This window comes from Flavobacterium sufflavum (assembly GCF_004016525.1).
Classification (GTDB): Bacteria; Bacteroidota; Bacteroidia; order Flavobacteriales; family Flavobacteriaceae; genus Flavobacterium; species Flavobacterium sufflavum.
In genome coordinates this window covers 576,714-807,399 of the sequence record NZ_SACJ01000001.1, presented here as the reverse complement: position 1 = coordinate 807,399, position 230,686 = coordinate 576,714, and the positions used below count along the sequence as shown (strand labels likewise).

At 34.2% G+C, this 230,686-nt stretch carries 189 protein-coding genes and 3 tRNA genes (2 of these 192 only partly in view); 84 read left to right on the top strand and 108 right to left on the bottom strand.

Features of this window, described 5'->3' with window-relative positions:
* Both mfd and EOD40_RS02875 read right to left on the bottom strand, forming a co-directional pair.
* Positions 1-3,103: the 5' portion of a transcription-repair coupling factor gene (mfd, locus tag EOD40_RS02880; protein ID WP_128193383.1), read on the bottom strand. Its footprint begins 272 nt before the window's first position; 3,103 of the gene's 3,375 nt are visible here — the first part of the coding sequence; it begins with the start codon at positions 3,101-3,103; the stop codon falls past the left edge of the window.
* On the bottom strand, positions 3,096-3,749 hold the full coding sequence (locus EOD40_RS02875; protein ID WP_231129567.1) for a hypothetical protein: 654 nt from the start codon (positions 3,747-3,749) through the stop codon (positions 3,096-3,098). The genes mfd and EOD40_RS02875 overlap by 8 nt, the downstream gene beginning before the upstream one ends.
* A 218-nt stretch (positions 3,750-3,967) precedes the next feature.
* Between EOD40_RS02875 and EOD40_RS02870 the strand changes: the two genes are divergently transcribed.
* Entirely contained in the window at positions 3,968-5,152 is a 1,185-nt protein-coding gene (locus EOD40_RS02870; protein WP_128193382.1) for a carboxypeptidase-like regulatory domain-containing protein, read from the top strand.
* A 248-nt stretch (positions 5,153-5,400) separates the two neighbouring features.
* On the opposite strand, the gene EOD40_RS02865 is transcribed toward EOD40_RS02870, so the two are convergent.
* Positions 5,401-7,275 (bottom strand): M1 family metallopeptidase, encoded by a 1,875-nt coding sequence (locus EOD40_RS02865; protein WP_128193381.1) that lies wholly within the window; start codon positions 7,273-7,275, stop codon positions 5,401-5,403.
* 61 nt (positions 7,276-7,336) lie between these two features.
* Positions 7,337-8,959 (bottom strand): S8 family peptidase, encoded by a 1,623-nt coding sequence (locus tag EOD40_RS02860; protein WP_128193380.1) that lies wholly within the window; start codon positions 8,957-8,959, stop codon positions 7,337-7,339.
* 260 nt (positions 8,960-9,219) lie between these two features.
* Here EOD40_RS02860 and EOD40_RS02855 point away from each other — a divergent pair, with 260 nt between their 5' ends.
* Together EOD40_RS02855 and EOD40_RS02850 are read left to right on the top strand one after the other, a co-directional pair.
* A complete protein-coding gene (locus EOD40_RS02855; RefSeq protein ID WP_164905440.1) occupies positions 9,220-13,851 on the top strand; it encodes an RCC1 domain-containing protein in 4,632 nt (1,543 codons plus the stop codon).
* A gap of 2 nt (positions 13,852-13,853) precedes the next feature.
* A complete protein-coding gene (locus EOD40_RS02850) occupies positions 13,854-14,534 on the top strand; it encodes a glycoside hydrolase family 78 protein (RefSeq protein WP_128193378.1) in 681 nt (226 codons plus the stop codon).
* A 122-nt stretch (positions 14,535-14,656) separates the two neighbouring features.
* Here the strand turns inward: EOD40_RS02850 and EOD40_RS02845 are convergent, their stop codons facing one another.
* Positions 14,657-15,514 carry an MBL fold metallo-hydrolase gene (locus EOD40_RS02845; protein ID WP_128193377.1) on the bottom strand — a complete coding sequence of 286 codons (858 nt, stop codon included), beginning with the start codon at positions 15,512-15,514 and terminating at the stop codon, positions 14,657-14,659.
* A 238-nt stretch (positions 15,515-15,752) separates the two neighbouring features.
* On the opposite strand from EOD40_RS02845, the gene EOD40_RS02840 reads away from it, so the two are divergent.
* The 10 genes from EOD40_RS02840 (at position 15,753) to EOD40_RS02795 (ending at position 24,123) form a co-directional block, all read left to right on the top strand.
* Complete coding sequence (locus tag EOD40_RS02840; RefSeq protein ID WP_128193376.1) at positions 15,753-16,082, top strand: HesB/IscA family protein; 330 nt, start codon at positions 15,753-15,755, stop codon at positions 16,080-16,082.
* Between the two features lie 175 nt (positions 16,083-16,257).
* Positions 16,258-17,706 carry a Fe-S cluster assembly protein SufB gene (gene sufB, locus EOD40_RS02835; protein ID WP_128193375.1) on the top strand — a complete coding sequence of 483 codons (1,449 nt, stop codon included), beginning with the start codon at positions 16,258-16,260 and terminating at the stop codon, positions 17,704-17,706.
* Between the two features lie 34 nt (positions 17,707-17,740).
* A complete protein-coding gene (sufC, locus tag EOD40_RS02830) occupies positions 17,741-18,487 on the top strand; it encodes a Fe-S cluster assembly ATPase SufC (RefSeq protein ID WP_128193374.1) in 747 nt (248 codons plus the stop codon).
* 77 nt (positions 18,488-18,564) lie between these two features.
* A complete protein-coding gene (gene sufD, locus EOD40_RS02825; RefSeq protein ID WP_128193373.1) occupies positions 18,565-19,881 on the top strand; it encodes a Fe-S cluster assembly protein SufD in 1,317 nt (438 codons plus the stop codon).
* 274 nt (positions 19,882-20,155) lie between these two features.
* Positions 20,156-21,370, top strand: a complete 1,215-nt coding sequence (locus EOD40_RS02820) for an aminotransferase class V-fold PLP-dependent enzyme (RefSeq protein WP_128193372.1) — start codon at positions 20,156-20,158, stop codon at positions 21,368-21,370.
* Positions 21,371-21,379: 9 nt separating this feature from the next.
* Positions 21,380-21,817, top strand: coding sequence for a hypothetical protein (locus EOD40_RS02815; protein ID WP_128193371.1), 438 nt, complete (start codon positions 21,380-21,382; stop codon positions 21,815-21,817).
* A complete protein-coding gene (locus EOD40_RS02810; protein WP_128193370.1) occupies positions 21,807-22,226 on the top strand; it encodes a SufE family protein in 420 nt (139 codons plus the stop codon). Before EOD40_RS02815 ends, EOD40_RS02810 begins: the two co-directional genes overlap by 11 nt.
* Before the next feature lie 54 nt (positions 22,227-22,280).
* Complete coding sequence (locus EOD40_RS02805) at positions 22,281-22,604, top strand: SUF system Fe-S cluster assembly protein (RefSeq protein WP_071184273.1); 324 nt, start codon at positions 22,281-22,283, stop codon at positions 22,602-22,604.
* A gap of 76 nt (positions 22,605-22,680) precedes the next feature.
* Positions 22,681-23,193 (top strand): DUF2480 family protein, encoded by a 513-nt coding sequence (locus EOD40_RS02800; protein WP_128193369.1) that lies wholly within the window; start codon positions 22,681-22,683, stop codon positions 23,191-23,193.
* A gap of 78 nt (positions 23,194-23,271) precedes the next feature.
* The gene (locus EOD40_RS02795) at positions 23,272-24,123 is read left to right on the top strand and encodes a DUF3078 domain-containing protein (RefSeq protein ID WP_128193368.1); all 852 of its coding nucleotides are present in this window, start codon (positions 23,272-23,274) and stop codon (positions 24,121-24,123) included.
* 128 nt (positions 24,124-24,251) lie between these two features.
* On the opposite strand, the gene EOD40_RS02790 is transcribed toward EOD40_RS02795, so the two are convergent.
* The 4 genes from EOD40_RS02790 to EOD40_RS02775 all read right to left on the bottom strand — a co-directional run bounded on the left by EOD40_RS02790 (position 24,252) and on the right by EOD40_RS02775 (position 27,383).
* Positions 24,252-24,641: a group I truncated hemoglobin gene (locus EOD40_RS02790; RefSeq protein WP_128193367.1), complete on the bottom strand. Its 390-nt coding sequence runs from the start codon at positions 24,639-24,641 to the stop codon at positions 24,252-24,254.
* Between the two features lie 94 nt (positions 24,642-24,735).
* Positions 24,736-25,266: a hypothetical protein gene (locus tag EOD40_RS02785; RefSeq protein WP_128193366.1), complete on the bottom strand. Its 531-nt coding sequence runs from the start codon at positions 25,264-25,266 to the stop codon at positions 24,736-24,738.
* A 306-nt stretch (positions 25,267-25,572) separates the two neighbouring features.
* Positions 25,573-26,805 (bottom strand): GTPase HflX, encoded by a 1,233-nt coding sequence (gene hflX / locus EOD40_RS02780; protein ID WP_128193365.1) that lies wholly within the window; start codon positions 26,803-26,805, stop codon positions 25,573-25,575.
* Positions 26,806-26,903: 98 nt separating this feature from the next.
* Positions 26,904-27,383, bottom strand: a complete 480-nt coding sequence (locus EOD40_RS02775; protein WP_128193364.1) for an FKBP-type peptidyl-prolyl cis-trans isomerase — start codon at positions 27,381-27,383, stop codon at positions 26,904-26,906.
* A gap of 293 nt (positions 27,384-27,676) precedes the next feature.
* Between EOD40_RS02775 and EOD40_RS02770 the strand changes: the two genes are divergently transcribed.
* On the top strand, positions 27,677-33,148 hold the full coding sequence (locus EOD40_RS02770) for a rhamnogalacturonan lyase family protein (RefSeq protein ID WP_128193363.1): 5,472 nt from the start codon (positions 27,677-27,679) through the stop codon (positions 33,146-33,148).
* 64 nt (positions 33,149-33,212) lie between these two features.
* Positions 33,213-34,331: a hypothetical protein gene (locus tag EOD40_RS02765; RefSeq protein ID WP_128193362.1), complete on the top strand. Its 1,119-nt coding sequence runs from the start codon at positions 33,213-33,215 to the stop codon at positions 34,329-34,331.
* On the opposite strand, the gene EOD40_RS02760 is transcribed toward EOD40_RS02765, so the two are convergent.
* From EOD40_RS02760 to EOD40_RS02740, 5 genes are all read right to left on the bottom strand, one after another.
* On the bottom strand, positions 34,328-35,647 hold the full coding sequence (locus EOD40_RS02760) for a DUF5689 domain-containing protein (protein ID WP_231129566.1): 1,320 nt from the start codon (positions 35,645-35,647) through the stop codon (positions 34,328-34,330). The genes EOD40_RS02765 and EOD40_RS02760 overlap by 4 nt on opposite strands.
* A 48-nt stretch (positions 35,648-35,695) precedes the next feature.
* Positions 35,696-38,533 carry a TonB-dependent receptor gene (locus EOD40_RS02755; protein ID WP_128193360.1) on the bottom strand — a complete coding sequence of 946 codons (2,838 nt, stop codon included), beginning with the start codon at positions 38,531-38,533 and terminating at the stop codon, positions 35,696-35,698.
* A gap of 391 nt (positions 38,534-38,924) precedes the next feature.
* Positions 38,925-40,139, bottom strand: a complete 1,215-nt coding sequence (locus tag EOD40_RS02750) for an MFS transporter (protein WP_128193359.1) — start codon at positions 40,137-40,139, stop codon at positions 38,925-38,927.
* A 236-nt stretch (positions 40,140-40,375) separates the two neighbouring features.
* On the bottom strand, positions 40,376-41,416 hold the full coding sequence (locus tag EOD40_RS02745; RefSeq protein WP_128193358.1) for a Gfo/Idh/MocA family protein: 1,041 nt from the start codon (positions 41,414-41,416) through the stop codon (positions 40,376-40,378).
* A 146-nt stretch (positions 41,417-41,562) separates the two neighbouring features.
* Positions 41,563-42,627 carry an NADH:flavin oxidoreductase/NADH oxidase gene (locus EOD40_RS02740; protein ID WP_128193357.1) on the bottom strand — a complete coding sequence of 355 codons (1,065 nt, stop codon included), beginning with the start codon at positions 42,625-42,627 and terminating at the stop codon, positions 41,563-41,565.
* 168 nt (positions 42,628-42,795) lie between these two features.
* Between EOD40_RS02740 and rseP the strand changes: the two genes are divergently transcribed.
* The 4 genes from rseP to EOD40_RS02720 all read left to right on the top strand — a co-directional run bounded on the left by rseP (position 42,796) and on the right by EOD40_RS02720 (position 44,967).
* On the top strand, positions 42,796-44,139 hold the full coding sequence (gene rseP / locus EOD40_RS02735) for an RIP metalloprotease RseP (protein ID WP_128193356.1): 1,344 nt from the start codon (positions 42,796-42,798) through the stop codon (positions 44,137-44,139).
* 133 nt (positions 44,140-44,272) lie between these two features.
* Positions 44,273-44,346, top strand: a tRNA-Asn gene (locus EOD40_RS02730).
* Between the two features lie 191 nt (positions 44,347-44,537).
* A tRNA-Asn gene (locus tag EOD40_RS02725) sits at positions 44,538-44,611 on the top strand.
* A gap of 71 nt (positions 44,612-44,682) precedes the next feature.
* Entirely contained in the window at positions 44,683-44,967 is a 285-nt protein-coding gene (locus EOD40_RS02720; protein ID WP_128193355.1) for a GIY-YIG nuclease family protein, read from the top strand.
* 170 nt (positions 44,968-45,137) lie between these two features.
* Here EOD40_RS02720 and EOD40_RS02715 read toward each other — a convergent pair whose 3' ends face one another.
* The 3 genes from EOD40_RS02715 to EOD40_RS02705 form a co-directional block, all read right to left on the bottom strand.
* The gene (locus tag EOD40_RS02715; RefSeq protein ID WP_128193354.1) at positions 45,138-45,965 is read right to left on the bottom strand and encodes an SMP-30/gluconolactonase/LRE family protein; all 828 of its coding nucleotides are present in this window, start codon (positions 45,963-45,965) and stop codon (positions 45,138-45,140) included.
* 182 nt (positions 45,966-46,147) lie between these two features.
* Positions 46,148-46,579: a response regulator gene (locus tag EOD40_RS02710; protein ID WP_128193353.1), complete on the bottom strand. Its 432-nt coding sequence runs from the start codon at positions 46,577-46,579 to the stop codon at positions 46,148-46,150.
* Between the two features lie 7 nt (positions 46,580-46,586).
* Positions 46,587-47,861 carry a PAS domain-containing sensor histidine kinase gene (locus tag EOD40_RS02705; protein WP_128193352.1) on the bottom strand — a complete coding sequence of 425 codons (1,275 nt, stop codon included), beginning with the start codon at positions 47,859-47,861 and terminating at the stop codon, positions 46,587-46,589.
* Between the two features lie 507 nt (positions 47,862-48,368).
* On the opposite strand from EOD40_RS02705, the gene EOD40_RS02700 reads away from it, so the two are divergent.
* The 5 genes from EOD40_RS02700 to EOD40_RS02680 all read left to right on the top strand — a co-directional run bounded on the left by EOD40_RS02700 (position 48,369) and on the right by EOD40_RS02680 (position 52,190).
* Complete coding sequence (locus tag EOD40_RS02700) at positions 48,369-49,547, top strand: PepSY-like domain-containing protein (protein ID WP_128193351.1); 1,179 nt, start codon at positions 48,369-48,371, stop codon at positions 49,545-49,547.
* A gap of 144 nt (positions 49,548-49,691) precedes the next feature.
* Complete coding sequence (locus EOD40_RS02695) at positions 49,692-50,276, top strand: RNA polymerase sigma factor (protein ID WP_128193350.1); 585 nt, start codon at positions 49,692-49,694, stop codon at positions 50,274-50,276.
* 10 nt (positions 50,277-50,286) lie between these two features.
* The gene (locus EOD40_RS02690; protein WP_128193349.1) at positions 50,287-50,742 is read left to right on the top strand and encodes a hypothetical protein; all 456 of its coding nucleotides are present in this window, start codon (positions 50,287-50,289) and stop codon (positions 50,740-50,742) included.
* Positions 50,743-50,826: 84 nt separating this feature from the next.
* A complete protein-coding gene (locus tag EOD40_RS02685; RefSeq protein ID WP_128193348.1) occupies positions 50,827-51,246 on the top strand; it encodes a hypothetical protein in 420 nt (139 codons plus the stop codon).
* A 74-nt stretch (positions 51,247-51,320) separates the two neighbouring features.
* A complete protein-coding gene (locus EOD40_RS02680) occupies positions 51,321-52,190 on the top strand; it encodes a hypothetical protein (RefSeq protein WP_128193347.1) in 870 nt (289 codons plus the stop codon).
* A 419-nt stretch (positions 52,191-52,609) separates the two neighbouring features.
* On the opposite strand, the gene EOD40_RS02675 is transcribed toward EOD40_RS02680, so the two are convergent.
* The 14 genes from EOD40_RS02675 to EOD40_RS02610 all read right to left on the bottom strand — a co-directional run bounded on the left by EOD40_RS02675 (position 52,610) and on the right by EOD40_RS02610 (position 77,711).
* On the bottom strand, positions 52,610-53,269 hold the full coding sequence (locus EOD40_RS02675; protein ID WP_128193346.1) for an HAD family hydrolase: 660 nt from the start codon (positions 53,267-53,269) through the stop codon (positions 52,610-52,612).
* A 71-nt stretch (positions 53,270-53,340) separates the two neighbouring features.
* Complete coding sequence (locus tag EOD40_RS02670) at positions 53,341-54,924, bottom strand: MFS transporter (RefSeq protein ID WP_128193345.1); 1,584 nt, start codon at positions 54,922-54,924, stop codon at positions 53,341-53,343.
* Position 54,925: 1 nt separating this feature from the next.
* A complete protein-coding gene (locus tag EOD40_RS02665; RefSeq protein ID WP_128193344.1) occupies positions 54,926-55,972 on the bottom strand; it encodes an HlyD family secretion protein in 1,047 nt (348 codons plus the stop codon).
* A gap of 20 nt (positions 55,973-55,992) precedes the next feature.
* Positions 55,993-57,303 (bottom strand): TolC family protein, encoded by a 1,311-nt coding sequence (locus EOD40_RS02660; RefSeq protein ID WP_231129565.1) that lies wholly within the window; start codon positions 57,301-57,303, stop codon positions 55,993-55,995.
* A 191-nt stretch (positions 57,304-57,494) separates the two neighbouring features.
* On the bottom strand, positions 57,495-58,316 hold the full coding sequence (locus EOD40_RS02655; RefSeq protein ID WP_128193343.1) for a helix-turn-helix domain-containing protein: 822 nt from the start codon (positions 58,314-58,316) through the stop codon (positions 57,495-57,497).
* A gap of 144 nt (positions 58,317-58,460) precedes the next feature.
* The gene (locus EOD40_RS02650; protein ID WP_128193342.1) at positions 58,461-60,440 is read right to left on the bottom strand and encodes a glycoside hydrolase family 97 protein; all 1,980 of its coding nucleotides are present in this window, start codon (positions 60,438-60,440) and stop codon (positions 58,461-58,463) included.
* A 368-nt stretch (positions 60,441-60,808) separates the two neighbouring features.
* Positions 60,809-61,996: a pectate lyase gene (gene pelA / locus EOD40_RS02645; RefSeq protein ID WP_128193341.1), complete on the bottom strand. Its 1,188-nt coding sequence runs from the start codon at positions 61,994-61,996 to the stop codon at positions 60,809-60,811.
* A gap of 123 nt (positions 61,997-62,119) precedes the next feature.
* A complete protein-coding gene (locus EOD40_RS02640; RefSeq protein WP_128193340.1) occupies positions 62,120-63,802 on the bottom strand; it encodes a glycoside hydrolase family 28 protein in 1,683 nt (560 codons plus the stop codon).
* A 255-nt stretch (positions 63,803-64,057) separates the two neighbouring features.
* Positions 64,058-66,484 carry a DUF4982 domain-containing protein gene (locus tag EOD40_RS02635; RefSeq protein WP_128193339.1) on the bottom strand — a complete coding sequence of 809 codons (2,427 nt, stop codon included), beginning with the start codon at positions 66,482-66,484 and terminating at the stop codon, positions 64,058-64,060.
* A 91-nt stretch (positions 66,485-66,575) separates the two neighbouring features.
* Complete coding sequence (locus EOD40_RS02630; RefSeq protein WP_231129564.1) at positions 66,576-67,649, bottom strand: glycoside hydrolase family 53 protein; 1,074 nt, start codon at positions 67,647-67,649, stop codon at positions 66,576-66,578.
* A 12-nt stretch (positions 67,650-67,661) separates the two neighbouring features.
* Positions 67,662-68,807, bottom strand: a complete 1,146-nt coding sequence (locus EOD40_RS02625; protein ID WP_128193338.1) for a SusE domain-containing protein — start codon at positions 68,805-68,807, stop codon at positions 67,662-67,664.
* A 31-nt stretch (positions 68,808-68,838) separates the two neighbouring features.
* Positions 68,839-70,434, bottom strand: a complete 1,596-nt coding sequence (locus tag EOD40_RS02620) for a RagB/SusD family nutrient uptake outer membrane protein (RefSeq protein ID WP_128193337.1) — start codon at positions 70,432-70,434, stop codon at positions 68,839-68,841.
* Positions 70,435-70,445: 11 nt separating this feature from the next.
* Positions 70,446-73,430 (bottom strand): SusC/RagA family TonB-linked outer membrane protein, encoded by a 2,985-nt coding sequence (locus EOD40_RS02615; RefSeq protein WP_231129563.1) that lies wholly within the window; start codon positions 73,428-73,430, stop codon positions 70,446-70,448.
* Positions 73,431-73,667: 237 nt separating this feature from the next.
* The gene (locus EOD40_RS02610) at positions 73,668-77,711 is read right to left on the bottom strand and encodes a hybrid sensor histidine kinase/response regulator transcription factor (protein ID WP_128193336.1); all 4,044 of its coding nucleotides are present in this window, start codon (positions 77,709-77,711) and stop codon (positions 73,668-73,670) included.
* A 155-nt stretch (positions 77,712-77,866) separates the two neighbouring features.
* Here EOD40_RS02610 and EOD40_RS02605 point away from each other — a divergent pair, with 155 nt between their 5' ends.
* Both EOD40_RS02605 and EOD40_RS02600 read left to right on the top strand, forming a co-directional pair.
* Positions 77,867-78,808, top strand: a complete 942-nt coding sequence (locus tag EOD40_RS02605; RefSeq protein ID WP_128193335.1) for a class I SAM-dependent methyltransferase — start codon at positions 77,867-77,869, stop codon at positions 78,806-78,808.
* 13 nt (positions 78,809-78,821) lie between these two features.
* Positions 78,822-81,338 (top strand): FAD-binding oxidoreductase, encoded by a 2,517-nt coding sequence (locus EOD40_RS02600; protein WP_196781407.1) that lies wholly within the window; start codon positions 78,822-78,824, stop codon positions 81,336-81,338.
* An 80-nt stretch (positions 81,339-81,418) separates the two neighbouring features.
* On the opposite strand, the gene fucP is transcribed toward EOD40_RS02600, so the two are convergent.
* The 8 genes from fucP to EOD40_RS02560 all read right to left on the bottom strand — a co-directional run bounded on the left by fucP (position 81,419) and on the right by EOD40_RS02560 (position 91,092).
* Positions 81,419-82,723, bottom strand: coding sequence for an L-fucose:H+ symporter permease (gene fucP, locus EOD40_RS02595; RefSeq protein WP_128193334.1), 1,305 nt, complete (start codon positions 82,721-82,723; stop codon positions 81,419-81,421).
* Between the two features lie 20 nt (positions 82,724-82,743).
* A complete protein-coding gene (locus tag EOD40_RS02590) occupies positions 82,744-83,187 on the bottom strand; it encodes a MaoC/PaaZ C-terminal domain-containing protein (RefSeq protein ID WP_035661941.1) in 444 nt (147 codons plus the stop codon).
* 228 nt (positions 83,188-83,415) lie between these two features.
* Complete coding sequence (locus EOD40_RS02585) at positions 83,416-84,483, bottom strand: Gfo/Idh/MocA family protein (protein WP_128193333.1); 1,068 nt, start codon at positions 84,481-84,483, stop codon at positions 83,416-83,418.
* Positions 84,484-84,485: 2 nt separating this feature from the next.
* Entirely contained in the window at positions 84,486-85,715 is a 1,230-nt protein-coding gene (locus EOD40_RS02580; RefSeq protein WP_128193332.1) for an ABC transporter substrate-binding protein, read from the bottom strand.
* A complete protein-coding gene (locus tag EOD40_RS02575) occupies positions 85,715-86,854 on the bottom strand; it encodes a CaiB/BaiF CoA transferase family protein (protein WP_128193331.1) in 1,140 nt (379 codons plus the stop codon). The genes EOD40_RS02580 and EOD40_RS02575 overlap by 1 nt, the downstream gene beginning before the upstream one ends.
* A 3-nt stretch (positions 86,855-86,857) precedes the next feature.
* A complete protein-coding gene (locus EOD40_RS02570) occupies positions 86,858-87,994 on the bottom strand; it encodes a CaiB/BaiF CoA transferase family protein (RefSeq protein WP_128193330.1) in 1,137 nt (378 codons plus the stop codon).
* Positions 87,991-89,139, bottom strand: a complete 1,149-nt coding sequence (locus EOD40_RS02565; protein ID WP_128193329.1) for an ABC transporter substrate-binding protein — start codon at positions 89,137-89,139, stop codon at positions 87,991-87,993. The genes EOD40_RS02570 and EOD40_RS02565 overlap by 4 nt, the downstream gene beginning before the upstream one ends.
* Before the next feature lie 354 nt (positions 89,140-89,493).
* Entirely contained in the window at positions 89,494-91,092 is a 1,599-nt protein-coding gene (locus EOD40_RS02560; RefSeq protein WP_128193328.1) for a fucose isomerase, read from the bottom strand.
* A 265-nt stretch (positions 91,093-91,357) separates the two neighbouring features.
* Here EOD40_RS02560 and EOD40_RS02555 point away from each other — a divergent pair, with 265 nt between their 5' ends.
* Positions 91,358-92,227 (top strand): AraC family transcriptional regulator, encoded by an 870-nt coding sequence (locus EOD40_RS02555; protein ID WP_128193327.1) that lies wholly within the window; start codon positions 91,358-91,360, stop codon positions 92,225-92,227.
* Between the two features lie 429 nt (positions 92,228-92,656).
* On the opposite strand, the gene EOD40_RS02550 is transcribed toward EOD40_RS02555, so the two are convergent.
* Together EOD40_RS02550 and EOD40_RS02545 are read right to left on the bottom strand one after the other, a co-directional pair.
* The gene (locus EOD40_RS02550) at positions 92,657-93,577 is read right to left on the bottom strand and encodes a dihydrodipicolinate synthase family protein (protein WP_128193326.1); all 921 of its coding nucleotides are present in this window, start codon (positions 93,575-93,577) and stop codon (positions 92,657-92,659) included.
* Between the two features lie 31 nt (positions 93,578-93,608).
* Positions 93,609-95,165 (bottom strand): sodium:solute symporter, encoded by a 1,557-nt coding sequence (locus EOD40_RS02545; RefSeq protein WP_128193325.1) that lies wholly within the window; start codon positions 95,163-95,165, stop codon positions 93,609-93,611.
* A 692-nt stretch (positions 95,166-95,857) separates the two neighbouring features.
* On the opposite strand from EOD40_RS02545, the gene EOD40_RS02540 reads away from it, so the two are divergent.
* From EOD40_RS02540 to EOD40_RS02525, 4 genes are all read left to right on the top strand, one after another.
* The gene (locus EOD40_RS02540; protein WP_128193324.1) at positions 95,858-96,256 is read left to right on the top strand and encodes a (deoxy)nucleoside triphosphate pyrophosphohydrolase; all 399 of its coding nucleotides are present in this window, start codon (positions 95,858-95,860) and stop codon (positions 96,254-96,256) included.
* On the top strand, positions 96,249-99,608 hold the full coding sequence (locus EOD40_RS02535; protein ID WP_128193323.1) for a DUF3427 domain-containing protein: 3,360 nt from the start codon (positions 96,249-96,251) through the stop codon (positions 99,606-99,608). Before EOD40_RS02540 ends, EOD40_RS02535 begins: the two co-directional genes overlap by 8 nt.
* A gap of 115 nt (positions 99,609-99,723) precedes the next feature.
* Positions 99,724-100,842 carry a PQQ-dependent sugar dehydrogenase gene (locus EOD40_RS02530; protein ID WP_128193322.1) on the top strand — a complete coding sequence of 373 codons (1,119 nt, stop codon included), beginning with the start codon at positions 99,724-99,726 and terminating at the stop codon, positions 100,840-100,842.
* Between the two features lie 2 nt (positions 100,843-100,844).
* Complete coding sequence (locus tag EOD40_RS02525; protein WP_128193321.1) at positions 100,845-101,300, top strand: c-type cytochrome; 456 nt, start codon at positions 100,845-100,847, stop codon at positions 101,298-101,300.
* A 113-nt stretch (positions 101,301-101,413) separates the two neighbouring features.
* Here EOD40_RS02525 and EOD40_RS02520 read toward each other — a convergent pair whose 3' ends face one another.
* A complete protein-coding gene (locus EOD40_RS02520) occupies positions 101,414-103,018 on the bottom strand; it encodes a L,D-transpeptidase family protein (RefSeq protein ID WP_128193320.1) in 1,605 nt (534 codons plus the stop codon).
* Positions 103,019-103,237: 219 nt separating this feature from the next.
* Between EOD40_RS02520 and EOD40_RS02515 the strand changes: the two genes are divergently transcribed.
* The 5 genes from EOD40_RS02515 (at position 103,238) to EOD40_RS02495 (ending at position 108,789) form a co-directional block, all read left to right on the top strand.
* Positions 103,238-104,266, top strand: coding sequence for a hypothetical protein (locus EOD40_RS02515; protein WP_128193319.1), 1,029 nt, complete (start codon positions 103,238-103,240; stop codon positions 104,264-104,266).
* 19 nt (positions 104,267-104,285) lie between these two features.
* On the top strand, positions 104,286-105,140 hold the full coding sequence (locus EOD40_RS02510; RefSeq protein ID WP_128193318.1) for a polysaccharide deacetylase family protein: 855 nt from the start codon (positions 104,286-104,288) through the stop codon (positions 105,138-105,140).
* Positions 105,141-105,421: 281 nt separating this feature from the next.
* The gene (locus EOD40_RS02505) at positions 105,422-106,858 is read left to right on the top strand and encodes a circularly permuted type 2 ATP-grasp protein (protein WP_128193317.1); all 1,437 of its coding nucleotides are present in this window, start codon (positions 105,422-105,424) and stop codon (positions 106,856-106,858) included.
* 40 nt (positions 106,859-106,898) lie between these two features.
* Positions 106,899-107,852 (top strand): alpha-E domain-containing protein, encoded by a 954-nt coding sequence (locus EOD40_RS02500; RefSeq protein WP_128193316.1) that lies wholly within the window; start codon positions 106,899-106,901, stop codon positions 107,850-107,852.
* Positions 107,853-107,856: 4 nt separating this feature from the next.
* Positions 107,857-108,789, top strand: a complete 933-nt coding sequence (locus tag EOD40_RS02495) for a transglutaminase family protein (RefSeq protein ID WP_128193315.1) — start codon at positions 107,857-107,859, stop codon at positions 108,787-108,789.
* Between the two features lie 89 nt (positions 108,790-108,878).
* On the opposite strand, the gene EOD40_RS02490 is transcribed toward EOD40_RS02495, so the two are convergent.
* The 18 genes from EOD40_RS02490 to EOD40_RS02400 form a co-directional block, all read right to left on the bottom strand.
* The gene (locus tag EOD40_RS02490) at positions 108,879-110,201 is read right to left on the bottom strand and encodes a murein hydrolase activator EnvC family protein (protein ID WP_164905439.1); all 1,323 of its coding nucleotides are present in this window, start codon (positions 110,199-110,201) and stop codon (positions 108,879-108,881) included.
* A gap of 24 nt (positions 110,202-110,225) precedes the next feature.
* Positions 110,226-111,002, bottom strand: a complete 777-nt coding sequence (locus tag EOD40_RS02485; protein ID WP_128193314.1) for a DUF4292 domain-containing protein — start codon at positions 111,000-111,002, stop codon at positions 110,226-110,228.
* Between the two features lies 1 nt (position 111,003).
* On the bottom strand, positions 111,004-112,353 hold the full coding sequence (locus EOD40_RS02480; protein WP_128193313.1) for a tetratricopeptide repeat protein: 1,350 nt from the start codon (positions 112,351-112,353) through the stop codon (positions 111,004-111,006).
* Positions 112,354-112,465: 112 nt separating this feature from the next.
* On the bottom strand, positions 112,466-113,476 hold the full coding sequence (locus EOD40_RS02475) for a sugar phosphate nucleotidyltransferase (RefSeq protein ID WP_128193312.1): 1,011 nt from the start codon (positions 113,474-113,476) through the stop codon (positions 112,466-112,468).
* Positions 113,477-113,643: 167 nt separating this feature from the next.
* Entirely contained in the window at positions 113,644-114,078 is a 435-nt protein-coding gene (gene dut / locus EOD40_RS02470; RefSeq protein ID WP_128193311.1) for a dUTP diphosphatase, read from the bottom strand.
* A gap of 32 nt (positions 114,079-114,110) precedes the next feature.
* Positions 114,111-115,586 carry a lipopolysaccharide biosynthesis protein gene (locus EOD40_RS02465; protein ID WP_128193310.1) on the bottom strand — a complete coding sequence of 492 codons (1,476 nt, stop codon included), beginning with the start codon at positions 115,584-115,586 and terminating at the stop codon, positions 114,111-114,113.
* A gap of 203 nt (positions 115,587-115,789) precedes the next feature.
* The gene (gene atpG / locus EOD40_RS02460; RefSeq protein WP_128193309.1) at positions 115,790-116,650 is read right to left on the bottom strand and encodes an ATP synthase F1 subunit gamma; all 861 of its coding nucleotides are present in this window, start codon (positions 116,648-116,650) and stop codon (positions 115,790-115,792) included.
* 81 nt (positions 116,651-116,731) lie between these two features.
* Positions 116,732-118,309 (bottom strand): F0F1 ATP synthase subunit alpha, encoded by a 1,578-nt coding sequence (gene atpA / locus EOD40_RS02455; RefSeq protein WP_128193308.1) that lies wholly within the window; start codon positions 118,307-118,309, stop codon positions 116,732-116,734.
* Positions 118,310-118,346: 37 nt separating this feature from the next.
* Positions 118,347-118,880 carry an ATP synthase F1 subunit delta gene (gene atpH / locus EOD40_RS02450; protein ID WP_071184332.1) on the bottom strand — a complete coding sequence of 178 codons (534 nt, stop codon included), beginning with the start codon at positions 118,878-118,880 and terminating at the stop codon, positions 118,347-118,349.
* A gap of 4 nt (positions 118,881-118,884) precedes the next feature.
* Entirely contained in the window at positions 118,885-119,385 is a 501-nt protein-coding gene (locus tag EOD40_RS02445; protein ID WP_128193307.1) for a F0F1 ATP synthase subunit B, read from the bottom strand.
* 87 nt (positions 119,386-119,472) lie between these two features.
* Positions 119,473-119,670: an ATP synthase F0 subunit C gene (gene atpE, locus EOD40_RS02440; RefSeq protein ID WP_008465835.1), complete on the bottom strand. Its 198-nt coding sequence runs from the start codon at positions 119,668-119,670 to the stop codon at positions 119,473-119,475.
* Between the two features lie 50 nt (positions 119,671-119,720).
* Complete coding sequence (gene atpB, locus EOD40_RS02435; protein ID WP_128193306.1) at positions 119,721-120,890, bottom strand: F0F1 ATP synthase subunit A; 1,170 nt, start codon at positions 120,888-120,890, stop codon at positions 119,721-119,723.
* A gap of 549 nt (positions 120,891-121,439) precedes the next feature.
* A complete protein-coding gene (locus tag EOD40_RS02425; RefSeq protein ID WP_128193304.1) occupies positions 121,440-121,670 on the bottom strand; it encodes an AtpZ/AtpI family protein in 231 nt (76 codons plus the stop codon).
* Positions 121,654-122,043: a bactofilin family protein gene (locus EOD40_RS02420; RefSeq protein WP_128193303.1), complete on the bottom strand. Its 390-nt coding sequence runs from the start codon at positions 122,041-122,043 to the stop codon at positions 121,654-121,656. The genes EOD40_RS02425 and EOD40_RS02420 overlap by 17 nt, the downstream gene beginning before the upstream one ends.
* A gap of 5 nt (positions 122,044-122,048) precedes the next feature.
* Entirely contained in the window at positions 122,049-124,679 is a 2,631-nt protein-coding gene (gene porW, locus EOD40_RS02415; protein WP_128193302.1) for a type IX secretion system periplasmic lipoprotein PorW/SprE, read from the bottom strand.
* 160 nt (positions 124,680-124,839) lie between these two features.
* The gene (locus EOD40_RS02410; RefSeq protein WP_128193301.1) at positions 124,840-125,511 is read right to left on the bottom strand and encodes a hypothetical protein; all 672 of its coding nucleotides are present in this window, start codon (positions 125,509-125,511) and stop codon (positions 124,840-124,842) included.
* 2 nt (positions 125,512-125,513) lie between these two features.
* Positions 125,514-126,188 (bottom strand): hypothetical protein, encoded by a 675-nt coding sequence (locus EOD40_RS02405; protein WP_128193300.1) that lies wholly within the window; start codon positions 126,186-126,188, stop codon positions 125,514-125,516.
* Positions 126,189-126,198: 10 nt separating this feature from the next.
* Positions 126,199-126,534, bottom strand: a complete 336-nt coding sequence (locus EOD40_RS02400) for a PadR family transcriptional regulator (RefSeq protein WP_128193299.1) — start codon at positions 126,532-126,534, stop codon at positions 126,199-126,201.
* A 127-nt stretch (positions 126,535-126,661) separates the two neighbouring features.
* Here EOD40_RS02400 and EOD40_RS02395 point away from each other — a divergent pair, with 127 nt between their 5' ends.
* From EOD40_RS02395 to EOD40_RS02380, 4 genes are all read left to right on the top strand, one after another.
* The gene (locus EOD40_RS02395) at positions 126,662-127,711 is read left to right on the top strand and encodes a ferredoxin--NADP reductase (RefSeq protein ID WP_128193298.1); all 1,050 of its coding nucleotides are present in this window, start codon (positions 126,662-126,664) and stop codon (positions 127,709-127,711) included.
* Between the two features lie 183 nt (positions 127,712-127,894).
* Positions 127,895-128,326, top strand: coding sequence for a hypothetical protein (locus EOD40_RS02390; RefSeq protein WP_128193297.1), 432 nt, complete (start codon positions 127,895-127,897; stop codon positions 128,324-128,326).
* Positions 128,327-128,486: 160 nt separating this feature from the next.
* A complete protein-coding gene (locus EOD40_RS02385) occupies positions 128,487-129,242 on the top strand; it encodes a carboxypeptidase-like regulatory domain-containing protein (protein ID WP_128193296.1) in 756 nt (251 codons plus the stop codon).
* A gap of 22 nt (positions 129,243-129,264) precedes the next feature.
* Positions 129,265-129,573, top strand: a complete 309-nt coding sequence (locus EOD40_RS02380; protein ID WP_128193295.1) for a hypothetical protein — start codon at positions 129,265-129,267, stop codon at positions 129,571-129,573.
* Between the two features lie 70 nt (positions 129,574-129,643).
* Here the strand turns inward: EOD40_RS02380 and EOD40_RS02375 are convergent, their stop codons facing one another.
* The 4 genes from EOD40_RS02375 to EOD40_RS02360 form a co-directional block, all read right to left on the bottom strand.
* Positions 129,644-130,414: a GLPGLI family protein gene (locus tag EOD40_RS02375; protein WP_128193294.1), complete on the bottom strand. Its 771-nt coding sequence runs from the start codon at positions 130,412-130,414 to the stop codon at positions 129,644-129,646.
* 56 nt (positions 130,415-130,470) lie between these two features.
* Complete coding sequence (locus tag EOD40_RS02370; protein ID WP_164905438.1) at positions 130,471-133,254, bottom strand: outer membrane beta-barrel protein; 2,784 nt, start codon at positions 133,252-133,254, stop codon at positions 130,471-130,473.
* A 238-nt stretch (positions 133,255-133,492) separates the two neighbouring features.
* On the bottom strand, positions 133,493-134,491 hold the full coding sequence (locus EOD40_RS02365; RefSeq protein ID WP_128193292.1) for a glycosyltransferase family 9 protein: 999 nt from the start codon (positions 134,489-134,491) through the stop codon (positions 133,493-133,495).
* A 42-nt stretch (positions 134,492-134,533) separates the two neighbouring features.
* Positions 134,534-135,139 carry a DUF4254 domain-containing protein gene (locus tag EOD40_RS02360; RefSeq protein WP_128193291.1) on the bottom strand — a complete coding sequence of 202 codons (606 nt, stop codon included), beginning with the start codon at positions 135,137-135,139 and terminating at the stop codon, positions 134,534-134,536.
* Positions 135,140-135,238: 99 nt separating this feature from the next.
* On the opposite strand from EOD40_RS02360, the gene upp reads away from it, so the two are divergent.
* Positions 135,239-135,892 carry a uracil phosphoribosyltransferase gene (upp, locus tag EOD40_RS02355; protein WP_128193290.1) on the top strand — a complete coding sequence of 218 codons (654 nt, stop codon included), beginning with the start codon at positions 135,239-135,241 and terminating at the stop codon, positions 135,890-135,892.
* Here the strand turns inward: upp and EOD40_RS02350 are convergent.
* On the bottom strand, positions 135,887-136,816 hold the full coding sequence (locus EOD40_RS02350) for a hypothetical protein (RefSeq protein ID WP_128193289.1): 930 nt from the start codon (positions 136,814-136,816) through the stop codon (positions 135,887-135,889). The two genes, upp and EOD40_RS02350, sit on opposite strands and share 6 nt — an antisense overlap.
* Before the next feature lie 143 nt (positions 136,817-136,959).
* Between EOD40_RS02350 and EOD40_RS02345 the strand changes: the two genes are divergently transcribed.
* Positions 136,960-137,190 (top strand): DUF6341 family protein, encoded by a 231-nt coding sequence (locus EOD40_RS02345; RefSeq protein ID WP_128193288.1) that lies wholly within the window; start codon positions 136,960-136,962, stop codon positions 137,188-137,190.
* A gap of 80 nt (positions 137,191-137,270) precedes the next feature.
* Here EOD40_RS02345 and purD read toward each other — a convergent pair whose 3' ends face one another.
* Positions 137,271-138,545, bottom strand: coding sequence for a phosphoribosylamine--glycine ligase (purD, locus tag EOD40_RS02340; protein ID WP_128193287.1), 1,275 nt, complete (start codon positions 138,543-138,545; stop codon positions 137,271-137,273).
* 151 nt (positions 138,546-138,696) lie between these two features.
* On the opposite strand from purD, the gene EOD40_RS02335 reads away from it, so the two are divergent.
* Together EOD40_RS02335 and EOD40_RS02330 are read left to right on the top strand one after the other, a co-directional pair.
* A complete protein-coding gene (locus tag EOD40_RS02335; RefSeq protein ID WP_128193286.1) occupies positions 138,697-140,007 on the top strand; it encodes a phenylacetate--CoA ligase family protein in 1,311 nt (436 codons plus the stop codon).
* A gap of 43 nt (positions 140,008-140,050) precedes the next feature.
* The gene (locus EOD40_RS02330; protein WP_128193285.1) at positions 140,051-140,581 is read left to right on the top strand and encodes an ORF6N domain-containing protein; all 531 of its coding nucleotides are present in this window, start codon (positions 140,051-140,053) and stop codon (positions 140,579-140,581) included.
* On the opposite strand, the gene EOD40_RS02325 is transcribed toward EOD40_RS02330, so the two are convergent.
* From EOD40_RS02325 to EOD40_RS02305, 5 genes are all read right to left on the bottom strand, one after another.
* Positions 140,582-141,349: a glycosyltransferase family 2 protein gene (locus EOD40_RS02325; protein WP_128193284.1), complete on the bottom strand. Its 768-nt coding sequence runs from the start codon at positions 141,347-141,349 to the stop codon at positions 140,582-140,584.
* Positions 141,350-141,351: 2 nt separating this feature from the next.
* Entirely contained in the window at positions 141,352-142,335 is a 984-nt protein-coding gene (locus EOD40_RS02320; protein WP_128193283.1) for a UDP-glucuronic acid decarboxylase family protein, read from the bottom strand.
* A gap of 24 nt (positions 142,336-142,359) precedes the next feature.
* Entirely contained in the window at positions 142,360-144,039 is a 1,680-nt protein-coding gene (locus tag EOD40_RS02315) for a DUF6909 family protein (RefSeq protein WP_128193282.1), read from the bottom strand.
* On the bottom strand, positions 144,036-145,538 hold the full coding sequence (locus EOD40_RS02310; protein WP_128193281.1) for a GH3 auxin-responsive promoter family protein: 1,503 nt from the start codon (positions 145,536-145,538) through the stop codon (positions 144,036-144,038). The genes EOD40_RS02315 and EOD40_RS02310 overlap by 4 nt, the downstream gene beginning before the upstream one ends.
* A gap of 61 nt (positions 145,539-145,599) precedes the next feature.
* Positions 145,600-146,103, bottom strand: a complete 504-nt coding sequence (locus tag EOD40_RS02305) for a peptidase (RefSeq protein ID WP_128193280.1) — start codon at positions 146,101-146,103, stop codon at positions 145,600-145,602.
* A gap of 215 nt (positions 146,104-146,318) precedes the next feature.
* Here EOD40_RS02305 and EOD40_RS02300 point away from each other — a divergent pair, with 215 nt between their 5' ends.
* A complete protein-coding gene (locus EOD40_RS02300) occupies positions 146,319-146,507 on the top strand; it encodes a Sec-independent protein translocase subunit TatA/TatB (RefSeq protein ID WP_128193279.1) in 189 nt (62 codons plus the stop codon).
* 73 nt (positions 146,508-146,580) lie between these two features.
* Here EOD40_RS02300 and EOD40_RS02295 read toward each other — a convergent pair whose 3' ends face one another.
* A complete protein-coding gene (locus EOD40_RS02295) occupies positions 146,581-148,704 on the bottom strand; it encodes a Tex family protein (protein ID WP_128193278.1) in 2,124 nt (707 codons plus the stop codon).
* Positions 148,705-148,757: 53 nt separating this feature from the next.
* On the opposite strand from EOD40_RS02295, the gene EOD40_RS02290 reads away from it, so the two are divergent.
* A complete protein-coding gene (locus tag EOD40_RS02290; protein WP_128193277.1) occupies positions 148,758-149,021 on the top strand; it encodes a DUF1294 domain-containing protein in 264 nt (87 codons plus the stop codon).
* A gap of 60 nt (positions 149,022-149,081) precedes the next feature.
* Here EOD40_RS02290 and rpiB read toward each other — a convergent pair whose 3' ends face one another.
* Together rpiB and EOD40_RS02280 are read right to left on the bottom strand one after the other, a co-directional pair.
* Complete coding sequence (gene rpiB / locus EOD40_RS02285) at positions 149,082-149,513, bottom strand: ribose 5-phosphate isomerase B (protein ID WP_128193276.1); 432 nt, start codon at positions 149,511-149,513, stop codon at positions 149,082-149,084.
* Positions 149,514-150,179: 666 nt separating this feature from the next.
* Entirely contained in the window at positions 150,180-150,419 is a 240-nt protein-coding gene (locus EOD40_RS02280) for a DUF2007 domain-containing protein (RefSeq protein ID WP_128193275.1), read from the bottom strand.
* 119 nt (positions 150,420-150,538) lie between these two features.
* Here EOD40_RS02280 and rnr point away from each other — a divergent pair, with 119 nt between their 5' ends.
* Genes rnr through EOD40_RS02265 form a run of 3 tightly spaced genes read left to right on the top strand, consistent with a single transcriptional unit; the run spans position 150,539 to position 154,133 of the window.
* Complete coding sequence (rnr, locus tag EOD40_RS02275; protein ID WP_128193274.1) at positions 150,539-152,719, top strand: ribonuclease R; 2,181 nt, start codon at positions 150,539-150,541, stop codon at positions 152,717-152,719.
* A 23-nt stretch (positions 152,720-152,742) separates the two neighbouring features.
* Positions 152,743-153,411: a head GIN domain-containing protein gene (locus tag EOD40_RS02270; RefSeq protein ID WP_128193273.1), complete on the top strand. Its 669-nt coding sequence runs from the start codon at positions 152,743-152,745 to the stop codon at positions 153,409-153,411.
* A 38-nt stretch (positions 153,412-153,449) separates the two neighbouring features.
* Positions 153,450-154,133 (top strand): LysE family translocator, encoded by a 684-nt coding sequence (locus tag EOD40_RS02265; RefSeq protein WP_128193272.1) that lies wholly within the window; start codon positions 153,450-153,452, stop codon positions 154,131-154,133.
* A 303-nt stretch (positions 154,134-154,436) separates the two neighbouring features.
* On the opposite strand, the gene EOD40_RS17920 is transcribed toward EOD40_RS02265, so the two are convergent.
* Together EOD40_RS17920 and folB are read right to left on the bottom strand one after the other, a co-directional pair.
* Positions 154,437-154,507: transfer RNA gene (locus EOD40_RS17920), tRNA-Cys, on the bottom strand.
* Between the two features lie 128 nt (positions 154,508-154,635).
* Complete coding sequence (gene folB, locus EOD40_RS02260) at positions 154,636-154,995, bottom strand: dihydroneopterin aldolase (protein WP_128193271.1); 360 nt, start codon at positions 154,993-154,995, stop codon at positions 154,636-154,638.
* A 144-nt stretch (positions 154,996-155,139) separates the two neighbouring features.
* On the opposite strand from folB, the gene EOD40_RS02255 reads away from it, so the two are divergent.
* The 5 genes from EOD40_RS02255 (at position 155,140) to EOD40_RS02235 (ending at position 159,299) form a co-directional block, all read left to right on the top strand.
* The gene (locus EOD40_RS02255) at positions 155,140-157,263 is read left to right on the top strand and encodes a glutamine--tRNA ligase/YqeY domain fusion protein (protein ID WP_128193270.1); all 2,124 of its coding nucleotides are present in this window, start codon (positions 155,140-155,142) and stop codon (positions 157,261-157,263) included.
* A gap of 484 nt (positions 157,264-157,747) precedes the next feature.
* On the top strand, positions 157,748-158,230 hold the full coding sequence (locus EOD40_RS02250) for a hypothetical protein (protein ID WP_128193269.1): 483 nt from the start codon (positions 157,748-157,750) through the stop codon (positions 158,228-158,230).
* A gap of 135 nt (positions 158,231-158,365) precedes the next feature.
* Entirely contained in the window at positions 158,366-158,662 is a 297-nt protein-coding gene (locus tag EOD40_RS02245; RefSeq protein WP_128193268.1) for a YtxH domain-containing protein, read from the top strand.
* A gap of 26 nt (positions 158,663-158,688) precedes the next feature.
* Positions 158,689-159,039, top strand: coding sequence for a competence protein (locus EOD40_RS02240; protein WP_128193267.1), 351 nt, complete (start codon positions 158,689-158,691; stop codon positions 159,037-159,039).
* A 5-nt stretch (positions 159,040-159,044) separates the two neighbouring features.
* A complete protein-coding gene (locus EOD40_RS02235; protein ID WP_128193266.1) occupies positions 159,045-159,299 on the top strand; it encodes a DUF6327 family protein in 255 nt (84 codons plus the stop codon).
* 16 nt (positions 159,300-159,315) lie between these two features.
* Here EOD40_RS02235 and EOD40_RS02230 read toward each other — a convergent pair whose 3' ends face one another.
* A complete protein-coding gene (locus tag EOD40_RS02230) occupies positions 159,316-160,293 on the bottom strand; it encodes an SPFH domain-containing protein (RefSeq protein WP_128193265.1) in 978 nt (325 codons plus the stop codon).
* A gap of 75 nt (positions 160,294-160,368) precedes the next feature.
* Between EOD40_RS02230 and EOD40_RS02225 the strand changes: the two genes are divergently transcribed.
* A complete protein-coding gene (locus EOD40_RS02225; RefSeq protein ID WP_128193264.1) occupies positions 160,369-161,010 on the top strand; it encodes a PorT family protein in 642 nt (213 codons plus the stop codon).
* A 34-nt stretch (positions 161,011-161,044) separates the two neighbouring features.
* On the opposite strand, the gene gltX is transcribed toward EOD40_RS02225, so the two are convergent.
* Complete coding sequence (gltX, locus tag EOD40_RS02220) at positions 161,045-162,550, bottom strand: glutamate--tRNA ligase (RefSeq protein ID WP_128193263.1); 1,506 nt, start codon at positions 162,548-162,550, stop codon at positions 161,045-161,047.
* Positions 162,551-162,716: 166 nt separating this feature from the next.
* Between gltX and EOD40_RS02215 the strand changes: the two genes are divergently transcribed.
* The 7 genes from EOD40_RS02215 to trhO all read left to right on the top strand — a co-directional run bounded on the left by EOD40_RS02215 (position 162,717) and on the right by trhO (position 174,200).
* On the top strand, positions 162,717-165,995 hold the full coding sequence (locus EOD40_RS02215) for a hypothetical protein (protein ID WP_128193262.1): 3,279 nt from the start codon (positions 162,717-162,719) through the stop codon (positions 165,993-165,995).
* Positions 165,992-166,411, top strand: coding sequence for an rRNA maturation RNase YbeY (gene ybeY, locus EOD40_RS02210; RefSeq protein WP_128193261.1), 420 nt, complete (start codon positions 165,992-165,994; stop codon positions 166,409-166,411). The genes EOD40_RS02215 and ybeY overlap by 4 nt, the downstream gene beginning before the upstream one ends.
* Positions 166,412-166,506: 95 nt before the next feature.
* The gene (mnmG, locus tag EOD40_RS02205; RefSeq protein ID WP_128193260.1) at positions 166,507-168,378 is read left to right on the top strand and encodes a tRNA uridine-5-carboxymethylaminomethyl(34) synthesis enzyme MnmG; all 1,872 of its coding nucleotides are present in this window, start codon (positions 166,507-166,509) and stop codon (positions 168,376-168,378) included.
* A 239-nt stretch (positions 168,379-168,617) separates the two neighbouring features.
* Positions 168,618-169,466, top strand: a complete 849-nt coding sequence (locus tag EOD40_RS02200; RefSeq protein ID WP_128193259.1) for a class I SAM-dependent methyltransferase — start codon at positions 168,618-168,620, stop codon at positions 169,464-169,466.
* Between the two features lie 252 nt (positions 169,467-169,718).
* Positions 169,719-170,339, top strand: coding sequence for an OmpH family outer membrane protein (locus EOD40_RS02195; protein ID WP_231129561.1), 621 nt, complete (start codon positions 169,719-169,721; stop codon positions 170,337-170,339).
* 146 nt (positions 170,340-170,485) lie between these two features.
* Positions 170,486-172,756, top strand: coding sequence for a helix-turn-helix domain-containing protein (locus EOD40_RS02190; protein ID WP_128193258.1), 2,271 nt, complete (start codon positions 170,486-170,488; stop codon positions 172,754-172,756).
* A gap of 85 nt (positions 172,757-172,841) precedes the next feature.
* The gene (trhO, locus tag EOD40_RS02185; protein ID WP_128193257.1) at positions 172,842-174,200 is read left to right on the top strand and encodes an oxygen-dependent tRNA uridine(34) hydroxylase TrhO; all 1,359 of its coding nucleotides are present in this window, start codon (positions 172,842-172,844) and stop codon (positions 174,198-174,200) included.
* A 245-nt stretch (positions 174,201-174,445) separates the two neighbouring features.
* Here the strand turns inward: trhO and EOD40_RS02180 are convergent, their stop codons facing one another.
* Positions 174,446-174,826: a hypothetical protein gene (locus EOD40_RS02180; protein WP_128193256.1), complete on the bottom strand. Its 381-nt coding sequence runs from the start codon at positions 174,824-174,826 to the stop codon at positions 174,446-174,448.
* 49 nt (positions 174,827-174,875) lie between these two features.
* On the opposite strand from EOD40_RS02180, the gene EOD40_RS02175 reads away from it, so the two are divergent.
* The 8 genes from EOD40_RS02175 (at position 174,876) to EOD40_RS02140 (ending at position 183,336) form a co-directional block, all read left to right on the top strand.
* Positions 174,876-176,375 carry a S41 family peptidase gene (locus EOD40_RS02175; protein WP_128193255.1) on the top strand — a complete coding sequence of 500 codons (1,500 nt, stop codon included), beginning with the start codon at positions 174,876-174,878 and terminating at the stop codon, positions 176,373-176,375.
* A gap of 336 nt (positions 176,376-176,711) precedes the next feature.
* Positions 176,712-178,004, top strand: coding sequence for a PSP1 domain-containing protein (locus tag EOD40_RS02170; RefSeq protein WP_128193254.1), 1,293 nt, complete (start codon positions 176,712-176,714; stop codon positions 178,002-178,004).
* Positions 177,988-178,467: a gliding motility lipoprotein GldH gene (locus EOD40_RS02165; RefSeq protein ID WP_128193253.1), complete on the top strand. Its 480-nt coding sequence runs from the start codon at positions 177,988-177,990 to the stop codon at positions 178,465-178,467. Before EOD40_RS02170 ends, EOD40_RS02165 begins: the two co-directional genes overlap by 17 nt.
* A 7-nt stretch (positions 178,468-178,474) precedes the next feature.
* Complete coding sequence (locus EOD40_RS02160; RefSeq protein WP_128193252.1) at positions 178,475-180,778, top strand: penicillin-binding protein 1A; 2,304 nt, start codon at positions 178,475-178,477, stop codon at positions 180,776-180,778.
* 26 nt (positions 180,779-180,804) lie between these two features.
* Positions 180,805-181,239, top strand: coding sequence for a GNAT family N-acetyltransferase (locus EOD40_RS02155; protein WP_128193251.1), 435 nt, complete (start codon positions 180,805-180,807; stop codon positions 181,237-181,239).
* 78 nt (positions 181,240-181,317) lie between these two features.
* Positions 181,318-182,019 (top strand): CoA transferase subunit A, encoded by a 702-nt coding sequence (locus EOD40_RS02150; protein ID WP_128193250.1) that lies wholly within the window; start codon positions 181,318-181,320, stop codon positions 182,017-182,019.
* Between the two features lie 50 nt (positions 182,020-182,069).
* A complete protein-coding gene (locus tag EOD40_RS02145; protein WP_128193249.1) occupies positions 182,070-182,558 on the top strand; it encodes a hypothetical protein in 489 nt (162 codons plus the stop codon).
* A gap of 118 nt (positions 182,559-182,676) precedes the next feature.
* A complete protein-coding gene (locus EOD40_RS02140; RefSeq protein ID WP_128193248.1) occupies positions 182,677-183,336 on the top strand; it encodes a CoA transferase subunit B in 660 nt (219 codons plus the stop codon).
* Between the two features lie 118 nt (positions 183,337-183,454).
* Here the strand turns inward: EOD40_RS02140 and EOD40_RS02135 are convergent, their stop codons facing one another.
* The 8 genes from EOD40_RS02135 to EOD40_RS02100 all read right to left on the bottom strand — a co-directional run bounded on the left by EOD40_RS02135 (position 183,455) and on the right by EOD40_RS02100 (position 191,324).
* Positions 183,455-185,056, bottom strand: coding sequence for a fumarate hydratase (locus EOD40_RS02135; protein ID WP_128193247.1), 1,602 nt, complete (start codon positions 185,054-185,056; stop codon positions 183,455-183,457).
* 259 nt (positions 185,057-185,315) lie between these two features.
* Positions 185,316-185,498 (bottom strand): hypothetical protein, encoded by a 183-nt coding sequence (locus tag EOD40_RS02130; protein WP_231129560.1) that lies wholly within the window; start codon positions 185,496-185,498, stop codon positions 185,316-185,318.
* A 171-nt stretch (positions 185,499-185,669) separates the two neighbouring features.
* Positions 185,670-187,109, bottom strand: a complete 1,440-nt coding sequence (locus tag EOD40_RS02125) for a nucleoside recognition domain-containing protein (RefSeq protein ID WP_128193245.1) — start codon at positions 187,107-187,109, stop codon at positions 185,670-185,672.
* A gap of 114 nt (positions 187,110-187,223) precedes the next feature.
* Positions 187,224-187,937, bottom strand: coding sequence for a 3'-5' exonuclease (locus EOD40_RS02120; RefSeq protein ID WP_128193244.1), 714 nt, complete (start codon positions 187,935-187,937; stop codon positions 187,224-187,226).
* A gap of 23 nt (positions 187,938-187,960) precedes the next feature.
* A complete protein-coding gene (locus EOD40_RS02115; RefSeq protein WP_128193243.1) occupies positions 187,961-189,115 on the bottom strand; it encodes a serine hydrolase domain-containing protein in 1,155 nt (384 codons plus the stop codon).
* Between the two features lie 60 nt (positions 189,116-189,175).
* Positions 189,176-189,649 (bottom strand): methylated-DNA--[protein]-cysteine S-methyltransferase, encoded by a 474-nt coding sequence (locus EOD40_RS02110; RefSeq protein ID WP_128193242.1) that lies wholly within the window; start codon positions 189,647-189,649, stop codon positions 189,176-189,178.
* A 60-nt stretch (positions 189,650-189,709) separates the two neighbouring features.
* On the bottom strand, positions 189,710-190,432 hold the full coding sequence (locus tag EOD40_RS02105) for a DUF4184 family protein (protein WP_128193241.1): 723 nt from the start codon (positions 190,430-190,432) through the stop codon (positions 189,710-189,712).
* Between the two features lie 4 nt (positions 190,433-190,436).
* Positions 190,437-191,324, bottom strand: coding sequence for a LysR family transcriptional regulator (locus tag EOD40_RS02100; protein WP_128193240.1), 888 nt, complete (start codon positions 191,322-191,324; stop codon positions 190,437-190,439).
* 89 nt (positions 191,325-191,413) lie between these two features.
* Here EOD40_RS02100 and EOD40_RS02095 point away from each other — a divergent pair, with 89 nt between their 5' ends.
* On the top strand, positions 191,414-192,121 hold the full coding sequence (locus tag EOD40_RS02095; RefSeq protein ID WP_128193239.1) for a class I SAM-dependent methyltransferase: 708 nt from the start codon (positions 191,414-191,416) through the stop codon (positions 192,119-192,121).
* Positions 192,122-192,210: 89 nt separating this feature from the next.
* Here EOD40_RS02095 and EOD40_RS02090 read toward each other — a convergent pair whose 3' ends face one another.
* The 13 genes from EOD40_RS02090 to EOD40_RS02030 form a co-directional block, all read right to left on the bottom strand.
* Positions 192,211-192,612: a c-type cytochrome gene (locus EOD40_RS02090; RefSeq protein ID WP_128193238.1), complete on the bottom strand. Its 402-nt coding sequence runs from the start codon at positions 192,610-192,612 to the stop codon at positions 192,211-192,213.
* A 23-nt stretch (positions 192,613-192,635) separates the two neighbouring features.
* Complete coding sequence (gene hemB, locus EOD40_RS02085) at positions 192,636-193,634, bottom strand: porphobilinogen synthase (RefSeq protein WP_128193237.1); 999 nt, start codon at positions 193,632-193,634, stop codon at positions 192,636-192,638.
* Positions 193,635-193,639: 5 nt separating this feature from the next.
* A complete protein-coding gene (locus EOD40_RS02080; protein ID WP_128193236.1) occupies positions 193,640-194,017 on the bottom strand; it encodes a protease inhibitor I42 family protein in 378 nt (125 codons plus the stop codon).
* Between the two features lie 85 nt (positions 194,018-194,102).
* Entirely contained in the window at positions 194,103-195,014 is a 912-nt protein-coding gene (gene hemF / locus EOD40_RS02075) for an oxygen-dependent coproporphyrinogen oxidase (RefSeq protein WP_128193235.1), read from the bottom strand.
* Complete coding sequence (locus EOD40_RS02070; protein WP_128193234.1) at positions 195,014-195,388, bottom strand: hypothetical protein; 375 nt, start codon at positions 195,386-195,388, stop codon at positions 195,014-195,016. Before EOD40_RS02070 ends, hemF begins: the two co-directional genes overlap by 1 nt.
* Positions 195,389-195,764: 376 nt before the next feature.
* Positions 195,765-196,790 carry a uroporphyrinogen decarboxylase gene (gene hemE / locus EOD40_RS02065; RefSeq protein WP_128193233.1) on the bottom strand — a complete coding sequence of 342 codons (1,026 nt, stop codon included), beginning with the start codon at positions 196,788-196,790 and terminating at the stop codon, positions 195,765-195,767.
* Positions 196,791-196,826: 36 nt separating this feature from the next.
* Positions 196,827-197,480: a uroporphyrinogen-III synthase gene (locus tag EOD40_RS02060; RefSeq protein ID WP_128193232.1), complete on the bottom strand. Its 654-nt coding sequence runs from the start codon at positions 197,478-197,480 to the stop codon at positions 196,827-196,829.
* 22 nt (positions 197,481-197,502) lie between these two features.
* Entirely contained in the window at positions 197,503-198,429 is a 927-nt protein-coding gene (gene hemC, locus EOD40_RS02055; RefSeq protein WP_128193231.1) for a hydroxymethylbilane synthase, read from the bottom strand.
* Positions 198,430-198,500: 71 nt separating this feature from the next.
* The gene (gene hemA / locus EOD40_RS02050) at positions 198,501-199,757 is read right to left on the bottom strand and encodes a glutamyl-tRNA reductase (protein ID WP_128193230.1); all 1,257 of its coding nucleotides are present in this window, start codon (positions 199,755-199,757) and stop codon (positions 198,501-198,503) included.
* Positions 199,758-200,140: 383 nt separating this feature from the next.
* Positions 200,141-200,728 (bottom strand): hypothetical protein, encoded by a 588-nt coding sequence (locus tag EOD40_RS02045; RefSeq protein WP_128193229.1) that lies wholly within the window; start codon positions 200,726-200,728, stop codon positions 200,141-200,143.
* A gap of 18 nt (positions 200,729-200,746) precedes the next feature.
* The gene (locus EOD40_RS02040; RefSeq protein ID WP_128193228.1) at positions 200,747-201,181 is read right to left on the bottom strand and encodes a hypothetical protein; all 435 of its coding nucleotides are present in this window, start codon (positions 201,179-201,181) and stop codon (positions 200,747-200,749) included.
* Between the two features lie 129 nt (positions 201,182-201,310).
* A complete protein-coding gene (locus EOD40_RS02035; RefSeq protein WP_128193227.1) occupies positions 201,311-202,150 on the bottom strand; it encodes a DUF5777 family beta-barrel protein in 840 nt (279 codons plus the stop codon).
* Positions 202,151-202,184: 34 nt separating this feature from the next.
* Complete coding sequence (locus EOD40_RS02030; protein ID WP_128193226.1) at positions 202,185-202,574, bottom strand: hypothetical protein; 390 nt, start codon at positions 202,572-202,574, stop codon at positions 202,185-202,187.
* 158 nt (positions 202,575-202,732) lie between these two features.
* Here EOD40_RS02030 and EOD40_RS02025 point away from each other — a divergent pair, with 158 nt between their 5' ends.
* The 9 genes from EOD40_RS02025 (at position 202,733) to EOD40_RS01985 (ending at position 209,910) form a co-directional block, all read left to right on the top strand.
* The gene (locus EOD40_RS02025) at positions 202,733-203,101 is read left to right on the top strand and encodes a hypothetical protein (protein WP_128193225.1); all 369 of its coding nucleotides are present in this window, start codon (positions 202,733-202,735) and stop codon (positions 203,099-203,101) included.
* Between the two features lie 16 nt (positions 203,102-203,117).
* Entirely contained in the window at positions 203,118-203,657 is a 540-nt protein-coding gene (locus tag EOD40_RS02020; RefSeq protein ID WP_128193224.1) for a YceI family protein, read from the top strand.
* Between the two features lie 138 nt (positions 203,658-203,795).
* The gene (locus tag EOD40_RS02015) at positions 203,796-204,662 is read left to right on the top strand and encodes an AraC family transcriptional regulator (RefSeq protein ID WP_071184419.1); all 867 of its coding nucleotides are present in this window, start codon (positions 203,796-203,798) and stop codon (positions 204,660-204,662) included.
* Between the two features lie 104 nt (positions 204,663-204,766).
* A complete protein-coding gene (hemH, locus tag EOD40_RS02010) occupies positions 204,767-205,780 on the top strand; it encodes a ferrochelatase (RefSeq protein WP_128193223.1) in 1,014 nt (337 codons plus the stop codon).
* 36 nt (positions 205,781-205,816) lie between these two features.
* Positions 205,817-206,368 carry a CopD family protein gene (locus EOD40_RS02005; RefSeq protein ID WP_128193222.1) on the top strand — a complete coding sequence of 184 codons (552 nt, stop codon included), beginning with the start codon at positions 205,817-205,819 and terminating at the stop codon, positions 206,366-206,368.
* Positions 206,369-206,488: 120 nt separating this feature from the next.
* Complete coding sequence (locus EOD40_RS02000) at positions 206,489-207,904, top strand: ATP-binding protein (RefSeq protein WP_128193408.1); 1,416 nt, start codon at positions 206,489-206,491, stop codon at positions 207,902-207,904.
* 9 nt (positions 207,905-207,913) lie between these two features.
* Positions 207,914-208,696, top strand: a complete 783-nt coding sequence (locus EOD40_RS01995; RefSeq protein ID WP_128193221.1) for an enoyl-CoA hydratase/isomerase family protein — start codon at positions 207,914-207,916, stop codon at positions 208,694-208,696.
* 87 nt (positions 208,697-208,783) lie between these two features.
* Positions 208,784-209,503 (top strand): exonuclease/endonuclease/phosphatase family protein, encoded by a 720-nt coding sequence (locus EOD40_RS01990; protein WP_128193220.1) that lies wholly within the window; start codon positions 208,784-208,786, stop codon positions 209,501-209,503.
* 8 nt (positions 209,504-209,511) lie between these two features.
* A complete protein-coding gene (locus tag EOD40_RS01985) occupies positions 209,512-209,910 on the top strand; it encodes a hypothetical protein (protein ID WP_128193219.1) in 399 nt (132 codons plus the stop codon).
* 73 nt (positions 209,911-209,983) lie between these two features.
* Here EOD40_RS01985 and EOD40_RS01980 read toward each other — a convergent pair whose 3' ends face one another.
* The 3 genes from EOD40_RS01980 to EOD40_RS01970 all read right to left on the bottom strand — a co-directional run bounded on the left by EOD40_RS01980 (position 209,984) and on the right by EOD40_RS01970 (position 212,523).
* Positions 209,984-210,637, bottom strand: a complete 654-nt coding sequence (locus tag EOD40_RS01980; protein WP_128193218.1) for an HD domain-containing protein — start codon at positions 210,635-210,637, stop codon at positions 209,984-209,986.
* Between the two features lie 154 nt (positions 210,638-210,791).
* Entirely contained in the window at positions 210,792-211,778 is a 987-nt protein-coding gene (locus tag EOD40_RS01975) for an acyl-ACP desaturase (RefSeq protein ID WP_128193217.1), read from the bottom strand.
* Positions 211,779-211,788: 10 nt separating this feature from the next.
* The gene (locus tag EOD40_RS01970) at positions 211,789-212,523 is read right to left on the bottom strand and encodes a lysophospholipid acyltransferase family protein (protein WP_128193216.1); all 735 of its coding nucleotides are present in this window, start codon (positions 212,521-212,523) and stop codon (positions 211,789-211,791) included.
* Between the two features lie 123 nt (positions 212,524-212,646).
* Between EOD40_RS01970 and rnpA the strand changes: the two genes are divergently transcribed.
* The 4 genes from rnpA to EOD40_RS18300 all read left to right on the top strand — a co-directional run bounded on the left by rnpA (position 212,647) and on the right by EOD40_RS18300 (position 215,579).
* Positions 212,647-213,057 (top strand): ribonuclease P protein component, encoded by a 411-nt coding sequence (rnpA, locus tag EOD40_RS01965; protein WP_128193215.1) that lies wholly within the window; start codon positions 212,647-212,649, stop codon positions 213,055-213,057.
* A 79-nt stretch (positions 213,058-213,136) separates the two neighbouring features.
* Positions 213,137-214,774 carry a S41 family peptidase gene (locus tag EOD40_RS01960; RefSeq protein WP_128193214.1) on the top strand — a complete coding sequence of 546 codons (1,638 nt, stop codon included), beginning with the start codon at positions 213,137-213,139 and terminating at the stop codon, positions 214,772-214,774.
* Positions 214,774-215,343, top strand: a complete 570-nt coding sequence (locus tag EOD40_RS01955; RefSeq protein WP_317127903.1) for an OmpA family protein — start codon at positions 214,774-214,776, stop codon at positions 215,341-215,343. The genes EOD40_RS01960 and EOD40_RS01955 overlap by 1 nt, the downstream gene beginning before the upstream one ends.
* Complete coding sequence (locus EOD40_RS18300) at positions 215,340-215,579, top strand: OmpA family protein (RefSeq protein WP_317127904.1); 240 nt, start codon at positions 215,340-215,342, stop codon at positions 215,577-215,579. The genes EOD40_RS01955 and EOD40_RS18300 overlap by 4 nt, the downstream gene beginning before the upstream one ends.
* A 2-nt stretch (positions 215,580-215,581) precedes the next feature.
* Here EOD40_RS18300 and EOD40_RS01950 read toward each other — a convergent pair whose 3' ends face one another.
* From EOD40_RS01950 to EOD40_RS01930, 5 genes are all read right to left on the bottom strand, one after another.
* Positions 215,582-216,601 (bottom strand): DUF4837 family protein, encoded by a 1,020-nt coding sequence (locus tag EOD40_RS01950; protein WP_128193213.1) that lies wholly within the window; start codon positions 216,599-216,601, stop codon positions 215,582-215,584.
* A 202-nt stretch (positions 216,602-216,803) separates the two neighbouring features.
* The gene (locus EOD40_RS01945; protein WP_128193212.1) at positions 216,804-218,792 is read right to left on the bottom strand and encodes a LysM peptidoglycan-binding domain-containing protein; all 1,989 of its coding nucleotides are present in this window, start codon (positions 218,790-218,792) and stop codon (positions 216,804-216,806) included.
* Between the two features lie 106 nt (positions 218,793-218,898).
* Positions 218,899-220,086, bottom strand: coding sequence for a phosphoglycerate kinase (locus EOD40_RS01940; protein ID WP_128193211.1), 1,188 nt, complete (start codon positions 220,084-220,086; stop codon positions 218,899-218,901).
* A 154-nt stretch (positions 220,087-220,240) separates the two neighbouring features.
* Positions 220,241-221,215, bottom strand: a complete 975-nt coding sequence (locus tag EOD40_RS01935) for a PorP/SprF family type IX secretion system membrane protein (RefSeq protein ID WP_128193210.1) — start codon at positions 221,213-221,215, stop codon at positions 220,241-220,243.
* 45 nt (positions 221,216-221,260) lie between these two features.
* On the bottom strand, positions 221,261-230,686 hold the 3' portion of the coding sequence (locus EOD40_RS01930; RefSeq protein ID WP_164905437.1) for a T9SS type B sorting domain-containing protein. The gene runs 6,969 nt beyond the window's last position; only the last 9,426 of its 16,395 coding nucleotides appear in the window; its start codon lies beyond the right edge, outside the window — the gene reads right to left on this strand; it ends in the stop codon at positions 221,261-221,263.

Sequence of the window (230,686 nt, the reverse complement as noted above, 5' to 3'; positions counted from 1 at the left end):
TGCGAATACTATTCATTAACGCATTGGCTCGCGGAGGCAAAGGACCAAAACGGTCAATCAATTTATTTTGAAAAACAACCAATTCTTCTTCGTTTTTAATCGCACTCAATTCGTTATACAAATTCAAACGTTCCGAAATATTATTGATGTATTCATCCGAAAACAACAGCTCAAAATCGGTATCAATTTGCAGGTCTTTCACATATTCCTTGGTCTCAATATCGTTTTCTACCGGATACAAATCTTTGAATTCGTTTTCCTTTAATTCTTCGATGGCCTCGTTCATGATTTTTTGGTAGGTATCAAAACCAATTTCGTTGATAAAACCCGATTGTTCTCCACCCAATAAATCTCCTGCACCACGAATCTCTAAATCTTTCATCGCAATGTTAAATCCGCTGCCGAGTTCACTAAATTGTTCCAAGGCCTGAATTCGCTTGCGGGCTTCTTCGGTCATTGAAGAATAAGGCGGACAAATAAAATAGCAGAATGCTTTTTTATTGCTTCGACCCACGCGACCACGCATCTGGTGTAAATCAGACAGTCCAAAATTATTGGCATTATTAATGAAAATTGTATTGGCATTTGGTACGTCCAATCCACTTTCGATAATAGTTGTAGCTACCAGAACATCAAATTCCCCGTTCATGAAAGCCAGCATCAGCTCTTCGAGTTTCTTACCGTCCATTTGTCCGTGACCGATTCCAACTTTGGCATTGGGTACCAAACGCTGAATCATTCCCGCCACTTCCTTGATATTTTCAATTCGGTTATTGATAAAATAAACCTGTCCGTTACGCTGGATTTCATACGAAATCGCATCTCGGATTACTTCTTCACTAAAACCTACCACATTCGTTTCAATAGGATATCTGTTAGGCGGAGGCGTTGTAATTACTGATAAATCTCGCGCTGCCATTAACGAAAACTGTAAGGTTCTCGGAATTGGCGTAGCCGTCAACGTTAAGGTATCCACATTGGCAGCAATGGTTTTGAGTTTGTCTTTTACGTTTACTCCAAACTTTTGTTCTTCGTCAACAATCAATAATCCCAAATCTTTAAAAACCACATTTTTGTTCACCAATTGGTGCGTTCCAATAACAATATCGAGTTGTCCTTCGGCTAATTGCTTTAAGGTTTCCGACTTTTGTTTGGCCGTTCTAAAACGGTTCAAATAACCAATGGAAACCGGCATATCTTTTAATCGTTCCGAAAAAGTTCTAAAATGTTGGTACGCCAAAATAGTTGTTGGCACCAAAATCGCTACTTGTTTGCTATTATCCACCGCTTTAAAAGCAGCACGAATAGCCACCTCGGTTTTTCCAAAACCAACGTCCCCACAAACCAAACGATCCATCGGGCGATCGCTTTCCATATCGGCTTTTACTTCCTGAGTCGATTTGGTCTGGTCTGGCGTATCTTCGTAGATAAACGAACTTTCCAATTCGTTTTGCAAATAACTGTCCGGCGCAAATTGAAAGCCTTTGTCTAATCGTCTTTTGGCATACAATTGAATCAAATTGAATGCAATATGCTTGACTCTCGCCTTGGTTTTTTGTTTTAAAACTTTCCAGGCATTCGAACCTAATTTGTATATTTTTGGAGGTGTTCCGTCTTTTCCGTTGTATTTCGAAATCTTGTGCAGCGAATGAATACTCACATACACAATGTCATTATCGGCGTAAACCAGCTTAATGGTTTCCTGGGTTTTTCCTTCGACCTGGATTTTTTGCAATCCGCCAAATTTCCCAATTCCGTGGTCAATATGCGTTACATAATCGCCCACCGAAAGTGTAGTCAATTCTTTTAGCGTGATATTTTGCTTTTTCGAATAACCATTCTTAATGCTAAATTTATGATAACGCTCAAAAATCTGATGGTCGGTGTAGCAGGAAATTTGGTTTTCTTCATCAATAAAACCCTGATACAAAGGCAAAACTATGGTATTGTATTGCTTGCGGATATTCTCCGAATTGGCTTCATCCAAAGTTTCAAAAATATCATGAAAACGCTTTGCCTGCGCTTCATTCGAACAAAACAAATAATTTTTATAACCGTTAAAATGATTCTCGCTCAAATTATTCAACAACAAATCAAACTGTTTGTTGAACGAAGGCTGCGGCTGAATGTGGAATTCAATTTTTTTAGTAGTTCTGAAAATGGCTTTTGAAGCCAATTCTACAATAGAAAAATCCAAAGCGCGTTTTATAAAAGCCTTTTGATTCAGAAATAATTGCTCCGGAGTGGCGTGTTTAATATCCTTAGACAATTTCTCGAAAGCTTCTTCGGCACGGGCAAATTGTTTGTCTAATTGCAATAATAAATCTTCGGTATCCTGAATAAAAATCACCGTTTGCTCCGAAATATAATCTAAGAAACTCTCCCGGTTTTCCTGAAAAACCTTGTTTTCAACGTTAGGAATAATGGTAATTTTCTTTTTCTGTTCAATCGACAACTGTGTAGCCACATCAAAAGTTCGAATACTTTCGACCTCATCACCAAAAAACTCAATTCGGTATGGATTGTCATTTGAAAAAGAAAACACATCGACAATTCCTCCACGAACCGAAAATTCGCCCGGTTCGGTAATAAAATCGACTCTTTTGAATTCGTATTCGAATAAAACTTCATTGATAAAATCAATCGAAATCTTATCCCCAACACTTACTTTCAAGGTGTTTTTATCCAAATCGCGACGCGTCACCACTTTTTCGAATAAAGCTTCGGGATAACTGACAATTACAGCCGGTTTTTTACGGGAATTAATACGGTTTAATACTTCGGCACGAAGCAAAACATTGGCATTATCAGTTTCTTCAACTTGATACGGACGACGAAACGAAGCCGGATAAAACAACACATCCTGCTCGCCTATCATCTGTTCCAAATCGTTCAAATAATAAGCCGCTTCTTCTTTGTTATTTAAAATCACCAGAAAAGGCAATTCGGCTTTTTTAAACGCCGAACGAATAACAAAGGAAACAGCCGAACCCAGCAAACCGTTAAGATGCAGTTTAGCCATGTTTTTTTCCTGTAAGGCTGCTGCAATTTGTAGAACTTTAGGCGAAGTTTCGTAGAGGGTATATAAGGCAGATTTACTCAACTCTTGCGTCGTTTGGGTTAATTATTGCTCTTGTACTGGCGGGAATAACCGTTTGATTTGGCATCATTCCATTATTAGGAATCGCTCTTGCTGAGTCTAACAACATTCGTCTCATTTCATCTTCGCCTTCCTCAATAGGAATCTTGCTTTTCTCGGTAAGAATATCCATTTGGCGTTGCAAAGTGGCTAATTCTTTATTGATTTCTCCCACCAATTGCGCTACTTTTTTGTCTGGAATATTATCCAAATGAATAAACATATCAAATAATCTTACCTTTGTAATCAAAACTGAAACCCTGCTTTTTATTTGAGGTTTATTGAATAGCTCCGGAATATTATTATTCAAAACCATCGCTTTTTTAGAAATTGCCGCCGCTTTTTGCTGAAAAGCACCAATTGTTTTCTTTGGCTTTTGACCTAGTTCCTGCATAAATGCACGCAAATCGCTCCAGGTTTTTATACTTTCTTCAGTAGCCTCATTAATAGGCTCGTCATAGAAATCCCAGGCTTTTTTTACGTTATTAAAAATGATTTCTTTTTTCTTGGCATCTCTTGCGTTTTCGGCAATTCTCTTTTGATTATCTTCTTTATTACAAGCAGAAAGTAAGATTACAAGACAAAGAAAGTATGATAGTTTGTATTTCATCGTTATTTTTGATTGAATCGCAAAGTTACAAAGTAAATCATATTCCTTATACTTCTTTAAGTAAAGAATAACAACAGATGTATGTAAGAACTTTTTTATTAGATTTGTTTGAAAATATATTAATGAACAATGGAATTCCGAAACTTTAGAAAGGCAATTAGATGAAAAAAAATAAAATCTCTTTATAAAGTTTACTCTGTTTTATTCATCCTAAAATTATGCTAATAAAATATTCTAAAATAGTAATAGTATTATTTATTATTAATACTGCAAAAGGACAAACTTTAAAAACAAAAAATACGATTGTTGACAGCAAAACAAAGATCCCTTTAGAATATGCCAATATCAGTAATAAAACAGACAATACAATAACAAATAAAGACGGTCAATTCATATTCTTATCAAAAGAAAAAGATATCAATATTAGTCATATTGGATATGAAACTCTCCATACAACTTTTGAAGAAATTGAAAAAAAGGATACTATTTTCATGACTGCTAATACAATTGCATTAGATGAAGTTAAGATAAATAATCCGACAACATTACTTAATGAAGTCTATAAAAATGTATGGAAAATTTATCCTTTAGAACCCTACAATGAGGATCTTTTCTTAAGATGCCTGTTAAAAAAAGAAGATAAAATTGTAAGAGTACAGGATATTTCCGGAAAAATTTGGAGAAATACTTTTTATCCAAAAAAATCAATAGATGAAATCAAATATGGATTAGAAATTCTAAATTTAAGAAAAGTAGAACTTTCTGAGAGAAAAAAAATTCCATACATTCAATTTCCAAGTTACAAAACCTTATTCTTATGGTTTTCAACTATCATCTTGAAGCCAAAAGAATATGTATTTACAGAAGTCCCGTCAAACGATTTGCAATATCGAAAAATTGAATTTGTAAAAAATGATGAGAATAAAGATTGTTTACCTGAAAAAGGTTATTATCTTATTGACAAAAATGAAAAAGCTATAAAAGAAGTAGCTTATGAAATTGTAGAATATTATAAGAATAGTCCCTATTCTCGAGGAGGTTCTTCTAAGTTGAAAACAACTGGTTTAACACTATTTATTATGTTTAATAAAGACATTAAAAAAAACAAATATTATATTGGGAATGCATATCTAAAAAACAGCTTTGAAATCGTTACGGACCAAGTAAAATCAAATTATGAAGCTACCTATGACTTGGTGACTACCAATAGTTTTACTAATAAGATTGTCAAAAAAAATTTCCCAGAAAACAAAGATTTATTCAAAGCTAATTTTTCATATTCTGAAGAATTTTGGAGTAGTCAAAATCAATTACCACTGACTAATGAGTTGAAACAGTTTTTAAAATCAGTGGTAGAGAAAAAGAATAAAACAAAAGAGTATGAAATAATAGGTAATTTTTAAGATGATGCCACGATTTAATTCTTATATTAAAAATCTACTAATTTCGGATGTTTACAAAGCTATAATTTTGGATACCAATTTCATAAATAGCAACCCTGATGGTGCAGACTTCCCATTATCGTAGACTTTTAGAACCCGACCGCTCAGATATAGACAAACTTTAGCGCAGGCATTTGCCTGTGCACACAAAAAACAAACCCGACAGCTTTCTAAAAGCTGTCGGGTTTATTTTTTATAGTTATAAAAATTTACTTCACTTCGTAAGTATTATTTTCAGCTTTTGCATCTGCCATCAAACTACTTGGGTCAATCGTAATTTTTTTGATGGTATTTTTGGCTTTTGGAATACTTAATTCATATTTCGGATTTGCCCAAGCCCAATCTCCTAAAACTGTTCTTTTAATTTTAGGATTAGGATTTTCTTTTTCAAAATACATCATTCGCAACGGAATGTAAAAACTCTCCACAGTTCCATCAACATACTCTACTTGCAAATCAATAGACATTGGCATTCTGCCAATTCGTTCCAAACTCACAATAGTATTTTCGCCATTTTCTTTAACTGCTGCAATTCCGTAATCAATGGTATTTGTGGTTTCAGTCCACTCGTTCAAATACCAGTCGAGTTCCGCTCCCGAAACCCGTTCGGCAGTTCGCTTAATATCATTTGGCGTAGGATGTTTAAATTTAAAATCCAGATAATACCTTTTAATGGTTTCAGCTACTTTATCCTGACCAATTAAATAACCCAATTGAGACAAGAAAATACTTCCCTTGAGGTAAGACGAAACACTATACGAACGGTTTTCATCGTATCGATCGCTATGCGTGGTTTGCGGTTGTTCTTTACCTGTATTTACTAAATCAACGTAGGCTGTATAATTCAGCTTAAACGGATTTTCTACTTTTTTAACCGCCATTTCATTCTTAACCAAATTCTCAACATAAGTGGTAAACCCCTCATCCATCCAAGCGTGTTTTGACTCATTGGAAGCCAAAACATGTTGAAACCAGGAATGCCCCAACTCATGTGTTGCCGTGCCGTAAATCCCTTGGAGCGTCCCGTTTCCTAAAATCAAAGTACACATGGCATACTCCATTCCGCCATCGCCACCTTGAATAAAAGAATACTGTTTGTATGGATAATTGCCAATATTTTTATTGTACAAATCCATTGCCTTAACCATTAAAGGTTGGACATTTTTCCAATTTTCAATAATTTTCGGATTGTTTTTGTATAAAAAATGCAAGTCCACATCATTAGGTCCTTTGACTACATCATGCAAATATTCTTTATCGGCTGCCCAGGTAAAATCGTGAACCATTGGCGCAACAAAATGCCAGGTTAGATTTTTAGTTTTCTTTGGATACACAATCTGAACTCCATTTTCCTGATAGCCATGACCTATTTCGTTAGGATTTTGTAAATAGCCCGTTCCGCCAAGCGTATAGTCTTTGTCAATGGTAATTTTCACATCAAAATTACCCCAAACTCCATAAAATTCTCTAGCAATATAAGGATCGGCATGCCAGCCTTCAAAATCAAATTCGGCTATTTTAGGATACCATAACGCCATCGAAAGCGCTACTCCTTCTGAATTATTTCTTCCCGAACGGCGAATTTGCACCGGAACCTGTCCGTCAAAATCTAAGGTAAAAGTGGTTTTAGAATGAGGCAGAATTGGCTTTGTCAAAACAACTTCTAAAATAGTCCCAATGGTTTTTGTTTTTGCCTCAGCACCATCCTGTTTAAAATTGCTGATATTCAAATAACCGATTTCGTTGGGTTTTAAATTCTGAATCCGGCTTTCTTTTACTTCTACGCCATCAACTTTGGTTTTTTTTACCATTCTGGCATCAGGATCTTTGATCTTTTGCGCTCTGGCATCCATCTCGCTACCCGGTTGAAAAGCATTATTATACAAATGATAATATACTTTCTTCAAAGTATCCTGAGAATTATTGGTGTAAACCAACTCCTGTGTCCCCTTGTATTGAAAATATTTAACATCCATAAATACTTCCATTTTATAATCAGCTTCTTGTTGCCAATAAGCAGCACTTTGGGCAAACAGAAAAAAAGTGTTTGATAAAATCAACGACAGTAAAAGGATTTTTCTCATTCGTTAATAATAAAAAAATGGAAGGATATTTATCCTTCCATTAGATTAATGACTTGTCAAATTATTTTTTAGCCATTTTATTGGCCATCAAAATAGCATTATAGGCGTTTACAATTTTTCCTGTTTTAGATAATTCACTAAAAGGACGCATATCTTTAGGATTTCCTCCCACAACAACATCCATATTGATTGCTACTCCCGAATCCATCAAAATGTGTTTTACCTGTGAAGCGGTTAATTTTGGATAATAAGAACGAATTAATGCTGCTACTCCGGCTACATTTGGCGCAGCCATAGAAGTTCCTTTTAAAAACTTATAAGTGTTTTCCGGAGTCGAAGCGTAGATTTTTACCCCAGGTGCAAAAACATCCACATTAATTTTCCCGATATTTGAAAAACTAGCAGCAATATTTTCTCCATACTCAAAATTCAAAGCTCCAACAGTGATTAAATTATCTGAAATCTCCGTTTTCTTATCTTCGGAATCATTTGGAAAATTATCAAAATAATCAATGTTTTTAGCATCATTTCCAGCAGCATGAACGATTAAAACATCTTTTTGGGCAGCATATTTAATAGCATCAAAAACCCAATTTTTATGCGGTGAAAACGCTTTTCCAAAACTTCCGTTAATTACTTTTGCTCCATTATCCACAGCATAACGAATAGCCAGAGCAATGTCTTTATCATACTCATCGCCATCAGGCACGGCACGCACCGTAAGTATAGCTACGTTATTGGCAATTCCGTCACCTCCAATATTGTTATTTCTTACTTGAGCTACAATTCCCGCCACGTGAGTTCCGTGAAGTGCTTCCTCCTTGTCCGGTCCTGTCACGTTATTGTTACCATAATTCGTTTTTGTAATATCATTCGGATTGTCGCCCAGCACTTTTCTATAGTCAGGTTTTAAATTCTCACCACTGATAATCAAATCATTTTTCTCAATTTCCTCCTTAAAAGTATCCTCTAATCCTTTTACGCTCATGCCATAAGCAAACATCTTTTTCATGACATTTTTGCTTTTTTGAACCAAAGCATCCTGAGAATCTATCGCATCCGATTCTTCCGCAGTATAAACAGTTTTACCCAATTGCTGTGCAATAACTTTATCTGCTTCTTGCATGGCACTTAATAAGTCTTCATAGCGTTTCTTATACAATGGCGCTTCGGCAACCACCTTAGCATTAAACTTTTTAGCTGCCTGATAAGTTGCCTCATCTGTAATACTTTTGTCTTTGACAATTCTTTCGTATTCTAAATTTTCTTTGATAATTTCCCCTAGAAAATTCCAGCCATGAATATCGTCTACATAACCGTTTTTGTCATCGTCAATTCCGTTTCCGGGAATTTCTTTGGGATTTGTCCAAATCACCGATTTCAAATCCTCATGATCAATATCTACACCTGAATCAACAATTCCAACAATGACTTTCTTACTCTTTCTGTTTTTCAACAATTCAGCATAAGCCCTGTCCACACTCATCCCCGGAACCGTATCTTTTACAATATCATAATGATTCCAATGTTTTAATTGAGTTTCAGTCAAAGCCTTATTTTTCTTTATGTTTACCGGTGCTGTTATTTCCGTCAGCGATTTATAATTAGGCAATTTTTGCGCTCCACACCCTGCTAAAACCAAAGCAGAAAAAACAGAAAGACAGATGGGTTTTATAGTATTCATGTACATTAATTATTTAGTCCATTTCAAATATAGATTAAAAATAATTTTTCTATCTGAAAAAAAACAGGATTAACACTAGATTAAGATATCCTCACAAGAAAACATTCAAATACTAGTCTATATAAAACTACTTTTTAATAAAAATACAATCAAATTAAAAAAGAATGAATTCTTACAAAAAATTCATAAGAAAAGTAATATTTATTGTAATATTGTGTAATAAAAGAATTACACAATACTTAAGTTCAAAATCTTATCATATGAGGAAAATTTTACTATCACTTTTAATTCTTCTAAACATCCAAATAAAAGCACAATGCTGGAAAACTGTAGATGTACAAGGACACCGTACTGTTGCCATAAAAAATGATGGTACTTTATGGGCTTGGGGATATAATGCTTACGGTCAATTAGGTGATGGAACCGTTTTAGACAAAAATTCACCTACAAAAATAGACACTTCTAATAATTGGAAAACAATTTCTGCCGGTACCTTTCATACTGTCGCTATAAAAACAGATGGCACTTTATGGGCTTGGGGATATAACCACATAGGACAATTAGGTGATGGAACCACAATAGACAAAAATTCACCTGTACAAATAGGCTCGGATAACAATTGGAAAATGGTATCTGCTAGCAATTCTTTTAATGTAGCTATAAAAACAGATGGCACCTTATGGGCTTGGGGAGATAATTCTTATGGTCAATTGGGTGATGGAACAACTACATTAAAAAAAACACCAATCAAAATAGGCACTGAAACTAATTGGGAAACTGCAACAACTGGAGAAGGATATTATTCTATCGCCATAAAAACTGATGGTACTTTATGGGCTTGGGGATATAATCAATATGGACAATTAGGTGATGGAACTCCAACAAAAACAAATATACCTATAAAGATAGGTACTGCCAATAATTGGAAAACAATAGCTGGAGGACGTTATTTTACAACGGCTATTCAGGCAGATGGCACTTTATGGACTTGGGGAAATAATGAACAAGGACAATTAGGTGATGGGACATTCATCAACAAAATGTCACCTGCAAAAGTTGATGCTTCAACTAACTGGAAAGCCGTATCTGCGGGATCCAATCATATTGTTGCCATAAAAACTGATGGTACATTATGGGCATGGGGAAGTAATGAACAAGGACAATTAGGCGATGGTACTATTATATACAAAAACATACCTACAAAAATAAGTACAGCTAATAATTGGCAAACAATAGCCACAGGAGGCAACAATACTATTATCATAAAAACTGATGGCTCTTTATGGGCTTGGGGAAGTAACAATAAAGGATCTGTAGGAGACGGAACTACTATAGATAAAAAATCACCTACGCTAATAAATTGTCCAGGAGCATTTACAGCAACTACAACCCAAACAAACTTAAACTGTGCCGGTGATACTAATGGATCAGCTTCTATTAGCTCTGTCACAGGAGGAACGGCTCCATATACTTATCTTTGGTCAAACGGAGCTACAACAGCTTCAATTTCAGACCTGAAAGCTGGTGATTATTCTTGTACGATTACAGATGCTACTTCGTTAACAGTCACTAAAAGCTTTACCATAACTCAGCCAACAGCTATTGCTTTTACAACAAAAAGTACAAATGCTTGTAACAACAACAAAGGAAGTTTAACTGTTACAGCAACAGGCGGAACAACCCCTTACCAATATGCTATTTCTCCTGATTTTGTTTACCAAACTTCAAATGTATTTTCAGGCTTATCAGCAGGAAATTATACACTTATAATAAAAGATGCTAACGGTTGTAGTACCCCAAACAATTCAACTAGTAGCATAACCAATACACCACCTCCAACAGCAACCGCACAGTCATTCAATACTGGCGCTACAGTTGCCAACTTGCAGGCAAGTGGACTTGATATTAAATGGTATAATACTATTACCGGAGGGACTGCTTTAGATTTATCGACTACCCTGCAAACAGGTAAATATTATGCTTCACAAACAGTTAACGGATGTGAAAGTTCAAGAACAACTGTCGATGTAACAGTTACAAATCAAATACCGACATACGTACCTACAAGTGGTCTGCTTGCGTATTATCCTTTTAATACAAATGCAAATGATGCTAGTGGAAATGGATATAATGGCGTCGCATCTGGAGCGGTTTTGACGACAGATAGGTATGGGAAAACAAACTCTGCTTATAGTTTTGATGGGATATCAAGTTATATTGATGCAACTATAGCCACCATTCCCCAAAATAATTCTCCTAGGACAATTTCGGGTTGGTTCAAAACAAATTCTTTTAATTACTCGGAAAGCAACTATAACACTATATTTAATTACGGTAATTTATCAACAACTCAAAGATTTGCACTTAGTCTTTACTCCAAAGGTTATCTTGATTTTATAAGCTCGTCTAATTTTTCTAACAATGATCTTGGAATACAAAATAATTATTTAGACAATACTTGGCATTTCATCACTATAACCTATGATGGCACAAAGGTTTCATTGTTTGTTGATGGAAATTATGTTAATGGAAAAAATATAACCTTAAACACAATTAATAAAAATTTAAGAATAGGAAAACGAATTGACGGAGACACTAATAATGAATACTTTAAAGGCTTAATAGATGACATTGGGATTTGGAATCGTGTATTAACCACAAATGAGATTACGGGTTTATATAATTCTACAAATAATCTTTATACATTAATCCCTAATATAAATTTTGAAAAAAAATTAATTGCCCTTGGAATCGATTCCGGGACAACCGATGGTAAAGTTTTAACCTCTAATATTTCCTCGTTAACTTCTTTAGATGTTTCTTCAGCATCAATTACTAATTTGACAGGAATTCAGGATTTTGTTGCTTTAACAAGTTTAAACTGCTCAAATAACCAATTAACAACTTTGGATATTTCTAAAAATGTTGCTTTATCTTCCTTGGACTGTTCTTATAATTATGGATTAATATCATTCGATCCTGCTAAAAACATTGCTTTGACTTCTTTAAAATCTAATGGTAATTCTAAATTATTAACATTTGATGTTTCTAAAAATCTAGCTTTAACTGATTTAGAATGTAATAATGTTAATTTAACTACTTTAGATGTTTCTGCAAACACATCATTATTAACATTAAGATGCTATAACAATCGGTTAATAACTCTTGATGTTACTAAAAATACCGCTTTAAAGGTTTTGAATTGCTATTCAAATCAATTGTCTGCAATAGATGTTTCTAATAATGTTGCTCTTGATACCTTAAATTGTAATTCAAACAAATTAATAACATTGGACGTTTCCAAAAATATTAATTTAAAGCGATTGAATTGTTCAAACAACAAATTAACAAGTCTCAATTTAAAAAATGGAAACAATTCAAAACTAGAAATTCCTTTTTCGGGATTCAACTACAATCCTGATTTATTTTGCATTCAAGTTGACAACAAAAACTATTCTGATGCAAACTGGTCTACGATGAAAGATGCAACAGCTAATTATTCTGATAATTGTCCACCTCAAAATATTTTAATCAGTAGTGAATTTGAAGACAAACTAATTGCTTTAGGTATTGATAAAGACGGAAAAAATGGATCCGTATTATCAGCTGAAATATTAAATGTAAAAAGTATAGATGTTTCCAATTCCGGCATTACCAATTTATCCGGTATTGAATATTTCATGAATTTAGAAAGCTTAATTTGCAAAGGAAATTTGTTATCCTCAATAGATCTTTCTAAAAACACGCTATTAAAATATTTAGATTGTTCGAATAATCCACTTACTGCTCTGGATGTTTCAAAAAACATTCTGCTTGTAGAATTGTATTGTGATGGTGGGGTTTCAATTACAAATAAAACAACAAGTGCAAAAAACACTGGCACAGGCCGATTGACAGCATTAGATCTTTCCAACAATTTATTTTTGACCAAATTGAGCTGTTCGAATAATCAAATAGTAAATTTAAATCTTTCTAAAAACACCATTTTAACAGATGTCAATTGCTCTAATAATAATTTGCAAAATTTAAATCTAAACAATAGCAACAATACTAAAATGCTAACTGTTAATTTTAAAAATAACGCTTCGTTATTCTGTATTAAAGTGGATAACACTACCTATTCAAACACAAATTGGGCTGGAGCAAAAGATACAACGACTCGATATTCTGAAGACTGTGAAGCACCTCTCACTTTAGCTTCGGATAATTTTGCTATCGAATCAAAAGGAGAAAGCTGTTTAAATCAAAACAACGGAGAAATAAACATTTCTGCCAAAGCCAGCTATAACTATGTAGCTAATATAAACGGAACGAAATATCCTTTAGTCAATAATAGTTTGAAAGTTTCCAATTTGGCACCAGCTGTCTACAGTGTGTCCATTACAATTACAGGAGAACTTTTCGAGCAAAATTTCACTGTTACAATTCCAAAAGGAGCTACTATTACAGCAAAATCAACTGTTTCTTCCCGCATGGCTTCTGTAGAAATAACAGAAGGTACAGCTCCTTATATCGTTTTTGTAAATGGGGAAGAACAATTCGAAACCGCTTCGGATACTTTTTCGGTAGGAGTTAACAAAGGAGATTTTTTAGAAGTAAAAACAGCTAAAGCCTGTGAAGGAATTTATTTAAAAGAAATTGATAGTGATGTATTGGAATCCGTTCTGGCTCATCCAAATCCAACAAATGGAAAATTTGAAATTGAAATACCAATTTCAATAAAAGAGATTGTTATCGATTTATACACCATGGATTCTAAAATTATTTCGAAAGAAACCTATACTCCTACTAACGGACGTGTTCCTCTCAATCTTGAAAATCAAGCCTCAGGGATTTATATTGCAAAAATATACCTGGCTCAACCTAAATATTTGAAAATCATAAAAAAATAAGAATGAAGAATTTTATATACTATACTCTCATTGGTTTTTTATTCGTCTCTTGCAGTAACACTGGAGATGATTCAACTGATACAGCACCGATAGCACCTAATTTAATTGCTCCTGAAAATAATATATTATGTATTGATAATTCGGTAAATTTTCAGTGGAATATCCCTGTAGCAGTAAATAACACCTCCACAAGCTATCAAATACAGATTGCAAAAGACAGCCAATTTTCTCAGATTGTAAAAAGTGCTGAAGGAACTTCTAATTCGCAAACTATCGCATTAGAAAAGAACACTGCTTACTACTGGAGAATAAAAGCAACAGACAATCAAAGTTTATTAAGCGAATATTCTACTACATTCAAATTTTACACTGCCGGCGAAGCGGTAATCAATCATTTGCCTTTTTTGCCTGAATTAGTACAACCAACTATAAATTCTGTATTCAATACAACAACTGCAAAATTAAGTTGGACTGCTGTTGATGTAGATAAAACCGATATTCTTACTTACGACGTTTACTTTGGTACAGTCAATCCTCCAACATCAAAAATAAGCGAGAACCTAGCAGTAACAACGCTTGATGTAACTTTAAATCCTTCGAAAGAATATTTTTGGAAAGTAGTAGTTAAAGACAATAAAGGAGGGGAAACGACAGGTCAAATATGGAAATTTAAAACAAATTGACACATTGTCCTTAGATAAATAAACTTGCTTTTTTATTATAAAAGTGAAACATCTAAAAAACGAAAAAACTCCATTTTAAAATTAATATAAAATGGAGTTTTTGTATTTAAAACAACCACAGTCTACAAGATATCCTTACAAGAAAAAACTTCATTCAAACGTACTCCCTTTTCGGTATGTTGTACCGTTATTATTTCATTATGCGCATCGTGTTCCATAAACAAATAGTAATTATTATCGGCGGCGGCATTCATGAATTTTGTTTTTTCATCCATTGTCAAAAGTGGTCTGGTATCGTATCCCATCACATACGGAATAGGAATATGCCCGGCTGTAGGCAATAAATCGGCACAAAAAACGATGGTTTTTCCTTTATAATGAATATGCGGAATCATCTGTTTTTCGGTATGTCCATCGACAAAGAAAATCCCAAAATCCAGTTCGGATTTTTCCAGAAAATCGCTTTCATTTCTTTTGATAAAATTCAACTGACCGCTTTCTTGCATTGGCAAAATATTCTCGGAAAGAAAAGAAGCTTTTTCACGGGAATTGGGCTTTGTAGCCCATTGCCAATGATTTTCGTTTGTCCAAAATTTGGCATTTTTAAAAGCGGGTTCGTAGCCTGTTTTATCGGCATTCCATTGAATAGAACCCCCACAATGATCAAAATGCAAATGGGTCAAAAACACATCGGTAATATCATCACGATGAAAACCATATTTAGCCAAAGAGCTGTCCATAGAATGCGTTCCCCAAAGTGAATAATACCCAAAAAACTTCTCCGATTGCTTGTTGCCCATTCCGGTATCAATCAAAATCAAACGATTACCGTCTTCGATCAATAAACAACGGGCAGCAATATCAATTAAATTATTAGCATCGGCAGGATTGGTTTTGTTCCAAATCGTTTTTGGCACAACGCCAAACATGGCTCCGCCGTCCAATTTAAAATTTCCTGTTTCTATAGGGTATAACTTCATGTTTTATATTTAAAAATTCTAAAATAATTAGCCATGGCAATTTATGTAAAATGAAAGCATTAGTAAAACAAAATAAATCATTTATTACCTAAAAAATCAAAATAAAATATATTCATTCTAAATAAGTAAGATAAATAACTATTATCTATTTGCTTATTAGTTATAAAAATGTTATCTATTGTACATTACCGTTTTTATGCCTTATCTTTGCAGTTAATTTAGACAAAATCAATACACAATGATAAAGGTTTCTGATACTGCCAAAAAGAAAATCATCGACTTGATGAGAGAAGATGGTTTTGATGCCGCCACAGATTATGTAAGAGTAGGTGTTAAAAGCGGTGGGTGCTCGGGCTTATCTTATGATTTAAAGTTCGACAAAAATAAAGGTGAAGATGATAAAATTTTCATAGACAATGACATAACTATTGCCGTTGAAAAAAAATCTTTCTTATATCTGGCTGGAACAATTTTAGAGTTCTCAGGTGGATTAAACGGAAAAGGATTTGTTTTCAACAATCCAAATGCAACTAGAACTTGTGGTTGTGGAGAGAGTTTTTCTCTTTAAATCTTTGAATAAAAAACAATCTGTTTAAGAATTTAAATCCTTACAACGGAAATAAATCTTAAAAATTAGAATTAAAAATAAATGATTAAAAAACTATTTAAAGAGCTATTACCTCTTTAAATTTTTATCCCAAGTCTTATAGACGGACGGACGAAGTAATCTTTAAATTAAAAAAATGAGCAAATACACAGAAGACGATTTAAAAATCGAACTCGAAAACAAAGAATACGAATACGGATTTTACACCGAATTAGAATCGGAGACGTTTCCTATTGGTTTAAATGAAGACATTGTTCGTGCCATCTCACAGAAAAAAGAGGAACCACAATGGATGACTGATTGGCGTATCGAATCTTTCAGAGCCTGGGAGGAAATGATTGAGCCTAAATGGGCCAATGTAAAATATGAAAAACCGGATTTTCAAGCCATTTCATACTATTCAGCTCCTAAAAAAGCCGATCCAAACAAAACACTTGACGATGTAGATCCTGAGCTTTTGGAGATGTACAAAAAGTTAGGTATCTCTATTGATGAGCAAAAAAAATTGAACAATGTAGCCATGGATATCGTAGTTGACTCCGTTTCGGTAGCTACAACATTCAAGAAAACATTAGGTGAAAAAGGAATTATCTTCATGAGTATTTCTGAAGCCATCAAAGAACATCCTGAATTAGTTCGTAAATATCTTGGTACTGTTGTTCCTCAAAGAGACAACTTTTATGCTGCCTTGAATTCAGCTGTTTTCTCAGATGGTTCTTTCTGTTATATTCCAAAAGGAGTTCGTTGTCCAATGGAACTTTCAACATATTTCCGTATCAATCAGGCAGGAACAGGACAATTCGAAAGAACACTGTTAATTGCTGATGAAGGAAGCTATGTTTCTTACTTAGAAGGATGTACAGCTCCAACCCGTGATGAGAATCAATTACACGCTGCTGTAGTTGAGCTAATCGCTTTGGATAATGCTGAAATTAAATATTCTACCGTTCAAAACTGGTATCCTGGAAACAAGGAAGGTAAAGGTGGAGTTTTCAATTTTGTGACCAAAAGAGGATTTTGCGAAACTAACGCTAAAATTTCATGGACACAGGTTGAAACAGGATCTGCGATAACCTGGAAATATCCTTCTGTTATTTTAAAAGGAGACAACTCCATAGGTGAATTCTATTCGATTGCTGTTACTAATAATTACCAACAAGCCGATACAGGAACTAAAATGATTCATTTAGGCAAAAACACTAAATCGACCATTATTTCCAAAGGTATTTCGGCTGGAAAATCGCAAAACAGTTATAGAGGATTAGTGCAAATTAGCCCAAGAGCTGATAACGCCCGTAACTTTTCTCAATGTGACTCATTGTTGATGGGTAACAATTGTGGAGCACACACTTTCCCTTATATCGAAAGTAAAAATCCATCTGCTAAAATAGAACACGAAGCAACCACTTCTAAAATTGGTGAAGACCAAGTTTTCTATTGCAACCAACGTGGAATACCAACTGAAAAAGCCATTGCCTTAATCGTAAACGGTTTCAGTAAAGACGTATTAAACAAGTTGCCGATGGAATTTGCCGTAGAAGCACAAAAATTATTAGAAATTTCATTAGAAGGATCAGTAGGATAATCTTTTTAAGACTTTATATCAAAACAAAACATTTATGTTATCAATAAAAAATCTACACGCCTCAATAGGTGATAAAGAAATTCTTAAAGGAATCGATTTAGAAGTAAAAGCAGGAGAAATCCATGCAATAATGGGACCAAATGGAGCTGGAAAAAGTACACTTTCGGCAATTATTGCAGGAAACGAAAATTATGAAGTAACTCAAGGTGAAATCCTATTAGAAAACGAAGACATTTCTGAATTAGCTCCTGAAGAAAGAGCACACAAAGGAGTGTTTCTTTCATTCCAATACCCGGTTGAAATTCCAGGTGTTTCGGTAACAAACTTCATGAAAACAGCTATCAACGAAACACGTAAAGCAAACCATCTGGAAGAAATGCCAGCGAACGAAATGTTGAAAGTAATTCGTGAAAAATCAGAATTATTAGAAATCGACCGTAAATTTTTATCTCGTTCTCTTAACGAAGGTTTCTCTGGTGGAGAGAAAAAACGTAACGAGATTTTCCAAATGGCTATGTTGGAACCTAAATTAGCTATCCTTGACGAAACCGATTCTGGATTGGATATCGATGCTTTAAGAATTGTTGCCAATGGGGTTAACAAATTGAAAAGCGATAAAAACGCTATCATCGTAATCACGCACTACCAAAGATTATTAGATTATATCATTCCTGATTTTGTTCACGTATTATACAATGGAAAAATTGTAAAATCTGGCGGAGCTGAATTAGCACATGAGCTGGAAGAAAAAGGATACGACTGGATTAAAGGAGAAAATTAAAATTTGTTTATAGTTTATAGTTTGTTGTTCCTACTTGAGCAATAAACAAAAAAACCGTAAACCATAAACATTAAAAAATGGAATTAAAAGAAAAATTATTATCGTCTTTTATGGCTTTTGAAGAGCGTGTTGATGTTCAATCACAACTTCATGATGTGAGAACTTCGGCAATAAAAAACTTTGAAAACAAAGGCTTCCCTACTAAAAAAGAGGAAGCTTGGAAATATACTTCGCTAAATGCCATTCTAAAAAATGACTTTACCGTTTTTCCTAAAAAAGATAGTGCTATAGAATTCAATCAGGTTAAAAAATACTTTCTTCACGAAATTGATACATATAAAGTTGTTTTTATTGACGGTATTTTTAGTTCACACCTATCTTCGACCACACACGATGGAATCGATGTTTGTTTAATGTCTTCGGCATTGACAAAACCAAAATACAAAATGGTTATTGATAACTATTTTAACAAAATTGCGAGCAAAGATGACAGCTTAACTTCATTAAATACGGCTTTCGCCAATGAAGGAGCTTACATCAACATCCCAAAAAGTAAGGTTGCCGACAAACCTATTGAGATTATGTATTTCTCAACAGGAAATGAATCAGCATTAATGGTTCAACCTAGAAACCTGGTTATTGTAGGTGAGAATTCTCATGTACAAATCATTGAGCGTCACCAAAGTTTAAGCGAGAATCCAGTTTTAACTAATTCGGTTACAGAGATTTTTGCTCAAAAACGTGCTATTGTGGATTATTACAAAATCCAGAATGACGGTCTCGAAGCAAATCTAATCGACAATACTTACGTTTCACAACAAAAAGAAAGTCATGTTTATGTTCATACTTTTTCTTTTGGTGGAAACCTAACAAGAAACAACTTGAATTTCTACCATTACGGTGAAAGATTGACGAGTACGTTGAACGGAATTACGATTATTGGCGAAAACCAACACGTAGATCATTACACCTTAGTAAATCATGCTCAACCAAATTGTGAGAGTTTCCAGGATTACAAAGGAATCTTCTCTGATCGTTCAACAGGGGTTTTCAACGGAAAAGTGTACGTGGAGAAAGAAGCTCAAAAAACCAATGCTTTCCAAAAAAGCAATAACATTTTATTGAGTGATAAAGCTACTATCAACGCAAAACCACAATTGGAAATTTTTGCTGATGATGTAAAATGTTCTCACGGTTGTACAGTTGGACAATTAGACGAAACCGCTTTATTCTACATGCAACAAAGAGGTATTCCTAAAAAAGAAGCCAAAGCTTTATTGATGTACGCTTTCTCTAATGCAGTAATCGAAAACATCAAAATACCTGAATTAAAACAAAGAATCACTAAAATCATCGCCATGAAATTAGGCGTGAAATTAGGATTTGACTTATAGTTTTAAACCACAAAAATCACTAAGATTTACGCAAAGGGCACTAAGTTTTTACTAAACTTTGTGCCCTTAGTGATTTTATTTTGTGTGCTTTGTGTTTAAATTTTATTATTATGTTTTTTTTAATCCGTTAAGAGAAATCTAAAAACGATAAAAAAAAATCGTTAATTTCTTTCTCATAAATTAAACTGATACTACAATCAATCAAAACAAATAATTGCAGCAAAAAACAATTTTAGTTTTAGTACTTTTGTATTAAGATTTTTTCTAAATAATTATGTTAGACATTCAAAAGATAAGAGCTGATTTTCCCATCTTACAACAAAAAGTAAACGGAAAACCATTAGTATATTTCGATAACGGAGCTACTTCGCAAAAACCTCAGGTGGTTATAGATGCCATTTCAAAATATTACCAGGAAATTAATGCCAATATTCACCGTGGTGTACATACCCTGAGTCAATTAGCAACTGATGCTTACGAGATTGCTCGTGGCAAAATTCAAAATCACATCAATGCCAAACACGCTCATGAAGTACTTTTTACTTCAGGAACTACTTTTGGAATCAATTTGGTTGCCAATGGTTTTGCTTCGATTTTAAAACCTGGTGACGAAGTGATTGTTTCGCATTTAGAGCACCATAGTAATATTGTGCCTTGGCAAATGTTATGCGAGAAAACCGGAGCTACTCTAAAAGTCATTCCGATGAATGAAAAAGGAGAATTGGTTATGGCTGAATATGATAAATTGCTTTCAGACAAAACCAAAATTGTCACCGTAAATCATATCTCAAACGCTTTGGGGACTATCAACCCAATCAAATACATGATTGATAAAGCGCACGAAGTTGGTGCTGCAATCCTGATTGACGGAGCCCAATCGGTACCGCATTTAAAACCCGATGTTCGGGCTTTGGATTGCGATTTTTATGCTTTTTCGGGACATAAAATGTGTGGACCAACAGGAACGGGAATCTTGTATGGAAAAGAAGCCTGGCTAAACAAACTACCTCCTTATCAGGGTGGTGGCGAAATGATTAAAGAAGTTAGTTTCGAAAAAACAACCTATGCCGAATTGCCTCATAAATTTGAAGCAGGAACACCACATATTGCAGGAGGAATTGTACTAGGAACAGCAATTGATTACTTGAATGAAGTAGGTTTTGAAAACATTCAACAACAAGAATTAGAATTATTAGCTTACGCGACCGAACGTTTATCAGAAATTGAAGGTTTGCGCATTTACGGTAATTCCGAAGCAAAAACTTCGGTTATTTCATTTAATATCGAAGGAATTCACCCTTATGATATTGGTAGTATTATTGATAAATTAGGAATCGCAGTACGAACAGGTCACCATTGTGCACAACCGATTATGAATTTCTTTGGAATCCCAGGAACTATAAGAGCTTCTTTCTCGTTTTACAACACCAAAGAAGAAATTGATGCCTTAGTTGATGCTGTTAAAAAAGCCCAATTAATGTTATCCTAAAACTTAAATATGAAATTACTATCGTTATTATTCCTGACCATTTTTCTAAGCAAAGGCTGTGAAGGAGATGCACAAAAAAAATTGGAAGCAGCTCAGTTAATTTACACCGCTAACTCTAGAGGATTCCATCAGGAAATAATAATCGAAAATCATATTGCAAGCATAAAAAAAGACCGAAAAGGAAAAGCTGTTCAAACAAAAATCACCAATGCTGACTGGAAAGAACTAATTGCCCTTTTTAAAGAAATAAATTTAGAAGAAATAAAAGATTTGAAATCGCCTACTGAAAAACGTTTCTATGATGGTGCGGCGATAGCCAATTTGAAAATAAATTACAAAGGAAAAAGCTATGAATCACAAAGTTTTGATCACGGTTTTCCTCCTGTTGAAATAAAAAAAATAGTGACTAAAATAAATTCATTTGCAAAACAAAACAATGAAAATTAAAGATATACAAGAAGAAATTGTTGACGAATTCTCGATGTTTGATGATTGGATGCAGCGTTATGAATACATCATAGAGTTAGGAAAAAATCTTCCGTTAATCAAAGAAGAATTCAAAGTTGATGAAAATTTAATTAAAGGTTGTCAATCAAAAGTTTGGTTACAAGGAGAACAAAACGAAGATAAAATAATCTTCACCGCCGATAGCGATGCAATATTAACCAAAGGAATAATTGCCATATTAATCCGTGTTTTTTCAAATCAAACTCCAAAAGACATCATTGATGCCGACATGGGTTTCATTGACGAAATAGGCTTAAAAGAACATTTATCGCCTACAAGAGCAAATGGTCTTGTATCAATGATAAAGAACATTAAAATGTATGCTTTGGCATTCAATACTAGAGGATAAAACAAAAACACAAATGAACTTATATGACTTATATGGTTCAAAAATAGACACAAAATGGAACAAGAAATAGACACCAACGAATTAGGAGAAGCGATTGTAAAGAAGTTAAAAACCATTTACGATCCTGAGATACCTGTAGATATTTACGAACTAGGATTGATTTATGATGTAATGGTAAATACTGATTACGAAGTAAAAATCCTTATGACACTTACTTCTCCAAACTGTCCGGTAGCCGAGAGTTTACCTAGAGAAGTAGAAGAAAAAATAAAATCGATTGAGCATGTAAAAGGTGCCGAAGTAGAAATTACTTTCGATCCGCCTTGGAGCAAAGATCTAATGAGTGAAGAAGCTAAATTAGAATTAGGAATGCTTTAATCCGTTAATTTGTTTTTGGTTTACGGTTTGTTGTTTTGAACCTCAAACTATAAACTAAAAACTATAAACTTTTAAAATGGAAGAGATAATTAACAAAGTGGCTAATAGTGCCTTGGAAGTATTCGATTTAGAAGATTACTATCCAAAGGGCATTCGTACGCAAATCGACATTTCGCAGTGGCTACTGGAAGGTTTTTTATTAAAAGAAAAAGATTTCAGAGACGATTTAAAAAATCATGATTGGTCGCAATACCAAGACCATTATGTTGCTATTCAATGCAGTACCGATGCTATAGTTCCAGCCTGGGCTTCCATCTTAGTTGCGATACAATTAGCTCCCTTTGCAAAAAAAATCATCAATGGAAACATCGAAGATTTGGATGCAGCCTTATATGAAGAATTGCTTCCCAAAATAGATTATACCGCTTACGAAAACAAATCGGTGATTATTAAAGGCTGTTCCCGAAAACCGGTACCTATGCGTGCTTATGTTTTGGCGGCACATCATTTACAACCATTTGCCAGAAGTATTATGTATGGAGAAGCCTGCTCAGCAGTTCCGCTATACAAAGCACCTAAAAAAGCTTAAATGCTATATTTATTGAATCAAATGCTACTTTACAAGTAGCATTTTTTTTATATTTACTATTCAAAAACTACTTTAAATATGAAAAATCTACTTCTAATATTCGTATTTACATTTTCTATTTTTTCGATAAAAGCCCAGGAAGCCATAAAAGACACAACAAAAGTATGGACCAAAAAAGGCAATATGTCTTTATTACTAAGTCAGTCCACTTACAACAAACAATGGCTTGGTGGCGGTACCTCAAACGTTGCCGGAAATTTTGGTTTAAACTACGACTTTAATTATAAAAAAGGAGGTGTGGTCTGGGACAACAAATTTATTCTGGCCTATGGATTAAGCAAAATTAAAGGAGCCGAAAGAACCGCTAAAACTGATGACCGTATCGAATTAAATTCGCTTTGGGGTAAAGAATCAGGGACTAAAAACTGGTACTATTCCATGTATTTTAACTTTAAATCTCAAATGGATACTGGTCTTGACAGAAACAATGTAAAAATATCCCATTTTTTCTCTCCTGCTTATTTTCAATTTGGACCTGGTTTCTTATGGAAAAAAGACAATAATTTAAGTGTCAATTTTGCTCCGGCTGCCGGAAAATTAATCCTGGTTCACAAACATTTTACCGAATTTGGTCCTTCTTTTGGAGTTTTACAAGGAGACAATAGCCGTTTTGAATTTGGAGCCAGCATTTCCGCCTATTACAAATTAGTTGCTGTTACCAATGTTAGCATCGAAAACCGATTGAATTTATATTCGAACTATTTAGAAGATCCACAAAATGTTGATATCGATTACCAAATGAATGTGGTAATGAAAATCAACAAATACCTATCGGCAAACATTGCTTTGCAAACCATTTACGATGACAACTCTATAAAAGCCGTTCAGGTAAAAGAAGTTTTTGGATTGGGTATCAACTACCTTTTCTAGTTTTAATCTAATCTCATAAAAAACTCCTTTTGAAATTTTAAAAGGATTTTTTTATGTTATTTCCTGCATCATTATTACCCAATATTTAAGAGTTTTCAAAAAGACTAATCATGCGTAAAACTATTAGATTATACATGCACCATAGATCCTTTTAGTGAATAAGCAATAAACAGTACATCTTTTTTTGTTTGCTCATCAATATTATGTTTATCCAGTGCTTTCATAATATCGTCTACTGCATTCATATATTCACCCTGACTAATGTTCATTCCTTTATGGGCAGTAGTCATATCTTTTCCGGCATACTCTTCGGGACCTCCGCTTCCAGCTGCTAAAAAATTAATCAGGTGTTGTCTGACTTCAGCGAAATGTTGAGGATCATCCTTCAAAGGTAAAAATCTGGCCTTTACAGCCGGATTAGACATATGCAGTTCTACTATATCATCTACGATGGCCTCAATACCTTTATGGCCTCCTAGTCTTTCATAAAGACTTTTCGAATTTTGATTTGCTTCCATTTTAATTTATGTTTTAGTTAAACAGTACAATTGGAAATTAAGATTTTTCTATTGTTACAATTCTTTTATAGAGACTTTATTTGATAATAGACGATTAAAATACTTTGATAATTTCGCCATCCGGACGCACTAGAAGCTTTTTAATTTCTTTATCTTTTTTAATTCTTAAACTATAGTGATTTTCAGTAATATTTCCATTTGATTGCTTATATAACAATTTATCACTTATGATTCTCCATTGAGGAAAGGCTTTATGAACAGAAAGCATCACTCTGTAAGGAGGTATTACATCTCTATAGTTCTCAACTACATGAGTTAATTTTCCTTTTTCGTTATAAGTGGCTGCTAAAGAACCTTTTTTTAATTTCATAACTAAAAGATATTCTTCAAATCCTTCGTAATCTTTCCCAACTTGATAAGCAACAAATTTTTCTTGAATTTTTCTAACACTTCCGTCAGGATTATTATCGTGAATATAAGTCGAAAAATCTTTTTCAGCCTTACTTATTACGATTTCAGGTAACTTATTTATCTCTAGATTCCCATCTTCCTTAAGGGGTTCATCCTGTGAGTAAGAAGTGTAGGCAAAACCAAAAAACAACAAAATAATAATTAGTGATTTCATGATATTCAGTTTTAAATTAATAATAAATTTCTGCAATTTTATATGTATAATATTTTATACCGATTGTAGGTTTATTATATGTTTAAAATATTTAATACCAATAATTTAACACCTTTGTTTATTGTTGATTTGAAGAAGTTACGAATGTCTTAAAACGATTAAATTTAGTTAATTTTTTCAAGCATTATAGTTAATTTTTTCAAAATAAAACAGATATACAAATACTTTTAAACGTTAAAAATGAACAATAAAAAATCCCTCCTGAAAACTCAAAAGGGATTTAGTGTACTTTATAGTTTGAAAAAACTATTCTTTTTCTTCTTTTTCAATCGCATCCTTGTAATCAGGATACAGGAATTTATTGTATGGAAAACGAGTAATATGAATTTGACGTACAGCTTCATAAACTCTTTCTCTAAATTCTTCGAAATTTTCTTTATTGGTAGCCGAAATAAACAAAGCATTTTGCTCGCCTACACGACTCATCCAGGTCGATTTCCACTCTTCAAGTGTATAATGTTTGGTGGTTTTTTCGGTCATTAAATCATCTTCGTCAATGGTCAGATGTCTGTAAGCATCAATTTTATTAAAGACCATAATTACCGGTTTATCACCCGCTTTGATGTCTAATAAAATTTGATTCACCGAAGCAATGTGATCTTCAAAATCAGGATGCGAAATATCAACCACATGTAACAACAAATCGGCTTCACGAACCTCATCAAGCGTACTTTTGAACGAATCAACCAATTGTGTTGGTAATTTTCGAATAAAACCTACAGTATCCGAAAGCAAGAACGGCAAATTCTTAATAACCACTTTTCTAACAGTAGTATCCAGCGTAGCAAAAAGTTTATTTTCGACAAAAACATCACTTTTCCCAATAGCATTCATCAAAGTTGATTTTCCAACATTGGTATAACCCACTAAAGCCACACGAACCATAGCCCCACGATTGCTTCGTTGCACGCCCATCTGTTTATCGATAGTTTTAATTTTTTCTCTCAATAACGAAATTCGGTCACGCACAATACGACGGTCGGTCTCAATCTCAGTTTCTCCGGGACCACGCATCCCGATTCCCCCTTTTTGTCGCTCAAGGTGTGTCCACAATCCTGAAAGACGGGGTAATAAATAAATACATTGCGCAAGTTCAACCTGGGTTCTTGCATAAGAAGTTTCAGCTCTTTGGGCAAAAATATCCAGGATCAAATTGGTTCTATCCAAAATTTTACAATCAATAATTTTGGAAATATTTTTTTGTTGTGAAGGCGTTAATTCGTCATCAAATATAATAGTCGAAATTCCGTTTTCTTTTACATAATGATGAATCTCGTCTATTTTCCCGGTTCCTAGAAAAGTTTTAGGATTGGGTTTATCCATTTTTTGTGAAAAACGTTTCACCACCTGGCCACCTGCCGTAAAAGTTAAAAACTCTAATTCGTCAAGATACTCCGTGAGTTTTTCTTCACTCTGACTTTGAGTAACAATACCAACGATGGCTGTTTTTTCAAAATTTATTACTTCTTTTTCTAACATATCATATAATAAGCTGCAAATTTAATGATTTGCTGAATAGAAATGTGATTTATAATACCTAAACAATCAGCTTAGACTATAAATGACAAAAGAAAATTTTAGTTTACCGAAATCAATTTCACCTCAAAAATCAGTACAGAACCACCAGGAATACTTCCATAATCATTTCCTCCATATCCTAACTTAGCAGGAATAACAAGTAAAGCACTACCACCTTCTTTTAAGTATGAAATTCCTTCTGTCCAGCCTTTAACCACTTGACTTAAACCAAAAGAAATTCCTTTTTCGTCACTTTGATCAAATACTTTTCCATCCATAAAATAACCTTTGTAAGCAACAGTTACATTAGAAGCAGGAGTGGCTTGCTTTCCCGTTCCAGGATTATTGATTACATAATATAAACCTGACTCGCTTTTAGTTCCTTTTAATCCTTTTTTAGCAACGTACTCTTCAACTTGCTTCTCATTTTTAGTAACATACGGAATCTCGCTTGGCGCTTCGCTGCTATTGATTTTATTTTCTTTTTTACAAGAAATAAAAAGAGTCATAATCAATAGTGCCGATAATAAATTTTTCATGGTAAATTATTTTTTAAAGAAGCCAAATATAGTAAAATCAAGCTTTTATTTTAAAAAATTATCTGTCCTAAGAAAAAAAAACATCATTAGCCAAATTTGCATAAAAACCAAGCCTCCCCTTAAATAACGAATCCTTAAACCCAAAATAGGCAAATTCAATACAGCTTATTTTCTTACAGCAAACACAACTGACCTGTATTAATTTCAGCACAGTACAAGATACTACAGGATACTGATTTACACTTGCCTAATTAAATTTACCCCTGACTATTAACCAATAACCAAAACCATTTATGAATAGAAAAACTACTTTTTCTTATCATCGACTGTACCTTACAATCAGCTTGTCGATGTGTTTTTTTCTGTTCAATTGTCTGTCGTCCTTTGCCCAGCAATGGACGATACTAGGCAATGAACAAGCGATCTCTTCAGTTAGTTCCTCTTACACCAGCATTGCGGTGGTAAAAATTGGTTCTAATTTTATCCCTTATGTTGCGTTTACAGAAAGTGGAGTACCAAAAGTAAAAAGACGTTTAACCGACGGAACTTGGGAGCAAGTCGGTGCAAACCTTGCTACTAGTGCTTCTTATACTAAAATTTACGCTAACTCAATTGGCGAACTGTTCGTTACTTACATCGATCTTTCGGCAGGTTCTAAATTAGCCTTAAAAAAGTATGATTATGTTACAGGAACCTGGAATGCTTTGAACGAAGACAACGCTAACCTGTATGTTTCTACAGGAAACGCTAACGGTATGAGTGTCGTAAGCCAATATAGTTCAACACAACGTTGTTCTATAGCATTTGATTCATTCAACACTCCTTACATTGCTTTTAGTGAGTCAGGGATGCTACCTTATGTTAAAAAATTCAATGGAACCTCATGGGAAACTGTTGGTTCTGGTGCCGTTCCGGGAGGATTTGGTGCATCAGTTGGCTTAGCAATTGATGCAAATGACAAACCCTGGTTAACTTACTTAAGCTTAGCTGCGGCTAACTCCACTACAGGTACAGTTGCACTTTATGGATACAATGGTACTGCCTGGACTGCAGTTACTATTCCAACGCCTATGTCAGGCCGCCATACAAACATTGCAATTAAAGATGCTAATACGCTTTGTATTGCCTATTTCAATACTGGTAATACTAATAGAGCAACCGCTATTTTATACAACAAATCAACCAATACCTGGGGAACTGCAACTACTCTTGCCAACAGAGACTCTCCTAATATTAGCTTAATCAATGATAATGCAGGCAATATATATTGTTCTTTTATTGATTATACCGCTACTACAAACGTATTTCCAACCCGAGTTCGTTTTCTCGCAGCAGGCAGCACAACATGGACTGAGTTAAAAGATCCTACTGTTCTCAGAGGTATTGACGAACCTACAGGCTGGCCTTCAATTGCCATAGGAAATGCTCCTTACCCTTATGTAGTTTATACCAAAGCAAATTCTAGTGCTGTAACGACTCCTGTCGCCAGGATGTACACTCCACCACCGCCGCCTGCTGAACTTACTACTAACAATGTAACTAATATAAGCACTACAACAGCTGTAGCCGGAGGTAATATCACTTCAGATGGAGGAGCAGCAATAACCCAAAGAGGGGTTGTTTATAATAACTCCAATTCAAGTCCTACTACCGCAGATGCCAAAGTTGTAGCTACTACTACAGGCTCGGGTTCTTTTTCTGTAACTCTTAGCGGACTTACTCCGGGAACTTTTTATTATGCTAGGGCTTATGCAATTAATAGCGCTGGTACATCTTATGGAAATACAGTAAGAATAAGTACTTTACAAGTGCCCGATGCTGTAGTTACAACTCCTAAACAGGTAGAATTCCTAACAAGAGGTCTTGTAGCCATACAAAAAACGAGTAGTTCAGTATTTCTAAGTTGGCGTTTACTGGGTAATGACCCTTCAAACATTGCATTTAACGTTTATCGCAACGGAGTAAAAGTTAATGCGTCTCCTATCACTACCTCTACTAATTACACAGATGCCACTACTACTCCAAACAATAATTATAGTATTACTACAATTATAAACGGAGTTGAAAGTGAACAAACTGCTCCAACAACAGTATGGGCTTTGAACACTTTTAATAGTGCTCGTAATAACAAATTATCTATTCCTATTCAGATGCCGGCTGGAGGTACTTTACCTGATGGACAAAGCTATACCTATACAGCTAACGATGCTTCGGTAGGTGATGTAGATGGAGATGGTACTTATGAAATTATTTTAAAATGGGATCCTACCATTGTGAATGACAATGCCGGTGGTTATAGCGGAAAACAAATTTTCGATTGCTACAGGCTGGACGGAACAAGACTTTGGCGTATTGACTTAGGAATCAACGTAAACGCCGGACCGCATTACAACCAGTTCATGGTATACGACTTTGACGGAGACGGAAAAGCCGAAATGATTTTAAAAACTGCCGACGGTACCGTTGACGGCGCAGGAACTGTAATTGGTAATGCTTCAGTTGACTATCGTAATTCTGCTGGTTGGGTACAACAAGGTCCTGAATTCCTAACGGTTTTTAACGGATTAACTGGTGCCGCTATGTCAACTATAACTTATCAACCTGCCCGCGACAACACCGCTGACTGGGGAGATACTTATGGAAACCGTCAGGATCGTTTTGTATCGGCTGTTGCCTATCTTGATGGTGCCAGACCAAGCTTAATTGTGGGTCGTGGTTATTACAATAGATTAACACGTGCAGCCTATAATTGGAGAAATGGACAGCTTACTATGCTATGGAAATTCGACAGTAAAGACCCTACTCATCCAGAATACAATTCTTATTCAGGTCAGGGTAATCATCAAATGACAATAGGTGACGTTGACGGAGATGGCAAAGACGAAATCATCAATGGTTCAAGTGCCATAAACGATGACGGAAAACCACTTTGGACTTATGGAATGGGACATGGAGATGCCTTACACATGACCGATATGGATTTAGACCGTCCTGGGCAGGAAATCTGGATTAATCTGGAATCTCCAGGTTCTTATGATGGTTTGGGTTTAAGACAGTATGATGCCAAAACCGGACAAACTAATTGGGGAATTCCAACTACTGGCGACGTAGGTCGTTCTATGGCTGCCGACATTGATCCTTATTTTAAAGGTTATGAAATGTGGGGTTCTTCAGGTGATAGTACTTATGATGTAAAAGGAAATGCTATCAGTGCCAACAAACCAACTTACAATTTTGGAATTTGGTGGGATGGCGATTTGGGTCGTGAATTATTAGATGGTAACGTCATGGACAAATGGAATCCTACCACAAAAGCACAAGGTCGTTTGTTTACTATTTATCAGGCTTATCCTGTTTCATCTAACAACAGTACCAAGAAGAATCCTTGCTTACAGGCAGATATTTTAGGTGACTGGAGAGAAGAAATAATATTCCGTAAATCAGACAATACAGAACTTGTAATTTTTACGACAGACACACCTACTACCTATCGTATCCCAACATTGATGCACGATCCACAATATCGTACAGCAGTTGCCTGGCAGAATTCAGCTTACAACCAACCTCCTAATACAAGTTATTATATTGGGTATGACATGGATGTGAACAATATCCCTACAGCAAAAATTGCAGTGGTTGACGTTGTTGCTCCAAAAGTTACAACTATCAACAGACTTACACCGGGATCTGCAAAAAACAATGCAACAACTGTTACTTATCGTGTTACTTTTTCTGAAGATGTGAGCGGAGTTGATGTTGCTGATTTTGCATTAAATACAACTGGAAACGTAGCTGGAACTATTGCATCAGTAAGTCCTGTTACTAATGCTTCATTTGATGTAACTGTAAACAACATTAGTGGCGATGGTACACTTCGCTTAGATGTAAATAACAGCGGTACCGGAATTGTTGATGGAGCAAACAATGCTTTGGCAGAAGGCTTTACAAATGGTGAAATCTATACCTTCGACCATACAAATCCAACGCTAACTATTGCAACTATTAGCTCAAACAATGCTAATCCTGTTTTTGCAAAAGAAGGAGACACAGTTACATTAAACTTTGAAGCTTCTGAAATCATAACTAATTTAGAAGCAACAATTGCAGGACATGCTGTTACAACAACTAATCTTGGAAGCAATAAATTTAGTGCTACTTACCAATTGACAAATACGGATACTGAAGGTACAATTCCGTTTGCTATCCAATTCAAAGACGAAGTAGGAAACACTGGAATCCCAGTTAGTGTTGCTACTGATGCAAAAACAATTGTATTCGACCGCACAGCACCAACATTGTCATCGGCTATATTATCGTCTAATAATAGTAATCCTGCTTACGCAAAAGAAGGAGATATTGTTACTTTGAACTTTGCCACATCAGAAGAAATTGAAACTCCAACGGTAACAATTGCCGGACATGCTGTTACAGCAACCGATCTTGGAAGTAATAAATACAGTGCAACTTACCAATTGACAAATACGGATACTGAAGGTTTAGTTGACCATACAATTAACTTTAGTGATGCTGCTGGTAACACAGGTTCTGGTGTTGCAAATACAAGCAATCGTATTACTTATGATCGTACAATTCCGGCTATCACTGCTCCGGCTGATCTTAGCATCAATGCCGATAATGGAAGTTGTCAAGCAACAAACGTGGCTTTAGGTACTGCATCAACAAGCGATACTAATACAGTTGAAACAACAAATGATGCACCTGGCATTTTCCCTATAGGAACTACAACTGTTAGCTGGACAACTAAAGATACAGCTGGTAACAGTCAAACAGCAACTCAAAAAGTAGTTGTAACAGATTCGCAGAAACCTTCAATTACTGAACCATTGTCACAATCATTCTGCTATAACGGAAGTACTTATAGCATTCCAACATTATCCGCTACGGACAATTGTGGTATTAGTTCTATTAGCTACACCATAAGCGGAGCTACTTCAAGAAACGGTAATGGCAATGATGCAAGCGGAAACTTTAATGTAGGTGTTTCTACAATTACATGGACAGTTTCGGACATTCATAACAATCAATCAACGATTAGTAACACTGTTACTGTTAACGCTCCAGTTTCTGTAACAATTAATGATGTTTATGCATTAAACCAAACTACCGATAACAAGAATACCTTATACATTGGCTACGGACCGTCGTCATTAAAACTGACAGCAAAACCTAATGGTGGTTCAGGCGCATTTGGTTTCAAATGGAACACAGGAGAAACAACATCTTCTATTAATGCAAGTACAGCAGGAACTTACAGCGTAGTTGTTACTGATGCTCAAGGTTGTACTGTAACCACTTCAACAGCTATTAACGTAATAGATGTAAGCTGTGGCAACAACAAAGATAAGGTGATGATTTGTCACAATGGAACTTCCATTTGCGTAGCTTCATCAGCTGTTCAATCACATCTGAATCATGGTGATAATATAGGGACTTGCGGAACATATAGTAAAGTAGCAAAATCGGCTATTCTTAATGAAAACAGCACAACTGAAACCGGAATGAAGGTTTATCCTAATCCTACTTCGGGCGAATTCACAATAGAGATCAACAGTTTGAAAACAGGAAAAGCGACAATAAATATTGTAACTTTAAATGGGCAAATTGTAGAACAACGTGATGTTGTATTATCAGAAGGAACCCAATCCTTTTCTTTTAATATCATCGGAAAAGCATCTGGAGTATACTTAATAAAAGTAAGCGGTATCGATGGTGTGAATACACAAAATTTGATACTTCAAAATTAATTATTAATTTAGCAATCAGGCGGCTCGTAATATAAGTTTACGAGCCGCTTTTTTAATAAAAATAATGAAAAACATATCTCCTATCTTAGTTTTTATCATCGCTTTTTTTGTGTCTTCATTCACAAAATCTGGTGAATTACTGGCTCATGTTGACAAAATGCTCTATCTAAAAGGTAAAATAGAAGATAAATCTATTATCATAAAAATTAAGTGCTACGACGAATCTACTGTTCGTTATATGAATTACTATTTTGAAGACGATAAAATAGATCACTATCTGGAGGGAAATCTTATTGGAAATGCCTGGCAATTCAATTCAATTGACAATCAAAATGCGGAAATAAATTTAGTCATCAAGGAAGATAAAAACGGGATTTGGAAAGGATTTTGGCGCGAAGGTTCCAATAAAAAAATAGATCTTATTCTCAATCCTATATTTGCTAATCCTGATTCAAAATATTATTCCTATTCCCAATCTAAAGAATTAGATCTTTATGATGCTTATAAAATTTCTATAGTAGATTTAACCAAAACAAAAACCGAGAAAGTTTCTAAAAATTTTACTCTGGACTGGTACTTAGAAAAGCAATCCGGAATTGCTTTTTTTAGATTACACAATGAAAATAAAAAAACAAGTTGTGACAGTATAAATAATGTTTTGGAGACCTTACAATTATCTCTTATTCAGGACTATTATCGTTTTAACCCAAACAGAAACGGCTTAAACATTGAATCGGAAATACTGTATCTAAACGAAAATTTAATCAGTTTCAAAATTATTTCAAATACAACTTTTAAAACACAAAATCCCGTAAAAGTACAGCAACTGCTTTGCTTAAAGCTCCAAAATGGTCAACAAATAGATTTAGAAAGCATAGTTTGGTTTGATGAAAAAAATCCCAAACCAGAAGCAAATGATGTTTCACAAACTTATGAATATCGAAAAAAAGTTTTTGCTCCTAAGGTCTTTTCGATATTAAACGAACTTTACCCACAACAAATGCAAACCAGCGATTGTAATTTAAATAAAGAAACTACCTGGGCTATTCCTAATTTTATTCTTACCGAAAAAGGGATTCAGTTTAGTTTTTCTAATTCAGCTAATTGCAGTTTAATGGACTGGGCAATCATCCCTTATGAAAAACTAGCATCTTTTCTTGAAAAAAAATACCAACTGCACTAATCCCCATAAATTTGCACATCGTCTATTTGAAAAGTACCGTCTAAAGCCAGGTCTTTTCCTGAACCGATGTATTTAAAAGCAATATTTATCTTCCCTGTATAAATTGACAAATCAATAGCTCCTGAACCTATAAACTCATTCCAGGGCGTAGCCTGAGTCGGAATCTTCGCCGAAACCCGAGTCCAGCTTGCTGTATTAATATGCAGTCCGTCAAAATTAGTGGAGATATAAACTTCGAGTGTATTTAACGGCGAATCCACATCCAGATGATCCTGGGCAGTTCTAAACGAAAGACTCTCATTAGTATGCGTATTCATATCGATTTTTGGCGAAATCAGCCATACAATATTCGACGCTACCTTAGTTCCCGTTATCGCAAATTCGGCATAACCGTTACCCGAAGAAATTCCGCCTTTCCAAACAATTGCTCCCGCTTCAATAATATTACTCCAGCCAGGCAAACTCAAATTTGTCCCATCAGAAACCGTTTGAAAATCTTCAACAAAAAAAGGAATATTTCGTTTTCCTATCATACTAACATCAGTTTCTTTTCTGGAAACCAACTGATAATCGGTGTCGTATTTAGTCAGTACTCCTCGCACTTTTCCACTTCCATTAGGCACCATACTTTTTGAAAAATCGGCAAAACTACTGGTTCTAAAAATCATCTGATTGCCGTTTTTGTCAACCAAATTCCAATTTGTCGCTCCGCCCACATCATTCGCTTCTTCATAATAATGACGTCCGATGGCTGGTTCTGTAAACTGCACATTCGACAATTCAATCAGCGTATTTAAATGACTATCGTTAATTTCGCCTAAACCAATCGACCGAACCAATTGCTCTTCTTTTACATTGGTACAGGAAGCATTCAAAACCTTTTTATAATCATTTTGCGAAAGTCGCCCTACTCCGCCCTGATTAAAAGCATTTACATACAAAGCACCAATTCGTAAACCACCATAATACAAATCGGTATACTGATTTTTCAATTTTACATAGACTTTATTCCCCACCCGATAATCAACATACAAATTTGTGGCATCTATGGGAACACTAAACCCAACCGAAGGAGTTGTAGCTGTAGCCAGGGTTTGAAACGAAATGCTTTTAAAAAAATTACCATTTTCATCACTCGAAACCACATAGGCTTCTATCACATCATCATAAGGATATTGAGCGACAATTTCGGCTGCAGTTTTCTTAATTTCAGCTACTGTTTTGTTCACCGCAATATCAGGCTGATTACAAATGAGTTTCGGAATCTCCGTTTCATTATTGGCACAAGCTCCAAAAACAACGAAGGATATTATCATTAAAAAAAATTGAAAAGTATAGTTTTTCATAACAGCTAAAATTTTAAATTAGAAACTGAAATAGAGATTCACAAAAAAAGTCCTGCCATAACCATAAAAATATTTGTTCCCAAAGGAAGGCGTTCCGCTGGAAACATCCTGATTAAGTTGCCTGAAATTAGCATTCCGGGCTTGCTCATAGCCACCTGTTTTGTATTTACAGTCAAGCAGATTATTAATGCTCGTAAAAAGTCCGAAAGTTTTGTTTTTGAATCGCCAGGATTTCCCGCCAATTAAATTGAGTAAAATCATGGGATCAAACTTTTCCTGTTTTAATAATTCGGCTGCTCTTTCTTCAGTAGCTTCCGGAAAAGGAAATCCGCTGGCAGGATTAATATAAAATCGATTGGTTCTGGAAATGGGCGAAACATCAATATAATTCTCTGCCAAATAATTGACATTCGTTCCTAGCCACCAATATTTTGGATCGCGATATTCCAAACCCAAACTATACGCCTGTTGCGGCATTCCCGCCTGTTTGTAATTTTTTAAAAGTGCGGTGCCAAAATCAAAGGACGGATTGGTATTTTCTATTGAAGCCACCGCATCATTATTGATGCTTACATTCGGATTGCTGTCAAAAGTAAATTTTCCATAAGCTGCTGAAAAACTCGTTTTGAGAGTTGGATTTATTTGGTATTCAAAACTGAATTCGGCTCCTATATTCTTCTTATCCAAATGCGTTAAAGTCTGACTCACAAAAGCATTGGTATTGGTATAACCTGCTTCATTATCAAAAATTCCTTCGGCATAAAAAAAGCTGATTTTAGTAGCATCTTTAATCTTCGAATAATAGGCTGTCAACCTTGTTTGGAGTTTTGGAGTACGAAAAACATAAGTCGCATCAAGACTGTTGAGCGTTTCACTTTGCAAACCATCAACTATGGTATTGTTCAATCGAGCATTCGAAAAACTATTTCTCAAATTAGGTGCCTTAGTCAAATGAGCTGCATTCAAATTCAAGGATTGTCTTCCCGAAATTTTAAAAATCATTCCGCCTTTGAAACCGAAATTCTCAAAGTTCAATTTTTGGCTTTTGCCAAAAGAAATCGTCGGATAAATTCCGTTTTTATACAAACCATTTCGTTGATAATTAGTTCTGGAAAAAGATTGTGCCAGATAAAAATCGATTTTATTATATGAAAATTTAAACTGGGTGAAAGCTTCTAAAACTGCTGCCGAGAGCCTGTAATTGTAACCATAAGCATCGCCCACCTTGACTTGGCGATTTGGATTGTTTAAATCGGATTGCGCCTGAGTACCACTGTAAAATCCATCAATGTCTTCAAAAAAAGCACCTCCCAATAAATCCAACAACTTTTGATAATTATGCGATTTCAAATCGCGAAAGGAAATTCCAGAATTCACAATCAAATTTTCAGAAATCTGAGAATTAAAGTTAGAATTGACACCAATTGTTTGATCATCATTCCTATCTTCATACAATACATAATGACTTTGAGCAGCTTCATAACCAATGATATTCGAATTGGCATCTACTACAGGATTCTGATTCGCCCGATACATAACTTCCCAATCGATTTGAGGATTTGCCAAAAATGCCAGTCTGTTTTTTTCAGCGTTATCATAATCAGGAGTAAATTCTCCTGAGAATTCTCCATTATCAGCAGCGTACATCGAACTGTAATAACTCGGCAATTTTCTAAAATAGGTTGGATCAGGACTATTAGCATTTTGATAATCAATAGTACTGTTTCCTATTTTCCCAAACTGATACAACACTGCCGAATTCAGATTAGTATGATCGTTTATTTTAAAATAATGATTCAGCATTAGGATAGGTTCTTCAACGGTTTTTACACGGGCATTTCTCTTTTCTCCATTTTGATAACCCCAATAAGAATTATAAATTTCACTGGTTAAATGAGTCACTTCAGTAGTATTAGGCGAATTTTTCCCGCGTTCGTTTGGTGTATAAAATCCCGTAATATTAATCGAATGCTGGTCGTTTAATTTCTTTTCGATACTTAGAAAAAGAGAATTCGCATCATAAGTAGTGCCTTCAAAATAGCCTTCCTGAGCATAGCGTTTTCCTGCCGAAATAACGTAAGCCCAACCCAAATTGCTCATTCCCGAAGCATAAGTCGCCATGATACGACCAGTATAATTAGTATTGGTTACTGAAAATGTGATTCGACTTCCTTTTCGATAAATAGAGGCTCGCGTATTAATTTCCTGAGTCCCAAGAATCCCTCCAAAAGTATAATCCGAAGGAGTGGTTCCTATGGAAAATTCCTGATTTCGTGTAGCATCATTGAGTCCGCCCCAGTTGTTCCAATTGGGTCTGCCGTCATATAATTTGTTCATGATGACGCCGTTAATCATCGTACTGGCATTTTCACTATCCAAACCACGGATTCTAAAACGGGCTTGTCCCCAATTGAAAGCGGCAGCTTGCTGAAAAGCATCTCTGGAAGATTGCAATAATCCCGAAGTATTTTCGGAACTGCTGTTGTCATCGGTTAAATCGTCTTCAAAAAGTTGGATTACGGCTGCCTGTTGGTCAGCAACCTGATCTAATTCCAGCAAAATAGTTCCTAAATCTATTACTAAAGTATTTTTCAAACTTACCGGAAACAAAGCATCTTTGTAGCCCTGACTGTGAAAAAGCACTAAATAATCAGCTGCCGGAATGGATTCAAAAACAACAATTCCATCAGAATTAGTAAGCTTCGTAAAATTGGTATTCTGAATAGAAACCACAGCAGCAACTAGTGGTTTTAGCGTTTTGGCATCTAAAACCCTGGCTGAAATTCGAGCTTGATTTTGTGCCAAGATGCAATTCATTGGCACCATACCGAAAAGTACAACAAGAAAATATTTCATAAGCCAAAAAAATTAACCGTAAATATCCTTTGTTGAAAAAAAGAACATCACGTTATCATACAACTTGAAAAATCTGATTTCTAAGCATAAAAAAACATTCCCAAAAAGGAATATTTCAATAAGTATGGATTGTTGTTTTTTGGAAACTAAGCAAAAATCGAAACCGATTCAAGCAATATCAAAAGCAGTGGTATTAAACAACTTAACAAAGTCAGCTAGCACTTTTGACTATTTAAAAATAAGAAAAAAATTATTTGCTTAGATTTTTTTGTAGATTTTTTATTGTTTTATTTCTAATCACTAGCCCCGATAGCAGCAAGTATCCTTTTATTTCGTTTTTAAAAACGAGATAAAAGATACTGCGAATAGCGGGAAATAGCTCCTAATAAAATTACTGAATCACTTTAATTCTTGGTACTAAAAAGGCAATAAGAATCCCAAATATTCCAATAAAAGCAAATGAAAATCGGAGACCAAACAATTCGGCGATGTACCCAATTACGGGCGGCCCCATTAAAAACCCAAGAAAACTCACACTGGATACAGCCGTTAGTGCTTCACCGGGAGGAATAGTTGGATGTTTTCCAGCAATGCTGTAAAGCGTAGGGACAATAGTCGAAACCCCAAGCCCTACCAACATAAAACCAAGCATTGAAGGTATCAGATAAGGAAAAAATACCGCTGTAAAAAGTCCGGTTGAAATTAAAACACCTCCTGTTTGCAGCACCATTTTTCTACCAAATTTATTAATCATGCCATCACCTAAAAAACGTCCGGTAGCCATCATAATCATAAAAGAAGTATAACCCAAAATAATAAGTGGACCCGGCGCCTGAACGATATCTTTAAAATAAAGTCCGCTCCAGTCAAACATAATTCCTTCACTGGCCATCGAACCAAAACCAATAATTCCAAGCCAAACTAAGGACATATCTGGTTTTGAAAACAGCTTTTTCTTCTCGACAATTTTTCTTTTCTCTTTGGCTTTAACCAAAAATTTATAATTGAAAGCAATAAGCAATAGTGTAATTATCCCAACAACAATAAAATGATGGTAAGGTGTTAAATTTAAAGCTAACATTCCTAATCCTACTAAAGCTCCTGTAAAACCGGCGAAACTCCACACCCCGTGAAAAGAAGCCATGATGGTTCTTTTGAAAAGTTGTTCGGTATAAACGCCTTGAGTATTTACGGCTATATTATTCATGTTTCCGAATATTCCAAAAAAGTACAATCCTAAAGCCAATTGCCAGGCATTGGTTGCCAAACCTAAATTGGTCAAACAAAAAGCATACATACTCAACGACAAAACCACTAAACGATGGCTTCCGTAACGCGTGACTAATTTTCCTGAAAATGCCATCATGGTCAATTGTCCTACCGGAAGTGCAAATAAAATAGATCCTAAATCAGCATCACTAAGATGAAGTGCTACTCTGATATCCGGAATTCTACTCGCCCAGGTAGCAAAACACAAACCCATTCCGAAATAAAAAGAAGCCACGGCAAAACGTACTCTATTCAAATAAGAAAGTTTTGCGTTTCTAAAACTCTTTTTAATCTTTCCTTGTGCTCTAAAGCTTCCTATAAAATTTAATCGTAACAAAGGCTTTGTATTTTAGGGATTGAAGATGCAAAAATACGAAAAGGAATTTTGGCACTTACTAATTTGGTTTTAATAGCCCATAATACATCGTTATCGTTTATAAGTTTATGAAATAAAGGCTTTATAATGGAACACAGATAAAACAGATTTTGACAGATTTAATAAAAAAATAACCGCAGATTCACAGATTTATTTAATCTGCGAATCTGCGGTTATTAATTGTTTTCGAATATATTTTACAAATCAATCACTCTTTTTTCCTTACTACTTTGGATTGCAGCTTCAATAATTTGCATTACTCTTGCACCATCCTGAGCTGTAACGGGTTCAACAGTATCGTTGATGATGGCATTGTAAACCCCGTCAAAAAAGTCATAATAATTCCCTTTAAGCGTTGGGATTTTGCCATGCATAATTTTGCCGTCAATTTCAGTATGCAGGAAACCTTCTTTTTCCAACGGTTCCGTTCCCCAGGAATCTAGGTTTGGTTTCTTCATTACTTTCAAGTCGTCTTCCTGCACATCGCCTCTTGGTTTTAAAAACGAACCATTTTTGCCGTGAAGCACATAAGCCGGATTTGGTTCGCGCACAAAGAAACTTGCTTTCAAACGCACTCTGAAATCAGGATAATACAATAAAATATCTACCCAATCATCCACAACCGAATTCTCACGTGTAGTTCTGATATCGGCAGAAACAGCCTTTGGAAAACCAAACAAATACAAAGCCTGATCGATTAAATGCGGTCCTAAATCTTTCAGAATTCCCGAACCTGAATTCACGGTTTCCTTATGTTGTTTTGGACTCAAAAGGGGATTGTAACGGTCAAAATGGAATTCGGCTTCCACAATTTCGCCCAAAGCACCATCTAATAAAATTTGGCGTACCGTTTTCAAATCGCTGTCCCATCTTCTGTTTTGGAAAACGGCCAACTTCAATCCTTTTTCTTTGGATAAAGCAGCTAATTCCTCGGCTTCGGCAACGGTGGTGGTAAATGCTTTTTCTACAATGGCATGTTTTCCGGCTTCCAAAACTCGTTTTGCATATTCAAAATGGGTATCAATTGGCGTATTTACTACTACCAAATCCACATCAGAAGCTAAAATTTCGTCAATAGACTCGTAACTTTTTACCTGAGGATAATCTTCCTGAATTAATTTTTTGCTTCTTTCCCAGGAACCCAATAACTCAAAACCGGGATGTAATTCTAAAAATGGTGCTTGGAATACTTTCCCTGACATCCCATAAGAAAGTAAGGCTGCTTTTATTGTTTTCATATTTTTAATTCTTTTTTGACAATTTTCTTCTTATTACAAATATAACAATTGGCACACAGATCCAACGGATTCAACAGATTAGCACAGATTTTTTATAATCCTTTGTGGTCTTTGCGAAAACCTTTGTGAGCTTTGCGGTTAAACCATTACTTTTTTGCTCTTTCGTATTGTGAAGGCCACGCTACTTCTGTTTCTAATGCTTTCGCAAAATGCAATCCTAAATTGGGGTCACGAAGTGATGCTCTGGCAAACAAAACCAAATCGGCTTTTTCGCTCGTTAGGATTTCTTCGGCATGATTGGCTTCTGTAATTAATCCAACCGCTCCCGTTAAGATTCCTGTTTCTTTTTTAATCTTTTCGGCAAAAGGAACTTGATAACCTGGTTCTAACGGAATTTTTTGGTACGAAACCAATCCGCCCGAAGAAACATCAATTAAATCAACTCCTTTTTCTTTTAAAATTTTAGAAAACTGTATAGATTCTTCAACATTCCAACCGCCTTCAGCCCAATCTGTAGCTGATATTCGAACAAACAAAGGCAAATTCGCTGGCCATTCGGTTTGTACCGCCTCGAGAACTTCTATTGTAAAACGAATTCGGTTTTCAAAACTTCCACCGTATTCATCGGTTCTGGTATTGGATAAAGGCGATAAAAATTGATGATTTAAATACCCATGAGCAGCATGAATTTCAAGAACTTCATAACCCGCCTGAACTGCTCTTTTGGTTGCTGCTTTAAAGTCGGAAATTACTTTTTGGATTCCGTTTTTATCTAAAGCTATCGATGTTTCATCGTCATGATAGCCTATTGCTGATGGTGCTAGGGTCTGCCATCCTCCTTGTGAGGCATCCAGTTTTTTATTGCCTTTCCAGGGCGAAGAAACGCTGGCTTTTCTTCCGGCATGCGCCAATTGAATTCCCGAAACTGCATTCTGACTTTTGATAAAAGCGGTAATAGCCTTCATTTTTTCGATATGCTCGTCCTTCCAAATCCCTAAATCTTCAGGCGAAATCCGACCTTCGGGAGCAACCGCAGTCGCTTCCTGAATAATCAATCCCGCGCCTCCGCTGGCACGACTGCCTAAATGTACCAAATGCCAATCGTTAGCAAAACCGTCTGTTGACGAATATTGGCACATTGGAGAAATAACAATTCGGTTTTTTAACGTAATACTTTTTATCGAAAGTGGAGAGAATAATTTTGAAGACATAATCCAATTTTTATTTGAGAAAAGTAAAGTTACAAGAGCTTACGGAATATCCGAATTGAAATTGGGATTAATTAACAAACATTTAAAACCTTATGGAATAATTATTGTAAAATAAACAAACAGAAAACCTTACTTTTGTCAATCATAATTAAGAACCAAAACTAAAAAATGGATATTGTTATCAAGCTTTCTCAATTTTTATTGAGCTTATCATTACTGATTATATTACACGAATTAGGACATTTTATTCCTGCCAAATTATTCAAAACCAGAGTCGAAAAATTCTATTTGTTTTTTGACGTCAAATATTCCCTTCTAAAAAAGAAAATTGGCGAAACTGAATACGGAATTGGGTGGCTACCGCTAGGTGGTTATGTAAAAATTTCGGGCATGATTGACGAGAGTATGGACAAGGAACAAATGGCTTTGCCTCCACAACCTTGGGAATTTCGTACTAAACCGGCCTGGCAACGTTTAATTATCATGTTAGGCGGAGTTACTGTAAATTTTATTCTGGCTTTTATTATCTATATCGGAATGGCTTTTGCCTACGGAGATACTTATATTGCTAATTCTGACATGAAAGATGGTATATGGATTGAAAATCCTGTAATGCTTAAAGCAGGATTTAAAACAGGAGACAAAATAATTTCAATCGATGGTCAAAAAATTGAAAATTTTGATAATGATATTCCAATGAATATTATCATGTCAAAAGAAATTTTGATTGAAAGAAACGGAAAACAGCTTTCTGTTAAAATCCCTACTGATGTTATTGATCAATTGTCAAAATACGAAAAAAGTGCACTTATTCTTCCCAGAGTACCTTTTGTAGTAGCAGCAATCGCAGAAGAATCTCCTAACAAGAATTTGAAAGCAAAAGATTTATTTGTTTCTATTAATGGAGAAAAAGTAAAATATTTTGATCAGGCGAGAACTATTTTAGAGAAGAATAAAAATAAAACAATCAACGTTGTTGTTTTACGCAATTTTAAAGAAACACCTATTACAGTTAAAGTTTCTGCAAAAGGAAAATTAGGTGTACAACCAGGAGATTTAGATTTAAAAACATTAGAAAAATTAGGATACTATAAAATCAGTACTAAAGAATATAGTTTTGCAGAATCTATTCCGGTTGGGCTTCAAAAAGGTAAAGACAAATTAGTAAATTACGGAAGACAATTGAAAATGATCTTTAACCCTGAAACAAAAGCCTACAAACAAGTAGGTGGTTTTGCGGCTATTTACAATATTTTCCCTCCAACATGGAGCTGGGAAACGTTCTGGTCAATCACTGCTTTATTATCAATTATGCTTGGGGTAATGAACTTATTGCCTATTCCGGCTTTAGATGGAGGTCATGTAATGTTTTTATTATACGAAATAGTTTCAGGTAAAAAACCGAGTGATAAATTCCTTGAAAATGCCCAAATGGTTGGTTTTGTATTACTTATCACACTGTTACTATTTGCCAACGGAAACGACATTTACAAGGCTGTGATTGGCAAATAAAAAATTTGAAAAAAATCTCATTTTTTGTTTGCCGAATTGAAAAAACATCTTATATTTGCATCCGCTAAGAACAAGCTCACACAGCTTAAAATAGCAAACAAAAACGTTCCTTACGCATATTAAATATACAGTTTCCTCCTTAGCTCAGTTGGTTAGAGCATCTGACTGTTAATCAGAGGGTCCTTGGTTCGAGCCCAAGAGGGGGAGCTTTTTTAGAAAAGACTATCAGCAATGATGGTCTTTTTTTTTGCTCTAAACTTTCTAAATCTATAATGAATTAACAACTCTTTTATTTGCTACATTCAAAATTCGTCTTATATTTGCATCCGCTAAGAACAAGCTCACACAGCTTAAAATAGCAAACAAAAACGTTCCTTACGCATATTAAATATACAGTTTCCTCCTTAGCTCAGTTGGTTAGAGCATCTGACTGTTAATCAGAGGGTCCTTGGTTCGAGCCCAAGAGGGGGAGCTTTTTTAGAAAAGACTATCAGCAATGATGGTCTTTTTTTTGCTCTAAACTTTCTAAATCTATTGTATCGCATGCACTTTGTTTACATCATTTACTCTTCAGATAAAGACACTTTCTATATCGGCGAAACTTCAGATATAGAACTTAGATTACAATGGCACAATTCAGGTATGTTTAAAAAGGCACATACTAAAATAGCTAATGATTGGACATTGTTTCATCTTATCGAATGTACCGATATTGTTCAAGCCAGAAAAATAGAAAAACACATTAAAGACATGAAAAGCAAAACATATCTTTTCAATCTCAAAAAACATCCTGAAATTTCCGAAAAACTACTACTTAAATATAGTTAATCAGAGGATCCTTGTTCCGATAGCTATCGGAACGAGCCCAAGAGGGGGAGCTTTTTTAGAAAGACTATCAGCAATGATGGTCTTTTTTTTGCTCTAAACTTTTATACCAAAAAGCCTTTACATTTCTGCAAAGGCCTTTCTATTTATAATTTTATTAGTTTTTTTCTTTTTTAGTTTGCCAACAATTTATATGCAATTACACTGTTATGATTAAAAGTTGGAATGTACAACACATTTTCCTTCGCATTATAACCCAAATCAGCAGTGTTCATTTTCCCTTGTACATCCTGTAATGTACTTATTTCACCATTAGCTTTAACATAATAAATTAACCCAGCCCAACAGCTAACTATAAAATCTCCGTTTTTAAGCTGCTCCACACCATCTCCCGGCTTTTCAAAACCTTTGGCCACAACAGTTCTATTTTTCTTTTCGTCTATTTTCAAGAGTTCAGTATCAGCCAACGCATACAGGTTTTTATTAATCCATTTTAAACCATTGGCATTGGTGATGTTTTCTAAATAAAGCTCACTTTTACCATTTTTCATACGATATATTTTATTTGTACGCGTATCAGATACATAAACAACTCCTTTATCATCTACCGTTACATCGTTCAGGAAAACAGCATTTTCAATTTCCAGTTTATTAATGATTCTTCCACTCGGGATATCAATACTTACCACAGCGGTTATATCTGCCACAAAAAGTGTGTTTTTATAACGTGCCAAACCTTTAGGTGCATTTAAACCTTCAACCCATTTTGCATTGTTTACAGTGCCATCAACATTAAGAATAGTAATTCCTCCCTTCCCATCTTTTACGTTGCCCGCACCATCAATCAGACTTACATATAGTTTCTTTTCAGTTGCACTATATAGCACCGATTCAGGTACTGGTAGATTTTTGCTCTCCCAGATCGGTTTTGAGAGCTGTTGAGCTTTAACTGCAAAACTTAATACTAGAAAGGCAGACAAGGTCAAAAATTTGTATTTCATAATGTTCTAAAATTATTTTATCGTATCGAATCTGGTAAAAGTGACATGATTAGGTTGATAGCTTTTTATTTTAAACAATTTGGTTCTTCATAAGAATCGAAACAAAAATAAAATTATTAACAATATGCCTTACAGACGTAGGGTCTTTCTTTTTGCTATAAATACATTAGAAGGATTAAATCCTAAAGATAATCCGAGAAATGGGTTTTCATAATATCGTCAACAATTTCCAATGACAACGGCTTACTTTTATAATCAGAAACCTCAGAAATATCATCAGCCCTGCTTTTATCATCAGGATTCAAAGAAGTGGTAAGCATAATGATAATAATCTTACCCTTTTGACGCTCTTCTAAAGCGTGATAAGCTTCTAAGAATTCCCAACCGTCCATAACCGGCATATTGATATCCAATAAAGTTAACATGGGCTGCGGAAACACATCTCCTGCTTTTTCAAATTTCCCTTTATTGGTAATAAAATCAAGTGCTTCTTTACCATTCAATACGGTTTGAACATACTCAGCAATATCCGCTTTTTTTATAATCATCTGATTGATGAAATTAGTTCCATTATCATCATCCACCAATAAGACACAATTGAGTTTCTTTTTCATAATTATCCTAAAGTTTTTGAATTGTAAATTTAAAAATACTGCCTTCCCCCAGCTTTGATTCAGCCCAGATAGAGCCTCCATGCAACTCGACTATTTTTTTACAGTGAGCCAAACCAATACCTGTTCCTTCATATTCGTCACGGTTGTTAAGCCTTTTGAAAATAACAAAAAGTTTGTGCATGTCTTTTTCATCAATACCTATAGAATTATCCTGAATAGAGAAAAGCCATTTCTTTTCTTCTTCCTGAACAGTAATTTTGATTTCAGGTATCACCCCTTTTTTTCTGAATTTTACAGCATTACTGATAAGATTCTGAAAAAGTTGCCTTAATTCGATAGTATAACCATTCAATTCAGGCAAATCATCAACGCTTATTTTAGCTTTACTTTCCTCAAGAATTATTGACATATCCGAAATCACATCCTTCACGATTTGGGCACAATCTGCCTCGCCTAATTGTTTTTCCTTGCCTATTCTGGAATAATCAAGCAATCCTTTAACCAGATCTTGCATGCGTCGGGATGATTTAGATATAAAATCAATATAAATATCACCATTACCATCTAATTTCCCTGAAAATTCCTTTTCGAAAAGTTCCGTAAAACACACCAATGAACGCAAAGGCTCCTGTAAATCATGGGAAGTGATATAGGTAAATTGCTCCAATTCCTTATTCTGTCTTTTCAGTACTTCATTCTGCTCTGCCAGGGTTTTTTCTCTTTTTAAGATAGTTTCTGTTCGTTCTTTTACCTTTTGCTCCAATTCGAAATTCAATTTCTGTATTTCCCTGGAACGCTTGATAATTTCAACTTCCATCTCATCAACTTTTTTCTGTAAGTCTACAGTAACATTTTCAGTCTTGGATTGTTTGTTCTTTAACGTTATGAATTCGGTTACGTCTTCCACCCGATGAATAATGTAATCAATTTCATTTTGGGAATTCAGTACCGGAATGTTTATCGGACACCAATAACGCTCTTCAAAAATCCCGTCAGGTCCTTGTACATCATAGCGCTGAACAGCCATAGTATGTGGCCTTTTCTCTTTTAACACCGAATGGAGCGATTTGGATAAATTAGACACGCCATCAGCATGTTTATCCTCCGGATTATCCGGAAAGACTTCGAATAAGTTGCGACCAATCATTTCTTCCCTTTTCTTCATCGCTGCCTTTTCATAGGAATCGTTCAAGTCTAAAATGGACAAGTCAGTCGATACAATCAAAAATAAGCTCGGAGCTGATAAAAATATTTTTTGGAAATCGATTCTATCATTTTTCATAGCCTATGTCATTTATGCTTTTGGACTTAAAAGTAGGTTTTGAAATAAGACCTTTAGAAACAAGTTCTTATTCCATTTTAAATTTTAAAATATAATTCCTGTCCTTTTCTTCCATATTTCAATTACTAAACATTGATATACGGAAGAAAAAACGAGATCTTCTGTCAAGTTGGGGAGCTTTAGAAGTCTTATGCTAATATAAGACTTTATTTATAAATTAAATATTAATTTTTAAAACAGCTGATTATTTAATTTAACCACTAATAAAAAAACTTCTAAAAACCCGAAAGAAACGTCTGGCTTTTTATCACTATAAACTTTTCTCCCTACCGAGATTAATTAAAGATATTGCAGTTCAATAACTTCAGGATTTTATTTTTTTACTTTTTTTTCAATCCGCTAAAACTTTTTAAAAGATCATGGGTCTAATAAGTTTTAGAAGTCATTCCTAATTAAATGCATTTATGAAATAACTCTACCTACTATTAACAATTAAATTTAGAAAAAATGAAAAAAATCTCTCTTATTGCAATCGCTCTATCATGCGCATTGTACAGTTGTTCAAATGATGGTACCGATTCTACCGATACCTCAACAACCGCATCATTAACATACGAAACCACCAGTGCAGCTACTTTGCCTACAACCATTAGCAGCTACGTGGCTAAGAACTATTCCGGGGCTACTGTTTCAGAAGTAAATTTGAATTCAGACGGTACCTACACCGTATATGTTAGCACAGGAGCGACATCTAAAAGCATCACTAATGTGAATGCTATTTTTAAATTGAATTTTACTGCCAAAGGTCTTTTGTCCAGCTCCAGCACAATTACTCCGGTAGCCATAAGTGATTTATTAACAAGTATTGTAACCTATATTAACACCAACTATGTTGACGCTACCATAACTTCGGCTCATGTAGAATCGGACGGAAGTTTTGATGTTTTAATCACAACGGCTGACAAAGTTAAAATCAAACTTAATTTCAGCAGTACAGGAGAATTTGTTTCAGCTTATGAATTGAAAGCTAATGGAAACCACAGACACCATCACTCAGACAAACACACCCGCATAGCTATTGCCGATTTAGCAAGCAGCATCACAACTTATATTAATGATAATTATGCCGGATCAAAAATTGTTACTGCTTTCTCTGAGGCCGATGGAAGTATCGACGTATTCATAGTTACTGCAGATGATGCCAAACTTAATTTAAACTTTACAGCCGATGGTACATTTGTATCGGTAAGCACTATTGATGCGTTCCATTTAAGAGAACATACTATTATAACTGCTGCTAATTTACCAGCCGAAATCACAGCTTACATCACAACAAATTATACCGGTGCAACTATAAACATTGGACATATAGAACCTGATGGAACTTATGAAGTGTATATTACCACAGCTGCTGCTGCAAAATTAAAATTAACTTTCTCTGCAACATTCGAATTTATTTCTGAACAAACTAAATCTGATTTTGGTAACCATGTCTCTATTTCTTTAACTGATTTAATTACAGCAATCACAACTTATATTAACACCAATTATCCGGATGCAGTAATCAATGGAGCTCATAAAGAAAGAGATGGCACAATTGAGGTCTATATCACAACTACTGCTGCTGCTCATTTAGAACTTGAGTTTTCGGCAACAGGAACATTCCTTAGTGTAGAAACAAGGTAATGTAATCATCAAACCCTAACCCATACAGGAAAACAAACTCTTGTATGGGTTTCAAAAAACTGAGCAGCATACAATTAAATTCTTTTGTATTAGAAATTTAAGCTTTAAATTGTAATTTTGAATTAATAATTGAATTTGTAACTATTGGCAAACGAATCCGATTTTATTGACCAGCTAATTAGCGAAACTGATAGAGACAAAGCTTTTAAAAAACTACTTGATCTTTATCAGGTTAGATTGTATTGGCATATCAGAAAATTAGTTATTACTCACGAAAATGCCGACGATGTTTTACAAAACACTTTTATCAGAGTATACAAAAGCCTGACTAATTTCTCAAGACAAAGTTCTCTTTACACCTGGATGTATAAAATTGCCTACAATGAGTCTATTCGCTTTTTGGAACAAAATAAAAACAAACATTCCATCTCAATAGAAGATGTAAACACAAAATATTTAAATAGTTTATTAGAAGATACTTTTTTTGAAGGCGATGTAATGCAATTAAAATTACAAACTGCGGTTTCTGAATTAAACTACAAACAAAGACAGGTATTTAATATGAAATATTATGACGACCTGAAATTTCGTGAAATTGCAACAATTTTAGAAATGAAAGAAGGAACAATAAAAACATTGTATTATAATGCCGTCCGGTTTATTGAAGATAATATTGAAATATTACCCATAAAAAAAGGTGAATCTTTTCAAAACACAGAAAACATTTAAGACAAACAATATGGAAACAAATTATAAAATAAATCAAATGAACGATGATGAATTAAACAAAATTCATTCGGATTCTTTAGGTCTTAATGTTCCTGAAAATTATTTTCTTGAATCTAAAAATGATATTTTAAATAAGGTATTAGCTAGAAAAGAGCCTAAAACCATTCCTTTTTACAGAAGAAAAGCAACATGGTTTGCTGCAGCTACTCTAACATTACTTTTAGGATTAGCTATTTGTAATAAATATAATAGCCAAGACCAACAAAGCATTGCTAATTCAATTACTGATAGCATTGCCCAAATTGACAATGAAAACGGGGCAACGGCTGTTCCAAAAAACAATTACAATAATCCAATACCGAATAATAGTTTAACTGCCGAAAATGATATTTTAGTTTCGTCACTATTTGTTGAGGAAAAAGAAGTCGATGAATACATTACAAACTATATTTTAGAAGACATATAAACAACCTTTTTATTAAACTTTCAATCAAATTTTGGGTCTAATAGAAAAACGCTTAACTTAGTATTACAATAAAAACTATTCCTAATGAAGTCACTAATTACAATAACAGTATTTCTCTTTTTTATGGGACTGTACTCTGGAAGGGCACAAAAGAGCACTGCGATTGATAATTTCACCACCGAACAACGAAAACTTGTTCAGGAACAACGTGAGTTAATAAAAGCGAATAGAGAAGCATTCAAAGCCTCTCTTACAGCAGAACAACTTGAAATTTTAAAGGATGCAAGCTTAAGCAGACAAGAAAAACAAGCCGCATTAATCTCAACGTTTACTGCTGCACAAAGAAATTTAATAAACGAAAACAAGGAAAATATTAAGGAATTAAAAAAAGATTTTAAAAACACCTTAACTAACGAACAACGACAACAACTCCACGAACAAATGGGCAACAGAATTCGTGAAAATATAAAAGATTCCAGATTCCGTGATGTAAAACGTAACTAAATTTTTAATATTTTTATACTATTAAAGTAAGTGACTGAAAATTTCAGTCACTTACTTTTTAATTTTATAACTAAATGAAAAAACTCTTTTTACTTGCGTTGATCCTCTTTGCCTTAAAAGCTCAGGCTCAGGAAGTAAGTCCTAAAGAACAGGAAACCGATGAAATCATTGATGACCTATTAGAAAAAAATGAAGATATTGACGCCCTAATAAAATCAATCTCTAAATTTCAATTTCTATATCTCTCGATGAATTATAACAACAAGACTTATTTTTCAGGTCGGGATATCGGTGTCAATCAATACAATTTAACCCCAAAAATCAGTTATCTTCATTCTTGCGGAATCTTCGCAAGCCTATCGGGAATTTACTATAGCTCGTTTAATCCTAAATGGGACTTAACTACTGCGACATTCGGTTTTGGTAAAAATTTTGGCAAACAAAAAACATGGAGATATAGTACTTCTTATACCAGATATTTCTACAACAACAGCCTTAATAATCCTTACAGCAACGTACTGAATGCAGCTCTGGCAATTCACAACAAAAAGAGAAACATTGGCACACAGCTTTCGGTTTCTTATCTGTTTGGAAACGAAAACGGTCTGCAGATTGCTTCCACCAATTATGCTTTACTGCACATCATTAAAACCAAAAAAACACAATTGGATCTTAAACCCCAATTGAATATTGTGGCGGGAAACCAAACGACAGAATTAGCAAGAACCTTTTTCAATAATGGATTTCCCATAACTGTTTATACCACTAATTCTACTTTTGACTTAATAAATACACAAGTAAACCTTCCCTTAGAATTAAATTATAAATCATTTGATTTTGAATTAGGCTATAATATCAATTTCCCTAATGCTTTAAAAGGAGAATCGAATTTAAAAAACACCGATTATTTTAATTTTTCAATGGCTTATTTGATTAATTTATGACAACAGAAAAAATCTTAACTAATCTTTGATGCTATTTTCCGTTAGAATTGGCTGAGCTTAAAAAAAATGCTTTTTTATAAAAAAATCTTATATTTTCATCCACTAAGAACAAGCTAACACAGCTTAAGTTTTGCCACCAGAAACGTTCCTTACGCATATTAAATATACAGTTTCCTCCTTAGCTCAGTTGCTTAGAGCATCTGACTATTAATCCGAGGATACTTGGTTCGAGTCCGCCGCGGCTGAGAAGCTTTTTTTAGAAAAGACTATTAGCAAGATGATTTTTTTTTTGTTTAAACCTAACTGACCCTATTAGAAATTCTGGCGTAACATTATTCCAAAACCAAAAATCTCTTCAAAAATAAAAAATCTCCTGCAAAAGCAGGAGGTAATCCATTAAATTAAATATTTTTAAAACCTTAGCTGTTTAACAAGCCCAAAAGCTTATCAACATTTACATCGCTATAATCATATATATAAAAATCACATGGAGGCAATTCTTCTTTAGTATGAGTACTCAAGACACCGACAACTTTCATCCCTGCATTAAGGGCAGCTGATACCCCGGAAAAAGAATCTTCAAAAACAATGCAATTAGATGGAGAAACCCCCACAAGTTTAGCCGATTTCAAATAGACTTCAGGATCAGGTTTGTGATGACTCACATCTTCGCTTGACAGCATCGAATCCATTTTGCCTTCAATTTTTAAGCTGCTTATAATCAAATCAAGATTTGCGCGTGGTGCCGAAGTAGCAACTGCAGTTTTAAAATTACGGGCTTTTAATTTTTCCAAAAACACTAAATAATACGGAATAGTCTCTACTTTGTCTTTATAAATTTCACGAAACATTGATTCTTTTTCGTCTTCCAATTTTTTTAATTCTTCTCCTTTTACGGGACGCTTAAAAAAATGGCTCATGATATAACCATTATGTTTTCCGTACATATGCTCTTCAAACTCTTGCTCAGTATAGGGAATTTGGTATTTATCAAAAAACGCTTCAAAAGCCTTTACATGATGTGGATTAGTATGACAAATCACTCCATCCATATCAAAAATAACACATTGCTGATTCATTTTATACTTTGTTTTAACGATTGCAAGATACGAGCATTATTTTTTCCTACCTCAATAAATCCTCTTGATTTCTAACTAATCCAAAGCCTGCTTTTAAACAAATTAAAACTCTGTTTTAAGTGTTGATTGAAACAGATAAAAACAATCAAAATCAGCAAACCATAACCCACAGCGGTATAAATTTCCATATTGGTCAACAAAGTTGATTGTTTAGAAATGGAACTCAAAATCTTTTTCAAAGCAAGACTATTAGCATTATCTGGTGAATAGCCCTTGGCAACAAAACCCTGAGTATATTTTGCCATAGTTTCCTGAGTTTCGGTACTGTTTGCTGTTACAAATTGACTGAATTTCAAGAAATGCTTTTTCTGTAAAAACGCCACCGCATTTTGCATCACACAAAAGCCAATGGTACTCCCCCAAAATCTTCCGGCTACACCAATAATCCCAGATGAAACGGCCATATTTACTGGAACCGATGAAGTGGTAAACAAAATCAAAGGCACAAATAAAAGCCCCACTCCTATTCCTTGTAAAACATAAGGAATCAGCAAATCGGACAGGGCAATATCAGGCACAAAAAGAAAACTAAACCAAAAATGAAAAATTGCCAAAAGCGAAAAACCCATTATAAAAATGTATTTGGTAGGCACGGATTTCATTAAAAAAAATGCTGCCAAAACCAGTCCGATCACATTTCCAAAACCATTGATATATTGTACTCCAGCAACTCGGGATGGATCCCAATTCCAAATGGAATACATAGTTCCGTGACAAAGACTCAAGGTAGCTCTGCTGATGTAGAAAAGAAAAAACAACAAAAAACCCGTACGTAAATTGGCGTAACGAAAAACCTCAAAATTAAAACTCGGTCTCTTTACCGAAAGCTCTTTAAAAACAAATAATCCGGCGGTGATTAAAGAAATAATGAGAAGCAAAACCAATTGAGAAGATTCAAACCAGTATTTTTTTTCGGCATACACAAAAAAATAAGCACCCGTTAATATGGATGTCAACACCAGAAAATAACTTATCCAATCAATTTGATACAACGGAATTTTCTTTGTGATTCGGTGTCCCCTGAAAGTAATCATGATTAAAAAAACATTCAGAATCGGCAACATTCCGGATACATACAACATGTATTTCCAGTCGTAATTATCCAAAAACCAAACGGCAATATTCATTATAAACGGCGTGGACAATAATAGCGCCCCATAATAAAATGAAAACCCAATTATAATGGCATTTTTAGAATGAAATCGTTCAATTAACAATTGTCGAATAGTAATTACAGGCAAGGCCATCAAAATTCCTTCGAGTACTCTTAAAAGAAGAAAAACAGCAAAATTGCTGATATAAGCAGAAGAAATAATACTTATCCCGATTAACGAATACACCGCCATCAAATAATTCTTTGCCGGAAAATAATTGGAGAACCTACTTTCAATCAGGATTGTGGCGAGCAATGTTCCATAAGTTACACACATGGCAAACTGCAAATCTTCGGGTTCAATATCCAGAAAACTCGCCGCATAAGTAACATTCGAAGTATAAACTCCCAATAAAATCATCGAATGCAACAGGCAAACAAATAAAATGATGATGATTGCCCAATTAGGAACCCATGATTTAAAAATACTTTGATTATTCATTTTAACTATGTTCAGCAATCACTTTTACATTCATTCCCGCTCTTAGAAAATCGGCTTTTGCATTATTTTCTTCGAGTTTGATTTTTACCGGAATTCGTTGTTCAATTTTCACGAAATTCCCCGTGGCATTGTCAGGCGGCAACAACGAAAATCGCGCACCACTGGCTGGCGAAATCGAACTAATTGTTCCCACAAAATCAATTCCTTCAACAGCATCGGCTTCAACGCTCACTGTCTGCCCCACTTTTAAATATTGCAATTGGGTTTCCTTAAAATTGGCTGTAATCCATTTTTCTTTACTAACAATCGAAACCACCGCTTGTCCTTCTTTTATCAATTGTCCGGGCTGGATTGTTTTTTTTCCAACCCATCCATCATAAGGCGCAACGATTACGGTATACGAAAAAAACAAGGCTGCATTATCCGCCAAGGCCTGCTTTGCCTCTATAACCGATTGCACCGATGGAACCGTAGCAGCAGCCTGAGAAGTACTCAAATTTGCCATTTGAATTCGGTTTTTCATTTCCTGATAATGCGCCTGGGCAGCTTCATAATCGGCATTTACTTTTTCTAATTGCTGTTCGGTTGCTGCATCTTCAGCTACCAAAGCCTTGTATCGTTGGTATTCCAATTTAGTTTTCCAAAGATTAGTTTGAGCCGCCTTTAATTGGGCTTCGCCAATAGCTGTTGTGCTTGCCATAGTAACCACATTTCTTTCGGCAACCACCGTATTTTGTTTTGCCAATGCCACATCGGCCAAAGCCGCATCCAATTTGGATTTGTATTCACGATTATCAATCAATAATAAGGTGTCGCCCTTGTGTACAAACTGGTTTTCTTCGTAACGTACTTCCTGCACATAACCTGTAATTCGGGACATAATCGGGGTTACATATTGCTCGATTTGGGCATCATTGGTTTCTTCGTTATTTGCATTAAAAACATAAAACCAAATTCCCAAAACAACTCCGCTCACAATAAGCGCTGTTGCTACTAATTTTACAAAAACATGAAAAAATTGACTTGTTTTTTTACTTTTATTTGCCATCAGTTGTATTCCTCTTTTTATTATAATTTAAATTCTTCGTTCAGTAATCCTGCCGTATGCAACAATTGGTAATGTTTCATCGCAGCATCAATTCGGGTTGCTATTTTGGTATATTTTGCCTGTAATAAAGCATTGTCGGCATCGACCATTTCGGTTATCAAGACCAATTGATTGAGATATTTTAGTTTTACAATTCGATAGTTTTCATCAGCTAATTCTAATGCTTTATCGACCACTTTAAACTTTTCGACCACTTCCTGATATTGGGTGTGATTTTTATACAACTCGTCTTTTACCTGATCTTGCACGCTTTTAGTCTGCATTTTCTGCCACTGCAATTTGGTATTTGCCATGTTTACTTTAGTCTTGTTTTTATACAATCCCGAAAGATCAAAACTCGCTTCAATCCCAACCTGACCTAGACTATACAAATACGGATCGGGTGGAAAAAACATATAATTGGGATATTTTAAAGCATAATTCCCAAAGAAATTGATTCGCGGAAAATAATTTCCTTTTACCAAATTCAATTCGGTTTTTCTGATAGCAACTTCCTGACTTGCAATTCGCATCTCTTCATTTTGCAAAGCATGATGCATGTAAAAATCATAGGGATCGATTCCGTTTTCATCAATACTCGCAGTGATATCAATGGTAATTTCCTGCTCTTCGGGTAATTGTAAAAGTGTTTTGAAATTATGAAGCGAAATCTGGATATTTTTAGCATTATTCAGCGCACTCAACTCACGGTCAGAAAGCTGCAATTCGGCACGAAGAACTTCGTTTTTAGTAACTGTTCTGTGCTTTTGCAACGATTGCACTTCCTTTAACCGATTGTGCTCTTCTTTAATATTCTCTTCAAGAATTCCCTGCAATTCCATCAACCTATAAATTTCCAGATAAGTAGCAATAACTTCCAATTGAACATCATTAGCTACTTTTTCCTTTTGTATCTGGGCCATTTTACTTTGCTGTTTGGCCATTTCAATAGCATTATTGATTTTGTTTCCAGCATAAATAGGCACTTTAAAATTGGTTTTGATGTCATAAATTTCAGGAATAGAATGCACCACTTCCCTTCCTTTTAAAAAGCCATCTTTAAACTCAGTCAAATTGGTAATTCGGGAATAAACACCGCCAATTTCCACATCAGGCAACCGAAGTTCCTTATTTTCCTTGATATTTTCTTCGGAAAGCTGAACTTCCAATTGTGATTTTAGAATACTGATGTTGTTTTCTTTGGCAATTTTTAATGCCTCTTTAAGCGAAATAGAATTATTTTGCTGAGCTTTTAAAGTGGTAAAGCTTAACAAAATAAAGACAAAAATCATTTTTTCGAAAAATGAAATTGTCAGACAAATGGATTTTTTAGGTAACATGAATACTTCAAATAATATTGAAGTGCAAAGTTCCTGCATTTTTTTGTTGACTGATAATCTTTAAAAGCCAACAACATATTCATTTCGGACATTCGTTAAAAAACAACAAAAACAAAACACATTGTTTTTCAACCAATTAACAACTATTTCCCTTTTAGGATTTCGTCTCCATTTAAATAATCCGATGGTCGCTGTCTCAAAATCTTATAAAAAGTATTGCTAAAAGTAGGCACACTATTATAACCCACTTCCTGGGCAATTTCCTTTACCGAAAGCTTTCTTTCTAACAACAATTCAATGGCTTTCAAAATGCGTCGGATGGTATAATATTGAATAAAAGACATTCCTAAATCTTTTTGAAACAGACGATACAGAGAGCGTTCGCTATAGCCAAATTGAGTGGCCACATCAGCAAACAGAATCGTTTCACCTAAATTATTTTCGATAAAACGGAGAATTTTACCCAGTCTTTCATCTTTAGGCTGCGGTAATTCTAAGGGTAAATTAGTTAAACAAATTTGGGGCAGAATAGCTTTGATAGCACTAGCAATCACAAAATTGGAAGTTCCCTTTTCCAGATCGCCATTCCAGCGATTGGTAAAAAGCATCATCTGCAGCAGCAAGTTATTAACCGGATAAATACCTTCGGTTTGATAAAAGACATCTTCATTTTGCTCAACAGGAAAATACAAATTTCGCATCATTACATTTTCCGATTTTGGCTCAATGCTGTGTTCAATTCCACCAGGAATCCAGATAAAATGACGCGCCGGAAGAAAATAAGTTTTGGTTTCGGTAGTTACAAAAACCACATCGCCCTCAGCATAAAGCAACTGTGCCTTGTCGTGTTTGTGTGTTGGAACAAATAATTCTCCCATCAAATCGTGGTGACAGTAAATGCTTTTCTTATCGGCATCTACTTTCTTGATGTAATACTTATCCACTTTATGGGGAGATTGTTCCATGGCAATTATCAGAATCTGTTTTTACAAATTTCAGCAAAGTTTTTCAATTCTATAAAAATCATTTCTACTAATAATGCAAAAAAAAACGTCCCGAAAATCGGGACGTCTCCTAAATTATTAAAGAAGTATTACTCTATTTTGTAATTAATTCACTAACACCACAGCTCCATTACAAGGAATCGTTACTTCAATTTCCTGATTCTTTTTCAGTTTTGTGGTGGTTAGATTTCCATTCAATTGCGCATCATCAGCGTACTGTTTCAATTCAGCACCCGCAGCAATCATAGAAAGTTTTACTTTAATTTTAACCGTTTCTTTCTGCGCATTAATTCCGGCTACATACCATTTGTTCTCATGACGACGGGCTAATATGGCGTACTTTCCAGGATAACCATCAATAAATTTAACTTCATCCCAAGTTGTAGGCACTGCTTTCATAAAATCGATAGCCCAGAGCGGAGCATCGGTTAAATTGTTTGGTGCCAAGGCAAAATGCTGCACGCTACTTTGAAACAACACCGCCGTTGCCAGGGCATAAACATCAGAAGTCATTCGTTTAGAGCCTTTGTTTGGAATATTTTTATCATTATAAAATTTGTTCAGCGCGCTTCCTCCAAAATCCATACTTCCCACAGTATTACGGATAAAAGTGTGTAACGTAGCGCTAAAAGCTTCTAAATCACAACTTTTTTGTCCAAAAAACAGATTCTCACTTGCCAAAACAGCTTCGCTTGACACATAATTAGGATACATTCTTTCCCAACCGCGAGGCAGGGTTGTTCCGTGGAAAATAACCAGAATTCCATAATCGTTAGCGTCATACAAAATATCTTCGTACAACTTCATCGTTTCCTGTTTATCACCTCCAAAAAAGTCCACTTTGATTCCCTTAATACCAATGCTTTTCATCCAGGCCATTTCCTTGCGTCGGGCAATCGTGTTATTCATAATTCCTCTGGGACTTTGCGGGGCATCATTCCAATTTCCGTTAGAATTGTACCATAAATACAAACCAACACCTTTGCTTGCCGCATATTTTGACAAAGTAGCTATTTTATCACGTCCAATTTGGGTATCCCAAAGCGCATCCACTAAAAGTGTTTGATAGCCCAAGTCTGCACTAAAATTGATATATCGTAGTTGTTCATCATAATTCATACTTTTATCCATACCAATAATCCAACTCCAAGTTCCCTTAGTATATTGGTATTTTTGAGAAGCTTCGTAACGAGGTTTTACTAAGTCAAAAGGAACGGTGGTTGTAACGATAGGTTCCAATGTTTCTCCAATAGTAATCGTTCGCCAAGGCGTTTCGCCAGGAAGTGCAATCCCGGGAGCCGATGAACCATTGCCATTGTTTTCACCTTCCATTGGAAAACCAATAGTATATAAACCATTTTCATGACCTATTAATTTACTAGCGCAATATTGACTGTCTACTCCTGTTTCGGATACCAAAATCCAGCCACCACTTTTTAATTTGAAAAGACAAGGAAAAGTATAGCCATCACCATTTCCGTTCTTACCTACAGCAGCATCTACAGTATATGGAATCTCGTAACTTGGCATTGTTCTAGACCAACCGGCCATTGCTTTACTTTGTGCCGAAAGAAATGTAGTTGTTCCCGCAGGAAATAAAAAACCTGAGGCTTCCTCTTTTACAACAGCCGCAAGAGCCTGTTTTTGTGGATATACTTTGTATTTAAAAGCCACATCATTATTGCTCACCCTGAAAATAACATCAATAGCTACTTTACTATCTTTTGAAAAAGAAAAAACAGCTTCATTGGCTACATAATGAACCTCGCTTTTCTTAATATTTGGCAATTGATAGATTTCATCAATTTTGTTTTGGATTTGCTTGTCTTTTAATTCTAATCCGGTGCTAAAATCCCCTACATTAGTTTTTAAGCCAATAGGTGATGGTTCTAAAAACAATTTCCCTTTATAGGAAACACTGTAAGTGGGCGTTCCATTATTGACAACTAGGTTTACAGTCAGTTTTCCGTCAGGACTGACAACTTGTTGTGCCTGTACATTGGCAACAAAAAAACTGAATAAAAAGAGGTAAAAAAAGAATCTGAAATTGGCTAATTTCAAATGATTTAAAACAGAAATGGTCATTTTAAGTTTATAATTAAGGTTAGTAAAGCCAAAAATACCAAATATTTATCCGTTTCAAAAAAATAAAGTGTAAAAAACACACTATTTGTACTCAACTATAGCTCAAAATATTGTTATTTCCGAGATTTAACCATCCTTATCTTCCGCAGTCGAGTGTCAAATGTTTGAAGAATGCGTAAAAAGAAAAGCTGTTTGAGTCCCGAAAGCTTTCGGGACGAGTTCTTTTCTTTTAGCATTCGAAAACTAATTTGACCGACGAGGAAGCGTAAGACTTGATTTTTTTGTTTCTTTTTTGATCAAGCAAAAAAGAAAATACATAAAAAAAGACAGCTTTCACTGTCTTTCAAATATTTCAAAAATTAAATCGTTTATGGCTGTAAAACATTATTAGCCACTGCATATTTCTTTTGCCATTCTGCATATTTATCAAGTGCTTTTTGAGGCTCATAAGTATACCAGGCATAACCACTGCGACGCTCCACACTCACCTCAGCCAGCGAATACAACAACTCGCTGTTGCGGTCGGAAAACAAAGGTTTATCAGTACCTAACTCATAATAACGCGTCCAGATAGGCGGAGCCGTAGCATCGGCTACTACTCTAACATCTCGTTTCACCGTTTTGTATTTGGATTCGAATGCTTCTATCTCAAAAGATTCAACTCTGGTGTTGTAAATTTTAGAATCGGCAAACCATTTTACAGCACTTTGTATCGATTGAATAATTCTGTCACTTGGATTTTTTATTTTCATCAAAAACAAAACAACACCAACACTTTCTGCATTACAAATACTTGGCGGTTCAAATTTTCGTGCCCAGGCCGGAGCCAAAGTTTCTTCGTCATGTTGCTGACACCAGGCGGTAAGCCTACCCTTATCCTTAATTTGCATGTTTAAAATACAATCAATTCCTTTATTGTAAGCCTGAGTAACTTTCGACCTTAATGCAGCATCTACAAAAGAAAAATTCGGATTATTATTGACTATCTTATCCAGCAAATTGATAATTCCCATATAAGCCCCATCATTGAAAGTAATATGACGACTGTAATTTTTTTCTAAAGGGAAATATTGCGGCCAGCCTCCATTAGCATATTGGGCATCGAGTATAAACTGAATTCCTTTTTCACAGGCTACTTTGTATTTTTCAATTTTAGTAGCCGTATAAACCTGCGCCAAATAATAAATATGTGTATAAGTCGTCTCGTTGTCAAAAGTAGTGTGCAAAATAGCTTTGGTCGAAGCTACTTTCTCGACTTGCTCCGGAGTTAAAATAGCCTTCATATCATAATTCTTAGGCCAGCCACCATTAGCACGCTGAAAAAGAATCATATTGTCGGCAATTTTCGTGTAATCGGACTCGGGATATTTAGGTTGATTAGGAACTGGATTTACTAAATTAGTAGCATCTTTAATCCCATACCAATGTCTTTCGCTATCGCCAAATGGCTTCGTACTAATATCATCAGCTTTCTTGTCTGATTGTGCATTTACAAAAGTACCTGATAACACAAATGCCATCAGCAATGCTAAATAATTCTTTTTTGTTGGATTCATCGTTTTTTGGTTTTGAGAGTGGTAATAACTTAGAATATTAAAAACACATTTGGTTTAAGAGCATTGGATAAAAAAATCTCCAAAATCAGGCGATTTTGGAGATTTTAGGATTTTAATTTTCTATTATAATTTCACTGCTTTTTTAGGAACTGCGTCCCCAATGAATGTTTTCTTAGATAAATTTGGAGAAGAAGTTAAATCAATATTTTGGCAAACTTCTCCATTAATAGTAACAGCTTTAGGAGAAGTCGAATTGATTTCCACATTGTTCAAAGAGCTGTTTTTTACATTATAAATAGTAAATACATTGCTCTCTTTAATATCAAATTTTGCATCGCTAATTTTAATTCCGGTTCCATCAATAATGGTAACACCCTTATCGGCTTTTGCAATCAAATTAGAAATAGAGATATTTTCGAGGTTCATCTCTGGCAAACCTTGTAAAAACACAGCCTGTTGCGCTCCTGCAATAGTGATGTTTTTCATCGAAATATTCTTAAACTGTGGTGTTTTTTCATCAACAGGAAGTGCTTTATTAGCAACCTTGGTTCCTCCTTCTTCTAAAGTCTCGGCAATTGATTTTCCTCCATAATAAAGGTCGAAAGAAATAGCCTGTGACGGAATATCAGTCATATAAATATCCGAAATAAAGATATTTTCGACAACTCCTCCACGACCACGGTTACTTTTAAAACGCAATCCAACGTCAGTTCCCATAAAAGAACAATTAGATACGTGCATGTTTTTTACACCGCTGGACATTTCGCTACCTACAGTCACACCACCGTGTCCATGATAAACGATATTGTTTCTGATGATAATATTTTCGCAAGGTTTTTTACGATCACGACCGTCTTTATCCTTTCCTGATTTAATACAAATAGCATCGTCGCCCACATCAAAGCTGGAATTTTCTACCAATACATTTTTACAGGATTCTACATCCAATCCATCACCATTTTGAGAAAACCAAGGATTACGAACCGTTACATTGCGAACAATTAAATCCTCAATCATCAATGGATGAATATTCCAGGCTGGAGAATTTTGGAATACAGGACCATCAAACAAAACTCTTTTACTGTTTTGAATACTAACTAATACCGGACGAAGAAAATCATGAATAGTTTCAAAATCTTCTTTAGTCTTTAAATCCAAACGCACATTTTGGTCAGCACCTTCAGATGCATTCATAAAAACTTCTGATGGATACCAACTTGTTTGTGTTTTATTTACAACTCCGCCTGAAGCAACAAATTTCTTCCATTGACTTTCGGTAAGTTTAGCCTTTTTAACCTGTCTCCAAACTTCGCCTGAACCGTCCCAAACTCCGCTTCCGGTAAAGGCAACGTTCTCCAGATTTTTACCGTAAATAGGCGAAATACAACGCCAGGTATTCAATCCTTCAAAACTGGTTTCTACTAATGGATACAAACTTTTGTCTGGTGAAAATTTGATTAAAGCGCCTGTTTCTGCATGTAATTCCAGATTGCTTTTCAAAATAATCGGCCCTGTTAACCAAATTCCCGGGGGAATAATAACTTTTCCTCCTCCTTTTTTTGACACCGCATCAATAGCATCGGCAAAAGCTTTGGTATTTAACACATAACCGCCATTAACCGCTCCAAAATCTTTGATATTTACTGTGTTATTTGGAATTTTTGGCTTCTGAACTTTAGCCATTTTAAACTCAATTCCCTGATAAAGTTCCTCAGAATTTGAATTTTGAGCAGCACTGTTTTGCGACCAGCCCGATAGCATGATAACAAAAGCAGCAAACAGAAAATTTCTTGATTTATTTTTCATTCTTCTTTTTTTTGGATTATTTTTTGGTTTTAATAATTAATGTAATCGATTGCCTTACAAATATATTTAAAATTAATTGATTTTTACTCAATAAGCATACCACTCTTTTCGATACTTTACTGTTAAAATTTATAATCCAAAGAAAACGGCTATTTTGATAAAGAAGTTTGGAGAATCAATTTAGAAATTCGATAAACAAAAAACCCCTCTTTCCAATTCCTGAAAAGAGGGGTTTAAAATTTTTATTAAGTAATTCTAATTGGTAGAATTAATAGTTAAAGTTGCTGCTTTTAATCCTTTTCCACTAACCGTTAACTCCATATTTCCGGCTTCTTTTAACGATTGAACCAGTACTACTAATTTTCCGCTAAATAGTTTCATTGTTGGCAAATGAAATTGTTCCAACGAAGTGGCATCCCCATTACATGCGGCTCTATAAACTCCTTTTCCTTTCACTTTAAATTGCAATTGATCTGTTGCTGTGGGACAAGGAATACCATTTTTATCCACTACAGAAACAGTTACATAAGACAAGTCTTTACCATCTGCCTGTATTGTTTTTCTATCGGCGTTAAGCACAATTTGATACCCTTTTCCGGCAGTATGAATTTCCTCTTCGGCAACTGCTTTTCCGTCTTTATCAAAGGCAACTACTTTCAATGTTCCGGGTTCGTATTTAACATCCATCCACATTAAACGGTATCTGTTTTGTGGTGTTGTGTTATTCTTTTTTTGAATCCCCATACTTTTGCCATTCACAAAAAGCTCAGCACTGTCATAATTGGTATACACAAATACCGGTGTTTGCTGACCTTCGCGTCCTTCCCAGTCCCAATGTGGCAAAATATGCAAGGTTTCTTTTTCCTTATTCCAACGGCTTCTGTACAAATAGAATCGGTCTTTAGGCAAACCTGCCAAATCGTTCATCCCAAAATAAGAACTGCGTGAAGGCCAGCTTTCATCATAAGGTGTAGGTTCGCCTAAATAATCAAAACCTGTCCAGACAAATTCGCCTATAACCCAAGGTTTATCATCCTGTAACACAAAATCTTCATCGGGTACATTAGACCAACTACAGGCTTCCAAATCATAAGATGAACTCTGGAAGTCAGGATATTGTTTGTTTTTTTCTTTTACCACAGGAAATTTATAAATCCCTCTTGAACTTACGGTAGAAGCTGTTTCAGAACCTAAAATAAATCCTTGCGGGAATTTCTTAAATGCCTCTTCATACAAATGCACTCGATAATTTAAGCCCGGAACATCTAACAAAGCTCCAAAACCGGATTCCATAGTAGCCTTAACCTGATCCATACCCACAGTAACCGGTCTTGTCGGATCTTCACGGTGGAAAATTTCCTGTAACCATTTGGCACGTTTAACCCCGGCTTCTCCCCATTGATCAGGAACTTCATTTCCGGAACTCCACATTACAATAGAAGGGTGATTTCTGGTGGCATGAATTAAATTAACCAAATCTTTCTCAGCATAAGCTTCAAAAAATCGGTTGTATCCATTCTTAACTTTTGGCTTTGCCCATTCGTCAAAACTTTCAGCTAAAAACATAAATCCCATTTCGTCACACAATTCTAATTGCTCCAATGATGGCATGTTGTGGGAACTTCTAATGGCATTACAGCCCATATCTTTTAAAATAGTCAATTGACGACGTAAGGCTGCCACATTTATTGCTGTCCCCAAAGGCCCTAAATCGTGGTGCAGACAAACTCCTTTAAACTTTCGCACTTCACCATTCAAACTAAATCCTTTATTCGCTTCGTATTTTATATCACGAATTCCAAAACGGGTTGTAACCTCATCTTTTAATTCGTCTCCCACGAACCATTGAGAAACTGCCTTGTACAAATAAGGACTTTCAGGGCTCCACAACTTGGGATTATCAACCTTGATATTTTGATCGAATTCATTTCCGAATTTTGTTGTTGCCTTATCTGAACTTAGTTTTTGTCCATTAGCATCAAAAATAGTGGTAACTAAATAACCGTTTTCACCAGTCGCTTTTGTTTTAACGTTTACTTTAGCAACCTCCTTGCTAATAAAAGGCGTTGTAATAGTAGTACCCCACTGATCAATGCTTTCGTTATTTTTAATGATAAGGCTTACTTTTCTATACAAACCGGCACCCGGATACCAACGTGAAGCAAATTCCTTATTAGTTAATTTTACCGCCAGAGTATTCTCTCCTGCTGAAATGAAATCAGTAATGTCAAAATAAAAATAGCTGTAACCATAAGCCCATTCGCCCACTTTTTTTCCGTTCAAATAGATTTGTGGTTCGCTCATGGCACCTTCAAAAAGCAGAATCACTTTCTTTCCTTTCTCAGCAGCCGAAATCGTAAATTTATTTCTGTACCAGGCTGTTCCAACATGAGGTAAAGCACCTGTTCTACCTGTTTTTTCGGAAGCTACTTTTTCTCCATTTTGAACAATAGCTACATTTTGTTTATCTACTTCTTTATCAAAAGGACCGTAAATGGCCCAATCATGGGGCACGCTCACTTTTTCCCATTTCGAATCATTAAAATTCATTTGGGAAGCATTTTCGAAATCTCCTTTTTGAAACTTCCAGTTCGAGTCCAATTCCCTCACTGTTCGTTGCTGAGCAAAGGAAATTTGTATAATTGTTAAAAATACAATTAGAATATTTATCAATTTATTCATTATCAATCTGTCTAATTATTTAATATTATAAAAAGATTTTTATCTTTTTTGAGTGTAACTTTTTATTAAGCTATCCTATTTTATCAATAAATTATTCTTTAAATGCATCTAATGCCTTTGATGGTTTTCCATCAGATCTCCAAGCGCTTAATTGGTAACCACTCCAGGATTTTTCTCCTTCAGGTTCCCAATAAATCACGCCTAAACCTTTATTATTTGGTACAGCTTTAACCGCCTTAATAACGGCAACTAACATGTCATGAGTATTTTGTTCCAAAGTATAATCACCACCAACTTCCACAACCATGACTTCTTTTCCGTATCTGGAAACCATATCATTTAGATTATTTTGCAAGTCGGCAATAGTCACTTTATAGTCACTTTTTAACCAATATGGATAATAGGACATCCCAATTACATCATACTTTACATTATTTACTTTAGCATTATCAAAAAACCATCTGAATCTTCCATTATCATTTCCTTGATCAAGATGAACAATTACTTTGATTGCCGGATTGATTGCTTTTGTAGCCTCATAACCTTTGTTCAAAAGCTGTGCAAGCTGACCAAAATTAGCCGATTTCCCTTCTGGCCACAACATACCGTCAGGAATTTCATTACCCACCTGTACCCATTCTGGTGTTACTCCAGCCGTTTTTAGCAAAGTCAAAACATCAAAAGTATGTTTATAGACATCATTTAATAGTTCCGTAAAAGAATGGTTTGCCCAGGCAGCGGGTTTAGTTTGTTTTCCGGGATCGGCCCAGGAATCACTATAATGAAAATCAATCATGATGCGCATTCCTAATTTTTGAGCGCGAACAGCCATCGTAACGGTTTCGGCCGGACTGCAATGTCCACTTGCTTTGTCATTGGAAGGATTTACCCAAACACGAAGCCGAATAGTATTAATCCCTCTGTCTTTTAGCAATTGCAGACAATCTTTTTTGCTTCCATCAGCATCATAAAATTGATAGCCTGTTGCTTCCATTTGTGATAACCAACCCACATCGGCTCCTTTTGAAAAAGAACCATTTTCGGTAATTGGTACAGTTACTACAGGATCTTTTTCTGTACTTCCAGCATCATTCTGACAAGATGCTAAATTAAAGCAGGCCAGAACTACAAATGCATTGATATAAAATTTCATTGTTTTTTTCATCGGATGTCAAATTTATTCTAAAGTAATTGTTTTATCAACTCCATTAATCGTTAATTTATAAGTTCCCGGTGTACCTGTAAATTTAAAATTGGCATCACCACTTCCGTCACTTACTAAATTAGCGTTGATTTTAAAACCAGCATCTTTATAATAAGCATAGTTATTTTTAGTATCCCAGGTATTGAAAGCGTGAAAGAATCGGAAAACATCATTTGATAATGTAATAGATGCAGACCAGATATCTGGAGTAGACTCAACAAATTGGATAGTCTTAACGGCATCAAAATTCCAGCCACCAGGTACGGCTCCTCCTACTGCCCAAAGAGAGCTGGATGCTGTTAATACAATAGTCTTTTTGGTATTATCAATAGTTATGGTGTAAATCCCCGGAGTTCCAACAAATTTGAAATTTTCATTATCTAATGCATCTGCTAAATTAGCATCGATGGTATATCCTTGTTCCTTATAATAAGCGTATTTTAAACCAGATGACCAATTTCCTGATTCTTGAAAAAATCTAAAATTACCGGCAGTTAACCTAACTTTTGCCTGTAAAACATTATTATTACATTTCATTTCACCAGTAGGTTTAAAATTCCAACCAATATCAGTCAAAGCTGCTCCAACTGCAAAAAGTGATGGACAAGTATTTCCTGCAGCAACAGTTTCGATCCATTTAATGCTTATTGGCTGTATGGTAGAGAAAGTTTCATTAGCACCAGTAGTACCAGCAGTAGCTTTTACTCTAAAATACACCTGACCACTATTATTTGCCGAACCATCTGTATTTGTAGTTGACGGGTCATCATCCAATTTTAAATCCTCTGCAAATTCTAACAACTTAGCAACAGTAACCGCCAAATTATTTTCGCTTGTAGAACCAATAACTTTAAAAGTGGAAAAGTTTTGATAAATGGAACCCTGAAGCTCATACGAGATATTTGTTGGAACACCAAAATCTGCCGATTCCCAAATAAATCGATCCGCTACATTTTCTTTTGTAGATTTTGACAATAAATAAGTAGCCGAAAAAGAATTGGTAAACGCTATACCATCAACATCTGGCTTTGCAACAAAAACCGGAGAATTATCGTCTGAACAAGCATTTAAACTTACTAATGTTATAAATGCTATGAATAGTATGATTAGTTTTTTCATCGTATATATCTTTAATTTTTTTATCTATTTTTTAATAACCTGTGTTCTGTTTAAGATTTGGATTAGCAGCGATACTTGCTCTGGGAATTGGAAACACCTTGTAGATATCGCTAATTGCAATACCACTAACTACACTTCCTTTCCAAGACCAGTTGTATGTTCCTCCGGTAAATTTCCCAAAACGGATTAAATCCTGTCTTCTGTGAGCCTCCCCATAGAGTTCTACCATTCGTTCATTCAGAATTAAATCTAAATTGAGGTTACTAACAGTTATCAATTTGGTATTATGAGCTCTGCTACGCAATAGATTAACATAATCTTTTGCTGTTGTCAACGAACCTCCAGTGCCTCCTCTAAGAACTGCTTCGGCATACATTAAATAAACATCCGCCAATCTAAACATAGGAAAATCGGTATCTACAATTTCAGTTGCTGAACCGTTTGCCCCTGTAGATGTTTTATTAGACCATTTTGCTGTGATGTAACCGGTTCCATAATTATCCATACTGGTCATTTCAATGCTTCTGTCTTTACTGATAATGGTATTTCTGTCATCATTATAATCTCCGTTTAGCATGGTTTGAGAAAACTGTTTCGTTACTCTCAATCCTCCTGCCCATCCAGCAACACCAAAATCAGCTCCATTTTGTTCTAAAGATCCTACTTGAGCATTAACCATTACAGTAGTCGGACCATAATTTTGAGTTACCACTCCATCAGAAACAATAGGGAATATAATTTCGTTTCTGGCAGCACCGGTATTGTTATCTGCCTTAAAATTGTTTGCATATACTGGTGTTAATGAAAATCCTGCTCCAATAATATCTTTGCAATAGCTAACACATTGGTCGTATTTTTTCTCTCCAATGAAAACCTCAGCATTCAGATAAATTTTAGCCAGTAACATCCAGGCAGCAGCTTTATCGGCTCTGGCATATTCATTTTGAAGTGGATTTTTCAAATCCGGGATTATCTCTGTTAGTTCTGATTCTATAAATGCAAATAACTCAGGACGTCCATATTCTGGCGATTGATAAGCACCTACGGGATCATTCTCGGTAACAAAGCCCGCTTTACCAAACAAATCCATCAAATGGTAATAAGCTAATGCTCTTAAAAATCGAGCTTCGGCTCTATAGGTTTTGATTTCGTTACGCAATTCGGCACTAACCCCTCTGCTATTCAATTTAGCATCAGATGTTTGACGAAGATACTCATTGACAAAAGCAACCTCTGTCATACATCTTCCGAAAAAACCTCTAATAACCACATTATCTGAAGTCCAGCTATTGCGATTTAAGCCTCTTAGACCCGGATCATTTTCCCAGGACCATTTCACCTCATCAGTAGTTAATTCCTGCAAATTCCAAAAACCTCTTCCATATTGACTTGTCCCTGCATCTAAACCTGATATATTAGAACTACCCGGTCCTGATGCTCCTGTTAAAGACAAGTTCCCATAAACTCCCGCCAATCCTTCTTTATAAGATTCCGGAGTAGAATAGAAATCATCAACCAAAAGTACATTAGGGTCTTTAGCATCAATATTAAGATCATTTGTACATCCAAAAAGTACGAACAGCATACCCAGAATGTAAATTGTTTTATTTTTTATTATATTCTTCATATTGTTTCTTTTTAAAATTTCACATTAGCTCCCACTAAAAAAGTTCTAGGTCGGGGAGTTATTGAATTATCAATTCCGTTAGAAAATACCTCAGGATCTAAACCTGAATACTTTGTAATAGTAAATACATTTTGTACACTGGCAGACAAACGGATAGAGGAACGGGAGTTAAATATATCCTCAAATGTGTATCCAAGGCTTACATTATCCATTTTTAAAAATGAAGCATTTTCAACATAATAATCAGAAAGTAATACGTCTTCGGTAGATTTAAAATTAGTATCTAAAACTGAAGTGGGTAAGTTTGACACCACCGAACTGTTTCTTAATAAATTGTATTGCGCTCTTGTAGCATTAGCACCATTATAGACGTAATTACCCAAACTCGCTCTCATATTAAAAGAAAGGTCTATGTTTTTATAATTAATATTTGATGCAAATCCCATAGTTACCGTTGGCATCCCATTATGGTGTATGTATAAATCGGCATCATTAATGATATTGTCACCATTCAAATCAGCATAAGCACCTTCAATGGGTTTACCATTGGTATCATAAATTTGTTTGTATACATAAAATGAAAAAGGAGTGTAACCTACCCTGTGTATTTGAGCTGTAGATCCGCCACCGGCACCAGCACCGGTTGTACCTACTAACTGATCCTGACCTAATGCCAGACTTTTAATTTCTGTTTTTATAAAAGTGCTATTGAAATTAACATTCCACTTCAAGCCGTTTTTATTTTTAATAATGTCGGCACCTACAGAAAACTCAAGCCCCTTTGAAGTAAAATTACCGATATTTTGGAATCCGGAATTACTAAAATTGGAACCGTCTGAAATAGCTGCATTGGCAAGTAAATCTTTAGATTCTTTATAAAAACCTTCTACAGTAGCTGTTACTCTGTCTTTAAAAAATCCAAAATCAAGACCCGCATTGTACGTTGTGGTTTCTTCCCATTTTAAATCTTCATTTCTAAATTGTGGTATGGCAATAGGAGTTACTGTACCCCCAAAAATATATTGGGAAGTTGGTAAACCTGTACTATATCTTGACATGTACAAGTCTAAATTAGCTTGCCCAATATCTTGCTGCCCGGTTACTCCCCAACCTAATCTTAATTTTAAATTAGATAGCGTTTTAGACTCTGGAAAAAGATCTTCCTTAACTTTCCAGGCAAAGGCTGCAGAAGGAAAATTACCCCAACGATTTGATTCGCTAAAACGGGATGTACCATCTCTACGATATGATACTGTAAAAAGGTATTTATCATAAAATGAAAGGTTAGTTCTTCCGAAAAACCCAATTAAAACCAAGTTTGGATCTATATTTAAAACAGGAGCACTATCAACCCCATCGTTTAATAATTCATTGGTATTGTATCTTTCATTGGTAAATTTTTGATACGAATAACCCGCTGTAGCTTCAAAATTTAGTTTTCCGAATTCTTTTTTATAAGCAAAATAGCCATCCATTAAATAATTGCTTAGCTCGTTAGAATATTCTGAATGAGATCCTATAATACGTCCATCAGCCTGAGAAAGCGGATTTTTATCAGAGACTCTTGTAAAACCATCGGCTGTACTTTTATCCATACCTAAGTTTAACACAGCAGTTAATTCAGGTAAAAAATGGAAATTATAATCTAATTTCACATTACCATACAACCTTTTCACTTCACTTCTGCTATTGCGTTGCATTAACTCAGCAACCGGATTCAATGGGGCACGTTCAGTTAAATCACTTTTATTAATAACACCGTCATGATTATCTTTATAATATTGGAAGTAGCCTCCAAAAACAGAATTGGCATCATAAACAGGCTGCGTAGGATCAAAAGTTATGGCATTGCCTTGTTGTCCCGAAGCAAATCTGTTTTTTTCCAAAGAAGCATTAGCATTAACACTAATTTTTAAATGATTATCAAATAAACTTGGGTTTAAGGTTACAGAACCCGTGTTACGCTCAAATTCCGAAGTTAACATCAAACCATTTTGTAATGTTCTTCCAAAAGAGGCTCTCGATGGGATTTTGTCAAACAACATTCCGTTTACCGAAACATTAGTATTTGAAGAGATACTGGATCTGTAAATTTCTTTTTGCCAATCGGTATTTGCTGTTCCTAATAAGGGTAACAAAGTTGGATCCTTTACACTTACCAATTCTCTTAATTCATTTCCACTAAAGACATCCACTTTATTAGCAAGGGTGTTTACACTCATGCTCATATCTAAAGTAGCAGAAAAAGTTTTAGTTCCTTTTTTCAAAGTAATAATAATAACTCCGTTTGAAGCTCTGGAACCATATATAGCCGTAGCCGAAGCATCTTTTAAAACAGAAAAAGATTCAATGTCATTTGGATTAATCGAACTTAATATAGAACGTGAACCTCCTATTGAATTATTATCTACAGGCATTCCATTAATTACAATCAAAGGATCATTAGACGCTCCTAATGATGCTCCCCCACGAATTCTAATAGTCGATCCTGCTCCCGGATCTCCGCCTGTTGTAATGGATAAACCTGCCACACGACCTGTTAAAAGATTTTCGGCAGTAACAATATTTCCTTTATTAAAGTCTTTTGCAGTTACTGAAGTTACTGATCCTGTAGCATCCTTAACTTTTGTACTACCATAACCTATCACAACTATTTCATCCAGTTTTTGAGTATCCTCTATTAAACTGATATTAATAGTTTTTGATTTTGCTGGCATTTCGACCTTTTGGTATCCCATGTAAGAAAACACCAAAACATCATTTTGATTCACTTCGATTTGATATTTACCATCTAAATCTGTTGTGGTTCCAAGATTGGAACTCTTGATAATTACACTCACTCCGGGAATAGAAGCGGCAGTAGTGGCATCTTTAACAATTCCCGAAATTTTTAATTTTTGACCAAAAGAAGCTATGGAAAAACATAAAAACAACCCAATAAGAAAATGTTGTTTTACATTAAAATACCCCCCTTTTTTTCGATAGCGGTTCATCATAAATAATTTTTTAAGTTAGTTTGTTAGTTTCGTTTTAATATGTAAATCTTTTTATCCTCACTGAAAATCATACATACTAAATTGATAGGTGCAAGTACCTTGATTCTACAAGTTTTGATGTGGGTCAGTTTCATTGATTTGGGGTGAAGAATTCGTTGCTTTACGCAAAAAGCACTGAATTTTAATCAAATACAAAAAAAATATTCAAATAAATTACATATAACTTAAAAAAAGACTTTATGATTTTAAGAATTCGGAAGGGTTCTTTTTAAACTTTTCTTTGAATAATTTACTGAAATATTTTCGATCTGAATAGCCTACTTTATAACAAGCCTCAGAAACAGAATATCCTAAATCCTGTATAAGCTGTTTAGCAATAGACAATCTATAGTCACGGATAAATTCAACATACGAGAGTCCTGTTAATGCTTTTATCTTTTTATACATTACCGAATGGCTCATCCCAATTTCTTTGGCAACGATCTCAGCTTTCAGATTATTGGATTCTAAATTAGGTTCCAGACTTTTATACAGTCTTTCTAAGAAAAGTTGATCTGGGGAACTGATAGCTAATTCTCTTGGATTTAAAAGATTATCATTTATGATTTTTTCCCTTATTAATCTTCTATTGTTAAGCAAATTAGTGATTCTTGCTTTTAACAACTCCTCATCAAAGGGTTTAGCTATATAATCATCGGCTCCTGTTTCATAGCCTTCCATGGTGTTTTTTAAGGTAGTTCTTGCCGTTAGAATAATGATTGGAATATGACTGGTGAATGTATTTAATTTCAATTTTTTGACAAATTCAATACCGTCCATAACAGGCATCATAACATCACTTATTATTAAGTTTGGAAACTCGTCAATTGCAATTTTTAAACCCTCTTCACCATTATAAGCCTGAAGTATCTCAAAGTCATTACTCAATATTTCTTTCAAAGATTCCTGAATCTCTATATTGTCCTCGACAATTAGAATCGTTTCTTTTTTAACTTCGTTTTTTTCTATTTTTTGCTTTAATTGCTTAATCGTTTTTGATTCCTGATTGCTTGAAACATCATCTTTTTCAATTTCAACATCATAAAAATGAGCATTGGATTTTAGCAATTTTACTTCAAAAACACTTCCTTTATTTTTCTCACTTTTAACATCAATTGTTCCCTTATGGAGTTCTATAATTTCTTTTGCAATAGATAAACCCAAACCAAATCCTGATTTTTCATCGGTTTCTGCATTTTTAATCTGATAAAAGCGATTGAATATTTTACTCATGTGTGATTCTGACATTCCTATACCGCTATCTTTCACTATTAAATAAACAGCATCATTATCCATTTCAATTTCAACACTGATGGCTCCACCGTTTTTAGTGAATTTAAAAGCATTGGTAAGCAAATTATAGAGTACTTTTTCAAATTGATTTTTATCAAACCACAGCTCTATTTTAGGTTTTTCAGAATGAAAAGTATAGTCGATATCACGATCGGAAGCAATTTCCGAAAAGGACAAAAAAATCTCTTTGCAATAAGAAACAAAATCACCTTCGGTAATTTTTAAACTGATATCATTAGCTTCCAGCTTTCTGATATCCAAAAGCTCATTTACCAATTGAAGCAATAAATTACTGTTCTTTCTAATAGTATGTGCCGATTTTATTTGTTTGCTTTCGAGCATTTCGCCCTTATCAAATAACCTGTTTATAGAACTTAAAATTAAGGTTACCGGAGTTCTGATTTCATGGGATATATTAGTAAAAAACTGCTGTTTCAACATATACAACTCATTATCCTTTTCATGAGTCAATTTCTCAAACTCAAGATTGGCTTTCAAACGTTCCCATGCAATGGTATACTTTCTGAACAGATAAAACAAAAACACCAGTACGATACCATAAATTAAAAAAGCCCACCATTGAAACCAATAGGGTCTTAAAATATGAATTTTTACCGAAGCGTATTCTTTTCCCCATTGCCCGCCATTTTCTTTACTTTTTACTTTGAAAATGTATTCTCCCGGAGACAAGTTAGTATAAGTTGCTGTTCTGTCTTTTCCAATATCACGCCAGTCTTCATCAAAATTCTCCATTTTAATGGCATACCCACAACTATTAGAAAAAGGAAATTGTAATGCCGAAAATTCAAAAGTCAATACATTCTGATTGTGATCAAGAGTAATTTCGTCTGTGAAGGCAATGTTTTTTGTTAGAATCCCATTTTTTTCAATAGCGACTTCCTTATTAAATAATTTAAAATTAGTCAGCTTTACCTTTGGTGGCTTACTGTCTACTTCTATTGTTTTTGGATTGACCTTAACAACCCCGTCAATTCCTCCAAAATAAATCCATCCTTTTTCATCCTTAAAAATAGAATTGATATGAAATTCAGATGACAATTTAGACAACATATTAAACCTATTGGTAAAATAACTGTAGTTTATAATACCTTGTTTTGTACTGAACCAAATGGTATTATTGTCATCTTCGATAATCCCTGTTACGGTTTGGTATTTTATGTTATCATTTTTCTCAAAACGTTCAATCCGATTGGTTTTTAAATTCATTCTGTTAATACCGCCACCGGCAGTACCAATCCATAAATAGCCTTTGGAATCCTTACATAAGGAGAATATATTGTTGTTACTAATAGTGTTTGGGTCGGAATCTTTGTATTTGTAATAGCGAAAAAGTCCTTTTTCAGTATCGAATAAATTTAAGCCGCCTCCAAAAGTAGCAATCCAGATTTTATCTCCATCGGGAACCATATCAATCAGGTTGTCATTGTTTACGGTTTTGTTATTATTGGCACTTTCTCTATAACTAATGAATTGCTCTGTTTTAGTATTAAAATAATTCAAACCTCCTCCCCAGGTAGCTATCCATAAATTATGGTTTTTATCCTCAATAATATCTCTTACATCATCATAACTTATGGAACTTTTATTTTTAAACTCATGCTTGTACTGTGTAAATTGACCGGTTTTTTTATTGAACTTAACCAGTCCGTTTTTAAAAGTCCCTAACCATAATGTACCATCTTTAGTTTCTGTTATTTTCTGAATGTAATTCCCTTTGATACCTGAATTATGATTCTTTTCGTTGTAATATTTAACTTTATTAGTGGCTGTGTTAAACACGGTCATTCCTTCGCCATCCAATCCCAGATATAATTCCTGATTACTCTTGTATATTGAAAGTACCGGCGACGGATTTAAACCTACAATATCACTGAATAACAATTCACTCCTGTTTTTTTTATCCAAAACGCTAATACCATTCCATGCCGTACCTATCCAGATATTTGAATCGTTATCATCCATTATGGTATAAATGGCATTTCCTGAAAGCGAGGTTTCTAATTGTGAATTATACAAATAGTTGTGAATTACTGGATGATTGGTATTAGGATACTCCACTTCAAGAAGACCATTACCATCAGTACCAATCCATAAATTATTTTTACTATCTAACTCTATAGAACGGACAATATTTATTTCCTGTTTTAAGGCTAGATTTTCCTTTAAAAAATCAGAGAACTTGTGTGTAGCCAAATCAAACATCAACAAACCACTACCACTGGTTCCTATAAGAATTCTGTCAGGATCTAAAGGCGAAATCACGTTTATGAAATCCGAAACTTGTATTTGTTCCGATTTAATTTGATGGAACTTTTTTTCAGTTCTGTCAAATAAAAACAAACCATTCCCAAAAGTACCTATCCATAAATCCCTGTTTTTATCTTCATAAATACTGGTGATACTATTGCTTTTTTTGGTTTGACTGTTACTGAACTGATTTGTATAAGAGACAAATTGTTTGTTCACAGGATTAAAACAGCACAATCCTTTTTCTGTCCCAAGCCAAATAAGTCCTTTTGAATCTTCAATCAACGTACTAACATTATTAGACAGTAATGATTTAGGATTGTTGGGGTTATTTTTAAATATTTGGAAAGTATCATTTAGAGGATTATAATAGTTCAATCCTCCTCCAAGCGTGGTAATCCAAATTCTATTTTTACTGTCAATTAAAATATCCGAAATATCATTAGAGCCAATAGTGCTGTTTCTCTTGTCATACACTTTAATCCCCAAACCATCATATCGATTGAGTCCATTATTAGTCCCTATCCAGACAAATCCATCCTTTTCTTTAGTCATACTGGTAATTCTACCATTAGACAATCCGGTCGATTGATTGATTTTTTTAAAAACAACCTGCGACTGGGAAAGACAATTTGATATCCCTAAAAAAAATACGATAAAGAAGTTTAAAAATATTTTCACAATGGCGGTATTAGAATTTATAAAAGTAGCTACTTTCTAATTGTAAATCAAAATAAGGAATTGAGTTATTTTTAAGAGCTGTTTTGCATTGCTAAAAGTAAGTATTGTCTTTCTTAACTAAATAATATTATATTAGTGGAAAATTTAAACAGATTATGGAAAGAAAGCATTTTATTAAATCTCTACTACTTTTCAGTGTACCATTATTAGCATTCCCAAACAATACGGTTAATTTTCTTTTAGAAACAAAAAGCAACTTCAAAAGAATTTATTCCAACAAGTTGATGAAAAATGAATTTTTTAAATTCTTAAAAAATGTTTTCAATTTATTTCCAGAAAATGATATACACCAACTTATTACAAAAGTAACTATTCAAAAAAATAATGATAAAGACATTTATATTGAAACCCAATCTAAACTGGGAGAAATTACTCCATTTAATAGTGCTTTCAGTCATCAGCTGCCATCACTTTTCAAACAAAAGGAGGAAATGGCAAAACAAACTGTGACGTTACTTGGTAAAGGCTCTGTTTTCAATGGTTATTTAGAAATTGGTTCCTCTGGCAGATATCTGGATTATTTAGAAGAACAATGTACAATTAAAGGAGAACGATATTATGCTGATGGTAAAGAACCAGGTCATTCTCTTACTGAAATGATAGATCGAGGACAAATATCTATTGGAGCAAAATATATCCCTTTAACAAACTATCACACAAAATATTCAAAATTAATCCCTAAAAACAGTTTGGATTTAGTAACAATATATATTGGTTTCCATCATTGCCCAATCGATTTACGTATTCCTTTTATTTCATCCATACGAGATACGCTTCGCGTTGGTGGAAAATTAATTTTACGGGACCACGACTGTAATACAGAAGATCAAAAAACATTAGTTGCTTTAGCACATGATGTATTTAACATGGGAACTAAACAAACATGGGAATACAATAGTAATGAAATACGAAACTTTTATTCATTAGATTTCATTTGTCCTTTTGTTGAAAAAATAGGATTCAAATTTGATAAACGAACCATTTTTCAAGAAGGAGACCCTACCAAAAATGCATTAATGCTGTTCACTAAAATATAATTAATTCCTTCCAATGAAAAAGATAAAAAACGGAATTAAATTCCTTATTTTTAAACTATTGCATCTTCTCAAACTCAGCTTCTCTATTTTTAAAAAAAGCATACAATTTATACACAAGAAAAAACGATACGCACTTCCTTTTTATAGTTTTATTGCTTATTTACTTTTGGTTGTTATCCTTATAAAAATATCTGGTGATTCAAGCTTCAATGAAAAACTGCCAAACAAGTGTATAAATGATGTAACAACAATTAACCCTATCCAGATTGATAAGGAAATACAACCGCATTCAGTCAAAGAAATAATACAAGCTATTCAATCAACTACCGGCCCAATTTCTATAGGAGGAGGACGCTACAGTATGGGTGGCCAGATAGGTTATGAAAATAGTTTGCATATTGATATGCGTCAATTCAACAAAGTGCTAAACATAGACTTACAAAAAAAACAGGTTACGGTTCAGCCAGGCATTGTTTGGAGAGATTTACAAAAAAAGATTGATCCTTACAATCTATCAATAAAAATCATGCAAACTTACGCCAACTTTACTGTTGGAGGATCTATATCTGTAAATTGTCATGGTCGGTATATTGGACATGGACCTATTATATCTTCCGTAATACAATTAAAAATAATAACAGCTTCAGGTAAAATAATAACCGCTAACAGAAAAGCAAATACAGATGTATTTAATGCTGTCATTGGTGGTTACGGAGGCATTGGTGTTATTGTAGAAGCAACACTACAATTAGAAGACAATGTAAAGGTGGAACGCCAAACCAAACTAGTCAAAGTAGAAAACTACAATGATTTTTTTGATAAAAATATTAGAAATAACAAAAATGTTGTATTTCAAAATGGTGATTTATACCCTCCAAATTACGATGTAATAAACAACGTATCATGGGTAAAAACAAACAAAGAATTAACAGACACAACCAGAGTAACTCCTGAAAATCAAAATTATTGGCTCGAACCTAAATTAATCCAAATAATCTCATGGGGAAATTTTGGCAAATGGATGAGACGTAAAATAGTTGACCCTATTATCTATAGTAAAGAAAAAGTTGTTTGGAGAAATAAAGAAGCTAGTTATGATGTTTTTGAATTAGAGCCAGCCTCACGAGAAGAACAAACGTATGTATTACAAGAATACTTCATTCCTGTTAAAAACATACAATCGTTTATTCCAAAGATGAAAACAATTTTCAATAAATATAATGTAAACATTATCAATGTTTCTTTACGACATGCTTATCCAGACAAAGAATCTTATTTATCATGGGCAAAAGAAGAAGTTTTTGCTTTTGTAATTTACTATAAACAAGGGACTGACGCTTCTTCAAAAAACATAGTAAAGAAATGGACGATAGAAATGACCAATGCCATCTTAAGTGAAAATGGCTCATGGTATCTTCCATATCAACCTCATGCCTCTATTAAACAATTCAATCAAGGATTTCCAAATTCGAACAAATACTTCGAAATAAAAAACAAATTAGATTCTTTAAATCGATTTAACAATAAGCTACTGGATAAATACAACCCTGACAACCAAAAAACAATAGAAAAAGAGAGAGAAAACATAAAGGGCTATTTTAGAGACGAAGAACAAACTGTCCTCACTGTTCCCGAATGGTATTTAGTTTTTAATCCTAAAGAATATGCTGATTATCTTGAAAAAGGGAATAATCCTTCTGATTTTCCTTTTTATGCTTCTATAGATGAATATTGGAAACTTTATGATAGATCTATTAAACTTGTATCAGACGCCTATCCCGAAAACAAAGAATACACCACTATGCTAAAAGTAATTGGCATAAGTGTAACTATGGAATATACTGCGAAAATATTATATGAGAATACTATTGGCAGAATATTTAGTTGGTTTGCTAACGATACTATTTCAGATGATGAAAAAACAATAATTGCAGCGCAACGAGCCTATTCTGATTTTATTTACAATACGGCATGGTATGAATTTAAATTCTTGCCATGGATTAAAAAAGTCTGGAATACCTCAGACACTACTAAGAGTAGTTTTTTACGAAAAACAGAAAGAAAACTATTCTTCACATTTGAATTTGCTTTCAAAGCTGGTTATGCACAACTTATAGAATGGGCAGCAAAAAACAGTTATGAAACACCAGTAACAAATATCTATTTATTGGCAGATACAAAAGAAAAGATACAACCAACGGCAGACATCAAAATACTTAAAGAACAAAAAAACAAAAAGCTATTAAGCATCCCTAGATGGGGTTCTTTTACTACTAATTTATTAAAGCTTTGCCATAAAGACATAGAAATTTTAGAAATTGGAGGCAATGACGAAATAGTTGTTTCTATTTTATCTAATGAATCACAAAACAATAATTTCGAGAACACAAAACTACTCTATAAATCAAATGTAGTGACAAATAGAAAAATCAAAAGATTGGTATATTTAGTGCCTGTAAAACAATTGCTGACATTTCTAAAACAAGCTAAAAGTAGAAAAACAGAAGTTGAACATATTTTTGATTATTAGAAAACCTGATCCAATAACTCAAAAACCCCTCTTTCCAATAACCAGAAAAGAGGGGTTTGCTATTTTTATAAAAAATGTGACTAAGCTACTTTTTTCACCTTATGCCCAAAGACACCAAAGTAAAGAATAATCAAAAAGCACACTAACGGAATCAAATAACCTGACTGAATATCGTCATGATTCATATCAATCAAAGTTCCCATTCCGTATGGTAAGATAGCTCCTCCCACGATAGACATTACCAGCCAGGAAGAACCCGTTTCGGTATTGCTTTTTAATCCCACTAAACCAAGAGAGAAAATCGTTGGGAACATTATCGACATAAAAAATCCGATAGCTCCTAATGCATAAATTACATAAATACCGCTCGCATAAATAGCGACAACACATAAAATAACACACATCACACAGTAAATGGACAGTAAAACATAATCTTTTATAAAACGCAAAAAGAAAGTTCCAATGAATCGCCCTGACATAAATAGTGCTCCATAAATCCCAAGGTAATAGCCTGCTGTTTTTTCATCAAGTCCAGCACTTTGTTCAGCAATTCTAACAAAAAAACTAGTTACACAAACCTGTGCTCCTACATAGAAAAATTGTGCTACAACAGCCCAACTCAAATGCGAAAATTTTAAAACCGAAAAGAAACCAGGTTTTACCTCAACCTCTGTATGAGTTGGTTTCATCGATGGCAGGTGCATAAAATAAAACAGAATAGCCATAAGTAGCAGTATACTTCCTAGAACAATATAAGGCATTTTTACTGTAGCTGCTTCTCCCGCTAAATACGACAATTTTTCCGCTTGAGGCATAGCAGCCATTTCTGCTGGAGTAAAACTTTTTCCGGAAAGGATAAACATCGAACCTAAAACAGGCCCAGCCATAGCAGCCAAACCGTTAAAGGAAGCAGCCAAATTTAAACGCTTTGAAGAAGATTCAGGTGGTCCTAGAATAGCTGCATAAGGATTGGCACTTGTTTCCAGAATAGTCAGTCCGCATCCAATTACAAATAAGGCAAACAAGAACAACTCATAAGTTCTTGAATTAGCCGCTGGAACAAACAAAAAAGCACCCGCAGCAAACACCAATAATCCAGTAATAATACTGTTTTTATATCCAAAACGCTTAATCAACATTCCAGCAGGAATCGCCATAATAAAATAAGCTAAAAACACAGCTGTATCTATTAATGTCGATTGACGATTATTTAACTCACAAGCTTTTCTTAAATGCGGAATCAAAATTCCATCAAAACCATGAGCCATTCCCCAAAGGAAAAACAAACTCGTTATTAAAATAAAAGGCAACAGATAATTGGAACCTCCTTGTCCCTTTTCTGTTGGTACTTCATGAACATCACCCATTTGATTGGTTACTTGCATAATTTATATTTATTGGTTGGTTAATTTTTCCTTTTTACCAGTAGCAAATGGTCACAAACCATCACTACCTCGCCTCTTTGATTAATAATTTCCAAGTGTTCCGTCACCGTTCCCATCTCCGGTCTTTTGGCATCGCCTTTCTCTGAAATGGTAATCTCTGAGTGAATCGTATCGCCAATATGTACCGGTTTTACAAAACGCATTCTGTCATACCCCTTAGAAAAAGCTTCCGGATTGATCTCCGATGCCGTCAATCCTACCCCAATGGCAAGTACCATCGTTCCATGGGCAATACGCTGACCAAAAGGCTGTGTTTTACACCATTCTTCATCCATATGGTGCGGAAAAAAATCACCTGTGTGTCCCGCGTGTACCACAAAATCAGTCTCTGTGATGGTTCTCCCCAGCGTCACGCGCTTTTCTCCTAATTGGTAATCTTCAAAAAATGTTGACTTAAAATACATATTTTCTAGTTTGTTAATCCTTAGTCCTTAGTGATTAGCCAAAATACTAAGGACTAATTTCTAAGGACTAGGGACTGTATTAATAATTTTAAATAAGTGAGTCTTTAGCTTTCCTCTTCTAAGGACTATGGACTTTTTTCGGCGTTTTAACACGCTTTCCGCTGTATCTTTTATCCCGAAAACCGGGATAAAAGGATGCCGCTTCAATCGTTAACGCGGTCTTAGTTGCTATAAATCACCTTGTGGAATTCCACCATTTTTATTGCTGATATAGCAGGCTTCTACCACTTTCATAGTTCCCAGTACGTTTTCTACACTAGCATACAATTCGCTGTCCGAACCTTCTTTGTAACGCATCAAATTAGCCATCGTACCCACAAAAGCTTCCGGAAACCAGGAACCTTCGAGTTGTACTTTCTTCCATTCGTATTTTCCTGCTTCGTTTTGAACTGAATATTCAAAAACATCTTCTAATCCGGCAGGGTAATTCATTAACAAGCCCATCTTAGCCTTTACAGCTCCTTTGGTTCCTTCCCATTTAATGTAACTTTCTTCGTGCTCCGGTCCAAAATGATGATCGTGATTAGTATTAATTACCGCACGCATCGTATCACCATAATCTAAAATAATCGTAGAACGCGAAGACGATAAATCTTTCGATGGATGTCTCCAGGTTTTAGCCAAAACACTTTTTGGATCTCCAACAAACGAACGGATACAATCAATATAATGTACAGAGTGGAATAAAATCTCTAATCTAGGATGTACTTTAACCAATGGGAACAATTCCCATGGTGTATTCACGGTCACCTTAAATTCCATGTCATACAATTCGCCAATGATTCCTTCATTAATCAAATAACGGGCCGCAGCCACAAAAGGAGCAAATCGCAATTGGAAATTAATAGCACCTACCAGCTTTTTTCTTTCACAAACTTCCAGGATTTCTTTGGCTTCAGCCAAATCATTTCCCATTGGTTTTTGGATTAAAACGGCAGCACCATCAGGCAATTGTTCTAAAATTTCAATGTATTGTTCCGGCATAACGGTAATATCGTAAACAGCATTGGCAGGAGCATGTTTAACAGCATCCGCCACTGTTTCAAAAACATGAGGAATCCCAAATTCCGCAGCCATCGCCTGAGCTTTGGCAAAAGTTCTGTTGGTAATCCCAAAAACTTCAAATCCTGCCATTTTATAAGCAGGCAAATGCGCATCTTTTACAATTCCACTAGCGCCAATAATTACTATGGGTTGGTTGGTTTTTGGCAGTTTTGGTTTATAAGGAATTTGCATAATTATAGTATTTTTTCAATTTCAATTTGTGTGTGTTTTAATAAATCTGCCGATGGAACGTTAGTCTTTAATGCCTGTAAAACCATCTGGTCTATCAGTATGGCAATGTCTGGCCAAACTGCTATTTGAGGCAAAGTCAAAGCATTTTCATGCAAACTTTCCAGCTTGTGGTAATATGGAATGGTAGCATTGATTTCGGCATCTTTCCATGTCGATTTTCTGCAGCCTATTCCGCCTTCATTTGTCAATAATTTGTCACTTTCGGCAGTGGTGGCAAATCGTAAAAAGTCGTAGGCTAATTTTTTGTTTTTACTTCCTGCCCCTATGGTATATAACCAATACACATTTAACGAAGCGGTTTTTCCTCCAACAGCAAAAGGCAGAGTGGTGACATCTACTTTTCCTTTCACTTTCGATTCGGCAATGACTTCGCACATCGAAGCAAAACCAAACCAGTTAATCGTCATTGCAGCTTCTCCATTGGCGAAAGCCATACCTGCTTCAACCGAACCAAAATCGGCAGAACCCGGATGAACAGCAGCGATATTTTTAACGATATAACGGTAATAATCTAAGGTGTCAATGGCGGCCTGTGTGTTAACATCCATCTGATTTTCGGCATTCAGCAAGGAACCGCCACGGGTCCACAAATGCAGACAAAAGTCGAAAACCATGTTGTGTCCGTCAGGATAATTGGCAAAAACGCAGCCGTATAAATTTTCGTTTGGACGATTAAAAAAAGTAGCGATTTGCTCGAATTCCGTCCAGGTTTTAGGTGGCGCTAATTCGTAACCAAACTGCTTTTTAAAATTCTCTTTTTCTATCGAATTTTCGAATAAATCTTTTCTGTAAATCAAACATTCAGGGCCATCGTGAAAAGGCAATCCATAAATCCCTCCGTCAATTTCCTGTAAATGCAACAACGAATTGTGCCAGCCTTCAGGGAAATCCTGAGGTGCTTTTTTAGCAATAAAAGACGTTAAATCCTGAACTGCATTGGCCTGAGCCGCATCAAAAATCCAGTCGGTGTTGATGTGGGCAATATCCCAATCACCTTTTTTCAAACCTCCTTCGGTAATGGTTTGTTCATACAAATCATGCAATTCCATGGGAACCATTTCGACCGCAATACTGATATCGTATTTTAAACAAAACGCATCCCATAATTTGTGTAAGGCACTTTCAAAAGGCCCAAATTTCCTAACCGCGATTCTAAATGTTGTGTTTTCCATTAGCAAAGATTAAATTCTTTTATGATGCTTTCGTTATCCTGACCCAACTTTGGCGAAGCCTTACCTGAAGTAAACAATTCCCCATCAATTCTAATAGGACATCGGGTTGTTTTATAACTGTAACCGTCTATCATTTCGACTTGTTGTACAAAGTTTAAAATCTGGAAACCTTCCTGAGCAAAAAGCTGCTCGTAGTTCAACACATTGGCACACCAAATATCAGCCGGTTCTAAAATATTCAACCAATATTCTGAATCCTGTGTACGCAAATGCGCTACTAAAATAGATTTAATATCGTCTCTTAAGGTAAATTTATTTTCCGGGAATTGCTTCAAATCGTCACAAGACAGCAATTCGGCTAAAACAGGAATGGAACCCATTGCCAAACTCATGTACCCATTTTTAGTCTGGTAAATTCCATAAGGCGCACCTAAATAAGCATTGGCATTGTTGGTTTTTGTTCGAACAGGCAATTCGCCACCATCATTAAAGAAAGTCGTGATGGTTTCAAACTGAAAATCAAACGCCGATTCCAGCATACTTACTTCTACCAAAGCACCTACATTCTGGGTCACTTTTCGATATAAAGCCGCTAAAATCCCCTGAGCCAAATGCGCTCCCGCTAACATATCCACAATAGACAATCCCATAGGAACCGGACCATCGCCTTCGTTTCCTGTTAACCAAGTCAAAGCCGTTAACGATTGCAATAGCAAATCCTGTCCCGGCAAATCTTTAAAAGGCCCTTTTGAACCGTACCCACTTATCGAGGCATAGACTACATTAGGATTTATCTTTTGTACTTCTTCATAACTCAATCCAATGCGTTCCATAACACCCGGTCTGAAATTATGCATCACTACATCGGCTTTTGCCAACAACTTCTTCAATTTTGCTAATTCTTCGGGCTGTTTAAAATCAATCGCGAAGGATTCTTTATTTCGGTTTATCGTATGAAAAACAGAGGATTCTCCGTTCATTATCAAATCCGAAGTATATAAGGTTCTGCAAATATCACCTGTACCCGGTTTCTCAATTTTTATCACACGGGCACCCAAATCGGCCAAGCGCAAACTTGCCGAAGGCCCCGAAAGAAACTGGCTGAAATCTATTATTAAATAATCTTCTAATGGTTTCATCTTCTAATTTAAAATAGTTTCCTGTATCATTTTATTCTGCTCTCCTACTTTTGGTGCCGCTTTGGTGCTGGTCAAAATCTGACCGTCTAACTGAATCGGACTTCTGGTAGTGACAATTTTTTTATTATCTGAATTTTCGATGGTTTGCTTCATTGGCATACCAAAATCAATTTGATCCAAATCCTGATAATTCAATACTTTTCCACACCAAACGCCTTTTTCCTGCAACAATTGCAACCAATGGTCTGTAGTTTCCTGAATGATTCGTTCGCTTAAAAGTGTTCTTATTTCGTCGCGGAATTCAAACCACAAATGTTTTTCTCTATATTTCTCCAAATTCACCTGTAGCAATTCGCTGATGTACATTAAGTCGCCCATGGCCAATGAAAGATAGCCATCCTGAGTTTTATAAACCCCATAAGGCGCACTTAGAAAAGCATGTGCACTTCCGGCAACATCACCTCTTTCCTGCAATTTTCCACCATCATTTAAATAAGAAGTAATGGCTTCAAACTGAACATCTAATATCGATTCGATTAAACTCACTTCAACCAAAACAGCTTTATTCGTTTTGGCTCTTTTTAATAAAGCCGCCAAAAGTCCCTGTACCAAATGGTTTCCGCACATAATATCGGCTGTTGATAAACCAAAAGGAACCGGTCCCTGACTATCTCGTCCGCTCAACCATGTTAATCCAGATAATGATTGCACTAATAAATCCTGTCCCGGTTTTTTAGACCAAGGTCCTTCGTCTCCATAACCTGAAACCACTCCGTAGATAATTTTCGGATTGACGGCAATAGCATCGGCGAAAGCCAAACCAATTTTATCCATCACCCCCGGTCTGAAATTATGAGTCATAATATCAGCCTTGGCAATCAGTTTTTTGACTAATTCTAAATCGGCTGGATTTTTAAGATCGGCAGCAAAAGAATCTTTATTTCGATTAATAGTATGAAATAACAAGCTGCTTTCGTCTACAAATAAGTCTTTGATACTCAATTGGCGACAAGCTTCTCCTTTTACGGGTCTTTCAATTTTGATAACTCTGGCGCCTAAATCGGCGAGTTTCAATCCTGCTGAAGGTCCTGCCAAAAACTGGCAAAACTCTAAAACAACCACACCTTCTAAAGGTCTCATACAGCGGCTGCATTAAGGGATTTTACATACAAAGCATCCATTGCTTCAAGTACAGCTACTTCATCGCCACCATTCATCAAATAATCACGCACTAAGTCGCCGGCATGATCCTGGAAATACATGTGCCCTGAATATCTTGGACGCAGGAAAGCACGCTCTAAAGTCGGTAAGGTATTCTTGAAATAATCGTGGGTAATTTGATTGATTCTCTCGCTTTTCCAAGCTTGTAAATGTCCTGGTTGTCCACCATTGTCAGCAAAAATATTTTGTTGAACATGTGAAGAACCTGTAAATTCAGCATATTTCAACGCTTCCGGAAGGTTTTGGCTGAAAGCAGAAACAGCTAATCCTGTTCCTCCTAATGAACTAATCATAGGCTGATTGTTCAACTTTACTAAATCGTAAAAATGAAGTAAATGTTTACTGTAACCAATTCTTGAATAATTAGAATAACCGTAAGCAAATGGGCAATACCCAATTTCGTCAGTATTTACCATCGCTTCATAAACCTGAATTGGATTTCTGTTAAAATTAGCCGGATCCATAAGTTGAGCTAATTCGCGGTGCATTTGCAAGGCTTTAATTCCTGTTTCATTTGAAATAACTTTCTCCTTAGACAAAAATGGAGCTTCGCCCAAACTGCAACAAAACGAATAAAAAGTCATTAATGAATCAACCGAAATTCCGGCAAAAGCAACCAATCCTTTTTTGGCTAAAGCCAATAAATCTTCATAAGTTTCAGGCACTTTTAAGCCTTTACTTTCTAAAATATCCAAACGAGCCGCAGCTACCGGAGTGGCAGCATCGATAGGTAAAGCCCAAAGTTTGTTGTTAAAAACATAACTTTCGTATGATTTCCCTACCGTATTGACTTCCTGATCTTTTATATATTCGCTTGAAAAATGATCCGATAAAGGAACAATAGTATTGGTAGCAGCACCAAAACCTGTCCATGGATGATCAATCACCAATAAATCAAATCTTTTGGCTAAATCCTCTATCGAGGCATCAGCAAATTCTTGTAAACTTCTTTTTTCCCAACTAATTTCTACATCTGGATACAGCTCCGTAAAACGCTGAGCAGTAGCAACCATAGGCAAAAGCCCTCTTGTATGGTTCCATGTAATCCCTTTCAATTTCTTCATTTTTTGACTTTTCAATTTTTTATTAGAACATAAATTTCCAAAAATTAAAATTAAGAAAACTAATTAATTCTTTTTTATCCGTTATTATCTGTGTTCTATCTATTTTTTTCATTTTAAACAACTGTGAATATAGTTATTAAAACGTCAATTCGAGTGTTTTTTTGCAACATAACGGAACAAAAAACACTCGAATTGGTGCATTAATTTTATATTATAAACCCGTGGTGCATTATATAAATATCTTTATAACCACCCCGCCCGTTGGGCACCCCTCCAAAGGAGGGGAATTTCGAGCGCCATTCCCCTCTTTTAGAGGGGTGGTCGAAGACCGGGGTGTTTTTTAAATACCTTTTATTACACCGCTACATCCCCACAAAAGTGAACCTGGATTCCCAGTTCCTGTAAGGTCGCGGCTTTAATTCGGCACAATTTGTTAGCTTCTGATTCGTTTTCAGCATATACCACCTGAATGTGATTCGCCTTATGACGTCCCATCATCTGGTCACGACTCACTCCTTTTAAAACAGCATTCATAATAGGCCATTGTGGCGTAGTCATATTCCATCTTCTGTCTAATTCTTCTTTTGGTAAATCGACACATTCTCCAATTCCCAAATCGCAATGCAAGGCATCGTCCATCACATAAACGCGACTCCAAACAATAGAACCCGGTTTACTCACTCCTTTCACACTTCCTCCACCTAATCTAAAATACATTTCAGGCTGTCTTTCGCTGGAAGTTCCTTCATAACCACCCACAAAATGCTCTGGCGGTGCCGCTCCACTGATTAGAAATACCCAAACAAATCCGTCAACAGTCTCGTTTTTATAGTATTCCCCATAACGCAAATCATGTAGTGTATTTTCGCCTTTCAATCCCATAGAACGCCATAAGTTATAAGTAACTAAAGCATCAATTCCGGCACATTCGTCTACTTCATTGAAATGTGGCAAGGCCTCACCGGCAAACAATTCGTTTCCTTCTTCGTCAAAAACAGGAGGTCTGTTTTGATTGTTTAATAAACCCTCAACCAAATCACTGGCAGGAACTAAATCCTTCAAACCTTGTTGGTACTGAATTCCAATAGTATCACAACCAAATTCAGCTGCGATTCGCACTGCTGCAATATACATTTTGCATTGTAAAAGCGTTTGATTTTTAGTCAATTGAGTAACTTCATCCGTTCCCCAATCGAATTTCATTCCTTTATCTAATAACCATGCTAAAACGGCTTCAGCTTCTTCGTCTTTCACCGTTAGCATTTTTGCGTAAAGCGAAGACTGAGACAATCTTTCTTTATAAATTCCTGTTGGATGCAACAAATGATCAGGAACAATGGCATTGAACATCCCCATACAACCTTCGTCAAAAACACCCATAATGGCTTTTTCTTTTCTGAAAGCTTTTGCAAAAGCAGTTCCTTTTGCTAATTCGTCCGAAGGAATAAGTGTTTTATCAAATGCTTTCACGTGACTGAAATCTGGCTGAACTGTAGCCGTTTGCATCCAGTTTTTCAAATTATTTTTGAAAAAATCATCGCTGAAATCTACACTCCACAAGGTGCTATATTGCACTCCGGCCTTAGTCAAAGAACCATTTAAATTTAGCATTCCCACTAATCCTGGCCATTCGCCACTCCAGTTAGCCACTGTTAAAATAGGTCCCTGATGTGTGATCAAACCTGCCAAAACATGGTGCGAATATTGCCAAACACTTTCAGCAACAATCAGTGGTGCTGTTGGGTCAATATTTTTAAAAACCTGCATTCCCATTTTTTGGCTATCAATAAAACCATGCTGTTTTTTCTCATCATAAGCATGCGCTCTGATGATTTTTCCGCCTGCTTCGGCAACAGCTTCTGATAATAATTGTTCCATTTGGGCTTGTGCATCCCAACATACTTGATTTGCTGATAAACGCAAATCGCCACTTGCTACTAAATAGATGTTCATATTTTTAAATTATTTATAAGCAATAAAACACAAAGACAATTCGAATTTTTTATTCAAATTGTTTTGTGATACGCTATGATTTATTTTTCCTTAAACCATCAACCAACTCTAAATTAAAAAGGTTGCAGTCTATATTCAAATATGCTAAAAATTAGACTTAGGCTCTTATTATTTATTTGCATGTATCTATAGGATATTATCATAAAATTATTTGTAATTTTAAAAATAACACTAATTTAGCAGAATAATTCCAAACACACTGTTTATGAAGCCTTTATTTCACAAAGTCCCTACCAGCATCCAAAGTTCTTTTGAGGTAAGACATAACAAAGAACCCAACTTCGGTAAGATTTGGCACTACCATCCTGAACTGGAATTACATTATGTGATAAAGGGCGAAGGGGTGCGTTTTATTGGCGACAACATCAGCAATTTCGGCTCAGGAGAGCTTATTTTGCTTGGCGAAAACCTCCCTCATACCTGGCGTTGTCATGAAGAATATTATCAGAACAAAAAGGAACTGGATGTCGAGGCCATCGTGATTCAGTTTTTACCCGACTGTTTAGGCAAAGATTTCATACACTTACCCGAATCTTTCCTGATTCCGAAACTTTTTGAAAAGGCAAAAAAAGGGATGATTATTCATGGAAACACCAAAGAAATGGTGATGGAACAAATGGAAAAAGCACCCAATGCCAATCATATTGACAAGCTGATTATCCTGTTAAACATCTTAAAATTTCTATCGGAAACGGAAGAATATACCGAAATCACTTCTTCGCATGCGTTTTACCAATCCAATGAATCCGATTCGATTCGACTGAATAAAATATGCAGTTATACGCTTTCGAATTATAAAAAAGAAATTACTTTAAAAGAAATTGCAGCCTTTAGCAACTTAAGTGTTACCTCATTTTGCCGCTATTTTAAGCTAATGACCAAGAAAACCTATTATGATTTTTTAATAGAAATCCGCATCAGCCATGCCTGTAGATTACTGATTGAAAACAAAATTCCTACCGAAATGATTTGTTTTGAATGTGGTTTTAATAATGTATCTAATTTTTACCGTCATTTCAAGAAAGTAGCTGGAATAACTCCTATGGAATACAAGAAAAGATATTTGTCGAATTAGTTTTTAACCGCAAAGTGCGCAAGGGTTTTTCGCAAAGTCCCGCTAAGAAATTTTTACCATATAAGGCATATAAGTTTTTTGTTTTCTAAAAGCGATAAAAAAGTACAGATAAGCTTATTTTCATATCTGAAAATAAAAGAAATAATTTGCGGTAATTTTTAATCGCAAATAGCAGAAAGATTTCGTGAAGATTTTAAAAAAAAGATTAGCGCATTCGTGGCAAAAAAATTATTAATCCGTCTGTCCAAAAAACTTCCATCGGAAATCGTATTCAGAACCAAAATTATGGTCAAAAAAAGGCTCTCAACATTTTTATACAATGACCAAAATTGGGAGGAGCGGTCATTTAAAAACAATCGAACAGACGAGTTAATAATCACTAAAAACTAACACTAACTATACACTAACCAAAAATGTATATCTTATAAACTAGAATGATAACTCATTCTGGAGAATATCGTACTCATTTTGCAGTTGATCCACTGCATTTTTTACAATTGGAGTAAAGTCACCTACTTCTCTACGTGTGAAATTAGAGATAGACAATCCTCTTTTTTGTAAAGCATATTTAGCCACAATAGGATACACATCGTGCATAACTCCCATATTGGACTCTAAAAATTGTTGCACTGCTGCTAATTCTTCTGCCTTTGAAGCATCATTGTAATTATCGCAAATCCAAACAATCAACTCAGGAAAAAAATTCCCTTGAATACAAGACAATCCTGCCGAACCTGCTTTCAAGGATTCGATAGCATGTACCATGTAAGCATCATACAAACCAAAATCAGGATTTTTCACCACACTCAATTTAGCCTTAATCTGATTGATATCTAGACTGGTGTCTTTATGATAAATCACTCTTCCTGTATCAACAAATTCTCCTAATTGCTCAGCCGACAACACTCTTTTATAAGGCACCGGGCATTCGTAAAAACCGGTTGGAACTCCTGGCGTTAAATTCAATAACTGGTGCACATTGTCAACAAACACCGCATCCGAATCCGTTTCTTTAGCCAATAAACCTGAAATTAAAATTACAGCGTCGATTCCAGTTCCGTATATCTTATTGGTAAAATCAGCCTGTTGCTGAATTGTTCCTTCAAAAGTTCCTGTAGCTACCACAGGCACCTGACCAGCCACAACATCAACTACGTGTTTTGTTAATTGAAGACGTTCCGCTTCTGACAATTCAAACATCTCACTCGACAAACAATTGGCAAATAAACCAGTAACACCGGACTTTAAATACAGCTCCGTAAGAGCAGTTAGTGTTTTATAATCAATGCTACCATCATTATTAAATGGCGTTAACATTACCGGAATAAATCCTTTTTTTGAATTGTTCATCGTTATTCTATTTTCTCTTTTATTATATGAATTAAGCTTTTACGCTTCTTAATTTAGCTATAAATGCGCCCGACAGATAGATAGCAAGTGTCCCTATAACTATCACCATGTTAGCATGAAGCGGACTTCTTAAAAAATCATATTGATCCGGAATCAGACTCGAAATTGATAACCAAAGAATCACCATAATTCCTATGACTGTTGAAGCCATAGCCTCTGTATTACCTGATTTTTTACTGATAATTCCAAGAAGAAAAAGCCCTAACATTCCTCCTGCAAAAATCCCCGATAGTTGCCACCATATATCCAGAATACTTTTCACTCCTATCATCGCGATACCACAAGCCATTCCGCCCAATCCAAACAAAACGGTTCCGATATACAGCAAACGCATATTTTGTTTGTCGCTGATTTTCTTTTTCGAATATCGCTTGTAGATGTCTTCTGAAAACACCGTTGCCGAAGCATTCATTCCTGAACTAATGGTACTCATTGCCGCGGAAAGTATCGCCGAAACTATCAATCCCAATAAACCGGTAGGAATCATGTTTACCATAAAATGCGGCATTACCTTATCTCCATAATCTGATGGTTGTAATGTCTTAGCATAATTTGTAATCTCCGTTTGAGATGCCATCGCACCAAGATGTTCTGCAGCAGCCTGTAATTTAATCGGCTCTATTAAAGCGGGAGTCATTTGGTAATAAGCAAACAAACAAGAACCAATCATAAAGAAAATCAAAGAAACAGGAACAAACATCCATACACACAACCAAATTGACTTTGAAGCTTCTTTAGCCGATGAGGAAGCATGATAACGTTGCACATAATTTTGGTCCATCCCAAAATTATTCAGGTTGATAAAAAAACCATACAACAATACCACCCAAAAAGTAGAAGTTGTAAAATCGAACGAGAAACCACCCAAACTAAACTTATCGTTTTGTTGTCCTATCTCTATTATTTTAGAAACACCGCCTGGCATTTTTGAAATAATCAAATACATAATCAATAATGCTCCTCCGGTTTTTAATACGGCCTGAACTACTTCGGTCCAAATCACCGCTTCAATACCTCCTAATACGGTATAAACCACAATACAGATTCCTGTAACCAGCATGATTGTTTCCATACTAAAACCTGTCAAGGCTTGCAGCGTAAGGGAAATCCCGAAAAAAACCGATCCCATTCGGGTGATTTGTGTCAACAAAAAACAAACAACAGCATAAGTTCTGGCCCAAGGCCCAAAACGTTTTTCTAAATTAGTATAAGCTGAAACTTCTCCAGTGCTGCGATAAAACGGCACAAAATATTTAGCCGCTACCCAAGCTGCAAATGGCATCGAAATACTAAAAACAAAAGCATTCCAATTTCCTCCAAACGCCTTACCCGGAACTCCTAAAAAAGTATTACTACTTAAAAATGTGGCATAAATAGACAGTCCTATTGCCCAACCGGGAATCTTACCTGATGCCTTTGTATATTGCTCTGCACTCTTGTTTTTTCTGGAGAAATAAATTCCCACGCCCACCATTGCAATCAAATAAATTGCAATTATAGCGATATCTAATAATGGTAAATTTTTCATTTATTAAAGATGGGATTTTTAATTTTATTTCTCCTCACAAATAAGTATATCGTACAACTTATTCTAGATTTTACAAATTTACCCGAAAACTACAACGATTTCCTATGAGATTTTTTCAGAATATTATAGGATATTAGCATAAAGTGTCAAAAACACCTTTATAACCCATTAAAATATCATTCCAACAACAAACAAAACACAACTTGAGCAACGTAAATAACTCTATACAAATATGTTGTGATTATCGAATATTAGAAAAAGCGATAGCTGTTTTTTAAATAAGAAGCTGTTCCTGCCCTTCGCTTCACTCTTATTTGGAGTCCCGGATTTTTCTAAGCACCAAAAAGGAGCTTCCTGCAGTCGCTCTTTTGGCACAAGAAAAAATCACAGGCCTCCCGCATAAGGAGTTTCGCTGCGGTCAGGGCTAGGGGAAATTTGAGTAACATGATACTTGTCAATACAAAAAATGTATATTTGTATTGAATGACAATTCTTATTTCTGTCAGGAATATTTTCCCTTTCAGAATCAGACAAAATAAATGTATACATTTGAATTTGCGTAAAATTAAAAACAAAAATGTACATTTTACTTGTTTAAAAGACCTAACATCTGTTGTAAAATATTTTATAAAATTTCCTGAATAATTTTAAATTTACTTTGCCAATTATTCAAAGTAAAACACAAGTTGAGAATGAAAAAAATTGAAGTAGTAGCTGCAATAATATATTTTGAGAATAAAATTTTATGTGTTCAAAGACCACAAAATAAATTAGCATATATTTCTGAAAAATTCGAATTTCCTGGAGGGAAAATTGAAGAAGGCGAAACCAAAAACGAAGCTTTAAAACGCGAATTATTTGAAGAATTAAATATTATTAATGTAGATATAAAATCTTTGTTTCTTACAGTTGTACATGAATATCCAGATTTTGAATTAACAATGCACAGTTTTATATGTGAAGTTAAATCAAAAGAAATCATTCTAAATGAACATATAGCATATAAGTGGCTAAGTTTAAATGAGCTTAAAAGCCTAGATTGGGCAGCAGCTGATATTCCTATTGTAAATAAATTAATAATAAATGGATAAGTTAATTCAAATTTTCAATTCAAGTTTACAAACAGGTTATGTAGATAAAAATATATTATCTGATGTAGCTTATCAACCTGAATTACTTGTCAATCAAAAAAATCCACCAAAAAAAATTCTGTCGTCAATACTTCATGAACTTGAAAATTGCAATCAGTTTTATATATCAGTAGCTTTCATAACAACAAGTGGCGTAGCAACAATCATTAACAAATTAAAAGAATTAGAAAATCGTGAAATAAAAGGGAAAATTTTAGTTTCTCAATACCTAAACTTCACACAACCTGAAGCGCTTAAAAGATTGTCTCAATTCAAAAATATAGATCTAAGAATTGCTACAACAGGAAATGCGCATGCAAAAGGATATATCTTTAAAAATAATAAACATTATAATTTAATTATTGGTAGTAGTAATTTAACAGCTCAAGCTTTATCATCTAATAAAGAGTGGAATATAAAAATTTCCGCGTTAGATGAAAGTGGCATTGTTGAAAAGGTAATCAATGAATTTCAATCAGATTTTGAAAAAGCAACACATGTAACGAAAGAATATATTTTATCATACAATGAAATATATCAGAAACAATTTATTCTAAATAGAACAAACTTAATTCCACCCCCAACTGTTATAACACCTAATTCAATGCAAATAGAAGCATTGGAAAATTTAAAAAAATTAAGGACGGAACAAAAAAACAAAGCTTTAATTATTTCAGCTACAGGAACAGGAAAAACCTATTTATCAGCTTTTGATGCAAAAGCTTTTAATCCAAAAAAACTATTGTTTGTAGTTCATAGATTAACTATAGCAAAAAATTCATTAAAAACATTTCAAAAAGTTTTTGGAAAGGAAAAAACAATGGGTTTATATTCTGGTGAAAAAAGAGAATTGGATTGTGATTTTGTATTTTCAACAATTCAAACTATTTCAAAGTCCACACATTTAGAAAACTTCTCAAAAAATCATTTTGATTACATAATCATTGATGAAACCCATAGATCAGGTGCGGATTCATATTTACGATTAATAAAACATTTTGAACCTAAATTTCTTTTAGGAATGACAGCAACTCCCGAAAGAACAGATGGCAATGATGTTTTTCAATTATTTGACCACAACATTGCTTATGAAATTAGATTGAACAAAGCAATGGAAGAAAAAATGCTTAGTACATTTCATTATTATGGAGTAACAGATTTATTAATTGACAATACAGAGATTGATAATAAATCAGATTTTAATCTATTAATTTCTAGTGAAAGAGTTGATAGAATAATTGAGCAATCAAATTTTTATGGAAGTGACAACGGAATAACTAGAGGCTTAATTTTTTGTTCAAGAAAAAATGAAGCAATTGAATTATCCGCTTTATTTAATTTGAAAGGATATAAAACAGGCGCTCTAACAGGCGATAGTTCTGAAGAAGAAAGAGCTAAATCTATTGAAAGATTAGAATCAGATAATTTAAACGAAAAACTAGATTATATTTTTACAGTTGATATTTTCAATGAAGGTATTGATATTCCAAAAATCAATCAAATTATTATGCTTCGCCCTACTGAATCAGCAATTATTTTCATCCAACAATTAGGTAGAGGGTTAAGAAAAGTTGAAGGAAAGAGCTATTTAACCGTTATAGATTTCATAGGCAACTATGAAAACAATTATTTAATACCTATTGCTTTGTATGGTGATACATCTTACAACAAGGATTCCTTGAGGAAATTAATTACAGAAGGAAGTAGGATGATACCTGGGGCATCAACCATCAATTTTGATGAAATTACTAAAGAAAAAATATTTAAATCTATTGATTCTGCAAACATGCAGTTATTAGCTGATTTGAAAAAGGATTACAATCTGTTAAAATTCAAATTAGGAAGAATTCCAATGATGATGGATTTTATTGAGCACGGTTCTAGAGACCCTTATTTGTATGTGAACTATTCCAATTCGTATTATAATTTCATATTAAAAATTGAAAAAGATTACAAACCTCAATTGTCTAACAAAGATGTTAAGCTTTTAGAATTATTTTCCAAAGAAATAAATAATTCTAAAAGAGTTGAGGAAAGTTATATTTTAAGAGAATTAATCCTAGAAAATGAACTGAGTATTTCAACATTTAAAAAAACTATATTTCGTCTTTATAATTATACTCCAGACAAAGCAACTATTGATTCTTGTATAAGAAACATCAACTTCATATTTATAAGAAAAAATGAGAAAATTATTTATCTAAAAGATAACGTATTTAAGTTTCATCGAGAATTTGAAGAAATACTAAGTAATCCTATTTTTAAAGATTTTCTATTAGATTCTATAAATTATTCTATTAGGACATTTGAAACCTTATATAAAAAAGAATACTATCAAAATGGGTTAATTCTCTACAATAAATACAGTCGTAAAGACGTATGTAGATTGTTAAATTGGGAAAAAGACATTAGCAGTACTGTCTATGGCTACCGTACCAACGAGAGAGTTACACCTTGTTTTGTTACATATCACAAATCTGATGAAATAGATAGCACTATTAATTACAATGACCATTTTATTAATCCCTCCACATTTGCATGGGAATCAAGATCAAATAGAAAAATAGATAGTAATGAAATAAAAGATGTAATTAATTCTAATCGCATTCTACTTTTCGTAAAAAAAGAGGATGGTGAAGGAACTGATTTTTATTTCATGGGAAATGTTACTATAATACCTGATTCAATTGAACAAAGCTATATGCCCAATACTCAATCTCCAGTTGTCCATTTTAAATTTCATCTTGAACAACCTGTAATTGACAGTATTTATCATTACATCACAACTGATAAAAAATTAAACCTAATTGATAAAAAGGTTAACATTGAAAACAAAATTTTTCCAATTCAAGATACAATTGAATCTCAAAATCTTATTCCTTTATATAACTTTTATGCAGCAGCTGGAACATTTAGCGAAATGCAGTCAGAAAAAGATTTCAGCCTAATTGAAGGACCAAAAAATATCAAAATTAATAGTGATTACTTTGCTTGCAAAATAGTTGGCGAATCAATGAATAGAATAATCCCAAACGGTTCAATTTGTTTATTTAAAACGGATTCAGGAGGTAGTAGAAATGGCAAAGTCGTTTTGGTAGAAAATATCGATATTCAAGATCAAGATTTTAATTCTGCTTTTACTATCAAGACTTATTCAAGTGAAAAAGTGGTATCAGAAGAAGGATGGCAACACATTTCAATTGTTTTAAGACCCAATTCATTTGATGATTCTTATGAAAATATTGTTATCAATGAAGAAAACGGATCAGAAATGAGAGTTGTTGGAGAGTTTATTTCAATTATTACTAATTAATCTTCATTTTAGTGATACAAACATTACTTATTCTTAAAGTATACTCTCAAAAAACAACAATTCTAAGTTTTAAACTTTTTCCTTACCTTTAAAACCACTTTTTAACTCCCAAATCATGAGATCATTAACGATATTTCTTTTTTCTTTTATCATTTCCAACTGTGATGCGCAGTTAAAAACTAACGATGCTATTCCACTACAGGAAGATGCAAAAAATTACAGCTTAGAAACCGTTGTTGACGGTATTAACAATCCATGGGGAATGGCTTTTCTTCCCGATGGCTCGTTATTAGTGACTGAAAAATCAGGAATCTTATACCATATTACAAAAGGCCTAAAAACCGAGGTTAAAAATGTTCCCGCAGTCTACAACCGTGGTCAGGGCGGTTTGATGGATATTGTTTTGCATCCTGATTACGCTAAAAATGGTTGGATTTACATTACTTATGCTTCTACCGAGGGCGAAGGCGAAGGCGGCAACACCAAACTCATCAGAGCCAAACTCGAAAACGAAAGTTTAACCCAAATAGAATCTTTGTACAAATGCGGTCCGAATACTACCAGAGGGCAGCATTTTGGTTCGCGAATTGTTTTTGATAACGAAGGACATTTGTATTTCTCGGCAGGAGAACGCGGCAATCATTTTGTGAATCCACAAGACATTGCCAGAGATAACGGAAAAATCTACCGTTTAAATGACGATGGCAGCATCCCAAAAGACAATCCGTTTGTAGGACAAGCCAATGCCAAAGAAGCAATTTACTCTTATGGACATCGCAATCCGCAAGGATTAGCAAAAAACCCTGTAACGGGTGCCATCTGGGAACACGAACACGGACCACAGGGTGGAGACGAAATCAACATTATTAAAAAAGCAGCTAATTACGGCTGGCCAGTGGTGACTTACGGCATCGACTACGACAACAGCATTATCAGCAACGAACAACAAAAAGCTGGAATTGAAAATCCTGTGTATTACTGGGCACCTTCCATTGCTCCTTGCGGTATGACTTTCGTGACTGGCAATAAATATCCTGACTGGAAAGGGCATTTATTAGTAGGTTCACTAAAATTTCAATATTTGGAATTGGTAAAATTAGACGGTGATAAAATCATTGGCCGACAAAAAATCGCAACTAACATTGGTCGTTTACGTAGCGTAACACAGGCTCCGGATGGCTATATTTACATTGGCGTGGAAGGAAAAGGAATTCTAAAAATTATACCTAATTAATAATGATTACTAAAATAAATATTGGCTTAAGCCTACTGCTTTTGGGTGGTTTGTATTTTTCAAATCCAACAATTTTAACCAACTCTAAAAAAGAGTATTTGTCTATAAAAGAACAACCGCAAACGCCGCTGCAAAAAAGCATAGCTCGAGGCAAAGAAGTCTATACCGATTTTTGTATCCAATGCCATATGGCTACGGGAAAAGGAAACGGAACCACTTTTCCTCCTTTGGATGGTTCTGACTGGCTAAAGAAAAAAAGAGCCGAAAGCATTCATGCTGTAAAATACGGTCAGAAAGGTGAAATCCTGGTTAACCAGAAAAAATTCAATGGCATCATGCCTCCTATGGGCTTAAGCGATGAAGAAGTTGCTGACGTGATGAATTATGTAATGAATTCCTGGACTAATAAAACCAAAAAAATGGTGACTGCAAAAGAGGTTTCTTCATTAAAACCTTAACATTTTATTTTTTTAAACCATTAAGAAAGTTAAGAATCATTAAGTCCTGCGCTTAATTTTCTTAACTCCCTTAATGGTTTATTTTTAGGATGTAAACATTGAAAACCTATTTATTACTTAAATAAAAAATAAGCCAATTGGGGATCTCTACCATAAACATCATCATAGAAATGGAGAACATCCTCATTGTCAACCCAGGCCGTGAAGTAAGTGATATGTAACGGAATCTTATTTTTTAGCACGCAAGTTGTTTCCTTTTCTCCCTGCATTGCCTTGTTAATATTTTCTACAGGCCAATCAGGATCATCTTTCAGAATTAAAAAAGCTAATTCTTTGGCTTTATCCATATTAATGCAGCCGTGGCTGTAAGCTCTATATTCTAAATCAAATAAGGCTTTGGCAGGAGTATCGTGCAAATAAATACTATTGGTATTTGGAAAAACAAACTTTACCAAACCTAAAGCGTTTTTAGGTCCGGGTTTTTGTCTGACTTTGCCATTATTCCATTCCATATTGTGGGATTCCAAATAATTCTTGTCGCGTTCCATGGCATATTTTAGTTCATTGTCAATAATACTTTGGGGCACATTCCAATACGGACTAAAAACAATCGAACTGATGTATCCACTAAAAATAACCGTTTCCATCATGTTTTGTCCCACAAGCACATTAGATTCTAAGAGCGTTTTACCATCCTTTTTATAAATCAGTTTATACGATGGAATATTAATCACAATGTACTCGCTGGTGTCAGTCAATTTAGGATCTATCCATCGACAGCGTTCCATATTGATCATTATTTTTCGAATGTATTTTTGGATAGGCAAATTCATTTGCTTAATCTGCCAGGGTGAAATGAAATAATTAATCAGGTAGCCATTTCTTTTTTTGAAACGCAAGACACCTTGCATTAATTCATCATCATAAACAGCACTTTTAGAATCTTTACTCAAATCGCCCAATACAAAAAGACGCTCTCTAATCTGACTGATTGTTTTTGAATTGTCAAAAGGTTTGTAAAATTGAATGGTAGAGTCGTATTCTATAGTTTTCCAATCTCCTTTTTTTTCTATCTCGCGGTATTTTTTTAAAGCCGCCCGCAATTTGTAATATTGACTTAATTGATGTTTTTCATCAAAATTTAATAATTCAGGATTTTGCAATAACGAATCGAGCAACTGTTCATAAGCGATTTCTTTCTTGGGCAAAAACCAACCCATTCCTTGAAGTTTCCCGGCGTCAATTCCAAGAAATACTTTTTGCATATAGAAAACATACATGGTGGATAACATAATTTCTGTTTCGGTTTGTGAAAGGGATTTCAAAGTAGCATTCGAATCAAAAATCCCATCAATTATTTCCTGATACTCCATCTTTGTTTCCACACCTTCTTCCTGAAGTTGATTTATCTTAAAATATAACAACTGGGAAAAACCAATTAATTTATCATTGGAATCATACCAAATCACATGGTATTTTCTACTTTCATATAATTTATAAACTCCCGATTCGTATCGTTTTAAATCAGGATATTTCTTGAAAAAAGCATTGATAAGCTGTTTACTGATAGAAATATCAGAATTAAACTCTTCGGGTTTTTGAAAAAACTGGGCAAAATAAGAGGCTTTCGCCTTTAAACCCTCCTTTTTTATCAGAGAAACTGAGGTGAGTGAAAAACCGAATAAAATAACTACTATGGATAAAACGAATTTCCTCATAACCATAATTATTTATATAAAGTTAGACAATTATTCACAAATGATTAAAAATGAAATAAATAGACTATTTAAATCTTAAAAACATCTGATTTACATTCTCTAATTCAAACCATTTAAACATCTTCAATTTTTAAAAAAAACCGCAGCAGAATACGAATCAAATAAAGAAATCGTTAGTTAAAAAGTTTACATTTGTATTAAACCCAAATGTGCTTCTTTATGAAAAAATATACTTTAGCAATCGTTATTAGCCCTTTCTTGTTTTTCGTTTTTACCAATTGTAATCAAAGTAAATCCAATACTGTAGAAGCAACTGCTCAAGACAGTGTAGCAATCAAAATAGATCCGGTTAAGAAAAAACCAATCACTAGCATTGACACCGCCGACTATAACCGAAGAATGATTGCGCTAAGCAACAAAGACACTACGGGAATGTGGCCTGTAAAAGCGCCTTATCCTTTACCGGGTGCCTTATTGCCTTATCACCGAATCATTGCTTTTTACGGAAATTTATATTCGAAAAGAATGGGCGTTTTAGGTGAATATCCTAAAGCTGAGATGATTGAAAAACTGCAAGCAGAAGTAGCCAAATGGAAAGCTGCCGATTCCAGCGTAACCACTATTCCTGCCTTTCATTATATTGCAGTTTCTGCCCAAGGCGCTCCCGGAGCTGGCAATCGTTACAACATGCGTATGCCGTTTAAACAAATCGATACGCTTTTAAGTTGGGCAAAACCTATTGATGCCCTGGTCTTTTTGGATATTCAGGTGGGACATAGCAACGTAAAAGACGAAGTAAGCCTTCTCGAAGAATACCTTGCTTTACCGAATGTTCATCTGGGAATTGATCCTGAGTTTTCAATGAAAAGTGGTCATGTTCCTGGTAAAAAAATTGGAACCATGTCTGCTGATGATATCAATGATGCCATCGATATTCTGGCCCGAATTGTACGCGAAAAGAAATTAACTCCAAAGATTTTGGTGGTTCATCGTTTCACCCAAGGTATGGTTACTAACTATAAAGCCATCAAAAGAGTTCCCGAAGTTCAAATTGTAATGGACATGGACGGTTTTGGAAGTCAGGTTTTAAAACGATCTACTTATTTAAGATACATCTACAGAGAACCGGTTCAGTTTACGGGCTTTAAATTGTTCTACAAAAATGACAACTGGAACGACTGGAAAATGTACACTCCTGAGCAATTATTAAAATTCGCTCCACAACCAAGTTACATTCAGTTTCAATAATTTTATGCTTATTCAGGAAATGAAAAAATCGATATTTTTAGGAATGCTTGGTCTTTTTTTGACACTAAGTTGCGAACAAAAGAAAGAGACCTCTATCGAAAATAAAGCAGATGCACCAAAAGTTATTGCAAGTCCAAAAAAAGCCGAAAAATTAGTTATGGCTGATGCCGCTGCTATATTGGCTCGAAAAGAAGTACCCATTTTATGCTATCATAATATCAAAGATTTCTCGGCATCTGCAGGCGAAATGACTAAAACCTATACCGTAAAACCGGCAAACTTTGCTGAACAGATGAAAGCCTTAGCTGATGCAGGCTACCACAGCATTTTACCTGATCAATTGTATGATTATTTGGTGTACAACAAGCCCTTGCCTGCTAAACCGGTCATGATAACTTTTGATGATACCAGAGGTGAGCAATACAGCATTGGCGCAGCCGAAATGAAAAAATACAATTTCAAAGGCGCTTTCTTTGTAATGACCGTTTCCATCAACCGTCCTAATTATTTAAGTAAAGAAGAGATTAAAAACTTATCTGATTCTGGAAATACTATTGCGGCACATACCTGGGACCATCACATGGTAACCAAATATGCCGACGATGACTGGAACACCCAATTGGTAAAACCAAAAGCCAAACTCGAAGAAATCATTGGAAAACCAATTCCTTATTTTGCCTATCCTTTTGGATTATGGAACAAAGAAGCCATCCCGGAAATCAAAAAAAGCGGTTATAAAATGGCTTTTATACTTTCGACTAAAAGAGATTCTATTGATCCACTTTATACTGTAAGACGAATGATTGTGTCCGGAACCTGGTCAACTGACCACATGATGAAATCGATGGAAGCTACTTTTGTAAATGCTAAATAATCTTTAGCTATTAAAAACAGAACTTCAATTTCTAAATAACTCCTTATCAATAATGGAGTTATATCACTATACCTATATTTTTACTGTTGAGAAATCTAAAAAAAATTTAGTTTTAAAAGACTAATTCTCAAAAAACGCATCAACAAAAAAAGAATGCCGCATTAATTACATTATTCACAACAAAAAATCAAACACTTATCTTAAAAATTATTAAATTAGGCCTAAAGACTGATGTTTTTTCAATCAAAATTAGTTTTTATTAATTTTTCAATAATTATAGAATGGTAAATTTGACACCTAAATTAAGTCCAAAGGGATGGGATGAAATGTTTTCCAATGATGGAGTAAGAGACTCTTACAAACAGGTATTGCAAACATTAGAGAGTTTAAATATTGACAAGCTGAATGTAAAACAGAAACAGGCTTCGGATATTTTTATGAACCAAGGGATTACATTTACTGTCTACAGTGATGACAATCAGGGAATCGAAAGAATATTTCCTTTTGATATTATTCCAAGGATAATTACCAAAAACGAATGGCTGGAAGTCGAAACCGGAATTGCCCAAAGATTAAAAGCTTTAAACCTGTTTCTGGAAGACATTTATAACGAACAGCTGATTATAAAAGAAGGCATCATGCCTGCATCGTTAATTGCTTCCTGTCCGCATTATATTCCGGAAGTACATGGTATAAAAGTTCCGCATGACATACATGTTCACATTGCCGGAATTGATTTAATCAGAGGAGAAAAAGGAGAGTTTTATGTTCTGGAAGACAATCTAAGGTGTCCCAGTGGCGTAAGTTATATGCTGGAAAACAGGGAAATTACCAAAAGGATTTTCCCGGAAATGTTTCGTGCCAACAATGTAAGCATGGTAGCTAACTATCCTATGATTTTTCACAATATTTTAGTTTCGCTTTCGCCAAGGAGCATCTCTAATCCTAATGTTGTTTTGTTGACTCCGGGCGTTTACAACTCTGCTTATTACGAACATACTTTCTTAGCAAGGCAAATGGGAATTCCGCTGGTAGAAGGTCGCGATCTTGTGGTAAACAATCACAAAGTCTACATGAAAACCACCTCGGGCTTGCAACAGGTAGATGTTATTTATAGACGTTTAGACGACGAATATTTAGATCCATTAGTCTTTAAACCTGATAGCGCACTTGGTGTCCCTGGATTGATAAGTGCTTATAAAATGGGGAATGTAGCCCTGGTAAATGCAGTAGGAAACGGAGTTGCCGATGACAAAGCCATTTATGCTTATGTGCCGCAAATGATTAAATATTATCTAAACGAAGAACCGATTCTGAAAAATGTTCCTACCTACCAAATGGAAAATAAAGAAGAACGCGAATTGGTTTTTGCCGATATGGGAAATATGGTTATCAAGGAAACCAATCAAAGTGGTGGTTACGGAATGGTTATGGGAAATAAGGCTAGCGAAGAAGAACTGGAAGCCGCTAAAGTGGCTATTTTAAATAATCCGCGCAATTTTATTGCCCAACCCATCATTCAGTTAAGCACCGTTCCCTGTTACATTGATGGCGAATTAAAACTGCGTCATGTCGATTTACGACCTTATGCTTTGTGCGGTCCCAATGGAGTAACAATCGTTCCCGGCGGACTCACCCGAGTGGCACTAACCGAAGGTTCTTTGGTAGTAAACTCATCCCAAGGCGGCGGAAGCAAGGATACCTGGATAATGAAATAAATGAAGTCGAAATTGTTTTAAAACTTTTAATGAAAGAACTATGGAAGTAAATATGCTCAGTCGTGTAGCCGACGGAATGTTTTGGCTTAACCGATACATGGAAAGAACCGATGGGATGTTGCTTACCCTCAACACCCTTTACATCATGTCTTTTGACCAGGAAACCAATGATTACCAAGGATACAAACCCTTATTAAAATATTATACCGATTTGTCTCCCGAATACATTGCCGAATTTCAGCACGACACTAATTTTGTAATGAAATATGTGCTTTGCGATAACAAAAACCTCAATTCGGTTCGAAACCTGATTACCAAAGCTAGAGAAAATGCCAGAGGTTCGCAGGATAAAATCACCAAGGAACTTTGGGAACACATCAATTCGATGTACCATTACATCAATGCTGACGACCTGCCTAAAAGACTGGAAACACCTGAGGCTATTAGTATTTTGGCCAAACTCAATAAGGATTTCCTACTATACAATGGGATTTTTCATGTGACCATGCCCAGAGGCTTAGGCTGGTGTTTTTCGAGTATTGGTAAACATATCGAAAGATGTCTACAAACTATTTCAATGACACAATCTTATTATGCCCCGATAGAATACAACCTGGAAGGAAAAGAAGATTTATTGTATTGGCGAAAATTATTATTGTCTTTATCAGGCTACGAATTATACTTAAAAAGCTATAGCAATATTCCGCACAATCGAAAAGTAATCCAACATGTCATTTTCAATCCTGATTTTGCCCATTCGGTAATATTTACTTTAGGCTTAATCGAAACCTATTTAGATTGTGTTTTTAAAAACAATAACTTATTAGAAGCACGCACAATGCGCAATCAATTTGGGCGATTGAAAAGTTATATTGAATACACCGATTACCACCATCTTACCAACCTGCAATTAGAGCATGTATTAAAAAACACCAAAGATCAGTTGAATAATTTTTCAATGGATTTTTCTAAATTATTCTTTTCATATACCTAAAAAAATGGCAGTTTTCAACATCATTCATATTACAAAATACAAATACAACTTGCCTATCAAAGAAAGCATCAACGAGATTCGTTTGTTTCCGCATAACTTTGAAAATCAGGACGTGCTGCAATACCAACTTTTGATTTCTCAAAACCCTCATGTAGCTTTAACAAACGATTATCATGGCAACAGGGTGGGGAATTTTAACACCTTAGAAGCACATACCGAAATGACCATCGAATCGCGAATGCTGGTTCGTGTTAATCATTCGCTTAAAATACCTGAGATAGACGACACTAAGGTCGACGATTTGAATTTGTATAACGATATCTATTTACTGCGTCTTTGTTATCCTGAAACTATTAAAAAGCAGGACGAGATTGATGCCATTTTAAAAGAGATTGATTACGAAAACAAATCAATCATTCACATTGCCTTTGATTGCAGTCAATACATCTATACTAACTTTACTTATACTAAAGGAATCACTAATATAGAAACCACTGTCGATGAAATATTAGGTCATCGCAAAGGTGTTTGCCAGGACTTTGCTCATGTTCTTTTACAACTTTTAAGAACTGCCGGCATTCCGTCAAGATATGTAAGTGGTTATATCTGCCCTAACGAAAGCGGACTTCGAGGCGAAGGTGCTACGCATGCCTGGGTTGAAATTTACACCCCAAAACAAGGTTGGCTAGGCATTGATCCTACTAATAATATTTGGACTATGGACAACCATGTGAAACTATCGGTTGGAATTAACTTTGATGATTGTACTCCTGTAAAAGGTACTTTCAAAGGAATTTCTAAACAAACACTTTCTGTTTGTGTTTCTATTGGATACGAAGACGGCAGACATTTTGAAGAAATTAATGATGTAGAATTGCAAAAAAACTCCATTGAATTTCAACAACAATTAGATTACGCCGAACAACAACAGCAGTAGTTTTTCTCTAAAAATACTTAAATAAAACTTCACGCCTAAACATAAAAAAAGCGAATCAAATTGATTCGCTTTTTGTGTTTCATATAACATTATCTATTTGACAACCAGCTCTGTGGATTCATATAGCTTGTGTTTTGTGATAAAATAAACTTAAGTACGGTTTTTCCAGTATCTCCATTAGTACGAATTCTACCAAGATTTTGTTTAATACTTACCTTATCGCCTGGAGATACATTAACAGAGCTCAAGTTTTGATAAACAGTAAAGTAATCTCCATGCTGAATAATAACCGCTTTATTGACAGGAGATATAATCTGTACCTTTGAGACTTCTCCACCAAAAACAGCTCTTGCGTTAGCACCATCATTAGTCGTGATTTCTACACCACTATTGTGTACAATTAGTGTATTATACACTGGATGCGGTTGATCTCCAAAACCTAATGATATAAACCCTTTTTCTACTGGCCAGGGAAGATTTCCTCTATTGGCTCTAAAATTATCAGCAATCAGCTTATTCTCTGGTGTCATTTCAATTCTTGAAGAAGATACTGGTTCTCTGGAAACCGTTTCTTTTATTTCCTTAGCTATTTCTCTGGTAGTCTTCGGATTAGAAGAAGATGATGATTTTGCTTTTTCAGCAGCTAAAGCAGCAGCTTTGGCACGTTCTAAAGCCGCTTTTCTATTGGCTTCAGCAATGGCTTCACGAATTAAACGGTTAATTTGAGCATCGATAGTTTTAAATTCTCTTTGTTTTTTTCGAATATCAGAAACAATGCGGTTTTTATCTTTCTTAATCTGATTAACCAGTTTCTCCTGCTCTATTTTTTCTTTTACAAGAGTTTGTTTTTCCTTCTGATTTTCGGCAATTAGTTTTTGTTTGGCTATTTTTTGAACCTTTAATTTTTCATTATAACCAACTAATTCTGTAGACTTTACATTAATTTCCTCTCCTTGCGATTTTCTAAAACTGGTGTATTGTTTTAGGTATTGTACCCTTTTGTATGCCTGCAAAAAATTCTCAGATGATAGTATAAACATCGCGCGACTTTGCTCAGAACGGCTTTTATAAGAGTTTACAATCTTCTTAGCGTAATCTTCTTTTAAGATTTTTAACTCCTTGTTAAGCTTGTTAATTTTCAATTGATTAATATACATATCGTTAGACAAAAGTCGGGTTTGCTTTTCAGTAGTATTAATCAAAGTTTCTTTCAGTCTGATCTTGTTTTTTTGAATCAAAAAAACATTCATAGCCGATTTTTCCTTTGACTTGACGTTTTGCAACATCTTTTCATTCTCTCTAATTTCTCTTTGAATTTGAGCTTTACGTTGTTCTAACTTTTCTTGTTGCGATTGACTCCACATAGTAGAGGTCAGGCATACAAATAACAGGCTAAGGAAATATTTTGGCATCTTAAAAAATATATTTTTGCAAATTTACTTAATTATTATTCTTTTGTACCCATCTGGCACACTATAAGGGAAAGAAAGTTCTTCATTAAATGAAACCGAATTGTAATTTAAATTAATTTCCGATTTCCCTTTAGGCTGAGCCGTTTTAATTTCAATACTGGAAGGCAAATTAGCCTCTTTATAAGCCACTCTTTCCGGATAAGCAATTTGAATCGTTCTGTTTTCGGCTTTTTGAGTTACTTCTTGTTTGTTTACACTAAAATCATTTGGATTAAAATAATAGCTTTTTTGAGTATTCCCATTATTTGCATCGTCTAAACGATACAAATTGTCAAGCAAAATTTTAGTGTATCTGCCTTTATTCAAATCGTCCAATGCTTCTCCTACCAACATATTCTGAATTTTACTATAATCCAAATCTGTTCCTAACCATTGACTCAAAGCACTGAAATCACCTTCAAAGTAAGTTCCTTTTATCTTTTCGTAATAACTCACCGAAGCCGGTGTTATAGAAGCCTTAGCCATCGTTATTCCCAGAAAACGAACGCTTACTAAAATTTGCTGGTCTTTCTTTATTTTTATTTCGGCACTTACATTTTGTGCTTGTTTATCATCGGCATAACGCGCATTGGCTTTAATATATAATGTAGAAAAATCACTTTTATTGCTGTAATGATTGTCTATTATTTTAGCTGCTTTCATTTCATCGACTGGTTCGGTAACTGTTGCCGAGGTAACAATAGCCTTGGGTTTACAGGAAACCATAAAAACAACTATTAATAATGCTAAGTATTTATTCATTTTATTTTTGTTTTTTTAATAATTCATTGGCTTTAGAAAAATAGAATTCTTTTTTGTTAGCATCTCCTAAACCACTAAAAGCCTCTCCTAACTGAATGTTGAAATTAATTTCTAATGTTGCATCTTCTACTACATAATCCATGCCCATTTCTAAAATTTCTTTCGCTTTTTTAAACTGCTTCAACTGATTATAAGCTAATCCCGCATAATAATAAAACTGTACCTGGGCAGGATACAATTCGATCATTTCACTGGCAGTTTTTGCCGATTTTTCAAATTCGTCCAATTGTACATAAACATCCAGTAAAAGTAAACTCGTTTCCACATCGGCAGGGCTACTTTTTTTAAGTGACAACTGATAATATTTTATCGCTTTGTCCCACTGCTTTTTATTGTGATAATATTTGCCTACTTCCTTATTTACATTTACATTTTTATCATCATCAAAATATCCGATGGCTTTATCTAAATCGGCTGTAAGTTGTGGATTAGTATTGACGTAAATCAAAAATTCATTAAAAATCCTGTGCTTTATTTTACTGTCTATTTTAGTACTGGCCAATACTATGTTCATGGCTTTTATAGCCTTTTCGCTCTCGTTATTAACCAAATAGTTTTTAAATAAACTAACCTGAGCCCATTCTGAATTTGGAATAGCAGCTTCTAATTTTCGGGCCGTTTCAAGGACTTTCTCTATATCGTCTTTTTTAGAATACAGATAAATCAACGAAATATAATTAGACTCTTCTTTTGGATTCTTATTGATTTGATTAACCAAATTAGTTATCTCAGCATCCTGATAAGTTCCCTGAGACAAAATTTGAAGTTTATAATTTTCTCTCCTTTCTGATTTGCCTACAGTTTCATTCAGTTCATTGATAAGCAACAAGGCTTTATCAAATTCGCCTGTATTCATATAAAGCGAAGTCAAATCTTCTTTGAACTTTGAATCGAATGGAATGAGTTTGTTAATTACCTTGATTGCATCTGCATAATCCTTAGTTTCATAATCAACATCATACATTCCTATCAAAAACCATTTGTTTTTAGGATCTAAAGTATTGGCTTTCTCAAAAGAAGAATAGGCGTTTTTATAATCTTTTAAAGCCAGATAATTTTTGCCTAATTCGTGGTAAATAGTGGTATTATTGGCATCTATTTTCAGGCAACGTTCTAAAGCCACAATAGCTTTATCGTAGTTTTCAATTGCTTTTTGCTTTAAAGCTTCGAAAAAATACTCTTTAAATTTATTGTCTTCGAGTTTAATTTCTTCTGGTTCAGTTTGTCCCCATGACAAAGCCGAATTGCATAGCAAAACCACCATTATCATTAAAGAAACTGCCTTTTTCATTTTTACCAATTAAACTTCAAAGTACTTCATAAATTTACCATTAAAAAATTAAGAGCCTAAGCTTAATGTACTTAATTTCTTAATGGTAAAATGTTTTTATTAGAGATCGAAATTATTCTAACACCGAATAATCACCAATACTAATACTTGTAAACTGACCATCAAAACTAGCATGATTTCCAATCATAGCATTATCTAAATTAGCATTTTTGATATGGGCATGCGTTTGAACCAAACTGTTTTTGATGCTGCTATCCACTACGTGACATCCGTTTCCTAAAGAAACATTTGGACCTACAGTAGCGTTTATTAAAACTACATCTTCACCAATATAACATGGCTCAATAATAGTTGAATTTTCAAGTTTAATATTTTTGTTAACCAAATCAATCTTGTCTGCTGCCAAGAAAGCCAGCATTCTCGAATTGGTTTCTACAGTAACATTTTTGTTTCCGCAATCCATCCAGGCGCTTACTTCACCTGTTTTAAAGATTTTTCCCTTAGCCATCATGTTTTTGATACCATCGTTAATTTGGTATTCGCCACCATTTTGGATATTATTATCTAAAACGTTTTGTAACTCATTTTTTAAAACGGCAATATCCTTGAAATAGTAAATTCCGATAACAGCCAAATCACTCACAAATTCCTTTGGTTTCTCTACCAATTCGATGATTTCATTTTTATCGTTTAATTTAACTACACCAAAAGCTTCCGGATTCTCAATCTGTTTTACCCAAATCACCGCATCAGCTGTTGGATCCAATTCAAAATCGGCTCTAATCAAAGTATCGGCATACGCAATTACTGCCGGACCAGAAAGCGATTCTTTGGCACACATAATAGCGTGTCCCGTTCCTAAAGCTTCATTCTGATAATAAATGGTTCCTCTGGCTCCCAATTTTTCGGCAATGGCAATTAAATCCTGCTCTACTTTTTCCCCAAAACTTTCATGGATTACAAAAGCTACTTCTTCAATATCCTGATTCAAAACCCCGGCGATATCTTCTACTAATCGGTGAACGATAGGTTTTCCGGCAACTGGAATTAATGGTTTAGGAATTGTTAAGGTATGTGGGCGTAGACGAGATCCTCTACCAGCCATAGGCACTATTATTTTCATTTTTTAATTGTTTTTTTAACCGCGAAGTTCACGAAGTCCTTCGACAAGCTCAGGATGACACGCAAAGTTCACGAAGGATTTAATATTTTTTTTAGCCACGGATTAAAACGATTTCCACGGATTTTTTATTTGAAATTTGTTAAAATTTAATAACTGTTAACTGATTACTACTTTACTCCTGTACTTCCAAATCCGCCGGTACCTCTTGAAGTTTCTGAAAGCTCTTCGACTTCAAACCATTCGGCGCGTTCGTGTTTGGCAATAATCAATTGGGCAATGCGTTCCCCGTTTTGGATTTCAAAAGCCTGATTGGATAAATTAACTAAAATCACACCTATTTCTCCTCGGTAATCAGCATCAACAGTTCCGGGACTGTTCAATACGGTAATTCCGTTTTTAAAAGCCAGTCCGCTTCTTGGTCGCACCTGTGCTTCGTAACCTATCGGCAATTCGATAAAAAGACCTGTTTTAACGATGGTTCTTTCTAAAGGCTGTAAGACTATCGATTCGACCAAATTAGCTCTTAAATCCATTCCTGCCGAAGCTATGGTTTCATAACTTGGCAAAGCATGTTGCGATTTATTGATAATATTTATTTTCATTTTTTTATTTTGATACAGGAACAAGTCAAAGCTTATTCTTGCAGATTATTTTTTCGTTTAAGAATGCTCATCAAGGTGTCTTTCTCGTTGTGGTAAATAAAATAGAGAAACAATAGTAATAACGTGATTCCTACAAAATAATTTTCTCTGAAAAAATAAAATGAAACAACGGAAAACAAAATAGATAAACCCAGATAGCCTCCTATTTTTTGGAAATCATACGGAATAGGATAATATTTATTTCCCAGATAATACGAAATCAACATCATACTTCCATAAGCAGCCAATGTTGCAATGGCAGAACCTACATAACTCATGCCAGGAATCAACAAAAAGTTAAGTACCAAAGTAATGACTGCGCCCACAATTGAAATATAAGCACCTACATAAGTTTTATCAATCAATTTGTACCAAACAGAAAGATTAGTATAAATTCCCAAACAGAAATTGGCCAAAATAATTAACGGTACCACCTTCATCGCTACCCAATACGAACTATCACGAATCATTAACATTTTAAACAGGTCAGCAAAAACGATAACGCTTAACATAATAAACGAACCGAAGATCACAAAATACTTAGTTACCATCGCATAGGTTTGTGGTGCATTTTCATTAGAAGCATGACTAAAGAAGAAAGGTTCGATTCCGAGTGTATAAGCCGTACGGTACAAAACCATGAACAATCCCAGTTTATAACAGGCCGAATAAACTCCCACTTCATCTGCGGCGATATTTTGAGGTAATAATTTATCTAAAAGAATTTTGTCAAACTGTTCATTGATGGCAAAGGCAATTCCGGCGACCAAAATTGGCAATCCATAAACCATCATTCGTTTCCATAAACTAAAATCGAATTTCCATTTTAGAAAAACATAATCAGGAGACAAAACCACAAAAGTCAACAGACTGGCGATAATATTAGCCAGAAAGATGTAGCCTATTTGGAAATTCTCAACATAGAAAGAACTGATTAAACCAGTAGGATTCAGCTCCGCTAATTTGGGTAAATAAATTAAAAAAAGAATGCTCAACAATAAGTTAACCAAAACATTTCCAACCTTAATGATGGCGTACATCATCGGTCTTTGAAAAGCCCTTAATTTTGAAAAAGGTATAATAACCAGGGCATCCAATGCCAAAATCCAAATGGTATAGGTAATGTACTGCGAATCTATACCTGACCAATCCGCTAATGTAGTCCGAAATAAAAGTGCTACAGCCAGAAAGACTATTGTGGTCCAAAAGATAGAAACCATCGAAGTTTCGACCACTGTTTTTTTATCCTCTTCCTTGTTATAAAATCTAAAAAAAGCGGTTTCCATTCCGTAAGCCAAAATCACATTGAAAAAAATCATCCAGGCAAATATGATGGTGACTTTTCCGTACTCATCTTTTGGAAGTAAATCAGTGTACAGTGGCACTAGCAGGAAACTAAACATTCTAGGCAAAACCGTAGCAAGTCCGTAAATGGCTGTTTGTTTAAAAAGTTTTTTATATAATCCCAAAATGCGGTGTTTATTAATTTTTTTACAAAAACAAAAATAACTAATTCTTTGGTTTTATCAGTATTGGATTTGTAATGATTTTTTTCTTTTAATCATCTGTAAAATAACACTAATAAGCAATAAATAGAACTTATGAGCAAGCTTTTAAAACAAAAAAAGCGGTTGAAAAATTTCAACCGCCTTAATATATAAAGTAAGTATTCTTAAGCGTTCAATGCTTCTGCTCCACCAACAATCTCTAAGATTTCGTTAGTAATAGCAGCCTGACGTGCTTTGTTATACGTTAATTTCAATTGATTTCTCAATTCAGTAGCATTATCTGTTGCTTTGTGCATAGCAGTCATACGCGCACCATGTTCTGAAGCAAATGAATCACGGATTCCTTTGTATAATTGTGTTTTTAATGATTTAGGAATCAAAGTCAACACAATCTCTTCTTTAGATGGTTCGAAGATATAATCTCCAGCTGCAACATTTAAATCAGATTTAACAGGAGCTAATGGTAAAAATTGTTCTGTTTGAACGATTTGAGTAGCGGCATTTTTAAATTGATTGTAAATCAACTCAATTTTATCGTACTCACCACTAACAAATTTTTGAGTCAATGCTTCAGCAATAGCCGCCACATTATCAAAAGTTAAATTATCAAATACAGAACTTTGATTTTCAATTACTGTATTTGTTTTACTTAAAACATCATTTCCTTTTTTACCAATAGCAAAAATATCAACTTGTTTACCAGCATAAAATTCAGAACGATTTTTAGCTTCTTTAATTACATTCGAATTAAAAGCACCACACAAACCTCTGTTAGAAGTAATTGCTACTAATAATACTTTCTTTACTTCACGTTGTGTAGTAAATTCTTCCCCTGTTCCTCCCTCAAGAGTTGCAGAAAGACTTTGTAATAATTCCGTTAATTTTTCGGCATAAGGGCGCATGGCTGTAATTGCATCCTGAGCTTTTTTAAGCTTGGCTGCAGATACCATTTTCATCGCAGAAGTAATCTGCATCGTTGATGAAACGGAAGTAATTCTATTACGGATTTCCTTTAAATTTGCCATTTATGTACTGTTTGTTGTTTGTTGTTTTAAGTTTATTGTTAGCAACAACCACTAACAATAAACTTAAAACTATAAACTATATTAGTTATATTTTGCTGAAACTTCTTTCGCTACAGCCTCGATTACGTCTGTAATTTCGTCTGTTAACTTACCTGCTTTTAAAGCATCAAGAGTAGCTCTGTGTTTTGCGTTCAAGAATTCTAAGAAATCTTTTTCAAATTCTTTTACTTTATTTACAGGAACGTTTCTCAATAAGTTTTTAGAACCAGCATAGATAATAGCTACTTGGTCTTCAACAGTATAAGGATCGTTCAAACCTTGTTTCAAGATTTCAACGTTTCTTTTTCCTTTTTCAATTACGTTTAAAGTAACAGCATCAAGATCAGAACCAAATTTAGCAAACGCTTCCAATTCACGGAATTGAGCCTGGTCTAATTTTAAAGTACCTGATACTTTTTTCATTGATTTAATTTGAGCATTACCTCCAACACGAGATACAGAGATACCTACGTTAATTGCTGGACGAACCCCTGAGTTAAACAAATCTCCATCAAGGAAAATCTGACCATCAGTAATCGAAATTACGTTTGTTGGGATATATGCAGAAACGTCACCAGCCTGAGTTTCGATAATTGGTAAAGCTGTTAATGAACCACCACCTTTAACGATTCCTTTGATAGAATCCGGTAAATCATTCATGTTTTTAGCAATTCCGTCATCAGCGATAACTTTACAAGCTCTTTCTAATAAACGAGAGTGTAAGTAGAAAACGTCTCCAGGATAAGCCTCACGTCCCGGTGGTCTTCTTAATAAAAGAGAAACCTCACGGTAAGCCACAGCTTGTTTAGATAAATCATCATAAACAATTAAAGCCGGACGACCAGAATCTCTAAAGTATTCTCCAATTGCAGCACCTGCCATAGGAGCATAAACTTGCATTGGAGCAGGGTCAGAAGCATTAGCAGCAACGATAACTGTATAAGCCATTGCTCCTTTTTCTTCTAACATTTTTGCAATTCCTGCTACAGTTGAAGCTTTTTGTCCAATTGCAACATAGATACAGAATACTGGTTTCCCAGCATCATAAAATTCTTTTTGATTTAAGATAGTGTCAATACAAACAGTTGATTTACCTGTTTGACGGTCACCAATAACCAACTCACGTTGACCTCTACCAACCGGGATCATAGCATCTACTGCTTTTACTCCTGTTTGTAATGGTTCAGTAACTGGTTGACGGAAAACTACTCCAGGAGCTTTTCTTTCCAAAGGCATCTCGTATAAGTCACCACCGATTGGTCCTTTTCCATCAATTGGAAAACCAAGAGTGTTTACTACACGTCCTACCATTTGTTCTCCTACTTTAAGAGAAGCAATACGTTGAGTTCTTTTAGCAGTAGATCCTTCTTTGATTCCTGTAGATGGTCCTAAAAGTACCACACCTACGTTATCTTCTTCAAGATTCAATACAATAGCCTCAAGACCATTTTCAAATTCTACTAACTCTCCATATTGTACATTAGAAAGCCCGTAAATACGAGCAATACCGTCTCCAACTTGAAGTACCGTTCCTACTTCCTCTAGCGTAGCGCCAGATTCAAAACCTTCTACTTGCTTTCTTAATATTGCTGAAATTTCAGCAGGTTTGATTTCCGCCATCTTAATTTATAATTTAGACACTTAATGTGCAATAAAACTAGTTACTTAATTCTCTTTTTAATACTTGTAATCGGTTAGCAATTGAAGCATTGTATTGCTTATCGCCTATTCTTAAAATAAATCCTCCAATGATAGCAGGATCTACTACATTTTCAATTGTTACTTTTTTATCTGACAAAGATGCAATTTTAGCCAAAACTTTAGCTTCTAAATCAGCATCCAAAGGGATAGCAGTAGTTACTATAGCTACTTCTAAACCATTAGCCTCATCAAATAATTCAGAATATGCTACTGCAATAGCTTCAAGGATTTCAAATCTTTTATTTTCAAATAATAAATGAAAGAAACCTTTAGTAACGCCATTAACATTAGCAAAAACTTCCAATAGTGCATTTTCTTTTACCTCAACACTTATTGTTGGACTTTGAATAAACGCATTTAATTCAGAGTTGCCTTTAATAGTTGAAGCAATTAAAATCATATCGTTATTAATCTCGTTAGCAACTCCTATTGAGTCTGCCATACTAAGAATCGCTTTTGCGTAACGAATTGCTGCTCTTGTACCTGCCATAATATTAGTTTAGCTTTACGTCACCTAACATTTTCTCAACTAATTTGGTTTGAGCTTCTGTGTTAGATAATTCGTCTTTCAATAATTTTTCTGCGATACTCAATGACAAAGTAGAAACTTGTAATTTCAATTCAGCCATAGCTGCGTTTTTCTCGCTTTCAATTGCTGCTTTAGCCTGCTCAATCATTTTCAATCCTTGCACTTGTGCTTCGTTCTTAGCATCAGCAACCATCTTCTCTTTCATTTCACGAGCTTCTTTCAACATTGCATCACGCTCAGCTCTTGCCTCGTTCAAAATTCTTTGATTATCAGCTTGAAGATTTTGCATTTCTTTTCTAGCGTTTTCAGCAGAATCCAATGCATTTTTAATTCCTTCTTCTCTATCTGTAATAGCTTGAACAATAGGCTTCCATGCAAATTTTACCATTAATAAAATTAATATTAATAAGATAATTGCCTGCCAAAAGAATAAACCGAAAGAAAAATCGTTAATTAACTTCTCCATTATATATAACTTTTATAAATTTAATTTCTTTTAAAATATAACAACATCTCTAACCAACCGTTAAAGATGTTGTCATTGTCTTCTTTATTATTTTCCTAAGATTAAAGCAGCAAATGCTAAACCTTCTAATAAAGCCGCGATGATAATCATCGCAGTTTGAATTTTACCTGCAGCTTCTGGCTGACGAGCGATAGCGTCCATTGCAGATCCACCGATTTTACCTAATCCTAAACCTGCACCGATTACTACTAAACCTGCACCTACTAAAGTTGGAATTGTTCCCATAAAGTATATATATATATAAAATTAAACTTCTAAATTAAAAAAAACGCTTATTAATGTGCTTCGTGATCATCATGGTGATGGTCTTGTACAGCCATACCGATGAATAAAGATGAAAGCATTGTAAAAATAAAGGCTTGTAAAAATGCAACTAAAACTTCGATTACCGAAATAAATAATGTTAATCCTAAAGAGATAGGCAAATCGGCAGCTAAATTTTTACCCACAAAAATCATTGCAATCAAACTCATAATAACTACGTGACCCGCAGTAATGTTAGCGTACAAACGAATTAACAATGCGAATGGTTTTGTCAATGTTCCCAATAATTCAATTGGAGCCAAAATGATTTTCATTGGTACAGGAACTCCCGGCATCCAGAAAATATGTCCCCAGTAATCTTTATTAGCACTGAATTGTGTAATAATATAAGTAAATGCCGCTAAACAAATTGTGATAGCAATATTTCCTGTAACGTTGATTCCCAGAGGAGTCATTCCTAATAAGTTCAACAACCAAACAAAGAAAAACACAGTTAATAAATAACCCATGAATTTTCTATATTTTTTCTCTCCAATATTTGGAATCGCAATTTCGTCTCTAATAAAAAGAATAAGCGGTTCTAAAACTCTACCAAAACCAGTAGGGATTGGTCCTTTTTTGTATGATTTTGCTAAACCAGTGAACATTAACAATAATAATGCTGAAACGAATAACATAGAAACCACATTCTTTGTGATAGAAAAATCAAGTGGTTGTTCGTTTTCCGGATGTCCGTGCTCATTAAAATTAATTGTTCCGGCTGCATCTGTTTTGTAAATTTTACCGTGAACTAATTTATAGTAGTTCCCGTCAACTTCTGCAACTGCTTCTCCATGGTGCAATTTTGAAGACGAGAAAATTTTCAATCCTCCGTCTAAAAGTATAACAGGTAATGAGAAACCATAATGTGCGTTTTCTTTTTCATCTGAGAAGAAAACAAAATCATGAGAATCTTGCAAGTGATGATCAATAAAGGCATTGATTTTTTCTTTTGGATCTTGAGATACTGCTTCGTGAGCTGCTCCCTCTTGATGTTCACTAACTGCAGCTGCCTCTTCATGAACAACTGTTTCAGTCTGAACATGAGTGGAATCATTTTCTCCATTTGCAAAACTAATCAATGGAAGACACGCTAGAAATGTTGCTATTATTAATCTAAGTGGCCTGTTTAAAATCACCATAATTACAAAATATGTTATATTTACGTTTCTAAAATTTGGCGCAAAGGTACATTTTTTATTAATATCCAAAAGGATATGAAAATATATTTTTTTTAATACCTCAATTAAGCCTCCGTTTTATTCCTTTTCGCTTAATATTCTTATAGTTAAAAGCGTCTCAATTGTCAAAAAAAGAATAAATAATACAAAAAAGTTTACTTTCTCAGTTGTAGTATCATAATGACTGATCTTCAAAATCGGTCTTAGAAGCATATAGTAGAAAATAATTTTGATGCTACTTAAAAAAAGGAAAAACATTCCTAGTTGCTCAAAACTACGTTCTTTCACCTTTAATAAGATCAAAAATATCAAAACAGAAAGTATAAAAAAGATGCAATACAGCTTTTCTATGCTGTAATAAAAAGTCTCCTGGCTGATTTTGAAAAAATAAAAAATCAATTTGTGCAATACATAGGCTATACCTACTGAAATTATCAAAAAGCGAAACGACTTGTAATTTTTTAAAATCATATTTTTTGTTTTATCTAAAAATCCTGCTGTATTTAAAGATTAATCTTTTTCATTGTTAATTTCATTGACCTGTCGTATTACATTATACAATGCTACGCCTACTCCTAACATCACTAATATTTTATTGTAATAGATTTTAGGATGGGGATGGTTTTCATCAAGCCAATCGCCAAAATAAGAGAACAGAAAAATAATTAATCCCATTTGTATGGGAATATTAATCAAAGCCAGCCATTTACTGGGTCTTTTTTTGTTAGGTTTCTCTTCCATCGCTTGCTGTTGTTTTTAGATTTTCTTTCATGCTACAAGAAGCACTAAAATCGGCTCCCGGTTCAACTGATAATTTACCCACGGTTGCATCACCATGAATACTCGCTTTGGACTTTATATTTAATAATTCTGTTACCTGAATTGTACCACTAAATTTCCCTTCAATATCTGCATTGTTACAAGTAATATCACCTGTAACACTTCCTGTAGGGCCTATAACCAGTTTTCCTGTGGATTGAAAATTCCCAATTAATTCTCCGTCTAATCTAAAATCAGCCTTCGAAATAATATCGCCTTTTATTATAGTCCCTTCAACAATTCTATTGGTTTTCCCTAAAAGGTCAGTATAAGGTTTCTCTTTTTTATTAAACATGATAATTATTTTTTGGCTTCTAAATAAGACTTCAGGTTTTTCTTGATTTGAACTATTTTATAATTTTCGTTAGAAATAATCACTGCCGGTACCGCTATTTTATAATTTGGATCTTCTTTTAAAACATTGGCTACACTGGCCGCATATTCTTCAGAAGCAATTCCTTGAAGTATAACAAATCCTTCATTATCAACATACGAATTAAAGGCAAGATTTAGTTTCTGACCGTTCTCAGCATTCATAAACTTGCTGATTTTTTCCTCGATTGCTTTTTTGTCATTAGCAGCATTTAAGGCTACCGGATAAAGTATCTTCCAGTGATTAGAGGCTTTGAAATCGAAATCCATTTTTTCTAATTGCGGAATTTGGTCTGCCAAAATACTATGGGCTTTTTTACCTTCTTCGGTATTTGGATAGGTAGCAGCCACAAATTCTAATGCCGCTTTGTAAGCTACTAAACCTTTTAATTTCCCAATGGTATTTGCTTTTAAAAGCTCCAGTTTAGGTACCACTTCCTCGCCCGAAAACTGATTAATCAAACCGTCTATTTTTCCTAAAACGGCATCAAATTCTTCATTGGTAAATTGTTGATATAGTTTTTTGTAAACCACATCGGGACTTCCTTCTTCAACAATCACATTAGAATTGTTTAGAATTTGTGCATAACGCGAATTAGGATATTGCGTAATAATCTTATTTCTGATTGCTTCGGCTTTATCACTGTTTATAATTTGATAAATCTTATACAAATTATACCATGTAGGAAGCACTAATTTTTCTTCGGGTTTATTAACTAATAATTGCTCTAATTTTTGAGCAGCCAAATCGTATTCTTTGAACTTTTCTTTATAAACAACCCCTAACTGATAATAAGCATCATTGCGCTCTTTGGCAATACTGTCAATCACGGTAGTTGAAGTTGGCAATTGGCCTACGTAAAAATCCGAAGTGTATTTAGGTTCTATTACTTTTTCTTTTTCTTTCGAAATCTTCTCCGCCACTACTTCCTGTTCCTGAACCGCAACAGAATCTTTAGCAGCCGCTACATTAGAATTCATATTAGCCGATGAAGAAACTCTCCAAAATCCTCCTGCAACACGTTTGCCCCAATTTTTCTTAAAGGCCACTTTTCCAAAAGATACCGTAGATGGGTTGTAAAAATAAAAAGTAGCTTCCGCTTGAAGACTGGTCATTGAAGGTGGAGTAAATGCCGGTTTAGGCACTGATTTTCCATTTGCCGAAACCACTGCATCGGCTGTTGCCGATTTACTGTTTCTTTCAATATTTTTTTGTTTCTCAGCTTCTTTTTCTTCTTGAATCCTTTTGGCTTCATCTGCCTTTTTCAATTTTTCGATATAAGTGTCAAAATAAGCCACTTTCTCTGTTTCAGTCATCGAAACCACTTTAAGAATACTGTCATTTCTAACCGCAATCTCTTCATACAAAATAACATCATCCAGATTCTTGCGCACTTTTTCAATGTGAATAAACTCTCTGGTTTTAGGATTGAGTTTCACTAAGGTGCTGTCATAATATTTTGCGGCCATTGGATAACGGGCATTTTTAAAATACATATCTCCAATATTTCTGTAATTAGATGCTATTAAATAATTATCGGTTTTAGCCTTTTTTAAAGAAGCATTATAATATTGTAAAGCTTTCTCATCCTTACCTTGTTTGTCATAAAAAACTCCCATCTGGTAATTCAAAACATCCAGAAAAGGACGATTTTCTCTATTCTCTAAAAGTTTATGATATTTTTCGTCAAAAGCAAATTTATCGCCATTTTGATAATCAAACAGTTGTGCCAATCTCACCTGCGACTGAATCATGTATTTCCTGTCGGATTTTCGATTCATCTTAATCACCGCTTCATAATAGGCTCTTGCCTTATCATTTTTACCCATTTCCTGATACAACTGTCCCAGGATAAAACGGTATCTGGCTTTTTCGTTATTGCGTCTGCTAAAGTTGACTGCCTTTTTTAATTTGACAATCGCGCTGTCTTTTTCTTCCAAGTTTAAAAATGCCGATGCCAGAAGCGCATTGGCATCAGCCAACACCTGTTTTTTAGATTTGTGTTCTTTGAGCATCTTGGTAATATTTTTAATTACCAAGGCATCGTTGCCCAAACGCATATTGGTTTTCTCACGCCAAATTTTAGCTTCATCAATTCGGCTACTGTTTGGATATTTGTATAAAATATAATTGAAAGCGTCCAGAGCGGGAATGAATCGCTTGTCGTAATAACGGGATTTCCCTAATAATAAGTAAGCTTCGTCAATTTGATAATTGCGTTCTCTTCCGCCAATATTCATGGAATGTTTCTGGATAGCCTTAGTAGCTTTGGTTTCTGCCAATCTAAAATCGGCATTTTTAGTCGTGTCGGCTACCACAAGATCCTCATCGATTTTCATGGCTTCGACAGGCAGAATTTCCCAAAAATCATCCTGGTTACCGGCTTCAATGGTCTTAATTCCTTTGTCTAATCCTTTTTGACCGTTGTATAAAATGTTGTATTTAGTACTTAAAGCATGTGAATTTCGGGCCAAAAAAGTATCATTCCTAGTAGAACAAGCTACCAAAACACACAAACACCCTAAGGGAATTGAATATTTAAATTTGTTGGTTTTCAATGATTCGCGGTTTTTATCATTAAACTTTTAAAAAGTTTTTTTAGTATAATGACTGGTAAAAATACGTTTCTTTTTGAAATATTTAAATTTAATCATCTATTCTTTTCTGTCGAATCATTTTATGCTATTAACTTATTGATTTTATATGTTTTACAAAAAATCAAACCAATTTATATTTTTTGATTGTTCTAAAATGTTCTACTGCTACCATAACTAAATAGACAGCCATGAAAAAGAAGAAACCCTTAAAAACCCATTCTAAAAAATTTAAAAAAAAACTTTTATAAATATAGTAACGATACAAATTGCTTAGTTTGTTTAAACCTGAATAAATCAGATAAAAATTAAAGGCCGTAAAACCTACATTTGCTTGAAAAAATCGCCCATAAATTGTTTTTATTTTTAATTTCCAGATAAAAAACATACTTATTATGTTAATTAAACAGATTAAAGAATAAACAGAATAAAAAACTAAATGTAAATTATAATAAAAATACTCTTCAGGTTTTAACCGTGTAATAGTTGTCATTAAAACACTAAAAATAAGAACCGCAAGTAAAGAGAATTTGTAATGATTTTTAGTGATCTTAGAAAATTTTTCTTTTACCATTCTTGAAACTGCAAATTTTCCCGAAGGATTAACTCCTTCTAATTCTCTTTCCCATTTAAGCATAGCCTTCGAAAAAGCGATATCAAAATCAGATCCTTCGGTTTCTAATTCAATATCCGTTACAATGTGATCCAGTAATTCCAGTTTAATTTCATCATAAACCACACCTTTATCTATTAAAGTTTGGTCAATTATTGCAATTTGTTCGTTAGTTAATTTCATAGTTAAGAAACTTTATGTTTTTGAATAAATTGAAAATGTTTTAAGGCAATTTGTATAAAAAATAATGATACAACCATGTAAAACATTCCCATGAAATTTGAAATTAAATTGATTTTTAAGTCTGGTGACGAAATCAAAAAAGGCATTCCTTTAAAACAAAACAAAAAGAGTATAAAAAGAACCGCAAATCGAGTTTGAGTTTGAAAAAGAAATCCGGAAAATGATTTTCTCTCTGATTTCCAAATAATAAGTCTGAAAACCAAAATAGTCACTAATTCAAGTGAAAAAACAATTCTTAGAATCGTACCTAAGCTGCTTAAAATAGTAGAACTATTTAATATTTTTTCTATAAAAGTTATTAGTATAGACAATACAATTGCAATTATACCGCCTAGAAAAAACTTTTTTTTGGTTTCTAAAATCCAGCGGTCTAATAACATTCTGGGAATCGCTTTTCGACTATTTATCCAAAACGAATTACCCAAGTGCAATTGATCTGACCAATTTTCAAAAGCTATTTTTAAAGCAACTTCAAAATTCGTCTCTTTATTTTCTAATTGATTTTCAATATCAGTGGCAATATGATCTATCAATTCTAATTTTACATCATCATAAACCATCCCGTTTAAAACTAAGGTTTGATCAATTATTTCGATTTGTTCTGTTCTTAATTTCATAGTTCGAAAATTAAAATTCTAATTTTGGATTTACTAAACTTTGCATATTTCTGATAAAATCTTCTAATTCCGAAAGTCGATTCATCGTTTCTTTTTCTCCAGATTCAGTGAGTTTATAATACTTTCGCATTCGATTATCTACTTTTTCAATCTCAACATCAAGTAAACCTTCGGCTTCCAGTTTATGCAAAGCAGGATACAACGCCCCTTCGGTAATATTCAATTCTCCTTGAGTAATTGCTTTTACTTTTTGGGTAATTTCATAACCATACATTTTACCATTTTCTTCTAATAATTTCATGATAATGGTATTCAAACTGCCTTTGTATAATTGGGAATTTTTCATAATCGCTTTCATTTTGAACGACAAACATACATAAGATTCTTATACATAACAAATTTAGGTATGAAATTTTCCTCTTTTGATTTTAAGAAGCTATTCCGTTTGCTATCTTTGTCAAAAATTATATCCCATGCCAAATTTTCTTAAACTCCTTATAAAAGAGGTTAGAAGAGAAACCGCAGCTGCCGTTTCGATACTTTTTAATGTTCCCGAAGAATTAAAAGACAATTATGAATTCGTGGCAGGTCAATATGTAAATCTAAGACTTACCTTGGACGGAAAAGAAATCCGTCGTGCGTATTCTATTTGTTCTTCACCGGAAAGTGGCGAATTGCGCATTGCCGTAAAAGCCGTAAAAGATGGTTTGTTTTCTCAATTTGCTAACAATCAACTAAAAGCCGGAGATGTTCTCGAAGTAGGAAAACCTGAAGGTAAATTCGTTTTTGAACCTGAAGCCAACAAGCAAAAAAACTATGTTGCTTTTGCTTCCGGAAGCGGAATTACCCCTGTTTTGTCTATCCTGAAATCAGTTTTAAAAAGCGAACCTAAAAGTTCTTTTGTACTGGTTTACGGAAACAAATCGCCTGAACAGACTATTTTTCACCAAGAATTACATGATTTGCATTTGCAATATGTAAATAGATTGTTTGTTCATTATGTGTACAGTCAGGTCAAAGTAGATGAAGCATTGTTTGGTCGAATTGACAAATCGGTGGTGAATTATGTTCTGAACAACAAACACTCAGCCTTAGAATTTGAAAAATTCTATTTGTGTGGTCCTGAAGCAATGATTGACAATGTTTCCGGGATTTTGAAAGAGAAAAACGTAAAAGAATCGGCTATCAAGTTTGAACTTTTCAAGGCTTCGGTTCATGAACATGAAATAAAAGATTTAAGCGGACATTCGAAAATTACCATTATGGTTGACGATGAAGAAACTTCATTCGAAATGTCCCAAAAACAAACTATTCTGGAAGCGGCCTTAAAACAAGGAATCGACGCACCTTATTCCTGTCAGGGCGGAATTTGCAGCAGCTGTCTTTGCCGCGTAACCGAAGGAAGCGCCGAAATGAAGAAAAACTCGATTCTTACCGATAAAGAAATTGCCGATGGACTAATCCTAAGCTGTCAGGCACACCCAACATCAGAAACGATCTATGTGGATTATGATGATGTTTAGTATTAAATATCAATATTGAAATTCCAAATTACAATAACTAAAAACTTCTCTTTAAAAAGGGAAGTTTTTTTTATTTAATTTATTATCTTAGTAGTAAATCTAAGATAATCGCAATCTTTCTAAATCTAGAATGGATTTGTAGAGTCAAACCTATTTGTCAACCCGTTTAAAACATTAAATATTATGACAATCCACAACCAAATTCACCCTCTTCATCTCTCTTTTATTTTACTATTTGTAGTAACGGCTCTGTTTTCTGCCTTCATCATTATTAAAATATTGAATACTAAAAAAGTACCTAAACTACTTGATGAAGAAAAATACCGCTCAACAATGCTTGGGAAAATGTTAGAAATAACAAAGAACGACATAACGGTTTTTAACATCTGGCCGTTTGTTAGCCAATTAAAAACAGCTAAGATTCTCTCCCACAAAATCAAAGAGCGTGAGTTGATTTATAAAGTTTATAGAAATTCAACGGAAGATTTTGAACACATTTTACTGGCTACCGAAAAAGAAAATAATTTTGTTGTAATTGTTGTAGATAAAAACAAAAACAAAACAATAGGTTATTACCTTCTCAATCAAGACAGAGAATATGACTTAGTGGCTTAATTTTTTGCATTCGTTACCGATACTCATAACAAGAACTTCTCTGAAAAGGGAAGTTTTTTTGTTATATATAAAATTGATTTTTCTTACATTAGCAATAATTAAAGTGATTGAAATCTAGTTAATTTTGATTATACTATCATCAATATTTAAAAACAAGAGTGTGAAACGACAGAACTATATATTGAAAATTGATAATCCTTGTCATCAAGATTGGAATTCAATGTATAAAATTAGTAATGGAAAATTTTGTTCCTATTGTTCAAAAACTGTGATTGATTTTACTTCCTTAACAGATAATAAAATTATTCAAATCGTTGACCAAAAATCAGATAAAATTTGTGGTCGCTTGAATGAAGTGCAACTTAACAGACTTATTGAAAATAAGCAACTTGAAAACCGTTCAATATTATATAAAACACTAACTGGACTTTTTTTATTAGGAACAACAATAAATTCATTTGCAAAAAATAATCCATTTTCAAAACAATCTTCCCGAATAGAAATTGTATCTGTTATTGATACAAAATTAAATACGTCATATCAAAAAAAACAGAAAAAAGAACCTGTTTTAGACAGTTTAAAAAATATAATTGAAGGAAAAGTTATTGATAGTAAATCAAAAGAACCATTACCAGGTGTAAATATCTTAATCAAAAACAGTAAAACAGAAACAATAACTAATTTGGACGGAAATTTTAAACTTATAATCCCTGATAATTTATTGACCAACAAAATCCATATTATAATCTCTTATATTGGTTACGAAAATACTGAAACTATAATCGACAAATCAGAATTACCCAAAACTAAAGACCTTTTTATTATTAAAGCTCAACAAGCTTTACTAGGTGAAGTTGTAGTAATAAAAAACAAAAGATGGTGGCAGTTTTGGAAAAGTAAAAAATTCAAATATTAATACTTCATTATATTATCATACTATGAAATCCATTCGAGAAATTTTCAAGAACAACCCTTCTCTTATTGACGAACCAGAAGTAATGCAACTTATGGACTATTGCGAGCAATTGCAGGACGAAATTGTAGAGTTCAAATTTCAGAAAACAAACAACAAAGAACTGGCCATGCTCGATATGCTCAAAGAAGTTATTAAAGGCTGTAACGCCATCGAAAAAGAGCAAATGGAACACGAACGCTTTGGTTACCCTGCACCTGATTATCTGGAAACCATTTCAAATCTAAAAAGATATATTTATGACAGATGTAAGGATGAAAAGATATATTTGTAGGTCATTGCGAGGAACGGGCTCCATCACACGTGGAGAGTAACAAATGGGATTGCTTCGTTCCTCGCAATGACTATAAAAAAGCATTCCACATAAACATATTTTTTTGTCTTTCGTTTTCTTCTTTTTCTTCTTTGTCATCGCCATAACTGAACCAGTCTTTTGTTTTTTCTTCAATCAAGGATTTCAAAGCTGTAAAATCATAGGTTTTTTTAGCCGTGAAGGGTTTTATTTCAGCAGCATTGCTAAATGTTACGTCAACTTTAGTTGCAATATATGAAGTGTATAATCTTGGAATGGTAAGACCTAAAATCATGCCGGGTAAACCACTTATAGAACAAGGTCCTCCTGAAATGGTAATATCATCGGTGTAAAAGGCAAAAACATAAACATCTTTCATAATTTTCCCAACTGCCTTTCGACAATTGTATCCTGCTATTTCCCTGTTCTCATTGGTGATTTTCCATTCAATTTTTGGAATACTATCGGTAATAACAAAATTAGTTCCTATAATTTGTTTTTGCATACTCATGGTTCCTGTGGTAAAATCAAAATACCAGCTGTTTTCCTCATCAGCATCTTTATAGTATTTTGGAATCCTTGTTTTTGGGCTCCATCTGTCAAATTTGAATATGCTTTTGTTATCTGCAAAAGTATAAGTGAAATAAGAAATCTTAAGGTCAGACAAATTGTCTTTCATCATCTCATCCCAACTACGATTACTCATTGTTTTTTTTAGATTGGTACTTACTTCAAATTCAATAATAGCCTTATCTACAAATTGCTGTGCAAAAGTGGACGTTGTAAAAATTAATGATATAATTATAAAATATATTGTTTTCATCGTTTGTAAATTATGAGTTGTGAAATTGTCCTTAAAGTCGTTGCAACCAAATAAATCTATTTTTTGGCTGTTTCCCCTCCATTTTTAAAATTCCAAGTAAAACCTATCATCGCATATCGTTTAAGTCGGTCATTTTGTTCCTGACTAATGGTGTTTTGATATACATTTCGTTGAATACCTATATTCTGATTTAAAATATCCCGTACCATTATATAAGCTGTAAACTCGTCTTTCTTGAAAGTACGTTGCAATCTGGCATTCCACAATTGATTGGTCAAATTATCCTGAAAATCTATTGTTTTTTGTCGGGTGCTTAAATTGTAATCGGTAGACAGTTTCCATTTTTCACCCAAAAAAACGCCTAAATTTAAATTCAATTCATTAGTATTGAATGATTTTACTTCGCTGTTTTGAGTAGTACTGCTTCGATTATAAGAAAATCTGTTGCTCAGGCTAATATCATATTTCTTTTGCTTATATTTAGACAAATAAACTGAAAATCCTGTATTTAAATTTTTAGTATCACCCATTTTATCATTGATACTTATTACCGATTTATTATAATTAATATTTGGTCTGAAATCAGCATATAAATCAATTTTCTTAATCTTTAATCCGTATCCAAAATAGAAATTTGCTGAAAAATTGCCATTCGAATTTATTGGTTTGGAAATGGTTTTGGCTGTTTCAGGGTCTATTGTACTGTTATAAATAATTTGATTAGCTGTTGTACTAAAAGAAAGCCCCTGATAAATCTGAGTTTCTGTTAGCATATTATAACTATTCTGGTTGATGTTTATTCTATTAGTAAAAGATTGTTTTAAATCAGGATTCCCTAAGGTTTGATTAAAGAAATCCTGATTGTTTCTTAAAGGCTGCAATTGTTCAAGGCTAGGCTGTCTGGTTGATCCCTGATAATCAAAACGCAAATTACTGTTACTTTTATACTTATAAGAGAAATTAGCCGACGGGAAAAAGTTGGTATAATTGCGCTTGTATTCTTTATTCATACTTAAATCCTGTAAATCGAAAGTAGTAAAACCAAAACCACTGCCAATACTATAATTGATTTTTTTAGCATTGTAACTCAATCTTACATTAGGTCTTTGTGTAACAACTGCCTGTTCAAACTGGTTTGACAACGAAGTTACTAATTCATCATACTTAGCTGTATCTTCCGAATAATCATAAGTAAAATAGTTGTTTTTACCCTTGTCATAGGTTATTTGGTAACTAAACTGCAATGCTAACTGCTTGGCAATAGGCTCCGAATAACTTACACTTGCTGTAAAATTTTGATTCGCTCTGTCGCCAATTTTATTTTGATTTACATCCACTTTAGAATCAAAATTACCATTAATATAACTTTCATTAGATGACTTTAAAATGTTATTCGAATTGGTATTCAAAAGACTCCAACTGCTACTGAATGAAAAGGTACGGCGGGCTTTGGCGAATTTATGTTTGAACAGTAAACCCGCTGATAAAGCAGACTTATCCGAATCGGTAATGAATGTTCTCTGTTGTTTATTTTTCAAAACATCAGCCTCACCAGTTGTTTTTCTATTAGTAAATTCATCACTTTGCGTTTGATAAAAATTAGTTTTGGCAGAGAATTTTATAGAGTTTACCGAATCTAATTTTACATCATAAACTGCATTGAGTTTAAAGTTTCTTCTATTAACATTAGTTTCCGTTGAACTTTCTTCATTCAAAAAAGTATCTCCCACCTGTGTTTGCGAAATTCTACTATTATTGTTGGTGTAAATTTGCTGATTAAATTTTGGGGAAACATTCAGATTTTGTTTTTCATTCCACTTGTTAGTGTACTGTATGCCGGCATTGGTGTTTTTGATAAAACCGTTTTGGGTATTAACATAAGGTTCCCCGTCATTACTGCCTCCCACCCATTCGTAACTCACATTTCCATCATCATCCATATTCATGCTTATATTTCCATCACGAGCACCAAATTTCTCACTATCTTCCCAACTCAAACCATCCTGACCCGTATTTCCATTCAATAAAAATGCAGATAGTTTTCTTTTTCCTTTAAAACTACTCACCATCAGATTGGTATTGTATCTGGAATCAGCATCGGTAAAAGGCTGATTGGCTCCGTCTATTTTACCAAAATAGCCTTTCTTCTTGTCTTCTTTTAATTTCAGATTAATTGTTTTTTGGGTTTTGCCATCGTCAATGCCTGTAAATTCAGCCTGTTCGCTTTTCTTATTAAAAACCTGTACTTCTTTTACAGCATCTGCACGTAGATTTTTTACTGCCATGCCTGGATCATCACCAAAAAATTCTTCTCCATCTACCAATACTTTTTGTACGGTTTCGCCCATAGCTTTTATAACCCCATTTCTATCTACCTGAATACCTGGCAATTTTTTAAGTAATTCTTCTACATTGGCATTGGCATCTACTTTAAAATCACTAGCCCTGTAACTGGTAGTATCTCCTTTAATTCTAATAGAACCTGTCTTTACAACTACTTCTCGCAACACTTCTATTTTACTTTTCAAAGCAATTGTTCCCAAATTTTTATCGTTATCATTAACAATTATGGCATCTACATAATCGGCATATTGACTGTGGGAAGTCATCAAAATATAGTTTCCTGCTTTTACATTTTTAAGATTAAAATTCCCCTTTTTATCCGATCGGGTAAACCTATATAAAATAGAGTCGACAGGGGTTAATAAAGCAACAACCGAATTGTGAACTGCTGTTTTATCTTTACTATCAGTTACAACACCTGAAATAATCGCTTTTTGAGAAAATGCTGAAAAAGAGAATAAGAACAAAATTGCAATTGTTAATGTAATTTTTGGCATAAATAGTTTCTGTTTATATTGTATTAACATTTAAAAAAAGCAACTCGACAAAAAAAGTCCCTCTTTTCCCTAGATTAGCTTGAGTTGTAAGAGCTAACTCACAGCGAGCCAAAATAGTATTTTTTACACTTATAATTTAAAAGCTATTTGTTAAATAATTGATAAAATTATTCTTTCAAAAAATAATTGAAGAAACAACAAGTTTAAATATGAATTTGATTTAATTCACTTGTTTACACTAACTTAATTTTTTTACAATAGAATCAACGGAAATCGTTCGCATGGCATCTTCATAACCTTCTACTTTTTTGTTCCCGTAAACAGAAGTAGGCAATAATGGATACTTTTCTCTATCGGAAACCAAGGCGTTTTCCTGTGGTTGATTGAATGGTGCAAAACCAGCAAAAGGATGTGTAGCACCCCAAAGTGTGACTACTTTTACCCCTAATATGGCTGCAATATGCGCATTTCCGGAATCCATGGAAAGCATCACATCCAAATTACTGATGAGTTGTAGTTCCTGCTGGAATTTGATTTTTCCCGCCATATTGATGACGTTTTCGTATGGAAACGAAATAGAATCCAAGATTTCGATTTCTTTTTTTCCTCCGCCAAAAAGCAAGATTTTATTTTCTGGATTTTCAGCCAATTTAGCTATTACTTGCTGCATTAAATCCAAAGGATAAACTTTAGATTCGTATTGTGCAAAAGGCGCAATTCCGATTAGTTTTTGATGATTTTCGCCTATTATAGAAACAATTTTAGGATCTAAAACCGCTTTTTCAGGAAATTCCGGATTCGATAAATTAACAGCAAAACCTAATTTTTTAAATACCTGGGTATGATTCTCAAACATCGTTGGGAGTTGTTTGAAAACCTTGTTTTCAAGAGCGGTTAATGCTTTTTTTCCTTCACGGCCTTTATCAACGGCTGCTACTTTTTTTCCGCTTAAAGCAAAAAGTGTTCGCACAATTTTAGAACGCAAAACATTATGCAAATCGGCAAAAGCGTCGATTTTTAACTTTCTTAATTCCTGAAACAATCGCAGCAAACCCGGAAAACCTTTATGAAGTTCTTTCTCATCAAAAGCAAAGAAAGAAAGATTGGGAATTCCTTCAAAAAAAGGCTTAAAAAATGGTCGGGAAACCACGGTAATTTGAACCGTTGGATACTGTTTTACAAAGGCGCGTAAAACAGGAACCGTCATGGCAACATCTCCCATTGCGGAGAGTCTCATGACGGCTATATGCTTTATTTTTGAAGTCAATTGACTATTCAATTATTTCTTCCCATGGTATAAAACAGGATTCAATTCGTCGTCGTTGTACATTTTCATTTGTTTGTACACTTTCATGAATTTATCTCCGTTTTCGATATCAGTCAACAAATCATCAATGGCTGTAGACAAATCAGTTCTTTGTTCTAAAAGTACATTTAGTTTTTCCTGACATTTATCTCTGTGTTCTTGTGAAGCCTCTGTACGATTAGCTTCTTCAGTCATGTGGTAAATTTTCAATGCTAAAATTGACAATCTGTCAAATGCCCAAGCCGGACTTTCTGAATTGATTTTTGCCTCTTCTTTTACAACAACCTTACTGTATTTTTGTAGAAAATAACTATCAATATATTCCACCATATCAGTACGTTCCTGATTAGAAGCATCGATTCTTCTTTTCAAAGTCAAAGCCGCCACCGGATCAATTTGTGGATCACGAATGATATCCTCGAAATGCCATTGTACGGTGTCAATCCAATTTTTCAGGTACAATAAATGCTCAAACTGTTCCTTCGGGAAAGGATTGTTTATCGGTTGGTCTACATTATCAAATTGGTGATAATCTTTTATACTTTGTTCAAAAACGGAATAAGCTAATTTTGAAAACATATTTATCTTTTTATTTAGACAAAGATACTTTTTATACTTTTATAAAAAAATTACATTTTAACTTTCTGTACCACATTTCTAACCAACAATTCTTCTCTTATGAAAATTCATTATTTATCAGAAAAAAATAGCATTTTAAACCATTTTTTAGGAGAGATAAGAGATGTAAACGTCCATAAAGATGCGATGCGATTCAGACGAAATATAGAGCGCATCGGCGAAATTATGGCTTACGAATTAAGCAAAGAATTGGATTATAAAGCCATCGAAATTCAAACTCCTCTTGGAATCAAAAAAACAACCCAAATTGCCGATACTATTGTTCTTTGTTCCATTTTAAGAGCGGGTTTAAGCATGCATTTGGGCTTTTTAAATTATTTTGACCAGGCCGAAAACGGATTTATTTCAGCCTATAGATACCATCCTAATAATGATGATTTTTTTGAGATAAAAGTCGAATACCAGGCCATTGCCGATATCAATGATAAATGCTTATTATTGATAGATCCTATGCTTGCTACGGGACAATCAATTGTTGCCGTTTACAATAGATTGATGGAAAGAGGAATACCAAAAAAAATTCATATAGCCGTGACAATTGCCGCGCCAGAAGGTATTGCTTATCTGGAAAAACATTTGCCTGATAACTTTCACCTATGGATAGGCGCATTAGACGAAAAACTAAATGAGCACAGTTATATTGTTCCGGGTCTTGGAGACGCTGGCGACCTGGCTTACGGAATCAAATTATAATTGAGCGAAAAAAGCAAATAAACTACACAATATCAACACTCCTAAAGCCAGTTCCTGATTTAATTTTAACTGCGGCATTTCGATATGACCGGTAGCCATCATTGCCAAAGGAGCAATGGTAAACACCAATAAATCATTACTTTTATGAGCCGAAATCACATAAATTACTACAGCAATTAAAAACGCGATTATAATTTTCTTGAACGAAGCATGTAACAATAATGGTCTGGAAGATAAAGTCATTAGCATCGAAATAACAAAAAACAAAGACACCGTGGCATAAATAGACAGCGCTGCATTCTGGTAAATATTGGTGAAATAATCAATGCTGAAATTAGTTTCTATTCCATTGGTAATATAACCTATCGCATCAGCATTAAATATTAACGAATACAAAGCAAAAATAATGGCTATTGCAAAAAAGGCAATAAAAGGCAAAAGCCAATTTCTATAATCCCCCGAAACATGCGAGATAATAGAAATAAACACCAATACCAAATACAAAATACACCAAAAATGAAATAAGGCAGCTACAAAAATCCATAAGGAAGCATCAAATATTTTCTCTTTGGATGCTTTTTGAGATTGCAACGAAATAAGCCTGCGAAATGCTAAAAGAATAAAAAAGTTAGCAAAGACAAGATTGATATTATCATAAAGTGTTGGAAAAAAAAGCAGCAACAACAGAAAGAATAAAATGCTATAGGCACTGTCTTTACTGAGACCATTTCTTTTAGATATAAAATTAGTAATCAATGCCGAAGCCAAAATTACAATGCCTATTGCTGTCTTTTTAAAAACCAAAACAGCCGAATTTGACCAAGCTAAATCTTGAATTTGATATATAAAATCGAAAAACAATATCAAAAATACTACTAAAGAAAAATTTAATAGTGTAGATTTTTTAAAAACACTTGTAATCATAAGGATATTTTATACTTTTGTGACTGTAAATATAATACTTGTTTAAAAAGGAAACGAGTTATAGTAAAATTTTATTGGGTCAATGAAATTTTTAATTATTTACCCAATTATAAAACGATTCATAAAATTTTAAATTATATATCATGAAAGCATTTTTCGAAGGAATACAAACTCTTTTTGTTGATTTTCTTTTCAAACCATTAGACGGTTTACGCGCTTTAGAACTAGTAAGTTGGTTTGGTGCTAATACACTAAACTGGATTTTTATGATTATCTGTGCAGCTGCAATTGTTTACTGGATTAAACAATTACGTATTTTTGATGATGCTGGAACTGAAAATCAAGATACTACAGCTCACTCTTTCTTAAAATAAGGATAGAGAAATAAACTGATTCAAATAAAAAACGTCCTGATAGCCATCAGGACGTTTTTTTATACAACTTGGTTTCAATTTTAAACTAAATCGAAACCAATATCTTTTCTGAAATACACATTGTCAAAATGGATTGCCTCAATGTTTTGGTACGATTGCGCCAAAGCTTCCTGGAAAGAATCACCATAAGAAGTAATTGCCAGTACTCTTCCCCCATTAGTTACTACACTTCCGTTATCCAATTTTGTTCCTGCATGGAAAACAATAGAATTATTCACGTTTTCTAATCCCGAAATTACTTTTCCTTTTTCAAAATCTTCCGGATAACCACCAGAAACAAGCATTACCGTAGTGGCACTTCTTTCGTCTATTTCTAATTCAATTTTGTCTAATTTTTCAGTGGCTACAGCCAAAAACAATTCAACTAAATCGGTTTTCAATCTTGGAATAACCACTTCAGTTTCCGGATCTCCCATTCGAACATTGTATTCAATTACGATTGGTTCGTTTTTAACATTGATTAAACCAATAAAAACAAAACCTTTGTATGGAATTCCATCTTTTTGAAAACCTTCAATCGTAGGTTTTACAATACGAGTTTCAATTTTTTCCATCAACACCTCATCAACATAAGGAACTGGAGAAACCGCTCCCATTCCACCTGTATTCAATCCTGCATCGCCTTCACCAATACGTTTGTAATCTTTGGCTGTTGGTAAAATTTTATAGCTTTTCCCATCAGTTAAAACGAAACAACTCAATTCAATTCCATCCAAAAATTCTTCAATAACTACTTTTGAACTCGCAGCACCAAATTTTTGACCCACTAACATGTTTCTCAATTCTTCTTTGGCTTCGGCCAAATCATGAATTATCAAAACTCCTTTTCCGGCTGCTAATCCGTCTGCTTTAAGAACGTAAGGTGGCTGTAAAGTTTCTAAGAAATCGCATCCTTTTTCTACTGTTTCAGCCGTAAAACTATCATAAGCTGCTGTTGGGATTTTATGTTTTACCAAAAATTCTTTAGCAAACTCTTTACTTCCTTCTAATTGTGCTCCAATTTTTGAAGGACCAATTACCGGAACATGACTCAACTGTGCATCATTCAAAAAGAAATCATAAATACCTTTTACTAATGGATCTTCAGGACCTACAACAACCATTTCTATGTTTTCCTTAATAACCAAAGCTTTAATCGCTTCAAAATCGGTTACAGCAATGGCAACATTGGTAGCAATTGCATCAGTTCCAGCATTTCCAGGTGCCATAAAAAGGGTATCACAAAGTGGACTTTGAACCATTTTCCATGCAAATGCATGCTCTCTTCCTCCTGAACCCAATAGTAATATATTCATGTCTTTTAATTTTAGTTGCAAAAACTCATTTTTAGAGTGCTGCAAAAATAATTGCTTTTGAACGTAAAAAATAATTATTTATTAAAAAGTTGTCGATTCTTCTCCTTTAGTTCTTCTTAATAATATTATTTTTGAGGAAATAAACACTCGCATGTTTTCTATTTTCGATCTTTCGCTGCAACTAAATGCTTTCCCTATCAAGAAAGCAAAATCCGATTTGGACAAAATAGTAGCTCTTTATCCTCAAGAAAAAAGACAATTTATTGAAAATCAGAAACAAGCTATTGTTGAATTTCATTTAGAAAACAATCCTTTTTATCAAAAATTAGCTGGTTCGAAAGAATATAAAAACTGGGAAGACTTACCCGTTTTAAACAAAACCAATCTCCAAAGTCCTCTAGAATCGAGACTTTCGAAAGGTTTTTCAACTAAAAACTGTTACATCAACAAAACCTCAGGTTCCAGCGGCACACCTTTTATTTTTGCCAAAGACAAATATGCCCATGCACTTACCTGGGCTTCAAATATGTACCGTTTTGGTTGGTTTGGAATCGATTTTAATCGTTCGCTGCAAGCCCGATTTTATGGTATTCCACTAGATTTTATTGGATACAAAAAAGAACGTTTTAAGGACTTTTTAAGTAAGCGTTTCCGATTTCCAATTTTTGATTTATCAGATGCCGTTTTAGAAAAAATGCTGAAAAAATTTCAGAATACAAAATTCGAATATCTCAACGGCTACACTAGTTCGATTGTGTTGTTTGCTAAATTTTTGCGAAAGCGAAACCTCATATTAAAAGACATTTGTCCTACTTTGAAAGTATGTATGGTCACTTCTGAAATGCTTTTTGAAGACGACAAAAAATTATTAGAAACCCAATTCGGAATTCCAATTGTCAATGAATACGGAGCTTCAGAACTGGATTTAATCGCTTTCGAAAACCCCAAAAACGAATGGCAAATCAATTCCGAAACGCTTTTTGTTGAAATCCTGGACGAAAATAATAAGGTTTTGCCTTATGGCGAAGAAGGGCGCATTGCAATAACTTCACTATTCAACAAAGCGCATCCTTTTATTCGTTACGACATTGGCGATATTGGAATTTTGGACGAACGAAGTACTTTGGAAAAACCCATTTTAAAACAACTTATTGGTCGAACCAATGATATTGCCATTCTTCCAAGTGGAAAAAAATCACCGGGATTGACGTTTTATTATGTAACCAAATCGATTATTGAAGATGGTGGAAACGTCAAAGAATTTATTATCAAACAACGAAAAATCGATAGTTTTGAGATTGAATACGTAAGTGAAAATGAATTAGATTTGGTACAAATTCAAAAAATAGAAGAGACGATTGCATTATATCTAGAGCCCAACTTGCATTTTACATTTATTAGAAAAAACACTTTAGAAAGAACCGCTAGAGGCAAATTGAAACAATTTACTTCATTTTTATAACGTAAATAAAATCGTATATTAGTGTTATATAAACTATAAAGCGATGAACTCAGAACTTATTCTTTCGGAAGAGACAATTTCTAATAACATTTACTACATTAGAAATCAAAAAGTAATGTTGGATAGAGATTTGGCAATACTTTATGGCATTGAAAACAAACGACTTAACGAACAAGTTAAAAGAAATATAACTAGATTTCCAGAAGATTTCATGTTTCAACTCACTGAAAATGAATACAATTCTTTAAGGTCGCAAATTGCGACCTTAAAGAAAGGAAGAGGTGCACATCGAAAATATCTTCCATTTGCTTTCACAGAACACGGCGTTTTAATGTTATCTAGCGTTTTGAATAGCGAAAAAGCCATTCAAACCAACATTCAAATTATGCGGATTTTTACCAAAGTAAGACAAATGCTTTTAGACACAACCGAAATAAAATTGGATATTGTTCAAATTCAGAAAAAACTGGAAAATCAAGGGAAAAATATTGAATTAGTTTTCTCTTATTTAGATGAGTTAACCGAGAAAAAAGAGGAGCAGAAACCAAGAACAAAAATTGGATATAAAAAATAGTTAACTCTCTTTAGAATAAAATGGTTTTATAGCTAATTGAGTAAATAAAAAACCAATCATACACAAGCTGGAAACTACTAAGTTAAAACCGTGAAATTGCCTGTAAACCGCAAAATTATATTGGATTAAAGCAGTTTTAGAAGTGGATAAGGAATTATCTCTTACACGATACAAAGCCAAACTTTCAGGAACAGGTTTTGCTGTTTTAATCTTTTTCAAAATGGTCAGCCAATGCATCCAATCCTGACGTTTTCGAATGGAAGAAATACCGATTTTTGCAAAATATTCCACATCATAAATTCCGGTCAGATTCCCCACATAATTGCAAAAAAACAATTGAAGATACGACAAATTTCGTGGTGCTTCTACCCTTTTATTTAATGAATTTCCTTGCTCGTCGATGCAATCGTAAAACGAAAAAGTAAATGGTAAATTTTGCTTTTGCATGAAATTGATTTGCTTTTCGAGTTTTTTGGGTTTCCACAAATCATCGGCATCCAGAAACGAAATGTATTTTCCGGCAGCCTTTGAAACTCCAAAATTTCGTGCTACTCCTGTGCCTGAATTTTTTTCTAACGGATAAAATTGAATCCTTTTATCCGTTAAAAAAATAGTAATTATAGTTTGGGTTTCATCAGTCGAACCGTCGTCAACTAATAACATTTCCCAGTTTTGATACGTTTGTTTTTGGACAGAAATAATAGTATCTGAAATGTATTTCTCAGAATTGAATGTTGGTATAATTACAGATACTAAAGGCTTTTCCATTTTTACTTAATATAATCCGTAAAATCCTTGTGTTCTTCTTTAGAAAGCTCTTCCGGAGACAAAGATTTGAAATATTCATAGGTAATTTTCATTCCTTCGGTACGACCTACTTTAGCTTCCCAACCTAATAATTCTTTTGCTTTGGTAGTATCCGGTTGACGTTGCAAAGGATCATTTATTGGCAACGGATGATAAACCACTTTTTGGTTAGTTCCTGTTAATTTAATGATTTCTTCGGCAAAATCTTTGATGGTAATTTCATCAGGGTTTCCAATATTTACCGGATATACGTAATCAGAATGCAGCAATCTGTAAATTCCTTCTACCTGATCATCGACATAACAAAACGAACGCGTTTGCAATCCATCACCAAAAATGGTTAAATCTTCACCACGAATTGCCTGACCAATAAACGCCGGAATTACACGACCGTCGTTAAGACGCATTCTTGGACCATAAGTATTGAATATTCTAACAATACGCGTTTCTACACCGTGAAAAGTATGGTATGCCATCGTGATGGATTCCTGAAAACGTTTGGCCTCATCGTAAACTCCTCTTGGTCCAATCGTATTTACATTTCCATAATATTCTTCAGTTTGCGGATGTACCAATGGATCTCCATAAACTTCAGAAGTGGAAGCAATCAAGATTCGGGCTTTTTTTACTCTTGCTAATCCCAATAAATTATGCGTCCCAAGAGAACCCACTTTCAAAGTCTGAATTGGAATTTTTAAATAATCGATTGGACTTGCCGGTGAGGCAAAATGTAAAATATAATCCAATTCACCCGGAACATGAACAAACTTAGTAATATCATGATGATAGAACTCAAAATTCTCCAGTTTGAACAAATGTTCTATATTTTTCAAATCTCCCGTAATGAGATTATCCATTCCTATAACAAAATAACCTTCTTTGATAAAACGATCGCATAAATGAGAACCTAAAAATCCCGCAGCACCTGTAATCAATATTCTTTTCATAACTATATATTTATCAATTGCTTTCTAATTGATATTAAAAATTTGTTCTAATATTTTTATGGTAATCAAATAAGTAGGTTTTACCCCTGTTGTTCCCAATCCGCCTGAAGCCAGAGTACTTCCAGTTTCCAGTGGATTATCGGAAGCGTAATAAGCATAACGCACTTTGACATCCTTTGGAATGCTTTTTCTAATTTTAGAAGCCGATTGTATCGCTTTTTGATAATGCGAACCTTCCATTTCCAAACCAATAACGCCCCAGGTCGATTCGTGAAAAAACTTCAACAAATCCCTGTTTTGCAACGAAGTCCCAAGAACAGTCACCATGGCACCTTCATAAACCGAAATTCCATTTCCTTGAAACATTTCGGCGGTTAATTCATTTTCGAAAAAATAATTATCAGCAGTTCCTTCATTGATATGCGCATTCGGAATCATGATATCGCCTTTTCTCCCTTCGAGAATTCCCGCTTTTCCCATGATTGAAACCGACTGAATATTTAAAAAAATATTCTTTTTATAAGGTTTTAATAACTCGTCAACGGTTTCATAAGCCTGTTCGCCAAAGGCATAATCCATCACAATAAGCACCGGTTTTTCTCCTTCAAAATAAGCCTCCGGAAAAGCACTTGTAGCCCAGTCAATCTTAGCCGTATCAAAAATTTGAACGTCAATATTAGTTCCAACCGTCTCCGGCAAGGAAATCATCCCTTGTTTTAAAGCTTCTTCAACAACCTTACTTCTGAATCCATTAGCAGTAGGTTTGCTTAATTCTTCGAAAATATCAAAATCCGACTTGCCCTTGAAAGTAGTTTTTAAAACCTTTTTTGCAAAAATAGAGTTCATTACCGAGTGCATATTGGCACTAATAATGTGAATAGGACGTTCTAAAAGCTGATTTTCCTTTAAAACCTCCTTGATGTTCGTTGCCCATATTTCGCCGTGAATATGATGTCCTAAACGTTCCCTGAGAATCGGGCTGAAAGTAATGGTTCTTTTGTTGTTATGAACTACTTCTTCGATAGCTAATTTTCCCAACCAAAAAATGATATGTAAAAAACGATCCGGCAATTCATTTGAACCAAAATCATCATAAATATCCAATACATCTTCAAAGGTTCTGCCTAAAATATTAGCCGCATGTGAAATGGCAATTTCCTTTTCGACCAAGGTTAATTTTTCATTTTGCAAAACCGCCTGTTCCAGTTTTTGCCAATCGCGCGAAACTTCGCCTCCATCGTCCAGCAAAACCCTGTCTTTTATCTTATGCGATTCGATAAAAATAAAAGTCAGATGCGTCAGAATATCATAAATATCCGAGCGACCACGGGTAATTTCGATATTCATTTGTTCCTCATCGATTCGGTAGCAATTTCGTTTTCTTTTGGGCGGAACAATCGCTTGAAAATGCGATTTCGAATAACCTTCATCAGAAGTCAGGTTGATAAAACGACACTCTTCAATTCCTAACGGTAAACGCTCGATAACGTACAAAAGTCCTTTTAATTCTACTTTTTCGTCGGCAATATTTCCATAAATTTCAGGACGCAAAGTCATCAATGCTTCACGCAAAGTATCGCCCGAAACACCCATCGGTTTGTAAAAACCTCTATTGAACAAATGACGCATCGTAATGTACATTTTTTCAATAGCCGCCGATGATTCCTGGGCTCTGGTTCTGGATATGTTTTTAGCTTCTTTCATGAGTTTTTAGATAAAAAATCCGCAATTTTTCTATCGTTGGCAAGTCTTGGAATTTTATTCTGACCTCCTAATTTTCCAATGGATTTCATGTATTCCTGAAAACCATTTTTAGGCACTTTGGTAATCACTACTTTTTGCAAAATGTTCCCTACAATCAAATCGTCGTAGTAAATGTTTTGCTTGCGCATGGCGTTGTCTATCGCTTCCGCAAAATGTTCCAAGTCTTCAGGTTCTCCCGAAGCTTCGGGATCAAATTCAATGAACCATTCGTGATACGGCAAACCGCTCGCAGGATTGATTTGTGGTGCCACAGTAAACTCATTCACTCGAATATTTGTTCCTTCCATCGCTTCCTGCAAAGCACATTCTACTTCTTTGCCAATAACATGTTCGCCAAAAGCCGAAATGTAATGTTTAATTCGACCAGAAACAATTACTCTGTATGGTTTTAAACTTGTAAACTGTACCGTATCGCCAATATTATACGCCCAAAGTCCCGCATTAGTAGAAATAATCAATACATAATTCACTCCTAATTCGACTTCACCAATCGTATAACGTCGAGGATTTTCGGTATAAAATTCATCCGATTTTATGAATTCGTAGAAAATTCCGGAATTCAATAGTAACAACATTCCCTTTTCTTTTTGGGAATCCTGGTATGCAAAAAATCCTTCCGAAGCCGGAAACAATTCAATACTGTCTACTTTTCGTCCGATTAGATTTTCAAACTTGGCTCTGTAAGGTTCATAATTGACACCACCGTAAATGAACAAATTGAAATTCTTGAAGATTTCGCCTACTGGCTTCCCTCCTTTTTGCTGTAATTTCTCGAAATACATTTGCACCCACGATGGAATCCCCGAAATTACCGTCATATTTTCATCGAAAGTCTCTTCGACGATTGCATCAATTTTAGCTTCCCAATCTTCCATGCAATTGGTTTCCCAGGAAGGCATACGGTTTTTTTGTAAATATCTAGGAACAAAATGCGCCACGATTCCTGAAAGTCGACCAAATTTAATTCCGTATTTCTCTTCTAAAATGGGACTTCCCTGTAGAAAAATCATTTTACCATGAACAAAATCAGCATTTCCTGTTTCGTGAATGTAATGCAAAATTGCATTTCGAGCCGCTTCAATATGATACGGCATGGATTCCTTGGTAAGCGGAATATATTTAGCCCCAGAAGTCGTTCCCGAAGTTTTGGCAAAATACAAGGGTTTACCTTTCCACAACACATTTTCTTCGCCTTTTACGACTTTTTCAACATAAGGTTTTAAATCTTCGTAATCGCGAATGGGAACTTGTTTGGCAAAATCGGCAGTGGTTTTAATTTGGTCAAAATGATGGTCTTTTCCAAATTGTGTTTGTTGCGCGTCTTTGATTAAACTTTCAAAAACCGCTTGTTGAGCCGCTATCGGATTCCTTGCCCAAAGCTGTGTTTTTTTATAAATATTTTTAGCAAATAGTTTTGCCGCTATTGATTTTATTGACATTTCGTTTTGCTGATTATAATTTGTTGAGAAAAAATGAATTCAATTTTCAGGAATTAACTGCCTATTTTTTCTTCTTTTTAGACGCCGTTTGCTGCGCTTTTTTATCTTCTTTCTCCACCTCGGCTCTCAGTTCTAATTCTTCTTTTGAAGTCGATAAATCTGCTTTTTGAATCGTATCTGTCACTGATGCTAAAATGGAATCTTTATTGAATTTAGCATAATCTAATTGTCCGTTAAGTACTTTTTGAATCGACTGAATATAGGCTTCGTTTTTCTTTAATGCCGCTGTTAAGGAATCAGATTTTAAAGCTAATTCTGTGGCATCTTTTTTTAATTGTGAAGAAGAATAACCGGGAATATATTCGCGTAGCGGTGTAAAAGCGATGATAAAAGTGGTAACTGCAATCAAGAAAATAGCACCCAGTGAAGCTACCACAAAAACATTCATTAAAGTCAGTTTTAAAGAAAAAGTTTCTTCAAAAGTATCCTCATTCAATATAACCAATCGGTTTTTAGTGAATAATTTTCTGTGAAGTTTCTTTCTTTTTAGTCTTTTCCCTGACATGCTTTTTCTTTATTTCACAAATATAATAATTAATGTCAATCAATGTGCTTTGCCAGCATTAGCTTCTCATTATAAATGATTGAAAAAAAATTAGATAATTTTTAACGTTATCTAAACTAAATAATTGCCTTAAAATGAGTTCGTGTTAAGTTATTCTAATTATCTTTGTTGCCAGTTTTTATTACAAATTTGCTTCGGCAATAAATTATTCAATCATGGGAAGATTAGGTTTACCAGAAATCCTTGTTATAGTTGCAGTTATTTTATTACTTTTTGGAGGTAAAAAAATTCCAGAATTAATGAAAGGTCTTGGTAGTGGAATTAAAGAATTCAAAAACGCTGCAAAAGAAGACCAACAGCCAGCTGATAAAAAAGAAGAAAAAAGCGAAGAAGAGACAAAATAAAAAATTCTGTTTTTTATTAAAAATCCCAAAATCCAATTATACTTGGATTTTGGGATTTTTTATTTTTGGGATTTTACAAAATCATCGTCAACTGAATACGCTTTCTATCTTCATCCACTTCAGTCACTTTTACAGTAACATGCTGATGCAATTTGACCACTTCATTAACATCGCTTACAAAACCTGCTTTAAGCTGAGAGATATGAACCAAACCGCTTTCTTTGATACCCAAATCAACAAAGCAACCAAAATTGGTAATGTTATTAACAATTCCGTTCAAAATCATACCCGTTTTCAAATCTTTAATGGTTTTTACATTCGGGTCAAATTCGAATACTTTAGCGGCTTTTCTTGGATCCAATCCCGGTTTTTCCAACTCTTTAATAATGTCTTTTAAAGTCAGCAAACCAATCTCAGGCGTAATGTAATTTTCAGCTCTAATAAGTGCTGTTCTTTCTTTATTGGCAATCAAATCAGTCACTTTTAACTTTAAATCTTTTGCCATTTTTTCCACAATTGGATAGGCTTCTGGATGCACCGCTGAATTATCCAATGGATTTTTTCCGTCTTTTATTCGAATAAAAGCCACGCCTTGCTGATAGGCTTTTTCGCCTAATCTAGGCACTTTTTTCAATTGTTTTCTGTCTTCAAAAGGGCCGTTTTCAGAACGGTAATTCACTATATTTTCGGCCAGCTTCTCTCCTATTCCACTCACATAACTCAACAAATGTTTACTGGCTGTATTAATATTTACACCAACAGAATTCACGCAACGAACAACTGTAGTATCTAATTCTTCTTTCAATTTGGTTTGATCCACATCGTGTTGATACTGACCTACGCCAATGGCTTTTGGGTCAATTTTTACCAATTCGGCCAAAGGATCGCTCAATCTTCTCCCAATAGAAACCGAACCACGAACTGTCACATCATAATTTGGAAACTCCTCACGGGCAATTTTAGAAGCCGAATACACCGAAGCCCCAGCCTCAGAAACCACAAAAACCTGAACCGGTTTGTCAAAAGCAATTTTCTTGATAAAAAACTCCGTTTCTCTTGAAGCAGTTCCATTTCCTATTGAAATTGCTTCTATATTATAAGCATTCACCATCGAACGAATTTTTTTCATTGCCATCGCAGTTTCATTTTGTGGCGCATGTGGATAAATGGTTTCGTTGTACAACAAATCGCCTTTTTCATCCAGACAAACTACTTTACAACCACTTCTAAATCCGGGATCAATAGCTAAAATTCGTTTTTCACCTAAAGGTGGAGCCAACAATAATTGCCCCAAATTATTCGCAAAAACCTGAATAGAATTGGCATCAGCTTTGGCTTTGGCTTCCTGTAAAGTTTCATTTGAAATAGCAGGATTCAACAGTCTTTTATAACTGTCTTCAATGGCTAATTGGACATGTGGCGTAGTAGCATTTTGCCCTTTTAAAACCAATTCGTCAATAATATCATAGGCTTCATCAATATCCACTTCAACTTTAAACTTGATAAAACCTTCATTTTCGGCACGAAGCATCGCCAACAATCTGTGTGAAGGCGCTTTTGTCAACGGTTCTGACCAATCAAAATATTGGTTGAATTTTTGAGCGTCTGCTTCGTCTTTTTTTGTTTTTACAACTTTAGTAGTGATGGTTGCTTTTCGTTGAAAAAGTCTTCGCAACTGTTTTCTAACAAAAATATTTTCGTTAATCCATTCGGCAATAATGTCCCGTGCGCCTTGTAAAGCCGCATCTTCATTAATCACATTGTCATTCAAATATTTCGTTGCCAAGAAATCGACATCATCATTATTTTGTGCCATGATGATTTTAGCCAAAGGTTCCAAACCATTTTCACGGGCAACATCGGCCTTAGTTTTTTTCTTCTTTTTGAAAGGAAGATAAAAATCTTCCAATTCCTGTAAATCAAAACTTTGTTGGATTTTTCTATCTAATTCCGGCGTCAATCCGTTTTGCTCTTCAATTGATTTTAGAATAGCTTCTTTGCGTTTTACAATCGCTTCGTATTCTTTTTGAAGTTTGGCAATTTGTTCAATTTGTACTTCATCCAGATTTCCTGTAGTGTCTTTTCGATAACGGGAAATAAAAGGAATCGTGCAATCTTCTTCTAATAATTGAACGGTTTTTTGAATATTTATGGCTGCTGTAGCAACATTTTTGGAGATGAATTCTATATTAGTCATTGGTCTATTTTTCTATTGGCTAAAATAATATCTTTGATTTTAATTTGATACAAATGCCTTCTTTATTCTATTTCTTTTTAATACTAAATGCTATTGCTTTCTTACTCATGGGATATGACAAACAATTAGCTATTCGACAAAAAAGAAGAATTTCTGAACGAACGCTTCTTACTTTTGTATTTATTGGAGGTACAATTGGTTCAGGATTAGCCATGCTCTTATTTAGACATAAAATTGCAAAAGCTTCTTATTTATTCAAATTTATAGGAATCATAATAATTCAAATAATAACATTATTTTGGATTTATAAATCATAAAAAAAGCCCGGTGAATTACCGGGCTAAGTATTTATTTTGGTGCGTAGCACCGCAAAAAAATTATTTACAAGAAATTTTATCTACTCTATTTTGGTGTCTTCCACCTTCGAATTCTGTAGTTAAAAAAGTTTCAACAATTTCCATTGCTTGTTGTACTGATGTATAACGCGCCGGAAGACATAATATATTAGCATCATTATGCAAACGGGTTAAGTATGCTATTTCTTTCATCCAACATAATCCAGCTCTTACCTTTGGATGTTTATTAACAGTCATGGCAATTCCGTTACCGCTTCCGCAAATTACAATTCCATAATCTGCTTTTCCTTCTGCAACATCAGAAGCTACAGGATGACCAAAATCAGGATAATCAACAGAAGCATCTGTATCAGTTCCATAATTCTTTACTTGATATCCTTTTGCTTTAAGCATTGCTACAATTGCTTTTTTATATTCTGGACCAGCGTGATCGTTTCCTATTGAGATTTTCATTTTATGTCTATTTAATTTTTTGCAAATTTACCAAAACTATTTGTATTTTATTATTTTTAAAATAATAGAAAATATATAATCTACTTTTAATATATAATCCTCAGATTACGAATATAATAGAGGTTTATCAACATTTTTAATAATTCATAAAACATTGAAAATCAATTAATATAATATAATTAATTTGTTAAAATTTTACATTGTTAATAGTGATTCATAATCGCTTGATTTTCAGTTAACTTTAATTTAACATCTTTTGTTGATAAGTTGAGATAGAAAATCAGAAGTTTTTTTTGGTTGTATCGAAAAAAAATCTAATCCAAAATTGGAATTTAATAACCTAAAAAAGTTTGGATGATTTTTAGAAAAGTTATAAACACAAAAAACTAGTTTATCAATACAATTTCAAAAATTACTTATTTACATTTTAAAATGATTTTAGGTTATCAACGGTTGTTAATTAAATTTTAAAAAGACCTTAAAATTAAATATTTAGCTACATATAACTATGTTAATAAGTCTTTATAACATGGTAAAACTTCATTATAATACAATTTCTAAAAAAATTATTGCAGCTATTAACACGCTATAATAACAAACAATAATTTAATTAATTTAAAATTTTCTTTTTTATAATATTAATATATGTTGACAACTTTGAAAAGATTAAACAATTTTCAAATTGTTATTGTATTTCATTTCCTGAAGAATTGCTATTACTGTTGCAGTATCGTTAGGATGAATTTTAAGTTTGATTCCGCCTAAAGCTGTTGAATACATCGGAGCTATGGATGACATGATTTCGTTTTCAAAGTAATATTGCAAACCTTCCTGATCTAATCGGTGTTTTAAGATTTCGATTTGATGAATGTAATCAAAAGTAGCAATGGTAATAAAAGTTTCCATATCAAATTGTTTTTACAAAGTTGAAACGATTGCTAATGCGTTATATTTTCTTTAAAACTGTTCTTATATTCTTTTAACTGTTAACTATTTTGTAATTTTCGACTTTTAAGAAAAGACGTATGGGAAAAAGATTAAGAAAGCCTGCTAAGAAAGAGAAAAGTTTCTCAGATAAAATTATAAAAATATTATCGAATAGTGCTAATAAAGCATTCAATTATAAGCAAATAGCTGAAAGATTAGAATTAGATGATACACAAAGCAGAAATCAAATTATAAAGGATTTGAAGATTCTAGCTGCCGAAAAGAAAATTATAGAATCCGAACCTGGAAAATATTTAATCAAAGCGGTAAGCCAGGATTATTACGAGGGAACAATAGATATGACGAGTCGTAAGACTGCTTATTTTATTTGTGAGGATTTTGAAGAAGATGTTTTTATTCCAACGAATAATTTAAATCGTGCTTTAGATAAAGATAAAGTAAGCGTTTATGTTTATAATCGTAGGAAGGGAAGACGTGCTGAAGGTGAGGTTATTAAAGTTTTAGAAAGACATAAAACGGACTTTGTAGGAGTAATTGATATTCAAAAGAACTTTGCTTTTGTATCGACTGCCAATCCAAAAATGTATACTGATATTTTTATTCCAAAAGATAATTTAGGAGAAGCTCAAAATGGGGATGTGGTATTAGTTCATATCGAAGATTGGCCTAAAAGAGCCGATAGTCCTTTTGGAAAAGTAACTAAAGTTTTAGGAAGACCAGGAGAACATGATACTGAAATTCATGCTATTTTGGCCGAATATGGTTTGCCGGCTGAATTTCCAATTGAGGTAGAAACCTATGCTCAAAAAATTGATACTTCAATATCTGAAGCTGAAATTGCCAAACGTCGCGATATGCGTGATACCTTGACTTTTACCATTGATCCAAAAGATGCAAAAGATTTTGATGATGCACTTTCTTTCAAAAAATTGGATAATGGAAATTATGAAATAGGTATTCATATTGCTGATGTTTCGCATTATCTGGAAGAAGGAACTATCTTAGATGATGAAGCTTATCAAAGAGCAACTTCGGTTTATTTGGTGGATAGGGTAGTGCCAATGTTACCTGAAGTTTTATCAAATTTTGCCTGTTCATTAAGACCACAAGAAGAGAAATATACGTTTTCGGCAGTATTTGAAATTACCGAAAAATGTCAAGTGGTAAATCAATGGTTTGGCCGGACAGTAATTTATTCTGATCAACGATTTGCTTACGAAGAAGCACAATATATCATAGAAACGAAAGATGATGTAATTCCGGCTGAAATTTCATTAACGGGTACTTCGTATCAGGTTTCTCCAGAAATTGTCTCAGCAACGCTTAAATTGGACGAATTAGCTAAAATTTTCCGTAAAAGGAGAATGAATGATGGTGCGATTTCATTTGATAAGGTTGAAGTAAAATTTAATTTGGATGCCGAAGGAGAACCTGAAGGAGTTTATTTCAAAATAGCTAAAGATGCCAACCATCTGATTGAAGAGTTCATGCTTTTAGCCAATAAAAAAGTGGCAGAATACATTGGAAAACAAAAGAAAACTTTTGTTTATAGAATTCACGACGAGCCAAATGAAGACAAATTAATAGCGATGCAAACCGTAATTGCAAAGTTTGGTTATAAACTTGATTTTAGAAATCCAGGTGATATTTCTAAGTCATTGAATCAATTAATGGAAGATGTAAGCGGTAAAAAAGAACAAAATCTTATCGATACGCTGGCAATTAGAAGTATGAGTAAGGCCAAATATTCTACGGATAATATTGGTCATTACGGATTAGCTTTTGAATATTATTCTCATTTTACTTCGCCTATTCGTCGTTATCCTGACGTTATGGTTCATCGTTTGTTGCAATTTTATTTAGATGGTGGAAAATCAGTTGATGAAGAAGAGTTTGAAACTAAGTGTTTGCATTGTTCTACGATGGAGGGTTTAGCCACAAATGCCGAAAGAGATTCTATTAAATACATGCAGGTTAAATACATGCAAGATCATCAGGATCAGGAATTTTTAGGTGTAATTTCGGGTGTGACCGAATGGGGAATTTATGTTGAAATTGTCGAAAATAAATGCGAAGGCATGATTCGAATTAGAGACATAAAAGAAGATTATTACACATTTGATGAAAAACAATATGCTTTGGTTGGAGCCACTTCAAATAAATTATTACAATTAGGAGACGAAATTTACGTTAAAGTTAAAAATGCCGATTTAGTTAAAAAACAATTGGATTTTAATTTTTTAAGAAGATCAGAATAAAAAGTAAATTAATGAAAATGAAAATGAAAAAAGTATTTTTAGTAGCAATTGCAATTGTATCACAGGCAACATTTGCGCAAGTAACAAAAAAATTAGGTGATTTTAATGCTGTAAAAGTATTTGATAAACTTACAGTTAAACTAATAGCTTCAACTGAAAATAAGGTTGTTATAAGCGGAGCAAGAGAAAAAGAAGTAGAAGTTGTTAATAATAATGGTGAATTAAAATTAAGAATGCCTTTCCCTAAATTATTATCAGGTAATGACATTTCTATTAAATTATATTATAAAAATATTGATGGTATTTCGGCCAGCGAAGGTTCTTCTGTTTCCAGTGATGCTGTTTTTAAACAAACAATATTTGATTTGAATGCCAAAGAAGGAGCTAAAATTAATTTAAAAGTAGATGCCCAAAAAGTAAATGTAAAAGCTGTTACTGGAGGGATTATTGAATTAAGTGGAGATGCCGTTAATCAGGATGTGGTTATCATGTCGGGAGGTGTTTTAAAATCCAGAAATTTACATACTTCGCAAACTACTGTAAGTCTCTCAGCTGGAGGAAATGCCGAGATAAATGCAAGTACTTTAGTTGATGCAAAAGTTAAAGCTGGAGGGACTGTTTCTATCTATGGAAAACCAAAACAAATTAATCAGGAAACAATTTTAGGAGGAAAAATTGAAGAAAAAGAATAAAAAAAATGTATTTTTATTCTAAATAAATTCTAAAATTAATGATTAACGATATTTTATCAGGTATTCCTTGGGGAATTTTCCTGAGTTTTATGATTGGTCCTGTTTTTTTTATTTTACTTGAAACCAGTATTATAAAAGGATTCAGGGCTGCTCTTTTTTTTGATTTAGGGGTAGTTTCAGGTGATATTATTTTTATTGCAATAGCTTATTTGGGTAGTTTTAGATTGATTCAAAGTTTAAAAGATAAGCCTGCTCTTTTTATTTTTGGAGGTATTTTAATGTTGGCTTATGGGGTTATTTCTTTTATAAGTTTACACAAAGAAAAGAGGATAAACACCAAAAAAATCGATAACGAAATTATTAAAAAAGACTATTTAGGTTTGTTTATAAAAGGTCTTTTTTTGAATATTATCAATATTGGAGTTTTAGGATTTTGGTTAGCAGTGATTATTTCTGTTGGTCCTAAATTAGACATGCAAACTTCAAGAATGATGACTTTTTTTACTACGGTAATCATTACTTATTTATTAGTTGATTGTATCAAAATTCTATTGGCTAAGCAGTTAAAATCTAAAATGACACCTTCAAATATTCTTAGAATTAAAAAAGGAATCAGTGTAGTTTTAATGGTTTTTGGGATTGTTTTAATGGTTCAAGGTTGGTTTCCAAAAGAAAAAGAAATGGTTACTAAAGCTTTACAAAATATAGAAAAACAAGAATAAAATTGATAATTAAGCCGCTCTAAATAAGCGGTTTTTTTGTGCTTAGTCATTGCGAGCGTTAGCGCGGCAATCACACTAAACTATTTCCGAACAGAATTCATCAATTTGAAGTCTATGTTAAGATAAAAAACTTTGTAGAGTTACTAAATGAGATTGCTTCGTTCCTCGCAATGAAGGTATAAAAAAACTCCAAGTTTCCTTTAAGGTTTTAGATTCATCTTTGGGATTCGAATCTAAACTTTACCTAATTTTTCTTAAAAATTAAACATAAAAAAAACCTCTAAATTGCTTTAGAGGTTTTTGAGGCATCGTCCGGATTCGAACCGGAGTAGGAGCTTTTGCAGAGCCCAGCCTAGCCGCTCGGCCACGACGCCATTGTTTTAATGGATTGCAAAGGTAATATAAAAAATACAAAAAGCAAATCCCAAATTCCAAAATAATAGAATTATATATTTATTTATAATTTGGAATTTTTTTATTCCGATAACTATCGGGATAGAATTTAATTTCTGGATTCTTCTAATATAATTGTAACTGATTCAACATCACCACCAATAGGAGGATTTATTTTAGAAACTTCGACAATAGTTTTTATTACCATTGGAAGTTCAGCTAAAACTCTTGCGTTAATTCTTTTAGCAACATGTTCTAATAATTTGGAACGAATAGCCATTTCTTCTACAACAATTCGGTTTAAATGAACATAATCTACAGTATCTTCTAAGTTATCCGATTGTGTAGATTGTTGTAAATTGGCTTTAATTTCTAAGTTAACAGTGTATTCAGAACCTATTTTTCCTTCTTCAACTAAACATCCGTGGTATGAAAAAGTTCGGATATTTTTTAATTTAATAGTTTCCATATTTCTGTCAGTATTATTATTAGTTTTAATTAAGGCGTAAAAGTACAAAATATTTGAAATTTATAAGTTTAAAGCAAATATGCAATTCTACAATTCCTTATTTAATCAACAATTTTGATAACTTTGTCTTTTTAAAATTAAGACATGTCAACTGAAGAAAAATCACTGCATTTTATAGAACAAATTATAGAAGAAAACTTAACAAATGGGTTTCCTCAAAATAAATTAAGATTTCGTTTTCCACCTGAACCTAATGGTTATTTACATATTGGTCATGCTAAATCCATTTGTTTGAATTTTGGTTTAGGCTTAAAATACAATGCTCCAGTTAATTTGCGTTTTGATGATACTAATCCTGCTAAAGAAGAGCAAGAATATGTAGATGCTATCAAAGAAGATTTGCAATGGTTAGGATTCCAATGGGATAAAGAATTATATGCATCTGATTATTTCCAACAATTATATGATTGGGCTATTCTTTTGATTAATAAAGGCAAAGCTTATATTGATAGTCAATCATCTGAAGCTATGGCTGAACAAAAAGGAACGCCAAGTCAAGCAGGTGTTGATAGTCCGTATAGAAATCGTTCTGTTGAAGAGAATTTAGCTTTATTCGAAGGAATGAAAAACGGTGATTTTGAAGAAGGAACACATATTTTACGTGCTAAAATTGATATGGCTTCTTCTAATATGTTGATGCGTGATCCTATTATGTATCGTGTTTTACATAAAGAACATCATAGAACAGGGGATGATTGGTGTATTTATCCAATGTATGATTATACACATGGAGAAAGTGATTATTTAGAGCAAATTTCGCATTCTATTTGTACTTTAGAATTTGTGATGCACCGTGAATTATACGACTGGTTTTTAGATCAAATTTACGATGAAAATCTAGTAAGACCACATCAGTATGAATTTGCCCGTTTGAACTTGAATTATACTGTAATGAGCAAAAGAAAGCTATTACAATTAGTTCAGGAAAATGTGGTGAATGGCTGGGATGATCCAAGAATGCCTACTATTTCAGGTCTAAGAAGAAGAGGATATACAGCAGCTTCTATTAGAAAATTCTGCGAAAATATTGGAGTTGCCAAGCGTGAAAATATCATTGATTATTCTTTATTAGAATTTTGTTTACGTGACGATTTGAATAAAACTGCTCCAAGAGTTATGGCTGTTTTAGATCCCGTAAAAGTAATTATTATTAATTATCCTGAAGGAAAAGAAGAACTTTTGGATGCCGAAAATAATCAGGAAGATGAAAGTGCCGGTTATAGAAAAGTACCATTTTCTAAAGAATTATATATTGAAAGAGAAGACTTTTTAGAAGTAGCTCCGGCTAAATTTTTCCGTTTAAGTTTAGGAAACGAAGTTCGTCTTAAAAATGCCTATATCATTAAAGGAGAAAGTGTTGTAAAAGATGAAAACGGAAATATTACTGAAATTCATGTTACTTATGATACTGATTCTTTGAGTGGAAGTGGAAGTGAAGCTTCTAAACGCAAAGTAGCAGGAACCTTGCATTGGGTTTCAGTTAAACATGCTGTTGAAACTGAAGTTCGTTTGTATGACCGTTTGTTTATTGATGAAGCACCGAATAGTCATAAAGAGAAAAATTTCCTTGATTTTATCAATCCAAATTCCTTGTCAATTATAAAAGGATTTGTTGAACCAAGTTTAGAAACTGCCGTTTCTGGCGATAAATTTCAGTTTCAACGTTTGGGTTATTTTAATGTCGATAAAGATTCAACTGCTTCTAAATTAGTATTTAACAAGACTGTTGGATTAAAAGATGCCTGGGAAGAAAAAGGAAAAAAAGACAGCAATAGTATCAATAATTCTTTAAAAGAAATCAATAAATATTTTAAAGTAGAAACGCGTGAAGAGCGTATTGCCATTAGAAAAGCAATAGGGGAGACCTTAGCTGGAATTTCTAATTATAGTTTATTGCAAAATTCATTTAAGAAAAATATCAACAATAATAAAAGTTCATTGTTGTTTGCAAATTTGATTTTGAAATATGCTCCTTTAAAATCTTCAGATTATGATAAAGAAGATCTTTCTAAATTGTATTTGATGTCACTTAGAAGTGAATCGACTTTTGTTCGTTCAAGAGCAGTTTTAAATTTATATCATTTAGAATATGAATCTGACTTTGTAAATTCGTTTAGAGACGAAATTTTAAAATTAGAAGCTAATCCTCCTAAAAGTTCCACCGAAAGAGAAAAGGAATTTATAGAACAATTTTTAAATAAATTATAACTATCAAAAGCGCTTTAATTAGCGCTTTTTTTTATTATTATAAAAAACTATTTTTATTCTTAAAATCATAGAATTTTGTAATTAAAAACGACGCTCATATTTTAATTTTAAGATATTTTTTAAAATGCTTTGATAAAATATTCATTCTTTATTTTTTCGTTTATTATGCGTCTTTATATTCGTTTTTAGTGTTTTTTAGATTTCGTTTAACGCTTCATTAACACAAAAACCGAAGTAAAAGCAATATTATTGTAAAACAAGAAAGCGTAAGAGTTAAAAATATTTATTTCGATTTTAATTTGAAAAAATCAAGTTGGTTTTTGTAATTATATTTTAAACAACTCTAAAATTATTTTAAACTTTGAAAAACGATTGTAATTTCCTTTTTGATAATATTCAAATTATTTTTCAAATGGATTTGTAATCTCAATATTCAGTTAAAATTAATTTTCAGCTATAATCTCAAATTTAAAATTTGTTTTTTATGAAAGTTACTTTTTTAACCTTAGCCTTAGTTTTGGGCTTTAATGCTTTTGCCCAAACACATCAATTAGTAAAACACGATGGTGTAGCACATCAAGTTAATTTTATTAAACACGAAAATAATGTAATTCATTATTCGCAACCTGGAAGTCATGAACATCACAAAATAAGTTCGCATGCTGTGGCTTCATTAAAAGATTTAAAATCAGCTGAACATAAAACAGTTTCCCATAAAGTAGCTGTTTCTTCCAAGGCCGATTATCATAAAGTTCAGGTTTTACATCATCAGGATCATGCAGTTGGTTTAAAAAAAGTAGCTACTTTTAAAGGTCAGCTTAACAGAGCCAAAGGAATATCTTCGGCTGAACAGTTTGAACATACTAAACGTAGTGTTAAGTATAAAGCTGCAGCTCAAGGTTATCCATTTGTTGCCATCAATAAAAAAAATAACGGAACTTATGAAGCAATAGCTTACACTTATTAATTTTTTTTTAGAATTTATGAGTTCGAATATTTTATCTTATCAGGTTTAAATATTCGAATTTTTTTATAATATATATTTAAATTTATTGTTTTAAATTAATTAGTATCTTTATAATAAACTTAAAAATAGCGAATTATGGCAAATAATGTTGGAAATACTTTACTGGCAGTTGTAGGTGGTGCAGCAATTGGAGCCGCACTTGGAATTTTGTTTGCTCCTGATAGTGGTGACAAAACAAGAAAAAAAATTAAAGACGGATACAAGGATCTTCAAAAAGATTTGAAATCTAAATTGGTTAATGCCAAAGTTGATTTAGAACAAACTTATGAAGAATTACTTTCTAATATGAGTTATAAAACAGAAGATGTTATTTCGTTTTTAGAAACAAAGTTGGCTGATTTAAAAGAACAAAACGCTAAACTTCAAAAATAATTTATTTATAACTGAATCAAAACAATATGGCTTTTGACGATTTAAAAGAACATTCAGAGAATATCCAGGAACAAACGAAAGAATATATAGAAAAGAATCTTTCTTACTATAAATTATTAGCGTTTAAGATGGCTATGAAATCAACTACAATGATTTTTAAGTTCACCTTAATTTTGCTTTGTATTTGTATGGTTTTGTTATTCTGTTCTATTGCATTAGCCTTTGCTATTGGAAATTATTTTGGTAGCTATACCCTTGGTTTTCTATCTGTTGGTTTAATTTATGTTATTATAACAGCTTTATTGTTTTTAGTTAGAGATAAAATTGTTGAAGGACCTATTTTAGAGAAATTTTCAGAAATATTTTTTAACGACTGATTATTATGCAAACAAAAAAATATTCTTCTTATGCTCAGATTGATAGGGAACTTGAAATTTTAAAAGTTGAAAAAGAAATCAGCTATCAAAAGTTAGTTTTAAGCATTCAAAAAACGAAAGAAAGCTTTTCATTCCTGAATGTTACCGCTAATGTTGTAGAGACTGTAAAAAGCACTTTTTTTAGCTCATACGGGACAATATTCAGATTATTAATACCAATTATCATAAAATGGTTTAAAAAGAAAAAAAGAGGCAATTAAGCCTCTTTTTGTTTATCTATACTTCATCTTCTTCAGATGGTTTTCCAGGTTCTTCTGATTTTGGTTTTTCCTTTTTAGGTATAACTTTTATATTCTTCTTCATCGATTCTCCTACTAAATTACTTGCAGTAAAACTGGCTACCATATTGTTTAACATATCACTTCCTGCTTGTGGAGAATTGGGTAATAAAATCAAATTAGAATTAGTATCAGCTCCAATAGCTTGTAAAGTATCATAATGTTGAGTTACCACAATAAGGGCAGAAGCTTCCTGTGAATTGATTCCAACACCATTTAAAACATCCACACTTTCTACTAATCCACGGGCAATTTCGCGTCTTTGATCGGCAATTCCCTGTCCTTGTAAACGCTTGCTTTCAGCTTCTGCTTTGGCTTTAGCTACAATTCTAATTCTTGATGCTTCCGCTTCAAATTCGGCTACCGTTTTTTCTCTATCGGCAGCATTAATTCTGTTCATGGCATTTTTTACCTGAATATCCGGATCAATATCAGTTACTAAAGTATTAATAATCGTATAACCATAAGTAGTCATGGCTTCGTTTAATTCTCTTTTTACGGCAACAGCAATATCGTCTTTTCGTTCAAAAACATCATCTAATTTTAACTTTGGAACTTCGGCACGAACCACATCAAATACATAAGAAGTAATTTGATCATGTGGAAATTCAAGTTTATAAAAGGCATCATAAACCGTTTCTTTAACCACCATAAATTGAACGGAAACTTTCAATTTTACAAAAACATTGTCTTTAGTTTTTGTTTCAATGATGACATCCAATTGTTGGATTTTTAGATTTACACGTCCGGCAATTCTATCAATCATTGGAATTTTGAGCTGAAGACCAGAATGTCTAATACTTAAAAATCTTCCAAAACGCTCTACAATAACAGCTGTTTGTTGTTTGACTGTAAAAAAAGAGGAAAGGAAAATAAATAGCACAATAAATAACAAGAAAACAAGAGAAAAGTTCATAGTCTATAATTTAGTTAATATTTCTCTGTTAAATTACAAAAAAACTTTAGGTTTGTGTTTGTTAATACACACATTATGAAAAAGCTATCGTTAACTTTTTATTTCCTTATTGTTTCGGCATTTGGTTTTGCTCAATATGGTTATCGTGATTCTAATAGAATTGGTATTCATGCCGGAATTAATCAATTTACCTTAAATACCAATAATTTTGAAACTAAACCTGATACAGGATGGAATGCGGGATTATCTATGAGAGGTAATTTTTATGACAATTGGGATATGGTTTATGCCATTCAGTTTTCTGAAAACAATTTTTCGGTTGTTACTGATAAATTGGTTTTTGGTAAAGAAGATGTGAATTACAAATTGCCTTCAGCTCAAATTTCGTTACAACTGAGTTATGTTTTAATCGAAAATCATTTGACGTTTGAATTTGGTCCTTTGGTTCAGGTAAACGGAAAATTTAAGGTTGAATCAGGAAAAGAAAATAACGTAATTTCAGGAACTACTTTACTGGCTAAAGATATTGTTGATATTGGTAAATTTAATTTTTATCCAACTGTTGGAATTACAGCTGGAGCCAAACATTTTAGATTAAATGTTTCCTATCAATACGGAATTTCTAATATGTTAGGCAATTTAAATTCTAAAAATTTGGGTTATCATTTTAAAGGAAATCCCGGAATTCTAAACGGAAATGTTATTCTTTATTTATAAAAAAAGTCCCGATTATTTGTCGGGACTTTTAGTTTTATAAGGTTTCAATAGCTTTTTGAATTCTTGAAATAGTTTCGTCTTTTCCAATGATTTCCACAATATCAAATAGGTGAGGACCTTTCAAAGCACCAACTAAACTCAATCTAAATGGTTGCATTACTTTGCCCATTCCAATTTCGTTTTTAGTTAACCAATCTTTGACAACCGTTTCAATATTTACTGAAGTAAAATCGGTGATTTCTTCTAATACTGAAATCAATTCCTGCATTAAAGCTGGCGTTTCTTCTTTCCAGTTTTTCTTTGCTTTTTCGTCGTAATCAGTTGGAGCAACAAAAAAGTAATCGCTTAAATCCCAAAATTCAGAAACAAAATTAGCTCGTTCTTTTATCAACGATACAATTTTCGTTATCACTTCTAGCGTAGTCGAGAAGCCTTTTTCTTTAAGAATAGGAGCGAAGGCTTTCGCTAAATCTTCATCTTTTTGCTTAATTAAATATTGGTGATTGAACCATTTGTTTTTTTCCGGATCAAATTTGGCACCAGCCTTATGAACTCTGTTCAAGTCAAATTTTTCAATTAATTCTTCTAATGAAAATAATTCTTGTTCCGTTCCATCATTCCAGCCTAATAAAGCTAAGAAGTTAACAACAGTTTCAGGGAAAAATCCTTTTTCTCTATATCCTGATGAAATGCCTTCATCCGTTTTCCATTCTAAAGGAAATACAGGGAAACCTAATTTATCGCCATCGCGTTTTGATAATTTTCCGTTTCCAACAGGTTTTAAAATCAAAGGTAAATGAGCAAATTCAGGAGCTGCCCAGCCAAATGCATGATACAATAAAACGTGTAAAGGCATTGATGGTAACCATTCTTCACCACGAATTACATGCGTAGTTTGCATTAAATGATCATCAACAATATTGGCTAAATGATAGGTTGGCATTCCGTCACTTTTAAACAAAACCTTATCATCTAACAGATTACTTTCGAATTTTACAATTCCACGAATGATGTCTTTTAAATGTAAAATTTCGTCAACAGGAGTTTTGAATCGAATAACATAATGTTCTCCGTTAGCAATTCTTTGAGCTGTTTCTTCAGCAGAAATAACTAAAGAAGTATCCAGTTTTTCTCTGTTAGTATGATTGTAGATAAATGTTTTTCCTTGTTCTTCCTCCGCTTTTCTGTAAGCATCTAATGATTCCGGAGTATCGAATGCGTAGTATGCCCAACCGGAATTAATCAGTTGGTCAGCATATTGTTTGTATAATTCTTTTCTTTCGCTTTGACGGTAAGGACCAAATTTTTCATTTTTTCCAATAGTTTCATCAGGAGCTATTCCTAACCATTCTAAGGCTTCCATGATGTATTGTTCGGCACCGGTAACAAATCGGTTTTGGTCGGTATCTTCAATTCTTAAAAAGAAAGTTCCACCGTTTTTTTTGGCAAACAAATAATTAAATAGGGCAGTACGAACTCCGCCAATATGTAAAGGTCCCGTTGGACTTGGTGCAAAACGCACACGAATTGGGTTTAACATTTTTTATAAATTTTAGCACAAAGATAATTAGAAGTTAGAAGTCAGAAGTTAGAAGTTAGAAGTTTTTCAATAACTAGCTGTTGATTTTTGTTGATATTGTTATTGTCATTGAATTTGATAATGTTATAATTATTACTTTTATGGGTTATTATAAAGCAAAAACACCTTGAATAGTTCCAATTTTATATATCAAAAATTAGAAGCTTTTATTAGAAAGTATTATTTAAACGAGTTGATAAGAGGAGTGGTTTTCTTTATCGGGCTTGGTTTGTTGTATTTTCTTTTTACACTTTTTATTGAATATTTTCTTTGGTTAAAGCCTGCAGGAAGAGCCATTTTGTTTTGGACTTTTGTCGGGGTAGAAATTTTTTTACTGTTTCGTTTTATTGTTTTTCCAATTTTTAAACTTTTTAAATTTCAAAAGGGGATTGATTATAATGATGCTTCGGCTATCATTGGGAATCATTTTTCGGATGTGAAAGATAAGCTGCTTAATTTCATTCAGCTTTCAAATCCTGAAAGTAACACAGCAAAATCCGAATTGCTTTTGGCCTCCATTGAACAAAAAGCCAATGCTTTGCAACCCATTCCTTTTTCTAATGCTATTAATTTTAATTCGAATAAAAAGTATTTACCACTTGCTTTGATTCCTGTTTTATTGTTTGCTGCTTTTTATATTTCAGGAAATAAATCGATACTGACTCAAAGTTTGAATAGGGTAGTGCATTTTAATGCTTCTTTTTTACCTCCGGCTCCTTTTGAATTTGTGCTTTTGAATTCTAGTTTACAAACTGAACAAAACAAAGATTTTATTGTTAAAGTAAAAACTGTGGGTAAAGTAATTCCTGAAAATGCAATGATTTTCATTAATGATGAAAGTTATTTTATGGAGAATACAAAGCCTGGTGAATTTGAATTTAAGATTGAGAAGCCCGCTCAAAATGTTTCTTTTTATATTAAAGGAAATTCAGTTTCATCTGATGATTATGTATTAAAAGTTGTGGCTGTTCCTTCTATTTTAAATTTCGAAATGCAATTGAATTTTCCTTCACATCTCAATAGAAAAACTGAAATTATCAAAGGAACTGGTAATGCCATTATTCCCGAAGGTACATTGGTAACGTGGAAAATGAGTACTCAATCCACTCAAAAAGTGGTGTTTTCTAATGCAAATACTGTCTATCCATTTGCGAAATCAGAAAACAACTTTGTTTTATCTAAAAAAGTGTTTGAAAATACAGATTATCAGATTATTACTTCAAATAATATGGTTTCTAACTTCGAAAAACTAAATTATCAGCTTACAGTTATCAAAGATCAGTATCCAACGATTATAGTTAACCAGGCTCCTGATAGTTTGAAGTTGGCTACCAATTATCTTTTAGGGAAAATAGGGGATGATAATGGTTTGTCAAAATTACAAGTTGTCTATTATGAATCGAATAAACAGGCTACTGCCAAACGTGGAACAATTGCTATTAAGTCGGGAGTTTTTGATCAATTTGTTTTTTCATTTCCAGCTAATCTTCCTGTTGTTGAAGGAGTAACTTATGATTATTATTTTGAAGTTTTTGATAATGATGTTTTACATCATTTTAAAAGTTCTAAATCGGCAGTTTTTTCTAATCGAATTGTAACTGCTCAGGAGAAGCAAGATTTAATTTTGCAACAACAAAATGATAACATTCAAGGTTTACAGAAATCATTGAAGAGTCAGGGCAAGCAATTTTTACAATTGGATAAGATTCAAAAATCAGGAAAAGAAAAAGAAAATTTTGAATTCAATGACCAACAAAAAGTAAACGATTTTATTCAACAGCAAAAGAAGCAGGATGAAATGATGCGCAACTTTATGGATAAAATGAAAAATAATTTAGATGAATCTAAATCAAAACCTGAGGATAATTTCAAAAAAGAACTGGAAAAACGTATTGATAATAACAAAGAAGAATTAGAAAAAAACAAGAAACTTTTAGACGAATTAAAAGCTCTAAATGATAAAATGAAGAATGAAGATTTACTTGAAAAGTTAGATCAGTTTAAACAGAAGAGTAAAAATCAGGTTAAGAATTTACAACAATTAGTCGAATTGACTAAGAAGTATTACGTTCAAAAAAAGGCAGAACAAATAGCTGATAAATTAGAAAAATTATCAGATAAGCAAGATAAACTTTCAGAGAATGAAAAGGAAAATACTAATGCTAAACAACAAGAAATAAATAAGGATTTTGATAAAATTCAAGAAGATTTGAATGATTTAGAAAAAGACAATAAAGAATTAAAATCACCTTTAGACATTCCTAAAGATGATAAAACTGAAAAAAGTATTGACGAAGATTTGAAGAAGGCTTCAGATGAATTGCAAAAAAACGATACTTCAAAAGCAAAACCTAATCAGAAAAGTGCTTCTAAAAAAATGAAATCCATGGCTATGAAAATGGATCAGGGAATGGATGGAGCTGAAATGGAACAACTAGAAGAAGACGTTAAAATGTTGCGCCAAATTTTAGATAATTTATTGGCTTTTTCTCTTTCTCAGGAATCTGTAATGTTGAATTTTAAATCACTTAATTCTTCTTCTCCAGCTTTCAATAAGAATATAAAACTGCAACAGGATTTACGAATCCAGTTCAAACATGTTGATGATAGTTTGTTTGCTATGTCTTTACGAAATCCAAAATTCACTGAAGATATTACGAAAGAAGTTGGAAATGTTCAGTACAACATCGATAAAGCTATTGATAAATTATCCGATTCTGAAATTCCTAAGGGTGTTTCTCATCAGCAATATGTTATTGCTTCTGCTAATAAACTAGGAGATTTTCTAAGTGAAATGCTGAATAATATGCAAATGTCTTTGTCTTCAATGGGACAAGGAAAACCGAAACCGGGTCAAGGTGAAGGTATGCAGTTGCCTGATATTATTTCGAAACAACAAGGCTTAGGAGATAAAATTAAAAAAGGAATAAAACCCGGAGAAGGAAAAGAAGGGAAATCTAATTCGGGTAAAGGGGATGATGATGGTGAAGGAGGAGAAGGTGATGCTAAATCTATAATGGAAATTTACAAAGAGCAGAAAGAATTGCGTGAAGCTTTAGATGGTGAATTAAAAAAGCAAGGTTTAGGAAGTAAAGGTCAGAATGCTTTAGAGCAAATGAAACAGATTGAAAAGCAATTATTGAATAAAGGTTTTAAGAACGAAACACTTCAACAAGTGTTGAATTTAAAGCAGGAACTCTTAAAATTGAATAATGCGATTAAACAACAAGGAGAAGATAACAAAAGACAATCTCAAACTAATGATAAAGAATTTCTTAATCATTCAAGAGTTTTACCTAATTCTTTGTTAGAATATATCAATAGCATAGAGATATTAAACAGACAATCATTACCTTTGCGCTCCAATTTTAACCGCAAGGTTCAAGAATATTTTAAAACAAAATGATAAATTTTAATTACGAAAACGACTTTAATTTAGATAACGAAGAAGCTATTTCTACTTGGTTGTCGGCAGTAATTGCATCTGAAAAAAAGAATGAAGGAGAGATTAATTACATTTTTTGTGATGATGATTATCTTCATAAAATCAATTTGGAATATTTAAATCACGATACACTTACTGATATTATCAGTTTTGATTATACGGTTGGGAACGAGTTAAACGGTGATATTTTTGTTTCTGTTGAACGTGTTCAGGATAATGCTAATGATTTTAATGTTTCTTTTGAAGAAGAATTGAAGCGTGTTTTGGTTCACGGTGTTTTGCATTATTGTGGTTATAAGGATAAGGGAGAAGATGATGAACGTTTGATGCGTTCTAAGGAAGATGAAAAAATAGCAATGTTCCACGTGGAACAGTAAAATTAATTTTTGAATTTGAAGTTAAGTGTTCCACGTGGAACGTTTAGTATTTTAAGTTTTAATTTAAGTCCTGTTTTCAGGGAAAATATAAAAAAATGTTTCTAGAAGAGTATGATGTAATTGTTGTGGGTGCCGGGCACGCAGGTTGTGAAGCTGCTGCTGCTGCTGCAAATTTGGGTTCCAAAACTTTGTTGGTTACCATGAGTTTGCAAAACATTGCCCAGATGTCTTGTAATCCTGCAATGGGTGGAATTGCAAAAGGTCAAATTGTTCGCGAGATTGATGCGCTTGGGGGTTATTCAGGAATTGTTTCTGATAAAACCGCGATTCAATTTAAGATGTTGAACAAATCAAAGGGGCCTGCAATGTGGTCTCCAAGAGTTCAAAGTGACCGTATGCGTTTTGCCGAAGAATGGAGAATGATGTTAGAAGGAACTCCAAATCTTGATTTCTATCAGGAAATGGTTAAAGGTTTGATTGTTGAAAATGGAAAAATAAAAGGAATCAAAACTTCTTTAGGAATAGAGATTCGTTCCAAATCGGTTGTATTGACCAATGGAACTTTCCTGAATGGATTGATTCATATTGGAGAAAAACAATTCGGTGGAGGTAGAGCGGGAGAAAGTGCTGCTTATGGAATTACCGAAGATTTGATTCAAGCAGGTTTTGAAGCCGGCAGAATGAAAACGGGAACACCTCCTCGAGTTGATGGACGTTCTTTAGATTATTCTAAAATGAATGAAGAAAAAGGAGATGCTAAACCGGATAAGTTTTCATATTCTGATTTGACTTCGCCATTGACGCACCAAAGATCTTGTCACATGACTTATACTTCTTTGGAAGTTCACAATATTTTGAGAGAAGGTTTTGATCGTTCGCCAATGTTCAACGGACGAATTAAAAGTTTGGGGCCAAGATATTGTCCGTCTATTGAAGATAAAATTAATCGTTTCGCTGATAAAGAAAGACATCAGCTTTTTGTAGAACCAGAGGGATGGAATACCTGTGAGGTTTATGTGAATGGATTTTCTACTTCGCTTCCTGAGGATATTCAATTTAAAGCTTTGAGTTCTGTTGCAGGATTTGAAAAGGTGAAATTCTTTAGACCAGGTTATGCAATCGAATATGATTATTTTCCACCAACACAATTAAAACATACTTTGGAAACAAAGTTGGTTGAAGGTTTGTATTTCGCTGGACAAATAAATGGAACCACAGGTTACGAAGAAGCAGCATCTCAAGGATTGATGGCGGGAATTAATGCGCATTTAAAAGTTCATGAAAAAGAACCATTAATTTTAAAAAGAGACGAAGCTTATATTGGAGTTTTAATTGATGACTTAATTACTAAAGGAACTGAAGAACCATATAGAATGTTTACTTCTCGTGCTGAATACAGAACTTTATTGCGTCAGGATAATGCCGATTTTAGATTGACACCAATGTCGTATGAAATAGGTTTGGCTTCAGAAGCACGTTTACGAAGAATGGAACGTAAACTGAATGAATCTGAAAAAATGGTTTCATTTTTCAGGGAAACGAGTGTTTCGATAGGAGAGACCAATCCAATTTTGGAATCTAAAGGGAGCGCACCAATTTCTCAGGGAGATAAGATGTTTAAGATTTTCTCTCGTCCGCAAATTGATTTGGAGGATATGATTAAGTTTGAAAAAGTTCAGACTTATGTAGCAGAAAATGATTTGGACCAAGAAATTTTGGAACAAGCCGAAATTCAGGTGAAGTATTCTGGTTATATCGAAAAGGAAAGAAATAATGCGGATAAATTGACCCGTCTTGAAGATGTGAAAATCCCGGACGATTTTGATTATAATAAAATCAAATCGATGTCTATTGAAGCAAAGCAAAAATTGAATAAGATTCGTCCTGTAACTATTTCACAAGCTTCAAGAATTAGCGGAGTTTCTCCTAGTGATATTTCGGTATTGTTGATTTACATGGGAAGATAATTGGAAGTTAGAAGTCTGAAGTTAGAGGTTAGAAGTATTATTGTAAACTTCTAACCTCTAATTTCAATCCTCAAACTTTAATTGTTCCACGTGAAACTACGCTCGAAAGCCCTGTTATTACTAAGAAAAGTGATTTTAAAAATAAAAAAACAAGGAGTAATAGATTTCGATTTATTACTCTTTTTAAAATTAGTATAAAATTTTACCCTCATTCTAAACCAACCACTGAAAATTTAAAAATGGATATTTCAAATAAAAAATATTTTCTTACTGTAAAAGATCATTCGGTTTCTAAGGAAATTTTCGAATTGTATCATGATGAAGATTTGGATATGTTAATCACGCATCCTCAACCTAGTTTAGAAAATTTAGGGAAGTATTACGAAAGCGAAGATTATATTTCGCATACAGATAATAAACGTTCTTTATTTGAAAAAGCATATCATTTTGTAAAAGGCATCGCCTTAAAAAATAAATTGAATTTAATCAATTCTCAGCAAGTTCCTAAAGGGCGAATTTTAGACATAGGTGCAGGGACAGGAGATTTTCTAACTGTTGCTAAAAATGATGGTTGGGAAACTGTTGGAATTGAGCCTAGCGATAGAGCTAAAGGAATTGCAATCAATAAAGGGATTTCATTTGTAGAAAATACAACTGCATTAGAAAGTCATTCTTTTGATGTGATAACCATGTGGCATGTTTTAGAACATGTGCCTGATTTGGATTTCCAGATTAAAGAATTAAAACGTTTGCTAAAGCCAACAGGAACTTTAATTATTGCTGTTCCTAATTTTAAATCTTTCGATGCAAAACATTATGGAACTTTTTGGGCTGCGTTTGATGTGCCAATTCATTTTTGGCATTTTTCAAAAAAAGCAATTCAAATGCTTTTCCAAAAAGAAAACATGAAATTAGAAAAAGTACTTCCTATGATGTTTGATTCGTTTTACGTGAGTTTACTTTCGGAAAAATATAAAAACGGAAAAATGAATTTCATAAAAGCCTTTTTTATAGGATTACAGTCGAATTGGAAAGCAAAACAGAATTCGGAGTATTCTTCGTTGATTTACATCTTAAAAAACAACTAAAACTCATTTTAAAGCCTTTTTAGAGGCTTTTTTGATGTTTGCGGTATTGTTTGGTGGCTATTTTTTGTTTTGGCTTTATTTTTAATCTATTTAACCCGTTTTTTATAGCTTTAAATTATAACTTTCGTTTTATTAATAATTAAATCTAATACCGTAAAATTTTCCCATTTTTTCAGTGTTTTTTAGGTTACTATCTATTTTTTTATATTTTTGCTTCCCACACATCAACACATCAATTACAATTTAATCAAAATGAAATCACAGATTCAAGAATACCAAAAAAGAAATATCAATAATATGAGTAAAAAAGTATTATTAATTATCGCAATTTCTATTTCAGTTGTTGCTTGTAACAAAACTGCAGAAGTTAAAGAGGCTAAAGAATTTAAAACAGCTTACGTAGATACTTCGGAACTTATGAAAGAGTATTCAGAAGCAAAAGATCTTGAAGCAAAGTATAAAGCGCAATCAGAAGAAAAAGGAAGACAATTAGAAGCAGAGATTAATCGTTTTAAGCAAGATGCAGCTAGTTTTCAGTCGCAGGCTCAGGCTAATGGACAGGAATGGGCTCAAAAAAAGGGAGCTGAATTGCAAAAAAGAGAACAACAATTAGGTTATGCTCAACAACAATTAGCACAACAACTACAACAAGCAAGCGGTGCTGAAATGGATACTCTTATCAAAGGAGTTAAAAAGTTTATTAAAGATTACGGAAAAGAGAAAGGTTATTCATATATCTATGGAACAGGAGATGCTGCTTCTATTTTATATGCTGAGGATAAATATGATATCACTAAAGAAATCATTAAAGCTCTGAATGACAAATATAAAGCTTCTGCTAAATCGGAAACTAAAGCTGAAGAAAAGAAATAATTTTTTCATTCTACTTTTAGAAATGCCTTCATCTGGTTTCAGATTGAAGGCATTTTTTTTGATTTAACAGCTGATTAAATGTAAATAATAACTTATATAATTATAATTTTATTTCCATTAATTTAGCCGTTTTAATTATCATATAAATGCAAACCTTATCCGAAGCCGCTCAATATACCTTACAGTTTATCAATCAAACCCAACGTTCGGTTTTTTTGACTGGAAAAGCGGGGACAGGAAAAACTACACTTTTGCGTGAAATAATTGAAACTACGCATAAAAATACTGTCGTAGTGGCGCCCACAGGAATTGCCGCTTTGAATGCCGGTGGTGTTACCATTCATTCGATGTTTCAATTGCCGTTTAGTGGATTTATTCCTTCTCATACTGCCGAATCTCAGTTTTCGGAAACGGTGAAGTTTGAAAATAAGGAAAGTTTACGCAGGCATTTTAAAATGAATGGCTTGAAAAAAGCAGTGATTAGAAATATGGAATTGCTGGTTATTGATGAAGTGAGTATGCTTCGTGCCGATTTGCTGGATGCTATGGATTATATGATGCAAACCGTTCGGAAAAAAGCTATTCCTTTTGGCGGTGTTCAGGTTTTATTTATTGGAGATTTATTGCAGTTGCCACCCGTAATTCGGGATGAAGAATGGCGAACGTTACGCAATTATTATAAAGGAAAATTCTTTTTTCATTCGCATGTTATTCAGCAAAGTCCGCCTTTGTATATTGAATTATCTAAAATTTTTCGCCAGACGGATACCAATTTTATTTCGGTTTTAAATAATTTGAGGAATAACCAAATTACTCCCGAAGATGTTCAGGTTTTAAATCAATATGTCAAACCTGATTTTGATTTAAAGGCGAATAAAGGGTATATCACATTAACAACCCATAATGCTAAAGCCGATGCGATGAATGCACAGGCTTTGGAAGATTTAAAAGGAGAATTAATTACCTATAAGCCAGAAATTGTTGGAGATTTTCCAGAGAAAATTTATCCTGTGGAGCATAATTTGCAATTGAAAGTGGGAGCACAAATTATGTTTGTCAAAAACGATTTGGCTTTCGAAAAAAACTATTTCAATGGCAAAATGGGGATTATCAAGTCGCTTTCGAGTCAGGAAATCCTGGTGCATTTTCCGGAAGAAAATAAAACCATAGAAGTGGAACGATACGAATGGCAAAATATTCGTTACAAAGTTGATCCATTGACCAAGGAAGTGGAAGAGGAGGTTTTGGGAACTTTTGTACATTATCCTATCAAATTAGCCTGGGCAATTACGGTACATAAAAGCCAGGGATTAACCTTTGACAAAGCTGCGATTGATGTTTCGCAGGTTTTTATGCCTGGGCAGGCTTATGTCGCCTTGTCGCGTTTACGTTCGTTAGAAGGCTTGGTTTTGCTGTCTCCGTTGCGAATGAATGGTATTTCTAACGACCTGGATGTGATGGAATATGCTCAAAATAAAGCTTCGGAAGAGGTGTTGAAGAATTCTCTGCATTTTGAAACCAAGAATTTCATCCATAATTATTTGATTAACAGCTTCGATTGGCATGATTTGGCTCAGGAATGGCGTAATCATAAATTCAGTTATTCGGATAAAACGGAAACTTCGGCAAAATCTAAAAATGCACTTTGGGCAGCGAAACAATTGGAAAATATCGAATCGCTTTTGGATCCGTCCAAAAAATTCATCATACAATTGAATAAAATATTTGCCAATGAAACGGTGGATTTAATTCATGTTTCTGAACGAATTCAGGCAGCGTTTGATTATTTTTTCAAACCTATGGATGATTTGGTTTTTGAGATTTTATGGAAAATTGAAGAAATTAAACGACTGAAGAAAGCCAAAGCTTATTTCGAAGAATTATCGGAATTAGAAGAGTTACAATCCAAAGCCGTTTTGCGTTTAATGAAAACAAAATTGTTGATAGAAACCGTTATTGCAAATGAGGCTATTTCAAAAGAAAAACTCACTTCAGACGAGATTAAAAAATACCTTTCGAGGAAAAAAGAAGCCATCCAAAACCAATTCAAGGAAGCGAATATTACGTTGATTGAAGATGAAGAAGATGTAAATCGCTACACTTCGAAGAAAAAAGACCAAAAAGAGCCGAAAAAATCAACTGTTGAAGAAACATTCGATTTGTGGATAGCTAAAAATTCGATTGAAGATATTGCCAATATTCGAAAATTAAGCATTCAAACTATCGAAACTCATTTGGTGAAACTGATTCAGGCAAAGCGAATTTCGATAAGCGAAGTTTTACCACAAGATAAAATTGACGAATTAGCCGAAGCTTTTAAATATTACAAGGAAGAATCGCTGAGTGGTTTGAAAGAGGAATATGGCGAAAAATTCAGTTGGGACGAATTGCGAATGTTTAAGGCAAGTTTGAATTAGTTTTGTTAAAAGATTGAGATTATACAGTTTTTAGTTATTTTTTATACTTTTGCAAAAAATATTCTAAACATAAACTGTTTATAGCATGCAACTGTACAACACCTTAAGCGCAGAAGAAAGAGCTGAACTGATTGATCAAGCGGGTAAACAACGTCTTACGTTGTCTTTCTATGCGTATGCCAAAATTGAAGATCCTAAAAAATTTCGCGACGATTTATTTCTAGCCTGGAACGCACTTGATGCCCTGGGTCGAATTTATGTTGCCCATGAAGGTATTAACGCTCAAATGAACGTTCCTGCCGAAAATATCGAAGCTTTTAGAGAAACTTTGGAGGCGTATGATTTTATGAAAGGCATTCGTTTGAATGTTGCCGTAGAACAAGACGATCACGCGTTTTTAAAATTGACAATTAAAGTACGCCATAAGATTGTTGCTGATGGATTGAACGATGATACTTTTGATGTAACCAATAAAGGCGTACACTTAAAAGCCAAAGAATTCAATGAAATTCTGGAAGATCCAAATACGATTGTAGTTGATTTTAGAAATCATTACGAAAGTGAAGTAGGACATTTTAAAGGTGCCATCACTCCTGATGTAGAAACTTTTAGAGAAAGTTTACCCATAATCAACGAGCAACTTCAGGATCATAAGGAAGACAAAAACCTGGTAATGTATTGTACAGGTGGAATTCGTTGTGAGAAAGCGAGCGCTTATTTCAAGCACCAAGGTTTTAAAAATGTTTTCCAATTAGAAGGCGGAATCATCAATTATGCCAAGCAAATTGAAGAGGAAGGATTGGAAAGTAAATTCATCGGAAAAAACTTCGTTTTCGATAATCGTTTGGGGGAGAGAATTACTGATGATATTGTTTCACAATGTCATCAATGCGGAAAACCTTGCGATAATCACACCAATTGTGCTAACGATGGTTGTCATTTATTGTTTATTCAATGTGATGAATGTAAAGCAGCTATGGAAAATTGTTGTTCTAGCGAATGTCAGGAAATCACCCATTTGCCTTATGAAGAGCAAATTAAACTGAGAAGAGGGAAACAAGTAGGGAATAAAGTATTTAGAAAAGGAAAATCAGAAAGTTTGAAGTTCAAACATTCTGGCGAACTGTCTGATACTGCTTTGGCGACAGCTGCAAAATCAGCGGATATTCGTCAAAAAATAAAAGTAAAAAAGACCTTAGTTGGAAAAGCGGAACATTATTATGTAAAAGCGAATATTGGTCTTTTTACCATTGAAAATAATGAGTTGAATTTGGGTGACAAAATTTTAATTTCCGGACCAACAACAGGAAATCAAGAATTAGTTTTGGATAAAATGTTTGTTAATGGTTATGAAGGAACTCAAGCTCAAATAGGTGATAAATTAACCTTTGCCGTTCCTTTCAGAATTCGTTTATCTGATAAATTATATAAAATTTTAAACTAAAGATAACAGTTAAAATTGTTTTAAAGCCTATTTCTAATTTAGTTGAAATAGGCTTTTTTTATAAAAACTTTAATCTTTTAGATATTTCTTAATCTTGCAACTTAAGATTAAAAAACACTCATTTTAATGAACTAAAAACCGCTTCGAGTTATATAAACGAATTTATATTCTAATCTAAAGTGCTTTACTATGATGTCGATACACTATGAAAAAAGTTAATCGGTATGTTTTAGAGTAGCGAAAAATTAATCCTTAATTAATTTGAATTTCACAGCTTGAAAAAACACCTTTGAATCTTTCTCAAAATATATTCCGTTTTCTTTTTTCTCTAATTTTACTTGGTAGTTATAAATTAAAGTGGTTTGTGCAATCACATTTACTTGGTAATTTTTACCAGTTTTGTTTGCTATTGAGATATTTTGAACTATACCATTAATCACAATCGATTTTGGAATAATCGCCGTATTAACAATTTCAAAACTAACTATATATCCTTTTTCACTATCTCTGTTATAGCTTTTATAAGTTTGGTTTTTAATATCTAATAATTGCTTGGAACATGAGAAAATAAAGAAAGATCCTAAATAAAGTAATAAAATAATGACTTTTGGTGTACTATTTTTCATAGTTTTGATGTTTTATTCGCACAAATTTAATTTAAACTATTGATTAATAATGAAACTAAAATATCTTATTTTAATATTGCTTGTTGGATTGGCTTTTACTTCTTGCAGTAAGGATTCTGATGCGGATTCAGATGCAATCAAAACTGTTGTACCTGATGAGATTAACAACTTTGTTTGGAAAGCAATGAATTCCTGGTATTATTGGCAATCCAATGTTTCCGATTTATCCGACAGCAAAATTACTTCGAGCAATAACTATGCTAATTTCATTAATGGAAAAACTCCGGATGCTCTTTTTTATTCGCTCCTTTATCAAAGAGGAACTGTTGATAGATTTTCTTGGATTGAAAACAGTAATGAAGTTGTGAATGTTTCAAAAATTGCCGAAGTCAAAAAAAGTAACGGTTTTAGTTATGGTTTATATCCTAAAGATTTGAATAATGTAAATTTGGTAGCCTTGATAAATTATATTGTACCAGGCTCAGCTGCTGATTTAGCGGGATTGAAAAGAGGTGACGTTATTACAAAAATAAATGGTAACCAACTTAACTCAAGTAATTATGATCAACTAACCAATACGCAAATATCACTTACTTTGGCAGCAAGTGTGGGATTTATAAGTACTGGCATGGTAACCACTGACAAAGCCTCAACTGTAGTTGTATCCCAAGCCAACATTGACGAAAACCCAGTTGCTTATTACGAAAAGAAAGTATATGGCAGTAAAAACATTGGATATTTGGTGTATAATAGTTTCAAATCAGATTATAATGATGAACTTAATGCTGCTTTCGCCAAAATGCAATCGGATGGAATTAACGAATTGGTTTTAGATTTAAGATACAACGGAGGCGGATCATTAGAAACAGCAATTGCTTTGGCGCAAATGATTAATGGAAGTTTTACTAACAAGCCTTATGTTTTTTTAGATTTCAATGATAAACATAATAGCAACGATGGCTTTGAATACCTTTCAGACAAAGTTAGAGTTTTCAACTTGGTTGATAACGAGCCCACCTTTCAGAGAGATGAAAGTATAAATAGCCTTTCTTTAACAAAAATATATGTCTTAGTAAGTTTTCAAACGGCTTCTGCCAGCGAACTAACTATTCAATGTTTAAAAAAATACATTAGCGTAACCACGATAGGCGAAGATACAGTAGGTAAATTTGTAGGATCTAACACCCTATATGATTGCCCCACATATAATTATACCTCATACACTAATAGAAGTACCAAACACAAATGGCAATTGCAACCCATTACTTTTAAATATTACAATAAAGACAAAGATGTAAATCCAGCAAAAATTACACCTGATTACGCTATTAATCCTTACTCTGCTTTCTTAAATTTGGTTGAATTTGGAAACATAAAAGATCCTTGTTTAAAAAAGGCTCTCGAACTGATTACTGGGCAAACTTTGCGGACTAATACTCAAAACACCAACACCTCATTGTCTTTTAGAAACGACAATCTTGCTTCGTTCAATCCTACGAATACTGCCAAAGGATTGTATATTGAAGATTTTAAAAGTTTAAAAAAATAAGAATCAGTATAAGTAAGACAAAATTTTAAAAATCATAAAGTCAAAAGAATCAATATAATGGATATTGATTTAAAATCAACTGATTATAGTTTAAGATTAACGCTTTGGGTGTAATTATTAACAACTAAATTACACCCAATGGGTTAAGATTTTAGATCCACCTTATAGTCAAAAATGGATTGAAAAGCCTATTTCTTTGGATAGCCTTTTTTTATAAAAATTTTAATGTTTTGGGGAATTCTTAATTTTGCATCTTAAGATTAAAAAGTACTATCTTTACAGATTAAACGTTTTAAGAACTTAAGTTGTGCCAGTCACAACACTACATATAAAATTATGGCATGTGCAAGTTGTTCAACCTCTGATGGTAGCGCACCGAAGGGTTGTAAAAATAATGGGACTTGTGGCACCGATAGCTGCAACAAATTAACGGTTTTCGATTGGCTTTCAAATATGAGTTTACCAGGTGGTGAAGCCCCTTTTGATTGTGTCGAAGTTCGTTTTAAGAATGGAAGAAAAGAATTTTACCGCAATACTGAAAAATTGACTTTAAGCATGGGAGACATTGTGGCAACTGTCGCTTCTCCAGGACATGATATTGGAATCGTTACTTTGACAGGCGAATTGGTAAGAATTCAAATGAAGAAAAAAGGCGTTGATCCCAATAGCAATGAAGTGCCTAAAGTGTACCGAAAAGCATCTCAAAAAGACATCGATATTTGGTCGGCGGCTCGCAGTAAAGAAGAGCCGATGAAAGTTCGCGCCCGCGAATTAGCTATTGCCCAAAAATTGGAAATGAAAATTTCAGATATTGAATTTCAGGGGGATGGGTCTAAAGCTACGTTTTATTATACGGCAAATGACAGAGTCGATTTTAGACAATTAATTAAAGATTTTGCCAAGGAATTCAATACTAGAATCGAGATGAAGCAAGTAGGTTTCCGTCAGGAAGCGGCTCGTTTGGGTGGAATTGGTTCTTGCGGTAGAGAATTGTGTTGTTCTACTTGGTTGACTGATTTTAGAAGTGTAAATACTTCGGCAGCGCGTTACCAACAATTGTCTTTGAATCCACAAAAATTAGCCGGACAATGCGGTAAATTAAAGTGTTGTTTGAATTATGAACTAGACACTTACATGGATGCTTTAAAAGGATTCCCTGATTTTGACACCAAATTAGTTACCGAGAAAGGGGATGCTGTTTGTCAAAAACAAGATATTTTTAAAGGATTGATGTGGTTTGCCTATACTAACAATTTTGCAAATTGGCATGTTCTAAAAATCGATAAGGTTAAGGAAATTATAGCCGAGAACAAGCTGAAAAAGAAAGTCTCTTCTTTGGAGGATTTTGCCATTGAAGTTACGCAAGAAGTTGAAAAAGATTTCAATAATGCTATGGGGCAGGAAAGTTTAACTCGTTTTGATCAGCCAAAAAAGAGTAAAAGACACAATAAAAAGCCTAAAAAAGCAGTTGAAAATACAGCGGTGGCTCCAAATACTAAAAAACCTGTAAATAAACAGGCGAATAAACCGGCTCAAGCTGCTCCAACACAAGAAAAGCCTGCTGCTGAAAAGAAGCCTAAAGGACCTAGAAAACCTATAATTATTAAAAAAAATGAGGCTAAAAAATAGCATTTTATTACTTTTAGTTAGCATACTTTTTTTTTCCTGTGATAAAAAAAGAGTTTTTGATGAATATAAATCCGTTGGTAGTGCCTGGCATAAAGACAGTGTTGTTTCCTTTAATTTGCCCGAATTGGATTCTACAAAACGATACGATGTATTCATTAATTTAAGAGATAATAATAATTATCCCTTTAGGAATCTTTTTTTGATTGTAACCTTAGAAAAACCAAATGGTTATACTAAAGTGGATACTTTAGAATATGAAATGGCTGCGGCCGATGGTACTTTGCTAGGTGATGGATTTACCGATATAAAAGAGAGCAAATTGTATTTTAAAGAAAATGTAAAGTTTAGAGGTAAATACAAACTCAATATAAAACAAGCTGTAAGAGAGGGAGGTAAGGTTCCCGGAGTTACACAATTGGAAGGTATTACCGAAGTAGGTTTAAGAATAGAAAAAAAAGAATAAAATAGTTATGGCGACTAAGAAAACAAATACTACTGAACACGATTTTAAATATTATAATAAAAAATTCTGGAAGTTTTTCTTCTACGGAATGGGAGGAATTATGCTTTTTTTCCTTTTTGCTTCGTGGGGACTTTTTGGTTCCATGCCTTCATTTGAAGATTTAGAAAATCCGGATTCTAATTTGGCTACCGAAATTATTTCATCTGATGGAGTAGTTATTGGAAAGTATTTTCAAACGAACCGTTCTCAATTAAAATATTCTGATTTGCCTAAAAATTTGGTAGATGCATTGGTAGCTACTGAGGATGAGCGTTTTTACGAACATTCAGGTATCGATGGGAGGGGAACACTAAGAGCTATAGTGACTTTAGGAACTAATGGTGGTGCGAGCACGTTAACCCAGCAATTAGCAAAACAATTGTTTCACGGTGAAGGTTCTAAGTTTTTACCATTTCGTATTGTTCAAAAAGTTAAAGAATGGATTATTGCTATTCGATTAGAAAGACAATATACTAAGAATGAGATTCTTGCGATGTATTGTAATGTTTATGATTTTGGAAACTCAGCTGTTGGGGTAAGTTCGGCGGCACAGACTTATTTTTCTAAAACTCCAAAAGAATTAACGGTGGACGAATCGGCAATTTTGGTGGGTATGTTTAAAAATTCCAGTCTATATAATCCAATTCGAAATCCTGATGGTGTAAAAAACCGTAGAAATGTGGTTTTGGGACAAATGGAAAAGTCAAATATGATTACAGAAGCCCAAAAAGAAAAATTAAAGGAACTACCTCTAAACTTACATTTCAAACTAGAGAGTCATAGAGAAGGTACTGCAACTTATTTCAGAGAATATTTGCGTGATTACATGAAAAAATGGGCTGAAACCAATAAAAAACCCGATGGTTCGGATTATGATATTTACAAAGATGGTTTAAAAATCTATACCACTATCGATTCCAGAATGCAATTGCATGCGGAGGAAGCTGTTGCAAAACACATGGAAAACCTTCAGGAACAATTTTTTATTGAGCAAAAAGGGAATAAGAATGCTCCTTTTGTCGGTATTTCTGAAAAGGAAACTAATCGCGTTCTGAAATTGGCAATGAAGGCTTCTAACCGTTGGACAGTGATGGAATCAATGGGTAAATCAGAAGACGAAATCATTGAATCTTTCAATAAGAAAGTGAATATGACTGTATTTACCTGGAAAGGAGAACGTGATACAATTATGACGCCATTGGATTCTATCCGCTATTACAAACATTTCTTGCAGGCCGGATTGATGGCAATGGAGCCTCAAACCGGAAATATCAAAGCTTGGGTAGGAGGTATCAATTACAAGTATTTTCAATACGACCACGTAGCACAAGGAGCCAGACAGGTAGGTTCTACTTTTAAACCTTTTGTTTATGCCACGGCTATCGAACAATTAAATATGTCGCCTTGTGATTCCATTATTGACGCCCCATTTACTATTCCTGTTGGTCGTCATCATGTTACTGAAACCTGGACTCCTAGAAATTCAAACAATACTTACCTTGGAATGGTAACTTTGAAAAAAGCATTGGCAAATTCGATTAATACAGTTTCGGCTAAATTAATTGACAAAGTAGGACCGGAGGCAGTTATTAAATTGACACATAAATTGGGAGTTAAAACAGAGATTCCTGCACAACCTTCGATTGCACTTGGAGCTGTAGATATTACTGTTGAAGAAATGGTGGCTGCTTACAGTACTTTTGCTAACCAGGGAGTGTATAATAAACCACAGTTTTTATCCCGAATAGAAGATAAAAGCGGTGTTGTTATTTATGAGCCAATACCGGAATCGCATGATGTTTTAAACAAAGACATTGCTTTTGCTGTAGTTAAATTACTGGAAGGAGTTACCGAAGGAGGTTCGGGTTCAAGATTAAGAACTGAATACGGAGGTAGTGGTGACAATCGTTGGACTGGATATCCGTATATGTTTACGAATCCAATTGCGGGTAAAACAGGAACGACACAAAATCAATCTGATGGGTGGTTCATGGGGATGGTTCCAAATTTAGTAACAGGAGTTTGGGTAGGTTGCGAAGACCGTTCGGCTCGTTTTAAAAGTCTTACTTACGGACAGGGAGCTACAGCAGCACTGCCAGTTTGGGGATATTTTATGAAATTGTGTTATAATGATCCAAATCTTAAAGTCTCAAAAGAGGATTTTGAAAGACCTGCTAATTTGTCTATAAAAGTAGATTGTTATCAGCCGCGTCCAAAAGTAGAAAAGGATACAACCGCTGTTATTCAGGATACAGACGAATTTGAATTTTAAAAACGTTTTATTTTAATTTGTTCATTATGACTGAAATTAAAATTGCAAATACCGATAATGAAATAGCTTCCTGTTGGGAAGCTATTTCTGTATTACGACCAATGTTAGAAAGAGAAAATTTTGTTTCTCAAATTCGAAACTTACAGAAAGAAGGCTATAATTTACTTTATATTCAGGAAGACCATCAAACGGTAGCTATAGCAGGTTATCGCATTTATACAATGCTGTATTGCGGAAAAATGCTTTATCTGGATGATCTTTCTACTCTGGAAAGGCATAGAGGCAAAGGTTATGCTTCGCAACTTCTAAACCACTTAAAAGAAATTGCTTTGGAACAGCAATGTGTTTCCATTCAATTGGATTCCGGTCCGGCTAGAACCACTGCTCATAAATTATATTTCAAAGAAGATTTTACCATAAGTGCGTATCATTTTCATAAAAATATAGAGCCAAAACTTTAATTCAAGGCGAATTGTAATATTGTTTTTTCTTTTGAAAATAAAGGCTTATTTTTAAGAATCAAAAGAAATCAATTCGTTATGATCTACAAAAAAGTAAATTCTGTTCAGGAAGCACTGCGTGATGTTAAAGACAATGCGACCATTATGTTGGGAGGTTTTGGGCTTTGTGGTATTCCTGAAAATTCTATTGCCGAATTAGTCCAAAAAGAAATCAAAAATCTCACCTGTATTTCTAATAATGCCGGAGTCGATAATTTTGGTTTGGGTATGCTTTTGCAAAAAAGACAAATCAAGAAAATGATTTCATCTTATGTAGGTGAAAATGCCGAATTTGAACGTCAGATGCTTTCTGGCGAACTTGAAGTAGAACTTATTCCACAAGGAACATTAGCCGAACGCTGTCGTGCAGCTCAGGATGGGATTCCTGCTTTTTTTACTCCGGCTGGTTTTGGAACCGAAGTTGCCATTGGTAAAGAAACCCGTGAATTTAACGGAAAAATGCACGTGATGGAATTGGCTTTCAATGCTGATTTTTCGATTGTAAAAGCCTGGAAAGGTGACACAGCAGGAAACCTAATTTTTAAAGGAACCGCCCGAAATTTTAATCCTGCAATGGCTGGTGCTGCTAAAATTACCATTGCCGAAGTAGAAGAATTAGTAGAAGCGGGTACTTTAGACCCCAATCAAATTCATATTCCCGGAATTTTTGTGCAACGGATTTTTCAAGGTGAGAAGTATGAGAAGAGAATTGAGAAGCGGACTGTTCGAGAGAAAAAATAGTGGTCAGTGTTCAGATTACAGTGTTCAGTTTTAAAACAAAATTTAAATTGATGAAACAGGCTTTACTTTTATTAATAATTTTTATTGCATTGAGTTGTAAAAAACAACAAGAAAACAGCAATGGAAAAGAAGTTATTGTACAACTTGATTCTCCACCTCCGCCAAAAGTAATTGACAAAAATACTTTAATTGGATTTGCTTGTTATTATGCAGGAAGTAAATCTAATTCTGTTAAAAAAATTTCTGATATTCTGAAAAACAAAAAATTTACAAACCTAAAAGCTAAACTTTACGACGTTAACCCTGCCGAGAAATATTTAGCTACAATTGCCTGTGAAAAATTAGAAAAGAAAAATTTAATTAAACTCACTATAAAAGAGTCTGATCAAATCAAAGTTAATAAATCAAGTAAGGAAAAAGTAACCATTTGTAGCGGTTGTACAAACGAAGAAGAATTAACTTTGAATGATATGTTTTATTCGGAAGATAATTTTTTATCAAAATCTACAGAAAAATGGCTAAACGAAATGATAAAATAATAATTATATTAAATACACTTTTTCAACCAAAACTTAAATCCCTTACATTGGTTCAAAAATCTAGGGTTCAGTTTGAAAAGAAGACTTATATGCCTTATATGTTTCAAAAAATAAAATTATGGCTTTAACAAAAGAAGATATTGCAAAACGAATAGCTCAGGAACTTCAAGACGGCTTTTACGTTAATTTAGGAATAGGAATTCCTACTCTGGTGGCCAACTATATACCTGAAGGAATAAACGTCGAATTTCAAAGCGAAAATGGTGTTTTAGGCATGGGTCCGTTTCCTTTCGTGGGAGAAGAAGACGCTGATTTAATTAATGCAGGAAAACAAACCATAACTACGCTTCCCGGTGCTGTCTTTTTTGATTCGGCATTAAGTTTTGGAATGATTCGCGGCAAGCATGTTGATTTAACGATTCTTGGTGCTATGGAGGTAGCCGAAAACGGCGATATAGCCAACTGGAAAATTCCCGGTAAAATGGTCAAAGGAATGGGTGGTGCGATGGATTTAGTGGCTTCTGCTGAAAATATCATTGTGGCCATGATGCACGTCAACAAAGAAGGGGAATCTAAAATTTTAAAAAAATGCAGTTTACCTTTAACAGGCGTGGGCTGCGTTAAAAAAATCGTGACTGAATTAGCAGTTATGGAAATTACCCCAAAAGGAATTAAATTACTGGAAAGAGCTCCCGGAGTAACAGTAGAGCATATCATCGCTTCAACCGAAGCAGAATTGATTATCGAAGGCGATATTCCTGAAATGGTGATTGAATAAAAAAACAAACCGCAAATTCGCAAATTTTAAATCTCAAAAACTTTGAAATAATTTGCGAATTTGCGGTTAAAAAATGTAAACTTAGAATCTCAGTGTCTGAGTAGTTTAGTGCCTCAGATTATAAATTCTCAAAGAAATCATTTCCTTTATCATCAGTTATAATAAAAGCAGGGAAATCTTTAATCGTGATTTTACGAACGGCTTCCATACCTAATTCTTCAAAGTCAACTACTTCTACTGAAAGAATGTTTTCTTTTGCTAAAATGGCTGCAGGACCTCCGATAGAACCTAAATAGAATCCTCCGTAAGTTTTACAGGCATTCATCACATCTTTAGTTCTGTTTCCTTTGGCAAGCATTACCATACTTCCACCATTTTTTTGGAATTCTTCCACATAAACGTCCATTCTACCAGCCGTTGTTGGTCCAAAACTTCCTGATGGCATTCCGTCCGGTGTTTTAGCAGGACCTGCGTAATAAATCGGGTGATTTTTAAAGTATTCCGGCATTGGTTTTCCGGCATCCAATAATTCTTTAATTTTAGCGTGTGCAATGTCACGGGCTACAATCAAAGTTCCGTTTAGTTTCAAACGTGTTTTAATTGGATATTGTGATAATTTTTTAAGAATATCAGCCATCGGTTGGTTCAAATCAACTTCAACAGCTTCTTCTAAATGTGGTGGTGTTTCAGGCAATAAACGTTTTGGATTCACTTCTAATTGCTCTACGAAGATTCCGTCTTTGGTAATTTTTCCTTTGATATTTCTATCGGCTGAACAGGAAACTCCCAATCCAACCGGACAAGAAGCAGCGTGACGTGGCAAACGAATTACACGAACATCATGCGTGAAATATTTTCCTCCAAATTGAGCTCCAATAGCGCTTTCCTGACAGATCTTTTGCACTCTTTTTTCCCATTCCAAATCGCGGAAAGCCTGACCAGCCATGTTTCCGGTAGTAGGTAAATTGTCATAGTAACCTGCAGAAGCTTTTTTAACAGCTGCTAAAGTTGCTTCGGCAGAAGTTCCTCCAATTACTAAAGCCAGGTGATACGGTGGACAAGCAGAAGTTCCTAAATCCATGATTTTAGCTCGAATGAAAGCATCCAGTGATTTTTCATTCAACAACGATTTTGTCTGTTGGTATAAATAGGTTTTATTGGCAGAACCTCCACCTTTTGCTAAAAATAAGAACTCATACGAACTTCCTTTTTTGGAATAAATATCAACTTGGGCCGGAAGATTCGAACCTGAGTTCTTCTCTTCAAACATGCTGATTGGCACAATTTGCGAATAACGTAAGTTGCGTTCCTGATAGGTGTTAAATATCCCTTTAGAAAGCCATTCGGCATCATCAACACCAGTATATACGTTTTCCCCTTTTTTAGCCATTACAATCGCTGTTCCTGTGTCCTGACAAGAAGGCAATTGGCCATCAATAGCTACAACAGCATTTTGCAATAAATTATAAGCCACAAATCGGTCGTTGTCTGTTGCTTCCGGATCATCAAGAATAGCTCTTAATTTTTCCAAATGTGAAGTACGTAACATAAAAGAAACATCTTTCATCGCTTCTTGCGAAAGCAATTCTAAGGCTTTTGGGTCAACAGTTAAGATTTCTCTGTCTCCTAGTTTTTCTACTTTTACGTAATCTGAAGTGATTTTGCGGTATTGGGTATCGTCTTTTAAAATTGGATAAGGATCCTGGTATATAAAGTCCATTGGTATTTTTTTTGACAAATATAAAAATTATTTAGCGTAGCCACAGTCTTTTAACAGCTGTGATTCTTTCGAAAAATCACACTTTTTGTTATAAAAACAAGCAAAAAGAGATGGTGTTTCATAAATACCATCTCTTTTTTTTAATAATAATGTTTTAAAATTAGCTTAATAAGCTAGTAACTAAAAATAGAATCAGTAATCCTATGGCGATGTACTTTGTGTATTTTGACATTTTTTTATTGGTTTAAGTTATTAGATATTATTTATTATGACCCGGTGCATAGTATTTTGCACTTTTACTTCCCGTCATTTTTTTAGCCTGTCCTGGAGGAATTTTACCAGATGAATTGTTTCTGGTATATACAACACCGCAACTAAACAAACTGGTAACTAAGAATAAAATAAGCAAACCAATTGCGATGTATTTAGTGTATTTTGACATTTTAATTTGTATGAAATTTGTATGAAATTCAAAAGAATGAAAAATAGATTAGAAATCCTAGAATTATTGATACATCATCCTGTTAAAATTGATTGCTCGAATATAATTCGTTTCTACGACAACAGATTTTAATCCTTTGTACATGAAATATTTTTCATTAGAGTTTGGTTTTTAAAAAAACCAGCTCGCCACGAAAATAGCTGTAATCACACAAATAACATCAACGATAAGCATGGTTCCTAAGGCATATCGGGTGTTTTTTATGTTAACCGAACCAAAGTAAACCGCAATCACATAAAAAGTACTTTCGGCACTGCATTGAAAAATAGAGCTCAACCTCCCTGTCATGGAATCGGCGCCAAAAGTATTCATCGAATCAATCAAAAATCCTCTTGATCCAGCAGAACTGAATGGTCTTAGCAATGCTACTGGCAAAGCATCGGTAATTTCTTTGTTCACTCCCATATTCGAAAAAATAAAAGCAATCCAGTCACTGATAATTTCAAATAAACCACTGTTCCTGAATAATGAAATAGCTACTAACATACCCAAAACATAAGGGAAAATAGTGACCCCGGTTTTAACCCCATTATTGGCTCCCGATACAAAAGCTTCGTAAACAGTTGTATTAGCCTCAGTGAATTTTTTCTCCTTAAGAAAAGAAAATATCAAAGTAGCAACAATAATTCCTATCAATATTATCGCAGAAAGATTAGTAGTGAAATAGTTTTTACCAATTAAATCCAAATGGTTTACATACATTAACAAACCTACAATAGCCGCAATTAACATCATTAATCCGATGAGTAAAGAAGCACTTTTGAAATTGATTTTTTGTCTGATTCCAACAATTAAAAAAGCAGCAATAGTACCAATAAAAGAGGTGATAATACAAGGCAGCATCACATCGGCTGGGTTGCTGGCATTGGCAGCAGCGCGATAACCAATTATCGAAGTAGCAATTAAAGTAAGTCCCGAGGCGTGCAGACACATGAACATAATTTGGGCATCGCTGGCCTTGTCTTTTTCCGGATTTATTTCCTGTAAACTTTCCATCGCTTTTAATCCAAAAGGTGTTGCAGCCGAATCCAATCCTAAGAAATTGGCAGCAAAATTTAAGGTCATATAGGAAATAGACGGGTGGTTTTTAGGGATACTTGGGAACACTTTCACGAATACGGGACTCAAAACTTTTGCTAGTTTTTCAGATACTCCCGAAATGATTAAAAGTTCCATTAATCCACAGAAAAAAGCCAAATAAGCCATAAGTGGCAAAATCAAATCAAGCAAGGTACTTTTACAGGTTGGTAATAAACCATCCGATTTTTGAACACCACTGTAGATTTTTACCGTTTTATTTTTATAGACATAGGTAGTATCAATATTTAGCGTATCTCTATTAATCGTAAAGGTTTTTTCTTCCGATTTATTGATACTGTCTTTTATAAAAGCAGGAATTTGATCGATATATTTTTCAGAAATTAAAATAGGATCGTCTTTCTTTCCGTTTAAAACATGGTCTATTGTATAACTATTGCCAGAAAACAAACTGAACATCACAAATGCAATCGACGAAATGAAAATTACTAACCAAAATCTACTTAATACCATAATTTATAATTTTTGTAAATGTAAAAATTTTGAAAAAAGTTCAACCGCAAATTCGCAAATTAAAATAAATATTTAGGTATGCTAAAATTCAATTTGCGAATTTGCGGTAAATTATTAAACATGAATAATCTCGTCTTCAATTAATAGATCTTCTCTTCGTAGACGAAGAAATATTTGCGCTACGGCAATAGTGTCTTTTTCGCAATAAGTTACAATTCTGTCGATGTCTTTCTCCACATAAAAAACATGTCCTACCTGACTGCCGTCGATATCGCCTTTGGGAGAAGGGATTCCGAGGACTTTGCACATTAGTTTTAAAGAAGTGAAATGCTTGTAATCGCCAAATTTCCATAACTCTAAAGTATCTAAATGCGGAATTTCCCAAGGTTTTTTGCCAAATAAATTCAGCTTGTCGGGAATTGGGATTTGGTTGATAATCATGCGGCGGGCAAGAAATGGTATGTCAAATTCTTTGGCATTATGTCCGCACAAAAGATGTTGTGGACCATTGAAATGATTGTTCAGTAAATTATTGAAATCTTTCAGAAGCTTGGCTTCTTCTCCAAAAAATGAAGTCACTCTAAAGTTGCGGATATCGCCTTTAATGACAAAAAAACCAACTGAGATACATACAATTTTACCAAATTCAGCCCAAATTCCCGCCCGATCATAAAATTCCTCTGCTGAGAAATCGTCTTTGCGTTGGTATTGGGTTTTCTGTTCGTACAAGGCTTGCATCTCTGAATCCAAAGAGTTGAAATCTTCCGTTTCAGGAACCGTTTCTATATCCAGAAATAAGATGTTGTTGAGGTTTATTTTTTCAATCATCAGTTTCGTTTTTCATTCTAAAATTAATTTTTTCCAAGCATTTTATAGCTTTCGTCCAGGTACACAAACAAATCTTCACTATGCGGATTAGTATTGGTTTTTTTATGTTCTTTATTTCCTAATCGCACAATGATTAGCTGGTCTTCGGGGATTACAATTACATATTGCCCTAAATGACCACGCATATAAAAAAGTTGTTTGTTTTTATATTGGCTTAGCCACCAACCATAGCCATATTGAGGAGATCCTTTAAAACGTGGTCTTACTGATTTGGCTACAAAAGCGCTGTCTAAAATGGTTTTGTTATTCCATTTTCCATGTTGAAGATAGAGTTTTCCAAAACGGGCAAAATCCCTGGCGTTACCGGCAATGCAACAGAAGGCTTTTACCATTCCGTCTTTTTTGTCTGTTTGCCAAAAAGCATCACTTTCAGCTCCTAAAGGCTTCCAGAATGATTCTGAAACATAATCGGCTAAATTTTTTCCTGTTGCTTTTTCGATGCACATTGCTAAAAGTTGGGTATTTCCGCTCAGGTATTTATAACCTTTTCCAGGTTCTTGAATACTTTTCAAACCCAATATGACTGGAGTTAAATTCTCATCAAAATAGGCCTGAGTAGTAATTGAAAATGGGTCGTAATAGGATTCATCCCAATCCAATCCTGAGGACATGGAAGCCAAGTCTCCCACAGTCATTTGTGCCGATTTTCCTTTTTTGAATTCAGGAAAAAAGTCGCCTACTTTTTGGTCTAAATTTTTGATTTTTCCTTCCATGATAGCCTTTCCTAAGGAAGACGTTACGATACTTTTGGCCATCGAAAAAGAATTCGACTTAGAATCTTTGCTGTAGTTATCATAGTAGTTTTCGTTCCAGATGCTATCGTTTTTGATAATTAAAAAAGCCACAGTCCCCATTTCTTTGTGTAGCTGTTCTAATCTGTCCGTAGGTTTTACCTGGTTGTAATCTTTGGCTAAATTCCAAGGTTGCGGTTGATTACTTTTTTGGATAATTCGATTGTCAAAATATTTATAATCATCTAAAAAAGCGGTTGTATGTCCGTTAAAATAAGTAACTCTAACAGCTCTTAACAAATAGTCTTTCTTGAAAATATAGAGCGAAAGGATTAGAACACCTATAAAAATGACCAATCCGACTAGTGTTTTTTTGAGTTTTTTCATGGGGTTTGAATTAGCTTCAGTACGAATTTACATAAAAAATGATAAATGTATATTTTAATTTCAGAACAAAAGTTCTTGTTTTCGCGATGGATTTTCGTGTTCCAATAACCATTTTTTGCGCCACAATCCACCGGCGTAACCCGTTAGCGAACCATCAGTTCCAATGACTCTGTGACAAGGAACCACAATCCAAAGCGGATTTTTACCATTGGCGGAAGCCACAGCGCGAATTGCTTTTACATCACCAAGTTTCTTTGATAAATCCATATAGCTGCAGGTTTTCCCAAAAGGAATTTCGAGTAGAGCCTGCCACACCTTTTGCTGAAATTCGGTTCCTTTTAGATTCAATTTAAAGTCGAAAGTGGTTCTTTTTCCATCAAAATAATCCTGAAGTTGTGTAACTCCTTCTTGTAAAACGACAGGAATTTCAGGACTAATTTCTCCTTCATCAGCAATTGAAATTATTGAAATTCCGTTTTCATCTCCTGTGATTTGGGCAATTCCTAAAGGTGTTTTGAAGAAACAAGTTTCCATGTTTATATCTTGATTTTACCGCAAAGTACACAAAGTTTTCGCAATGTTCACAAAGAAAAATTATAACTTATCTGTTAAAATCGGAGTAATAATTAATCCAATTAATGTAGCAGAAATAATTGTAATGATAATAGTTCCATATTCATGGAATGATAAGCCTATTAAAAATCTAATTAAAATTATTAATAGAGCGGTTATTATTAAGATTAGCCAATATTTAAAATTAATTTCGGTGTTTTCAATTTTGCTTATTGGTAATTTTTTAAATCCAAGTATAATTATAATTGCGCCAACTAAACTACTGGAATGTTGCAAGATTTTATAAATGGGAATTTGTAAATTGAACAAATTGGTTTTATTTTTTAATGACGGTATAATTTCTACAAAATATCCAAGATTGTGGGTAAAACTATCCCAAAATAGATGAGAAGCAATTCCAATTAACAGGGAAATAATTACTACAATCCCATTGTGTTTAAAATAATTGATCCAATCGAATTTTTGATATTCAAATAACCTCGCTTTAATTTGTAGCGGTAAATTTAAAAACAAGCTATTACGTACTATTGTATGGAATAGAAATGTGATTATAATTCCTAATGGTAAATCAAACCAAAATATACCGGAAAGTGTATGACTATAATAGCTTTGTACTTTCATTCTTAAAAAATATTCGAAATCAGGAGTCATACTTCCAACGATAAGAGCCGTTAATGAAATCCATCTTTTAGGTAAATATGATAGTGGTAAAACTATGGCCGGATGTGAAAATGTAAATGGCATATTTTTATTTTTTACTGTTTTGTTCCATTAAAAATTCTATGGCTGCTTTTGAAATTTCGGATTGATTTCCTTTTGGTGTAGCCAATAAAATATCGGTAGAAAGATTTACTTTTTTGAGTTCTAAAAATTCCAATTCGGGATAATTATGACTTTTCATAATGGCGGTTGGAACTATCGAAATTCCCAAACCATTTTTAACCAATTGAATGATAGACGAAATATTGTTGGATTCATGCACTACTTTTGGGTTAAAACCATATTGGGCACAAATTTGCAATAAAGCATCATAAAAATAAGGAGCATATTGCTTATTAAAAAACACAAAGGTGGCTTCTTTTAATATTTCCAGTTCGTCTTCCGAGGCAATAGCATATTTATTTCGATTAAATACCAATGAAAAACTGTCTTTAAACCACAATTGGGAATCGATTTTTGGCGAATGCAAAGGCGCACGAATGATTCCAAAATCGATTTTTCCTTCCTCTAAAGCGGCAATTTGTTTGACCGTAGGTACTTCATACAATCGAAAATTGACAAAAGGATATTGAGCAGACAAAAATTGTATCAACTTAGAAATATCTCCCGAAAAAGTAGAACTGACATAGGCAATCCGGAATTCGCCACTTTGATTTTCGCTTATTTTTTTAGTCTGAATGTTAATGCGTTCTAAATTTTTGAGCAGTTCCCGGATTTCTTTTTGATAAAATTTCCCCGCATCGGTAAGGATTACTCGTTTGTTATTTCTTTCGAAAAGTGTAGCACCCAGTTCTGTTTCCAATTCTTTTATCTGACGGCTTAAAGGCGGTTGAGAAATGAAGAGTTTATCGGCAGCGCGAACAAAGCTCAGTTCTTCGGCTAATTTGAGGAAATATTTTAGATGACGTAATTCCATAAATACTTATTGAGTATTGATTAATGACAAAATAAGCATTTTTGAGTCATATATAAAAATTTTAGGTTTGTAAAACAAAATTAGAAACTATGAAAAAATCAACAGTAACAGAAATCAGGGAACGTTTTGATAATGAGGTGGAACGTTTCTCGAATTTAGAAACAGGACAGGTAGCCACAATGGATGCAAAAATTGCATTAGAATTGATTACATGTACCGCAAGAGCTGTAAAACCGGAAGCCACAACAATTTTAGATTTGGGTTGCGGAGCGGGAAATTATACGTTGAAAATGTTGTCTAAAGTACCTAATTTGAACTGCACTTTGGTCGATTTGAGTCAGAATATGTTGGATAAAGCTTTTGAGCGTGTTTCTGAAGTTACTTCAGCTAAAGTCGAAACCATTCAAGGAGACATTCGAGACATCGAATTACCTAAGAATCATTTTGATATTATCTTGGCAGGAGCGGTTTTGCATCATTTACGAGAGGACTCCGATTGGGAATTGGTGTTCCAAAAGTTGTTTGACAGTTTAACGCCCGGAGGCTGTTTCTTGATATCTGATTTATTGGTTCAAGATCATGAAGGTGTTAATGGATTGGTTTGGAAAATGTATGGGAATTATTTGAAGCAACACGGTGGAGAGGAATACCAGCAAAAAGTATTTGATTATATCGAAAAAGAAGATACGCCGAGATCGATGACTTACCAATTGGATTTGATGAAAAAAGTAGGTTTTTCAAGCACCGAAATTTTACATAAAAATGCTTGTTTTGGGGCTTTTGGAGGGATAAAGTAATTAACCACAAAGTCAGCAAAGAGGTTTTATTTAAAACACAGAAACCATTCGATTTCCCGAATGGTTTCTGTGTTTGTGATTCTCTTAATTTATTTCAAATTCGAATGAATATAAGCTTCTAAGCCTTGTAATTCTTTATCAGAAAATGTTTTTGTCAATGTTAAATTGGCCTGCATAACGGCAAATTGCGAAGGATCAACAATGGCTTCGCTTTCTCCTTTTAGGAAAGTAGCGATTTTAGCGTCTTTTTCCTGGTAAATTTTGGCAATTTCCTGTAGGCTGGGACCAATTAACTTTTCATCAGTTTTATGGCAGGAAATGCAGTTTCCTTTGCCTTCAAAAATAACTTTCCCCAGTTCTTCAGGTGCTAATTCCTTGTCTTCGGCAACAACAGTATTTTGTTCTTCTTCTTTGTTAGAAGATTCCTGACTTTCTTTTTTGCAGGAAAAAGCAAGGAAAGCCAATGCTATAAGTACTAATTTTTTACTCATGCTATTAATATTTCATTTTTGGTTTATTTTTGATTTAAAATAATGGCGGCTTCTTTCGCAAAATAAGTCGAAATCAGGCTGGCACCGGCACGTTTGATGCACATTAATTGTTCCATCATGATTTTGTCATTGTCCAGCCAACCTCTTTCGGCAGCGGCTTTAATCATTGCATATTCGCCCGAAACATGATAAACCGTTACAGGGACATTTACTGCGTTTTTAACCTCTCTAACGATGTCTAAATAGGCAATTCCGGGTTTTACCATCACCATATCGGCACCTTCTTCGACATCCCACAAAGCTTCTTTGATGGCTTCAATGCGGTTAGCATAGTCCATTTGGTAGGTTTTCTTGTCTTTTGGAACCACTACATCGGCTTCTTTTGGTGCAGAGTCTAAGGCATCACGAAAAGGCCCGTAAAACGCTGACGCATATTTAGCCGAATAACTCATGATTCCCACATTGTGGAAACCTGCTGCATCCAGTCCTTGACGCAAACGCAATACACGTCCGTCCATCATGTCAGAAGGTGCTACAAAATCGGCTCCGGCTTCGGCATGAGAAACCGCCATTTTTACCAAGGCATCGTTAGTCGAATCGTTTTCAACATCGCCATTAGTAATAATTCCGTCATGGCCGTAGATAGAGTAAGGATCCAATGCCACATCGGGCATTACAATCATTTCGGGACAGGCGGATTTGATAGCACGAATGGCTTGTTGCATCAATCCGTTTGGATTCCACGCTTCTTTTCCTGTATTGTCTTTTAAATTTTCGCTTACTTTTACATAGATATTTACCGCACGAATTCCTAAATCGAATAATTCCTGAACTTCTTTTACGGTTAAATCAATCGAACGGCGAAAGATTCCCGGCATCGATGGGATTTCCACTTGTACATTTTCGCCTTCGGCAATGAACATTGGAAACATAAAATCAGAAGGACTTAAACTGGTTTCACGCACTAAAGAACGAATGGATTCGTTGGTTCTTAATCTTCTGCCTCTTTGTAATGGGAACATGTTTTTTAATTTATTTTTACAGTAATATTTTTAGTTTCAATAGTCGAATTTGTTTCCCAAGGTCGGGATTTTTCGAATGTTAATATATAAGTCCCTTTTTCATTTCCTATAAATTTCCAAATTTCATTTCCTCCACCTCCAATTAATTTCGGGTCATAATCTTCAAGTACATAATTTACGCTTATCGAATCTATTGACTTATTAGTTTTATCCTTTATCCATTTCCAAGAATAACCAGTTGTAGCAGAATAATATAATGAAACATCAAATGTATCATTTTTATTGATTTCGAAATAATTCTGTTCTAAAACAGGATCTGTTTCATTTTCTTTGCTACAAGAGAACAAACTTAATGCTAAAACAACTAGTAGTACTTTTTTCATGATTCTTAAATTTTATAAACCTTTGGGTTTTGTTATTAATTATAAGATTCTACTTTAAAAAAAGGTTGCGTTAAAAAATATTTTTTTAAGAAATTTCTATCCAATCAACTGGTTTTTCTAATACTTCTAATAGTTTTTCTTCATCACTTCCCGCTTTCGGATGATGGTCGTACACCCATTGTACATGTGGAGGTAAAGACATCAAAATAGATTCAATTCTTCCGTTGGTTTTTAAGCCAAATAAAGTGCCTTTATCGTGAACTAAATTGAATTCTACATAACGTCCACGACGAATTTCCTGCCAGTTTTTTTGTTCAGCTGTATAAGGTAAATCTTTTCTACGTTCTACTATTGGAACATAAGCCTGAAGAAAACTATTGCCTACTTCGGTTACAAAGTTAAACCAATTTTCCATTGACATTTCTGGAGTTGCTTTGCAATAATCAAAGAACAATCCTCCTATTCCTCTTGCTTCATTCCGATGTGCATTCCAAAAATAAGCATCGCATTGTTTTTTATATTTCGGATAAAACTCAGGATTGTGTTTGTCACAGGCGTTTTTGCAAGTCTGATGAAAATGTATTGCATCTTCTTCAAACAAATAATAAGGGGTTAAATCCTGTCCACCGCCAAACCATTGCTGAATGACATTTCCGTTATCATCGTACATTTCGAAATAGCGCCAGTTCGCGTGAACTGTTGGCACCATTGGGCTTTTTGGATGAATGACCAAACTTAATCCGCAGGCAAAAAAATCGGCTTCGCCTACGTTGAACAGTTTTTGCATAGAATCGGGTAATTTTCCGTGAACGGCAGAGATATTTACTCCGCCTTTCTCGAAAACGGCTCCGTTTTCAATAACGCGCGTTCTTCCGCCGCCACCTTCCGGGCGTTTCCAAAGGTCTTCTTTAAATTTGGCTTGACCATCAACCGCTTCAAGTCCTGCGACTATTTGGTCTTGCAAGTTTTGTATGTAGGTGTAAAATTGTTCTTTCATTATAAATTGGCTTTTGCGGAAGCTATTTTATTAAAAATTCCAAACGAAAAAGTCTTGCTCTCCGATTGAATGTAATTGTAAACGGAAATGGCTTTTTCTCTAAAATCAAATTTACCTTCTTTCGAAAAAGCAACCAGAAAATCAGCAAATTGTTCGAATTGATTCCAGTCCAGATGCAATCTTTCCAAAAGTATAATCAAGTCATTTGGTGCTATTGCAATCAAACTTTCGATATTTAGCCCGAAATCTTTTAGAGCTTCTTCTATTTTATGAACATCAAATGCGTTTTCAGGTACAAAAACCAAAGAATGCAACGTTTTTAGCACATTGTCTATTCTTATACTTTCTTGGTCTCTTAAGCCTTTGTTTAGCATTTTTCAGTTTTTCTCCTGCAAGGTTTTCAAAAAATAGTTATAATCTTATTTTACTAAAATAGCTATAGTCCAAATTAGTAAAATCATCAAACTATATTGTATATCAGTGTAAAATTTTATTTTATTTATAATGTTTGAAATAATTATCCAAAGTAATGTTAAAACACAAACTATCATAGATAACATAAGTAGTCCAATTATAAACATCCCTGAACCTTCCAATTTATTACTTTGATCAAGATTTGGAATGGATGTAAAAAATTGAAAAACCACAAAGAAACTCCACAAAATACATATTAATGCTGGAATTAAATTATTGCGATTTGAAACTATCTTTTTCAACATATAAATATTTCAGCAAACTGAGAACTGCTTACTAATTCCCGTATTCTTTCACCGCATCAATAAACGCTTTGGCGTGATCCACAGGAATGTTTGGTAAAATTCCATGACCCAGGTTTACGATGTATTTGTCTTTTCCGAATTCGTCAATCATTTCGTGAACCATTTTCTTGATAGTCGGAATTGGCGAAAGCAAACGAGATGGGTCAAAATTACCTTGTAAAGTAATATTTCCACCCGATAAATAACGCGCATTTCTAGCCGAACAAGTCCAGTCTACACCAAGAGCAGAAGCCTTGCTTTTTCCCATTTCGTTCAAAGCAAACCAACATCCTTTTCCAAAAACAATTACTGGTGTTACTTTAGCTAACTCCTCTATGATTTGGTTGATGTATTTCCATGAGAATTCCTGATAATCTACAGGAGAAAGCATTCCTCCCCAGGAATCAAATATTTGAACCGCATTTACTCCTGATTTTACTTTTTCTTTCAAGTATAAAATCGTGGTATCGGTAATTTTTTGTAATAAAGTATGAGCAGCTACCGGGTTAGAAAAACAAAATCCTTTAGCCGTATCAAAGCTTTTCGAACCTTTTCCTTCCACAGCATAACAGAAAATTGTCCAAGGTGAACCTGCGAAACCAATTAATGGTACTTCGTCATTCAGCATTTCCTTAGTCAGCTTAACGGCATCAAAAACATAACCTAAAGTCTCATTTACATCCGGTACGTAAACCTGGTTTACCTGTTCCATCGTGCGGATTGGATTCGGGATAATCGGACCTAAATTGTCTTTTAATTCCACGTGAATTCCCATTGCTCTTGGAACTACTAAAATATCCGAAAACAAAATAGCAGCATCGGGAGCAATACGACGAATGGGCTGAACGGTAATTTCGGCAGCTAATTCAGGAGTTTCACAACGGGTGAAAAAATCGTATTTGTCGCGCAAAGCTCTAAATTCCGGTAAATATCTTCCCGCTTGACGCATCATCCAAACCGGTGGACGTTGTACAGTTTCTCCTTTTAGTGCTTTTAAAAATAGGTCGTTCTTTATCATAATTGTATTTGCTACAAAGGCGCTAAGGCGCAAATTTTATTTATATTCTTCTATTATTGCTTCGATTACATCTTCGATGGTAGGTTGATCAGCAACGATGATGTTTTTTGTTTTATTTTCCAATGCTGATGCGGTGGTTTCGCCAATGCAAAAGCAAATTTCGTTTTTTAATTTATTATCTGCCAAATAACTTTCAACTGCTGAAGGGCTGAAAAACAGAACCGCATCGACAGTTCCTTTAATTTTTTGAGGAGTTAATGTGGTTTCGTAAACTTCAATTTCGTTAAAAGTCACTCCGGCTTCTTTTAAAGCATCTGGTAAAGTGTCTCTACGTTTGTTGCCACTAAAAAAAGTATAGTTTTCTGATTTGTAAATTAAAGTGATGATTTCAGCCAAATCAGCGGCATAACCAGTATAAGCGATTACCTCAAAACCGTTATCGGCTAGTAAATTTTTGGTTTTTATCCCAACACAATATACTTTTTTGGTTTTTAGTTTTTCTAATTCAGAGTGTTGTAAAATACTTTCAACAGAATTTTGACTTGTAAAAATCAAACTTTCGTTTATATTTTTCAATTCAAAAGACTTGATTTGGGTACTGATGAAATCATTTTCGATGAGTTCAAAACCAGCGTCAATCAGTGGTTTTTTTTGAGAATCAGCAAGTATTTTGGTAGAGAGTATTTTCATGTTTTGGGATTGGAAAACGAAATTATTTTTTCAAAGTTGCTTTAATATTCGCCATTAATTCGCTTCCGCCATTGTCTAAGATTTCTTTGGCTGAATGGAATCCTAATTTTTTCCATTCTGAAATATCGACTACTTTGTTGATTTCGATTTTTTCTTTTCCGTCCAATGAAAATAAAACCCCATCAAAATGAATGGTATCTTCGTCTTCATTGTATTTTGCCAAAGCACCAATAGGAGCGGTACATCCGCCTTCTAAGGTTCTTAAAAATTGGCGTTCGATATAAGTACAAACTTCCGTTTCAATATCATTCAGATGTGAAAGTGCATCCAGAGTATAATTATCATTTCCCATGGCTACCACTAGCATGGCACCTTGGGCAGGAGCTGGAATCATCCAATCCAAATCGATATAATCGGTAGGTTTTAAGTTGATTCTTTCTAATCCGGCAGCGGCAAAAACGGCTCCGTTCCAATTGCTTTCCTGTAATTTTTGCATTCTTGTATTTACGTTTCCGCGTAAATCGACTACGTTATGGTTTGGGTATTTGTTCAGCCATTGTGCCTGACGACGCAAGCTTCCGGTGGCAATAGTTCCATTGGCTTCCAGAAAATCAAGATTGCCTTTGTGAACTAAAATATCTAAGGTATTGGCTCTTTCTAAAACGGCAGCCTGAACAATTCCGACAGGTAGGGCAGTAGGAACATCTTTCATCGAATGTACCGCAATATCCACATCGCCGTTAATCATGGCGATATCTAGTGTTTTGGTGAAAATTCCGGTGATTCCTAATTCGTAAAGGGGTTTGTCAAGAATGATGTCGCCTTGGGATTTTACAGCTATAATTTCGGTTTTATAACCTAAATCGTTTAATTTGTTTTGAACAGTATGTGCTTGCCATAAAGCGAGTTCGCTATCTCTTGTACCTATACGTATTGTTTTTTCTGCCATTTTTATATTTTATTCCGGGAAACGGTTTTAATTTAAAACCATTAAGGAATTAAGGTTCATTAAGTTTTTAATTATTTAACTAAGGCCTCAATTTTAAAGACTTTTTCAATCCATTCGATACTTTCATCCACCATAGTGTTTTCGTCTTTGAGGTGATTAGCAAAATGAGTAGTGATTTTTTGAATGATTCTATTGCTGATGATTTCGGCTTGCTCTTCGTTAAAATCGGCTATTTTTTTACTTTGAAAATCCAATTCTGAATTTTTAATGTCGTTCAATTTGGCTTTCAAGGCATTGATAGTTGGAGCAAATTTACGTCCTTTAGTCCAAGTCTTAAATTCGTCTTTTATTTCTTCGATAATGACTTCAGCAGCAGGAATGTGTTTTTTTCTGTTTTCTAAAGTTTCATCGGTCATTTGAGATAAATGATCCATGTGAATTAAAGTAACACCTTCTATTTCGGTTACATTTTCATTCACATTTTTAGGAATAGATAAATCTAAAATCAACAATGGTTTTTTTAGATTTAAAATGGCCTTGTCAACCGTTGGGTTTTGTGCTCCTGTAGCTACTACTAAAACATCGGCTTTTTGTAATTCTAATTGCAAATCAGAATAGTCTTTAACCACCAAATCCAGTTTTTCGGCTAATTTCTCTGCCTTGTCTTTGGTTCTGTTGATTAAAGTAATTTGTTCGTGTTTAGTGTGTTTTACGAGGTTTTCGCAGGTATTTCTACCAATTTTTCCTGTTCCAAAAAGTAAGATATTTTTATTGGCAATATCTTCTACGTTTTTGATGATATATTGAACTGATGCGAATGAAACTGAGGTTGCACCAGAAGAAATTTCAGTATCTGTTTTGATTTTTTTACTCGCCTGGATTACTGAGTTTACTAAGCGTTCCATGAAAGTATTTACTAAACCATAGGATTTACTCTGGTTGAAAGCATTTTTTATCTGGCTGATGATTTCGAAGTCACCTAAAATCTGGCTGTCTAATCCTGTTCCCACTCTAAACATGTGATTGATAGCTTCCTGATTTTTATAAATGTAGGCTACTTCCTGAAATTCAGGAACTGAGCCCTGGCTGTTTTCACAAAGTAATTTGATTAATTCATAAGGATGATTGGCAAAACCATAAATTTCAGTTCTGTTACAAGTTGAAGTGACAATCAATGATTCGATTCCTTCGGCTTCAGCCTGCATTAACAAGATAGATTGTGCCTTGGCGTCTAAGCTAAATTTACCTCTGATCGTTGCATCTGCTTTTTTATAACTTAAACCTAAAGCGTAAAAAGTGGTGTTTCTGGACATGTTATAATTTTCCATTTTATACTTTCCTTATAAAAGTTCAACAAAATTATTATTAACTATTTTATAAAAACAACGCTGTAAGTTCTTTTTGTATCGCTTAGAGTAAATTTGATTCAAAATAGTAATTACAAAATCGATTTTATTTAAAAATAGTGCAAAATCAGGTGTTTTTTAGTTATTTATGTAGATTTGTTCTAAATAACAACATCAATTGATTTCAATATTATATACGAAAAAATATCGCTTAGAGTTCTTGAAAAGTGTTATTAAAAATAACTTTATAAAACACTTTTTTAAATTATATAACAGCTGTATTCGAAATTTAGGTGTTCGGTTTAAGTTGTATTTTAAATAAAAACGCTACTCAAAACAGTAGCGTTTTTATGCTTAAAATTGAATTATTTTTGAACAATAGGAGTTCTTAATGATTCTAATACAGCTACAATATCAGTATAAAGTTCTGTGTTTGAAGCTACGCCATTAGCATTAGCAGCTGCACCTACATAACCTTCAAATTTAGTGTAATCGGCATTACTGGATTTTGTTCCCATACGTGGATTCATAGCAGGATTATGAGCTGCTGACATACTTAAACCTGAGTATGTATTTACTGCGTTTGTTCCTCCCGTATTGAAAGAAAAGAAATCAGTTAAATTATCTACTAGTATAGCTAATTTAGTAGTGTTGCCAGCTCCAACTTCTGCTAAAACAGGAGCAAAATGTGCGCCTAAGTTTCCAGATGCATTTGATTGAACATCAGCAACTATAAGACCTACTGTAGAGTTTACCACTTTACGGAAAGATAAACGTCCTTTCTCAATCATTTGCCCTGAATTGTCAGGGTCAGCAACCATAGTTGTTCCACCTAAACGGCTGTAAATTGAAGCTTTTACTGGTGCTGGATCATCATCATCGTTGCTGCAAGAAGTAAATGCAGCTGATGCGAGTAGTAATACACCAAGTGTAATTTTAGAATAATTTTTCATGATAATAGAATTTAAGGATTAATTAAAAAATTGATTTATTGATTTAGATAATTTATAACTGAAGCTATTTTGATCCATTGGGCAAACTTCTTTGCTTGCCATACTTGCCGGCAAGATGTAGCGTTTAGCCTCATAAGGTCTCTTGCTCATCAATTCATTGAAAACTTTCTCAGAATTGGTGATTTTATTATTGTGGAAATACACTACAACATTTCTTTTGACAATAATAGAATCAGATGTTAAGCCTTTTATGGTTCTTAAGTCGGCACAAATTTGTTTGGCTTGCAGCGAATCAATATTCGATTTGAAATCAATTCGGCTCACTTGTAAATTCGGACTTTCATAGACTGCCGGTTTCGCTGTAATAATGTGAAAAAGCAAAATAGCGATGAACAGTATCACAATTCCCGCGAGGATGAACAACCCTTTTTTGATAATTTTATTCGTTTTCATAATTTTCAGGTTTTAAAAATTATTTACGAGTGTTTCTGTTTTATGGTTTTACTATTTTTATGAAAAACATCAATTTAGAATTGTTTTAAATACCGGTACTGTTGGAATTAGTTTTAAAAGGGCGATTTTTTAGAAAACTCTTAGCAAATTGAATCCAAAAAACACATCGCCTTTTGTCCAGTCTCCGGTTGTTTGGCCTAAGAATCCAGCCTCATGAATCCCCTGAGAACTGGTAAAATGCATTTGGAAAACGTGTCCGCCAGTATCTAAATCAAAACCTATAGAAAGCGGATTTTTATAAATAGAATTAGAAGCTCTGTTTAAATGTGCTGCGTAATCAATATTTAGCGACCAACGTTTTGACAATTTATAACGACCTCCAATTCCGATGGCGTATTGGGTATTGTCTTGTTGTGGATTATCAACAAAATTTTCGTGAAAGATGGTTGGCGCTAATTCCAGAGATAATTTTTCGGAGTATTTTCTGGAAATCAATAATTGTTGTACATAAGTCAATCTATTGTCGAATGTCAATTTTGGATAGAGACTTTCTTTCAATTTATTATTTATGGCTAAACTTGTAAAACCAGCAATGCTTACCGGAAAACCGTCTTTAATTTGGTTTAAAAAAATGTATTTGGTAGAAAAATCATAAGCTAATTCACTTCTGGCGCCACTAATCGTTAACCAATCGGTCAATCCGTAGACAAATTTTAGTTGAGTGTTGGCGTTGTCCAATCCAAAGAAACCTTCAAAACCATCTTTTACAGAGCCAAATCGATGCGCTACAATAAAATACAAATCGCCTTTTGCGGCTAGTTTAGTCGATTCCAGATTGACAATTTTTAAGCCTTTAAATGCTGCCGACACCTTTTCTTTTCCGGAAATAGTATCGATTCCGTTTAATAAATCGTCTTGCGAAAATGAAATTAATGGAAGTAATAATAAGAGTAGAATGAGCTTTTTCATAAAATATAATTTTGGTTTGTTAGTAAGTAGTTTTTTAGCGAATAATGGAACTCTGGTCCATTTTGAATTCTTCTAATAATTCGTCATAGCCTAAAAATCGTCCTTTGATTTTTAGTGTTTTGCCTGAAACGATGTCTTTGGGCAAGCTGTCATTGAACGTTGCAAATACTTTATTGTCAAGAATAACAGCTTTGTTTTCGATATCAACTGCGGTTATTTTAGCTGTTAGTTCAATGGTTTGGTCCTGGTATTTGGCGAAAGCCAAATTATCATTGGTGGCAAATTCCTTTTCTAATGCGGGAATAGTAGTTACATAAGTGGCTTTTTCGCTGCTGATATCTCTATGATCTTGATAAGTATAGCGATAGATGGCAATGGCTGCCACCAATAAGATTAAAATTCCGTATCCTATTTTTTTGTTCATAACATTGTTTTTAAAGGTCTAATGTTATGTACGGTAAAAGAGAAAGATTGGTTTTTGGTTGAAAAAAGAATGGCGTTATGAAAACTAGAGCGTCGGTTTCAACGTATATGATTCATCTGACTGATACAATCTTTTTTTAATCCAAAAACCAACTTATTATGAAACTCAAAAACTTTTTCCTGCTACTCGCATTTGCCGGCATTTTTATGGCTTGTACCAATGATAATCCAGAAACTTTGATGGAAGATGTACCCAATGACGGTGTAATAACTTACCAGCAAAATGTAAAATCCATTATCGACAACAATTGTATTTCCTGTCATGCCGCAGTGCCTAGAAATGGTGCTCCAATGTCTTTAGTGACTTATGACCAGGTAAAAAATGCGGTTCAAAATCGCGGATTACTCAATAGAATCTCATTGAATAATGGCAACAGTTTTTTGATGCCGCAAGGTGGCCCAAGACTCCCTCAAGCAACTATTGATATAGTATCGCAATGGCAACAAGATGGATTATTAGAACAATAATTTTAAAATAGAAAAAATGAAAAATAACATAGTAGTAGCAATGGTGTTGATATCAAGTTTGATATTTGCTCAAGAAAAAAAGATCAGCAAATCAGCGGTGATTATTTTTGAAGCTTCAGTGCCTTCTTTTGAAGAAGTTAAGGCAACTAACAACAATGTAACTTTGGTTTTGAATCCGGCAACGGGTCAAATAGCCAGTTTAGCTTTAATGAAAGGTTTTCGTTTTAAAGTGGCTTTGATGGAAGAACATTTCAATGAAAATTATATGGAAAGTGATAGATATCCTAAAGCTTTGTTTAAAGGTAAAATAGAAGGATTTGATGTTAATAGTTTAACGCCAAAACCCAAAGATTTTGTCATCAATGGAAAGCTGGAACTTCACGGAAAAACGGCGGTTATTAAAGCTCCGGCAAAAATAAGTCAGTCTAATTCGGGAATTAATTTACAGTCTAATTTTTCAGTCAACGCCAGCGATTTTGATATTTCAATACCGGCGGTGGTTAAGAATAAAGTGGCTAATAAAATCAATATTCAGGTTGATGCCGTTTTGAAATAAGGAGTTCAAAAAATTAAAGATTTTATAAATTTAGACGGAAGTAAACAATTAACCATCAAAAAGATTTAATTTTGAAAGACCAAATGAGTCGTTTAACTAAAAACGGCAAGAGTAAGTTGAATTAAGTAAATCAAAAAAATGGAGGAAGAAATAAAGATTGACGACGATTTTATTTTAATTCGTTTTCAAAATAATACTGATGAGGTTTTAACTTTTCAACGTCCTGTACAGCTGGGTTTAATCCAATTTCATTTTGGTTTAAAAGGAAGTGCCAATTATATTTTTAATCAGGGAAATTATAATTTAAAACTCAATGAAGAAAAAGCATTGTTGTTTTATAATACCGAAAAAGAATTGCCTCTAAATGTAGAAGTTGCTCCTAAAACCTGGTTGATTTCTATATTTGTTTCCATTAAAAAATTTCACGGATTGTTTACCAATGATGCGGAGCATATTCCGTTTTTGAGCAAAGAAAATCAGGAAAAAAAATACTATAACGAGAGTGATATCAGTCCGTCGATGGCTATTGTTTTGAACCAAATGTTTCATTACAACCTGAATCCGTCGATAAAAAACCTGTATTACAAAGGAAAAGGATACGAATTATTGAGTCTTTTTTTCAATCGAAATGAGGATCCAAATGCGGAACAATGTCCGTTTTTGGTAGATGAAGAAAATGTGTTGAAAATCAAAAAAGCCAAAGAGGTTATTATTGCTAACATGGCTGAACCGCCAGGATTACAGGAATTAGCTGACCAGGTTGGTTTGAATTTGAAAAAACTCAAAATGGGTTTCAAGCAAATTTATGGTGACACCGTTTATGGTTTTCTGTTTGATTACAAAATGGATTATGCCCGAAAATTACTCGACAGCGGTTCTTATAATGTGAACGAAGTAGGTTTGAAAATAGGTTACAGCACCGGAAGTCATTTCATAGCTGCTTTCAAGAAGAAATTTGGAACCACTCCAAAAAAATATTTGATGTCGATTAATACTAATATGTAAAAACAGTATTGGCTTTATATATAAAAGCATAAGTAAAAAATAACATTTATCATGTTTCTAAAAAGTGACTTGTACTACTTTTGACGAAAAATTAAATAAACACAATGAAAGGCGTATTATTAGTAAATTTAGGTTCTCCAGAGAGTCCTACCCCAAAAGATGTAAAACCGTATTTAGACGAATTTTTGATGGATAAATACGTAATTGACGTTCCGTATTTGTTGCGTGCCTTATTAGTTCGTGGTATTATTTTGAGAAAAAGACCAGAGGAATCAGCTCATGCTTACGCAAAAATTTGGTGGGACGAAGGTTCCCCTTTAGTAGTTCTTTCTGAAAGAATGCAGCAAAAAGTACAGCCTTTAGTAAATGTTCCTGTTGCTTTAGCCATGCGTTATGGAACTATGACCATCGAAAAAGGCTTGCAGGAATTGCATGATAAAGGCGTTACCGAAGTATTACTTTTTCCATTGTATCCTCAATATGCGATGGCTTCGACATTGACCATTTTAGTGAAAGCAGAAGAAATTCGTAAAAAGAAATTTCCTCAAATGACGTTTACGGATGTTCCTGCGTTTTATAACAAACCAGATTATATTCAGAATTTGGCAGATTCGATGAAAAAGCATTTAAATGGGTTTGATTACGATCATTTGTTATTTTCTTATCACGGAATTCCAGAGCGTCACATTCGTAAGACTGATGTAACCAAATCTCATTGTAAAATTGATGGTTCATGTTGTAATACGCCATCACCAGCACACGATTTTTGCTACCGTCACCAGTGTTATGAAACCACAAAATTGGTAATAGAAAAACTAGGTATTCCAAAAGACAAATACAGCTTGACTTTTCAATCCCGATTAGCAGGCGATAAATGGCTGGAACCTTATACCGATATCGAGATCAATAACATGCCTGCTAAAGGAATTAAAAAATTGGCTGTAGTAACTCCTGCTTTTGTTTCAGATTGTTTAGAAACCTTAGAAGAAATTGCCATGCGTGCCAAAGAAGATTTCGAAGAACACGGTGGCGAAGATTTCTTGGCAATTCCTTGTTTAAATGACGATGACGAATGGTGTAAAACTGTTGGGAATTGGATTAACGATTGGGCGAAATAGAAAATAGAACAAAGAGTAAAGAAAAAAGACTTTATAATGGAGTACTATAACTACTTAAAATCGTTACATCTTATTTTTGTAATCACTTGGTTTTCCGGGCTTTTTTATATTGTTCGTTTGTTTGTATATCAAATCGAAGCAGCCGATAAACCTTCACCTGAAAAAGAGATTTTACAAAAACAGTTTAAAATCATGAGTTATAGGCTGTGGTATATTATTACCTGGCCATCGGCGGTTTTGGCAAGTTTTTTTGCGTTTTGGATGCTGTTTTTTACCCCTACGGGAAATGCCTGGTTGCAAATGCCCTGGATGCATGTTAAACTTGGCTTTGTTTTTGTGTTGTATTTGTATCATTTAAAATGCCACCAGATATTTAAACAATTGCAAAATGATGCCGTAAAATACACGACGAATTTCATGCGTTTGTGGAATGAAGGGGCTACCATCATTCTTTTTGCAGTAGTATTTTTAGTAATTTTAAAAAATGCTGTCAACTGGATTTATGGCGTAATTGGGATTGTTTTATTTTCGGTTTTAATTATGCTGGGTTTTAAATTTTATAAAAGAATCAGAGAGAGAAAACAGTAAGCAGTTAACAGTATTCAGTTGGCACTGAACACTAAAGAAACTGAATACTGAACACTAAAAACTATGCTTAGAATCTTCAAATTATCAATGCTTTCGTTGCGAGTTCGAATCTTTCTTTCGATGATCGTAGTGATAATTGTTTCTTCTATTTTGTTAGCTTCTATTTCGATTATTCAGTTTAAAAATGAGGCTAAAGAATACCATGAAGAGCGTTTAGAGCGCAAGGAAAACGCGGTTAAGGAACACATTAATTTTGTACTGTCAACAACTACTTATCCGCTTACGACCGAAAATTTAGAATTAATTTTTAAGGATAAAATCCACGAGTTGGCACATATTCATAATATTGAAATCAATATTTATGATCTTCATGGAAAGTTGTTGAAATCTTCCAAAGAATCTTTTTCGGTGGATAAAATTTCGCCGCCTATTCCTGAATATATTTTGAAGCTCGTCCGTTCTTCGATTGAGAAACGTTATGTGGATATAAAAACCATAAACGGTATCAAAAACAGATCTTCGTTCACCCAAATTAAAGACGATAAATTCAAACCACTGGGTGTTTTAAACTTACCCTATCAGGAAGACGATGGCTTTTATGAAAAGGAGTTAAGTAGTTTTCTTATTCGTCTGGGTCAGGTTTATTCTTTTATGTTGATTGTGGCTTTTGCTCTGGCTTATTTTCTTTCGGCCTATATAACTAAGTCTTTAAAAACCATTTCGGATAAATTAAACGAAACGCGATTGAATCAAAAAAACGAAAAGATCTTACTCTCAGCGAGCAGTAAAGAAATCAATTTGTTGATTAATGGTTACAACCAAATGGTGGATGAATTGGAAAAAAGTGCCATTAAATTAGCGCAAAGCGAAAGGGAAGAGGCCTGGCGTGAAATGGCAAAACAGGTAGCCCATGAGATTAAAAATCCATTGACACCTATGCGATTGACGGTGCAGAGTTTTCAGCGAAAATTCAACCCTGAAGATGCTGATATCAAACAGAAGATGAACGATTACTCCGAAACCTTGATTCAACAAATTGATACGATGAGTGCTGTGGCTTCTGCATTTTCGAATTTTGCTTCGATGCCGGCCCAGCAAAACGAAACCCTAAATGTGGTGGAGGTGGTAGAACTGGCTTTGGATATTTTCAATGAGAATCATATTGTTTTTGAAAGTGATGCTGCAGAGATTATTTCCATAGTAGATCGTACACAATTAATTCGAATTATTACTAACTTAGTAAAAAATGCCATTCAATCCATTCCGGAGGAACAAGAGAATAAAATCATCTCTGTTTCGGTGAAGAAGGAGGGAAATAACGTTTTAATTCTTGTTGAGGACAACGGAATAGGAATTAAAGAGGAGGACATAAATCGTATATTCGAACCTAAGTTTACTACCAAAAGCAGTGGAATGGGATTGGGATTGGGAATTATAAAGAATATTATCGAAAATTATAAAGGCAGCATTAGCTTTGAAACAGAATACGGAAAAGGAACTCGTTTTACAGTTTCTTTACCAATTATTAACTCTTAAATCAATACAATGAGCTACAAAAATATTTTGATTGCCAAAGAGCATAATATTGCAACTATTACCATTAATCGCCCGGAAAAATTAAATGCTTTAAATAAGCTTACCATTCAGGAATTACATCATGCTTTTGAGGAATTGGAACAAAATCAAGATACACGAGCTATTATTTTAACGGGTAGTGGTCAAAAAGCTTTTGTGGCCGGCGCTGATATCGCTGAATTTGCCAAATTTTCTGTCGAAGAAGGAATTCAGTTATCGGCTCAAGGCCAAGATACTTTGTTTAATTTTGTCGAAAATTTAAGAGTGCCTGTTATCGCAGCCATTAACGGATTTGCTCTTGGAGGCGGACTAGAATTGGCCATGGCTTGTCATATTCGTGTTGCCTCAGATAATGCTCGAATGGGATTGCCTGAAGTTTCATTAGGTGTTATCCCTGGTTATGGAGGAACACAGCGTTTGCCACAATTGATTGGTAAAGGGCGTGCTATGGAAATGATTCTTACAGCAGGAATGGTAACAGCTGAGGAGGCTTATAGAACCGGTTTAGTGAATCATGTTGTTTCGGTAGACGAGTTATTGCCTTTTAGTATAGAAATAGCGCAAAAAATCATTAAAAACTCACCAGCTGCGATTAGTATGGCTATCAATGCTGTAAATGCTAATTATAAAGAAGGGGAAAATGGTTTTGAAACCGAAATAAAATCTTTTGGAAAATGTTTTGGAACGGTAGATTTCAAAGAAGGAACAAAAGCCTTTTTGGAAAAAAGAAAAGCGGTTTTTACAGGAGAATAAAGAAAGTCTTCAATTTGTAGTTTCATATTAGGACGAGGAGTAATTTATAACAGAATTATATTTGTTAAAATCTTAAAAGGTGTCAATTTGAAAATTGTAACATGGAATTGTAATGGCGCTTTAAGAAAAAAGTTTGAACAGTTAAAAAGTTTAAATGCCGATATTTATATCATTCAAGAATGTGAAAATCCATTTGAAGTAAAACACAAAGAATATTTTAATTGGGCTAATAATCATTTATGGATTGGAGATAATAAAAATAAAGGAATAGGTATTTTTGCAAATTCAGATATTAAATTACAAAAATTAGATTGGTCGGATAATTTTAAAGGTCATAAAGTAAAATACTTTTTACCTTGTTCTGTCAATAATGAATTTGAATTGTTAGCCATTTGGGCGCATAGTAACAATTCACCAACATTCGGATATATTGGTCAATTTTGGAAGTACTTACAAGTAAACAAGGGGTATTTGAATAAAAGTTTAATAGTTGGCGATTTAAACAGTAATAAAATTTGGGATAAATGGGATAGATGGTGGAATCATTCAGATGTTATTAAAGAATTGAATGATATTGAAATTGAAAGTTTTTATCATAAATTCTATAACGAAGAGCAAGGAAAAGAAAGTTTACCTACTTTTTTTCTTCATAGAAGCTTAGAGAAACCTTACCATATTGATTATGTTTTTGGTAGTAAATATTTTTCATCAAACTTAAAAAATATAGAAATTGGCAATATTGAAAAATGGTTGGAAATAAGTGACCATTTACCTTTGATTTGCGAATTTTCAGAATTAAATAATTAAAAAACAACATGTCATACGAGCCTATATTTGCCCTTTTTTGGGAAAGAGTGAAACAAAGTATTGAGGATAAAACTTTTGCCAAATTAACCCTGGCAAAAACCATTGGTGATACTGAATTGAAAAATATCTATGTTCGTCCCGTTTTGTTGGAAAATGATGTTTTTAGTCTTTCACTAATTGCAAGATATAAAACCGAAGAAATAGAAAGTTTTCACAGCTTAGACGAAGCTTATCCGATATTAGCCTCTTATATGAACAAGCCGTTTTTAAGTGCCTTGTTATTCACCACAGAAAATGATGTTGTTTTTAAACTCAACAAAAAAAGGGTGGGAAGTATTACCGAACAAGCTCCAACTTTTAAAAGTGCTTCGGATGTGATTCTTGAGATGAAAGAAAAAGGAATCTGATTGCAGATTTCGTGTTGATAAATAATGATTTAGGTTTTAAACTTCTGAAATCTTTAATCTGCAATCTAAAATTTTATTTCTCTCCTTCCCATTCGGCATAAAACTGTGCCAAAAATCCTTCCATGTAACGGTGTCTTTCCTGGGCAATCTGTTTTCCAGTTTGCGTATTCATTTTGTCTTTAAGCAACAATAATTTTTCATAAAAATGATTAATCGTTGGTGCCTGACTGCGTTTGTATTCTTTAGCACTCATGTTAGTGTTTGGTGCAATTTCAGGGTCGTAGAGCGTTCTATTTTTAAATCCGCCATAATTGAATGTTCGGGCAATTCCAATCGCTCCAATGGCGTCTAAACGGTCTGCATCCTGAACGATATCTAATTCTATCGAACTGAATTTTTTTTCGAAATTACCTCCTTTAAAAGAGATGTTTTCGATGATATTGATAACTACATCGATAATTTCTCCTGCAACATTTTGAGATTCCAGAAATGTTCTGGCTACTTTTGGTCCAACAGATTCGTCGCCATCATGAAATTTACTGTCGGCAATATCGTGAAGCAAAGCACTCAGTTGGACTATTTGCAAATTACAAACTTCTTCTTTCGCAATAAGTAATGCGTTTTTATACACTCTTTCGATGTGAAACCAGTCGTGACCGCCTTCGGCATTATTGAGTTGTTCTTTTACAAAAGTGATTGTTTTGCTGATAATGTCGCTGTTGTTCATGTTATTGTTTTAAAAAAAATGTTGATTCTCAAAGCTTTTAAACTTCAAAAATCAACATTTTAAATTAACTAAATTGTATTTTAATTTTGTAACTCAATTTCAAATTCAATGGCAATTTCAAAAAATCAGAAATCGTTAATCTTCAATCTGAAATCTATAACCTCGCCGGTTCTACCCATTTAAAAATATGAGATTCTTTAGGGATTACTATTCTTTCAGAAACTCTGGCCATTCTGGCTGGTAATTTCATCAGATAATCACGGGCTTTTTCGGCTTCATCTGTTAGGCCTGAGATTTTATCAATTTCCCATTTGGTGATTAATTTTTGCATGATCTCCACATAATCATTGGCAGTGTAAACTCCAATACGTTGTGCTGAATCAGAAAATAATTCAAATGCAGAGCTTATTTTTTGTCCTGATTCTCTCAGGAAATGCGCTGGCATTACAATTTTTGCTTTCATCATGTATTGAAAAGCAAGCATCATTTCGCTAGGATCTACCTTGAAAATTTCGCTCACAAAATGGCTGTATGCATGGTGGTGACGCATTTCGTCCCCGGCAATCATCTTGCACATTTTAGACAGTTTTTTATCGCCATAGCTTTTTGCCAATTGCGAAACTCTATTGTGAGAAACATAGGTTGCAAGCTCTTGGAAACTCGTGTAAACAAAGTTTTTATATGGATCTCTACCTGTACCAATGTCAAATCCGTCATTGATAAGGTGTTGTGTTGTCATTTCAATTTCGCGCATATTTACACGACCAGATAAATACAAGTATTTATTCAATAAATCACCATGACGGTTTTCTTCTCCTGTCCATTGACGTACCCAGGCTGACCATCCGTTTCTTTCTTCATTATCTACTCCTTCTACTTCCATCAACCAGTTTTCATAGGTAGGAAGCGCTTCTTCGGTAATCATATCACCCACCATAGCTACCCAGAAATCATAAGGCAAATCTTTTGAGATTTCGCGTAACTCTTTTACTTCTTCTAAGAAATTATCTCCTTCAGAATTTGGTAAAAAATCAGATGGCTGCCATATTTGCTCCACTGGTATCAAATATTGATCCATATAGCCAGTCACGTTTTTTTCCAAAAACTGCATAACTTCTAATCGAATGTTTTTTATTGACATTTTATTTATATTAAAATTTTATTCCTTTTACTACCGCACTTTCAGTCATCTCCATTAATTCAGGGAAATTATGTTCACTAACCTTTAACGGTTTGTGGATTACAAAGGTAAGATGATTTCCTAAACCTACTGGGAAAAAACCAAATTTTACCATTTTCCATGAATTATTGATACTAACCGGAACAATATAGGCTGAAGGTGCATTTTTGCACAATATTTTTACTCCTGTTACAGCAAATTCTTTAGGTTTACCGGTTTTACTTCTGGTTCCTTCGGGGAAAATTACAGCCGAACGTTTGTTTTTTTCGATGTATTCTGATAATTTTTTAATTTCAGGAATTGCCTGTTTTGGGTCTTTTCTATCAATTAAGGCACCACCACCATGTCTTAAATTATAAGAAACACTTGGAATTCCTTTTCCTAACTCTTTCTTACTTACAAATTTACAATGAAATCGACGCAAATACCAAATCATAGCCACGATATCATACATACTTTGATGATTTGCCACAAAAATTAATGGAACTCCCTCAGGAATACTATCTCTGTTTTCAAATTTATATGTTGTTCCTACTAAGTTAGTGCATTTTAATAAAAAAAAGTTCAAATAATCGACACTTTTTTTGTGGGCTTGATAGCCAAAAATATTTAAGCAAATCCACTGAATGGGATGGAAAATCACTAACGTTAGTCCAAAACACAAATAATAAATTACGGATACGGGATACGAAATAAGTTTTTGCATTCTTAAAAAATTAGCTGCAAAAGTATGAAATAATTTTTTAGTGCTATTTAAATCCTAAATAATAATAGGTTTAGTGTTAAATTGTACCTTTGTGCTCTAAAAAAATATCTTTTCCCCATAAAAATGAGCTTTAACTATCCAAAAAACGAAAAACTAAAAAGTAAAATCAGCATTGGATTGTTGTTCTCTGAAGGTAAATCGGTTTCAAAATACCCTTTGCGCTTAGTATATCATTCGGGTTCTTTAGTTGAGAACGAGAAAATAAAAATGGGGGTTTCGGTTTCTAAAAAATATTTTAAAAAAGCTGTTGATAGAAATCGTTTTAAGCGAATTCTCCGCGAAACCTATAGACTCAACAAGCATATTCTTTTGGATAATTTAGATAAGCCTTATGCTTTTATGTTTTTTTATCAAACTAAAGAGCGATTGTCGTATGAAGAAATCAATACTAAAACCATTCAGTTGTTTGAGAAGTTTGTAGCTCAAAATTCGAAAAAAGAATCTTCAGAAAAGGGGGAACAATCTAGCAAATAATCAATTAAGTATAAGTTTATTGTCAATTTTATTATTGATGATTTATTCCTAATTTAGTAGTCAATAATATATAAACATCATGAACCTCTCTTTTAAGAAAAAATATATCATCCCTGTAGTCGCTTCGGCTCTTTTGTTTATTGGTTCTAGTTTTAAAGATGACTTTTTCGAAATTGCAAAGCAAATAGAAATTTTCACTACGCTTTTTAAGGAATTGAATACTAATTATGTGGACGAAACCAATCCGGGCGAATTAATGGATACTGCCATCAAAGGGATGCTGGCCAGTTTAGATCCATACACCGTTTATTTTAATGAGCAGGATGTGTTGCGATTTAAAATAAACAATACAGGAGAATATACCGGAATAGGTGCTTTGATTACTCAAAAATCAGGAAAGTTGATTCTAAGAGAGGTCTATAAAAATTTCCCTGCCGATAAAGCCGGATTTAAAGCCGGAGATGAGATTATTCAGATAGGAGATGTGCTAATTGCCGATTTTAAAGACGATGCTTCCCAATTACTAAAAGGAGCCAAAAATACTAAAATAGACATTAGATACCTTCGTCAGGGAAAAATTAATACGAGCCAGATTATCCTTGATGAGGTCGAAATAAAATCGGTTCCTTTTTTTGCAAAAATTGATGATAAAACAGGTTATATCGTCCTTAGTCGTTTTAATAAAAAAGCTTCGAACGAAACCAAAGAAGCGTTATTGGAACTCAAAAAACAAGGAGCTGAACGCATTGTTTTGGATTTAAGAAACAATCCTGGCGGACTTTTAAATGAGGCCATCAATATCTGTAATTTATTTGTCCCAAAAAATGAGGTTATTGTAACCACTAAATCCATCAATGAAAAACACAATAATACTTATAAAACTTCTTTTGAACCGGTAGATTTGGATATTCCGTTGGTTATTATTGTCAATGACAAAAGTGCCTCGGCATCCGAAATTGTTTCAGGTGCTTTACAGGATTTAGATCGTGCGGTTATTGTAGGAAGCAGAAGTTTTGGAAAAGGATTGGTTCAAAAACCAATTGATTTGACCTATAATACCCAATTGAAAGTAACTATTTCGAGATATTTTACACCTTCGGGAAGATGTATTCAGGCGTTGGATTATGCCCATAAAGATAAAAACGGATTGGCTACCCGTACACAGGCAACCAATTATAATTCGTTCAAAACCCGCAAAGGTAGAACGGTTTATGATGGTGGAGGGATTTTGCCGGATGTGCAGTTAGAAGAAGCTAAAACGAGTGTTATTGCTAATGCTTTAATCAAAAACGATGGAATTTTTAATTATGCCACGACTTATTATTATAAAAATCCAAATTTAGGCAATCAGATTCCGAATTTTACCAATGCTGATTTTCAGGATTTCAAGCAGTTTTTGAAAATACAAAAAATCTCTTTTGATACCGAAACCGAGGAATCTTTGAAAAATACTTTGGCTGTAGCCAAAAAAGAAGCTATTGACGGCGCAATTGTTAACGAGTATAATCAATTGTTGGCAGCGATTCAGAAAAGTGAAAACGCTCAATTAGACAATAATCAGGACGAAATCAAGGATTTGATTCTGGAAGAAATTATAAAACGTTACCAATATCAGGAAGGTTTTTACCAGTATTACATGAAAACCAATTCGGAAATTAAAAAAGCGGTGAGTATTCTAAACGACACTGCTGCCTACAAGAACATTTTAAAAATCTAATGTTAAAATTTGTTTTAATTACTGCTTTTTTTTCTTTTGGAACTTTGTGTGCCCAAGAGAAGAAGATAGGAACTGTTTATTTTGAATTTGATAAATACAGTATCGATGCTGTTCAGGAGCAGATGGTTGTGGGTTTTGTTCGTAAAATAGATACAACATCGGTTGAGTCTATTCAGATTTATGGGTATTGTGATGACAGGGGTAATGATGATTACAATTTAAAACTATCGGAAAAAAGAGTTAATGCGGTCAAGAGTATTTTGGTTTCCAATGGGTTTAATAAGAATAAAATTCTAATCATTGAAGGCAAAGGACGAGTGCTTCTGGATGAATATTCGGGAGGAAGTTTAGAAGATATCCGATCTAAAAACAGACGTGTCGATTTATTGATTGTAAAGAAAAATAGTTTTGGGAAAGGAATTTATACTTCTTTTCAGGATCAGCATGAAGTAGGCGACCGTATTTATCTCGAAAACATTTTTTTCGAATTGGGAAGCAGCACTCTTACATTGGCTTCTCAAAAAGAATTGGATAAAATAGCAGGAATACTTCAGAAAATAAAGGTATAGAATTTGAAATTCGCGGTCATGTCTGTTGTACGCCTAGTGATTACAAAGATGCAATTGATCAGGCTACTAAGGAAAGAAAACTCTCTTTAAACCGTGCAAAGAGTGTTTTCAAGTATTTAATTTCCAAAAATATCAGCAGTTTAAGAATGATATACAAAGGTTTGGGGAATCAATTTCCTTTAGGGAGAGGAGATGAATTTGACCGAAGGGTGGAATTCCTGATCACCAAGATTTAGTTTTACTTTGTAAACATAGCCATAATCTTTGAAGTTTCTTTAGGGATTGGTTTTTTGCCTATTTTAACCGATTTTATGATTGCCTCGAGCTCTAACATCAAATCTCGTTTTTCTTTCGAAGGAGAGTAGCAAAAACCCTCTAAAACCAGTATGCGGTCATTGTCTTTGTCAACAATGGCATAATTAATAAAAGGACCGGACATGAAATCGTCTTTTAATTCCCAAGTTCCTTTAGTTTCATAGGCTTTTTTGTGATCCAGAACAATGTTTGAAAAATAAGGGGCATAAGCTTCTTCGGTAATCATATCGGTGTTTAATTCCTTGCCGTGAATGTATAAACTTCCGATAGAGTCTCGCATTTGGATGATACTGGATATCTTATTTTTTTTAGTTTCGATACTGTTTATTGGAACCTCATAGATTAGAATGCTGTTGTTTCCACTAATGATTTCTTTTTTAAACCATACAAAATTCTCTTTTTGAAGCATCAATTCGTAGCTGGAAGGCATTTCAATTTTGATATTGAAACTGTCTTTGAAAAACTTAGTGCCTAGCAGTGATTTTTTGTTAATGCGTTGGCATTCTTCAATCTCAGTCTGATGCATTATTTTGATGATTTCGGCTGCGTTTGTTTGAATTAAACACAGGATATCATCTGCCGCTTTTCCGGAAATATAAAATACATTTTGTGGTGAAGCGATTTTGTTTCTTTCTATTCTGAAATCTTCTTTAGTGTCTTTTTTGATAACAATTATGTTTCGGCTATCGGTCATAAAACCTTCCATCAATTTCACGGGATATTGATTGATGGTAAAAAGAGGTTCTTCCTGAGGTAATCCAATTACTGGTGAAGCAAATTTATTTCGGATGCTATCGCCAATTTCGCCATTCCATAACAAATCGTCTATAATCACCGAAATGCTATTGATTTTTCCATTGGTTTTTCGGGGGTTGGTGTTTTCCTGCTTGCAGGAAATGAAAAAGATGGAAACGAAAAGCAATATAAAATGGATTTTATTCATTTTGCATCGATTGTAACTGCAATTCAAATTTTAGGTATGAATTATTGTTTTATTAATTATTTTGTCTTCTTATAGTTTACCCTGCTAATATCGTTCCAAATTTTAAAAAAATGGAATAAAAATAATACAATATGCCTATAATAAGAAAAAGGGCCTTATTTTGTTACCAAATAAAGCCCTTTTGTATTGTTTGAGGATTAATTTAACCTCCTATTTTTAATTTCATTCCCGGTTTGATTTCTTCGTTGTTAATGTCGTTCCATTTTTTAATGTCCGAAACGGTCACTCCAGATTTTTTTGCAATGCTAAACAGGGAATCTCCTTTTTTAACTAAATAGTCATGTTGTAATGAGCTACTGTCAATTTTAGTTTTCTTGAAAGAGGCTGCAGTAGCTTTTGAGGTGTTAATTGCAACTTCGTTTTTAGCCACAATTAATGTTTTTCCTAAAGCAATGTTGTTGTCTGATAAGTGATTCCACTCTTTTAAATCAACGATTGCAGTTCCAAATTTCTTAGCGATGTTGCCTAAATTATCTCCTTTTTGAACAGTGTATTCAATGTTTTTTAATTCAGGAGTTGCAGCAACTACTTCTTTAGTTTCAATTTCTCTCTCCGCTACCAGTAGGCTGGTTCCCGCCTGAATAGTATTTCCTGATAGGTGATTCCATTCTTTAATTTGAGCAACGCTTACATTGTTTAGTTCGGCAATATTGCTTAGGTTATCCCCTTTTTGAACAATATAATTGGTCTTGTTGCTGGCAACCAAAGTATCTTTTTTAACCTCTTTCTTTATTTTTTCAACCTTGGTTGTTTTGGTTTCAATCGAAGCAACAGTATTATTAGTATTTGTTTCAGAAGCTATTATTGTTAGCACTTTTCCGTATGAAACACTATTGCTGTTTAGTTTATTCCATTTTTTTAATTCCTCGATACTAACATTGTATTGGCTGGCAATGCTGCTTAAATTATCACCCTGTTTTACTTTGTAATATTGGGTAGTACTTCCAGATGAATAAGATGGTTTTTCGACAGTAGCAACAGCAGTAGCAGCGTTTTTAAAAGGACTATTGTTTTTAGTGTCTAACTCGTGTTGAACGTATGCGTAAATCTTATCTTCATTAGAAACAAAAACACCTACTTTGTCTTTTGGCAATCGCAAAAAGTGATTTTCAGTGGTGTATGAAGGGATAACATTGAGTTTGTACGAAGGGTTTAACAACTGCAATTGCGAGACAGGCATATCCAATAAATCGGAGATCTGCTTGAACGACATCTGTTTTTTAATCATTACCGTATCGGTCGCAAAGTGTTGTAGGATAGCTTTGTTTGGTTTAATTCCGTGTTCGTTACGATATTCGTATAGGTACATCGTAGCTAAGAAAGCAGGGACATAACCTTGGGTTTCTTTTGGAAGATTTTGTTTGATGCTCCAAAAATTCTGTTGTCCACCTGATCTTCTAATGGCTTTTGCAACATTTCCGGGACCTGAATTATAAGAAGCCAATACCAATTCCCAGTCGCCAAAAATACTGAACATATTTGCCATATATTGGGCAGCAGCAGCAGTAGCTTTCAAAGGATCGCTGCGTTCATCGATATAAGAATCTATCTTTAGGTTGTATTGTTTTCCGGTTTGATACATAAACTGCCAAAGTCCTGTAGCTCCCACTCTGGAAACGGCTTTTGGATTCAAAGCCGACTCAACAATGGCCAAGTATTTTATTTCTAAAGGAATGTTTTGTTTGGCAAAAGTTTCTTCAAACATAGGGAAGTAATACTCCGAAATAGCCATTAAGCGTTCAAAAGATTTCTTCCTGTTCTTTAAAAATGATTTAATTACATTTTCTAAGCCCTGATTGTACTGAATGTTAAACGGAGATTTAGCATTCATAGCCTCAAGCCTGGATTTTAACAATTCAGTAGGTAATTCATAATCTACTTTTTCATCTGTATTGATATTTGCAATATCCTTAGTGATGTCATTGTACAAATCTAAATCAGTCAGTTCTTTTGTCCACAGGCTGTCTACACAACTGGCCATGTCATCATTAACAAAGCTGCGTTTTATAGAATCCAGATAAGAAATCTTAGTTTCCATTACAGCAGTTCCCTTGTTTTCGGCAACTTCTTGCGAAAACAAGGGAACTGTTAGTAATAGAAAAAATGATATAGTGATTTTTTTTATAGTCATATTTTTATTGTCAACGTGCTTAATTTTAAACGATTACAAATTCGTTTATGCAAACTTAATAGGTTACAATTAAAAAAATCAATAAAAACTGTTAAAATTGTGATATTTAGTTCAAAATAGCCGCAATTCCAGGTAATGTTCTTCCTTCAAGCATCTCTAACATAGCACCTCCACCTGTAGAAACGTAACTCATCTTGTCTTCAAAACCGAATTGTTTTACCGCTGCAACTGAATCTCCACCACCTACAAGTGAGAAAGCTCCGTTCTCAGTTGCTTCGGCAATATAATCACCCAGAGCAATTGTTCCTTTAGCAAATGTTTCCATTTCGAATACTCCTAAAGGTCCATTCCAAAGAATTGTTTTAGACTCTAAAATTACTTTTTTGAAGTTTTCCAATGATTTAGGACCTGCATCCATACCTTCCCATCCGTCAGGAATATTTGTTACATCGACCACTTGAGTGTTAGCTGAATTAGAGAATTTGTCTCCTGCTAAAACGTCAACAGGAATGTGAACCTGAACTCCTTTTTCTTTAGCTAATCTTAATATTTCAAGAGCTAATTCTTGTTTGTCATCTTCACAGATAGAGTTTCCAATTTTACCTCCTAATGCTTTCACGAAAGTAAAAGTCATTCCTCCACCAAGAATCATGTGGTCTACTTTGTCTAAAATATTTTCGATAACTGTAATTTTAGAAGATACTTTAGATCCTCCAAGGATTGCAATTACAGGTTTTTCGCTATTTTTTAATACTTTATCAATGCTTTCGATTTCTTTAGCCAATAAAGTTCCGAAACATTTAGCTGTTGGGAAAAATTGAGCAATGATTGTAGTAGAAGCGTGTGCTCTGTGAGCCGTTCCAAAAGCGTCGTTTACATAGATGTCTCCTAATGAAGCCAATTCTTTTGCAAAAGCAACATCTCCAGCCTCTTCTTCAGCGTAAAAACGTAAATTTTCTAATAATAAAACTTCACCTGCTTTTAAGTCATTTGAAGCTTGTTTAGCTACTTCACCTACACAGTCTGAAGCAAATTTTACAGGAACTCCAAGAATGTCAGTTGCTGTTTTTAAGATGTGTTTTAATGAGTATTTCTCTTCAACACCTTTTGGTCGGCCTAAATGTGACATTAAAATAACACTTCCACCATCGGCAAGGATTTTATCAATAGTCGGTTTCGCAGCTTCGATACGGGTAACATCAGTAACATTAAAATTCTCGTCTAGCGGCACGTTAAAATCAACACGTATAATTGCTTTTTTATTTGCAAAATTAAAATCGTTTAAAGTCTTCATTAGTTTATTTTTAGTTTATTTTTTTGAAAGTGAAACAAATATAGAACTTTTAGATTATTAATGAATTTGAATAAATCATAAAAAGTCGATTTTTTGTAACGAAAACGTTGTAAATCAACAAATAAAATGTTTTTTATTAAATAAATTTTATTTTTTAATCATGAACAGGACTTTGAGTACACGGACAATTACTAATCCCTGCAAAGAAATCAAGTCCTATGGTAATAACATGCGTTCCAGTATTTAATGCAGCAAATTGATTTGTTGTAATTTGGTACGAATAGCCAAAATAGAAATTAGATTTTTTGAATCCCACCATAGGTCCCAAATTCAATGGTTTGAAAAATTGGTCATTCAGGAACCGATAGGATATACCAGCCCAATAATAATCTTCATACCTGTTAAATTTACGATACTTTATATTAACATCGGTACTGGAACGACCATCACTGGCAAAATATTGATAGAAAACAGAAGGTTCATATTCAATTCGGCTATTCTCTCTACTTCTAAAAGTGTAACCAGAATAAACTTGGTAATTTCTAAGTAAAACTGGTTCTACTCCTGAAAATCGATCTGCATTTTTATTTAAAATATTACTGGCATTAAGACTAAGATAAAAGGCTTTGTTTCTATATAACATACCAACATCAAAGTTATTGTTAGATACAAAACGGTTATCGGTAATGCTTGGATCGAGAATAGGTATTTCATAAGTGGTATTAAACTTATCGATATCTATTTTGAAATTATTGATATTGTATGACATTCCAAAAGATAGATATTGTTTAGAATAATAATCCAAAATCAGGTGATGTGCAAAAGAGATTTTCATTCCTGTTTGTCTTGTATTTCCATTGCTGTCATTGTAAAGTGAAATTCCTATTCCCGATTGACTTGCAATTCTAAAATCAGCATATACGGATTGATTATCAGGAGCGTCTTTTATGCCCACCCATTGAGTCAAACCATTGGCTCTGATTTTTAAGTTGTCCCCAATTCCGGCAAATGTGGGAGAAACCACAAAATGATTGTCTGCCAAGTATTGGGTAAAAACAGGTAGATTTAACTCCTGACCATAACCGGAAGTTATGACCAAGAGGAGAAAGGGGATTATTATTTTTTTCATTCGAATAATTCTCATTTGGGGGAAAGCATTATTTCGTTAATTAATTTATCTGTAAAGGGTGAAATGACCAACAAACTCTCTAGGATCTTTTACATCATTCAGTTTTAAAACATACCAATAATCACCGCTAGGAAGTTCTTTTCCATCATACTTACCATCCCAATATTGCCCAAGACGATAGGTTGCTACTTTTCGTCCGTATCTGTCAAAAATATCGAAGGTCAGATTAGTATAATTTATAGTACATCCAGGAGCCCATCCGTCTTCAATTCCGTCCCCGTTTGGTGTAAAGTGATTTGGAATACACACATCAATATATTCAAAGTGTCTGGTTGCCGATGCCACACATCCATTAGCATCAGTAACGGTAACGGTATAATCGCCAGATTTGTATATAATGAAATTGCTGGTGTTACCATAGGATTCTCCATTAAGAGTGTATTGGTAGTTACCGCCACCGCCAGCAGCAGTTGCCACAATTTCATTTAATCCGCCGTCGTTTAATACCAAAGTTAATGGGTCAACTTGTACAATATTAAAATCTGAAGTTCTTTGTTCACATCCGTTAGTATGTCTGGTTGTAACATAATGTGTTCCAGCCGGAATATTTGTAAAGATATTGCTGGCTTGATAAGTTCCTCCATCCAAAGAATAATCAACATCTGCCGGATTAGTGATACTGGCATCTACTGTGATTTTAATCAAATTAGAAGCGGCATTGTTCACACAATCGTAACTTACAGCAGCAACCGGACTCATGTTTACTGATTGAGGCAAAGGAACTGACCAATCTGTTGTACAGCCTGCCGCATCACGAATATAAACCACATGATTTCCACCTGTTAGTCCTGTAAAATCAAATTCTGTTTGAGACAAGGTACCGGTTGTATAAGTACCGTTAAGATTATCTAAACTCACGCTATAAGGAGCAGTACCACCTGCAATATCAATGCTAAATGCCCCATCTTTATCTCCAGCACAAATTTCCGGAATTATAGAATTAGGAGTCGTACTAGCTGTTAATAAGTTGGGTTCAGTGATGTCAAAATTAATTTTGATGTAACATCCCAATACATCTTGAACGATTACATCATAATTTCCAGGAGCAAGATTAGTAAAAGTGTTTGTATTGTAGAATTGATTCAAGTTTGGTGAAATAGCATACTGAATTGTTCCTGTTCCACCAGAAGCATTAATTATAATTTCCCCATTTTTTGCACCATTGCAGTTTACATTTTTAGTGGTATATGGTGCGGCTAATGGTGCGGTTGGTTCAGTAATGTTAATAACAGCCGATGTTGTTGTACAGTCTCCACTAGTTACTTTTACCATATAATTGCCCGCAAATAAACCTGTAAAATTCCCAGGGCTTAATTGGGTTGGAGAAGGGGCTATAGGAAGTCCTGCACCGTCTAATAAACTGTAAATATAATTGCCAAGTCCTCCTTGGGCAGTTGCGGCTATATCTCCTGAATTATCTCCCTTACAATTGATAAATGCATTAGTTTTATCTAAATTAATCACTAAAGCAGGAAGAGGGTCAATTTTAATGTTATTCGAAATTGTAGCAATACAACCATTAACATCTTTTACATAGTAACTATAGGTTCCTGCTACTACCGGGAAGCTTACTGATGAAGCAAATGGTGCTGGGGTGTAAGTTACATTATCGGCGCTATAAGTATAAGGTGCTGTTCCTCCACTGGCTGTTAATGTCAGTTGTGTTTGGTTCAAACATGTCTGGGTTGAAGCCACTATTAAATTCGTTTTTACAATAGTAGGTTCTACAATAACGATGTTAGCAGAAGTAAAACTGCAATTGTAACCGTCTTTTACCGTTATGGTATAAGTTCCCGCTCCTAAGCCACTAAATGTTGGAGCAAGTTGCGGTCCTGATGAACTTACAGTAGGAGAAATCATATTCAGGATATAGGAATAATTACTTCCCTGACCGCCGGTTACATTAGTTGTCGTTATGGTTGCATTTTTATCCCCAAAACAAGATAAAACAGTAGTATTTGGAGTTACCGTTGCATTAATTGGATTTGGGATAGTCAGGGTAACAGTGCGAGAAACTACGCAGCCATTCAAATCTTTAGCGTTTATTGTATAAGTTCCCACTGTTAAATTTGTAAAAGTTCCATTAGAAGAATAGGAGACATTTTTTGTTCCGGTTAATTCATATTGATAAGAACCCCAGCCGCCAGTTGCAATAGCCGAAATAGTTCCCTTGTCATTAGTACAAGTTACATTTGAGGTTTCAGAGGCTACTAGATTAAGAGCAGTACTAGGAGAAAAAATAGTAACTGTATTGGATGTACTTATACAAAATGGATTTGTAGTTTCGGTTACTTCTACGGTGTAATTAGCTGCTGCCAATCCGTTGATTGTTTGTGGGTTTAAAGCTGTGTTTCCAAAACCGCTGCTCACCGTAACGCCCAGATTGTTTTTTATATTATAATTGTAAGGACCTGTATATCCTGTTACATTAATTGCTAGTGCACCATTGCTATCCCCAAAACAAGTTACAGCTGTAGTAGCCGTTGCCACTACTTTAATTGTATTGAAAGGAGCAATAGTATATGGAAGTGTCGTAATATAACAGCCTGTTGTTACATCATTCACTTGGAAATAATAAGTGCCAGGAGCAGTTAAACTGAAACTGTTTGAAGGCTGTGGTGTGCCAGCTGGCAGTAATTGATAACTAAAGTTTCCGGATCCACCTGTAACCGAAATAGAAACTAATTCATCATTTGTACATGTAATCGCTTTTGTTTGATTCACTACTGTACTTATTAATTTCGGCAACGGATTTATGGTAACGGTATTGTTTGCGGTACAACCATTAGCATCTTTTACATAAACAGTTATGGTTTGTATGGCACCGGTGTCAATTACGGCAAAAGAGTTGGAAGTGAAATAATTTGTTCCATCGATACTGTAAGTATAAGTTGGTGTTCCACCAGCTCCGGTAATGGTTACTGTTGAGGCATTCACCGAATTATTCAAAGCGCAGCTAAAAGGACTTGCTGTTGCCGTAGCCGTTAATACCGCTGTGGGTTCTGTAACTGATATATTCTGTGTCGCTTTACAATTTCTGCCCGAGGTTACTTCTACAGTATAGTTCCCTGCCGCTAAATTTGTAAACACATTTGAGGCTTGTGGGGCAACTGATACAGGAGCTGTAATAGCATAGCTATAAATTGGATTATCATTGGTTGATGCCAGATTTACAGTAATGGTTCCGTTATTTCCTCCCTTACAAGACACATTTGTTACTGTCGCCGGATCAAATGTTACCGGTGTTGCAGGACTTAATATCACTGAAACATTTTTGTTACAGTTAGTTATTAAATCAGTCATAGTAATGGTATAGGTTCCCGAAGGTATATTCGAAAATACATTAGCTGTTTGTGTAATCCCTAAACTTGGACTAATTCCATAATTGTATGAACCCGATCCGCCTGTTGCTGCAACGGTAATAACACCATCATTATTGGCACAGCTTGGCAAGCTTGTAATAGCTGCGGTTAAATTCAAAGCAGGGTAGATGGTGATAGGATTACTTGCTGTACAACCATTGGCATCTTTCACAGTAACAGTATAAGTGCCTGCTGCCGTCACAGTAAAGATATTGCTGGACTGATATCCTGTGCCTATAGAATAACTTAAAGGTGCAACTCCTGTTCCTGTAGCCGTAAATGTATACGATGCACCTGCTGAGGTACATTGGTCAGAGGCCAATGCAGGAAGAGTAATTGTTGGTGCAGGATCAGTTGCAATTGTAACATCTGTTTTAGTAACGCAATTATTAGCGTCTAAAACATAGGCATCCCATAGTGTATTGATAGCAGGATTAAGTACTATATTATTATTGTTTGAATAATCAGCTGCAATTGGTGTAGCTCCATCTTGTAGAACGGCATAGCGATAATTAGGTGTGCCGCCAGATGCTGTTATCTTTACCTGGGCACCAAGATTACAATTGGCATTTACTGTAGTATAAGTAGCTGATAAAGCATTTGTAGGCTGGTTTATTGTAATTGTATTTTGTGCGGTACAACCCGTAGTGCTATCGGTTACTTCTAATGTGTAATTTCCGGCGATTAAACCGGTAATTGTTACTTTGTTTGCCGTTTGTGTAATAGTTGCAGCCGAACCAGTAATCAATGCAGATGTGTATGATCCAGTAGAATTAGCAACTGTAAATTCGGCAGTACCATTTGCATCGCCAAAACATTTTACATCGCTAGTAACCAAACCAGCAACCGTAATATTATTTACCGGATTAACAGTGTATGATTTTTTGTAAGTACAGAAATTGGCGTCCGTTACCTGGAATAAATAGGTGTCTGGTAATAATCCTGTAAAGATTCCGCTTGAAGCTCCCGTAACATTTGATGTTGCAGTTGCCGGGGATATTATTGCATAACTCAATGTACCCACTCCGTTTGTAGTAGTTAAAGTAACATCGCTTGTCAAAGCCAGACAAGTTACTGTCGTTGAAACAAAATTCAAATCTGTTGGAGGATTCAATGCCTGAACATTCGCTGTTGCCGGAACAGCACTAATACAACCATTGGCATCTTTAATATAAGCTGTCACGACTCCAGCGGTATTTGTCGAATAGGTGTTTGATAAAGAATAATTAAGTCCACCATTAAAACTATAGGTATAAGATCCTGTACCTCCGCTTCCTGTTACCGTAACGAGAGCAGCTTGAGTAGCATTTCCTGCGCCGCAAGTTAATCCTTGGGTCAATAACGCTGTGCCTCCAACAATGGTTGGTTCTGTTATTGCTAATGGACTTGTTGCTGAAGTACAACTTTTATTGTCTTTTACAATAATTGTATACGTTCCTGCAGCATTCAATCCTGTGAATACATTTGACGGTTGGTAATTTGCTCCATTGTCAATACTGTATTGATATGGTGCAATCCCATTTGCCGCAGTAATCACAATACTACCATCCGAACCGCCATTACAACTTACATTAGTTTGAGTAAAAGTAAATGTTGGAGTAGTTTTTGGAGTTATCGTTACTTCAGAAGAAATAGCCTGACAACCTTGAGTGTCTGTTACTCTAAAAATATAAGTGCCAGCGGTTGATATTGTTAGTACATTACTACCCATAGCAGTATAACTCGTTCCAGCATTTGTAGAATATTCATATAGAGTATAAGGTGCTGTACCTCCACCAGCAGTAAGTGTTACAATAGCATCAGGACTAATTGTGCAATCTAGTTCTTTTGTCAAAGCAGCATTCAATGATAATTGCGGCTGTACAATATAATCTAACACATTGGAGCTACAACCATTGGCATCCACAATACTCAATTTGTAAGTCCCCGGAGCATTAATGGTATAAATTGGACTCGTTTGGTTTGAACCGTTAATAGTATAGGTTGCCGGACCTACAGCTACTGTTTGACCATTTGAAAGATCAATGGTTAACGGAGTTCCAACAAAACATTGTGATGCAGGCATAACAATAATTGGCAGAGGATCTTTTGTTATGGTAATTGCTAATGGTGCTGTAATTATACAGCCATTGGCATCTTTCACATAGACATCCCAAGAGGTTGCTATAGCCGGGTCTAAAACTGCCGAAGCCGAAGTAGAATAAGTTCCTGCAGAAGCACCGCTTATTACATAGGAATAACTATAAGGCGCAACTCCACCGGAAGCGGTCACACTGACTTGTGCACCAAAATTACAATTGGCATTAATAAATGGGTTTGCCACTAAAGCCAATGGTGCAGGTTGTGTAACTGCAACAGAAGTTGTGGCTGTACATCCTGTTGTTTCATCAGTAACAATAATGGTTTGAGTTCCTGTCGTTAATCCGGAAAGGGTTATCGTTGGATTTGTTTGCCCGGTAATAACTGTTGTTCCTCCATCTAATGAATAACTGTACATTCCTGCAAAGTTCCCAAGAGTAAACAATACTTGTCCATTAGATCCTGGATTACAAGTCACATCACTAATCAATTGACCTGAAACGGTGATATTCGTTACCGGATTAACAGTATATGATTCTTGATAAGTACAACCATTGGCATCTGTTGCCTGGAATAAATAGGTGTCTGGTAATAATCCTGTAAAGATTCCGCTTGAAGCTCCCGTAACATTTGTAGTTGCACTTGCCGGAGATATTATTGCATAACTCAATGTACCCACTCCATTTGTTGTAGTCAGTGTAACAGTACTTGTTTGATTAGCAACTGGCGCACAATAAACAGGCGTTCCACTAATATTTAAATCTGTTGGAGGATTCAATGCAGGAACATTCGCTGTTGCCAGAACAGCACTAATACAACCATTGGTATCTTTAATATAAGCTGTCACGACTCCAGTGGTATTTGTCGAATAGGTGTTTGATGAAGAATAATTAAGTCCGCCATTAAAACTATAGGTATAAGATCCTGTACCTCCGCTTCCTGTTACAGTAACAAGAGCAGCTTGAGTAGCATTACCTGCGCCGCAAGTTAATCCTTGGGTCAATACCGCTGTGCCTCCAACAATGGTTGGTTCTGTTATTGCTAATGGACTTGCTGCTGAAGTACAACTTTTACTGTCTTTTACAATAATTGTATACGTTCCTGCAGCATTCAATCCTGTGAATACATTTGACGGTTGGTAAGTTGCTCCATTGTCAATACTGTATTGATATGGTGCAATCCCATTTGCCGCATTAATCACAATACTACCATCTGAACCTCCATTACAACTTACATTGGTTTGTGTAAATGTAGCTGTTGGAGTAGTATTTGGTGTAACAATAATTTCATTAGAAATTGCTTGACAACCTTGACTATCGGTTACTCTAAAAATATAACTACCTGCTGTGTTGGTGATAAATGATGAAATTGCTGGTGTAAATCCTCCAGCATTGAATGAAACTTCATAATTTGTATAAGTTCCTGTTCCTCCACTTGGAGTTAAAGTAATACTGGCATCTACTGAGCAAGTTAAATCTTGTATCAAATCTGCTTGTAATAACAGTTGCGGTTTGACGTCATATGTAGTTGTAGCTATACAACCATTATTGTCTTTAATACTTACATTGTACGTTCCAGGCGAATTGATTGTAAATGATGGACTCGCTTGGTAAGCTCCTCCGATACTGTATGTTGGTGTGCCAACATAAGTTCCTGTTAGTGTTATTGACAATCCTGATCCCGTAAAACATTGTAAACCCACTGTGTTAATTGTTGGAGACGGATCTACTGTAATTGTTTTATCTATTTTGAATTCACAACCATTGGCATCTTTAACCCAAATATCCCAATCTAATTTCAAAGGCAATGGAAAAGGATTTAAAACTCCTAAATTGCTATTGTTGTATGCTCCGGCTTGTGGCGCACCATCCTGAACGAAAGCATATTGATAAGGTCCTGTTCCTCCAGTTGCAGAAACGGTAATTTGAGCACCTGTGTTACAATTAGCATTTGTTTCATTAGAAATTATAGCATTGAGCGGTTGTATAGGTTGGGTGATGTTAAAAGGAATTAAAGCAGAACAAAGAGTCCCGGTAGATTCTTTTACTTTTAATAAATAATCACCTTGTTTTAAACCAGAAATACTCCCTGATATCGGACCACCTGCTACACCAGTAACTGTACCATTTATTGCCGGACTAATTGGTGAATTTGTCAGCGGATTCAATAATTCATATTCTATAGTTGTTACCGATGTATCAAAACCACTTACAGTATAATTAATAATTCCATTATTTACTCCATTACAAGTCACATTGGATTTATTGTCAATTACAACTCCAATAGAAGATATAGTCGGAATAGGAACTTCTAAAACTGATATACAATTGTTATTATCTTTTACTTGGAAAAAATAAGAAGTTCCGTGTAATAGCCCATTAAAAGTATAAGTAGTAGCAGCAGTTGGTGCAGATTCAGTCAATGGTTGTCCAAAAATTGAATATTTGTATGGAGCGACTCCACCTGTTACAACCGTTAAATCAACCGTAGCTCCAACGATACAATCACCTCCTAATGTAACGGCATCTAATGTTAAAAAAGGTGGTGTGGTAATACGCTGTTTGCTACTGCTAAACTGACATCCATTTGCATCTACAATGGTAATATAGTAATCTCCAAAAGTTAGTCCTCCAAAATTATGAACTGTTGTTGGCGAAGCTCCTGTTTCTGAATAAGTATCTAATAAATTATACGAACTATCATATAAATTATATGTGAATGGTGCAACACCACCTGAAGTAACCGAAACATCAAAACTTCCTGGGGTATTTGCGTTACAAACTATTGGATACATCACAATATTTGGTACTATAAGAACCGGATTATTTAAGGTTATTGTTCCGGATGCATCACAACCCTTATTATCTCTAACAATATAAGAATAACTTCCAGCAACAAGACCTCCGAATACATTAGTAGTAACAAAAGAAACTCCACCATTAATACTATAGGTAAATGGACCTTCTCCTGTTAAAGCAGTTAACTTTATAGATCCGTCTGAGTTACCATTACAAGTGGGATTAACAGCTGTATAAGATGCAGTAGGTAAAACTGCCGTAGTGGTAGTAATATTTGTTTCCTTAGTACAACCGTTAGCATCTGTTATTTCAAATTGATAAGTATCTGCCGTAGAAGCTGTATATGTAAAAATGGTTCCTGCAAATGCTATTGAAGAACCATAACTTCCAGCTCCAATTTTAACTTTATATGAATATGGTAATTTTCCGCCATTGGTAGTCACATCAATAGTTGCGTTAGTTGGGGATGAACAGGTTAAATCCTTTGTTAAAATAGCATTTGTTGTTATCGGAGAGGAAACTATAGTTGGTGTTAGACTAGTAGCTGTACAACCATTACCATCTTTTACAGTAACTGCATAACTACCAGGAACATTTACAGTAAATACAGGACTACTTTGGTAAGAAACACCACCATTTATACTATAACTTAATGGAGTTATTCCTGTCCCTGTTGCCGTAAAAGTAAAACCTATTGAAACACTACATTGGTTTGAAGCCAAAGCTGGCGTACTAACCGTTGGCATTGGATCCAATGTTATTATTGTTGGTGAAAGGGTATTATTGGTAACACAACCATTGGCATCTTTCACATACACATCCCATGATAGGTTTGCTCCTGAATTAGTGTCAACAATTATTACATTACTGTTACTATAAATTGTTGGAGCGGTAGCACCTGAAATTACAGCCGCATAGGTATAATTTGCTGTTCCTCCTAAAGCAGTTACCGTGATTTGTGAATTATCATCGTTACAATTCACATTTGTGGGAGTGGCAGTAAACGTTAAGGCAGTAGTAGGTTCTGTGATTGTTACCGAAGTATTTGCGGTACAACCCGTGGTATTGTCTGTAACAGTAATTAGATAAGTTCCAGTTGCAAGTCCGTTTTTGACAATTGAGTTACTGGTTTGTGCTGTTACTGCTGCTTGACTATTAAAAACATAGCTATA

Bases quoted from the DNA above. Each gene is read 5' to 3' on its own strand.
- EOD40_RS02785 (WP_128193366.1), bottom strand. From the start codon at position 25,266: ATGAAATCACTAATTATTATTTTGTTGTTTTTTGGTTTTGCCTACACT.
- EOD40_RS02105 (WP_128193241.1), bottom strand. From the start codon at position 190,432: ATGCCATTTACATTTTCACATCCGGCCATAGTTTTACCACTATCATAT.
- purD (WP_128193287.1), bottom strand. From the start codon at position 138,545: ATGAATATATTACTATTGGGTTCAGGAGGAAGAGAGCATGCATTTGCA.
- rnpA (WP_128193215.1), top strand. From the start codon at position 212,647: ATGAGCTTTAACTATCCAAAAAACGAAAAACTAAAAAGTAAAATCAGC.
- rnr (WP_128193274.1), top strand. From the start codon at position 150,539: ATGGGAAAAAGATTAAGAAAGCCTGCTAAGAAAGAGAAAAGTTTCTCA.
- EOD40_RS02495 (WP_128193315.1), top strand. From the start codon at position 107,857: ATGGCAGTTTTCAACATCATTCATATTACAAAATACAAATACAACTTG.
- EOD40_RS01980 (WP_128193218.1), bottom strand. From the start codon at position 210,637: ATGAACAACAGCGACATTATCAGCAAAACAATCACTTTTGTAAAAGAA.
- EOD40_RS02690 (WP_128193349.1), top strand. From the start codon at position 50,287: ATGGAAACAAATTATAAAATAAATCAAATGAACGATGATGAATTAAAC.
- EOD40_RS02625 (WP_128193338.1), bottom strand. From the start codon at position 68,807: ATGAAAAAACTAATCATACTATTCATAGCATTTATAACATTAGTAAGT.
- EOD40_RS02130 (WP_231129560.1), bottom strand. From the start codon at position 185,498: ATGTCAAAATACACTAAATACATCGCAATTGGTTTGCTTATTTTATTC.
- atpA (WP_128193308.1), bottom strand. From the start codon at position 118,309: ATGGCGGAAATCAAACCTGCTGAAATTTCAGCAATATTAAGAAAGCAA.
- EOD40_RS02565 (WP_128193329.1), bottom strand. From the start codon at position 89,139: ATGAAGAAATTGAAAGGGATTACATGGAACCATACAAGAGGGCTTTTG.
- EOD40_RS02180 (WP_128193256.1), bottom strand. From the start codon at position 174,826: ATGAAAAATAGTACACCAAAAGTCATTATTTTATTACTTTATTTAGGA.
- EOD40_RS02145 (WP_128193249.1), top strand. From the start codon at position 182,070: ATGAAACAGGCTTTACTTTTATTAATAATTTTTATTGCATTGAGTTGT.
- EOD40_RS02745 (WP_128193358.1), bottom strand. From the start codon at position 41,416: ATGAAAACAATAAAAGCAGCCTTACTTTCTTATGGGATGTCAGGGAAA.
- EOD40_RS01960 (WP_128193214.1), top strand. From the start codon at position 213,137: ATGAACCTCTCTTTTAAGAAAAAATATATCATCCCTGTAGTCGCTTCG.
- EOD40_RS02545 (WP_128193325.1), bottom strand. From the start codon at position 95,165: ATGAAAAATTTACCATTATTAGATATCGCTATAATTGCAATTTATTTG.
- EOD40_RS02295 (WP_128193278.1), bottom strand. From the start codon at position 148,704: ATGACTAATATAGAATTCATCTCCAAAAATGTTGCTACAGCAGCCATA.
- EOD40_RS02710 (WP_128193353.1), bottom strand. From the start codon at position 46,579: ATGAAAAAGAAACTCAATTGTGTCTTATTGGTGGATGATGATAATGGA.
- EOD40_RS02655 (WP_128193343.1), bottom strand. From the start codon at position 58,316: ATGGAACAATCTCCCCATAAAGTGGATAAGTATTACATCAAGAAAGTA.
- EOD40_RS02200 (WP_128193259.1), top strand. From the start codon at position 168,618: ATGGATATTTCAAATAAAAAATATTTTCTTACTGTAAAAGATCATTCG.
- ybeY (WP_128193261.1), top strand. From the start codon at position 165,992: ATGATAAATTTTAATTACGAAAACGACTTTAATTTAGATAACGAAGAA.
- EOD40_RS02120 (WP_128193244.1), bottom strand. From the start codon at position 187,937: ATGATTGAAAAAATAAACCTCAACAACATCTTATTTCTGGATATAGAA.
- hemC (WP_128193231.1), bottom strand. From the start codon at position 198,429: ATGGCAGAAAAAACAATACGTATAGGTACAAGAGATAGCGAACTCGCT.
- EOD40_RS01950 (WP_128193213.1), bottom strand. From the start codon at position 216,601: ATGAATAAAATCCATTTTATATTGCTTTTCGTTTCCATCTTTTTCATT.
- hemB (WP_128193237.1), bottom strand. From the start codon at position 193,634: ATGTTCCCATTACAAAGAGGCAGAAGATTAAGAACCAACGAATCCATT.
- EOD40_RS02850 (WP_128193378.1), top strand. From the start codon at position 13,854: ATGAAGAATTTTATATACTATACTCTCATTGGTTTTTTATTCGTCTCT.
- EOD40_RS02070 (WP_128193234.1), bottom strand. From the start codon at position 195,388: ATGCTAAACAAAGGCTTAAGAGACCAAGAAAGTATAAGAATAGACAAT.
- EOD40_RS02225 (WP_128193264.1), top strand. From the start codon at position 160,369: ATGAAAAAGCTATCGTTAACTTTTTATTTCCTTATTGTTTCGGCATTT.
- EOD40_RS02365 (WP_128193292.1), bottom strand. From the start codon at position 134,491: ATGAGACTCTCCGCAATGGGAGATGTTGCCATGACGGTTCCTGTTTTA.
- EOD40_RS02845 (WP_128193377.1), bottom strand. From the start codon at position 15,514: ATGAAGTTATACCCTATAGAAACAGGAAATTTTAAATTGGACGGCGGA.
- EOD40_RS02320 (WP_128193283.1), bottom strand. From the start codon at position 142,335: ATGAAAAGAATATTGATTACAGGTGCTGCGGGATTTTTAGGTTCTCAT.
- EOD40_RS02775 (WP_128193364.1), bottom strand. From the start codon at position 27,383: ATGAAAAATTTATTATCGGCACTATTGATTATGACTCTTTTTATTTCT.
- EOD40_RS01970 (WP_128193216.1), bottom strand. From the start codon at position 212,523: ATGCAAAAACTTATTTCGTATCCCGTATCCGTAATTTATTATTTGTGT.
- EOD40_RS01935 (WP_128193210.1), bottom strand. From the start codon at position 221,215: ATGAAAAAAATAATAATCCCCTTTCTCCTCTTGGTCATAACTTCCGGT.
- EOD40_RS02800 (WP_128193369.1), top strand. From the start codon at position 22,681: ATGGAAGAGATAATTAACAAAGTGGCTAATAGTGCCTTGGAAGTATTC.
- EOD40_RS02410 (WP_128193301.1), bottom strand. From the start codon at position 125,511: ATGAAATTAACTAACGAACAAATTGCAATAATTGACCAAACTTTAATA.
- EOD40_RS02515 (WP_128193319.1), top strand. From the start codon at position 103,238: ATGAAAAAATATACTTTAGCAATCGTTATTAGCCCTTTCTTGTTTTTC.
- EOD40_RS02520 (WP_128193320.1), bottom strand. From the start codon at position 103,018: ATGAGGAAATTCGTTTTATCCATAGTAGTTATTTTATTCGGTTTTTCA.
- EOD40_RS02635 (WP_128193339.1), bottom strand. From the start codon at position 66,484: ATGAATAAATTGATAAATATTCTAATTGTATTTTTAACAATTATACAA.
- EOD40_RS02720 (WP_128193355.1), top strand. From the start codon at position 44,683: ATGCACTTTGTTTACATCATTTACTCTTCAGATAAAGACACTTTCTAT.
- EOD40_RS02325 (WP_128193284.1), bottom strand. From the start codon at position 141,349: ATGGAAAAGCCTTTAGTATCTGTAATTATACCAACATTCAATTCTGAG.
- EOD40_RS02005 (WP_128193222.1), top strand. From the start codon at position 205,817: ATGGAGTACTATAACTACTTAAAATCGTTACATCTTATTTTTGTAATC.
- EOD40_RS02715 (WP_128193354.1), bottom strand. From the start codon at position 45,965: ATGAAATACAAATTTTTGACCTTGTCTGCCTTTCTAGTATTAAGTTTT.
- folB (WP_128193271.1), bottom strand. From the start codon at position 154,995: ATGGAAACTATTAAATTAAAAAATATCCGAACTTTTTCATACCACGGA.
- EOD40_RS02110 (WP_128193242.1), bottom strand. From the start codon at position 189,649: ATGGAAACTTGTTTCTTCAAAACACCTTTAGGAATTGCCCAAATCACA.
- EOD40_RS02500 (WP_128193316.1), top strand. From the start codon at position 106,899: ATGGAAGTAAATATGCTCAGTCGTGTAGCCGACGGAATGTTTTGGCTT.
- EOD40_RS02630 (WP_231129564.1), bottom strand. From the start codon at position 67,649: ATGAAAAAAACAATGAAATTTTATATCAATGCATTTGTAGTTCTGGCC.
- EOD40_RS02650 (WP_128193342.1), bottom strand. From the start codon at position 60,440: ATGACCATTTCTGTTTTAAATCATTTGAAATTAGCCAATTTCAGATTC.
- sufB (WP_128193375.1), top strand. From the start codon at position 16,258: ATGAGCAAATACACAGAAGACGATTTAAAAATCGAACTCGAAAACAAA.
- EOD40_RS02815 (WP_128193371.1), top strand. From the start codon at position 21,380: ATGAAATTACTATCGTTATTATTCCTGACCATTTTTCTAAGCAAAGGC.
- hemE (WP_128193233.1), bottom strand. From the start codon at position 196,790: ATGATAAAGAACGACCTATTTTTAAAAGCACTAAAAGGAGAAACTGTA.
- EOD40_RS02425 (WP_128193304.1), bottom strand. From the start codon at position 121,670: ATGGAAGAGAAACCTAACAAAAAAAGACCCAGTAAATGGCTGGCTTTG.
- gltX (WP_128193263.1), bottom strand. From the start codon at position 162,550: ATGTTAAACCCAATTCGTGTGCGTTTTGCACCAAGTCCAACGGGACCT.
- EOD40_RS02585 (WP_128193333.1), bottom strand. From the start codon at position 84,483: ATGCAAATTCCTTATAAACCAAAACTGCCAAAAACCAACCAACCCATA.
- hemA (WP_128193230.1), bottom strand. From the start codon at position 199,757: ATGGAAAATTATAACATGTCCAGAAACACCACTTTTTACGCTTTAGGT.
- EOD40_RS02270 (WP_128193273.1), top strand. From the start codon at position 152,743: ATGAAAAAAGTATTTTTAGTAGCAATTGCAATTGTATCACAGGCAACA.
- EOD40_RS02305 (WP_128193280.1), bottom strand. From the start codon at position 146,103: ATGTCAGGGAAAAGACTAAAAAGAAAGAAACTTCACAGAAAATTATTC.
- EOD40_RS02855 (WP_164905440.1), top strand. From the start codon at position 9,220: ATGAGGAAAATTTTACTATCACTTTTAATTCTTCTAAACATCCAAATA.
- EOD40_RS02640 (WP_128193340.1), bottom strand. From the start codon at position 63,802: ATGAAAAATAAATCAAGAAATTTTCTGTTTGCTGCTTTTGTTATCATG.
- atpH (WP_071184332.1), bottom strand. From the start codon at position 118,880: ATGGCAGGTACAAGAGCAGCAATTCGTTACGCAAAAGCGATTCTTAGT.
- EOD40_RS02360 (WP_128193291.1), bottom strand. From the start codon at position 135,139: ATGTTTTCAAAATTAGCTTATTCCGTTTTTGAACAAAGTATAAAAGAT.
- EOD40_RS02680 (WP_128193347.1), top strand. From the start codon at position 51,321: ATGAAAAAACTCTTTTTACTTGCGTTGATCCTCTTTGCCTTAAAAGCT.
- EOD40_RS02230 (WP_128193265.1), bottom strand. From the start codon at position 160,293: ATGAACTTTTCTCTTGTTTTCTTGTTATTTATTGTGCTATTTATTTTC.
- EOD40_RS02250 (WP_128193269.1), top strand. From the start codon at position 157,748: ATGAAAGTTACTTTTTTAACCTTAGCCTTAGTTTTGGGCTTTAATGCT.
- EOD40_RS02135 (WP_128193247.1), bottom strand. From the start codon at position 185,056: ATGGACTTTATATACCAGGATCCTTATCCAATTTTAAAAGACGATACC.
- EOD40_RS01955 (WP_317127903.1), top strand. From the start codon at position 214,774: ATGTTAAAATTTGTTTTAATTACTGCTTTTTTTTCTTTTGGAACTTTG.
- EOD40_RS02375 (WP_128193294.1), bottom strand. From the start codon at position 130,414: ATGAAAACAATATATTTTATAATTATATCATTAATTTTTACAACGTCC.
- EOD40_RS01945 (WP_128193212.1), bottom strand. From the start codon at position 218,792: ATGACTATAAAAAAAATCACTATATCATTTTTTCTATTACTAACAGTT.
- EOD40_RS02195 (WP_231129561.1), top strand. From the start codon at position 169,719: ATGAAATCACAGATTCAAGAATACCAAAAAAGAAATATCAATAATATG.
- mnmG (WP_128193260.1), top strand. From the start codon at position 166,507: ATGTTTCTAGAAGAGTATGATGTAATTGTTGTGGGTGCCGGGCACGCA.
- dut (WP_128193311.1), bottom strand. From the start codon at position 114,078: ATGAAAATAAATATTATCAATAAATCGCAACATGCTTTGCCAAGTTAT.
- EOD40_RS01985 (WP_128193219.1), top strand. From the start codon at position 209,512: ATGTCATACGAGCCTATATTTGCCCTTTTTTGGGAAAGAGTGAAACAA.
- EOD40_RS02765 (WP_128193362.1), top strand. From the start codon at position 33,213: ATGAAAAACATATCTCCTATCTTAGTTTTTATCATCGCTTTTTTTGTG.
- EOD40_RS02175 (WP_128193255.1), top strand. From the start codon at position 174,876: ATGAAACTAAAATATCTTATTTTAATATTGCTTGTTGGATTGGCTTTT.
- EOD40_RS02280 (WP_128193275.1), bottom strand. From the start codon at position 150,419: ATGGAAACTTTTATTACCATTGCTACTTTTGATTACATTCATCAAATC.
- EOD40_RS02160 (WP_128193252.1), top strand. From the start codon at position 178,475: ATGGCGACTAAGAAAACAAATACTACTGAACACGATTTTAAATATTAT.
- EOD40_RS02240 (WP_128193267.1), top strand. From the start codon at position 158,689: ATGGCTTTTGACGATTTAAAAGAACATTCAGAGAATATCCAGGAACAA.
- EOD40_RS02040 (WP_128193228.1), bottom strand. From the start codon at position 201,181: ATGAAAACGAATAAAATTATCAAAAAAGGGTTGTTCATCCTCGCGGGA.
- sufC (WP_128193374.1), top strand. From the start codon at position 17,741: ATGTTATCAATAAAAAATCTACACGCCTCAATAGGTGATAAAGAAATT.
- EOD40_RS02810 (WP_128193370.1), top strand. From the start codon at position 21,807: ATGAAAATTAAAGATATACAAGAAGAAATTGTTGACGAATTCTCGATG.
- EOD40_RS02535 (WP_128193323.1), top strand. From the start codon at position 96,249: ATGGATAAGTTAATTCAAATTTTCAATTCAAGTTTACAAACAGGTTAT.
- EOD40_RS01975 (WP_128193217.1), bottom strand. From the start codon at position 211,778: ATGTCAATAAAAAACATTCGATTAGAAGTTATGCAGTTTTTGGAAAAA.
- EOD40_RS02445 (WP_128193307.1), bottom strand. From the start codon at position 119,385: ATGGAGAAGTTAATTAACGATTTTTCTTTCGGTTTATTCTTTTGGCAG.
- EOD40_RS02555 (WP_128193327.1), top strand. From the start codon at position 91,358: ATGAAGCCTTTATTTCACAAAGTCCCTACCAGCATCCAAAGTTCTTTT.
- EOD40_RS02265 (WP_128193272.1), top strand. From the start codon at position 153,450: ATGATTAACGATATTTTATCAGGTATTCCTTGGGGAATTTTCCTGAGT.
- EOD40_RS02590 (WP_035661941.1), bottom strand. From the start codon at position 83,187: ATGTATTTTAAGTCAACATTTTTTGAAGATTACCAATTAGGAGAAAAG.
- EOD40_RS02045 (WP_128193229.1), bottom strand. From the start codon at position 200,728: ATGAAAAATTATTCTAAAATTACACTTGGTGTATTACTACTCGCATCA.
- EOD40_RS02820 (WP_128193372.1), top strand. From the start codon at position 20,156: ATGTTAGACATTCAAAAGATAAGAGCTGATTTTCCCATCTTACAACAA.
- EOD40_RS02350 (WP_128193289.1), bottom strand. From the start codon at position 136,816: ATGATTACAAGTGTTTTTAAAAAATCTACACTATTAAATTTTTCTTTA.
- EOD40_RS02300 (WP_128193279.1), top strand. From the start codon at position 146,319: ATGGGAAGATTAGGTTTACCAGAAATCCTTGTTATAGTTGCAGTTATT.
- EOD40_RS02370 (WP_164905438.1), bottom strand. From the start codon at position 133,254: ATGCCAAAAATTACATTAACAATTGCAATTTTGTTCTTATTCTCTTTT.
- EOD40_RS02770 (WP_128193363.1), top strand. From the start codon at position 27,677: ATGAATAGAAAAACTACTTTTTCTTATCATCGACTGTACCTTACAATC.
- EOD40_RS02380 (WP_128193295.1), top strand. From the start codon at position 129,265: ATGAAATCCATTCGAGAAATTTTCAAGAACAACCCTTCTCTTATTGAC.
- EOD40_RS02020 (WP_128193224.1), top strand. From the start codon at position 203,118: ATGAAAAATAACATAGTAGTAGCAATGGTGTTGATATCAAGTTTGATA.
- EOD40_RS02405 (WP_128193300.1), bottom strand. From the start codon at position 126,188: ATGAAATTAAGAACAGAACAAATCGAAATAATTGATCAAACCTTAGTT.
- EOD40_RS02395 (WP_128193298.1), top strand. From the start codon at position 126,662: ATGCCAAATTTTCTTAAACTCCTTATAAAAGAGGTTAGAAGAGAAACC.
- EOD40_RS02870 (WP_128193382.1), top strand. From the start codon at position 3,968: ATGCTAATAAAATATTCTAAAATAGTAATAGTATTATTTATTATTAAT.
- EOD40_RS02140 (WP_128193248.1), top strand. From the start codon at position 182,677: ATGGCTTTAACAAAAGAAGATATTGCAAAACGAATAGCTCAGGAACTT.
- EOD40_RS02570 (WP_128193330.1), bottom strand. From the start codon at position 87,994: ATGAGACCTTTAGAAGGTGTGGTTGTTTTAGAGTTTTGCCAGTTTTTG.
- EOD40_RS02840 (WP_128193376.1), top strand. From the start codon at position 15,753: ATGATAAAGGTTTCTGATACTGCCAAAAAGAAAATCATCGACTTGATG.
- EOD40_RS02685 (WP_128193348.1), top strand. From the start codon at position 50,827: ATGAAGTCACTAATTACAATAACAGTATTTCTCTTTTTTATGGGACTG.
- EOD40_RS02605 (WP_128193335.1), top strand. From the start codon at position 77,867: ATGGAAAGAAAGCATTTTATTAAATCTCTACTACTTTTCAGTGTACCA.
- EOD40_RS02600 (WP_196781407.1), top strand. From the start codon at position 78,822: ATGAAAAAGATAAAAAACGGAATTAAATTCCTTATTTTTAAACTATTG.
- EOD40_RS02245 (WP_128193268.1), top strand. From the start codon at position 158,366: ATGGCAAATAATGTTGGAAATACTTTACTGGCAGTTGTAGGTGGTGCA.
- EOD40_RS02525 (WP_128193321.1), top strand. From the start codon at position 100,845: ATGATTACTAAAATAAATATTGGCTTAAGCCTACTGCTTTTGGGTGGT.
- EOD40_RS02700 (WP_128193351.1), top strand. From the start codon at position 48,369: ATGAAAAAAATCTCTCTTATTGCAATCGCTCTATCATGCGCATTGTAC.
- atpB (WP_128193306.1), bottom strand. From the start codon at position 120,890: ATGGTGATTTTAAACAGGCCACTTAGATTAATAATAGCAACATTTCTA.
- EOD40_RS02125 (WP_128193245.1), bottom strand. From the start codon at position 187,109: ATGGTATTAAGTAGATTTTGGTTAGTAATTTTCATTTCGTCGATTGCA.
- EOD40_RS02330 (WP_128193285.1), top strand. From the start codon at position 140,051: ATGAACTCAGAACTTATTCTTTCGGAAGAGACAATTTCTAATAACATT.
- EOD40_RS02615 (WP_231129563.1), bottom strand. From the start codon at position 73,430: ATGATGAACCGCTATCGAAAAAAAGGGGGGTATTTTAATGTAAAACAA.
- EOD40_RS02000 (WP_128193408.1), top strand. From the start codon at position 206,489: ATGATCGTAGTGATAATTGTTTCTTCTATTTTGTTAGCTTCTATTTCG.
- fucP (WP_128193334.1), bottom strand. From the start codon at position 82,723: ATGCAAGTAACCAATCAAATGGGTGATGTTCATGAAGTACCAACAGAA.
- hemH (WP_128193223.1), top strand. From the start codon at position 204,767: ATGAAAGGCGTATTATTAGTAAATTTAGGTTCTCCAGAGAGTCCTACC.
- EOD40_RS02095 (WP_128193239.1), top strand. From the start codon at position 191,414: ATGAAAAAATCAACAGTAACAGAAATCAGGGAACGTTTTGATAATGAG.
- EOD40_RS02805 (WP_071184273.1), top strand. From the start codon at position 22,281: ATGGAACAAGAAATAGACACCAACGAATTAGGAGAAGCGATTGTAAAG.
- EOD40_RS02310 (WP_128193281.1), bottom strand. From the start codon at position 145,538: ATGTCAATAAAATCAATAGCGGCAAAACTATTTGCTAAAAATATTTAT.
- EOD40_RS02505 (WP_128193317.1), top strand. From the start codon at position 105,422: ATGGTAAATTTGACACCTAAATTAAGTCCAAAGGGATGGGATGAAATG.
- EOD40_RS02035 (WP_128193227.1), bottom strand. From the start codon at position 202,150: ATGAAAAAGCTCATTCTACTCTTATTATTACTTCCATTAATTTCATTT.
- EOD40_RS02550 (WP_128193326.1), bottom strand. From the start codon at position 93,577: ATGAACAATTCAAAAAAAGGATTTATTCCGGTAATGTTAACGCCATTT.
- EOD40_RS02675 (WP_128193346.1), bottom strand. From the start codon at position 53,269: ATGAATCAGCAATGTGTTATTTTTGATATGGATGGAGTGATTTGTCAT.
- EOD40_RS02740 (WP_128193357.1), bottom strand. From the start codon at position 42,627: ATGTCTTCAAAATTATTCTCTCCACTTTCGATAAAAAGTATTACGTTA.
- rpiB (WP_128193276.1), bottom strand. From the start codon at position 149,513: ATGAAAATCTCAATAGGAAACGATCACGCTGGTCCAGAATATAAAAAA.
- EOD40_RS02705 (WP_128193352.1), bottom strand. From the start codon at position 47,861: ATGAAAAATGATAGAATCGATTTCCAAAAAATATTTTTATCAGCTCCG.
- EOD40_RS01940 (WP_128193211.1), bottom strand. From the start codon at position 220,086: ATGAAGACTTTAAACGATTTTAATTTTGCAAATAAAAAAGCAATTATA.
- EOD40_RS02665 (WP_128193344.1), bottom strand. From the start codon at position 55,972: ATGGCAAATAAAAGTAAAAAAACAAGTCAATTTTTTCATGTTTTTGTA.
- EOD40_RS02400 (WP_128193299.1), bottom strand. From the start codon at position 126,534: ATGAAAAATTCCCAATTATACAAAGGCAGTTTGAATACCATTATCATG.
- EOD40_RS02025 (WP_128193225.1), top strand. From the start codon at position 202,733: ATGAAACTCAAAAACTTTTTCCTGCTACTCGCATTTGCCGGCATTTTT.
- EOD40_RS02875 (WP_231129567.1), bottom strand. From the start codon at position 3,749: ATGAAATACAAACTATCATACTTTCTTTGTCTTGTAATCTTACTTTCT.
- EOD40_RS02660 (WP_231129565.1), bottom strand. From the start codon at position 57,303: ATGATTTTTGTCTTTATTTTGTTAAGCTTTACCACTTTAAAAGCTCAG.
- EOD40_RS02530 (WP_128193322.1), top strand. From the start codon at position 99,724: ATGAGATCATTAACGATATTTCTTTTTTCTTTTATCATTTCCAACTGT.
- EOD40_RS02580 (WP_128193332.1), bottom strand. From the start codon at position 85,715: ATGGAAAACACAACATTTAGAATCGCGGTTAGGAAATTTGGGCCTTTT.
- EOD40_RS02490 (WP_164905439.1), bottom strand. From the start codon at position 110,201: ATGCCAAAATATTTCCTTAGCCTGTTATTTGTATGCCTGACCTCTACT.
- atpG (WP_128193309.1), bottom strand. From the start codon at position 116,650: ATGGCAAATTTAAAGGAAATCCGTAATAGAATTACTTCCGTTTCATCA.
- EOD40_RS02760 (WP_231129566.1), bottom strand. From the start codon at position 35,647: ATGATAATATCCTTCGTTGTTTTTGGAGCTTGTGCCAATAATGAAACG.
- upp (WP_128193290.1), top strand. From the start codon at position 135,239: ATGAAAATTCATTATTTATCAGAAAAAAATAGCATTTTAAACCATTTT.
- hemF (WP_128193235.1), bottom strand. From the start codon at position 195,014: ATGAAAGAACAATTTTACACCTACATACAAAACTTGCAAGACCAAATA.
- EOD40_RS02475 (WP_128193312.1), bottom strand. From the start codon at position 113,476: ATGAAAATAATAGTGCCTATGGCTGGTAGAGGATCTCGTCTACGCCCA.
- EOD40_RS02335 (WP_128193286.1), top strand. From the start codon at position 138,697: ATGTTTTCTATTTTCGATCTTTCGCTGCAACTAAATGCTTTCCCTATC.
- EOD40_RS02540 (WP_128193324.1), top strand. From the start codon at position 95,858: ATGAAAAAAATTGAAGTAGTAGCTGCAATAATATATTTTGAGAATAAA.
- rseP (WP_128193356.1), top strand. From the start codon at position 42,796: ATGGATATTGTTATCAAGCTTTCTCAATTTTTATTGAGCTTATCATTA.
- EOD40_RS02290 (WP_128193277.1), top strand. From the start codon at position 148,758: ATGCCTTCTTTATTCTATTTCTTTTTAATACTAAATGCTATTGCTTTC.
- EOD40_RS02485 (WP_128193314.1), bottom strand. From the start codon at position 111,002: ATGAATAAATACTTAGCATTATTAATAGTTGTTTTTATGGTTTCCTGT.
- EOD40_RS02100 (WP_128193240.1), bottom strand. From the start codon at position 191,324: ATGGAATTACGTCATCTAAAATATTTCCTCAAATTAGCCGAAGAACTG.
- EOD40_RS02510 (WP_128193318.1), top strand. From the start codon at position 104,286: ATGAAAAAATCGATATTTTTAGGAATGCTTGGTCTTTTTTTGACACTA.
- EOD40_RS02560 (WP_128193328.1), bottom strand. From the start codon at position 91,092: ATGAACATCTATTTAGTAGCAAGTGGCGATTTGCGTTTATCAGCAAAT.
- EOD40_RS02790 (WP_128193367.1), bottom strand. From the start codon at position 24,641: ATGGAAGCAAATCAAAATTCGAAAAGTCTTTATGAAAGACTAGGAGGC.
- EOD40_RS02115 (WP_128193243.1), bottom strand. From the start codon at position 189,115: ATGAAAAAACTCAAAAAAACACTAGTCGGATTGGTCATTTTTATAGGT.
- EOD40_RS02060 (WP_128193232.1), bottom strand. From the start codon at position 197,480: ATGAAAATACTCTCTACCAAAATACTTGCTGATTCTCAAAAAAAACCA.
- EOD40_RS02150 (WP_128193250.1), top strand. From the start codon at position 181,318: ATGATCTACAAAAAAGTAAATTCTGTTCAGGAAGCACTGCGTGATGTT.
- EOD40_RS02190 (WP_128193258.1), top strand. From the start codon at position 170,486: ATGCAAACCTTATCCGAAGCCGCTCAATATACCTTACAGTTTATCAAT.
- EOD40_RS02755 (WP_128193360.1), bottom strand. From the start codon at position 38,533: ATGAAATATTTTCTTGTTGTACTTTTCGGTATGGTGCCAATGAATTGC.
- atpE (WP_008465835.1), bottom strand. From the start codon at position 119,670: ATGGGAACAATTCCAACTTTAGTAGGTGCAGGTTTAGTAGTAATCGGT.
- pelA (WP_128193341.1), bottom strand. From the start codon at position 61,996: ATGAATCCAACAAAAAAGAATTATTTAGCATTGCTGATGGCATTTGTG.
- EOD40_RS02080 (WP_128193236.1), bottom strand. From the start codon at position 194,017: ATGAAAAAAGTACTACTAGTTGTTTTAGCATTAAGTTTGTTCTCTTGT.
- EOD40_RS02620 (WP_128193337.1), bottom strand. From the start codon at position 70,434: ATGAAGAATATAATAAAAAATAAAACAATTTACATTCTGGGTATGCTG.
- EOD40_RS02255 (WP_128193270.1), top strand. From the start codon at position 155,140: ATGTCAACTGAAGAAAAATCACTGCATTTTATAGAACAAATTATAGAA.
- EOD40_RS02030 (WP_128193226.1), bottom strand. From the start codon at position 202,574: ATGAACAAAAAAATAGGATACGGAATTTTAATCTTATTGGTGGCAGCC.
- EOD40_RS02860 (WP_128193380.1), bottom strand. From the start codon at position 8,959: ATGAATACTATAAAACCCATCTGTCTTTCTGTTTTTTCTGCTTTGGTT.
- EOD40_RS02865 (WP_128193381.1), bottom strand. From the start codon at position 7,275: ATGAGAAAAATCCTTTTACTGTCGTTGATTTTATCAAACACTTTTTTT.
- EOD40_RS02420 (WP_128193303.1), bottom strand. From the start codon at position 122,043: ATGTTTAATAAAAAAGAGAAACCTTATACTGACCTTTTAGGGAAAACC.
- EOD40_RS02345 (WP_128193288.1), top strand. From the start codon at position 136,960: ATGAAAGCATTTTTCGAAGGAATACAAACTCTTTTTGTTGATTTTCTT.
- EOD40_RS02165 (WP_128193253.1), top strand. From the start codon at position 177,988: ATGAGGCTAAAAAATAGCATTTTATTACTTTTAGTTAGCATACTTTTT.
- trhO (WP_128193257.1), top strand. From the start codon at position 172,842: ATGCAACTGTACAACACCTTAAGCGCAGAAGAAAGAGCTGAACTGATT.
- EOD40_RS02795 (WP_128193368.1), top strand. From the start codon at position 23,272: ATGAAAAATCTACTTCTAATATTCGTATTTACATTTTCTATTTTTTCG.
- EOD40_RS02670 (WP_128193345.1), bottom strand. From the start codon at position 54,924: ATGAATAATCAAAGTATTTTTAAATCATGGGTTCCTAATTGGGCAATC.
- EOD40_RS02155 (WP_128193251.1), top strand. From the start codon at position 180,805: ATGACTGAAATTAAAATTGCAAATACCGATAATGAAATAGCTTCCTGT.
- EOD40_RS02235 (WP_128193266.1), top strand. From the start codon at position 159,045: ATGCAAACAAAAAAATATTCTTCTTATGCTCAGATTGATAGGGAACTT.
- EOD40_RS02170 (WP_128193254.1), top strand. From the start codon at position 176,712: ATGGCATGTGCAAGTTGTTCAACCTCTGATGGTAGCGCACCGAAGGGT.
- hflX (WP_128193365.1), bottom strand. From the start codon at position 26,805: ATGTTAGAAAAAGAAGTAATAAATTTTGAAAAAACAGCCATCGTTGGT.
- EOD40_RS01995 (WP_128193221.1), top strand. From the start codon at position 207,914: ATGAGCTACAAAAATATTTTGATTGCCAAAGAGCATAATATTGCAACT.
- EOD40_RS02090 (WP_128193238.1), bottom strand. From the start codon at position 192,612: ATGAGTAAAAAATTAGTACTTATAGCATTGGCTTTCCTTGCTTTTTCC.
- EOD40_RS02015 (WP_071184419.1), top strand. From the start codon at position 203,796: ATGGAGGAAGAAATAAAGATTGACGACGATTTTATTTTAATTCGTTTT.
- EOD40_RS02315 (WP_128193282.1), bottom strand. From the start codon at position 144,039: ATGAAAGAAGCTAAAAACATATCCAGAACCAGAGCCCAGGAATCATCG.
- EOD40_RS02480 (WP_128193313.1), bottom strand. From the start codon at position 112,353: ATGAAAAAGGCAGTTTCTTTAATGATAATGGTGGTTTTGCTATGCAAT.
- sufD (WP_128193373.1), top strand. From the start codon at position 18,565: ATGGAATTAAAAGAAAAATTATTATCGTCTTTTATGGCTTTTGAAGAG.
- EOD40_RS02390 (WP_128193297.1), top strand. From the start codon at position 127,895: ATGACAATCCACAACCAAATTCACCCTCTTCATCTCTCTTTTATTTTA.
- EOD40_RS02575 (WP_128193331.1), bottom strand. From the start codon at position 86,854: ATGAAACCATTAGAAGATTATTTAATAATAGATTTCAGCCAGTTTCTT.